This window comes from Phenylobacterium sp. J367 (genome assembly GCF_024699985.1).
In the GTDB taxonomy this organism is placed as follows: Bacteria; Pseudomonadota; Alphaproteobacteria; order Caulobacterales; family Caulobacteraceae; genus Phenylobacterium.
The window spans coordinates 4,183,888-4,405,798 of record NZ_JAJONA010000001.1 but is presented as its reverse complement, the minus strand read 5'-3'; the positions used below and the strand labels follow the sequence as shown (position 1 = coordinate 4,405,798).

At 70.0% G+C, this 221,911-nt stretch carries 209 protein-coding genes, 6 tRNA genes and 37 pseudogenes (1 of these 252 cut by a window edge); 150 read left to right on the top strand and 102 right to left on the bottom strand.

The window, feature by feature from the left end; all coding sequences use genetic code 11:
* Positions 1-48: 48 nt before the first annotated feature.
* The 5 genes and pseudogenes from glpK (at position 49) to LRS04_RS23470 (ending at position 7,949) form a co-directional block, all read left to right on the top strand.
* Positions 49-1,543 (top strand): annotated as a pseudogene (glpK, locus tag LRS04_RS28490) (glycerol kinase GlpK).
* A 5-nt stretch (positions 1,544-1,548) separates the two neighbouring features.
* Positions 1,549-2,478 carry an aminoglycoside phosphotransferase family protein gene (locus LRS04_RS23485; RefSeq protein WP_308238419.1) on the top strand — a complete coding sequence of 310 codons (930 nt, stop codon included), beginning with the start codon at positions 1,549-1,551 and terminating at the stop codon, positions 2,476-2,478.
* A gap of 62 nt (positions 2,479-2,540) precedes the next feature.
* A complete protein-coding gene (locus LRS04_RS23480; RefSeq protein WP_257818470.1) occupies positions 2,541-3,308 on the top strand; it encodes a class II aldolase/adducin family protein in 768 nt (255 codons plus the stop codon).
* 248 nt (positions 3,309-3,556) lie between these two features.
* A pseudogene (locus tag LRS04_RS23475) lies at positions 3,557-4,618 on the top strand (efflux RND transporter periplasmic adaptor subunit); the annotation flags it as partial.
* 90 nt (positions 4,619-4,708) lie between these two features.
* Positions 4,709-7,949 (top strand): annotated as a pseudogene (locus tag LRS04_RS23470) (efflux RND transporter permease subunit).
* A gap of 345 nt (positions 7,950-8,294) precedes the next feature.
* Here LRS04_RS23470 and LRS04_RS27250 read toward each other — a convergent pair.
* The 3 genes from LRS04_RS27250 to LRS04_RS23455 all read right to left on the bottom strand — a co-directional run bounded on the left by LRS04_RS27250 (position 8,295) and on the right by LRS04_RS23455 (position 10,009).
* A complete protein-coding gene (locus LRS04_RS27250) occupies positions 8,295-8,477 on the bottom strand; it encodes a hypothetical protein (protein WP_308238417.1) in 183 nt (60 codons plus the stop codon).
* Positions 8,478-8,778: 301 nt separating this feature from the next.
* Positions 8,779-9,231 (bottom strand): YaiI/YqxD family protein, encoded by a 453-nt coding sequence (locus tag LRS04_RS23460; RefSeq protein WP_257818469.1) that lies wholly within the window; start codon positions 9,229-9,231, stop codon positions 8,779-8,781.
* A gap of 10 nt (positions 9,232-9,241) precedes the next feature.
* On the bottom strand, positions 9,242-10,009 hold the full coding sequence (locus tag LRS04_RS23455) for an SDR family NAD(P)-dependent oxidoreductase (RefSeq protein WP_257818468.1): 768 nt from the start codon (positions 10,007-10,009) through the stop codon (positions 9,242-9,244).
* 94 nt (positions 10,010-10,103) lie between these two features.
* On the opposite strand from LRS04_RS23455, the gene LRS04_RS23450 reads away from it, so the two are divergent.
* On the top strand, positions 10,104-12,602 hold the full coding sequence (locus tag LRS04_RS23450) for a cation-translocating P-type ATPase (RefSeq protein WP_257819230.1): 2,499 nt from the start codon (positions 10,104-10,106) through the stop codon (positions 12,600-12,602).
* 6 nt (positions 12,603-12,608) lie between these two features.
* Here LRS04_RS23450 and LRS04_RS23445 read toward each other — a convergent pair whose 3' ends face one another.
* From LRS04_RS23445 to LRS04_RS23435, 3 genes are all read right to left on the bottom strand, one after another.
* Complete coding sequence (locus tag LRS04_RS23445) at positions 12,609-13,814, bottom strand: FAD-dependent oxidoreductase (protein ID WP_257818467.1); 1,206 nt, start codon at positions 13,812-13,814, stop codon at positions 12,609-12,611.
* A gap of 29 nt (positions 13,815-13,843) precedes the next feature.
* Positions 13,844-13,919, bottom strand: a tRNA-Thr gene (locus LRS04_RS23440).
* A gap of 51 nt (positions 13,920-13,970) precedes the next feature.
* Entirely contained in the window at positions 13,971-14,783 is an 813-nt protein-coding gene (locus LRS04_RS23435; RefSeq protein WP_257818466.1) for a YdiY family protein, read from the bottom strand.
* 293 nt (positions 14,784-15,076) lie between these two features.
* Between LRS04_RS23435 and LRS04_RS23430 the strand changes: the two genes are divergently transcribed.
* The 3 genes and pseudogenes from LRS04_RS23430 (at position 15,077) to LRS04_RS28485 (ending at position 17,524) form a co-directional block, all read left to right on the top strand.
* The gene (locus LRS04_RS23430; RefSeq protein ID WP_257818464.1) at positions 15,077-16,069 is read left to right on the top strand and encodes a LacI family DNA-binding transcriptional regulator; all 993 of its coding nucleotides are present in this window, start codon (positions 15,077-15,079) and stop codon (positions 16,067-16,069) included.
* 50 nt (positions 16,070-16,119) lie between these two features.
* A pseudogene (locus LRS04_RS23425) lies at positions 16,120-17,280 on the top strand (amidase); the annotation flags it as partial.
* 97 nt (positions 17,281-17,377) lie between these two features.
* On the top strand, positions 17,378-17,524 hold the full coding sequence (locus LRS04_RS28485) for a hypothetical protein (protein WP_374577301.1): 147 nt from the start codon (positions 17,378-17,380) through the stop codon (positions 17,522-17,524).
* Positions 17,525-17,581: 57 nt separating this feature from the next.
* Here the strand turns inward: LRS04_RS28485 and LRS04_RS23420 are convergent, their stop codons facing one another.
* The 7 genes from LRS04_RS23420 to LRS04_RS23390 all read right to left on the bottom strand — a co-directional run bounded on the left by LRS04_RS23420 (position 17,582) and on the right by LRS04_RS23390 (position 24,660).
* Positions 17,582-18,037, bottom strand: a complete 456-nt coding sequence (locus tag LRS04_RS23420; RefSeq protein WP_257818461.1) for an ABC transporter permease — start codon at positions 18,035-18,037, stop codon at positions 17,582-17,584.
* A complete protein-coding gene (locus tag LRS04_RS23415; RefSeq protein WP_257818460.1) occupies positions 18,025-18,357 on the bottom strand; it encodes a hypothetical protein in 333 nt (110 codons plus the stop codon). Before LRS04_RS23415 ends, LRS04_RS23420 begins: the two co-directional genes overlap by 13 nt.
* On the bottom strand, positions 18,354-19,253 hold the full coding sequence (locus LRS04_RS23410) for an ABC transporter permease (protein ID WP_257818459.1): 900 nt from the start codon (positions 19,251-19,253) through the stop codon (positions 18,354-18,356). Before LRS04_RS23410 ends, LRS04_RS23415 begins: the two co-directional genes overlap by 4 nt.
* The gene (potA, locus tag LRS04_RS23405) at positions 19,250-21,280 is read right to left on the bottom strand and encodes a polyamine ABC transporter ATP-binding protein (protein WP_257818458.1); all 2,031 of its coding nucleotides are present in this window, start codon (positions 21,278-21,280) and stop codon (positions 19,250-19,252) included. The genes LRS04_RS23410 and potA overlap by 4 nt, the downstream gene beginning before the upstream one ends.
* 342 nt (positions 21,281-21,622) lie before the next feature.
* On the bottom strand, positions 21,623-22,009 hold the full coding sequence (locus LRS04_RS23400) for a VOC family protein (RefSeq protein WP_257818457.1): 387 nt from the start codon (positions 22,007-22,009) through the stop codon (positions 21,623-21,625).
* Positions 22,010-22,023: 14 nt separating this feature from the next.
* Positions 22,024-22,590: a TetR/AcrR family transcriptional regulator gene (locus LRS04_RS23395; RefSeq protein WP_257818456.1), complete on the bottom strand. Its 567-nt coding sequence runs from the start codon at positions 22,588-22,590 to the stop codon at positions 22,024-22,026.
* A gap of 63 nt (positions 22,591-22,653) precedes the next feature.
* On the bottom strand, positions 22,654-24,660 hold the full coding sequence (locus LRS04_RS23390) for a glycoside hydrolase family 65 protein (RefSeq protein WP_257818455.1): 2,007 nt from the start codon (positions 24,658-24,660) through the stop codon (positions 22,654-22,656).
* Positions 24,661-24,918: 258 nt separating this feature from the next.
* On the opposite strand from LRS04_RS23390, the gene LRS04_RS23385 reads away from it, so the two are divergent.
* Entirely contained in the window at positions 24,919-25,755 is an 837-nt protein-coding gene (locus tag LRS04_RS23385; RefSeq protein ID WP_257818454.1) for a MipA/OmpV family protein, read from the top strand.
* Between the two features lie 12 nt (positions 25,756-25,767).
* Here the strand turns inward: LRS04_RS23385 and LRS04_RS23380 are convergent, their stop codons facing one another.
* The 4 genes and pseudogenes from LRS04_RS23380 to LRS04_RS23365 all read right to left on the bottom strand — a co-directional run bounded on the left by LRS04_RS23380 (position 25,768) and on the right by LRS04_RS23365 (position 28,176).
* Positions 25,768-25,938, bottom strand: coding sequence for a hypothetical protein (locus LRS04_RS23380; RefSeq protein WP_257818453.1), 171 nt, complete (start codon positions 25,936-25,938; stop codon positions 25,768-25,770).
* Between the two features lie 471 nt (positions 25,939-26,409).
* Positions 26,410-27,297 (bottom strand): annotated as a pseudogene (locus tag LRS04_RS23375) (MFS transporter); the annotation flags it as partial.
* Positions 27,298-27,373: 76 nt separating this feature from the next.
* Positions 27,374-27,541, bottom strand: a pseudogene (locus LRS04_RS28480) (MFS transporter); the annotation flags it as partial.
* A gap of 89 nt (positions 27,542-27,630) precedes the next feature.
* Positions 27,631-28,176 (bottom strand): hypothetical protein, encoded by a 546-nt coding sequence (locus tag LRS04_RS23365; RefSeq protein ID WP_257818451.1) that lies wholly within the window; start codon positions 28,174-28,176, stop codon positions 27,631-27,633.
* 128 nt (positions 28,177-28,304) lie between these two features.
* Between LRS04_RS23365 and LRS04_RS23360 the strand changes: the two are divergent.
* Positions 28,305-29,174 (top strand): annotated as a pseudogene (locus LRS04_RS23360) (LysR family transcriptional regulator); the annotation flags it as partial.
* Between the two features lie 90 nt (positions 29,175-29,264).
* Here LRS04_RS23360 and LRS04_RS23355 read toward each other — a convergent pair.
* Positions 29,265-29,999: a Crp/Fnr family transcriptional regulator gene (locus LRS04_RS23355; protein ID WP_257818450.1), complete on the bottom strand. Its 735-nt coding sequence runs from the start codon at positions 29,997-29,999 to the stop codon at positions 29,265-29,267.
* Positions 29,992-30,189 (bottom strand): hypothetical protein, encoded by a 198-nt coding sequence (locus LRS04_RS23350; RefSeq protein ID WP_257818449.1) that lies wholly within the window; start codon positions 30,187-30,189, stop codon positions 29,992-29,994. The genes LRS04_RS23355 and LRS04_RS23350 overlap by 8 nt, the downstream gene beginning before the upstream one ends.
* A 194-nt stretch (positions 30,190-30,383) precedes the next feature.
* Here LRS04_RS23350 and LRS04_RS23345 point away from each other — a divergent pair, with 194 nt between their 5' ends.
* From LRS04_RS23345 to LRS04_RS23335, 3 genes are all read left to right on the top strand, one after another.
* Entirely contained in the window at positions 30,384-31,097 is a 714-nt protein-coding gene (locus LRS04_RS23345) for a Crp/Fnr family transcriptional regulator (protein WP_257818448.1), read from the top strand.
* 88 nt (positions 31,098-31,185) lie between these two features.
* A complete protein-coding gene (locus LRS04_RS23340; protein WP_257819229.1) occupies positions 31,186-31,527 on the top strand; it encodes a DMT family protein in 342 nt (113 codons plus the stop codon).
* A 107-nt stretch (positions 31,528-31,634) separates the two neighbouring features.
* Entirely contained in the window at positions 31,635-33,158 is a 1,524-nt protein-coding gene (locus LRS04_RS23335; RefSeq protein WP_257818447.1) for a M17 family metallopeptidase, read from the top strand.
* A gap of 31 nt (positions 33,159-33,189) precedes the next feature.
* On the opposite strand, the gene LRS04_RS23330 is transcribed toward LRS04_RS23335, so the two are convergent.
* The 4 genes and pseudogenes from LRS04_RS23330 to LRS04_RS28475 form a co-directional block, all read right to left on the bottom strand.
* On the bottom strand, positions 33,190-33,771 hold the full coding sequence (locus tag LRS04_RS23330) for a tetratricopeptide repeat protein (RefSeq protein ID WP_257818446.1): 582 nt from the start codon (positions 33,769-33,771) through the stop codon (positions 33,190-33,192).
* A 425-nt stretch (positions 33,772-34,196) separates the two neighbouring features.
* Positions 34,197-34,721, bottom strand: a complete 525-nt coding sequence (locus LRS04_RS23325) for a hypothetical protein (protein ID WP_257818445.1) — start codon at positions 34,719-34,721, stop codon at positions 34,197-34,199.
* A gap of 406 nt (positions 34,722-35,127) precedes the next feature.
* On the bottom strand, positions 35,128-35,598 hold the full coding sequence (locus tag LRS04_RS23320; protein WP_257818444.1) for a DUF2092 domain-containing protein: 471 nt from the start codon (positions 35,596-35,598) through the stop codon (positions 35,128-35,130).
* Positions 35,516-35,779, bottom strand: a pseudogene (locus LRS04_RS28475) (DUF2092 domain-containing protein); the annotation flags it as partial. The gene LRS04_RS23320 and the pseudogene LRS04_RS28475, both read right to left, overlap by 83 nt.
* Before the next feature lie 351 nt (positions 35,780-36,130).
* On the opposite strand from LRS04_RS28475, the gene LRS04_RS23315 reads away from it, so the two are divergent.
* Positions 36,131-37,072: an alpha/beta fold hydrolase gene (locus tag LRS04_RS23315; RefSeq protein WP_257818443.1), complete on the top strand. Its 942-nt coding sequence runs from the start codon at positions 36,131-36,133 to the stop codon at positions 37,070-37,072.
* A gap of 433 nt (positions 37,073-37,505) precedes the next feature.
* Positions 37,506-38,447 (top strand): DUF4238 domain-containing protein, encoded by a 942-nt coding sequence (locus LRS04_RS23310; protein ID WP_257818442.1) that lies wholly within the window; start codon positions 37,506-37,508, stop codon positions 38,445-38,447.
* Between the two features lie 179 nt (positions 38,448-38,626).
* Here the strand turns inward: LRS04_RS23310 and LRS04_RS23305 are convergent, their stop codons facing one another.
* Positions 38,627-39,010, bottom strand: coding sequence for a hypothetical protein (locus tag LRS04_RS23305; protein WP_257818441.1), 384 nt, complete (start codon positions 39,008-39,010; stop codon positions 38,627-38,629).
* Positions 39,011-39,345: 335 nt separating this feature from the next.
* On the opposite strand from LRS04_RS23305, the gene LRS04_RS23300 reads away from it, so the two are divergent.
* Positions 39,346-40,131, top strand: coding sequence for a hypothetical protein (locus tag LRS04_RS23300; protein WP_257818440.1), 786 nt, complete (start codon positions 39,346-39,348; stop codon positions 40,129-40,131).
* Positions 40,132-41,421: 1,290 nt separating this feature from the next.
* Positions 41,422-43,231 (top strand): annotated as a pseudogene (gene metG / locus LRS04_RS23295) (methionine--tRNA ligase).
* Between the two features lie 65 nt (positions 43,232-43,296).
* Here metG and LRS04_RS23290 read toward each other — a convergent pair.
* Both LRS04_RS23290 and rlmB read right to left on the bottom strand, forming a co-directional pair.
* On the bottom strand, positions 43,297-44,031 hold the full coding sequence (locus LRS04_RS23290; RefSeq protein ID WP_257818438.1) for a TerC family protein: 735 nt from the start codon (positions 44,029-44,031) through the stop codon (positions 43,297-43,299).
* Between the two features lie 39 nt (positions 44,032-44,070).
* Positions 44,071-44,868, bottom strand: a complete 798-nt coding sequence (gene rlmB, locus LRS04_RS23285; protein WP_257818437.1) for a 23S rRNA (guanosine(2251)-2'-O)-methyltransferase RlmB — start codon at positions 44,866-44,868, stop codon at positions 44,071-44,073.
* 134 nt (positions 44,869-45,002) lie between these two features.
* On the opposite strand from rlmB, the gene LRS04_RS23280 reads away from it, so the two are divergent.
* The 20 genes and pseudogenes from LRS04_RS23280 to LRS04_RS23185 all read left to right on the top strand — a co-directional run bounded on the left by LRS04_RS23280 (position 45,003) and on the right by LRS04_RS23185 (position 66,671).
* Positions 45,003-45,089: transfer RNA gene (locus LRS04_RS23280), tRNA-Tyr, on the top strand.
* Between the two features lie 50 nt (positions 45,090-45,139).
* A tRNA-Gly gene (locus LRS04_RS23275) sits at positions 45,140-45,213 on the top strand.
* A 41-nt stretch (positions 45,214-45,254) separates the two neighbouring features.
* Positions 45,255-46,445, top strand: a complete 1,191-nt coding sequence (tuf, locus tag LRS04_RS23270; RefSeq protein WP_257818416.1) for an elongation factor Tu — start codon at positions 45,255-45,257, stop codon at positions 46,443-46,445.
* A 155-nt stretch (positions 46,446-46,600) separates the two neighbouring features.
* A complete protein-coding gene (locus LRS04_RS23265) occupies positions 46,601-47,437 on the top strand; it encodes a hypothetical protein (RefSeq protein ID WP_257818436.1) in 837 nt (278 codons plus the stop codon).
* 138 nt (positions 47,438-47,575) lie between these two features.
* Positions 47,576-47,926, top strand: a complete 351-nt coding sequence (locus LRS04_RS23260) for a hypothetical protein (protein ID WP_257818434.1) — start codon at positions 47,576-47,578, stop codon at positions 47,924-47,926.
* Between the two features lie 397 nt (positions 47,927-48,323).
* A tRNA-Trp gene (locus LRS04_RS23255) sits at positions 48,324-48,399 on the top strand.
* Positions 48,400-48,476: 77 nt separating this feature from the next.
* Positions 48,477-48,782, top strand: a complete 306-nt coding sequence (gene secE, locus LRS04_RS23250) for a preprotein translocase subunit SecE (RefSeq protein WP_257818433.1) — start codon at positions 48,477-48,479, stop codon at positions 48,780-48,782.
* A 5-nt stretch (positions 48,783-48,787) separates the two neighbouring features.
* Entirely contained in the window at positions 48,788-49,351 is a 564-nt protein-coding gene (nusG, locus tag LRS04_RS23245) for a transcription termination/antitermination protein NusG (RefSeq protein WP_257818432.1), read from the top strand.
* Positions 49,352-49,521: 170 nt separating this feature from the next.
* Positions 49,522-49,953 carry a 50S ribosomal protein L11 gene (gene rplK, locus LRS04_RS23240; RefSeq protein ID WP_257818431.1) on the top strand — a complete coding sequence of 144 codons (432 nt, stop codon included), beginning with the start codon at positions 49,522-49,524 and terminating at the stop codon, positions 49,951-49,953.
* Between the two features lie 4 nt (positions 49,954-49,957).
* Positions 49,958-50,653: a 50S ribosomal protein L1 gene (gene rplA, locus LRS04_RS23235; RefSeq protein WP_257818430.1), complete on the top strand. Its 696-nt coding sequence runs from the start codon at positions 49,958-49,960 to the stop codon at positions 50,651-50,653.
* Positions 50,654-50,721: 68 nt separating this feature from the next.
* Entirely contained in the window at positions 50,722-51,228 is a 507-nt protein-coding gene (locus LRS04_RS23230; protein ID WP_257818429.1) for a GNAT family N-acetyltransferase, read from the top strand.
* Positions 51,229-51,235: 7 nt separating this feature from the next.
* Positions 51,236-52,063 (top strand): enoyl-CoA hydratase-related protein, encoded by an 828-nt coding sequence (locus LRS04_RS23225; protein ID WP_257818428.1) that lies wholly within the window; start codon positions 51,236-51,238, stop codon positions 52,061-52,063.
* A 312-nt stretch (positions 52,064-52,375) separates the two neighbouring features.
* Positions 52,376-52,891, top strand: a complete 516-nt coding sequence (rplJ, locus tag LRS04_RS23220; RefSeq protein WP_257819228.1) for a 50S ribosomal protein L10 — start codon at positions 52,376-52,378, stop codon at positions 52,889-52,891.
* A gap of 45 nt (positions 52,892-52,936) precedes the next feature.
* Positions 52,937-53,323 carry a 50S ribosomal protein L7/L12 gene (gene rplL, locus LRS04_RS23215; RefSeq protein ID WP_257818427.1) on the top strand — a complete coding sequence of 129 codons (387 nt, stop codon included), beginning with the start codon at positions 52,937-52,939 and terminating at the stop codon, positions 53,321-53,323.
* Between the two features lie 81 nt (positions 53,324-53,404).
* Positions 53,405-54,472, top strand: a complete 1,068-nt coding sequence (locus LRS04_RS23210; protein WP_257818426.1) for an AraC family transcriptional regulator — start codon at positions 53,405-53,407, stop codon at positions 54,470-54,472.
* 91 nt (positions 54,473-54,563) lie between these two features.
* The gene (locus tag LRS04_RS23205) at positions 54,564-55,367 is read left to right on the top strand and encodes a sterol desaturase family protein (RefSeq protein ID WP_257818425.1); all 804 of its coding nucleotides are present in this window, start codon (positions 54,564-54,566) and stop codon (positions 55,365-55,367) included.
* Between the two features lie 441 nt (positions 55,368-55,808).
* Entirely contained in the window at positions 55,809-59,879 is a 4,071-nt protein-coding gene (rpoB, locus tag LRS04_RS23200) for a DNA-directed RNA polymerase subunit beta (protein ID WP_257818423.1), read from the top strand.
* A 90-nt stretch (positions 59,880-59,969) separates the two neighbouring features.
* Positions 59,970-64,167: pseudogene (gene rpoC, locus LRS04_RS23195) on the top strand (DNA-directed RNA polymerase subunit beta').
* A gap of 159 nt (positions 64,168-64,326) precedes the next feature.
* Positions 64,327-66,294 carry a S9 family peptidase gene (locus LRS04_RS23190; RefSeq protein ID WP_257818422.1) on the top strand — a complete coding sequence of 656 codons (1,968 nt, stop codon included), beginning with the start codon at positions 64,327-64,329 and terminating at the stop codon, positions 66,292-66,294.
* A 47-nt stretch (positions 66,295-66,341) separates the two neighbouring features.
* Positions 66,342-66,671: a zf-TFIIB domain-containing protein gene (locus LRS04_RS23185; RefSeq protein WP_257818421.1), complete on the top strand. Its 330-nt coding sequence runs from the start codon at positions 66,342-66,344 to the stop codon at positions 66,669-66,671.
* A 9-nt stretch (positions 66,672-66,680) separates the two neighbouring features.
* On the opposite strand, the gene LRS04_RS23180 is transcribed toward LRS04_RS23185, so the two are convergent.
* Both LRS04_RS23180 and LRS04_RS23175 read right to left on the bottom strand, forming a co-directional pair.
* Positions 66,681-67,415 (bottom strand): hypothetical protein, encoded by a 735-nt coding sequence (locus LRS04_RS23180; RefSeq protein ID WP_257818420.1) that lies wholly within the window; start codon positions 67,413-67,415, stop codon positions 66,681-66,683.
* 69 nt (positions 67,416-67,484) lie between these two features.
* On the bottom strand, positions 67,485-68,162 hold the full coding sequence (locus LRS04_RS23175; RefSeq protein ID WP_257818419.1) for a hypothetical protein: 678 nt from the start codon (positions 68,160-68,162) through the stop codon (positions 67,485-67,487).
* 332 nt (positions 68,163-68,494) lie between these two features.
* Here LRS04_RS23175 and rpsL point away from each other — a divergent pair, with 332 nt between their 5' ends.
* From rpsL to tuf (LRS04_RS23155), 4 genes are all read left to right on the top strand, one after another.
* A complete protein-coding gene (rpsL, locus tag LRS04_RS23170; protein ID WP_056018026.1) occupies positions 68,495-68,866 on the top strand; it encodes a 30S ribosomal protein S12 in 372 nt (123 codons plus the stop codon).
* A 12-nt stretch (positions 68,867-68,878) separates the two neighbouring features.
* Positions 68,879-69,352, top strand: a complete 474-nt coding sequence (gene rpsG, locus LRS04_RS23165) for a 30S ribosomal protein S7 (RefSeq protein WP_257818418.1) — start codon at positions 68,879-68,881, stop codon at positions 69,350-69,352.
* A gap of 101 nt (positions 69,353-69,453) precedes the next feature.
* Positions 69,454-71,532 (top strand): elongation factor G, encoded by a 2,079-nt coding sequence (fusA, locus tag LRS04_RS23160; RefSeq protein WP_257818417.1) that lies wholly within the window; start codon positions 69,454-69,456, stop codon positions 71,530-71,532.
* A 51-nt stretch (positions 71,533-71,583) separates the two neighbouring features.
* The gene (gene tuf, locus LRS04_RS23155) at positions 71,584-72,774 is read left to right on the top strand and encodes an elongation factor Tu (RefSeq protein ID WP_257818416.1); all 1,191 of its coding nucleotides are present in this window, start codon (positions 71,584-71,586) and stop codon (positions 72,772-72,774) included.
* Positions 72,775-72,845: 71 nt separating this feature from the next.
* Here tuf (LRS04_RS23155) and LRS04_RS23150 read toward each other — a convergent pair whose 3' ends face one another.
* Positions 72,846-73,649, bottom strand: coding sequence for a hypothetical protein (locus tag LRS04_RS23150; protein ID WP_257818414.1), 804 nt, complete (start codon positions 73,647-73,649; stop codon positions 72,846-72,848).
* Between the two features lie 210 nt (positions 73,650-73,859).
* On the opposite strand from LRS04_RS23150, the gene LRS04_RS23145 reads away from it, so the two are divergent.
* From LRS04_RS23145 to LRS04_RS22905, 49 genes and pseudogenes are all read left to right on the top strand, one after another.
* The gene (locus LRS04_RS23145; protein WP_257818412.1) at positions 73,860-74,693 is read left to right on the top strand and encodes a DUF2807 domain-containing protein; all 834 of its coding nucleotides are present in this window, start codon (positions 73,860-73,862) and stop codon (positions 74,691-74,693) included.
* A gap of 296 nt (positions 74,694-74,989) precedes the next feature.
* A complete protein-coding gene (gene rpsJ, locus LRS04_RS23140) occupies positions 74,990-75,298 on the top strand; it encodes a 30S ribosomal protein S10 (RefSeq protein ID WP_012521787.1) in 309 nt (102 codons plus the stop codon).
* Positions 75,299-75,311: 13 nt separating this feature from the next.
* The gene (gene rplC / locus LRS04_RS23135) at positions 75,312-76,094 is read left to right on the top strand and encodes a 50S ribosomal protein L3 (protein ID WP_257818410.1); all 783 of its coding nucleotides are present in this window, start codon (positions 75,312-75,314) and stop codon (positions 76,092-76,094) included.
* Complete coding sequence (gene rplD, locus LRS04_RS23130; protein WP_257818409.1) at positions 76,094-76,732, top strand: 50S ribosomal protein L4; 639 nt, start codon at positions 76,094-76,096, stop codon at positions 76,730-76,732. The genes rplC and rplD overlap by 1 nt, the downstream gene beginning before the upstream one ends.
* On the top strand, positions 76,732-77,034 hold the full coding sequence (locus LRS04_RS23125; RefSeq protein ID WP_257818408.1) for a 50S ribosomal protein L23: 303 nt from the start codon (positions 76,732-76,734) through the stop codon (positions 77,032-77,034). Before rplD ends, LRS04_RS23125 begins: the two co-directional genes overlap by 1 nt.
* Positions 77,035-77,038: 4 nt before the next feature.
* Complete coding sequence (gene rplB / locus LRS04_RS23120) at positions 77,039-77,875, top strand: 50S ribosomal protein L2 (protein ID WP_257818407.1); 837 nt, start codon at positions 77,039-77,041, stop codon at positions 77,873-77,875.
* A 3-nt stretch (positions 77,876-77,878) separates the two neighbouring features.
* The gene (rpsS, locus tag LRS04_RS23115; protein ID WP_257818406.1) at positions 77,879-78,157 is read left to right on the top strand and encodes a 30S ribosomal protein S19; all 279 of its coding nucleotides are present in this window, start codon (positions 77,879-77,881) and stop codon (positions 78,155-78,157) included.
* Positions 78,158-78,159: 2 nt separating this feature from the next.
* Positions 78,160-78,540: a 50S ribosomal protein L22 gene (gene rplV, locus LRS04_RS23110; protein WP_257818405.1), complete on the top strand. Its 381-nt coding sequence runs from the start codon at positions 78,160-78,162 to the stop codon at positions 78,538-78,540.
* Positions 78,540-79,304 carry a 30S ribosomal protein S3 gene (gene rpsC / locus LRS04_RS23105; protein ID WP_257818404.1) on the top strand — a complete coding sequence of 255 codons (765 nt, stop codon included), beginning with the start codon at positions 78,540-78,542 and terminating at the stop codon, positions 79,302-79,304. Before rplV ends, rpsC begins: the two co-directional genes overlap by 1 nt.
* A gap of 11 nt (positions 79,305-79,315) precedes the next feature.
* Positions 79,316-79,747 carry a 50S ribosomal protein L16 gene (gene rplP, locus LRS04_RS23100; protein ID WP_257818403.1) on the top strand — a complete coding sequence of 144 codons (432 nt, stop codon included), beginning with the start codon at positions 79,316-79,318 and terminating at the stop codon, positions 79,745-79,747.
* Positions 79,747-79,941, top strand: coding sequence for a 50S ribosomal protein L29 (rpmC, locus tag LRS04_RS23095; RefSeq protein WP_257818402.1), 195 nt, complete (start codon positions 79,747-79,749; stop codon positions 79,939-79,941). Before rplP ends, rpmC begins: the two co-directional genes overlap by 1 nt.
* A gap of 13 nt (positions 79,942-79,954) precedes the next feature.
* Positions 79,955-80,206, top strand: coding sequence for a 30S ribosomal protein S17 (gene rpsQ / locus LRS04_RS23090; RefSeq protein WP_257818400.1), 252 nt, complete (start codon positions 79,955-79,957; stop codon positions 80,204-80,206).
* A gap of 12 nt (positions 80,207-80,218) precedes the next feature.
* Positions 80,219-80,587 (top strand): 50S ribosomal protein L14, encoded by a 369-nt coding sequence (gene rplN, locus LRS04_RS23085; protein ID WP_257818398.1) that lies wholly within the window; start codon positions 80,219-80,221, stop codon positions 80,585-80,587.
* Complete coding sequence (gene rplX / locus LRS04_RS23080) at positions 80,587-80,904, top strand: 50S ribosomal protein L24 (RefSeq protein WP_257818396.1); 318 nt, start codon at positions 80,587-80,589, stop codon at positions 80,902-80,904. The genes rplN and rplX overlap by 1 nt, the downstream gene beginning before the upstream one ends.
* Complete coding sequence (rplE, locus tag LRS04_RS23075; protein ID WP_257818393.1) at positions 80,897-81,457, top strand: 50S ribosomal protein L5; 561 nt, start codon at positions 80,897-80,899, stop codon at positions 81,455-81,457. Before rplX ends, rplE begins: the two co-directional genes overlap by 8 nt.
* A gap of 17 nt (positions 81,458-81,474) precedes the next feature.
* Positions 81,475-81,780: a 30S ribosomal protein S14 gene (gene rpsN / locus LRS04_RS23070; RefSeq protein ID WP_257818392.1), complete on the top strand. Its 306-nt coding sequence runs from the start codon at positions 81,475-81,477 to the stop codon at positions 81,778-81,780.
* 12 nt (positions 81,781-81,792) lie between these two features.
* Positions 81,793-82,188: a 30S ribosomal protein S8 gene (rpsH, locus tag LRS04_RS23065; protein ID WP_257818391.1), complete on the top strand. Its 396-nt coding sequence runs from the start codon at positions 81,793-81,795 to the stop codon at positions 82,186-82,188.
* A gap of 1 nt (position 82,189) precedes the next feature.
* Positions 82,190-82,723: a 50S ribosomal protein L6 gene (gene rplF / locus LRS04_RS23060; protein WP_257818390.1), complete on the top strand. Its 534-nt coding sequence runs from the start codon at positions 82,190-82,192 to the stop codon at positions 82,721-82,723.
* Positions 82,724-82,726: 3 nt separating this feature from the next.
* Complete coding sequence (rplR, locus tag LRS04_RS23055; RefSeq protein WP_257818387.1) at positions 82,727-83,086, top strand: 50S ribosomal protein L18; 360 nt, start codon at positions 82,727-82,729, stop codon at positions 83,084-83,086.
* Positions 83,087-83,095: 9 nt separating this feature from the next.
* Positions 83,096-83,683, top strand: coding sequence for a 30S ribosomal protein S5 (gene rpsE / locus LRS04_RS23050; RefSeq protein ID WP_257818386.1), 588 nt, complete (start codon positions 83,096-83,098; stop codon positions 83,681-83,683).
* A gap of 6 nt (positions 83,684-83,689) precedes the next feature.
* The gene (gene rpmD, locus LRS04_RS23045) at positions 83,690-83,866 is read left to right on the top strand and encodes a 50S ribosomal protein L30 (RefSeq protein WP_257818384.1); all 177 of its coding nucleotides are present in this window, start codon (positions 83,690-83,692) and stop codon (positions 83,864-83,866) included.
* A 182-nt stretch (positions 83,867-84,048) separates the two neighbouring features.
* Entirely contained in the window at positions 84,049-84,531 is a 483-nt protein-coding gene (gene rplO / locus LRS04_RS23040) for a 50S ribosomal protein L15 (RefSeq protein WP_257818382.1), read from the top strand.
* An 85-nt stretch (positions 84,532-84,616) separates the two neighbouring features.
* Positions 84,617-85,966 carry a preprotein translocase subunit SecY gene (gene secY / locus LRS04_RS23035; protein ID WP_257818380.1) on the top strand — a complete coding sequence of 450 codons (1,350 nt, stop codon included), beginning with the start codon at positions 84,617-84,619 and terminating at the stop codon, positions 85,964-85,966.
* A gap of 59 nt (positions 85,967-86,025) precedes the next feature.
* Positions 86,026-86,598 (top strand): adenylate kinase, encoded by a 573-nt coding sequence (locus LRS04_RS23030; RefSeq protein WP_257818379.1) that lies wholly within the window; start codon positions 86,026-86,028, stop codon positions 86,596-86,598.
* Between the two features lie 328 nt (positions 86,599-86,926).
* On the top strand, positions 86,927-87,295 hold the full coding sequence (gene rpsM, locus LRS04_RS23025) for a 30S ribosomal protein S13 (RefSeq protein WP_257818377.1): 369 nt from the start codon (positions 86,927-86,929) through the stop codon (positions 87,293-87,295).
* Between the two features lie 15 nt (positions 87,296-87,310).
* The gene (rpsK, locus tag LRS04_RS23020; RefSeq protein ID WP_056018114.1) at positions 87,311-87,700 is read left to right on the top strand and encodes a 30S ribosomal protein S11; all 390 of its coding nucleotides are present in this window, start codon (positions 87,311-87,313) and stop codon (positions 87,698-87,700) included.
* A 76-nt stretch (positions 87,701-87,776) separates the two neighbouring features.
* Positions 87,777-88,793 (top strand): DNA-directed RNA polymerase subunit alpha, encoded by a 1,017-nt coding sequence (locus LRS04_RS23015; protein ID WP_257818375.1) that lies wholly within the window; start codon positions 87,777-87,779, stop codon positions 88,791-88,793.
* Positions 88,794-88,974: 181 nt separating this feature from the next.
* Complete coding sequence (gene rplQ, locus LRS04_RS23010; RefSeq protein ID WP_257818374.1) at positions 88,975-89,391, top strand: 50S ribosomal protein L17; 417 nt, start codon at positions 88,975-88,977, stop codon at positions 89,389-89,391.
* Positions 89,392-89,637: 246 nt separating this feature from the next.
* A pseudogene (locus LRS04_RS23005) lies at positions 89,638-90,716 on the top strand (ectonucleotide pyrophosphatase/phosphodiesterase).
* A gap of 57 nt (positions 90,717-90,773) precedes the next feature.
* A complete protein-coding gene (locus tag LRS04_RS23000; protein ID WP_257818372.1) occupies positions 90,774-91,229 on the top strand; it encodes a VOC family protein in 456 nt (151 codons plus the stop codon).
* Entirely contained in the window at positions 91,226-91,564 is a 339-nt protein-coding gene (locus tag LRS04_RS22995) for a helix-turn-helix transcriptional regulator (RefSeq protein ID WP_257818370.1), read from the top strand. Before LRS04_RS23000 ends, LRS04_RS22995 begins: the two co-directional genes overlap by 4 nt.
* 93 nt (positions 91,565-91,657) lie before the next feature.
* On the top strand, positions 91,658-92,023 hold the full coding sequence (locus LRS04_RS22990; RefSeq protein ID WP_257818369.1) for an SRPBCC domain-containing protein: 366 nt from the start codon (positions 91,658-91,660) through the stop codon (positions 92,021-92,023).
* A 54-nt stretch (positions 92,024-92,077) separates the two neighbouring features.
* Complete coding sequence (locus LRS04_RS22985; RefSeq protein WP_257818368.1) at positions 92,078-93,442, top strand: MFS transporter; 1,365 nt, start codon at positions 92,078-92,080, stop codon at positions 93,440-93,442.
* Complete coding sequence (locus tag LRS04_RS22980; RefSeq protein ID WP_257818367.1) at positions 93,442-94,623, top strand: TCR/Tet family MFS transporter; 1,182 nt, start codon at positions 93,442-93,444, stop codon at positions 94,621-94,623. The genes LRS04_RS22985 and LRS04_RS22980 overlap by 1 nt, the downstream gene beginning before the upstream one ends.
* 103 nt (positions 94,624-94,726) lie before the next feature.
* The gene (locus tag LRS04_RS22975; RefSeq protein ID WP_257818366.1) at positions 94,727-96,127 is read left to right on the top strand and encodes a Do family serine endopeptidase; all 1,401 of its coding nucleotides are present in this window, start codon (positions 94,727-94,729) and stop codon (positions 96,125-96,127) included.
* Between the two features lie 96 nt (positions 96,128-96,223).
* Positions 96,224-97,459, top strand: a complete 1,236-nt coding sequence (locus LRS04_RS22970) for an acyl-CoA dehydrogenase family protein (protein ID WP_257818365.1) — start codon at positions 96,224-96,226, stop codon at positions 97,457-97,459.
* A 77-nt stretch (positions 97,460-97,536) separates the two neighbouring features.
* Positions 97,537-98,846, top strand: a pseudogene (locus LRS04_RS22965) (replication-associated recombination protein A).
* 71 nt (positions 98,847-98,917) lie between these two features.
* Positions 98,918-99,364, top strand: a complete 447-nt coding sequence (locus LRS04_RS22960; RefSeq protein WP_257818364.1) for a hypothetical protein — start codon at positions 98,918-98,920, stop codon at positions 99,362-99,364.
* Positions 99,365-99,374: 10 nt separating this feature from the next.
* Positions 99,375-100,004 carry an RluA family pseudouridine synthase gene (locus tag LRS04_RS22955; protein WP_374576823.1) on the top strand — a complete coding sequence of 210 codons (630 nt, stop codon included), beginning with the start codon at positions 99,375-99,377 and terminating at the stop codon, positions 100,002-100,004.
* A gap of 191 nt (positions 100,005-100,195) precedes the next feature.
* Positions 100,196-100,708, top strand: coding sequence for a hypothetical protein (locus LRS04_RS22950; RefSeq protein ID WP_257818363.1), 513 nt, complete (start codon positions 100,196-100,198; stop codon positions 100,706-100,708).
* A gap of 45 nt (positions 100,709-100,753) precedes the next feature.
* Positions 100,754-101,137 (top strand): fluoride efflux transporter CrcB, encoded by a 384-nt coding sequence (gene crcB, locus LRS04_RS22945; protein WP_257818362.1) that lies wholly within the window; start codon positions 100,754-100,756, stop codon positions 101,135-101,137.
* Complete coding sequence (locus LRS04_RS22940; RefSeq protein WP_257818361.1) at positions 101,134-102,114, top strand: RluA family pseudouridine synthase; 981 nt, start codon at positions 101,134-101,136, stop codon at positions 102,112-102,114. The genes crcB and LRS04_RS22940 overlap by 4 nt, the downstream gene beginning before the upstream one ends.
* A gap of 168 nt (positions 102,115-102,282) precedes the next feature.
* Positions 102,283-103,782, top strand: coding sequence for a putative 2OG-Fe(II) oxygenase (locus LRS04_RS22935; protein ID WP_257818360.1), 1,500 nt, complete (start codon positions 102,283-102,285; stop codon positions 103,780-103,782).
* 39 nt (positions 103,783-103,821) lie between these two features.
* The gene (locus tag LRS04_RS22930) at positions 103,822-104,553 is read left to right on the top strand and encodes an ATP12 family chaperone protein (protein ID WP_257818359.1); all 732 of its coding nucleotides are present in this window, start codon (positions 103,822-103,824) and stop codon (positions 104,551-104,553) included.
* Positions 104,554-104,649: 96 nt separating this feature from the next.
* A complete protein-coding gene (locus LRS04_RS22925) occupies positions 104,650-106,176 on the top strand; it encodes an acyl-CoA carboxylase subunit beta (protein ID WP_257818358.1) in 1,527 nt (508 codons plus the stop codon).
* Between the two features lie 118 nt (positions 106,177-106,294).
* A complete protein-coding gene (locus LRS04_RS22920; protein ID WP_257818356.1) occupies positions 106,295-107,431 on the top strand; it encodes a BON domain-containing protein in 1,137 nt (378 codons plus the stop codon).
* Positions 107,432-107,504: 73 nt separating this feature from the next.
* Complete coding sequence (locus LRS04_RS22915; RefSeq protein WP_257818355.1) at positions 107,505-107,888, top strand: hypothetical protein; 384 nt, start codon at positions 107,505-107,507, stop codon at positions 107,886-107,888.
* 9 nt (positions 107,889-107,897) lie between these two features.
* Positions 107,898-108,194 carry an aminoglycoside phosphotransferase family protein gene (locus LRS04_RS22910; protein ID WP_257818354.1) on the top strand — a complete coding sequence of 99 codons (297 nt, stop codon included), beginning with the start codon at positions 107,898-107,900 and terminating at the stop codon, positions 108,192-108,194.
* Positions 108,109-108,723, top strand: coding sequence for an aminoglycoside phosphotransferase family protein (locus LRS04_RS22905; protein WP_257818353.1), 615 nt, complete (start codon positions 108,109-108,111; stop codon positions 108,721-108,723). Before LRS04_RS22910 ends, LRS04_RS22905 begins: the two co-directional genes overlap by 86 nt.
* 1 nt (position 108,724) lies before the next feature.
* On the opposite strand, the gene LRS04_RS22900 is transcribed toward LRS04_RS22905, so the two are convergent.
* Positions 108,725-109,501, bottom strand: coding sequence for a hypothetical protein (locus LRS04_RS22900; protein ID WP_257818352.1), 777 nt, complete (start codon positions 109,499-109,501; stop codon positions 108,725-108,727).
* 64 nt (positions 109,502-109,565) lie between these two features.
* Entirely contained in the window at positions 109,566-110,057 is a 492-nt protein-coding gene (msrB, locus tag LRS04_RS22895; RefSeq protein ID WP_257818351.1) for a peptide-methionine (R)-S-oxide reductase MsrB, read from the bottom strand.
* A gap of 57 nt (positions 110,058-110,114) precedes the next feature.
* On the opposite strand from msrB, the gene LRS04_RS22890 reads away from it, so the two are divergent.
* Positions 110,115-112,085 (top strand): acetyl/propionyl/methylcrotonyl-CoA carboxylase subunit alpha, encoded by a 1,971-nt coding sequence (locus LRS04_RS22890; RefSeq protein ID WP_257818350.1) that lies wholly within the window; start codon positions 110,115-110,117, stop codon positions 112,083-112,085.
* Between the two features lie 102 nt (positions 112,086-112,187).
* The gene (locus LRS04_RS22885) at positions 112,188-112,517 is read left to right on the top strand and encodes a DUF805 domain-containing protein (RefSeq protein ID WP_374577298.1); all 330 of its coding nucleotides are present in this window, start codon (positions 112,188-112,190) and stop codon (positions 112,515-112,517) included.
* Positions 112,518-112,520: 3 nt separating this feature from the next.
* Here the strand turns inward: LRS04_RS22885 and lipB are convergent.
* Positions 112,521-113,240, bottom strand: a pseudogene (gene lipB / locus LRS04_RS22880) (lipoyl(octanoyl) transferase LipB); the annotation flags it as partial.
* Positions 113,241-113,321: 81 nt separating this feature from the next.
* On the opposite strand from lipB, the pseudogene LRS04_RS22875 reads away from it, so the two are divergent.
* The 8 genes and pseudogenes from LRS04_RS22875 (at position 113,322) to LRS04_RS22850 (ending at position 118,785) form a co-directional block, all read left to right on the top strand.
* A pseudogene (locus tag LRS04_RS22875) lies at positions 113,322-113,583 on the top strand (FliM/FliN family flagellar motor switch protein).
* A gap of 69 nt (positions 113,584-113,652) precedes the next feature.
* Positions 113,653-113,738, top strand: a tRNA-Leu gene (locus LRS04_RS22870).
* A gap of 63 nt (positions 113,739-113,801) precedes the next feature.
* Positions 113,802-114,095 (top strand): GIY-YIG nuclease family protein, encoded by a 294-nt coding sequence (locus LRS04_RS28470; protein WP_374577296.1) that lies wholly within the window; start codon positions 113,802-113,804, stop codon positions 114,093-114,095.
* Positions 114,096-114,249: 154 nt separating this feature from the next.
* The gene (gene mgtE / locus LRS04_RS22865; protein WP_257818349.1) at positions 114,250-115,665 is read left to right on the top strand and encodes a magnesium transporter; all 1,416 of its coding nucleotides are present in this window, start codon (positions 114,250-114,252) and stop codon (positions 115,663-115,665) included.
* 86 nt (positions 115,666-115,751) lie between these two features.
* Positions 115,752-116,861, top strand: a complete 1,110-nt coding sequence (locus LRS04_RS22860) for a lysozyme (protein ID WP_308238215.1) — start codon at positions 115,752-115,754, stop codon at positions 116,859-116,861.
* The gene (locus LRS04_RS27245; protein WP_308238214.1) at positions 116,858-117,154 is read left to right on the top strand and encodes a hypothetical protein; all 297 of its coding nucleotides are present in this window, start codon (positions 116,858-116,860) and stop codon (positions 117,152-117,154) included. Before LRS04_RS22860 ends, LRS04_RS27245 begins: the two co-directional genes overlap by 4 nt.
* 45 nt (positions 117,155-117,199) lie before the next feature.
* Complete coding sequence (locus LRS04_RS22855) at positions 117,200-118,366, top strand: isovaleryl-CoA dehydrogenase (protein WP_257818348.1); 1,167 nt, start codon at positions 117,200-117,202, stop codon at positions 118,364-118,366.
* Positions 118,363-118,785, top strand: a complete 423-nt coding sequence (locus LRS04_RS22850) for a DUF3574 domain-containing protein (protein WP_257818347.1) — start codon at positions 118,363-118,365, stop codon at positions 118,783-118,785. Before LRS04_RS22855 ends, LRS04_RS22850 begins: the two co-directional genes overlap by 4 nt.
* Here LRS04_RS22850 and LRS04_RS22845 read toward each other — a convergent pair.
* Positions 118,782-119,594, bottom strand: a complete 813-nt coding sequence (locus LRS04_RS22845; protein ID WP_257818346.1) for a helix-turn-helix domain-containing protein — start codon at positions 119,592-119,594, stop codon at positions 118,782-118,784. The genes LRS04_RS22850 and LRS04_RS22845 overlap by 4 nt on opposite strands.
* Before the next feature lie 126 nt (positions 119,595-119,720).
* On the opposite strand from LRS04_RS22845, the pseudogene LRS04_RS22840 reads away from it, so the two are divergent.
* Together LRS04_RS22840 and LRS04_RS22835 are read left to right on the top strand one after the other, a co-directional pair.
* A pseudogene (locus LRS04_RS22840) lies at positions 119,721-120,975 on the top strand (MFS transporter).
* Positions 120,972-122,604, top strand: a pseudogene (locus tag LRS04_RS22835) (glycoside hydrolase family 43 protein). The pseudogenes LRS04_RS22840 and LRS04_RS22835 overlap by 4 nt, the downstream one beginning before the upstream one ends.
* Before the next feature lie 241 nt (positions 122,605-122,845).
* Here the strand turns inward: LRS04_RS22835 and LRS04_RS27240 are convergent.
* On the bottom strand, positions 122,846-123,961 hold the full coding sequence (locus LRS04_RS27240; protein WP_308238213.1) for a patatin-like phospholipase family protein: 1,116 nt from the start codon (positions 123,959-123,961) through the stop codon (positions 122,846-122,848).
* A gap of 13 nt (positions 123,962-123,974) precedes the next feature.
* Positions 123,975-124,571, bottom strand: coding sequence for a cyclic nucleotide-binding domain-containing protein (locus LRS04_RS27235; RefSeq protein ID WP_308238212.1), 597 nt, complete (start codon positions 124,569-124,571; stop codon positions 123,975-123,977).
* A 161-nt stretch (positions 124,572-124,732) separates the two neighbouring features.
* Between LRS04_RS27235 and LRS04_RS22825 the strand changes: the two genes are divergently transcribed.
* Positions 124,733-125,572 carry an enoyl-CoA hydratase-related protein gene (locus tag LRS04_RS22825; RefSeq protein WP_257818345.1) on the top strand — a complete coding sequence of 280 codons (840 nt, stop codon included), beginning with the start codon at positions 124,733-124,735 and terminating at the stop codon, positions 125,570-125,572.
* A 51-nt stretch (positions 125,573-125,623) separates the two neighbouring features.
* Positions 125,624-126,034: a DUF1489 family protein gene (locus LRS04_RS22820; protein WP_257818344.1), complete on the top strand. Its 411-nt coding sequence runs from the start codon at positions 125,624-125,626 to the stop codon at positions 126,032-126,034.
* A gap of 91 nt (positions 126,035-126,125) precedes the next feature.
* On the opposite strand, the gene LRS04_RS22815 is transcribed toward LRS04_RS22820, so the two are convergent.
* The 6 genes and pseudogenes from LRS04_RS22815 to panC all read right to left on the bottom strand — a co-directional run bounded on the left by LRS04_RS22815 (position 126,126) and on the right by panC (position 132,260).
* Complete coding sequence (locus LRS04_RS22815; RefSeq protein ID WP_257818343.1) at positions 126,126-126,617, bottom strand: type I secretion C-terminal target domain-containing protein; 492 nt, start codon at positions 126,615-126,617, stop codon at positions 126,126-126,128.
* A 34-nt stretch (positions 126,618-126,651) separates the two neighbouring features.
* Positions 126,652-127,173, bottom strand: a complete 522-nt coding sequence (locus tag LRS04_RS22810) for a hypothetical protein (RefSeq protein ID WP_257818342.1) — start codon at positions 127,171-127,173, stop codon at positions 126,652-126,654.
* Between the two features lie 192 nt (positions 127,174-127,365).
* Positions 127,366-128,874 carry a family 16 glycosylhydrolase gene (locus tag LRS04_RS27230; protein ID WP_308238211.1) on the bottom strand — a complete coding sequence of 503 codons (1,509 nt, stop codon included), beginning with the start codon at positions 128,872-128,874 and terminating at the stop codon, positions 127,366-127,368.
* A 45-nt stretch (positions 128,875-128,919) separates the two neighbouring features.
* Positions 128,920-129,204: a hypothetical protein gene (locus LRS04_RS22795; protein WP_257819226.1), complete on the bottom strand. Its 285-nt coding sequence runs from the start codon at positions 129,202-129,204 to the stop codon at positions 128,920-128,922.
* Between the two features lie 79 nt (positions 129,205-129,283).
* Positions 129,284-130,978 (bottom strand): annotated as a pseudogene (locus LRS04_RS22790) (family 16 glycosylhydrolase); the annotation flags it as partial.
* Between the two features lie 423 nt (positions 130,979-131,401).
* A pseudogene (gene panC / locus LRS04_RS22785) lies at positions 131,402-132,260 on the bottom strand (pantoate--beta-alanine ligase).
* 146 nt (positions 132,261-132,406) lie between these two features.
* On the opposite strand from panC, the pseudogene LRS04_RS22780 reads away from it, so the two are divergent.
* Both LRS04_RS22780 and LRS04_RS22775 read left to right on the top strand, forming a co-directional pair.
* Positions 132,407-133,241, top strand: a pseudogene (locus tag LRS04_RS22780) (division plane positioning ATPase MipZ).
* A gap of 4 nt (positions 133,242-133,245) precedes the next feature.
* Positions 133,246-133,665, top strand: a complete 420-nt coding sequence (locus LRS04_RS22775; protein WP_257818341.1) for a DnaJ domain-containing protein — start codon at positions 133,246-133,248, stop codon at positions 133,663-133,665.
* A gap of 58 nt (positions 133,666-133,723) precedes the next feature.
* On the opposite strand, the gene LRS04_RS22770 is transcribed toward LRS04_RS22775, so the two are convergent.
* Complete coding sequence (locus LRS04_RS22770; RefSeq protein WP_257818340.1) at positions 133,724-135,007, bottom strand: D-alanyl-D-alanine carboxypeptidase family protein; 1,284 nt, start codon at positions 135,005-135,007, stop codon at positions 133,724-133,726.
* A gap of 297 nt (positions 135,008-135,304) precedes the next feature.
* Between LRS04_RS22770 and LRS04_RS22765 the strand changes: the two genes are divergently transcribed.
* The 4 genes from LRS04_RS22765 to LRS04_RS22750 all read left to right on the top strand — a co-directional run bounded on the left by LRS04_RS22765 (position 135,305) and on the right by LRS04_RS22750 (position 138,203).
* Positions 135,305-135,739, top strand: coding sequence for a phasin family protein (locus LRS04_RS22765; RefSeq protein WP_257818339.1), 435 nt, complete (start codon positions 135,305-135,307; stop codon positions 135,737-135,739).
* Between the two features lie 102 nt (positions 135,740-135,841).
* Positions 135,842-136,303 carry a RidA family protein gene (locus tag LRS04_RS22760; protein WP_257818338.1) on the top strand — a complete coding sequence of 154 codons (462 nt, stop codon included), beginning with the start codon at positions 135,842-135,844 and terminating at the stop codon, positions 136,301-136,303.
* Positions 136,300-137,046, top strand: coding sequence for a glycerophosphodiester phosphodiesterase (locus LRS04_RS22755; RefSeq protein ID WP_257818337.1), 747 nt, complete (start codon positions 136,300-136,302; stop codon positions 137,044-137,046). Before LRS04_RS22760 ends, LRS04_RS22755 begins: the two co-directional genes overlap by 4 nt.
* Positions 137,010-138,203: a GNAT family N-acetyltransferase gene (locus LRS04_RS22750; RefSeq protein WP_257818336.1), complete on the top strand. Its 1,194-nt coding sequence runs from the start codon at positions 137,010-137,012 to the stop codon at positions 138,201-138,203. Before LRS04_RS22755 ends, LRS04_RS22750 begins: the two co-directional genes overlap by 37 nt.
* Here LRS04_RS22750 and LRS04_RS22745 read toward each other — a convergent pair.
* Positions 138,200-138,778: a DUF4287 domain-containing protein gene (locus LRS04_RS22745; RefSeq protein ID WP_257818335.1), complete on the bottom strand. Its 579-nt coding sequence runs from the start codon at positions 138,776-138,778 to the stop codon at positions 138,200-138,202. The genes LRS04_RS22750 and LRS04_RS22745 overlap by 4 nt on opposite strands.
* 55 nt (positions 138,779-138,833) lie before the next feature.
* Between LRS04_RS22745 and LRS04_RS22740 the strand changes: the two genes are divergently transcribed.
* Positions 138,834-139,271, top strand: a complete 438-nt coding sequence (locus tag LRS04_RS22740) for an HIT family protein (protein ID WP_257818334.1) — start codon at positions 138,834-138,836, stop codon at positions 139,269-139,271.
* A gap of 6 nt (positions 139,272-139,277) precedes the next feature.
* Positions 139,278-140,207, top strand: a complete 930-nt coding sequence (locus LRS04_RS22735) for a phytanoyl-CoA dioxygenase family protein (RefSeq protein ID WP_257818333.1) — start codon at positions 139,278-139,280, stop codon at positions 140,205-140,207.
* Positions 140,208-140,263: 56 nt separating this feature from the next.
* On the opposite strand, the gene clpA is transcribed toward LRS04_RS22735, so the two are convergent.
* From clpA to LRS04_RS22715, 4 genes are all read right to left on the bottom strand, one after another.
* The gene (gene clpA / locus LRS04_RS22730) at positions 140,264-142,585 is read right to left on the bottom strand and encodes an ATP-dependent Clp protease ATP-binding subunit ClpA (RefSeq protein WP_257818332.1); all 2,322 of its coding nucleotides are present in this window, start codon (positions 142,583-142,585) and stop codon (positions 140,264-140,266) included.
* A gap of 6 nt (positions 142,586-142,591) precedes the next feature.
* Complete coding sequence (clpS, locus tag LRS04_RS22725; RefSeq protein WP_257818331.1) at positions 142,592-142,921, bottom strand: ATP-dependent Clp protease adapter ClpS; 330 nt, start codon at positions 142,919-142,921, stop codon at positions 142,592-142,594.
* A 147-nt stretch (positions 142,922-143,068) separates the two neighbouring features.
* Positions 143,069-144,343: a DNA polymerase IV gene (locus tag LRS04_RS22720; RefSeq protein WP_257818330.1), complete on the bottom strand. Its 1,275-nt coding sequence runs from the start codon at positions 144,341-144,343 to the stop codon at positions 143,069-143,071.
* Positions 144,344-144,377: 34 nt separating this feature from the next.
* Positions 144,378-145,034 carry a hypothetical protein gene (locus LRS04_RS22715; protein WP_257818329.1) on the bottom strand — a complete coding sequence of 219 codons (657 nt, stop codon included), beginning with the start codon at positions 145,032-145,034 and terminating at the stop codon, positions 144,378-144,380.
* A gap of 109 nt (positions 145,035-145,143) precedes the next feature.
* Here LRS04_RS22715 and LRS04_RS22710 point away from each other — a divergent pair, with 109 nt between their 5' ends.
* Positions 145,144-145,509, top strand: coding sequence for a response regulator (locus LRS04_RS22710; RefSeq protein ID WP_257818328.1), 366 nt, complete (start codon positions 145,144-145,146; stop codon positions 145,507-145,509).
* A 3-nt stretch (positions 145,510-145,512) separates the two neighbouring features.
* Positions 145,513-146,877: a PleD family two-component system response regulator gene (locus LRS04_RS22705; protein ID WP_257818327.1), complete on the top strand. Its 1,365-nt coding sequence runs from the start codon at positions 145,513-145,515 to the stop codon at positions 146,875-146,877.
* A 4-nt stretch (positions 146,878-146,881) separates the two neighbouring features.
* On the opposite strand, the gene LRS04_RS22700 is transcribed toward LRS04_RS22705, so the two are convergent.
* The 10 genes and pseudogenes from LRS04_RS22700 to LRS04_RS22655 form a co-directional block, all read right to left on the bottom strand.
* Complete coding sequence (locus LRS04_RS22700) at positions 146,882-147,772, bottom strand: hypothetical protein (RefSeq protein WP_257818326.1); 891 nt, start codon at positions 147,770-147,772, stop codon at positions 146,882-146,884.
* Between the two features lie 676 nt (positions 147,773-148,448).
* A complete protein-coding gene (gene rpmG, locus LRS04_RS22695) occupies positions 148,449-148,616 on the bottom strand; it encodes a 50S ribosomal protein L33 (RefSeq protein WP_257818325.1) in 168 nt (55 codons plus the stop codon).
* 90 nt (positions 148,617-148,706) lie between these two features.
* Positions 148,707-149,432, bottom strand: coding sequence for an NUDIX hydrolase (locus LRS04_RS22690; protein WP_257818324.1), 726 nt, complete (start codon positions 149,430-149,432; stop codon positions 148,707-148,709).
* Positions 149,433-149,490: 58 nt separating this feature from the next.
* Positions 149,491-151,810 (bottom strand): annotated as a pseudogene (rnr, locus tag LRS04_RS22685) (ribonuclease R).
* Positions 151,811-151,856: 46 nt separating this feature from the next.
* Positions 151,857-152,657 carry an alpha/beta fold hydrolase gene (locus tag LRS04_RS22680; protein WP_257818323.1) on the bottom strand — a complete coding sequence of 267 codons (801 nt, stop codon included), beginning with the start codon at positions 152,655-152,657 and terminating at the stop codon, positions 151,857-151,859.
* Positions 152,658-152,780: 123 nt separating this feature from the next.
* Positions 152,781-155,402: pseudogene (topA, locus tag LRS04_RS22675) on the bottom strand (type I DNA topoisomerase).
* 155 nt (positions 155,403-155,557) lie between these two features.
* Positions 155,558-156,652: pseudogene (gene dprA, locus LRS04_RS22670) on the bottom strand (DNA-processing protein DprA).
* Entirely contained in the window at positions 156,653-157,291 is a 639-nt protein-coding gene (plsY, locus tag LRS04_RS22665) for a glycerol-3-phosphate 1-O-acyltransferase PlsY (protein WP_257818322.1), read from the bottom strand.
* A gap of 104 nt (positions 157,292-157,395) precedes the next feature.
* Positions 157,396-158,687, bottom strand: a pseudogene (pyrC, locus tag LRS04_RS22660) (dihydroorotase).
* Positions 158,687-159,664: an aspartate carbamoyltransferase catalytic subunit gene (locus tag LRS04_RS22655; protein WP_257818321.1), complete on the bottom strand. Its 978-nt coding sequence runs from the start codon at positions 159,662-159,664 to the stop codon at positions 158,687-158,689. The pseudogene pyrC and the gene LRS04_RS22655 overlap by 1 nt, the downstream one beginning before the upstream one ends.
* Before the next feature lie 102 nt (positions 159,665-159,766).
* On the opposite strand from LRS04_RS22655, the gene LRS04_RS22650 reads away from it, so the two are divergent.
* Complete coding sequence (locus LRS04_RS22650; protein WP_257818320.1) at positions 159,767-160,273, top strand: DUF1993 domain-containing protein; 507 nt, start codon at positions 159,767-159,769, stop codon at positions 160,271-160,273.
* Positions 160,274-160,280: 7 nt separating this feature from the next.
* Here LRS04_RS22650 and LRS04_RS22645 read toward each other — a convergent pair whose 3' ends face one another.
* The 3 genes and pseudogenes from LRS04_RS22645 to ruvX form a co-directional block, all read right to left on the bottom strand.
* Positions 160,281-160,598 carry a hypothetical protein gene (locus tag LRS04_RS22645; protein ID WP_257818319.1) on the bottom strand — a complete coding sequence of 106 codons (318 nt, stop codon included), beginning with the start codon at positions 160,596-160,598 and terminating at the stop codon, positions 160,281-160,283.
* Positions 160,599-160,626: 28 nt separating this feature from the next.
* Positions 160,627-160,968 (bottom strand): annotated as a pseudogene (locus LRS04_RS28465) (hypothetical protein); the annotation flags it as partial.
* 96 nt (positions 160,969-161,064) lie between these two features.
* Positions 161,065-161,532, bottom strand: a complete 468-nt coding sequence (gene ruvX, locus LRS04_RS22640; RefSeq protein WP_257818318.1) for a Holliday junction resolvase RuvX — start codon at positions 161,530-161,532, stop codon at positions 161,065-161,067.
* Positions 161,533-161,616: 84 nt separating this feature from the next.
* Here ruvX and gatC point away from each other — a divergent pair, with 84 nt between their 5' ends.
* Positions 161,617-161,904 (top strand): Asp-tRNA(Asn)/Glu-tRNA(Gln) amidotransferase subunit GatC, encoded by a 288-nt coding sequence (gene gatC / locus LRS04_RS22635; RefSeq protein WP_257818317.1) that lies wholly within the window; start codon positions 161,617-161,619, stop codon positions 161,902-161,904.
* A 2-nt stretch (positions 161,905-161,906) separates the two neighbouring features.
* Positions 161,907-163,379, top strand: coding sequence for an Asp-tRNA(Asn)/Glu-tRNA(Gln) amidotransferase subunit GatA (gatA, locus tag LRS04_RS22630; protein ID WP_257818316.1), 1,473 nt, complete (start codon positions 161,907-161,909; stop codon positions 163,377-163,379).
* 154 nt (positions 163,380-163,533) lie between these two features.
* Here gatA and LRS04_RS22625 read toward each other — a convergent pair whose 3' ends face one another.
* Complete coding sequence (locus LRS04_RS22625) at positions 163,534-163,845, bottom strand: hypothetical protein (RefSeq protein WP_257818315.1); 312 nt, start codon at positions 163,843-163,845, stop codon at positions 163,534-163,536.
* A 37-nt stretch (positions 163,846-163,882) separates the two neighbouring features.
* Positions 163,883-164,221: a hypothetical protein gene (locus tag LRS04_RS22620; protein WP_257818314.1), complete on the bottom strand. Its 339-nt coding sequence runs from the start codon at positions 164,219-164,221 to the stop codon at positions 163,883-163,885.
* 124 nt (positions 164,222-164,345) lie between these two features.
* Between LRS04_RS22620 and gatB the strand changes: the two genes are divergently transcribed.
* A complete protein-coding gene (gene gatB, locus LRS04_RS22615; RefSeq protein ID WP_257818313.1) occupies positions 164,346-165,839 on the top strand; it encodes an Asp-tRNA(Asn)/Glu-tRNA(Gln) amidotransferase subunit GatB in 1,494 nt (497 codons plus the stop codon).
* Between the two features lie 7 nt (positions 165,840-165,846).
* Here gatB and LRS04_RS22610 read toward each other — a convergent pair whose 3' ends face one another.
* The gene (locus tag LRS04_RS22610) at positions 165,847-166,332 is read right to left on the bottom strand and encodes an RcnB family protein (RefSeq protein ID WP_257818312.1); all 486 of its coding nucleotides are present in this window, start codon (positions 166,330-166,332) and stop codon (positions 165,847-165,849) included.
* A gap of 249 nt (positions 166,333-166,581) precedes the next feature.
* Between LRS04_RS22610 and LRS04_RS22605 the strand changes: the two genes are divergently transcribed.
* Together LRS04_RS22605 and LRS04_RS22600 are read left to right on the top strand one after the other, a co-directional pair.
* Positions 166,582-167,310: a glutathione S-transferase N-terminal domain-containing protein gene (locus LRS04_RS22605; RefSeq protein ID WP_257818311.1), complete on the top strand. Its 729-nt coding sequence runs from the start codon at positions 166,582-166,584 to the stop codon at positions 167,308-167,310.
* Positions 167,311-167,499: 189 nt separating this feature from the next.
* Entirely contained in the window at positions 167,500-167,772 is a 273-nt protein-coding gene (locus LRS04_RS22600; protein ID WP_257818310.1) for a sel1 repeat family protein, read from the top strand.
* Between the two features lie 4 nt (positions 167,773-167,776).
* On the opposite strand, the gene LRS04_RS22595 is transcribed toward LRS04_RS22600, so the two are convergent.
* Together LRS04_RS22595 and LRS04_RS22590 are read right to left on the bottom strand one after the other, a co-directional pair.
* On the bottom strand, positions 167,777-169,381 hold the full coding sequence (locus LRS04_RS22595; protein WP_257818309.1) for a SulP family inorganic anion transporter: 1,605 nt from the start codon (positions 169,379-169,381) through the stop codon (positions 167,777-167,779).
* Between the two features lie 5 nt (positions 169,382-169,386).
* Complete coding sequence (locus tag LRS04_RS22590) at positions 169,387-169,638, bottom strand: transcriptional regulator (protein WP_257818308.1); 252 nt, start codon at positions 169,636-169,638, stop codon at positions 169,387-169,389.
* Between the two features lie 316 nt (positions 169,639-169,954).
* Here LRS04_RS22590 and LRS04_RS22585 point away from each other — a divergent pair, with 316 nt between their 5' ends.
* From LRS04_RS22585 to LRS04_RS22565, 5 genes are all read left to right on the top strand, one after another.
* Complete coding sequence (locus tag LRS04_RS22585) at positions 169,955-170,467, top strand: amidohydrolase family protein (protein ID WP_257818307.1); 513 nt, start codon at positions 169,955-169,957, stop codon at positions 170,465-170,467.
* Between the two features lie 75 nt (positions 170,468-170,542).
* On the top strand, positions 170,543-171,646 hold the full coding sequence (locus tag LRS04_RS22580; RefSeq protein ID WP_257818306.1) for an amidohydrolase: 1,104 nt from the start codon (positions 170,543-170,545) through the stop codon (positions 171,644-171,646).
* 88 nt (positions 171,647-171,734) lie between these two features.
* Positions 171,735-173,234 carry a CoA-acylating methylmalonate-semialdehyde dehydrogenase gene (locus LRS04_RS22575; protein ID WP_257818305.1) on the top strand — a complete coding sequence of 500 codons (1,500 nt, stop codon included), beginning with the start codon at positions 171,735-171,737 and terminating at the stop codon, positions 173,232-173,234.
* A gap of 1 nt (position 173,235) precedes the next feature.
* A complete protein-coding gene (locus LRS04_RS22570; protein WP_257818304.1) occupies positions 173,236-174,318 on the top strand; it encodes a LysR substrate-binding domain-containing protein in 1,083 nt (360 codons plus the stop codon).
* Between the two features lie 23 nt (positions 174,319-174,341).
* Positions 174,342-175,265, top strand: a complete 924-nt coding sequence (locus tag LRS04_RS22565) for a glyoxylate/hydroxypyruvate reductase A (RefSeq protein WP_257818303.1) — start codon at positions 174,342-174,344, stop codon at positions 175,263-175,265.
* Here LRS04_RS22565 and LRS04_RS22560 read toward each other — a convergent pair.
* The gene (locus LRS04_RS22560) at positions 175,259-175,780 is read right to left on the bottom strand and encodes a hypothetical protein (RefSeq protein WP_257818302.1); all 522 of its coding nucleotides are present in this window, start codon (positions 175,778-175,780) and stop codon (positions 175,259-175,261) included. The genes LRS04_RS22565 and LRS04_RS22560 overlap by 7 nt on opposite strands.
* Positions 175,781-176,040: 260 nt before the next feature.
* On the opposite strand from LRS04_RS22560, the gene LRS04_RS22555 reads away from it, so the two are divergent.
* The 12 genes from LRS04_RS22555 to LRS04_RS22500 all read left to right on the top strand — a co-directional run bounded on the left by LRS04_RS22555 (position 176,041) and on the right by LRS04_RS22500 (position 188,066).
* Positions 176,041-177,672: a TonB-dependent receptor gene (locus LRS04_RS22555; protein ID WP_257818301.1), complete on the top strand. Its 1,632-nt coding sequence runs from the start codon at positions 176,041-176,043 to the stop codon at positions 177,670-177,672.
* Positions 177,602-178,378, top strand: a complete 777-nt coding sequence (locus tag LRS04_RS22550; RefSeq protein ID WP_257818300.1) for a TonB-dependent receptor — start codon at positions 177,602-177,604, stop codon at positions 178,376-178,378. The genes LRS04_RS22555 and LRS04_RS22550 overlap by 71 nt, the downstream gene beginning before the upstream one ends.
* Positions 178,379-178,570: 192 nt before the next feature.
* Positions 178,571-179,860: a 4-aminobutyrate--2-oxoglutarate transaminase gene (gene gabT / locus LRS04_RS22545; RefSeq protein WP_257818299.1), complete on the top strand. Its 1,290-nt coding sequence runs from the start codon at positions 178,571-178,573 to the stop codon at positions 179,858-179,860.
* On the top strand, positions 179,857-181,344 hold the full coding sequence (locus LRS04_RS22540; protein ID WP_257818298.1) for an NAD-dependent succinate-semialdehyde dehydrogenase: 1,488 nt from the start codon (positions 179,857-179,859) through the stop codon (positions 181,342-181,344). The genes gabT and LRS04_RS22540 overlap by 4 nt, the downstream gene beginning before the upstream one ends.
* Positions 181,345-181,357: 13 nt before the next feature.
* Entirely contained in the window at positions 181,358-182,131 is a 774-nt protein-coding gene (locus tag LRS04_RS22535; RefSeq protein WP_257818297.1) for an ABC transporter substrate-binding protein, read from the top strand.
* A complete protein-coding gene (locus tag LRS04_RS22530) occupies positions 182,131-182,787 on the top strand; it encodes an amino acid ABC transporter permease (protein ID WP_257818296.1) in 657 nt (218 codons plus the stop codon). The genes LRS04_RS22535 and LRS04_RS22530 overlap by 1 nt, the downstream gene beginning before the upstream one ends.
* Complete coding sequence (locus LRS04_RS22525) at positions 182,784-183,509, top strand: amino acid ABC transporter ATP-binding protein (protein WP_257818295.1); 726 nt, start codon at positions 182,784-182,786, stop codon at positions 183,507-183,509. Before LRS04_RS22530 ends, LRS04_RS22525 begins: the two co-directional genes overlap by 4 nt.
* A gap of 21 nt (positions 183,510-183,530) precedes the next feature.
* Positions 183,531-183,884 carry a cupin domain-containing protein gene (locus tag LRS04_RS22520; protein WP_257818294.1) on the top strand — a complete coding sequence of 118 codons (354 nt, stop codon included), beginning with the start codon at positions 183,531-183,533 and terminating at the stop codon, positions 183,882-183,884.
* A 1-nt stretch (position 183,885) separates the two neighbouring features.
* The gene (locus LRS04_RS22515; RefSeq protein WP_257818293.1) at positions 183,886-185,277 is read left to right on the top strand and encodes an FAD-binding oxidoreductase; all 1,392 of its coding nucleotides are present in this window, start codon (positions 183,886-183,888) and stop codon (positions 185,275-185,277) included.
* A 49-nt stretch (positions 185,278-185,326) separates the two neighbouring features.
* Entirely contained in the window at positions 185,327-186,202 is an 876-nt protein-coding gene (locus LRS04_RS22510) for a DMT family transporter (protein ID WP_257818292.1), read from the top strand.
* Positions 186,203-186,336: 134 nt separating this feature from the next.
* Positions 186,337-186,771 carry a DUF2231 domain-containing protein gene (locus LRS04_RS22505; RefSeq protein WP_257818291.1) on the top strand — a complete coding sequence of 145 codons (435 nt, stop codon included), beginning with the start codon at positions 186,337-186,339 and terminating at the stop codon, positions 186,769-186,771.
* Positions 186,771-188,066, top strand: coding sequence for a sorbosone dehydrogenase family protein (locus tag LRS04_RS22500; protein ID WP_257818290.1), 1,296 nt, complete (start codon positions 186,771-186,773; stop codon positions 188,064-188,066). The genes LRS04_RS22505 and LRS04_RS22500 overlap by 1 nt, the downstream gene beginning before the upstream one ends.
* On the opposite strand, the gene LRS04_RS22495 is transcribed toward LRS04_RS22500, so the two are convergent.
* From LRS04_RS22495 to LRS04_RS22470, 6 genes and pseudogenes are all read right to left on the bottom strand, one after another.
* Positions 188,063-188,368, bottom strand: coding sequence for a hypothetical protein (locus tag LRS04_RS22495; protein WP_257818289.1), 306 nt, complete (start codon positions 188,366-188,368; stop codon positions 188,063-188,065). The two genes, LRS04_RS22500 and LRS04_RS22495, sit on opposite strands and share 4 nt — an antisense overlap.
* Before the next feature lie 2 nt (positions 188,369-188,370).
* A complete protein-coding gene (locus LRS04_RS22490) occupies positions 188,371-188,727 on the bottom strand; it encodes a hypothetical protein (protein WP_257818288.1) in 357 nt (118 codons plus the stop codon).
* 44 nt (positions 188,728-188,771) lie between these two features.
* Positions 188,772-189,737: a cbb3-type cytochrome c oxidase subunit I gene (locus LRS04_RS22485; RefSeq protein WP_257818287.1), complete on the bottom strand. Its 966-nt coding sequence runs from the start codon at positions 189,735-189,737 to the stop codon at positions 188,772-188,774.
* An 82-nt stretch (positions 189,738-189,819) separates the two neighbouring features.
* A pseudogene (locus LRS04_RS22480) lies at positions 189,820-190,731 on the bottom strand (cbb3-type cytochrome c oxidase subunit I); the annotation flags it as partial.
* A gap of 171 nt (positions 190,732-190,902) precedes the next feature.
* Positions 190,903-191,532: a c-type cytochrome gene (locus tag LRS04_RS22475; RefSeq protein ID WP_257818286.1), complete on the bottom strand. Its 630-nt coding sequence runs from the start codon at positions 191,530-191,532 to the stop codon at positions 190,903-190,905.
* A 315-nt stretch (positions 191,533-191,847) separates the two neighbouring features.
* Complete coding sequence (locus LRS04_RS22470; protein ID WP_257818285.1) at positions 191,848-192,195, bottom strand: cytochrome c family protein; 348 nt, start codon at positions 192,193-192,195, stop codon at positions 191,848-191,850.
* A gap of 229 nt (positions 192,196-192,424) precedes the next feature.
* Here LRS04_RS22470 and LRS04_RS28460 point away from each other — a divergent pair.
* Positions 192,425-192,580: pseudogene (locus tag LRS04_RS28460) on the top strand (cytochrome c); the annotation flags it as partial.
* 64 nt (positions 192,581-192,644) lie between these two features.
* Positions 192,645-192,881: pseudogene (locus LRS04_RS28455) on the top strand (cytochrome c); the annotation flags it as partial.
* On the opposite strand, the gene LRS04_RS22465 reads toward LRS04_RS28455, so the two are convergent.
* A complete protein-coding gene (locus tag LRS04_RS22465) occupies positions 192,844-193,578 on the bottom strand; it encodes a cytochrome b (protein ID WP_257818284.1) in 735 nt (244 codons plus the stop codon). The pseudogene LRS04_RS28455 and the gene LRS04_RS22465 overlap by 38 nt on opposite strands.
* Positions 193,575-194,285: a cytochrome c oxidase assembly protein gene (locus tag LRS04_RS22460; RefSeq protein WP_257818283.1), complete on the bottom strand. Its 711-nt coding sequence runs from the start codon at positions 194,283-194,285 to the stop codon at positions 193,575-193,577. Before LRS04_RS22460 ends, LRS04_RS22465 begins: the two co-directional genes overlap by 4 nt.
* Positions 194,286-194,452: 167 nt before the next feature.
* Between LRS04_RS22460 and LRS04_RS22455 the strand changes: the two genes are divergently transcribed.
* Positions 194,453-194,659, top strand: coding sequence for a zinc-binding dehydrogenase (locus LRS04_RS22455; RefSeq protein ID WP_257818282.1), 207 nt, complete (start codon positions 194,453-194,455; stop codon positions 194,657-194,659).
* On the opposite strand, the gene LRS04_RS22450 is transcribed toward LRS04_RS22455, so the two are convergent.
* The 13 genes and pseudogenes from LRS04_RS22450 to LRS04_RS22395 form a co-directional block, all read right to left on the bottom strand.
* On the bottom strand, positions 194,634-196,085 hold the full coding sequence (locus LRS04_RS22450) for a glycosyltransferase (protein ID WP_257818281.1): 1,452 nt from the start codon (positions 196,083-196,085) through the stop codon (positions 194,634-194,636). The two genes, LRS04_RS22455 and LRS04_RS22450, sit on opposite strands and share 26 nt — an antisense overlap.
* Entirely contained in the window at positions 196,073-196,819 is a 747-nt protein-coding gene (locus tag LRS04_RS22445) for a bifunctional 2-polyprenyl-6-hydroxyphenol methylase/3-demethylubiquinol 3-O-methyltransferase UbiG (RefSeq protein ID WP_257818280.1), read from the bottom strand. The genes LRS04_RS22450 and LRS04_RS22445 overlap by 13 nt, the downstream gene beginning before the upstream one ends.
* A complete protein-coding gene (locus tag LRS04_RS22440) occupies positions 196,762-198,126 on the bottom strand; it encodes a glycosyltransferase (RefSeq protein WP_257818279.1) in 1,365 nt (454 codons plus the stop codon). Before LRS04_RS22440 ends, LRS04_RS22445 begins: the two co-directional genes overlap by 58 nt.
* On the bottom strand, positions 198,123-199,346 hold the full coding sequence (locus LRS04_RS22435; protein WP_257818278.1) for a glycosyltransferase family 2 protein: 1,224 nt from the start codon (positions 199,344-199,346) through the stop codon (positions 198,123-198,125). Before LRS04_RS22435 ends, LRS04_RS22440 begins: the two co-directional genes overlap by 4 nt.
* A complete protein-coding gene (locus LRS04_RS22430) occupies positions 199,346-200,941 on the bottom strand; it encodes an ABC transporter ATP-binding protein (protein WP_257818277.1) in 1,596 nt (531 codons plus the stop codon). Before LRS04_RS22430 ends, LRS04_RS22435 begins: the two co-directional genes overlap by 1 nt.
* A gap of 193 nt (positions 200,942-201,134) precedes the next feature.
* On the bottom strand, positions 201,135-201,602 hold the full coding sequence (locus LRS04_RS22425) for a hypothetical protein (protein ID WP_257818276.1): 468 nt from the start codon (positions 201,600-201,602) through the stop codon (positions 201,135-201,137).
* A 34-nt stretch (positions 201,603-201,636) separates the two neighbouring features.
* Positions 201,637-202,128 (bottom strand): annotated as a pseudogene (locus LRS04_RS28450) (glycosyltransferase family 2 protein); the annotation flags it as partial.
* Positions 202,125-203,006, bottom strand: a complete 882-nt coding sequence (locus LRS04_RS22420) for an NAD-dependent epimerase/dehydratase family protein (protein WP_374577293.1) — start codon at positions 203,004-203,006, stop codon at positions 202,125-202,127. The pseudogene LRS04_RS28450 and the gene LRS04_RS22420, both read right to left, overlap by 4 nt.
* A 40-nt stretch (positions 203,007-203,046) precedes the next feature.
* A pseudogene (locus LRS04_RS22415) lies at positions 203,047-203,217 on the bottom strand (NAD-dependent epimerase/dehydratase family protein); the annotation flags it as partial.
* Between the two features lie 432 nt (positions 203,218-203,649).
* Positions 203,650-203,739, bottom strand: a tRNA-Ser gene (locus LRS04_RS22410).
* A 90-nt stretch (positions 203,740-203,829) separates the two neighbouring features.
* A complete protein-coding gene (locus tag LRS04_RS22405) occupies positions 203,830-204,711 on the bottom strand; it encodes an aminotransferase class V-fold PLP-dependent enzyme (protein ID WP_257818274.1) in 882 nt (293 codons plus the stop codon).
* A complete protein-coding gene (locus LRS04_RS22400) occupies positions 204,708-205,055 on the bottom strand; it encodes a hypothetical protein (protein ID WP_257818273.1) in 348 nt (115 codons plus the stop codon). Before LRS04_RS22400 ends, LRS04_RS22405 begins: the two co-directional genes overlap by 4 nt.
* A 46-nt stretch (positions 205,056-205,101) precedes the next feature.
* Positions 205,102-205,227 carry a hypothetical protein gene (locus tag LRS04_RS22395; protein WP_257818272.1) on the bottom strand — a complete coding sequence of 42 codons (126 nt, stop codon included), beginning with the start codon at positions 205,225-205,227 and terminating at the stop codon, positions 205,102-205,104.
* A gap of 111 nt (positions 205,228-205,338) precedes the next feature.
* On the opposite strand from LRS04_RS22395, the pseudogene LRS04_RS28445 reads away from it, so the two are divergent.
* From LRS04_RS28445 to LRS04_RS22385, 3 genes and pseudogenes are all read left to right on the top strand, one after another.
* Positions 205,339-205,848: pseudogene (locus LRS04_RS28445) on the top strand (CocE/NonD family hydrolase); the annotation flags it as partial.
* A gap of 190 nt (positions 205,849-206,038) precedes the next feature.
* Positions 206,039-206,542: pseudogene (locus LRS04_RS28440) on the top strand (CocE/NonD family hydrolase); the annotation flags it as partial.
* 118 nt (positions 206,543-206,660) lie between these two features.
* Complete coding sequence (locus LRS04_RS22385) at positions 206,661-206,912, top strand: CocE/NonD family hydrolase C-terminal non-catalytic domain-containing protein (protein WP_257818270.1); 252 nt, start codon at positions 206,661-206,663, stop codon at positions 206,910-206,912.
* A gap of 55 nt (positions 206,913-206,967) precedes the next feature.
* On the opposite strand, the gene LRS04_RS22380 is transcribed toward LRS04_RS22385, so the two are convergent.
* The 3 genes and pseudogenes from LRS04_RS22380 to LRS04_RS22370 form a co-directional block, all read right to left on the bottom strand.
* The gene (locus LRS04_RS22380) at positions 206,968-207,885 is read right to left on the bottom strand and encodes a hypothetical protein (RefSeq protein WP_257818269.1); all 918 of its coding nucleotides are present in this window, start codon (positions 207,883-207,885) and stop codon (positions 206,968-206,970) included.
* 282 nt (positions 207,886-208,167) lie between these two features.
* A complete protein-coding gene (locus tag LRS04_RS22375) occupies positions 208,168-208,299 on the bottom strand; it encodes a hypothetical protein (protein WP_257819225.1) in 132 nt (43 codons plus the stop codon).
* A 106-nt stretch (positions 208,300-208,405) separates the two neighbouring features.
* Positions 208,406-208,885, bottom strand: a pseudogene (locus LRS04_RS22370) (sigma-70 family RNA polymerase sigma factor); the annotation flags it as partial.
* A gap of 57 nt (positions 208,886-208,942) precedes the next feature.
* On the opposite strand from LRS04_RS22370, the pseudogene LRS04_RS22365 reads away from it, so the two are divergent.
* A pseudogene (locus LRS04_RS22365) lies at positions 208,943-209,122 on the top strand (hypothetical protein); the annotation flags it as partial.
* An 82-nt stretch (positions 209,123-209,204) separates the two neighbouring features.
* On the opposite strand, the gene LRS04_RS22360 reads toward LRS04_RS22365, so the two are convergent.
* Positions 209,205-209,513, bottom strand: coding sequence for a hypothetical protein (locus LRS04_RS22360; RefSeq protein ID WP_257818268.1), 309 nt, complete (start codon positions 209,511-209,513; stop codon positions 209,205-209,207).
* A gap of 13 nt (positions 209,514-209,526) precedes the next feature.
* Between LRS04_RS22360 and LRS04_RS22355 the strand changes: the two genes are divergently transcribed.
* The 3 genes from LRS04_RS22355 to LRS04_RS22345 are packed head-to-tail and all read left to right on the top strand — an operon-like array spanning position 209,527 to position 211,145.
* Entirely contained in the window at positions 209,527-210,303 is a 777-nt protein-coding gene (locus tag LRS04_RS22355; RefSeq protein ID WP_257818267.1) for an SUMF1/EgtB/PvdO family nonheme iron enzyme, read from the top strand.
* Positions 210,281-210,805: an L-histidine N(alpha)-methyltransferase gene (locus LRS04_RS22350; RefSeq protein WP_257818266.1), complete on the top strand. Its 525-nt coding sequence runs from the start codon at positions 210,281-210,283 to the stop codon at positions 210,803-210,805. The genes LRS04_RS22355 and LRS04_RS22350 overlap by 23 nt, the downstream gene beginning before the upstream one ends.
* Positions 210,753-211,145, top strand: a complete 393-nt coding sequence (locus LRS04_RS22345) for an L-histidine N(alpha)-methyltransferase (RefSeq protein WP_257818265.1) — start codon at positions 210,753-210,755, stop codon at positions 211,143-211,145. Before LRS04_RS22350 ends, LRS04_RS22345 begins: the two co-directional genes overlap by 53 nt.
* A 109-nt stretch (positions 211,146-211,254) precedes the next feature.
* Here LRS04_RS22345 and LRS04_RS22340 read toward each other — a convergent pair.
* The 7 genes and pseudogenes from LRS04_RS22340 to LRS04_RS27210 form a co-directional block, all read right to left on the bottom strand.
* Positions 211,255-211,468, bottom strand: a pseudogene (locus LRS04_RS22340) (general stress protein).
* A 225-nt stretch (positions 211,469-211,693) separates the two neighbouring features.
* Positions 211,694-212,341: an ATP-binding protein gene (locus LRS04_RS27225; protein ID WP_308238210.1), complete on the bottom strand. Its 648-nt coding sequence runs from the start codon at positions 212,339-212,341 to the stop codon at positions 211,694-211,696.
* A 94-nt stretch (positions 212,342-212,435) separates the two neighbouring features.
* Positions 212,436-213,044, bottom strand: a complete 609-nt coding sequence (locus tag LRS04_RS27220; RefSeq protein WP_308238209.1) for a hypothetical protein — start codon at positions 213,042-213,044, stop codon at positions 212,436-212,438.
* A complete protein-coding gene (locus LRS04_RS22330; RefSeq protein ID WP_257818264.1) occupies positions 213,044-213,787 on the bottom strand; it encodes a response regulator in 744 nt (247 codons plus the stop codon). Before LRS04_RS22330 ends, LRS04_RS27220 begins: the two co-directional genes overlap by 1 nt.
* Positions 213,788-213,827: 40 nt before the next feature.
* Positions 213,828-214,508 carry an MBL fold metallo-hydrolase gene (locus tag LRS04_RS22325; protein WP_257818262.1) on the bottom strand — a complete coding sequence of 227 codons (681 nt, stop codon included), beginning with the start codon at positions 214,506-214,508 and terminating at the stop codon, positions 213,828-213,830.
* Positions 214,509-214,693: 185 nt separating this feature from the next.
* Entirely contained in the window at positions 214,694-215,641 is a 948-nt protein-coding gene (locus LRS04_RS27215) for an amino acid permease (protein WP_308238208.1), read from the bottom strand.
* 154 nt (positions 215,642-215,795) lie between these two features.
* Positions 215,796-216,272 (bottom strand): annotated as a pseudogene (locus LRS04_RS27210) (amino acid permease); the annotation flags it as partial.
* A gap of 133 nt (positions 216,273-216,405) precedes the next feature.
* Here LRS04_RS27210 and hrpB point away from each other — a divergent pair.
* Positions 216,406-218,877: pseudogene (hrpB, locus tag LRS04_RS22315) on the top strand (ATP-dependent helicase HrpB).
* Positions 218,878-219,035: 158 nt separating this feature from the next.
* Here the strand turns inward: hrpB and LRS04_RS22310 are convergent.
* Both LRS04_RS22310 and LRS04_RS22305 read right to left on the bottom strand, forming a co-directional pair.
* Complete coding sequence (locus LRS04_RS22310) at positions 219,036-219,494, bottom strand: carboxymuconolactone decarboxylase family protein (RefSeq protein ID WP_257818261.1); 459 nt, start codon at positions 219,492-219,494, stop codon at positions 219,036-219,038.
* A 60-nt stretch (positions 219,495-219,554) separates the two neighbouring features.
* Entirely contained in the window at positions 219,555-220,421 is an 867-nt protein-coding gene (locus LRS04_RS22305) for a hypothetical protein (protein WP_257818260.1), read from the bottom strand.
* Between the two features lie 135 nt (positions 220,422-220,556).
* Between LRS04_RS22305 and LRS04_RS22300 the strand changes: the two genes are divergently transcribed.
* A complete protein-coding gene (locus LRS04_RS22300; RefSeq protein ID WP_257818259.1) occupies positions 220,557-220,898 on the top strand; it encodes a hypothetical protein in 342 nt (113 codons plus the stop codon).
* 7 nt (positions 220,899-220,905) lie between these two features.
* On the opposite strand, the gene LRS04_RS22295 is transcribed toward LRS04_RS22300, so the two are convergent.
* Positions 220,906-221,697, bottom strand: coding sequence for an RNA methyltransferase (locus LRS04_RS22295; RefSeq protein WP_257819224.1), 792 nt, complete (start codon positions 221,695-221,697; stop codon positions 220,906-220,908).
* Between the two features lie 15 nt (positions 221,698-221,712).
* Positions 221,713-221,911 (bottom strand): annotated as a pseudogene (locus LRS04_RS22290) (class I SAM-dependent methyltransferase); its annotated part runs 701 nt beyond the window's last position; the annotation flags it as partial.

Genomic DNA, 221,911 nt, shown 5'->3' with positions numbered 1-221,911 from the left:
TAGACCAAGTCAAAGGGGCCCTTCAGAGCCCCGGGGAGAGGGATGCGCATGGCCGAACCGCTGATCCTGGCGCTCGACCAGGGCACCACCAGCACGCGCGCCATCCTGTTCGACCGCCAGGGTCGGGCGCTGGCCGAGGCCGGCCGGCCGCTCAGCCAGCACTATCCCGCCGACGGCTGGGTCGAGCACAACCCCGAGGAGATCTTCAACGCGTCGGTCGAGGTGCTGGGCGAGGCGGTGAAGAAGGCCGCCCGGCCGATCGCCGACGTCGCCGCCATCGGCATCACCAACCAGCGCGAGACCGTGGTCGTCTGGGAGAAGGCCACCGGCCGGCCGATCCACAACGCCATCGTCTGGCAGGACCGCCGCACCGCCGCGCGCTGCGAGGACCTCCGCCGCCAGGGCCGCGAGGAGCAGGTGACCGAGATCACCGGCCTGCTGCTCGACCCCTATTTCTCCGGCGCCAAGATCCGCTGGATCCTCGAGCACGTGGCCGGCGCGCGGGCCAGGGCCGAGGCCGGCGAGCTCCTGGCCGGCACCATCGACACCTGGGTGATCTGGAAGCTGACCGGCGGCCGCGTCCACGCCACCGACGCCACCAACGCGTCGAGGACCCTGCTCTACGACATCCGCAAGGGCGAGTGGTCGCTGGACATGGGCGAGATGCTGGGCGTGCCGCTCGGCCTGATGCCCGAGGTCCGCGACTGTGCGGCCGACTACGGCGAAACCGAGGAGGGCCTGCTCGGCCGCGCCATCCCGATCCGCGGCGTGGCCGGCGACCAGCAGGCGGCGCTGATGGGGCAGGGGTGCATCCGTCCCGGCGAGATGAAGGCCACCTACGGCACCGGCTGCTTCATGCTGATCAACACGGGCGCAGCCGCGCCGGTCTCCCGCGCCCGCCTGCTGACCACCATCGCCGCCCGCGTCGACGGGAAGACGACCTACGCCCTGGAAGGCGCGATCTTCATCGCCGGCGCCCGCGATCCAGTGGGTCAACGAGGAGCTGTCCGTCCAGGGCGGCCCGACCGCTGTCGAGACGCTCGCCATGAACGCCCGCGAGGATCACGGCGTGGTGCTGGTCCCGGCTTTCACCGGCCTCGGCGCGCCCTGGTGGGACGCCGGCGCGCGGGGCGCGATCTTCGGCCTGACGCGCGATGCGGGCCTGCCGGAGATCGCCCAGGCCGCGCTCGACGCCTCGGCGCTCCAGACGCGGGACCTCGTGGAGGCCATGCGCTCCGATGCGCCGGACGCCTTCCACGGCGAGGTGGAGCTGCGCATCGACGGCGGCATGTCGAAGAGCCTGTGGTTCAGCCAGCGGCTAGCCGACCTCACCGGCATCGGCGTCGCCCGCGCCACCTACCAGGAGACCACCGCCCTCGGCGCGGCCCTGTTCGCGGGTCTCGGCGCCGGGCTCTACGCCTCGCTGGAGGACGCCGTCGCCGCCCGCCCGGCCACCGAGGCCTTCCAGCCCAGGATCGACACCCACCGGCGCGAGGCCGCCTATGCCCGCTGGCTGGACGGGGTGACCCGCGTCCGCACCTGATCCCGATGGCGATCGCGGTCCCGCCCCTGGTCGAGCGCAGCGCGCGGTCCCTGGGCGGCGCGGCGGAGGCCTGGCTCGACGGGTTGCCGGCGATGGTGGCCGAGCTCGCCGCCGCGTGGGACCTGCGGCTCGGCGCGACGCTGGCGGGCGGCTCCAGCGCCTTCGTCGCCGAGGCGGTCACATCCGACGGGGCGTCCGCCGTCCTGAAGATCGTCATGCCCGGCGAGGAGCCGGTCGAGACCGAGATCCGGGCGCTTTCGCTCGCGGACGGCCGCGGTTACGCCCGCCTGCTCGCCGCCGACGCCGGGCGGCGCGCCCTGCTGACCGAGCGCCTCGGCGCGACCCTGGCCAGCCAGGGCTGGTCCCAGGATCGGGAACTCGAGAGGCTCGCCGCGACGCTTGCGGACGCCTGGCGGCCGATGCCCCGGCCGGACGGTCTTCTGCCCCTGCCCGAAAAGGCGCGGTGGCTGGCCCGCTTCATCGAGACGGCCTGGGGCGAGCTGGGCCGGCCCTGTTCCAGGCGGGTCGTCGAGCGCGCCGTCGCCTACGCCGAGGCGCGCGCCGCCGCCCACGACCCTGCCAGGGCGGTCCTCCTGCACGGCGACCCCCACGCCCACAACGCCCTCGCGGATCCGCGGGCCCCCGGGCGGTTCCGGCTGATCGACCCGGACGGGGTCTGGGGCGAGCCGGCCTACGATGTCGGCGCCATGCTGCGGGGCGGCAGCGCGGCGCTGCTGGCGGGAGAACCTGTCGCCCTCGGCCGGGCGCGGGCCGCGCGGGCGGCGGCGCTCACCGGCCAGCCCGAGGACGCCGTCTGGGCCTGGGGCTTCGTCGAGCGGGTGTCGACGGCGCTCTACGCCTGGAAGCTGGGCGGCGAGGCGGATGGCCGCCGGATGCTCGCCGTCGCCGAGGCCTGGAGCGAGGCTGCGGCTTGACGCGCGGGGCCGCCGGGAGGAGTCTGCCGGTCTCGAACAACCGTATGAACGGAGACGGCGCCATGGCCGACGGTTTCGCCAATCTGCCCTCGCTGAAGGGCCAGGTGAGCGCCGAGGAGTGGCAGGTCCGCGTGGACCTGGCGGCACTCTACCGGCTGGTGGCCCTGCATGGCTGGGACGACCTGATCTACACCCACATCTCGGCCCGCATCCCGGGGCCGGAGCACCACTTCCTGATCAATCCCTACGGCATGCTGTTCGAGGAGATCACGGCCTCGTCGCTGGTGAAGATCGACCTCGAGGGGAACATCCTCCAGGAGACGCCGTACTTCATCAATCCGGCGGGCTTCACCATCCACTCGGCGATCCACGCCGCCCGCGACGACGCCCATTTCGTGATGCACCTGCATTCGGACGACGGGGTGGCGGTGGCTGCGCAGTCCGACGGCCTGCTGCCGCTGTCCCAGCACGCGCTGATCGTGCTGCCCCGGCTGGCCTACCACGACTACGAGGGCATCGCCCTGAACCTCGACGAGCGCGAGCGGCTGGTCGCCGACATCGGCGACAAGGAACTGATGCTGCTCCGCAACCACGGGACGCTGTCGGTCGGCGCCACGGCGGCCAACTGCTGGATCGGGATGTATTACCTTGAGCGGGCCTGCACCATGCAGGTGAAGGCGCTCGCCGGCGGCCGCGACCGGGTGCTGCTGGCGCCCGAGGCTTCCCAGGCCGAGGTGAAGAACCAGGTCATGCGCGGGATCGGCGGCGGCCTCGCCTGGCCGGGCTGCCTGCGGAAGCTGGATCGCGAACTGCCCGGCTACGACGCCTAGTAGCGGGCAGTCCTGATCCGGCCGGGCAACGGGCGCCTTCCGGCGGGCGCCCGACCACTTTTCGTGGTCCTGTTTCACCCGCGAAACGCAAAGCCATCCTCCTGTCACTGGACTGCGTGCATACCCACCCCCTAAGAGCCGGGTTTCCCTTGGCGTAAAGGCGCGCCTTCTTATGGCGCGCTTCGAGCATATCGGTCTTGTTCAGACGGCATTTCTTCCTGGTCGCGGCCATTGCGGTCCTCGCCATCATGGTGGTCGTCGGGGGCCTGAAGGTGCTCTCGGGCCGCGGCGACGCCGGCGCGGGTCCCGGCGCCGGCTCGCCCGGCGCTGCGGCCATGAAGGGCGGCCCGGCCATGAAGGGCGGCGGACGCGGCGGCTTCGGCGGCCCGACCCAGGTCTCCGTGGCGGTGGTGCAACCGCGCAGCTTCATCGACACCATCGAGGTGCTGGGCGTCGCCAAGGGCCGCCAGTCCGTCACGCTCACCGCCGCCGCCACCCAGCTCGTCGAGCGCGTGCGCTTCACCGACGGCCAGAGCGTGCCGAAGGGCGCCGTGCTCGTGGAACTCCGCGCCACCGAGCAGAACGCCGGCCTCGCCCAGGCCCAGGCCCGCGCCGTCCAGGCCCAGCGGGCCTTCGAACGCTACCGGACGCTCAACCAGCAGGGCTGGGCGTCGAAGGCCCAGCTCGACGAGTACGAATCCGCCTACCGCTCGGCCCAGGCCGATGTCTCCGCCGCCCGCGCCCGCGAAGCCGACCGCACGATCCGCGCGCCGTTCGCCGGCGTGGTCGGCCTCTCGGACATCGCGCCCGGCGCCCTGGTGAACCCCGGCGCCCCGATCGTCACCCTCGACGATCTGTCGGCCATCCGGGTCGACTTCCAGGTGCCCGAGCGCTACCTCGGCCAGCTTCGCGAGGGGCAGACGATCCTGGCCAAGGTCGACGCCTTCCCGGGCGAAACCATCACCGGCCGCATCGCCCGCCTCGACACCCGGGTGGACGAGCGCACCCGGGCCATCACCGCCCGCGCCGAATTCCCCAATCCGGGCCAGCGGCTGAAGCCGGGCATGCTGGTCCGCGTCGGCGTTTCGCGCGGCGAGCGCCAGAACCTCAGTGCGCCCGAGAGCGCGGTCTCGGTCCAGGGCGACAACGCCTTCGTCTATGTGGTTCGGACGACCGGCGAGCGCACCGTCGCCGAGCAGCGGCCGATCCTCACCGGCGCCCGCCAGCAGGGCCTGGTGGAGATCCGTGACGGCGTGCAGCCGGGCGAGCGGATCGTCGCCGACGGTCTGAACAAGATCCAGCCGGGCCAGCCGATCCGCGTCGTCGGCGGCGCCCCCTGGCCAGGCCGGCGCGCGGCCGCGTGCGGCCGAGAACGCAGCTCCGCAAAGGGCGCCCGCATGATGCTTTCGGACATCTCCGTCCGGCGGCCCGTCTTCGCCGCCGTCGCGGCCATCATCCTGTGCGTGGTCGGCTTCGCCTCGTTCAGCGCGCTGACCGTCCGCGAGCTGCCAAGCGTCGATCCCCCCGTGGTCTCCGTCTCCACCAACTATCGCGGGGCCTCGGCCGAGGTGATCGAGGAGCGGATCACCGAGGTCATCGAGCGCCAGATCGCCGGCATCGAGGGCGTGGACCGGATCAACTCCGCCTCGCGCGACGGCTCCTCGCGGATCAGCATCTCCTTCACCCTCGACCGCGACCTCGACGCTGCGGCCAATGACGTGCGCGACGCGGTCAGCCGGGTCACGGCCCAGCTTCCGGAGCAGGCCGACCCGCCGCAGATCCAGAAGGCGAACGCCGACGCCTCGCCGATCATGTTCCTGTCGTTCACGTCCACGACGTTGAACCGGCTCCAGCTCACCGACTATGCCCAGCGCTATCTCGTGGAGCGGATTTCCACCGTCCCGGGCGTGGCCAACGTCGGCGTCGGCGGCGCCCAGTTCTACTCCATGCGTATCTGGCTCGACCCGGACGCCATGGCCGCCCGCGGCGTCACCGTCGAGGATGTGGAATCTGCGCTGAGCTCCCAGAACCTCGAACTGCCGGCCGGCTCGCTGGAGGCGCCGGCCAAGGACTTCACCATCCGGGTGGCCCGCGGCTACTCGACGCCGGAGCAGTTCGCCCAGCTCCCGGTGGTGCCCGCGCGCACGGCCTCCGCCACGACCGGCTCAGCGGCCATCGGCGGGACCTCCGCCGGCGCCGGCGCGGCCCAGGGGACGACCCGTGACGTCACCTCGGCGACGGCCGGGCAGGCCTACATTACCCGCCTTGGCGACATCGCCCGGGTGGAGGAGGGGCCCGACGAGCACCGCCGCAGCTTCCGCAGCAACGGGCGCGACCAGGTCGGCATCGCCATCTTCCGTCAGAGCCTCGCCAACGACCTGGAGATCGCCGACGGCGTGCGGGAATCGCTGGAGGAGATTCGGCCCGGCCTGCCCAAGGGCACCAATCTCGAGATCGCCGTCGACTACACCGAGTTCACCCGCCATGCGATCGAGGAGGTCTGGATCACCATGGCCATCTCGCTGGCCTGCGTGGCGCTGGTGAACTTCATCTTCCTCGGCACCTGGCGGGCGGCGCTGATCCCGACCGTCGTGGCGCCGATCTGCATCCTGTCGACCTTCATCGTGATGGCCCCCCTTGGGCTTCTCGATCAATCTGCTGACCCTGCTGGCCCTCGTGCTGGCCATCGGCCTGGTGGTCGATGACGCCATCGTGGTGGTCGAGAACATCCAGCGGCGCATCGACGAGGGCGAACCGGCCATCGTCGCCGCCCAGCGCGGCGCCCGGCAGGTGTTCTTCGCGGTGGTCGCCACGACCATCGTGCTGATGTCGGTGTTCGCGCCGCTGATGTTCATGCCTGGCTTCACCGGGCGCCTGTTCGTCGAGCTGGCCGTCGCCGTGGCCGCCGCCGTGGGCTTCTCGGCCCTGCTGGCGCTCTCGCTGTCGCCGATGCTGGCGTCGAAGCTCCTGCGTCCGGCGAAGGGCGAGGGCTGGGTGGCGCAGAAGGTGGACGCCGGCATGCACAAGCTGCGCGACTCCTACCACGCCTCGCTCGAGGGCATGCTGGGCAAGCCCGCCGTGTCCATGACCGCCAGCGGCATGGTGCTGGTGCTCGCGGGGCTCGCCGTCGTGGTGTTCAACGTCTTGCCCAAGGAACTGACGCCAGAGGAGGACCGCCGCCGCGCCCAGGTGATGATCGTTGGTCCGGAAGGCGCCGGCTACGACTACACGCGGCAGGCCGCCCTGCAGCTCGAGCAGATCCTCGAGCGCTACCGTCAGGAAGGCATCCTGGAACGCTACGTGCTTTCCATCCCGCGCTTCGGCGGCGGCGGCGGCAGCTTCAACGGCGCCGGCGGCAACACCATGCTGCGTGAGGACGCCGAGATCACCACCCAGGAGTACGCCGCGCGCCTGAACCGCGAGCTCTCCTCCCTGACGGCGGTCCGCGCCATCGTCTCGCCGGAAGGCGGCCTGCAGCGCGGCGGCCCGGGCGGCGGCGGTGGCGGTTCCTCCGTCCAGCTGGTCGCCACCGGATCGGAATATCCGGAGATCGAGCGCTGGATCCGGCCGATCCTGGCGGCGGCCGAGACCAACCCAGGCCTGGCCCGGCCGCGCCTGGACTACGAACCGACCAGCCCTCGCGTCGTCGTCGACATCGACCGCGACAAGGCCGCCGCCCTTGGCGTCTCCGCCCAGGCCATCGGACGCGCGCTGGAATCCATGTTCGGCAACCGCCGCGTCACCACCTACATCAAGGCCGGCCAGGAGTACGACGTGCTCCTGCAGACCGATCGCTCCAACCGCCAGACCGAGGACGACCTCAAGAAGCTCTACGTCCGCTCGGCCTCGGGCGAGCCCGTGCCGCTGGCCTCGCTGGTCACCACCCGGGTGCGCGGCGACACGCCGGACCGCTCGCGCGTCGACCGCCTGCGCTCGATCACGCTCACCGCCCAGCTCAACCCGGGCTATTCCATGGGCGAGGCCATCGACTTCCTGCAGGCCGAGGCCGACAAGCAGCCGGGCCAGGTCAGCGTGAAATGGGGCGGCGGGGCGCGCGACTACCTGGAAAGCTCCGGTGCGGTCGGCGCGGCCTTCGCCATGGCGCTGCTGCTGGTCTTCCTGGTGCTGGCGGCGCAGTTCGAGAGCTGGATCCACCCCAGCGTGATCATGCTGACGGTGCCCGTGGCGGCGCTCGGCGGCCTCTTCGGCCTGCTGGTCGCCGACAGTTCGATCAACACCTACAGCCAGATCGGCCTGATCATCCTCGTGGGCATCGCCGCCAAGAACGGCATCCTGATCGTCGAGTTCGCCAACCAGTTGCGCGACGAGGGGCTGTCGATCCGCGAGGCGGTGATCGAAAGCGCCTCGCTTCGCCTGCGTCCGATCATCATGACCTCGATCTCGGCGGCCGCGGGCGCGATCCCGCTGATCGTCTGGGGCGGCATGGGCGGCGAGGCCCGCAAGACCATTGGCGTGACGATCTTCTTCGGGGCGATCTTCTCGACGATGGTCACGCTCTTCGTGGTGCCGGTGTTCTACAACATGCTCGGCCGCTGGACGAAGTCGCCGCAGGCGACCGCCCGGCGCATCGAGGCCTTCGAGGAATCCGAGAAGACCCGCGTCGCCAACGCTGCCGAGTAGGGCTGCCCCAGAAGCAAAGAGGCCTTCCCCACCAAGGGGAAGGCCAGGATGCGGGACGCGCTCAAGGCTGCGCGGGGGACGCCACCTGGCGCGCTCCGCGCCCACGCTTGGGGTTCGGGGACGCGGAGAGATGTCGACCGGACAGCAGGCTCGACAGGCTGAGCATGCGCCCGCCTTCTATACGCGTCAAGGTTGTCAATGCGGGGAAATCGCCTGAGGGAAGAGCCGGGAAATCCCTAGGTGGTGGCGCCGGAGCGGACGGCCCCTACGGCTTGTGGCCGGTCTCCACCATCAGATAGGCGATCAGGTCGCGGCGGTCGTTGGCGTCCTTGAGGCCGGCGAAGGTCATCTTTGTGCCGGGAGGTAGTTCTTCGGGTCGGCCAGCCAGGCGTCCAGATGGCTCGCGTCCCAGACGATGCCCGAGGCCTTGATGGCGTCGGAGTACTTGTAGTCCGCGTTCGAGGCGGCCGGCTTGCCGAACACGCCGTGCAGGTTCGGACCGGTCATGTTGGCCCCGCCGGGCGTGATCGTGTGGCAGGACCGGCAGAGCCCGAACTTGGTCTCGCCGTTCGCCAGGTCCCCTGCGTTGTAGGGCGCCGGGAAGGAGGCCAGCAGGGCGGTCTTTTTCGGCGTCGCTCAGCGCGGGGGCGGCGGGCGCCGGGGCCGTCGACGCGCTGCTCGTGTCGCTTCCGCCGCCGGACTGTCCGCAGGCGGCGAGGGTGGCGGCGAGGGCCGCGACGGCGAACACGGAACCGGCTTTGCGCATGGAGAGCTCCTGAAGGGATGCGGCGGCAAGCTACCCGGAACCTTTGCCGATGCAACCCGGCCTTCAACGCCGCCTGCGCCGCTCGCGGTTCACCGCCTCGTCCAGGGCCTGCAGGAAGGCGGAGCGGGCGTTGCGGTCGAACGGCTTCGGCCCGCCGGTGATCTCTCCCGTCGAGCGGATGTGCTCCATGATCGAGCGCTGGGCCAGCAGCGAGCCGATGGAATCGGCGGTGAACACCCGCCCGTTGGGCGCGATCGCCGTCCCGCCGGCCTTCAGCACACGGTCGGCCAGCGGGATGTCGTTGGTCACCACCACGTCGCCCGGCTCGGTCCGCTCGGCGATCCAGTCGTCGGCCACGTCGGGGCCGGCGTCGACGATCATCCGCTCGATCAGCGCCGAGGCGGGGATCTGGATGAAGCTGTTGGAGACCACGAAGGTCTTCAGCCCGTAGCGGGCGGCGACCTTGTAGACCTCGTCCTTCACCGGACAGGCGTCGGCGTCGATGAAGATCCGCATCCGCCAGCGGTTAGCGGGCGGTGTAGCCCCCGTCCACCACCAGCTCGGTCCCGGTGACGAACTTCGCCTCGTCCGAGGCCAGGTAGACGCAGGCCCAGGCGATGTCGTCCGGCTCGCCCACGTGGCCCAACGGATGGAGCGCGTCGAGCCCCTTGCGCGCCTCGGCCTGATCGTCCTGGTCGGCGAGGAAGCCCTCGACCATCGGCGTCCAGATGAAGCCGGGGTGCACCGAGTTCACGCGGATCCGGTCCGGCGCATAGATGAGCGCGTCGTTCTTGCTCATCAGGTGCACGGCGCCCTTGGACGCGTGGTACGGCGGCACGTCGCCGGCCCCGATCAGCCCATAGATCGAGCTCAGGTTGACGATGCTGCCGCCGCCGGACGCCTTCAGGTGGGGGATGGCGTGCTTCGTCGCGAAGAACACGCCCTTCACGTTCACCGCCTGCACCCTGTCCCACTCGGCCTCGGTCAGCTCGTGGGTCGGCTTGTTGGCCCCGGCGATGCCCGCATTGTTGATCAGGACGTCCAGCCGTCCGAACTGCGACGCCGCCGCGTCGATGGCGGCCTTCACCTCGGCCTCCACGCTGACGTCGCAGCGCCAGAACTTCGCCTTCCAACCCCCGCGGCCCAGTTCCCCGGCCAACGCCTCGCCACGTTCGCAGTCGAGGTCGAAGATCGCCACCTGGGCGCCTTCCTCGGCCATCCGCGTGGCGCAGGCCTTGCCGATCCCCACGGCCCCGCCGGTGACCACCGCGGCCTTGCCCTTCAGACGGTCCATGATCGGCGCTCCCTTTCTCCATGTCTGGTCTAGGATCGGCGGCGGCCGGCCGCCTTGCCACAGATCAAAGCCGCCGCGCCCGCAACCGGGGCTCCTGCGGCCATGCCGACCGACGACGCTCGTCCCGTCCCCCCAGGGCCTCACCCAGGTCGAGGCCACCGCGCGCCTGGCCGCGGTGGGCCCGAACGAGCTGCCGCGCCCGGCCGCCCGAAGCGTGGTCCGCATCGTCGCCGAGACCCTGCGCGAGCCGATGTTCCTGCTGCTGCTGGGCGCGGCAGGACTTTACCTGACGCTGGGCGACCTCTCGGAGGGCGCCTTCCTGCTCCTGGGCGCGCTGGCCGCGATCGGCCTGGTGATCCTGCAGGAGGCGCGCAGCGAGCGCGCCCTGGCCGCCCTGCGCGACCTCGCCCAGCCTCAGGTGCGCGTGCTCCGCGATGGGGTCGAGCGCCGGATCGCCGCCCGCGATCTCGTCCCCGGCGACCTCTTCCTGGTGGGCGAGGGCGAGCGGATCGCCGCCGACGCCCTGCTGGTGGCGGGCGGCCTGCTCACCGTCGACGAGTCGTTGCTGACGGGGGAATCCGGCCCCGTCCCGCGCCGCCCCGCCCGCCCGGGCGAAAGCTTCGGCCAGGCCGAGCCCGGCGGCGAGCCTGGCCCCTGGCTGTTCGCCGGGACCCTGCCGGTCGCCGGGCAGGGACTCGCCCTGGCGGCCCGCACCGGGGCGGAGTCGGCCATCGGCCGGATCGGCCGCTCCCTGGCCGACATCCCGCAGGAGCCGACCCCGCTGCAGCGCACCGCCGGACGCCTGGCCGCGGCCCTGGGCGGCGTCGCCCTGGTCTTCTGCGGGCTCGTGGCCGTCGCCTACGGCCTGCTCCGGGGCGACTGGGTGGAGGGGACCCTGGCCGGCGTCACGGTCGCCATCGCCCTGATCCCCGAGGAATTCCCGATGGTGCTGGCGGTCTTCCTGGCGCTCGGCGCCTGGCGGCTGGCCGCCCACAAGGTCCTGGTCCGCCGCAGCGCGGTCATCGAGACCCTCGACGCCGCCACCGTGCTGTGCGTCGACAAGACCGGCACGCTCACCGAGAACCGCATGCAGCTCGTCCGCGCCTGGAGCCCGGCGGGGGAATGGTCCTTCGGGGAGGCCGGCTCCGCCCCGGCCGACGCCGCGCGGGCCCTGCTGGTCCTCGCCGCCGACGCCTGCGCCGTCCGTCCGACCGATCCCATGGACCGCGCCGTCCGCCGGCTTGTCCCGGGCGGCGAGGGCGAGCCCGCGGAGGTCTGGCCGCTGCGCCCGGAACGCCTGGCCTTCGTCCAGGCCTGGGCCGAGGGGGAGGAGGTCCGCCTCGTCGCCAAGGGCGCGCCGGAGGCGGTCTTCGCGCTCTGCCGCCTGCCGGACGCGGAGGTCGCCGCCCTGCAGGCGGAGACCGCGCGCCTGGCGGGCGAGGGCTTGCGCGTCCTGGGCGTCGCCCAGGCCCGTGCGGCCCGGCTGCCCGACGACCCCGCGGCGGCGGTCTTCGACTTCGCCGGCCTGCTGGGCTTCGCCGATCCGCTGCGCGGCGACGCCGCCGCCGCCCTCGCCGAGGCCCGCGGGGCGGGGATCCGGGTGGTGATGATCACCGGCGATCATCCCGCCACGGCCCGGGCCATCGCCCGCCAGGCCGGGCTCGACGTGACGGCCGGCGTGCTCACCGGGGCGGAGATCGCCGGCCTGTCGCTCGAGGACCTCGCCGCGCGCGTGCGCCGCGCCGAGGTCTTCGCCCGGGTGGCGCCCGAGCAGAAGCTCCGCCTGGTCGAGGCCCTGAAGCTCGACGGCGAGGTGGTGGCCATGACCGGCGACGGGGTGAACGACGCGCCGGCGCTCGAGGCGGCGCATATCGGCATCGCCATGGGCGGCCGGGGCACGGACGTGGCCCGGGAGGCGGCCGACCTCGTCCTGCTTGACGACAGCTTCCCGGCCATCGTCGGCGGGGTCCGGCTCGGCCGGCGGATCTTCGCCAACCTGCGCCGGGCGCTCACCTATGTCACGGCGATCCATGTGCCGATCGCCGGCGTCGCCCTGGCGCCGGTGCTGCTGGGCCTCCCGCCGCTCCTCTACCCCATGCACGTCGTCCTGCTGGAGCTGGCCATCGACCCCACCTGCGCCCTGGTCTTCGAGACCGCCCGCAGCGACGAGGGCGCCATGCGCCGCCCGCCGCGCCGCGCCGACGAGCCGCTGTTCGGCTTGCGTCAGGCGGCATTCGCCGTGGTCCAGGGGCTGTCGGTCCTCGTGGGCGTGCTCGGCGTCTACATCTGGGCGCTCGCCGCCCATCCGCCGGCGACGGCGCGCGGCGCGGCCTTCCTGACCCTGGTGCTCGGCAACCTCGTCCTGGCGCTCGCCGATTCCAGCGGGGGACGGCGCCTGTTCGCCCTGGAGAGGCTGGCCTTCTGGGCGATCGCGCTGGCGGTGTGCGCGGTCACCGCCGTCGTCCTGACGGTCCCGGCGGTGGCCGAGGTCTTCCGCGTCGCCCCGCCGCCGCCCGGCCCGCTGGCCGTCGCGACCCTCGTGGCTGTCGTCACCGGCGGCTGGCCGGGCCTTCTCGGCCGCCTGCGCCGCTGAGCCGCCTCAGTAGACCGTGCGGGCCGCGACCTTGCCCTTGGTCGCCAGGCTGAATCGCGGCTCGACGGCCAGGGCGGCGTCCAGCACGTGCGCCGCCACCCGCCGCCCGACCGCCGGCCCGTGCTTGAAGCCGTGGCCCGACCCGCCGCCCACCAGCCAGACGTTGTCGTGGCCGGGCAGCCGGTCGATCAGGAAGTCGCCGTTGGAGCTGTTCTCGTACTGGCAGACCCGGCTCATCACCAGCGGCGCGCCGGCTAGCCCCGGGAACCGCTGCGCCAGATAGGCCCGCGCCCGCGCCAGGCCCTCGTCGCTGACCCGCCGCTCCTGGGTGTCCGGATCGACCTCCGGCCCATGCCGGTCGAAGGCCAGCTTGAACCCCTGGCCCTCCAGGTCGGGCAGGCCATAGACCATGTCGCCGCCGTTGAAGTCGGCCCAGACGGGCAGGGCGGGGGGCGCGAAACGGCGGTCGCCGGCCGGAGCGCCGAAGTGGAAGACCTCCTGCCGTGTGGCGGTGATCCGCCCGGCCAGCACTTCGGGAAACAGCTTCGGCAGCCACGGCCCGCAGGCATAGACGATGTTCCGCGTCCGGAGCCCGGCCACGGAATAGAGGCCCGCGTCCGCGGCCTGGGGCGCCTCGGCCCGGGCGACCGTCACCTCCAGCTTGGCGTCGCGCAGCCTGGCGCGCACCCCGCGCCCGGCGATCAGGGCGCCGGTCCGGGTCTCCAGGAAGCCGGACTCGCCGGCCCTGAACACGATCTGCGGATAGGCGGCGCCGAGGTCCGCCAGGTCCATCGCCCGGTGCTCGACCCCGTGGCGCAGCAGCCAGTCCAGGCTCCGGGCCATGTACTCGTCGCCGGAGGGCGAGAACCACAGCACGCCGGTCTCGTGGAACACCGGCTCCCCGGTCCTGGCCGAAAGCGCCTTCCAGTCGGCCAGGGAGTTCTGCGCCATCGAGGAATAGAGCGGGTCGCCGCCATAGCTGAACCGGATGACCCGGCTCTCGCCGCCGGACGAAGCCCGCGCGTGGCCGGCGCCATAGGCGTCGACCACCGCCACCCGCTTCCCGGCCTGGGCGAGCGCCCAGGCGGTCCAGGCGCCGAACACGCCGGCGCCGACTACCACGACGTCATGCACCGCCGGCGCCGCGCCGGCCTGGCCGGCCGCCACGCCCGCGCCCGCCATCGCAGTGACCACCGCCCGCCGTGTCACCACGGGTCCCTCCTGGCGCTGGAGATCAGGGTTGGTGCCGGATGCAGGACTCGAACCCGCGACCTTCGGTTTACAAAACCGCTGCTCTACCAGCTGAGCTAATCCGGCGAATTGCCGGCGGACGGATGCCATGCGCCGCCCGGTGCAGCAAGCCCAGGCTCAGAAGTTGAACAGCAGGGTGGCGCGCGTGGTGGTGTCGGTGTTCTCGCGGCCCTGCGGCGGGTCCTGCTCGTTGCGGTATTCGTAGGACGCCCGCGCCGAGAGGGCGCCCTGCAGCCGGGTGGTCAGGGCCGTGGCCGCCAGCACGGTGGAGTTCGTGGTGTCGCGATAGGTGACGAAGCTCTGGGTGAATTCGAGGCGCGGACGGATCTGCCAGGTGAGGTAGCCCGCCAGGCGGACGGCCGCCGTGCCCTCGTAGCCGGTTACCAGGTAGTCCGACTGGCGCAGCGCCGGGCCGGCCTCCAGCGACAGCTTCAGGTCCGGCCTGCGGATCACCCGGTAGCCGAGGCCGACGCCCTCGGAGAAGCGGAAGTTGTGGCCCGCGAAGCGGTCGCGCTCACCCCACAGGATGCCCACGCCGTAGAAGCGGGGCCCGAAGTTGCGCCGGATCGCATAGGTCGCGAAGTAGCGGTCGGTGGTGGTCTTCTCGTCTTCGCTCTTGAAGCTGGTCGACAGGTTCGCGTCGTGCTCCCAGACGGGCGTCTTCTTGTCGAAGGCCAGCGAGACGACGAGGCCGTAGTCGTCGGTGTTGCCGGTGGAGATCGAGCCGCCGATCTCGCCCTTGCCGTTCCAGCCTTCGAGGAAGCCGGCGTCCGCGGCCTGCTGCGCCTTCGCCGCGGCCGCCCGCGCGCTGGCCGCCGCCACGTGCGCGTCGATCTCGGCGGCGGCCTCCGGGTTCGCCCGCTTCGCGGCCTTCACGACGGCGGCCAGGGATTCGGGGTCCTCGGCCGCAGCGTCCAGGATGTCGGCCACCGGCGGAGGCAGGGGGCGCGGCCTGCGCTGCGCCGCCCCCCAGCGCCAGGGCGATGATGGTGACGGGCCGGATCCAGCTGTGCATGGCGATCCTCGAGCTTCGGCGCCTGGCGGCCGCTCGCCATAAGGGCGCGGCGGGCGCGCGCCCGGAGATCGGGTCTTTGCTGGAGTGAGGACGCCCCGCGCTCCGAGAACGCGGTCGTACGAACCGGCTTTACTTCCGACCGACAGCGCTATCAATTGCCGCAAGGGAACCGGCGCGCGACCGTCGGGCGGGGAGGCGATAGGGCTCGATGTCGTCGACGATCGACCAGGTGGCGGCCCGCGCCGGCGTCTCGATGAAGACCGTCAGCCGGGTGCTCAACAACGAGCCCCACGTCCGGCCCGAACTGCGCGAGCGCGTACGCCAGGCGGTGGAGGAACTGGGCTACCACCCGAGCCAGGCGGCCCGGAGGCTGGCCGGCCGCAAGTCGTTCCTCGTGGCCTTCCTGTTCAACAATCCGAACCCCGGCTACATCGCCGCCGTCCAGTCCGGCGCGGCCCTCCGCTGCCGCGAGATTGGGTATCACCTGGTGATCGAGCCCTTCGAACTGGCCGGCCAGGCGCGCTTCGAGGTGCTGGAGCGGCTGGTCACCGCGCTCCACCCGGACGGCCTCTTCCTGACGCCGCCGCTGTCGGACGACGTCGACCTGCTGGCCGAGATCCAGCGGCGCGGCGTGAAATGCGTCCGGATCGCCGGCGGCGGACCAGGCCCCGGGATCAACCTCGCCACGCGTGAGGCCGAGGGCGCGCGCTCGGCGGTGAAGCACCTGATCTCCCTCGGCCACCGACGGATCGCCATGGTCGCCGCGCCGGCCAGCCACCGCGCCGCCGCCGAACGCTACGAGGGCTACCGCCAGGCGCTGGAGGCCGCCGGCATCGCCGTCGACCCGTCGCTGGTCGTCCCGGGGGCCTTCGACGCGGAATCCGGCGAGGCCGCCGCCGCCGCCCTGCTGGACCGCCCCGAGCGGCCGACCGCGATCTTCGCGGCCAGCGACGAGATGGCGCTGGGCGTCATGCGCACCGCCGTCAGGCTCGGCGTCGCCATCCCGCGCGACCTATCCCTCGTCGGCTTCGACGACACGCCCGCCAGCCGCTCGGTCCACCCGGCGCTGACCACGGTGCGCCAGCCGCTGGAGCAGATGGGGGCCGCAGCCGTCGACGCCCTCGTCGGCGCGTCCGACGAGGCCCGCCTCGACTGGCGCTTCGACCTCGTGGTCCGGGATTCCACCGCCCCCTTGCCCTGACCCCGCCCGGATGATTGCCTGCCGGGCAATCATACAAGGGAGGAGAGGGCATGGACTTCGCGGATTATCGCCGCCACGACGCCGTGGGTCTGGCCGGGCTCGTCGCCAGGGGCGAGGTCAGCGCCGCCGAACTGCTCTCCGCCGCCGTCGCCCGGATGGCCGAGGTCGATCCGAAGATCAACGCCGTCACGCTGAAGCTCGCCGACCAGGCCCGGAAGGCGCCTGTGGGCTCGGGACCCCTGGCCGGCGTCCCCTTCCTGTTGAAGGATCTCGGCGCGGCCATGGCCGGCACGGTCACCAGCAGCGGCTCGAAACTCTTCGCCGACGCCGTCGCCCCGGCCGACAGCGCGCTCACCGCCGCCTACCGCGCCGCCGGCCTCAACATCTTCGGCAAGACCAACACGCCGGAGTTCGGCCTCTGGCCGGTGACCGAGGGCGAGCACCTGGGCGTCTGCCGCAATCCCTGGGACGTCACGCGCACGCCGGGCGGCTCCTCGGGCGGCGCGGCGGCGGCGGTGGCGGCCGGCATCGTGCCCGCGGCCCACGCCAGCGACGGCGGAGGCTCGATCCGCACGCCGGCGTCCTGCTGCGGCCTCTTCGGGATGAAGCCGTCCCGCGGCCGGGTCTCCTTCGCGCCCATGGGCGAGGGCTGGGCCGGAGCCAGCGTGCAGCACGCCGTCACCCGCTCGGTGCGCGACAGCGCCGTCCTTCTCGACATCGCCTGCCGGCCGGAGCCGGGCGACCCCTATTTCCTGGCCCCGCCCGAGGTCGCCTACGCCGAGGAGGTCCGCCGCGATCCCGGCAGGCTGCGCATCGCCTTCACCACCGACGCCCTCCAGGCGCCGGCCCTCGACCCCGAATGCGCCGCCGCCGTCCGCGACACCGCCAGGCTGCTGGAAGGCCTGGGCCATGAGGTCGTCGAGGTGAAGGTCCCCGGAGACTTCGCCGCCATGCAGGCGGCCGCCGGCCTGGTGATCGCCGCCAGCGTTGCGGCCACCCTCGACGCCGAGGGCAGCCGCCGGGGAAGCCCGGTGGCGGACGGGGACGTGGAAGGCCTGACGTTCGGGACCTACCGCCGCGGCCAGGCGGTCACCGGCTCGGCCTATGTCCAGGCGCTGGCCACGCTGCACGCCTTCGGCCGGGCGGTGGCGACGCTCTTCGAGGACCACGACGTCCTCCTGCTCTCGACCCTGGGCTCGCCCGCCGTGCCCATCGGATGGATCACCGGGGACGTCCGCCTGATCGCCGAGCGGCTCTTCGCCTTCATGCCGAACACGCAAGGGGTTCAACAACACCGGCCAGCCGGCGATGACCGTGCCGCTTGCCTGGAGCGCGTCGGGCCTGCCGATCGGCATGCAGTTCGTGGCGAAGATGGGCGACGAGGCGACGCTCTTCCGCCTCGCCGGCCAGCTCGAACAGGTCCAGCCCTGGTTCGACCGCGTCCCGCCGCTGTAAGGCGGGCCAACTCTGTCATCCCGGCCGCAGCGAAGCGGAGAGCCGGGACCCAGAAGCTTAGCGTCTGCGCCGCTGGATCAGCCAGGCGGCGATGACGCCCGTGGCCACCACGCCCACCAGGATCGTCGAGACGGCATTGATCTCCGGGTTCACGCCCAGCCGGACCTGGCTGTAGAGCCGCATCGGCAGGGTCGTCGCGCCGGGCCCGGACGTGAAGCTCGCGATCACCAGGTCGTCCAGCGAGAGCGTGAAGGCCAGCATCCAGGCCGCCGCCACCGCCGGCGCGATATTCGGCAGGGTGACCTTGCAGAACGCCTCGACCGGCGTGCAGCCGAGGTCGCGGGCCGCCTCCTCCAGGCTGAGGTCGAAGTCCTGCAGCCGGGCCTGGATGACCACGGTGGCGTAGCACATCGTCACCGTCGCGTGGCTCAGGGTCACCGTCCAGAAGCCGCGCGGCAGGCCGAGCCCCACGAACAGCAGCAGCAGCGACAAGCCCAGGATCACCTCGGGCATGACCAGGGGGCGTAGATCATGCCGGTGAACGGCAGCCGCCCGCGGAACCGCCCGCCCCGCACCAGGGCGACGGCCGCCAGCAGGCCGAGCAGGGTCGCCAGGCTGGCCGAAATCAGGCCCACCCGCAGCGTGACCCAGACGGCGTCCAGCATCTGTTCGTTGCGGAACAGGCTCTCGTACCAGCGGGTGGAGAAGCCGCCCCACACCGTCACCAACCGGCTGGCGTTGAAGGAATAGATCACCAGCAGCACGATCGGCGCGTAGAGGAAGGCCAGGCCCAGCCCGACGCTCGCCACGTTGAACGCGGTCGGGCGCCTCATCGCAGCACCTTCGCCTGGCTGCGCTGGAAGATCAGGATCGGCACGACGAGCGTGGCCATCAGCGCGATCGCCACGGCGGACGCCGCCGGCCAGTCGCGGTTGGCGAAGAACTCTGTCCAGATGGTCTTGCCGAGCATCAGGGTCTCGGACCCGCCCAGCAGGTCGGGGATCACGAACTCGCCGACCATCGGGATGAAGCAGAGCAGGGCGCCGGCCGCCACGCCGGGCAGGGACAGCGGGAAGGTCACCCGCCAGAAGGCGCCGAGCCGGCTCGCGCCGAGGTCCTGGGCCGCCTCCACGAGCGTTTCGTCCTGCTTCTCCAGCACGGCGTAGAGCGGCAGCACCATGAACGGCAGGTAGGCGTAGACGAGGCCGAGGATCACCGCGGTGGGCGAGTTCATGATGTCGAGCGGCGGCAGGCCCACCGCGCCCAGCAGGCCGTTCAGCAGCCCCGCCGGCTTCAGGATCGCCACCCAGGCGTAGATGCGGATCAGGAAGCTCGTCCAGAAGGGCAGGATCACGGCCATGACGAGGGCGCTGCGCGTCGCCTCGCCGAACCGGCTGATCCCGTAGGCGATGGGATAGCCGATCACCAGCAGGATGCCGGTGGCCGTCGCCGCATAGCCCAGGCTCGACCCATAGGCCGCCACATAGAGGCTGTCGGTCGCCAGCCGCCGGTAGGTTTCGAGGTCCAGGCCGTCCAGGAACGCCCGGACGCCGGCGATCCCCTGCGACCAGTCGATCCTGGGCGCGTAGGGCGGGATGGCCAGGGCCGTGTCGGAGAGCGACAGCTTGCCGACCAGCACGAACGGGAAGGCGAAGAACAGGCCGAGCCACAGGTAGGGCAGGGCGGCCGCCCAACTGGCCCCAAACCTGCGGGAAGGGCCGCGTGTCACGACGTCAGCACCACGGCCGCGTCGGGCGCGAAGGTCATCCAGACTGCGTCGCCCCAGCCCACCGGCCGGGCCGAGGCCCGCGCCACGTTCGCCCGCGCCGCCCGCACGGTGCGGCCGGGCGCCACCTCCACGAGATAGGTCGTCCAGTCGCCGAGGTAGGCGATGTCGTGGATCTTGCCGGCCAGCCGGTTTGGCCCCTCGGGCGGGGGCTCGGTGTGCATGACCACCTTCTCGGGCCGGACGGCCAGCCAGACCTCCGCCTGATGCTCGAGGCCCCGGTCGGTCGCTACGGTCAGCCGCCCCTCCGGCGCGCCGCAAGTCACCTGGGCCAGACCGCCGTCCTGCGCCGCCACGTGGCCGTGGAACAGGTTCACCTCGCCGATGAACTCGGCCACGTAGCGGTTGGCCGGCGCCTCATAGATTTCCTGCGGCCGGCCCATCTGCACGATCCGGCCGGCCCGCATCACCGCCAGCCGGTCGGCCACCACCATGGCCTCCTCCTGGTCGTGGGTGACGATCATGAAGGTCATGGCCAGTTCCTGCTGGAGCCGCATCAGCTCGAACTGGGTCTCGTCGCGCAGCTTCTTGTCGAGCGCCGCCAGCGGCTCGTCGAGCAGCAGGATCCGCGGCCGGGGCGCGATCGCGCGGGCCAGGGCCACCCGCTGCTTCTGGCCGCCGGAGAGCTGGTGAGGCTTGCGTCCGCCCAGGCCCTCCATCCGCACCAGAGCCAGCATCTCCTCGACCCGGCTCTCGATCTCGCGCCTGGGCAGCCGCTGCGGCTTCAGGCCGAAGGCGATGTTCTGCGCCGCGGTCAGGTGCGGGAAGAGCGCATAGCTCTGGAACATCATGTTGATCGGCCGGGCGTGCGGCGGCAGGCGCGCCACGTCCTGGCCCTCCACCAGGATGCGGCCCGCGTCCGGCGTCTCGAACCCGGCCAGCATCCGCATCAGGGTGGTCTTGCCGCAGCCGGAGGGGCCGAGCAGGGCGAAGAACTCCCGCTCGTGGATGGCGAGGTCGACCCCGTCCACCGCCACCACCTCCCCGAACCGCTTGCTCACGCCCTCGAAGCGCAGCAGCGGCCGGGCGTTCGGGTCCTCCCAGGGCGCGAAGGCGTCGCGGATCGCCCCGATGACGAGCCGGCCGTTGGTGGGGGGCCGCCCGCTCACCGGCCGCTCAGCACCCGGGTCCACTGGCGGTTCACCTGGCGCAACAGCTCCTGGCCCTTGGTGGTGGTGACGAACATCCGCGCCTGCACCTCGGCCGGCGGATAGACGCCGGGATCGTCCCGCACCTCGGCGTCGAGCAGGTCCTTGGAGGCCGCGTTGCCGTTGGCGTAGTGGGTGTAGTTCGAGGCCCGGGCGATCACCGCCGGCCTGAGCATGTAGTCCAGGAACTTGTAGGCCGCCTCCGGGTTCGGCGCGTCCGCGGGGGATGGCGAAGACGTCGAACCACACCTGGGTGCCTTCCTTCGGGATGGCGTAGGCCACCTCGACGCCGTTCTTCGCCTCCTCGGCGCGGTCGGCGGCCTGCAGCACGTCGCCCGAGTAGCCGATGGCCATGCAGATATCGCCGTTGGCGAGCGCGTCGATGTACTCCGACGAGTGGAATTTCCGGACGTAGGGCCGGGCCTTCAGCAGCATCTCCGTCGCCGCCTGGTAGTCGGCCGGGTTCGACGAGTTCGGGTCCTTGCCCAGGTAGTGCAGGGCGACCGCGTACATGTCCTCCGAGGCGTCGAGGAAATAGACCCCGCAGTTCTCCAGCTTCGCGAGGTTGGCCGGGTCGAACACCACCTTCCAGCTGTCGACCTTCAGGCCCGGCAGCCGCTCGGCCACCGCCTTGGCGTTGTAGCCGATGCCGATGGTGCCCTGCATGTAGGGCACGGTGTACTTCTGCTCCCGATCGAACGGCGACATGTGCCGCAGCGTCTCCGGGTCGAGGTTGGAAAGCCCCGTCAGCTTGGCCTTGTCCAGCGGCGCCAGCGCGCCCGCCTGGATGTAGCGCGGGACATTGTGGTTGGACGGGACCACCAGGTCGTAGCCGGTGGCGGCCCTGCAGGACCTTGGTCTCCAGGACCTCGTTGGAATCGAAGGTGTCGTAGACGACCTTGATCCCGGTCTCCTGGGTGAACTCGGCCAGCAACTCGGGGTCGATATAGTCCGACCAGTTGTAGATGCGCAGTTCGCCGCTGTCGGCTGCGGTCTCGGTCTTGCCGCCCTGGCCGCCGCAGCCCGCCAGCACCAGCGCCGCCGCCGCCGCGCCCAGGATCCCCAGCCATCCGCGCATCTGATGTCCCCTCTGCTCCCGAGGGGCGACCTTATAGGCGGCGGATCGGCGCTCACAATCGGCGAGTGCAGGGGAGGGGCGAGCGATCAGCCCCGTGCCGCCGGCTGGAACAGTTCGACCAGGTTGCCGGACGGGTCCTCGGCCAGGATCTGCTGCCCGCCAGGCCCGGCCAGGATGTCGTTCCGGAAGGCCACGCCGGCCGCGCGCAGGCGGTCCACCTCGGCGGCGATATCGTCGACGATGAGCTGGAACCGGTTCCAGCCGCCGGGCTCGGGCTGGCGCCCGTCGGGCATCGGCCGACCCGCCGAACTCGTCTTCCCGCTCAGCAGCAGCCGGAGCGGCCCGCGCGACACCGACGCGAAGGCCGGCGCGGCGCTCATCTGCACCTCGAAGCCGAAATGGCCCACGTACCAGTCCACCGCCGCCTGGACGTCACTGACCATGTAGCGGACGTTCACCGAGGCCTCGCTCATCGGGATCCTCCTCCTCAAGCCGCCGGGGCCAGCGCCCGGCGGAGCAGTTCGTCCAGCGCCGCCATGGTGGCGGCGCGCTCGGCGCCGGCGGCCAGCGCCCGCGCGGCGTCGTCGATGGCGGCGAACAGCAGCCGCGCCGTGGGCTCCGGGTCGACCGGGCCGAAGGCCTCGGCCTCCTGGCCGGCGCGGATCACCGCGGCGATGCGCGCCGCGCCATTGTCGGCCAGCGGCCGGTGCTCGGCGAAGTCGGAATGGAACAGCGCCTGGCCGATCCCCTGGCGGGCGGCGGCGAAGTCGAGGAAGGCGCGGGCCTGCCAGGCGACCACCGCCGGCCAGTCCACCGGCCCGTCGACCTCGGTCGGAAGAGGGTAGGCGGCGTCGAATTCGGCGACCAGCCGGTCGCGGAGCGTGACCAGGAGGTCGTCCCAGGTCGGAAAATAGAGGAAAAAGGTGCCCTTCGCGACGCCGGCCTCCCGGACCACGTCTTCCACCCGCACGCCCGCGCCCTTGGCCTGCAGCAGCCGCTCGGCCGCCTCGACGATCTCCAGCTTCCGCGCCTCGGGCGAGAGGCGCCGGCGCATCGGCCTGTCCATTGCCGGCATCCAGATGACTGCGGGTCAGTAACTACTGACCGACGGTCAGTGTCAAGCGAAGAAGGAGAGCTCCGCGCGGTCGGCGCCGTGGACAGCGCGCAGCCGCGCGGCGCGGCCATGGACGATCAGCCGGTCGCATTCGATCGTCGTCCAGCCCTGCGGCAGCACCACCGGCCGCTGCGGCCATGACGCGGGCGGTCCCTCGTCCGGCCGGACGCCGCACAGCCCGAGCAGCAGGGTCAGTAGGAAGGCCCCCATGTTCGCGAAGAACGGCCCGGCCGCCGGCCCGTCGACCTTGTCGAGCCGGTACTCCAGGGTCTGGGCGAAACGCCCGGCCTGATAGGCGCCATAACCTTCCTGCATCAGCTTGAGGGCGAGGTCGCGGTCGCCCAGCCACGCCGCCCAGGCCGGATAGAAGGCCGCCAGCATCGGCGCGCCCACATAGTCCTCCCAGCGGTCGAGATAGAGCCGCAGGGTCTTCGCCGCGACCGTCGGGTCGACGTCGGCCCAGTAGGGGAACAGCGCCATCGGCGGGGTCGGGGCCGCGCCCTGCTCCTCGTCGAACCGGTGCCCGTCGTGGCCGGCCAACGCCCCGTCGGACCGCATCGGAACCGCTAGGCCGTCGCGCACCGCCCGCCAGGACGCGCCCGCCGGACGCCCGAGCCGTTCGGCCAGGCCCAGCGCCCGGGCCAGCACCGAACGCGCCAGGAGGTTGGTCAGGGTGTCGTTATCCACCCGCTCCTTGCGTTCCGCCGCCCCGCCCACCTCGCGCCAGTCGAAGCCGCCGTCGGTGTTTGGCGTCACCCGCGCGCAGATCCAGTCCGCCACGCCGCTCAGGACCGGCCACGCGCGGTCGGCGGCGAAGCGCGCATCGCCCGTGACGTCGGCGTGGAAGGCGAAGGCGCGGGCCACATGGAGGCTGACATGGTCCTCGCGGGTCGCGCCGGAGCCCGGTCCTGGCGTCGCCTCCTGGCCGTTGGAGGGCGCCGCCTCCCAGGGGAACTTCAGTCCCGGGAGGCCGACCATCCGGGCGTTCTCCCGGACCGCGCCCAGGTGGCGCGAACGGAACTCCAGCAGCGCGGCGGCGGCGGGCGGCTGCAGGAGGCTCAGCACGGGGACCGCGAAGGCGTCGATGTCCCACATCACATGGCCGAAGTAGTAGTGATAGTCGTGCCAGGTCGCGAGACCGAAGATCGACGTCGAAGCCGGCGAGGCGGGATGGGTGGAGCTGTTGAGGTAGAAGAACGCCGCGTCCGCCAGCGCCTGCCAGGTCTCGTCGGCGCCCACCAGGCGGATGCGCGAGCGCCAGAGGTCGGCCCAGGCCTCCCGGTTGCGCCGGCGCAGGCCGTCGAACCCGATCTCGAGGGCGGCGGAGAGCAGCCGGACCGCCTGGGCGTCCGGCTCGGCGTGCTGCACCGAGGCGACCTGGCTGACGAGCTGCCGGAACCGCACGCTCCGTCCAGCCCGTAGCCTGAGCCGCCAGGTGACCGCCAGCGGGCCGCCGACGTCCCGGCGGTTCTGGTCCTTCACGGCCTCCGCCGGCGCTTCGGCGGCCAGGGCTATCCCGCAGGTCGATGCGCGCCCGGGGAGGCCCACAGCATGACCCCGTCGCCCACCGTGTCGTCCTCGCCCGGCGTGTCGAACCGGCGGTCCATCACCTCGCCCCCTCACGCCGTCCGGATCGATCCGGGCCTGGAACTGCAGCTCGCAGGCCGCGTCGGCCTCCACCCGCGTCTCCTGGCAGACCATCCACGGGTGCGACCGGCTGGCGAAGGTGACGACCTCGATCCGGATCGTCGCCGCCTCTGCCCGGAACGCCAGGCGGGAGGTCAGTTCGGCGGTCTCGAAGTCGTAGGCCTGGTCGACAGGCTCGACGCCGCCCGGCTCGTCGCTGAGCCAGACGCCGTCCACCGCGATGTCCCCGGCCAGCGGATAGGGCCCGGGGGCGGCTGCCTCGACGCGGCGTTCCGGGTGGCGGCCGCTGAAGCCGCTCAGGATCGCCATGCCGGCCGCCAGTGGGTTCTCGCGCACACGCAGGCCGACCAGGCCGTTCGACACATAGGCGGGCAGGGGCGCCGCGGCGGGCCCGTCTCGCGCCGCGGACTGATCGGCCGGCAGGCCGGCGGCGGTCTGGGAGTTCTGGCGTTCGGCATGGGACCCGTCCGGGGCGACACCTCCTGCCTCAGTGCGGCTCGGCGGGTCCGGTTCCTCGGCCGCGCCCCGGGTCGATCGCTGGGGCGTCTCGGGTCGACATTTGCAGGGCCTGCCACGCGCCAGGCGGCTAAGGTGGAAGGATCATCGAGGGAGAGAGACCCCGTGCCTTTCCGAAACGCCGACACCCGCAGGGTCCCGGTCCGCCCGTTCGCCTTCGCCGCCGCCGTGTCCCTCGCGCTCCTGGCCGCCGGCCCGGCCGCCGCCCAGGGGGGGCTGGAGGACATCGAGGTCATGGGCTGGTCGCTGAACAATGTGCGGGCCGGCGTCCGCTTGGCGCCCGACTATGTCGGCTCGGACGACTACAAGCTCTATCCGACCGGCAGCCTGAACCTCTACCGCCGCGGCTCCCCGCCCGGCTTCGGCGCGCCCGACGACGGGATCAGTGTCGGCCTGTTCGGAGACGACAAGGTCTCGGCAGGCGTCGTCGGCCGCTGGCGTTCGTCACGGGAGGACGACGGCGACCTCGAAGGCTTCGACAAGGTCGACGGCGCGGTCGAGGCCGGCGTCTTCGCCCAGGTCTGGCCCGCGGAATGGGCCCGGCTCCGCGTCGAGACCCGGCGCGGCTTCGGCGGCCACGAGAGCTGGCTCCTCGACCTGCGCGGCGACGCGGTGGCGCGCCAGGGCCCCTGGATCGCCTCGATCGGCCCGCGGTTCTCGTGGGCCGACAAGGACTACACCGAAACCTACTTCGCGGTGACGCCGCAGGACGCCGCCCGCAGCCCGCTGGGCGTCGCCGCCTACGCGCCCGACGGGGCCACCCGGAGCGTGGGCTTGGTGAGCAGCGTCGAATACCGCGTCCAGCCCCGCTGGAGCCTGACCGGCAGTCTGGAATACCGCCGCCTGCTGGGCGACGCCGCCGACAGCCCGATCGTCGAAGACCTCGGCTCCAGCGACCAGTTCAGCGCCACCGTCGGCGTCCGCTACTGGTTCGGACGGTAGGATCAGGTCGCCTCAGGGTCCCTCACCGGCGGGCAGCCAGGACAGCTCGCCGCAGCTCGCGCGCTGCTCGGCGATCCCCGATTCCTTGAGGACACGGGCGAGGCAGGCCTGGTCGGGGGCCTTTCCCGGCTTCAGGCACCCGGCCTCGGCGGCGCGGCGGCCCAGATCGAAGAAGTTCTCCATGGTCTGCCGCTGGCCGGCCTCCGTGAGGCGCCGGCGCCGACCGCGGGGGCGCGCGCGGCGAGATAGGCGGCGAGCCGGCCGCTCCGGGCGTCGAGCCCGGGAAGGCCTGCGGTCTGGCCGTCCTCGACCATGAGATCCCGCTGCTTCGAGAGCAGGTTGGCGCAGTAGGCGGCCTTGCGGTCGAGTTCGCTCATCGGCGCCCGAGCGCCGGGGGCGCGATGAGGACGGCGGAAGCGAGGATCAGGACGCGGCGCATGGCCGATCCGTGGCCGCGGGCGGGGTCCGACGCAAGCGGCGCCGCAGGCCTTGCCGGCCCGCGCGACCTTGGGTCTCAGGCCGCGCGGCGAAGGCTCGCCGCCGCCGCGAGCACCGCCAGGACCGCGGCGATCGCCAGTCCGGCGTCCGGCGCGATCCGCAGGGAAAGGCGCGCGAACAGGCCGCTCATCAAAAGGACCCCGACCGCCTGTCCCGTCAGGCGCGCGGATCCCTGGAGGCCGCCGGCCGCGCCGCTGCGGCTGGGGGCGCGGCCATGAGCAGGTTGCGGTTGTTCGGCGACTGGAAGAGGCCGAAGCCCATGCCCGCCAGCAGGATGAACGGGACCAGCGCGGGCGGCTCGCTCCCCAAGGGCCGGGCGGCCAGGCCCGCGAGGCCGGCGGCCATCAGGCCGCCGCCCGCCGCGCAGAGCCGGGCGGTCGCAACGTGGTCGGCGAGCCGTCCGGCGAGCATCGCCGTGACCGCGACGCCCAGAGGCCAGGCGGTGATGCAGGCGCCCGTCGCCAGCGGGCTTTGGCCCAGGCGGTGCTGCAGCAGGAAGGGCAGAGCCAGCAGGCCGGCCGACTGCGCCGCGAAGCAGAAGACGGACGCGATGGCGGAGAGGCGGAACGATGGCGCGCGCAGCAGGTCGAGCGGCAGCAGCGGCTCGGCCTTGGGCCACTCGCGCCGGACCAGGCCGGCCATGCTGGCGGCGCCCGCCCCCAGGAGCACGGCGGCGAGGCGAGGATGCGCCGAGACCGACTGGGCGCCCAGGATGAGCAGGCCGAAGGCGGCGGCGTTGAGGGCCATGCTGGAGAGGTCCGGCGGAGCCGCCGTTGTCCGCGTGGCGGGAAGCGCGCGGCTCGCGGCGAGGGCCAGGCCGGCCAGCGGCAGCCCGGCGGCGAAGATCCAGGGCCAGCTCGCGACCGACAGGAGCAGCGCCCCCAGGCTCGGGCCGGCCGCCGATGCGAGCGCCACGGTCAGCGCGTTCCATCCGATCGCCGCGCCGAGGCGTCCAGGCGGCGCGGCGAACCGCAGCAGCGCCAGGCCCAGCCCCATGATCGCCGCCCCGCCCAGCCCCTGGACGAACCGGGCCGCGACGAGCCACGGAAGGGGAGGTAGCCAGCGCGCTGGCGGCCGCTCCGGCCGCGAACACCCAGACGCCGGCCGTGAAGACGTGGCGGTGGCCGAAGCGCTCGCCCAGCGCGCCGAACGGCAGCAGCGCCATCACCACCCCCGCCTGGTAGGCGGTGACGACCAGCATGGCGGCGGCCGGCGTGGCGCCCAGAGCGGCGCCAAGGGTGGGCAGCGCGACGTTGGTGACGCCGGCGTCCAGCACCACCAGCGCCATGGCCGACAGAACGGCGATGACCGCCATCCTCCGCCGGACGGCGTCGAGCGCCGGGTCGGCGCTCCAGTCCCGGGTGTCCGGCAGGCTGGTCACCGGCTCGCCGGCGCCCAGTCGCCGTCGTGTTCGGCATAGCGGGTGACCCGATGCTCGAGCCTGTCCTCGACCTTCAGGTCGCGCTCGGTGAAGCGGAACAGCAGCGCGCTGTGGCTCAGGCATCGCGTGTCGTGAATGTCCCCGGGCAGGTAGACCTCCGCCCCGCCGGCGCGGATGACCCGGCTGTCGCGCTGCACCAGCCTGACCCGGCCATCCGCGTCCTCGATGCGGCCATAGGTGCGCATCTCGATCTCGCCGTGCTGGATGGCGTAGATCACCGAGCTCCGGCCATGGTCGTGCGGCGGCCGGTAGAGACCGGCCTGCTCGGCGTGGGCCAGAAGGACAAAACCGAAGTCCGGATCGCGATGCAGCTCCTCGCTGGCGGGCGCCCGGCTCAGCAGGCCGCCGAGCCAGGTCTCGGACGGCGCGGCGCGCAGCAGCGCCAGGAGGTGCTCGCGGCGTGCGGCGACACGCTCGCTGGTCAGCGGCCCCCAGTCGGACCGCACCTGGTCGATGAAGGTCTGCAAGGAGGTCGGAGGCATGGTCCTGTCCTTCGCTGGAATCCGATGCGCGAAGGATAGGAGGCGCCCCGACATGGCGGAACGCGCAGCGATTGCACTCTATTCGTGCGTATGACGCTATATATGAGCCTGACCGTTGGAGGGCCGCCATGTCGACGCCCGACCTCAATCTGCTCGCCACCCTGGATGTCCTTCTGGACGAGGGCAGTGTGGCGGGAGCCGCCCGGCGTCTCAGGCTCAGCCCCTCGGCCATGAGCCGGGCGCTCGCCCGCCTGCGTCAGGCGACGGGCGATCCGCTGCTGGTTCGCGCCGGCCGCGGCCTCGTGCCGACGCCGCGCGCGGATGCGCTGCGCGCCCAGGTCCGGGCGCTGGTGCAGGAAGCCGGGACTGTGCTGCGTCCCCTCGGGACGGCCGACCCGGCTCAGTTCGTCCGCACCTTCACCCTGAGGACCAGCGATGGGTTCGTGGAGAACTTCGGACCCCGGCTTATCGCCCGGGTGAGCGCCGAGGCGCCGGGGGTGCGCCTGAATTTCCTCCAGAAGCCCGACAAGGACAGCGGACCTTTGCGGGAAGGCCGCGTCGATCTCGAAACGGCGGTGGTGGACGCGTCGCTGGGGCCCGAGGTCCTCAGCCAGGGCCTGTTCCGCGATCGCCTCGTCGCGGTGGTGCGGCCGGAGCATCCGCTGGCGCGCGGTAGGGTCACGCTCACGGACTACGAGAGCGCGCGCCATGTCATCGTCTCGCGGAGCGGCTTCGAGGACGACGCCGTGGACCGTCCCTTCCTGCCCGAAGGCCTGACCCGTCGGACCGCCGTCGTGGTCGGAGGGTTCGCGGCCGCCCTGGCCCTGGCCCGGGGGGCGGACCTGGTGGCCACCGCTCCGGAGCGTCACACCGCGGCGCTGAGGGCGGGCCTGTTCAGTTTCCCGATCCCCGCCGCCACCGCGCCGTTCACCGTCTCCATGCTTTGGCATCCGCGGCTGGACGCCGATCCGGCCCACCGCTGGCTGCGCGGCTGTCTCCGCGAGGTGTGCCGCGCCTCGGGCGGTCCGGGCGAGGCGCGGGAGACCGCGCCTCCGGCGTCCGAAAGGCGCTCGGGCGGCGGCCCCCCGCTAGGCCGCCGCGCCGTCGCGCGCCAGCCGCGCCAGCGCCTCGGCGTCCAGCACCGTGGCGACGCCCTGCCGGCAGGCGACGACACGGCTCTCGCGCAGGGTCCTCAGCACCCGGTTCACATGCACGATGCTGAGGCCGAGGAGATCGGCCAATACCTCCTGGGTCGCCGGCAGGGGGAAACGCTGGCCCTCGGTGAGGCCGACCGCCGCCAGCCGGTCGCGCACCTCGAGGAGGAGGTGGGCCATCCGCTCCAGCGCGGTGAGCTGTCCAACCCGAACGATCTGGTCGAGCATCAGCCGCTCCTCCTCGCGCATGGCCTGGCCGAGCGCCCGCAGGACGCCGGGGGCCTGGCCGCTCCGCGCAAGGTCCAGCACGGCCTCGGCCGACTGGGTCTCCAGCGCCGTCAGAGCCGCCACCGACCACCGGGCCGGCGCCGCGCCGAGGCCGATGATGTCGCCGGGCAGCAGAAGCCGGAAGATCTGCCGCCGGCCCTGGGGCAGGATCCGGAACGCGGCGGCCCAGCCGCGCACGATGACCTGCGCAGGGTTCCGGTCGCCTTCCGCGACGATCAGCGCGCCCGCCGGACGCCGCGCGACGACGCCCCCGCTGGCGGCGGCTCCCAGCGCCTGGATCTCGGCCGGGGCCAGCGGCGCGTGCGCCGTCAGCCGCCGAAGAAGCACGCCGCCGTCGCGTGTGGGCGGGGCGGCCGGGGCGCGGGCCGCGACACTACCCACGAGGATGCGCCCGCCGCTCCATGGAGATCATCTGGTCGCCCTGGCGGACCTCGACGGCGGCGTGATGCGGGTTGGCCTGCAGGTCGGCCCGGGCGGCCGCCTGCGCCTCACCGTCGTTCTCGGCCTCCTCGAACTTCAGCGACGGGACGGAATAACGGTCGTCCACGATCAGATAGGTATAGGTGGGCAAATCACTCTCCCTCTCGGCCGTCAGAACGGCGCCGATCGGGATGGCTGAAAATAACCTGTGTTAGGGCGCCGGCCGGCGGCGCTGGAATTTCGGGTCGATCTGGCCCTTGAAATCGCGTCGCCGCGCACCGTGCGGAACTCTCCGCGTCCGGATGGTGTTTTGGTTCCTTCGGTGCTCATCCCGGACGGCGCCCTTTGCACAGCTCGATCGACCGCCTGCTCAGGAAGCTGCGTCTGCGCTGGGAAATTCCGCCCGACGCCGCGGCCGCACTCGAGTCGGTCATGCAGCCCCCGCGCCGCTACGCGCGCGGCGAGGAGATGATCGCCCAGTTCGCCAAGCCCAACGAAAGCACCCTGATGGTGGCGGGGGTCGCCGGCCGGCTGGTCACGCTCGAGGACGGCGCGGAGCAGGTCACGGCCCTGCACATTGCGGGCGACTTCGTGGACCTGCACAGCCTCTATCTCCGGCGCCAGGACCACAGCGTCGTGGCGCTCGACGACTGCGTGGTGGCGACGGCGCCGCACGGACCGCTGGCGGAGGTTGCGACGAACTATCCCGCCTGGGCGCTGGCGTTCGGCTATCTGCTGGCCTGGGACGCCGCCGTGCACCGCCGCTGGATCGTCATGCTCGGCCGCCAGACGGCGCGCGCCGCGTTCGCCCACCTGATCTGCGAGCTCTGGACCCGCAACCGCGACGTCGGCCTGGCCGAGGGGCCGGCCTTCGACCTGCCGCTGACCCAGGTCGAGCTCGCCAATGTCCTGGGCCTGTCCACCGTCCATGCGAACCGCGTGGTCCAGTCGCTGCGCGCCGAAGGCCTGATCCGCTGGCGCAGCGCCCGGGTCGAGATTCTCGACTGGGACCGCCTGGCCGCCCTGGCCCAGTTCGACACCGCCTACCTCCAGCACTGACGGAGGGTCGCGCCATGCCTCCCGCCGCCGCGCGGGGGAGGTAAGGTGAGGCGACAGATCTCCCCCGGAGCCGCCCTTGTCCCCCGTCATGACGCTCATCGCGCCGGTCCTGCTGCTGGTCGCCTCCAACATCTTCATGACCTTCGCCTGGTACGGCCACCTGAAGGTCGAGCATCGGCCGCTCTGGATCATCGTCCTGGTGAGCTGGGGGATCGCCTTCTTCGAATACTGCCTGGCGGTGCCGGCCAACCGGATCGGCCGCCTGGCCTATGACCCGGCCGAGCTCAAGGCCATGCAGGAGGTCATCACCCTCGTGGTCTTCGCGGTCTTCTCGGTCCTCTATCTGGGCGAGAAGCTGACCCTCAACCACGCCACCGGCTTCGCCTTCATCGCGCTCGGCGCCTGGTTCGTCTTCAAGGGCCCGTTCTGAGCGGGCGACAATCGCGGTGCGGACGTTTCGGCCGACCGCACGACAGGCCTAGCGCCCGGCCGCGTTTGGCCTTAGCAACGACGTTACAACATAACAGGAGTTCGCCCTTGCGCCGTCTCGCCGCGTCCACCCTTGCGCTCGCCCTTGCCGCCGGCTCGGCCCAGGCGCGGCCCGTCCAGTTCGCCGCCGAGGCGCCGCGCGCCGGCGCGGTCGTGCTGCCGCTGGCGTCCGAGGCGGACCTTGCGACCCGCGGGGCGGCCCTTGACCCGGCCGTCCGCGAGGCGGTGCGCCGGGCGCTGACCGCGGCCAGGTTCGAGTACAAGACGGGCAAGATGCTCAACCTGCGCGGCCTGGGCGGCTACGAGCAGATCGTGGTGCTGGGCGCGGCCGGCGCGCAGGCGCCGGCGGCGCTGCAGGACCTGGGCGGGCTGGCCCGGCGCGAGACCGCCGACGCCGACGGGGCGGTGGCGGTGATGGCCGAGGGGCTCGACGCCGCCGAGCTCGCCATCGGCGCGGAGCTGGGCGGCTATGCCTACCCGGGCCTCAAGGCGCCGGAGAAGCGCAAGCCGTCGCAGGCGCCGCTGGTGATCGTCGGCGGTCAGGCCGCCCAGGCGCGCGCCGCCTTCGACAGCCGCGGCGCCGCCCTGGCCGAGGGCGTGCGGCTGACCCGCGACCTGATCTCCGAGCCGTCCAACATCAAGACGCCCCAGTGGTTCGCCGATCGCACCCGCGAGGCGTTCCGCGGCGTCCCGGGCGTGACCGTGGAGGTGTTCGACGAGGCCGAGCTCGCCCGTCGCGGGATGAACGCCATTCTCAGCGTCGGCATGGGCTCCACCCGGCCGCCCCGGCTGGTGATCGTCGAGTACAAGGGGCCGGGCGCGACCGGCCGGCCGGTGGTGATCACCGGCAAGGGGATCACCTTCGACGCGGGCGGCGTCTCCATCAAGCCGGCCGCCGGCATGTGGCGCATGCGCACCGACATGTCCGGCGCCGCCGCCGCAATGGGCACGGTCCTGTCGCTGGCCAAGTCGCGGGCCCCGGTGCACGTGGTCGCCGTGGGCGCCATGGCCGAGAACATGCCGGGCGGCGGCGCCGCGCGGCCGGGCGACGTGGTCCGGGCCTACGGCGGCAAGAGCATGGAGCGGATCAACACCGACGCGGAGGGCCGCGTCGTGTTGGCCGACGCCATCGCCTATTCCGACGAGCGCTGGAAGCCGGCCGCCCTGTTCAGCGTGGCCACGCTCACCGGCGCGGTGGGCACGGCGCTGGGCGACGACTACGCGGGCCTGTTCAGCCGCCACGACGGCCTGGCCGCCCAGGTCCAGACGGCCGCCGCCACCTCGGGCGAGGCGGTGTGGCGCCTGCCGCTGCACGCCTCCCTGGCCGAGGACCTGAAGAGCCCGGTGGCCGACATCCGCGACGTGGTGGAAGGCGGCGGGGCGGGCGCCAGCGTCGGCGCGCACGTGATCGGCTTCTTCGCCGACCCGGCCACGCCCTGGGCGCACCTCGACATCGCCGCGGTGGCCTGGTCGAACGAGGCCCAGCCGACGGCGCCGAAGGGCGCCCGCGGCTGGGGCGTCCGGCTGCTCGACCGCTTCGTCCGCGACTTCGATCCGGCGCGGGTGAACTAGGGAGGCCCGGGGACCCGGCGGTCCTCGTCCTTCAGCGGCGCTCGGTGCGCTCGGCGCTGACCCCGGCGGCGGTCTTGAAGCTGGCGAGGATCGCCAGGCCGTACTTGGCGCGCTCCTGGACGTCGGGCCGGGGATCCCTGGCCTGGGCCAGCCTGTACCACTGCTCGACGACCTCGATGTCGGCGACGGGCACGCCGCCCTTGAAGCCGTAGGTGCCGGGGCCGGGCTTGCGGCCCCCGGTCATGTCCGCGAAGAGCTGGTCGGCCATCAGGATCGCCACCAGGGGATCGCCAGCCTTCTCGGCCGCGGCCCAGTGCTGGATCGCCTTCTTGGTGTCCTTCTTGCCGCCGTCGCCGTTGGCGTACATCTCGCCCAGCCGGCGGTTGGCCTGCGGGCTCCCCTGGGCGGCGGCCATCCCGTACCACTTGCGGGCCTGGGCGGGGTTCGGCTTGCCGCCGGCGAGGCCGGAGAAATGGGCGCTGGCGACGGCGAGCTGGGACTCCAGATCGCCGGCCTTGGCCACCTCCTCGCAGAGCTTCAATCCCTCCTTCGCCCGGGCCGGCTCGGTCATCAGCATCTGGCCGAGCGCGCACTTCGACTTGGCGAAGCCCATCTCCGACGCCCGCTTGAAGGCGGCCTCGGCCTTCGCCTTGTCCGGCGCGCCGGCGGCCGGTCTGGTGGCACATGCCCACGAGGTGCATGGCGTCGCCCCGCTTCGCCGAGGCCTTCTCCTCGTAGGCGCAGCCGCGGGCCGGGTCCTTGGGCGTCGTCTGGCTGCCGAACAGGAACATCACGCCGGCGAAGTACTGGGCGTCGGCGTCGCCGCCGTCGGCGAGCCTGAGGAGCGGCTTGGCGTCGCCGGTCTCGGCGGCCTGGAGGGCGGCGGTGAGCTCGGGGCTGAGCGCAGGCCGGGCGGGCGCCGCGGCGGAGTCTGCGCCTTGGGCGCCGGCGGCTGCGCGGCCGCCGCCGGCGCCAGGGCGAGGATCGCCCCGCCCAGGGCCGCCGCCACGCGCCCTGGCCGGAGACCCGCCACCGCCGTCATGTCGGCGCCGACGGCGCGGGGGCCGACGACGCGGCGGGCGCCGGGGCCTTGCCGCCGGACGGGTCGGGCACGGTCACATAGACCACCGTGTCGCCCTCGTAGCGCGGCTCGTAGTAGACGCCGCCGCAATGGTAGTAGCTGTAGCCGCCCCAGGCGTAGGGCGGGCAGCCGGGCGGCAGGGCGTAGTACATCGAGCCCAGCACCATGGCCGTGCCCCAGGCGAAGGCCGCGCCGGCCAGGAACGGGTAGTCGACCCAGCCGCCCCAGCCCCAGCCGCCATCCACGTCGATGTTGATGTTGCTGTTGAAGTTGAAGTCGCCGCGTCCGCCGCCGCCGATCCCGCCGACGCCGCCGATCCCGCCGACGCCGCCGACGCCGCCGACGCCGCCGACGCCGCCCACGCCGCCGACGCCTCCGACACCGCCCACGCCGCCGATGCCTCCAGGGCCGCCGACGCCGCCGACGCCGCCCACGCCGCCGACACCGCCGGGTCCGCCGACGCCGCCGACACCCCCCGACACCCCCCACGCCGCCGGGGCCGCCGGGCCGGCCGGGCGCCGCCGCTGGGGAGCTGGCCGGCGCTCGGTCCGCGGCCGCCCGCGGCGCCGCTCGGCAACTGGCCCGCGCTCGGCCCGCGGCCGCCGGAGCCCACCCCGCCCGAGGGCCGGGTGAAGCTCGAGTTGCCGCGGCCGCCGTTGAAGCCGCCGCCGCCGATGCTGGTGGAGCCGCCGCCGCGGATGCCGCCGCCGTGACTGCTGAACCCGCCGCCGCCGCGGCCGCCGCCGCCGCTGAAGCCGCCGCCGCCGCGGCCGCCCCCGCCGCTGAAACCCCCGCCGCCCCGGCCGCCGCGGGCCTCGGCCGCCTCGGCGGCCATCAGGGCGAAGAGCGACGCCAGGCAGGCCGCCACGCCCAGTCGGGAAACCCTGCTCATTGGTCGGCTCCGGCTTGCGGCTGCTGAACGGTGATCCTGATGCGCTTGGCGTCCTTCGGCGGCCGGGCGGCCGCGAACGCCGCGTCCGTCAGCGTCGGATTGAGGGTCCAGCTGAGGCGCGCGATGTAGGAGGGATGGGTCGGGTCGCGCCGATCGACGATCACGACCTTGCGGGGCAGGGGCTGGTCGCCTTGCTGGATCCAGACCTGCCAGTCGATGTGGTCCTCGCGGAAGGCGAAGTGGCTGGTCTTCACCCCGTCGATCGTCTCGACGCCGACCAGATAGCCGGACGTCAGGGCGTCGGCCCGGGTCCCCCCCTGGCTCGCTCCAGCGGAACAGGTCGTCCAGCGGCAGGGAAATGCCGAACCGGTCGGACAGGTCGACGACGGTGTCCTTGATGGTCGGCGGCGCGTCCCAGCTCGAAAAATAGCCGAGCTTCGGGGCGTAGAGGGTGAACTGCCGTCCATCGTAGATGTAGCGCCGGTTCCACTCGTCGCTGACCACGTCGATGACGAAGGCGTCGGGCTTGCGCACCTTGTAGGTGGCGGTCCCGTCGAGCTGGATCTTCTGGTCGTCGTTGGCCACCAGGTCGAGGCTGGTCCGGGAGACGAGCTCGAACGACGACAGCGACTGCAGGAAGGCGCTCATGGCGCCCAGCGCCTTCACCGCCGCCGGATCGACCGGCTGGGCCGGCGGGCCCGGCGCGGGCGTGGGGGCAGGGGCGGGCGACGGCCGGGCCGGCTGGGCGGCGGCGGAGGTCGCGGCGATGGCCAGGCTGAGCGAGAGGCCGAGGGCAGCGAAACGCAGGGCCGTCATGCGGCGCACTCCTGTTGCGGGTCAGGCTCAGGGTATTCCGCGGGCCCCGGCGCGATATCAGGGTCATGCCGGAGGGGGAGTCCGCCGGAGTCCCTTAGGTGCGACCGCCCCGTCCCTGGGCGGAGCGCTTGACAGCCCCTACGGCGCCGCGACGAGCCTGGGCGCTCACGCAAGGATGGCGCCGTGCGTCTGACCATTCCCCTCGTCCTGATCGGCCTGGCCTGCGCCCTGCTCGCGGGCTGCGTGGCGCGGGACATTCCCTACGCCGAGCTGGAGGCGAGGTATGCGTCGCCCGCCTCGCGCTTCGCCGACCTGGGCGACGGCCTCCGCATCCACTATCGGGACGAGGGACCACGCGATGCGCCGGCGGTCGTCCTCGTCCACGGCTTCGCCGCCTCCCTCCACGCGTGGGAGCCGTGGCGGGCCCGGCTCGGCGACCGCTATCGCCTCGTGACCCTCGACCTGCCGGGGCACGGCCTGACCCAGGCGCCGGAGACCTACGCCCCCTCGACGGCCGCCAGTGTCGAGATCGTCGACCGGCTGGCCGGCCAGCTCGGCCTCGGCCGCTTCGTGATCGGCGGCAATTCCATGGGCGGCGGCGTGGCCTGGTCCTACGCCCTGGCCCATCCCGACAAGGTCCGCGGCCTCGTCCTGGTCAACGCCGCGGGCTGGCCGGCGGAGCGCGAGGGCGGTCCGCCGCCGCTCGTCTTCCAGCTGCTCGGCAACCCGGTCGGGCGTACGGTGCTGCGCAATGTCGATCCGGCGCTGATGGCCCGCGACGGGCTGGAGAAGGCCTATGGCGAACCGCGGCTGGTCACCGACGACCTGCTGACGCGCTACGTCGAGCTGGCCCGCGCGCCGGGCCACCGCGGGATCCTCACCACACGCCGCGCGGGCGACCGCCAGGTCACCCCGGCCACCTTCGCGGCCATCAAGGCGCCGACCCTGATCCTGGCCGGCGAGAAGGACCAGGTGATCCCCGTCGCGAACCAGCGCGGCTTCGCCGGCGCCATCCCCGGCGCGCGCCTGATCGTCTACCCCGACGGCGGCCACGTGCCGATGGAACAGCTTCCCGACCGGACCGCCGCCGACCTCGACGCCTTCCTGAAGACGCTTGCGCCCTGATCAGACGCAGCCGCTCCTCTCCCAGGCGCGGCCGCGCCATAGGCGAGGCCGGGTGAGCGCGACTCCGCGCCCTGCGCCGCGCTCCCGCTGAACCAAGGCCCAACCCAACGCGCTGCTCGCGAGCGACCCGCCCGCGGGCCCTCGGGCCGGCCCCCTCATGCGAGCCGCCCAAAGGGCGGTCACCCCCGCCTTCGATCTCACAGCCAGCCCACCGCCGCCCGTGTCCGCCGGGTCAAGGCGCGGGCGCCAGCCCGCCCGCGCAGCGGCCTGGGTCGGTGGAAGCGGCGGCCCCGGGCGGCCGGATCGATGGCGGCGTCGTCTGCTGAGCGCCAGGGTCGGATGTTGGCTTCGCTCCAGATTCCAGACTTCGCGCGGGGATAGGTATTGTGCCCCGCACCAGACTCGCTTGGCGGCAGCAACCCGCAGGAATTCGATGGGGAAACAGGTCACGCGTCGCCAGCACTACGTCTGGCGCCACCACCTGAGCGCATGGGCGGTGGACGACAAGATTGCGGTGCTACGCAAAGTCAACGGCGCGAAAGGCTTCTGGACGAACCCAACCAACGCGGCGGTCGAGCGCGACTTTTACAAGCTCCCCCGTCTGACCTCAGAGGATCGGGACTTCATTCAGCGGTTCGTCGCGTCGCTCTCCATCCCGGACGACATGAAGGAGTTTGCGCTGGGCTGGATGATGCCTTCCGACGTCGCGGAGCAAAGTCGGCGGTTCCTCGCTAGCAAGGGAGCGCTCAACTCAAAGAGCCAGCGGGCCATCGAGGAGTTTGAGATACAGGCCGGCGAGGATTTCATGGGCACCGTCGAAGATATGGGCCTAAAGCACCTCGATCGGCTCCGGCGGCGCGAGGCGAGCTTCTGGCACGCTGACGAGGATGCCGCGATCGAGTTCTCGTACTTTCTGGCGACACAGCATCTGCGGACCAAGCGGATGGCTGAGCTGATCGCTACTGGCCAATCGCCAGCCATGGACGAGAAACGTGCACGCCGCGTCTGGCCGATCCTCAGATCGATTCTCGCCATGACTTTCGGGTGCTCGCTCTTCACCGACCGCTCACGTTGGCGCCTGCGCACCCTTCGGGCGGGCGGCGCTCGCCGTTTCATCACTGCGGACCAGCCCGTGATGAACCTGTTGAGCGCCGAAAGTCACAACGATATGGCGCTGTATTACCCGATCTGCGGCACCCTCGCCGTGCTGTTGGAGCACAATGAAAACATCAGCCTGGTGGACAACGACGAGCTGGACGACCCATTAGTCGCGAGGCTCAATCAAAAGCTCTACGACTACGCGCACGAGCAGGTGTTCGGTTCGGACCTCGAATATTTAAGGACCCTGGGCGTGCCATCGTCGCCTTCACTGTAGCTTGAGGCGCTAAACGCGGTACCCCCAAGGTTTACCCGTCTGTGGCTTACTTGGGTTAGGGCCGACGAGCGGAGATTTGTCGCGAAGCCTCGCCATTGAGGCCACCCTCACGTTCCACCCCAGCTATGCAGGCGATGTTCCGCCCGCCCTTCAGCGCCGTGTCCGACGAGAACTTCATCCTACCTAGCAGGTGGTTTGCTCAGCCCGGGGTAGTTTCCTGCCATTTCCGAGGCGGTCACCCCCGACGCTCCACGCCCCGGAGCGCTCGTCGGCACGGTAGCGTTGCGATAGGATTGCCAAGCTTTGCGCTTCTTGGCCTCGGCATGGAGAGCGGCTTTCTTGGCGGGAGAGATCTTGTCGGCCTCTGGCTTCGGCTGAACGATCACGGGCGACACGGTGGACGGCGGCTGTGGCGCAGCAGCGTTGCGTTCCCTTTTCGCACTCTGGCCACCTTTACCCTGGCTGCCTTGGGCCGAAGCGAGGGTCACCGCCCCGGCCAATGCGATCGCGCTTGCGATGGCGATCGCCCGAAGCAGCTGGCTTCCCGGAATAATGCGCTTCATCGATCCGCCCGTCCTGACGCTCCGCCTGTCTCGGCAAGCGCAAACGTAAAGCGGTCCCCTCGGCGTTCCATAGGGTGTTTCCCCGTGGGCGCTGCTGCCAGCTTCTCTTCATCCGATCCCATCCTTCCGTCACGGCTCGGTTCTGCGCTGCGCCAGGAGGCGACGTTCATCGACGCGCCGGAAGCGGTCCCTTCGACGGCTCCGAACCCGGACACACGGGGCACGAGTAGCACAGGCTGATGTCTCCACCTTCCGCACCCCGTTCTCCAGATGAACAACCTGTGCTTTAGGAATGACTGCTTCCGCCTCTTCAGGCGAGAGGGAGAGACAGGATAGTGTCTGTTTACACTCTGCGGCGGCAGATCAGCGGCGAACTTGACCGCGCGCTGAGCGATCAATTCGTGATCGCCACAGCGCCCGATCATCCGCTCCTCATGAAAGGGCCGGACTTCTTGATTGGCGGTTTGGGGAATCTTACGGCGCTGCTTATTCCAACGGCCATGGAACGTCGCCGACCTGATACGGCGGTCGCTCGATTTGCGCTCTGTCGCATGGCGCTACCGGAGCCGGCAAAGTTCATCCTCCTGGCAGGACATGAAGATCAGAAGGTCGCGGACGTGCTGACGGGCACCGTCGCGGCAGTGTTGTCTTCGGAAAATGTGGGCAGGCGAGCCGAGCTTGCGAGCTTGGTCGCGGAACCTCAGAGACTTGAGCAAAAGCCAGTGCCCGAGGGCCTTCGTCAGAAGGCCAACGCTCGCTTCGGGGAAATCTACCGGGTGGCGCGGGTCGTCCGCCGATGGGGAAACCGACCGGCTCCCACTGCATTGCGGCTCGATTGGCCGCCGCCGGATGGGCAGCCTTCCCGGCGCCTCAAGCGCACGGCAGATGTCGCTGCACTTACAATCAAAGGAGCGCACGACTCGTACGAGGTAGACGCAGGGGTGCCACATCCCACCGACAAAGCCCCGGAGGCAGCGGTTCTCGATATGCTGCGCGATTACCCGGGGGACCCACAGAAGTACCTTCGCGCATCGGCGTTCTCAGGATGGGTGCTGTCCGAAGCAGGAAATCCGCATCTAGGTGACGGCATGCGCATGCTTGAGCGGCTCGTACGCCCATGAGTGCGCGCAAAGCTAGACACAAGGCGATGCAAGCGATCGTTCGCGGCTCCAGCCTCTATGGTGCCCATCAAGAACTAAATCACGTCGAGCAAGAACTAGCGGAACTGGGCAACTGCAGCTCAATGCAGCCACTTAGACGACAACGCTTCTTGCAGATTATGCATGCGGCACGAGCACTACCCTTCCCCTTGGGGGCGGCGATGCCGACCGCGGGCCTAAAACTATACTTCCGGTTCTTAAGCCGCCGCTGGATGTTCTGAATGTTCGCGAGGAGGTGTTCCTCGAACGCTTCCGCGGCAAGGCGTGTTTCGCGATTGCCGGAGTGCGCCGCATTGCTCCGGATCACGCGCCAAGCCTTGAGAAGAACCCCTCTCTCTCGCACACGGTCGTAAAGGCTAGGCGGTGTCATCCGTAAGGCCTCTGGGTCTACCAGCAAGTCCCCCGGCCGCTACGGAGTTTGGCTTGATCCAGGGCCGGTCACGATGACACCGTCACCACGCCCGACGACCCGCACCCCAGGGCGAACCCCAAGGTCCCCGCCGCCATCCGCCTCGACGCTCACATGGAGCCCGAACCGCACGTCGCCGGAAATCTGCCCGGTCATTGCGAGGACAAGCGCGAGTGCGCCCGCCGCCGCGAACCTCGTTTTTGCATCTGCGCCGACATTTGATGGTCCCCCTTCAGCGTAGCAGTTTTTGCCACGTGTCAAGTCGCCCGCCGCGCCTCCGCCAAGCGCCAGAATAATGTCCTTCGACCGTCCGGTAGGCGCATCGCGCGACGCCGGTCGTCGACTTCTGGGCCGGAGGAGTTTGGCTTGATCCAGGGCCGGTCACGATGACACCGTCACCACGCCCGACGACCCGCACCCCAGGGCGAACCCCAAGGTCCCCGCCGCCATCCGCCTCGACGCTCACATGGAGCCCGAACCGCACGTCGCCGGAAATCTCACGTTCAGAGTTGTGCACGATTCGTTCTGTTGGCGGAAGCGAAAAGCTTAACTGTTAATGCTTCGTTGTGAGGTGGCGCTCGGGTGAGAGCCCGAAAGCAGAAGGCCCCAACGTCAGCGAGGCGTCAGAAGCGCCCCAATCACGGCTAAGCTCAGCCCGCTGCCGGGAAGGTCTCAACGTCCCCCCAGAACCCTGACCGCCGGCGGCCCCCACCGCACGCGACCTGCGCGCGCGGCGCACGCTTCGCCACCCCGGCCCGCCACCCCTCTCTTGCCAAGCCCGCTTCCTCAGGCCATCTCGCGCGGCCTATAAGCCCGCGTCCCCTCCCAGCCTCCTGGAAGTCATGTCCCGTATCCTCATCACGTCCGCGCTGCCCTACATCAACGGGATCAAGCACCTGGGGACGCTGGCGGGCTCCATGCTGCCGGCCGACGTCTACGCCCGCTTCCAGCGCAGCCGGGGCCGCGAGACACTCTATATCTGCGCCACCGACGAGCACGGCACGCCGACCGAGCTGGCCGCCGCCGAGGCCGGCGTCGATCCCTCGACCTTCTGCGCCGAGCAGCACCGCATCCAGCACGACCTCGGCCGCCGGTTCGGCCTCTCGTGGGACCACTTCGGCCGCTCGTCCTCGCCGCAGAACCACCGCCTGACCCAGCGCTTCGCCCAGACGCTGTGGGAAGCCGGCTTCATCGAGGAGCGGGTCACCCAGCAGGTCTATTCCAACGCCGACAAGCGCTTCCTGCCGGACCGCTACGTGATCGGGACCTGCCCGCACTGCGGCTACGAGGCGGCCCGCGGCGACCAGTGCGAGAACTGCACCCGGGTGCTCGACCCCGCCGACCTGATCAAGCCGCGCTCGGCGGTCTCGGGCTCCGACGACATCGAGATCCGCGGCTCCAAGCATCTGTTCCTCCGCCAGAGCCTGTTCGCCGGCAAGCTCCGGAGCTGGATCGAGGCCAAGCGGTCGTCCTGGCCGAACCTCGTCACCTCCATCGCGCTCAAGTGGCTGGACGAGGGCCTGCAGGACCGCGGCATCACCCGCGACCTGGAGTGGGGCGTGCCGGTCAACGCCTTCGAATGGGGCCCGAACCCGGAGGGCCGGACGCCCGACATCGAGGGGCTGGCGGGCAAGGTCTTCTACGTCTGGTTCGACGCGCCGATCGAATACATCGCCGCCACCTGGGAATGGGCCACGGCGCGGGCCCAGGAGGCCGGCCGCGACGTCGACGACGCGGAATGGGAGCGCTGGTGGCGCGGCGAGGCGGCCTCGGACGTCACCTATGTGGAGTTCATGGGCAAGGACAACGTGCCCTTCCACACCGTCGGCTTCCCCTGCACGATCATGGGCGTCAACGAGCGGCTCGCGCCCGACGGGACCTGGTCCACCGTCGAGAACGCCCCCTGGAAGCTGGTCGACCAGCTCAAGGGCTTCAACTGGCTCGACTACTACGGCGGCAAGTTCTCCACTTCGCAGAAGCGCGGCGTGTTCATGGACCACGCCCTGGAGCTGCTGCCGGCCGACTACTGGCGCTGGTGGGTCACCGCCAACACGCCCGAGACCTCCGACGCCACCTTCACCTGGGAGCAGTTCCAGGCCCAGGTGAACGCCGACCTCGCCGACGTGCTGGGCAACTTCGTCAACCGCATCCTGAAGTTCACCGAGAACCGCTTCGAGGGCGTCGTCCCCGACGGCGGCGTGGCCGGCCCGCTCGAGGAGAAGCTGGAAGGCGACGTGCTCGAGAAGCTCCGAGAGCTCACCGGCCACCTGGAGGACCGCGAGTTCCGCAAGGCCTCCACCGCCGTCCGCCAGCTCTGGGTGCTGGGCAACCAGTACCTGACCGAGGCGGCGCCCTGGACCGCCATCAAGACCGATCCCGACCGCGCCGCCGTGGCCGTGCGCTACGGCCTGAACCTGGTCGCCCTGTTCGCCAAGGTGTCGGAGCCCTTCATCCCCTTCGCCGCCGAGAAGATCGCCGCCGGGGTGGGGGAGGGCTTCCCCGGCCAGTGGCCGGCCCTCGACGGCCTGGGCCTGCTCCGCACCCTCGAGCCCGGCCGCAAGGTCCAGGCCCCCCGACGTCCTCTTCCGCAAGGTCGAGGACGCCCAGGTCGCCGAGTGGCTGGAGCGCTTCGGCGGCCCCGAGACCGCCTGAGGCCCTCGCGCGCGCGAGGACCCAGGGTCCCGATTACCCTCGTCCATGTTCACGTGGACGAGGGGTCAGTGCGCCTGCTGGCGGGCGACTTCCTCCGGCCCGATGTCCAGGGCGTCCGGCATGACGGCGTTGTACTGGTCGACCTTGTTCAGGTCGACGACCACGGTCCGGTGGCCCTCCCACATCATGTGCAGGGCCACGTAGAGCACGATGATCAGGCCGACGTAGCCGATCCAGCGGTAGCGGTGCAGCAGCTTGGCGATCCAGGTCGCCGCCACGCCCATCAGGGCGATCGACAGCAGCAGGCCGAACACCAGGATCCCCGGGTGCTCCCGCGCCGCCCCGGCCACCGCCAGGACGTTGTCCAGCGACATGGAGACGTCGGCGATCAGGATCTGCAGGAAGGCGTCCTTGAACTTCTTCGGCTGGCGCGCCGCGACCGCGCCCGTGGGCTCGGTGCCCGGGTCCGCGTCCAGCACGGCCTCGGCCGCAGCCTCCTCGGGCTCCGCCTGCTGGCGAAGCTCGCGCCACATCTTCCAGCAGACCCAGAGCAGCAGCAGGCCGCCGGCGAACAGCAGGCCGACGATGCCCAGGAGCTGGGTGGTGATCAGCGCGAAGCCGATCCTCATCACGACCGCGGCGATCAGGCCGTAGAGGATCGCCTTCTTCCGCTGCTCCTGCGGCAGCCCGCCCGCGGCGAGGCCCACGGCGACGGCGTTGTCGCCCGCCAGCACGAGGTCGATCATCAGGACCTGGAGGAGGGCGGAGAGCGCCCCGGGGCTCATGAGCTCTTCGAACATCCGGTCTCAATGCACGGGCGCAGGGAGTCCTGCAACGGGCTACGCACGCGGGCGCGACGCCTCGTAGAGCGCCACCGCCGCCGCCGCCGACACGTTCAGGCTCTCGAAACCGCCCGGCATGGGGATCTTGGCCAGGACGTCGCAGTGCTCCGAGACCAGCCGGCGCAGGCCTTCGCCCTCGGAGCCCAGCACCAGGACCGTGGGCGTCCCGTCGAGCGCCTCGGCGAGGCCGGTGTCGGTGTGACCCGTCAGGCCCACCGCCCGCCAGCCGAGCTCGGCCAGGTCCTCCAGCGCCCGGGAGAGGTTGACCACCCGGGCGACGAGCACGCGCTCGACCGCCCCCGCCGCGGCCTTGGCGAGCGCGCCGGTGAACCGGGGCGCATGGCGATCCTGCAGGATCACGCCGGCCGCCCCGAAGGCCGCGGCCGAGCGCAGGATCGCGCCGACGTTCTGCGGGTCGGTCACCTGGTCGAGCATCAGCAGGACCGCGCCCGGCTTGGCCTCGAAGTCGGCGAGGTCGGCCGGCTCGGGTGGCGGGCTGCGGAGCGCGACGCCTTGGTGCACCGCGCCCTGCGGCAGGTTCTGGGCGATGAGCTGGTTGTCGGCGGTCTCCAGCGCCGGGAGCCGGCCGAATCGCTTCTCGATCTCCCGGGCCCGGTCGAGCGTCGCCAGCAGGCGCAGCGGCGTCTCGCGGGCCGGATTGGCCAGCGCCGCCTCGACCGCGTGCCACCCCCAGATCCAGTCGTCGGACGGGGCCTCCGACCGCCTGTGGAAGCGGTTCTGGGGCGGTCGTTTTTTCCCTTTGCGGGCGTCGTTGCGTTCGAAGGACGAGGCCACTATAAGACGCGCTCCAAATCGGGGCCCCGGACGGAAAGCCGCCCTGAAGGACCTTGCGTTGGCGCTCTTAAGCGCCTCGCGGGCTCCGGCGGAAGGCTTTTGTTCGAGGCGCCCGAAGTGGCTCCAAGCGCGCTGGGGGAATGTCCCGAGTGGCAAAGGGGGCGGACTGTAAATCCGCTGCTGTAATGGCTTCGTAGGTTCGAGTCCTACTTCCCCCACCACGCGCCGGAGCAGACAAGGAGAGTTTGGGCGACCCCCGCTCAGAGGTTTGGCGGGTATAGCACAATGGTAGTGCAGCAGCCTTCCAAGCTGAGGATGCGGGTTCGATTCCCGCTACCCGCTCCAAGTTTCCCTTTCAGTTGAACAACACGCCCGGCAGGACCCTGATGGCCAAAGAAAAGTTCGAACGGAATAAGCCGCACTGCAACATCGGCACGATTGGTCACGTTGACCATGGGAAGACGACGCTGACGGCGGCGATCACGATGACGCTGGCGAAGGCGGGTGGCGCGAAGGCGATGGCCTACGCGGACATCGACGCGGCGCCGGAAGAGAAGGCGCGGGGCATCACGATCAACACGGCGCACGTGGAATATGAGACGGCGAACCGTCACTACGCGCACGTGGACTGCCCGGGTCACGCCGACTACGTGAAGAACATGATCACGGGCGCGGCGCAGATGGACGGCGCGATCCTGGTGGTGAGCGCGGCCGACGGTCCGATGCCGCAGACGCGGGAGCACATCCTGCTGGCGCGTCAGGTGGGCGTGCCGGCGCTGGTGGTGTTCATGAACAAGGTCGACATGGTCGACGACGAGGAGCTGCTGGACCTGGTGGAGATGGAAGTGCGCGAGCTGCTTTCGTCGTATCAGTTCCCGGGAGACGACATCCCGATCGTGAAGGGTTCGGCGCTGGCGGCGGTTGAAGGCCGCAATCCGGAGATCGGCGAGCAGCGGATCCTGGACCTGATGGCGGCGGTTGACGCCTACATCCCGCAGCCGGAGCGTCCGATCGACCTGCCGTTCCTGATGCCGGTGGAAGACGTGTTCTCGATCTCGGGCCGCGGTACGGTGGTGACGGGCCGGATCGAGAAGGGGATCGTGAAGGTCGGCGAGGAAGTCGAGATCGTCGGCATCCGTCCGGTTCAGAAGACGACCTGCACGGGCGTCGAGATGTTCCGCAAGCTGCTGGACCAGGGCCAGGCGGGCGACAACGTGGGCGTGCTGCTGCGCGGCACGAAGCGCGAGGACGTGGAGCGGGGCCAGGTGCTCTGCAAGCCGGGCTCGATCACGCCGCACACCGAGTTCATGGCGGAAGCCTACATCCTGACGAAGGAAGAGGGCGGCCGTCACACCCCGTTCTTCACGAACTACCGTCCGCAGTTCTACTTCCGGACGACGGACGTGACGGGGATCATCAAGCTGAAGGAAGGCGTGGAGATGATCATGCCCGGCGACAACGCCGAGCTGCTGGTCGAGCTGATCACGCCGATCGCCATGGACCAGGGCCTGCGCTTCGCGATCCGCGAAGGCGGCCGGACGGTCGGCGCCGGCGTCGTGGCCAAGATCATCAAGTAAGATCGCCACACGCGAACGAGACAGTGAGGCCGCCGGGGACATCCCCCGGCGGCCTTTTCTTTGGGGGTCTAGATGACCGGAAAGTCATGACCTCGATTTAAGCTGCTCCGACTACGGCCCAGGGCTAGCTTCCCGTAATGGATGGGAGGCAGGACATGCGCATCGGGGTCATCATGCTGGCGGCGGGCGCCGCCTTTTCGGCAAACGCGGTCCAGGCCGCCGAGGTCGAGATCCGTGACGCCGTGGCCCGGGTGACGGTGATCCCCGAGGACCGCGCCGACATCAAGGTCGAGATCGTGAAGTCCCATCCGCAATTGCCGCTGCAGGTCCGGGTGGCCGGCGACCGCACAGTGATTGACGGCGACCTCGACGACCGGATCCGCAGCTGCAACGGCCGCGGGGGCAAGGGCGACGTGAAGGTCCGCGGCGTCGGTTCAGTGGACCACGAGGACATGCCCCAGGTGGTGGTGCGCACGCCGCGCGCCGTCGAGATCTCGTCGAACTCGGCGATCAGCGGCGCCGTCGGCCGCTCGGCGAGCCTGAAGCTGAGCAACGCCGGGTGCAGCCGCTGGACCGTGGCCGACGTGGCGGGCGACGCGACGATCCGCGAATCCGGCGCGGGCTGGGTGCGGATGGGCGCGTCCGAGCACCTGACGGTCCACCTCTCCGGGGCCGGCGGGGTCGAGGCGGCGAAGGTCCGCAACGGCCTGGAGGCCAACCTGTCCGGGGCTGGCGGGGTGAAGATCCGCGAGTTCAGCGGCGCCATGGCCGCCAATGTGGCCGGCGTGGGCAAGGTGGAGGTCGAGCATGGCTCGGCGACCAGCCTGAAGGCCAGCGTCGCCGGCGTCGGCGGCATCGAGTTCGGCGGTCCGGTGGATACGCTCGACGCCTCGATCGCCGGCTTCGGCGGTGTCCGTGTGCAGTCGGTGAAGGGCTCGGTCCGCAAGTCGGTGTCCGGCATTGGCAAGGTGACCATCGAGGACCGCACCTAGGTCGGCGACGCAGGGGTCTGGAAATCCAGCGGCCGCCCTTTCGACATAACAGCGGAATTTCTGTTTGCCGCGCTTCCGAGTCGGGGCGCACAGTCTCTTTGTCCGTGCGTAGACAAGGACCTGGGTGAGGAAACTGGCATGCGGGTAATCGGATGTGTCGCGGCCATCGCTTCGGCGATGGCGCTCGTGGGATGCGGCGAAGGGGCGACGAGCAGCGCCCAGGCGTCGGGCGGCGAGGCCCAGGGCCAGAAGGTGGTGGCCGTCGGCTGTCCCAAGACGCCGCAGCCGGGCTGCGTGACCATGGCGTCGGGCGGCAAGGCGTACGACGTCTCGGACGCCGGCATCGACCTGACCAGGGGCGTCGCCGTGGCGGTGACGGGTCTGGCGGCCGGCGAGGTGACCGCCTGCGGGCCGAAGCTGACAAGTGTCGAGGTCGAGTACCAGGGCCTGCAGTGCGCGGCCCCGGCGCCGGCCGCCGCCGAGGGCTAGCGGTCCAGGTCCTGGTCCTGGTCGGCGCTGGACTGGTTCGGCTCGGGGGCCTCGGTCTGCGGAACGCCGGTGGCCGGGTCGGTCATGGTCTTGGCATTCTTCGATGAGCCCGCCGATCCGCGTGGCTCGGAGGACGAGCGGGGCGGGCTGCCGGGCTTGAGATCCTCGTCACGGTTCCGCTGGCGATCGATGTCCTGTCCGGGCATGGGGCCTCCTCCGAGGGTTGCGTCCTCTGGCGGCAGGAACGGGTTGCGCCGCCCTTCGATCCCACCTTGCCGGGGCGGGGGGCCCTGCTAGATCAGCCGGCTCCGGCGATGAGCCGAACGCGCCGGAAGGCCTGGCCGCTTTCCGGCGCGCTGTTCATTGTCGGGGCGCCGGACCGAAAAGGGCTGGTCGTAGGAGTGTAGCTCAGCTGGTAGAGCATCGGTCTCCAAAACCGAGGGCCGGGGGTTCGAGTCCCTCCACTCCTGCCACTTCCCTATATATGTCTACGCTGTGAACCGGGACGGTCGCCCAGGCCGCCCCCAACTGACGAGTTTGAAGACGCCGCATGGCCAGGAAACCGGGCTCCAACCCGCAAGCGATGAGAAACCGCGCCGCCCGCACGGCTGCGGTGATGGCCACGCCCGCCGGCGCCGCGCCGGCCGCGCCGAAGAAGCGGACCAGCCCCGCCCAGTTCTTCCGTGAAGTGCGCGCTGAAGCGCGCAAGATCACCTGGACGAGCCGCAAGGAGACCTGGATCACGTCGGTCATGGTCGCGATCATGGTCACCGTGGCCGCGCTCTTCTTCTGGGGGGTCGACACCGCCCTCACGGTCCTGCTGTCCCTCGTCCTCCGTCTGGCGAACGCCGGGTGAACAAGATGTCTGAAGCCGCCCAAACGCAATCCAACCCGCGCCACAAGTGGTACATCGTCCACGCCTACTCGAACTTCGAGAAGAAGGTGGCCGAGTCCATCAAGGAACAGGCGCACTCTCAGGGCCTGGACGACAACTTCTCCGAGATCCTGGTCCCCACCGAGGACGTGGTGGAGATCCGTCGCGGCCGTAAGGTGAACTCCGAACGCAAGTTCTTCCCGGGCTATGTGCTCGTGAAGATGGAGATGACCGACGAGGCCTATCACCTGATCAAGAACACCCCGAAGGTGACCGGCTTCCTGGGCTCCGGCTCGAAGCCGATCCCGGTGTCCGAGAAGGAAGTGGCCCGCATCATCGGCGCCATCGAAGAAGGCGTGGAGCGGCCCAAGCCGACCATCAGCTTCGAGATCGGCGAGCAGGTGCGCGTCACCGACGGTCCCTTCGCCAGCTTCAATGGCTCGGTGGAGCAGGTCGACGAGGAGCGCGCCCGGCTGCGCGTCACCGTCTCCATCTTCGGCCGCGCCACGCCGGTCGAGCTGGAATACAGCCAGGTCGAGAAGATCGCCTGACGAACGGCCGCGGTTGCCGCGGCCTCCGTTAGCTGGTAGGAGCGCGCCCTTCGCGGACGGGCGCGTTCTTCGTTTTTCCGTCTGCGATTTCAAACCCGTGGGAGAGGGCGGCCACCGTAACCTCGCACCACGGCTCAAACCGGCCGGGCTTCCGGCCATGAGGAGCAAAGATGGCCAAGAAGATTCTGGGCTACATCAAGCTGCAGGTGCCCGCGGGCTCCGCCACGCCGTCGCCGCCCATCGGGCCGGCGCTCGGCCAGCGCGGCGTCAACATCATGGGCTTCTGCAAGGAGTTCAACGCCCGCACCGAGAAGGAACAGAAGGGTACGCCCCTGCCGACCGTGATCACGGTCTACCAGGACAAGTCCTTCACCTTCGTCACGAAGACGCCGCCGGCGTCCTACTACATCAAGCAGGCGGTCGGCCTGAAGTCGGGCTCGCAGAAGCCCGGCCGCGACAGCGCCGGCAAGATCACCCGCACGCAGCTGCGCGAGATCGCCGAGAAGAAGATGAAGGACCTCAACGCCAACGACGTTGAGGCCGCCGCCCGCATCATCGAGGGCTCCGCCCGCTCGATGGGCCTGCAGATCGTGGAGGCCTAGGACGATGGCGAAGCAACCGAAGCGCGTTCAGAAGTGGACCGGCGACCGCATGGCCGCCCACGCCGTTGAAGAGGCCGTCAAGCTGGTGAAGGCCAACGCCAACGCCAAGTTCGACGAGACCGTCGAGATCGCCGTGAACCTCGGCGTCGACCCCCGTCACGCCGACCAGCAGGTCCGCGGCGTCGTCAGCCTGCCGTCGGGCACCGGCCGCGACGTCCGCGTCGCCGTCATCGCCAAGGACGCCAAGGCTGCCGAGGCCGAGGCCGCCGGCGCTGACATCGTGGGCGCCGAAGAGCTGGTGGAGCGCATCCAGGGCGGCTTCATGGACTTCGACCGGGTGATCGCGACCCCCGACATGATGGCCCTCGTCGGCCGTCTGGGTAAGGTGCTGGGCCCGCGCGGCCTGATGCCGAACCCGCGCGTCGGCACCGTGACCCCGAACGTCGGCCAGGCCGTGAAGGACGCCAAGGGCGGCGCCATCGAGTTCCGCACCGAGAAGACCGGCATCATCCACGCCGGCATCGGCAAGGCCTCGTTCACCGACGACCAGCTGCTGGCCAACGTGAAGGCCCTGGTGGACGCTCTGAACAAGGCGAAGCCGTCGGGCGCCAAGGGCACCTACATCAAGAAGATCAGCCTCTCCTCGACGATGGGCCCGGGCTTCAAGGTGGACGCCTCCTCGGTCGGCGCGACCGCCTAAGAGCTGCAAGCTCTGCTAAGACCAAGGCGCGGACGGCGACGTCCGCGCCTTTTTCTTTGAGGGAAGAGATGGCCGAGGTGACCCTGGAGCCTGTCGGGCCGGAGCGGCGTGAGGCGGTCGCCAACCTCTTCCAACTCTATGTCCACGACTTCAGCGACTTCTGGTCCGAGCGGCAGGTCGAACTGGGCGAGGACGGCCGCTTCCCGCCCTATCCCTTCCTCGACACCTACTGGGAGGACCCGGAGCGGGCGCCCTTCCTGATCCGGGCGGACGGCCAGCTCGCGGGGTTCGTGCTCCTGAACACCCACAGCCATTCCGGAAAGCCCTGCGACTGGAACGTCGCGGAGTTCTTCGTGGCCCGGCACTACCGGCGCGAGGGCGTCGGCCGGCGCGCGGCGCTGGCGGCGATCAGCGGTCGGCCCGGCCTCTGGGAGATCGCAGTGGCCCGCCGAAACGCCCCGGCTCAACCGTTCTGGCGCGGTGTCGCGCAAGCCGCGGCGTCCGGGCCGGTGGAGGCGCTCGACCAGGCCGACGGGAACTGGAACGGGCTGATCCTGCGCTTCCGCGTGGCATAGTGGCGCCATGGAGCTGAAGGCCACCCGCTACGAAATCACGGACGGCGTCGCCGTCGTGACTCTCGCCCGCCCGAAGCGGCGCAACGCCTGGACCGGGCGGATGCATGCCGAGTACCGCTGGATCCTGCTCGAGGCCGACCGCGATCCCCGCGTGCGGGTGATCGTGGTCACTGGCGACCCCGAGGGACAGGCGTTCTGCGCGGGCGCCGACCTGCAGGCGCTGGAAGGCCATTCGGCGAAGGGCGGATACGATCCCGGCACGCCGGACGACATCGCCGAGCCGGGGTTCGGCGTCGACCCGGCGTTCGACGCGGCCTTCGCCTACCACTTCGGGATCGGCAAGCCGGTGATCGCGGCGATCAATGGCGCGGCGGCCGGCGTGGGCCTCGTGCTGGCCGCCTTCGCGGACCTCCGGTTCTGCGTTCCGGGCGCGAAGTTCACCGCCGCGCACGGGCGGTTCAACTTCCCGGCGGAATTCGGCCTCTCCTGGCTGCTGCCGAGGATCGTCGGCCTCACCCATGCCAACGACATCCTGCTCTCCAGCCGTGTGTTCACCGCCGAGGAGGCGATGGTCATGGGCTTCCTCAACCGGGTCGTCCCGGCCGAGCGGTTGATGGAGGAGGTGCTGGAGTACGCGAAGACCATCGCGACGAGCGTTGCGCCGGGGTCAGCGCGCGAGACCAAGCGCCAGATCTACCGTGACCTGCACCGCGACGCGGCCAGCTCCGTGCGCGCCGCCGAGGCCCTGCTCGAGCAGATGGCCCGCGAGCCCGACTACGAGGAGGGCGTCAAGGCCTGGATGGAGAAGCGTACTCCGGCATGGACGGGTGGTTGAGTTCGACCTGTTGAGTCCGCCGCCGGTTTCCTGTAAGAGCCGCGCCTTCACGCCGTTCCCCTCGGGGCATGGCGCGGGCAGGGGCGTCCTTAGGGCGCGCGCCTGAGCCTGTCAGAGAACAGCGGGGACCAGGGGCCACCTGGACCATAACGCGAAGGAGAGCCCTCCTTCGGCCGCCGGGAGACGGGAAGATGATAGTTCCGCACCCAGCCGCCTCAAGGCTTGGGCGCGAGGCTGCGGCTTCTCTCACTCGACAGGGATCTACCGGCTCGCGCACTCGCGCGCGGGTCGAACCTGAGTATGGAGACCGCAATGGACCGCGCTCAAAAGCAGGAAGCCATCGAAACGCTGAAGGGCGATTTCGCGGCTGCCGGCGCCGTGGTCGTGACCCACTACATGGGTCTGACCGTTGCGGAAATGACCGATCTGCGGGGCAAGCTGCGTGAGCAGGGCGCCCAGCTGAAGGTGGTCAAGAACACCCTGGCCACGAAGGCTCTGGACGGCTCGATCGGCGAGCAGGGCGACGCCCTGTTCAAGGGTCCGGTCGCCATCGCCTTCGCGTCCGATCCGGTGTCTGCCGCCAAGGTCGCGACCCAGTACGCCAAGGAGAACGACAAGTTCTCCGTCATTGGCGGCTTCATGGGTCAGCAGGTGCTGGACAAGGCTTCGGTGACGGCGCTCGCGTCGCTGCCCTCGCTCGACCAGCTCCGCGGCAAGATCATCGGCCTCCTGCAAGCCCCGGCGACCAAGATCGCCGGCGTCCTGCAGGCCCCGGCCGGCCAGCTTGCGCGTGTCGTTGGCGCTTACGCCGCCAAAGACGCCGCCTGATCGTCATCTTCCCCGACAACCCAATATCCTCAAGGATCCAATCACATGGCTAATCTCGAAAAGCTGGTCGAAGACCTGTCCGCCCTGACCGTCCTGGAAGCCGCCGAGCTCTCCAAGCTGCTGGAAGAAAAGTGGGGCGTCTCCGCCGCCGCTCCGGTGGCCGTGGCCGCTGCTCCGGGCGCCGGTGGCGCTGCTCCGGCCGAAGCCGCCGAAGAGCAAACCGAGTTCACCGTTGTTCTGACCGCCGGTGGCGACAAGAAGATCAACGTGATCAAGGAAGTCCGCGCTGTCCGTCCGGACCTCGGCCTGAAGGAAGCCAAGGACCTGGTCGAAGGCGCTCCGCAGAACGTGAAGGAGAACGTCTCCAAGCAGGAAGCGGAAGAGATCAAGAAGAAGCTCGAAGAAGCCGGCGCCACCGTCCAGGTGAAGTAAGCCGGAGCTTCGGTTTCGAAGTCTCTGCGAAAGGGCCGGGGGGCGACCTCCGGCCCTTTTTCTTTGTGCTAGGCTCGCGCCATGCTCGACTCCGCCGTCGTCAGCGCTTTCGTTCACGGGATCGCAGCGGGCCTCACGCTCACCACCATGCTGGGCGTCGTGCGCAGCGGCCTTCGGCGCGACGTGAAGATCGCGGCGACGCTGTTCAGCGTCAGCATCCTGGCGTGGATGATCAATGAGTCGCCGCCGCTTTGGCAGGTGCTGGGCGAGCCGTGGCCCGTCGCATTCGCGGCCTTCGCGGTCGCGGGGCTGTTCTGGCTGTTCGTGCTCGTCGTCTTCGCGGACTACCGCGTGACGCCCTTGACCGTGGCGCCGGCCCTTGTGCTGCTCGTTTCCGGCGTCGTGATGTTCTCGGTCCCCCCGCCGATCAAGGAAGCCTTGTGGTGGCTGCGCAATGCGTTCTCGGGGCTGCTCGCGATCCACGCCGGCGTGCTGATCGCCCGCGGGTGGGCTGACGACCTTGTCGAGGGGCGGCGGCGCTTCCGGGGCTTGCTGCTGGGCTTGGCATGCCTGTTCGCCGTGCTTGAGGTCGGCGTCGGCTTCACCTTCCGCCTCACCCATGATCCGGCCTGGCTGCAGCTCGTGGTCGGTCGCACGGGCGGAGGCCTGCTGCTCGCCGTGCTCACGCTGAGCCTCGCAGGCTTGATGTTGCGGCCGGATCCGTCCGTGTTCGGCGCGCCGCGGCGGCAGGAGGCGCCGCCGGACACCCGCGCCCAGGCGGCCGACCGCCTGACGCTCCAAAGGCTCGACGCCATGATGGGCGAGGGCGCCTGGCGCCGGGAGGGGCTGACCATCGGCGCGCTCGCCCGGGACCTGGGCGTGCCCGAGCACCGGCTTCGGAAGCTGATCAACGGCCGCCTGGGCCACCGCAACTTCGCCGACTTCGTGAACGGCTACCGGATCGAAGCCGCCAAGCGCCGGCTCGCCGACCCGGCCGAGGCCCGGACCACTGTGGCCGCCATCGCCTTCGACCTTGGCTTCGGCTCGCTGGGCCCCTTCAACCGGGCGTTCCGGGCGGCGACCGGCCTCACCCCCACCGACTGGCGGCGCGAGGCCTTGGCCTCGCCGGAACTGAAAGAAGCCGTCTGATTCCGGAATCGGCGAGGCTGTTGCGGCCTGGGCGAGACCGCGCGTGGGGCCTCCGCTTCTCTCGGCGCATCGAACCGAGAGGGGATTTCCCATGGAAACCGCGCTGACCGACGTCGCAGCGATCTGGCTTCGCGAGCTGCGGCCGACGCTGACCCGCTACCTGATCTTCACTGTGGCCGTCTGGCTGCTGCTCTGGGTCGTGCTCGCGCCGTTCATCAAGGCGCGGAAGATCCGCGAGGAAAGCCCGCCCGCGCGTCAGATGCTCACCGAGCTGATGTTCTCGCTGCGCTCGATGATGGTGTTCGCCACCGCCGGGATCCTGATGACCTTCATGTTCCGCTGGGGCCTATATCCCCTGGGCGAGATCGCCAACGGCTGGGGTCCGGCGTGGTTCGGGATCTCCATCGTCGCCGGGATCATCGGACTGGACGCCTGGTTCTATTGGGCTCACCGGCTGATGCACGACCCCAGGCTGTTCCGGCGGTTCCACCGGCGCCATCACCGCAGCCACAACCCGTCGCCGTTCACCGCCTACAGCTTCGACATCGGCGAGGCGGTGGTCCTCATCGGCTTCGTCATCGTCTGGCCGCTGGTCTTCCCGATGCCGTGGAACGCCATGCAGTGGGTGATGCTCTACCAGATCGCAACCAACACCCTGCTGCACTCGGGCTACGAGCTGATGCCCGCGAGGCGCGACGGCAAGCCGATGCTCGACTTCATCGTCACCACGAGCCACCACGATCTTCACCATGCCCAGGCCGGCTACAACTACGCCGCCTGGTTCACCTGGTGGGACCGGCTGATGGGCACCGAGCACCCCGAGTACCACGCCCGCTACGCGCGCGCCGCCTGGCGCCCCTTCGCCCCGAACGCCTCGCCAGTTCCGGCCGAGTAGACTGTCCACAAGGGGTTGGAAAAAATCGCAGCTCTACCGCAAGGGGTGGCGGAACTTCCGATGTGCGTCCCTGGTTTGGGGGCTGCGCGACCAGCGTAGACTATCGGAAGCTAGCACTGTCCCGGAGCCTATCCCCGGGATCGACCAGAAGGCGGCGTCGGGATCTCCACCCGGCGCCGCCATTTCGTTGCTAAAAGGGCTTCCCTTCCGCCCCCCAAACATCCTATCTCCGCCTCTTCGCGAAATTTCCGATTCCGAAGACGCGGTTCTTCGCGCGTATTGCTCCGAGGCATGGCCCTAAGCCCTCCGGCCATGCGAGGGGCGCCCCTGACGACACAGGGGCTTCCAGCGTCCGGCTCCCAGCAGGGAGCACGAGGGTGGACGCAGGATACCAAAGCTCGACGGCGGGACTCCGTGCCCGCACGTCCTCAAGGGATAAAAATGGCGCAATCCTTCACCGGTAAGAAGCGGATCCGGAAGTCGTTCGGCCGCATTCCCGAAGCCGTTCAGATGCCGAACCTGATCGAGGTTCAGCGTTCGTCCTACGAGCAGTTCCTGCAGCGCGAGACCCGCGCCGCGGACCGCCGGGACGAAGGCGTGGAAGCGGTCTTCAAGTCCGTCTTCCCGATCAAGGATTTCAACGAGCGCGCGGTGCTCGAATACGTCTCCTACGAGTTCGAGGAGCCGAAGTACGACGTCGAGGAATGCGTCCAGCGCGACATGACCTATGCCGCGCCGCTGAAGGTCAAGCTGCGCCTGATCGTCTTCGAAACCGACGAAGAGACCGGCGCCCGCTCCGTGAAGGACATCAAGGAGCAGGACGTCTACATGGGCGACATCCCGCTCATGACGGAGAAGGGCACCTTCATCGTCAACGGGACCCAGCGCGTCATCGTCTCCCAGATGCACCGCTCGCCGGGCGTCTTCTTTGATCACGACAAGGGCAAGACGCACGCTTCGGGCAAGCTGCTGTTCGCCGCCCGCGTGATCCCGTATCGCGGCTCCTGGCTCGACTTCGAGTTCGACGCCAAGGACATCGCCTACGTCCGCATCGACCGCCGCCGCAAGCTGCCGGCCACCACCTTCCTGATGGCGCTCGGCATGGACGGCGAGGAGATCCTCTCCACGTTCTACGAGTCGGTTCCCTACGAGAAGAAGGGCGACGGCTGGGCCACCCCGTACAAGGCCGAGCGCTGGCGCGGCGTGAAGCCGGAGTTCCCGCTGATCGACGCCGACACGGGCGAGGAGATCGCTCCGGCCGGCCAGAAGATCTCGGCGCGTAACGCCAAGAAGTTCGCCGACAACGGCCTGAAGACGCTGCTGCTCGCGCCTGAGGCGCTGACCGGCCGCTACCTGGCGCGCGACCTCGTCAACTTCGAGACCGGCGAGATCTACGCCGAGGCCGGCGACGAACTGGACCCGGCGCTGCTCGCCTCGCTGGAGGAGCAGGGCTTCGCCACCCTCGACGTCCTCGACATCGACGACGTCAACATCGGCGCCTACATCCGCAACACCCTGCGGGTGGACAAGAACACCGTCCGCGAGGACGCCCTCTTCGACATCTACCGGGTCATGCGCCCGGGCGAGCCGCCGACGGTGGAAGCCGCCGAGGCGATGTTCAAGAGCCTGTTCTTCGACGGCGAGCGCTACGACCTCTCCTCGGTCGGCCGCGTGAAGATGAACATGCGTCTCGAGCTGGACTGCCCGGACGACGTGCGCATCCTGCGCAAGGAAGATGTGCTGGCGGTGCTCAAGACCCTGGTGGGCCTGCGCGACGGCCGCGGCGAGATCGACGACATCGACAACCTCGGCAACCGCCGGGTCCGTTCGGTGGGCGAGCTGCTGGAGAACCAGTACCGCGTCGGCCTGCTGCGCATGGAACGCGCCATCAAGGAGCGCATGAGCTCGGTCGATATCGACACGGTCATGCCGCACGACCTGATCAATGCGAAGCCGGCGGCCGCCGCCGTGCGGGAGTTCTTCGGCTCCTCGCAGCTCTCGCAGTTCATGGACCAGACGAACCCGTTGTCGGAAATCACCCACAAGCGTCGCCTGTCGGCGCTTGGCCCGGGTGGTCTGACCCGCGAGCGGGCCGGCTTCGAAGTCCGCGACGTGCATCCAACCCACTACGGCCGGATCTGCCCGATCGAGACGCCGGAAGGCCCGAACATCGGCCTGATCAACTCGCTGGCCACCCACGCGGTGGTCAACAAGTACGGCTTCATCGAGAGCCCGTATCGCCGCATCCGTGACGGCAAGATCACCGACGAGGTGGTCTACATGTCGGCCATGGAAGAGGCGAAGCACGTCATCGCCCAGGCCAACATCAAGCTGGACGGCGGCGCCATCGTCGAGGACCTGGTCCCCGGCCGGATCAACGGCGAACCCTCGCTGCTGCCGAAGGCCGACGTCGACCTGATGGACGTGTCGCCGAAGCAGGTCGTTTCTGTCGCGGCGTCGCTCATTCCGTTCCTGGAAAACGATGACGCCAACCGCGCCCTCATGGGCTCGAACATGCAGAAGCAGGCCGTGCCGCTCATCCAGTCGGATGCGCCGCTGGTCGGCACCGGCATGGAGAGCGTCGTGGCCGTGGACTCCGGCGCCGTCGTGGTGGCCCGCCGCTCGGGCGTCGTCGAGCAGATCGACGGCACCCGGATCGTGGTCCGCGCCACGGAAGAGACCGACCCCACCAAGCCGGGCGTCGACATCTACCGCCTGCAGAAGTTCCAGCGCTCCAACACGTCCACCTGCATCAACCAGCGTCCGCTGGTCCGCGTGGGCGACCGGATCGCCGCCGGCGACGTGATCGCCGACGGCCCGTCGACGGAGCTCGGCGAACTCGCCCTGGGCCGCAACGCCCTCGTCGCGTTCATGCCGTGGAACGGCTACAACTTCGAAGACTCGATCCTGATCTCCGAGCGGATCGTGCGCGATGACGTCTTCACCTCGATCCACATCGAGGAGTTCGAGGTCATGGCCCGCGACACCAAGCTGGGTCCAGAAGAGATCACCCGCGACATCCCGAACGTCGGCGAGGAAGCGCTCCGCAACCTCGACGAAGCCGGCATCGTGGCGATCGGCGCCGAGGTCCTGCCGGGCGACATCCTGGTCGGCAAGGTGACGCCGAAGGGCGAGAGCCCGATGACGCCGGAAGAGAAGCTGCTGCGCGCCATCTTCGGCGAGAAGGCGTCCGACGTCCGCGACACCTCCCTGCGCCTGCCCCCGGGCGTCGCCGGGACCATCGTGGAAGTCCGCGTGTTCAACCGTCACGGCGTCGACAAGGACGAGCGCGCGCTCGCGATCGAACGCGCCGAGATCGACCGGCTGGGCAAGGACCGCGACGACGAGTTCGCGATCCTGAACCGCAACATGACCTCGCGCCTGCGCCAGTTGCTGGTCGGCAAGTCCGCCGTCTCGGGTCCGAAGGGCCTGGGCCGCGGCGAGATCACCGCCGACAAGCTGGAAGAGATCTCGCCCGGCCTGTGGTGGCAGATCGCTCTGGACGACGAAAAGGCCATGGGCGAGCTGGAGGCCATGCGCCGCCAGTTCGACGAGGCCCGCAAGCGTCTGGACCGCCGCTTCGAGGACAAGGTCGACAAGCTGCAGCGCGGCGACGAGCTGCCGCCTGGCGTGATGAAGATGGTCAAGGTGTTCGTCGCAGTGAAGCGCAAGCTGCAGCCGGGCGACAAGATGGCCGGCCGTCACGGCAACAAGGGGGTCATCTCCAAGATCCTGCCGATCGAGGACATGCCCTACCTGGAGGACGGTACGAGCGTCGATATCGTGCTGAACCCGCTGGGCGTGCCGTCGCGGATGAACGTCGGCCAGATCTTCGAGACCCACCTGGGTTGGGCCGCCGCCGGCCTGGGCAAGCAGGTCCAGAACCTGCTCGAAGCCTGGCAGAACGGCGGGCAGCGCAAGGCGGTCATCGACCACCTGCAGGAGGTCTATGGTCCCGACGTCGAGCTGCCGGACACCGATGAGGAGCTGGTCGAGCTCGCCCGGAACCTGTCGAAGGGCATTCCCTTCGCCACTCCGGTGTTCGACGGCGCCCACATCGAGGACATCGAGAACCTGCTCGAGAAGGCGGGCCTCGACCGGTCCGGCCAGTCGTACCTGTATGACGGGCAGTCGGGCGAGCGCTTCAAGCGTCCGGTCACCGTCGGCTACATCTACATGCTGAAGCTGCACCACTTGGTGGACGACAAGATCCACGCCCGTTCGATCGGTCCGTACTCGCTCGTCACCCAGCAGCCGCTGGGCGGCAAGGCGCAGTTCGGCGGTCAACGCTTCGGGGAAATGGAGGTCTGGGCTCTGGAAGCCTACGGCGCCGCCTACACCCTGCAGGAGATGCTGACGGTGAAGTCGGACGACGTGGCGGGCCGGACCAAGGTCTACGAGTCCATCGTCCGCGGCGACGACACCTTCGAAGCCGGCATCCCGGAAAGCTTCAACGTGCTGGTCAAGGAGATGCGCTCTCTCGGCCTGAACGTGGAGCTGGAAAACAGCTAGGCGCGGGAAACCGCCGTCCGCACATGCGAGGGAGGGGCCCGTCAGCTCCTCCCCCCACCGCTCTTGGAATACTGACGAACTGGAAATCCGATGAACCAGGAAGTCCTGAATATCTTCAACCCGGTCCAGGCCGCGCCGACCTTCGACCAGATCCGCATCGCTCTGGCCTCGCCGGAGAAGATCCGCTCGTGGTCGTTCGGCGAGATCAAGAAGCCCGAGACCATCAACTACCGCACGTTCAAGCCCGAGCGTGACGGCCTGTTCTGCGCCCGCATCTTCGGTCCGACGAAGGACTACGAGTGCCTGTGCGGCAAGTACAAGCGCATGAAGTACAAGGGCATCATCTGCGAGAAGTGCGGGGTCGAAGTCACCCTGGCCCGCGTGCGCCGCGAGCGCATGGGCCACATCGAGCTCGCCTCGCCGGTCGCCCACATCTGGTTCCTGAAGTCGCTGCCCTCCCGCATCGCCCTGATGCTGGACATGGCGCTGAAGGACATCGAACGCGTCCTCTACTTCGAGCACTACATCGTCACCGAGCCCGGCCTCACCCCGCTGAAGCAGCACCAGTTGCTGACCGAGGACGAGTTCCTGCGCTTCCAGGACGAGTTCGGCGACGACAGCTTCACCGCCGAGATCGGCGCCGAGGCGGTCCAGGGCCTGCTGAAGGGCCTCGACCTCTCCAAGGAGGCCGACAAGCTTCGTGAGGAGCTGGTCACCACCACCTCCGAGATGAAGCTGAAGAAGGCGTCCAAGCGCCTGAAGCTGATCGAGAGCTTCCTCGAGAGCGGCAACAAGCCGGAGTGGATGATCCTGACGGTGATCCCCGTGATCCCGCCGGAGCTCCGCCCGCTCGTTCCGCTGGACGGCGGCCGCTTCGCCACCTCCGACCTGAACGACCTCTACCGTCGGGTCATCAACCGGAACAACCGCCTGAAGCGGCTCATCGAGCTGCGCGCGCCGGACATCATCATCCGCAACGAGAAGCGGATGCTGCAGGAAGCCGTCGACGCCCTGTTCGACAACGGCCGCCGCGGCCGGGTGATCACGGGCGCCAACAAGCGGCCCCTCAAGTCGCTCGCCGACATGCTGAAGGGCAAGCAGGGCCGGTTCCGTCAGAACCTGCTCGGCAAGCGCGTCGACTACTCGGGCCGTTCGGTCATCGTGGTCGGCCCCGAGTTGAAGCTGCACGAGTGCGGCCTGCCGAAGAAGATGGCGCTCGAGCTGTTCAAGCCGTTCATCTACGCGCGCCTGGACGCCAAGGGCCTGTCGGGCACCGTGAAGCAGTCCAAGCGCATGGTGGAGCGCGAGCAGCCGGCCGTCTGGGATATTCTGGACGAGGTCATCCGCGAGCACCCGGTTCTCCTGAACCGCGCGCCGACCCTCCACCGCCTGGGAATCCAGGCCTTCGAGCCCAAGCTGATCGAAGGCAAGGCGATCCAGCTGCACCCGCTCGTCTGCGCGGCCTTCAACGCCGACTTCGACGGTGACCAGATGGCCGTCCACGTGCCGCTCTCGCTGGAAGCCCAGCTGGAAGCGCGCGTGCTGATGATGTCGACGAACAACATCCTGTCGCCGGCGAACGGCAAGCCGATCATCGTGCCGTCGCAGGATATCGTGCTCGGCCTCTACTACCTGTCGCTGGCCAAGGACGGCGAGCCGGGCGAGGGCAAGGCGTTCGCCGACCTGTCGGAGATCGAGCGTGCGCTCGACGCCGGCGTCGTCACCCTGCACTCGAAGATCAAGGCGCGTCACACCGAGATGGACGCCGACGGCAACGTCGTGCGGAAGGTCATCGAAACGACGCCGGGCCGGATGAAGATCGCCGCCCTGCTGCCGCACCACCCGGCGCTGGGCCACCGCCTTCTGGAGAAGAACCTCACCAAGAAGGAAATCGGCAACCTGATCGACGTCGTCTACCGCCACTGCGGTCAGAAGGCGACGGTCATCTTCGCCGACCAGGTGATGGGGCTGGGCTTCCGCGAGGCGGCCAAGGCCGGCATCTCCTTCGGCAAGGACGACATCGTCATTCCGGCCCGCAAGGCGCCGATCGTCGAAGAGACCCGCAAGCTCGTGGAAGAGTACGAGCAGCAGTACGCCGACGGCCTGATCACCAAGGGCGAGAAGTACAACAAGGTCGTCGACGCCTGGGCGAAGGCGACGGACCGCGTGGCCGACGAGATGATGGCGGAGGTCTCCTCCGCTCCGGTGGGCGCCGATGGGCGTCAGGCCGAGATCAACTCGATCTTCATGATGTCCAACTCCGGCGCCCGCGGTTCGCAGGCCCAGATGAAGCAGCTCGGCGGGATGCGCGGCCTGATGGCCAAGCCGTCCGGCGAGATCATCGAGACGCCGATCATCTCGAACTTCAAGGAAGGCCTGACCGTCCAGGAGTACTTCAACTCCACCCACGGCGCCCGTAAGGGCCTGGCCGACACGGCGCTGAAGACCGCCAACTCGGGCTACCTGACCCGCCGTCTGGTGGACGTGGCGCAGGACTGCATCATCAACGAGGAAGACTGCGGCACCACGCGCGGCATCACGCTGCGCGCCGTCGTCGAAGGCGGTGACGTGCTGGTCTCGCTCGGCCAGCGCATCCTGGGCCGCTTCGCGGCCGAGGACATCAAGGAGCCGGCCGGCGGTGACGTGATCGTTCCGGCCGACACCTACCTCGACGAGGACATGATCGACCTGGTCGAGAACGCCGGCGTCCAGTCGGTGAAGGTCCGCTCGGTCCTGACCTGCGAGACCAAGAACGGGGTCTGCGGCGCCTGCTACGGCCGCGACCTGGCGCGCGGCACGCCGGTGAACATCGGCGAGGCCGTGGGCGTCATCGCCGCCCAGTCGATCGGCGAGCCGGGCACCCAGCTGACGATGCGGACCTTCCACATCGGCGGCACCGCCCAGGTGGCCGAGCAGTCGTTCTTCGAGAGCGGCAACGAAGGCGTGGTGAAGATCAGCGGCGGCAACACGGTCGTGAACGCCGAGGGCCACCTGATCGGCATGAGCCGCAACCTGCAGCTCGTCGTCCAGGTCGATGGCAAGGACCGCGAGTCCTACAAGCCGCCGTACGGCGCCCGCCTGCGGGTGAAGGACGGCGAGAAGGTCAAGCGCGGCCAGCGCCTGGCCGAGTGGGACCCGTACACCACCCCGATCATCACCGAAGTCGGCGGTCGCGTGCGGTTCGAGGACCTGGTGGAGAACTTCTCGGTCCGCGAGGAAGCCGACGAAGCCACCGGCATCTCCAACCGCGTCGTCATCGACTGGCGCGCGTCGACCAAGGGCTCGGACCTGCGTCCGGCCATGGCGGTGCTGGACGAGCAGGGCGCCTACAAGCGCATCTCGAACGGCGGTGAAGCCCGTTACCTGCTGCCCGTGGGCGCCATTCTCTCCGTCGGCGACGGCGATGAGGTGAAGCCCGGCGAGGTCATGGCCCGTATCCCCACGGAAAGCGCCAAGACGCGCGACATCACCGGCGGTCTGCCGCGGGTGGCGGAGCTCTTCGAAGCGCGGCGTCCGAAGGACTGCGCGGTCATCGCCGAGATGGACGGCCGGGTCGAGTTCGGTCGGGACTACAAGAACAAGCGCCGCATCAAGATCACCCCGGAAGACGGCGGTGAGGCGGTCGAGTTCCTGATCCCGAAGGGCAAGCACATCGCCGTCCACGACGGGGACATCATCCGCAAGGGCGAATACCTCATCGACGGCAACCCGGATCCGCACGACATCCTGCGCATCCAGGGCATCGAGGCGCTGGCCGACTTCCTGGTGAACGAGATCCAGGAGGTCTACCGACTGCAGGGCGTGCCGATCAACGACAAGCACATCGAGACGATCGTCCGTCAGATGCTGCAGAAGGTCGAGATCCTCGAGCCGGGCGACACCGGCCTGCTCAAGGGCGACCATCTCGACAAGATCGAGGTGGACGAGGAGAACGTGAAGGCGGAAGCCCGTGGCGGCCGTCCCGCGCTCACCCAGCCGGTCCTGCTCGGGATCACCAAGGCGTCGCTGCAGACCCGCAGCTTCATCTCGGCGGCCTCGTTCCAGGAGACCACCCGCGTCCTCACCGAGGCGTCCGTCCAGGGCAAGATCGACACCCTGGAAGGCCTCAAGGAGAACGTCATCGTCGGCCGGCTCATCCCGGCGGGCACCGGCTCCCTACCTGCGGAACCTGCAGCGCATCGCCGCCAAGCGCGACGAGGCCCTCACGCAGAGCCGCGAGGAGGCCATGGAGCCGCTGCCGGAAGCCATCGCCGTCGAGGCGGAGGAAGCCGAGCGCGTCGAGCCGTAAGGCTCTGGCAAGCTGACCTGGCGAGCGGCCCGGGAGCAATCCCGGGCCGCTTTGCTTTTGAGGACCCGGTACGGCGGTCTTGACGCGGGCTTTCCGTCCGTCGACGTTGCTTCACGGGAGCGAACGCCTGTCTGTTCGCTGAGCTTCGGGGGAGCCGCCTTGAAACTGTTCGCATCGGCCGCGGTCGCGGCCCTGCTCGCCTGTGCGCCGGGTTTCGTCACGCCGGCCTGGGCCGCGCCGCCGCCGGCCTCGGCCTTCGGGCGCATTCCGGTCATCGTCGATGCGGAGATTTCGCCCAACGGCCAGCGGGTGGCGATTCTCGGCGGTACGTCGGAGCAGCGGGTCGTCTCCATCGCCACGGTGGACCAGCAGGGCATGCCGGTCGTGCAGCTCGGCGCGGTGGAGGCGGTCGACCTGCGCTGGGCGGGCGACGACCACGTCCTGGCGCGCATCGCCGGCTGGCGTCAGCTCGGGCCGCGGGTGGCCTATCGCTTCGAGCGGAACTTCTCGATCTCGGCCGAGGGCAAGGTCGTGGGACAACTCCTGCCCGGCGACGCAGCGTCCTCGTGGCTGACCGAGCAGCCGGTCCTGGGTGTCACGGCCTCCGCGCCGACCCGCGTGCTGGTGGGCGGACTCGCCGAGTCGAACACCTCGACGCCGACCGACACGCGGATGGCGCGCAAGGACGACGCCGTCCTGACCCGCGTGATCTACAACGTCGATCCTTCCACGGGCCGCGGCCGCATCGTCGAGCGCGGCAATCCCGACACCTGGACCTGGGAGGTCGATAACGCGGGCGAGCCGCGGGTGCGCCTGGAGATCGACGCGCTCAACGACCGCTTCTCTGTGCACGGGAAGCCCAGGGGCAGGAACCAGTATTCCCTGCTCTGGTCCGGGGACAGTTTCGAGAGCCGCCGGCTCTACTACGGTTACTCCGAACCGGACGACGCCATCTATCTGGCGATGGATGGCCGCCTCGTGCGCAAGCGGCTGGCGGACGGCGCGGTCGAACCCCTGACCGAGCCGGTCGCGACCAATCCGACGCTGCTCTGGGACGCCCACCGCAATACGGCCGCGGCGGTCCTCACCGGCGCCGAGCGGCCGACCTACCAGTGGCTCGACCCCGAGGTCGGCGTCACCCACGCCGCGCTCACCCGTGTGTTCAAGGCGCAGGACGTGGAGCCGATGAGCTGGTCCGCCGACCGGACGCGCTTCGTCCTGCGCGTGCAGGGTCCGGGGGCGGCGCCGGTCTGGTATCTGTTCGACAAGACCCGCAAGGAGCTCTCGCCGCTCGGCGACGAGTATCCGGAGCTGAAGGGCGTGGCGCTCGGGACCACCCGCTGGATCACCTACAAGGCCCGCGACGGTCTCGAGATCCCGGCTTACGTCACCCTGCCGCCCGGCGCGCCGGCCACGGGTGGGAAGCTGCCCCTGATCGTCCTGCCGCACGGCGGGCCGCAGGCGCGCGACACCTTCTCTTTCGACTATCTGGCGCAGTTCCTCGCCACCCGAGGTTATGCGGTGATCCAGCCGCAGTTCCGGGGCTCCTGGGGATCCGGCTCAGCCTTCGAGGCGGCCGGGGACGGGGAGTGGGGCGGCAAGATCCAGACCGACCTGCTGGACGGCGTGGCGGCGCTCGCCGCGGACGGTCAGATCGACCCCAAGCGGGTGTGCATCGTCGGCGCCAGCTTTGGCGGTTACTCCGCGCTCGCCGGCGCGACGCTCCAGCCGGACGCTTACCGCTGTGCGGCGGCGATATCCGGCATCGGCGACCTCGGCCTGTTCCTGGTCGAGAAGGGCCGCACCAGCGGCCGCGACTCCATTGTCGTGGACGAATGGCGCAGGCGGCTCGGCAAGGCCGACCTCGCCAAGCTGCAGGCGACCTCGCCCGCCCGCCAGGCGGCGAAGGCCGGCGGACCGATCCTGCTGATCCACGGCGAGCAGGACACGGTCGTTCCGGCCGAGCAGTCCCAGAGCATGGCCGACGCGCTGAAGGCCGCCGGCAAGCCCTACGAGCTGGTCCTCCTGCCCGACGAGAACCACTACTTCACCAAGGCGGCGAACCGGACCCGCATGCTGGAGGCCATCGAGGCGTTCCTGGCGAAGAACCTGCCGGTGGCGAACTAGGCCGCGCGTACCTAGATCAGGCGTCAACCAACGACGGAGGACGCCTGGTGCCGCTGCTGCTTTGCCCGAACGACAACACCTCGATGCAGAACGTGAACCGCAATGGGGTGGAGATCGACATCTGCCCCACCTGCCGCGGCGTCTGGCTGGACCGGGGCGAGCTGGAGAAGATCCTCGGCGACGTGAAGACGGAGTCCCAGGGCCAATCCCAGGACCGGCAGCGCTTTGAGCGGGAGGTGGACCAGTTCCACCGGGATCCCGACGCCTGGAAGCGGCAGCATCCGTATGATTCCGCGCACAAGCGCTACAAGTACGACGACGACTACCACTATCGGAAGAAGAAGAAGGGTTTCGACATCTTCGACATCTTCGACTGAGGCTGAGCCTCAGGGCGGGAGGCGCTCCAGCCGGCGGGCCGCCCGCTTGCTCGGCGGCGGGTTGGCCTGGCCGAACAGGCTCTCGCCGGCCCCGGTGATGTGAGGCTCGCCGTCGTAGGTCTCGCCCTGCGGGTCGGGCAGGCCCACCGGCGGGCTGACGGGGCGCTCCTGGACCGCGACCCGGGCGCTTTTGCGGGCCGCCGCCGCTTCGAGTTCGGCGCGCTTCGCCCGGGTCATGCCGAAGCCGGGATGGATGAAGGGCGCGTCCTTGGCGCCCTTGCCCAGCCGTTCGTCGCAATTCTCGCGTTCGGTGCGGTTGAGGCCGACGGCCGTGGCGTTGGCGCAACCCACGTCGCTGCGCCGCAGCACGCTGCGCAGTTGGTCCTTCGGCCCCTCCGGCAGCGGCGCCGGGTGGAAGTCACCGCGCCGCGGGCCCTCGCGGGCCGGGGCGGAAGGCGCGGTCGCGGCCTCGGGGACGGGGAGGGGCGCGAGCGGCAGGTCCTCCAGGCGGAAGCGCTGCGGTCGCCTGTGCAGGCGGATCGGCGCGGGCGCGGCCTCGCCCGCCGCGGGCGGCGGTGTCCTGGGCAGGATCAGCACCGGGATGATCGGTTCCGGCGGGCCCGAACGCATTGGCGGGACATGGAGGATCGGGGTGTTGGTCGCGAGGATCGCGAGCACCGCGAGGTGTGCCGCCGTCGAGGCGGCGATCGCCACCGTCGTCCGGCGTCGTCCCGCCTCGCCCATCATTCCCGCCGTCCCATCCGTGGAGCCTATCGGGAACGGCCTTGCGCGGCGAAATCGTGGCGGGCGGCGTCAGAAGGGGACCTTCAGCTTCGCGCGGTCGTTGCCCATCTGGGCGGCCATGCCCTCCGCGGTCTGGCCCGACCCCATGCGGCCCGGGGCCGTGGGTGGAGTCGGCGGCGCGTCGCGGTAGCGGACGTCGGCGGCCTTTCGCGCGGCGCTGGCGTCGAGGGCGCGGGCCTTGTCGCGCTCGATCCCCGCGCCGAGGTAGGGCGCGTCCTTCGCGCCGGCCGCCAGACGGCGGTCGCAGGCCTCACGCTCCTCGCGGGTGAGCAGGTCCGGACTGGCGCAGCCGACCCGGCTGCGAAGTACGCGCGTGAGGTCGAGCGCCTCGCCGAGTTTGCGCGCCGGCTCGTCCGGGGCGGCGGGGCTGGCGGCGGGCGTGTCTGCGGGGGCCGGCGCGGCCTCGGCCGCGGGTGTCACCAGCGGCCTCACGTGGGCCGGCAGGTCCCGGTCGCGGACCCGGCGGCGGTGAAGGCGGATGGCGCCGCTTCGCCCGCCCTCGGCGTTCTCGGGCAGGGCGCGCGGCGACAGCAGAAGGGGGATGATCGGGACCGGCGGCCCGCCGGGCTCCGGCGCCGGAGGGGCCAGCTTCGGCGCATGCAGCGCGAGGAGCGCCAGGACGCCCAGGTGGAAGGCGACGGAGACCGCGATCGCGGCGGTGCGCCCGCCAGCTCGTGTGCCCGTCATCCGCCCCTTCCGGCCGTCCCAAGCCCTGGCCCAAGCTTTGGCTTAGAGGGAAGGCGGCGGACGGCGATTTCATGGCCGGAAGATGGCCCTGCGGCGAAGGGGCCGCGTCCCTTGCGCAAACGTTGACGCGCCGGCGCTTCGCGACTATGTAGCGCGCTCTTTCGGGGCCGGGATTCGTTCCCAGCCTGGAGACGTGGTTCCCGTCGGAGCGCCAGACAACGGCGTCCCGGCGAGTTTTTGCGTTCACCGGCACGGCCCCGACCCGACGAAAACAAAAACCCCACTGAGGCGCCTCGGCCAAACGGCACACGCCTCCACGCAAGCGAGACTAGATGCCTACAGTCAACCAGCTCATCCGCAAGCCGCGCCAGGACAAGCCCTCGCGCAACAAGGTGCCGGCCCTGAAGGGCTGCCCCCAGCGCCGTGGCGTCTGCACCCGCGTCTATACGACGACCCCGAAGAAGCCGAACTCGGCTCTGCGTAAGGTCGCCAAGGTGCGCCTGACCACCGGCATCGAAGCGGTGTGCTACATCCCCGGCGAAGGCCACAACCTGCAGGAGCACTCCGTCGTGCTCATCCGCGGCGGCCGGGTGAAGGACCTTCCGGGCGTCCGCTATCACATCCTGCGTGGCGTGCTCGACACCCAAGGGGTCAAGGACCGCAAGCAGCGTCGCTCGCTCTACGGCGCCAAGCGTCCGAAGTAAGGATCAGAAGTCATGTCCCGCCGCCGTCGCGCAGAGAAGCGTCAAGTCCTTCCGGATCCGAAGTTCGGTGATCTCGTGGTCACCAAGTTCATGAACTACGTGATGTACGAAGGCAAAAAGGCCGTCGCCGAGAACATCCTCTACGGCGCCTTCGATATCCTGGAAGCCAAGCGCAAGGACCAGGGCCCGCTGGAAACCTTCCACGCCGCCCTGGACAACGTCGCCCCCGCCATCGAGGTGCGTTCCCGCCGGGTCGGCGGCGCCACCTACCAGGTGCCGGTGGAAGTCCGTCCGGACCGCCGCCGCGCGCTCGCCATCCGCTGGCTGGTGAACGCCGCCCGTAACCGTGGCGAGAACACCATGACCGAGAAGCTGGCCGGCGAGCTGCTGGACGCCTCCTCGAACCGCGGCGCCGCCGTCAAGAAGCGTGAAGACACGCACAAGATGGCCGAAGCCAACCGGGCCTTCTCGCACTACCGCTGGTAAGCGCCCGCATCCTGAGCTTCCCGGCGCGGGCGGTTTGAGATAAACCGCCCGCGCCGTTCGTTCAGGCCCCCATTACGAACGCCCTTTTCCGAGCACCCGCTATGCCCCGCACGCATAAAATCGAAGACTACCGCAACTTCGGCATCATGGCGCACATCGACGCCGGTAAGACGACGACGACGGAGCGGATCCTCTACTACACCGGCAAGAGCCATAAGATCGGCGAAGTCCATGATGGCGCGGCCACCATGGACTGGATGGAGCAGGAGCAGGAGCGCGGCATCACGATCACGTCGGCCGCGACGACCGCGTTCTGGAACGACAAGCGCCTGAACATCATCGACACCCCCGGGCACGTCGACTTCACCATCGAGGTGGAGCGTTCGCTGCGGGTGCTCGACGGCGCGGTCACCGTGCTGGACGGCAACGCCGGCGTTGAGCCGCAGACCGAAACTGTCTGGCGCCAAGCCGACAAGTACAAGGTTCCGCGGATCGTCTTCGTCAACAAGATGGACAAGCTCGGCGCCGACTTCGACAAGTCGGTCGAGTCCATCCGTGACCGCCTCGGCGCCAAGGCCGTGCCGATCCAGCTGCCGATCGGTTCGGAATCCGCCCTGCGCGGCCTGGTCGACCTCGTCCGCATGAAGGCGGTGGTCTGGGACAACGACGGCCTGGGCGCGAAGTACCGCGACGAAGAGATCCCGGCTGACCTGAAGGAAAAGGCCGAGGCCGCCCGCAGCTACATGATCGAGAACGCCGTCGAGCTCGACGACGACGCGATGGAAGCCTACCTCTCGGGGGAAGAGCCGTCGCAAGAGACGATCAAGAAGTGCATCCGCAAGGCCGTGCTGACCGGCGCCTTCTACCCGATCCTCTGCGGCTCGGCGTTCAAGAACAAGGGCGTCCAGCCGCTGCTGGACGCGGTGGTCGACTACCTGCCGTCGCCGGTGGACATCCCGCCGACCAAGGGCATCGACTTCCGCACGGAAGAGCCGATCGAGCGCCGCGCGTCCGACGACGAGCCGCTCTCCATGCTCGCCTTCAAGATCATGGACGACCCGTTCGTGGGCTCGCTGACCTTCTGCCGGATCTACTCGGGCAAGATCGAGACCGGCATGGGCCTGATGAACTCGACCCGCGACCGTAAGGAACGCGTCGGCCGCATGCTGCTGATGCACTCCAACAACCGGGAAGACATCAAGGAAGCCTATGCCGGCGACATCGTCGCCCTGGCCGGCCTGAAGGACACCCGCACGGGCGACACGCTCTGCGATCCGAACAAGAACCCGGTGATCCTGGAGCGCATGGAGTTCCCGGCCCCGGTGATCGAGATCGCCGTGGAGCCCAAGTCGAAGGCCGACCAGGAAAAGCTGGGCGTCGCCCTGGCGAAGCTGGCGGCGGAAGACCCGTCCTTCACCGTCTCCACCGACCACGAGTCGGGCCAGACGATCCTGAAGGGCATGGGCGAGCTGCACCTGGACATCAAGATCGACATCCTGAAGCGCACCTACAAGGTGGAAGCCAACATCGGCGCGCCGCAGGTGGCCTATCGCGAGACCATCAGCCGCCGGGCCGAGATCGACTACACCCACAAGAAGCAGACCGGCGGCACGGGCCAGTTCGCCCGCGTGAAGCTGGTGTTCGAGCCGGGCGAGACGGGTTCGGGCTTCGTGTTCGAAAGCGCCATCGTCGGTGGCGCGGTGCCGAAGGAATACATCCCCGGCGTCGAGAAGGGCCTGACGTCCGCCAAGGACAACGGCCTGCTCGCCGGCTTCCCGGTGATCGACTTCAAGGCCACCCTGGTGGACGGCGCCTTCCACGACGTCGACTCCTCGGTGCTCGCCTTCGAAATCGCCTCCCGTGCGGCCTTCAAGGAACTGCGCGAGAAGGGCGGCGCCAAGCTGCTCGAGCCGATCATGGCTGTCGAGGTCGTGACCCCGGAAGAATACCTGGGCTCGGTGATCGGCGACCTGAACGGCCGCCGCGGCCAGATCCAGGGCCAGGACGTGCGTGGTAACGCGACCGTCATCAACGCCTTCGTCCCGCTGGCGAACATGTTCGGCTACGTGAACAACCTTCGTGGTATGTCGCAGGGCCGCGCCCAGTTCACCATGCAGTTCGACCACTACGAAGCGGTGCCGCAAGCCGTCGCCGACGAAGTGATCAAGAAGTACGCCTAAGACCATCCAACCCTAGCTAGAGGACAAGCCCGGACAGGGCTGGAGCTTGAAATGGCCAAAGAAAAGTTCGAACGGAATAAGCCGCACTGCAACATCGGCACGATTGGTCACGTTGACCATGGGAAGACGACGCTGACGGCGGCGATCACGATGACGCTGGCGAAGGCGGGTGGCGCGAAGGCGATGGCCTACGCGGACATCGACGCGGCGCCGGAAGAGAAGGCGCGGGGCATCACGATCAACACGGCGCACGTGGAGTATGAGACGGCGAACCGTCACTACGCGCACGTGGACTGCCCGGGTCACGCCGACTACGTGAAGAACATGATCACGGGCGCGGCGCAGATGGACGGCGCGATCCTGGTGGTGAGCGCGGCCGATGGTCCGATGCCGCAGACGCGGGAGCACATCCTGCTGGCGCGTCAGGTGGGCGTGCCGGCGCTGGTGGTGTTCATGAACAAGGTCGACATGGTCGACGACGAGGAGCTGCTGGACCTGGTGGAGATGGAAGTGCGCGAGCTGCTTTCGTCGTACCAGTTCCCGGGCGACGACATCCCGATCGTGAAGGGTTCGGCGCTGGCGGCGGTTGAAGGCCGCAATCCGGAGATCGGCGAGCAGCGGATCCTGGACCTGATGGCGGCGGTGGACGCCTACATCCCGCAGCCGGAGCGTCCGATCGACCTGCCGTTCCTGATGCCGGTGGAAGACGTGTTCTCGATCTCGGGCCGCGGCACGGTGGTGACGGGCCGGATTGAGAAGGGGATCGTGAAGGTCGGCGAGGAAGTCGAGATCGTCGGCATCCGTCCGGTTCAGAAGACGACCTGCACGGGCGTCGAGATGTTCCGCAAGCTGCTGGACCAGGGCCAGGCGGGCGACAACGTGGGCGTGCTGCTGCGCGGCACGAAGCGCGAGGACGTGGAGCGGGGCCAGGTGCTCTGCAAGCCGGGCTCGATCACGCCGCACACCGAGTTCATGGCGGAAGCCTACATCCTGACGAAGGAAGAGGGCGGCCGTCACACTCCGTTCTTCACGAACTACCGTCCGCAGTTCTACTTCCGGACGACGGACGTGACGGGGATCATCAAGCTGAAGGAAGGCGTGGAGATGATCATGCCCGGCGACAACGCCGAGCTGCTGGTCGAGCTGATCACGCCGATCGCCATGGACCAGGGCCTGCGCTTCGCGATCCGCGAAGGCGGCCGGACGGTCGGCGCCGGCGTCGTGGCCAAGATCATCAAGTAAGATCGCCACACGCGAACGAGACAGTAAGGCCGCCGGGGACATCCCCCCGGCGGCCTTTTCTTTTTGGGGGTCTACGGGTGCTCGAAGGTCCCGCCGAAGCCCAGCGAGCCCAGAGGGGTCTCCATCTGCAGGCCCAGGTCGCGGATCGTGTAGCCCTGCGAGATGGCGTAGATCGTCGCCACCGCCATCAGCACCACGAACACCATCGTGCCCACGGCCAGCGCCAGCACACAGAGCGCCAGGATGATCCACACTGCGGGCGGCACGGCGGCCAGCACTGCGGCGATGGAAACCGTGCCCGGGTCGGCCACCATCGCCGTCGACGTGGCCGGGAGGCCCAGCCGCGCGGTGACGAGCTCGCGGGCCTTGCGGGCGATCTCCGCCTCGGTGTTACCGACCAGTTCGCGGAAGGCCCGGGCGACGGTGGGCTCGTGCAGCCTGAACCGGATCGGCTTCTCGCCGTCGTGGATCGCCTTCATCAGTCCTACAAAGAAGGTGGCCGGCTCGAGGTACTGACGGCCGTTGATCTCGAAGATGGCGAAGTCGTTAGGGGAGGGCAGGGCCGGCAGCAGGGACGCCAGCGAGCCCAGCAGTTGCCGGAAGTCGTCGATCGCCCGATCGGCGGTGGTCTGAAGGTCCCGTCGCGCCCGGTCGGCGCCGCCCTGCAGGTCCAGAAGCGCGGTCTGGGTCGCTGCGGCCATGGCGTTGGCGGCCCGGTTCACATCCTGGACGGCGCGGCCGGCGGTGGCGGTGACCTGCGACTGGGCGGCGTCGCCGGCCTGGGTGACCGTCTGAATCACCTCGGCGGCGGCCTCGGTGATGAACTTGGCGACCTGGTCGGGCGTCGGGGCGGGGGGAGGTCTGTGATATCCCAAGGCATGGTCTGCTCCTTCCTGGCTGGGAAGCGGGAAGGGATGCGCCTGGAGTCGCGCTTAAGCTGTGACGGGAAGCTCTACCAGTATGGCGCGATTTGTGGTTCGGGCGCGCGCGACCGGATGACCGGAAAGTCATGACCGCGATTTAAGCTGCCCCGGCGGGGTCGGAGGGCTAGCTTCCCCGCCGAGACTGGACATTGGGAGAAGACGATGCGTCTTCAGTTGGCTCTTTTCGCCGCCGCGGCCGCCACCCTGGCCGCCGGCGCGGCGCAGGCGGCCTCGGTGGAGATCCGCGACGCGGTGGCCCGCGTGACGGTGATCCCGGAGAACCGCAGCGACATCAAGGTCGAGGTCGTCGCCGCCAACCCGCGGCTGCCGCTGGAGGTGCGCACGCTCGGCGACCGGACGATCATCGACGGCAACCTGGAGCGCCGCATCCGCAGCTGCAACGGCGGCGGCGACAATGTGCGCGTCACCGTGCGCGAGGTGGGCGAGGTGCCTTACGCCCAGATGCCCCAGGTGGTGATCCGCACCCCGCGCGACGTCAGCATCGACGCCGAGGGCGCGGTCTATGGCGCGGTCGGCCGCTCGGCCGCCCTCGAGCTCGAGAACGCCGGCTGCGGCGACTGGACGGTGGCCAATGTCGAGGGCCGCCTGCGCGTCAGCCAGGCTGGCTCGGGCGACACGCGCACGGGGTCCGCCGCCAGCGCCCGCCTACGCATCGCCGGCTCGGGCGACGTCTCCACCGCGGAGATCCGCGGCGGGCTGGACGTGGACATCGCCGGGTCCGGCGGCGTCAGTGTCGTCTCCGTGGCCGGCCCGCTGGACGTCTCGATCGCCGGCTCCGGCGACGTGAAGATCGCCGGCGGCAACGCCGGGCCCATGTCGGTTTCCATTGCCGGCTCCGGCGACGTGGACTTCGATGGCGTGGCCGACAGCGTGAAGGCCCGCATCGCCGGCTCCGGCGACGTGCATGTCCGCCAGGTGCGGGGCGAGATCTCCAAGACGGTGATGGGCTCGGGCTCGGTGCACGTCGGCAACTGACAGACCGTCGCGCCCCGGCGTTTTGACCCTAGGGCGCTTGACGAGTCCGAGTCGCATAGGTATTTACGCGCCTCCTGTTGGACCGGCTGTGCGCTTCGGCGCAGACGCGGCCCGCGGAACGAACCTGAGACAGTGCTAAAACCTAGCGTTTCGGGAGGCCCTCGCACGTTGCGCGCGGGCCTAAGTCGTTTGTAGCGGACTGTCGCGTAGGGGCTCTCTCGAGAGTTCCGGCTGGTCTTTGAAATGGTCGAGATCACGCGGGCGGGCCGCCGTCTGTAGGGAACGAAAAGAGCGATATGGATCGTCAGAACATCCGCATCCGCCTGAAGGCGTTCGACCACCGCGTGCTGGATCATTCCACGCGCGAGATCGTCAACACCGCCAAGCGGACCGGCGCCACCGTGCGCGGGCCTATCCCGCTGCCGACGCGCATCGAGAAATTCACCGTCAACCGTTCGCCGCACATCGACAAGAAGTCGCGCGAGCAGTTCGAAATCCGCACGCACAAGCGCGTGCTCGACATCGTCGACCCCACCCCGCAGACCGTGGACGCGCTCATGAAGCTCGACCTGTCCGCCGGCGTGGACGTCGAGATCAAGCTCTAAGGGGATCGGTCCGATGCGAACCGGCGTGATCGCCAAAAAGCTGGGTATGGCGCGCTTCTTCGACGAAGCCGGCGCCCACGTCCCGGTGACCGTGCTCAGCCTCGAGGGCTGCCAGGTCGTCGCCCAGCGCACCAAGGACAAGGACGGCTACGTCGCGCTCCAGCTCGGCGCTGGCGCGAAGAAGGCCAAGAACACCTCCAAGGCCATGCGCGGCCACTTCGCCAAGGCGGAAGTGGAGCCGAAGCGCACCGTGGCCGAGTTCCGGGTGTCGGAAGACAACCTGATCGACGTGGGCGCGGAAATCACCGCCGACCACTTCGTCCCGGGCCAGAAGGTGGACGTCACCGGCCTCACGGTCGGTAAGGGCTTCGCCGGCGCCATGAAGCGCTGGAACTTCGCTGGTCTGCGCGCCACCCACGGCGTGTCCGTGTCGCACCGTTCGCACGGTTCGACCGGCAACCGTCAGGATCCGGGTCGTACCTTCCCGGGCAAGAAGATGGCCGGCCATCTCGGCCAGGAAACCGTCACCACCCTCAACGTCACCGTCTGGCGCGTCGACACCGAGCGGAACCTGATCCTGGTGAAGGGCTCCGTGCCCGGCACCGAGGGCACGTTCGTGAAGATCCGCGACGCCATCAAGGTCGCCCTGCCGGCGGACGCCCCGAAGCCGGGCGCGTTCCGCAAGTCGGGTGAACCGACCCCGGTGGAAGCCGCGGCTGAAGAAGCCCCGGCGGAAGACGCCGCGGTGGAAGAGGCCCCGGCCGCTGAAGCGCCGGAAGCTGGGGATCAAGCGTAATGAAACTCGACGTCATCAAGCTCGACGGCGGGAAGGGCGGCTCGATCGAGCTGGCCGATGAGATCTTCGGCATCGAAGAAATCCGCGGCGACATCCTGCAGCGCGTAGTGACCTGGCAGCTGGCCAAGCGCCGCTCCGGGAACCACAAGATTCAGGTCCGCAACGAGGTCTCTCGTACGGGCAAGAAGATGTACAAGCAGAAGGGCACCGGCGGCGCCCGTCACGGCTCGCGCCGGGCGGCCCAGTTCGTCGGCGGCGCGAAGGCGCACGGCCCGGTCGTCCGCAGCCATGCGTTCGACCTACCGAAGAAGCTTCGCGCCCTGGCTCTGCGCCACGCCCTGTCGTCGAAGGCCAAGTCCGGCGCCCTGATCGTGCTGGACTCGGTCACGGTGAAGGAAGCCAAGACGGCCGCGCTGCGCGACCAGCTCGGCAAGATCGGCGTGACCCACGCGCTGGTGATCGCCGGCGCCGAGGTCGACAAGAACTTCGGCCTGGCGGCCCGCAACATCCCGAACGTGGATGTGCTGCCGAACGCCGGCCTGAACGTCTACGACGTGCTGCGTCGCAAGACCCTGGTCCTCACCAAGGACGCGGTCGAAGCGATCAACGCGCGCTTCCAGGCTAAGGAGGCCGCGTGATGGCCGAGCAACCCACCGCCCGTAACTACGACACCATCCTGTCGCCGGTGATCACCGAGAAGGCCACTCTGCTCTCGGAGCAGAACAAGGTCGTTTTCCGCGTGGCCGCCGACGCCTCCAAGGACGAGATCGCCTCGGCGGTCGAGGCGCTGTTCAAGGTCAATGTGACCAAGGTCAACACCCTGAACGTGAAGGGTAAGACCAAGCGCTTCCGCGGCATCATGGGCCGTCGTTCCGACGTCAAGAAAGCTGTCGTGACCCTGGCCGAGGGCCAGTCGATCGACATCACCACGGGGCTCTGATCCGATGGCCTTGAAGCAGTACAACCCGACGTCCCCGGGCCGGCGCCAGCTGGTCCTGGTGGACAAGTCCGAGCTCCACAAGGGCCGCCCGGAGAAGTCCCTCGTCGAGGGCCTGACCAAGTCCGGCGGTCGTGGCGGCGGTGGCCGCGTGGCCGTCCGCTTCCGCGGCGGCGGCGCCAAGCGCCTGTACCGGAAGGTCGACTTCAAGCGTCGCAAGTTCGACGTGGTCGGCACGGTCGAGCGTCTGGAGTACGACCCGAACCGCTCGGCCTTCATCGCCCTGGTGAAGTACGCCGACGGCGAGCTGGCCTACATCCTGGCTCCGCAGCGCCTCAAGGCCGGCGACAATGTGATCGCCGCCGAGAAGGCCGACGTGAAGCCGGGCAACGCCATGCCGCTGCGCGGCATGCCGATCGGCACCATCATCCACAACGTGGAGCTGAAGCCGCTGAAGGGCGGCCAGATCGCCCGCTCGGCTGGCGCCTACGCCCAGCTGGTCGGCCGCGATGCCGGCTACGCCCAGATCCGCCTGAACTCGGGCGAGCTGCGCATGGTCCCGGACAGCTGCATGGCCACGGTCGGCGCCGTGTCGAACCCGGACCACATGAACGAGGTCATGGGCAAGGCCGGCCGCGTCCGCCACAAGGGCCGTCGCCCGCACGTCCGCGGCGTCGCCATGAACCCGGTCGATCACCCCCACGGCGGCGGTGAAGGCAAGACCTCGGGCGGCCGTCACCCGGTCACCCCGTGGGGCAAGCCGACCAAGGGCTCCAAGACCCGCACCAACAAGGCGACGGACAAGTTCATCATCCGCTCGCGCCACGCTCGGAAGGCTCGCTAACCGATGACCCGCTCCGTCTGGAAAGGCCCGTTCGTCGACGGGTACCTGCTCAAGAAGGCCGAAGCCCTGCAGGGCTCGGGCCGGAAGGACGTGATCAAGACCTGGTCGCGCCGTTCCACCATCATGCCGCAGTTCGTGGGTCTCACGTTCGGCGTCCACAACGGCCAGAAGCACGTCCCCGTGCTGGTCTCGGAAGACATGGTCGGGATGAAGCTCGGTGAGTTCGCGCCCACCCGCTACTTCCCGGGCCACGCGGCCGACAAGAAGGCCAAGAGGAAGTAAGCATGTCCAAGCAAGCGAAAGCACGCCGGCTGAAGGGCATCGAGGCGATGGCGAAGGTGACGACCCTTCGCACCAGCCCGCGTAAGCTCAACCTGGTCGCCCAGTCGATCCGCGGCCTCAAGGTCCAGCGGGCCCTGAACGAGCTGGAGTTCAGCCACAAGCGCATCGCCCGCGATGTGCGCAAGGCGCTCTACTCGGCGATCTCGAACGCCGAGAACAACCACAACCTCGACATCGACAACCTGATCGTCGCCGAGGCCTTCGTGGGCAAGAACCTGGTGATGAAGCGCTTCGCCGCCCGTGCGCGCGGTCGTGCTTCTCGCATCGAAAAGCCGTTCTCCGAGATCACAATCGTGGTCCGTGAGCTGGGTGAGGCCGCCTGATGGGTCAGAAAGTCAATCCGGTCGGGCTCCGTCTCGGCATCAACCGCACCTGGGACAGCCGTTGGTTCGCCGACGGCGCCGAGTACGGCAAGCTGCTGCACGCCGACATCAAGATCCGTCGCACGCTGAAGAAGCGCCTGTACCAGGCCGGCGTCTCGCGGATCGTCATCGAGCGTCCGCACAAGAAGTGCCGCATCACCATCTATGCCGCGCGCCCCGGCGTGATCATCGGCAAGAAGGGCGCGGACATCGAGAAGCTGCGCAAGGACGTGGCGGTGATGGCCGGCGGCGCCGATGTTCACCTGAACATCGTCGAGATCCGCAAGCCGGAAACCGACGCCCAGCTGATCGCCGAGAACATCGCCCAGCAGCTCGAGCGCCGCGTGGCCTTCCGCCGCGCCATGAAGCGCTCGATGCAGTCGGCGATGCGCCTGGGCTCCAAGGGTGTCCGGATCAACGTTTCGGGCCGCCTAGGCGGCGCGGAAATCGCCCGCATGGAGTGGTATCGCGAAGGTCGCGTGCCGCTGCACACCCTGCGCGCCGACGTGGACTACGGCTTCACCGAAGCCAAGACCACCTACGGCATCATCGGTGTGAAGGTGTGGGTGTTCAAAGGTGAAGTGCTCGAGCACGACCCGATGGCTCTCGACAAGCGCCTGGCCGGCGAAAGCGGCCCGGCCGGCGAGGGTGGCGGCCGTGACCGTGGCGACCGTCCGGACCGTGGCCCGCGCCGCGAGCGCCGCGGCGAGCCGCAGAACGCTTAAGGGTCGGAAGAATGCTTTCCCCGAAGAAGACCAAGTACCGCAAGCAGTTCAAGGGCAAGATCCATGGCGTTGCGAAGGGCGGCTTCACGCTGAACTTCGGCTCCTACGGTCTGAAGTCCGTTGAGCCCGAGCGGATCACCGCGCGCCAGATCGAAGCCGCCCGCCGGGCGATCACGCGCCAGATGAAGCGTCAGGGCCGGGTCTGGATCCGGATCTTCCCGGACGTTCCGGTGACCGACAAGCCGGCCGAAGTGCGGATGGGTAAGGGTAAGGGCTCGGTCGAGTACTGGGCCGCCCGCGTCCACCCGGGCCGGATCATGTTCGAAATCGACGGCGTGCCGGACGATGTGGCCCGTGAAGCCCTGCGCCTCGGCGCGGCGAAGCTTCCGGTGAAGACCCGCATCGTCACGCGTATCGACGCCGCCGCCGCGGAGCACGCGTGATGAAGATCGAAGACGTCCGGGGCCTGACCCCCGACCAGCTGGCCGAACAGCTCGTCAACCTGAAGAAGGAGCAGTTCAACCTGCGCTTCCAGAAGGCGACCGGCCAGGTGGAAAAGACCCACCGCGTGGGCGAGGTGCGCAAGGCTATCGCGCGCATCAAGACCGTCCTGCGCGCCAAGCAGGCTCAGGCCTGAGGAGATACGGATAATGCCGAAGCGAATTCTCGAAGGCGTTGTCGTCTCCGACAAGGGCGACAAGACGGTGGTCGTGAAGGTCGAACGGACCTTCCTGCACCCGGTGCTGAAGAAGACCGTCCGCCGGTCGAAGAAGTACCACGCCCATGACGAGGCGAATGCCGTGAAGGCCGGCGAGGTCGTGCGCATCCAAGAGTGCGCGCCCAAGTCGAAGACCAAAACCTGGGAAGTGCTGCCTGCGGGCGGTGCGTCCCAAGAAGCCTAAGGATCTGAATCCATGATCCAGATGCAAACTAACCTGGACGTCGCCGACAATTCCGGCGCCCGCCGGGTCATGTGCATCAAGGTGCTGGGCGGCGCGAAGCGCCGCTACGCCTCGGTGGGCGACCGCATTGTCGTGTCCGTGAAGGAAGCGATCCCGCGCGGCCGGGTGAAGAAGGGTGACGTGCTGCAGGCGATCGTCGTGCGCACCAGCCAGGCGATCAAGCGCAAGGATGGCTCGGTCATCCGGTTCGACAAGAACGCCGCCGTGATCGTGAACAAGCAAGGCGAGCCGATCGGCACCCGTATCTTCGGGCCGGTGCCTCGCGAACTGCGTGCGAAGAACCACATGAAGGTCATTTCGCTCGCCCCCGAGGTGCTGTGATGGCTGCCAAGATTCGCAAGGGGGACCGCGTCGTGGTCCTCGCCGGCAAGGATAAGGGCCGTCAGGGCGCCGTCCTGAAAGTCTTCCCGAAGGAAGAGCGCGTGCTCGTGGAAGGCCTGAACATGGTTCAGCGCCACACCCGTCCCTCGCAGCTCGACCCGCAGGGCGGCATCAAGAACAAGGAAGCGCCGCTTCACGTGTCGAACGTGGCCGTGGTCGATTCCGCCGGCAAGCCGACCCGCGTCGGTTTCCGCGTGGAAGGCGACAAGAAGGTCCGTTTCGCCAAGACGACCGGCGAGGTGATCTCCAATGGCTGACCAAGCTTACGAACCCCGGCTGAAGACCGAGTATCGCCAGCGCATCCGCAAGGCGATGAAGGACCAGTTCGGCTACACCAACGAGATGCAGATCCCCAAGCTGGACAAGATCGTCCTGAACATGGGTGTCGGCGAGGCCGTCGGTGACTCCAAGAAGATCCAGGCGGCCCTGGCCGACCTGACGAAGATCGCGGGCCAGAAGCCGGTGCCGACCAAGGCCCGTACGTCCATCGCCGGCTTCAAGCTGCGCGAAGGCATGACGATCGGCGCCAAGGTCACCCTTCGCCAGGACCGGATGTACGAGTTCCTGGACCGGCTGATCACGATCGCGCTGCCGCGCGTGAAGGACTTCCGGGGCCTGAAGCCCACCTCGTTCGACGGCCGTGGCAACTACGCCATGGGTCTCAAGGAGCACATCGTGTTCCCGGAGATCAACTACGACCAGATCGAACAGATGTGGGGCATGGACATCATCGTCGCCACGACTGCGAAGACCGATGACGAAGCGCGAGCGCTTCTCAAGGAATTCCAGTTCCCGTTCGTGCAAGCGTAACGGGAAGGAAAGAGCACATGGCCAAGAAAAGCGCCGTCAACCGTAACGAACGCGTCAAGCAGCTCGTCAAGCAATACGCCACCAAGCGCGATGCGCTGAAGGCGATCGCCAACGACGAGAGCCTGCCGCTCGAAGAACGTTTCGAAGCCCGGCTGAAGCTCGCGGAGCTGCCGCGCAACTCGTCCAAGACCCGCATCCGTAACCGGTGCGAAGTCACGGGCCGCCCGCGCGCCTACTACCGCAAGCTGAAGATGAGCCGGATCTCCCTGCGCGACCTCGGTTCGCACGGGCTGATCCCCGGCCTCGTCAAGTCGAGCTGGTAAGGGGAAGGTCACATGGTCAACGACCCCATTGGCGACCTGATCGCCCGTATCAAGAACGCCGCCGAGCGCGGCCGTTCCAAGGTCTCCACGCCGGCTTCGCGGATGCGTGCGCGCGTCCTCGACGTCCTGGCCGACGAGGGCTACATCCGCGGCTACCACCTGGTGGAGAAGCCGGGTGCGTTCCCCGAGTTCGAGATCGAGCTGAAGTACTTCGATGGCCAGCCGGTCATCGTGGAGATCAGCCGCGTCTCGAAGCCGGGCCGTCGCGTCTATTCGTCGATCAAGGACCTGAAGCCCGTGAAGAACGGCCTCGGGATCTCGATCCTGTCGACGCCCAAGGGCGTCATGTCGGACACCGCGGCGCGTGACGCCAACGTGGGCGGCGAAGTGCTCTGCCGGGTCTACTAAGATGTCGCGGATCGGAAAAAAGGCGGTCGCCGTCCCCAATGGGGTCACGGTGACCCTCGACGGCCAGACCGTCTCGGTGAAGGGGCCCAAGGGCCAACTCGCCTGGACCGTGCCGGACGAGATCGAAGTCCGCCAGGAAGGCGCCGAGCTCCTGGTCGCCAAGCGCGTGGAGAACACCCGCGCGCAGGCGATGTGGGGCCTGTCCCGCACCCTGGTGAACAACATGGTGGTGGGCGTGACCACGGGCTACGAGCGCAAGCTCGAACTCGTGGGCGTCGGTTACCGGGCGGCGATGAAGGGCCAGGCGCTCTCCATGCAGCTCGGCTTCAGCCACGACGTCGACGTGCCGGCCCCGCAGGGCGTCACGTTCGCCGTGCCGAAGCAGACCGAGATCACCATCTCGGGCATCGACAAGCAGCTGGTCGGCGAGACCGCGGCGCGCATCCGCCGCATCCGTCCGCCCGAGCCCTACAAGGGCAAGGGCGTGCGTTACGCCGGCGAGACCGTCCGCCGCAAAGAAGGCAAGAAGAAGTAAGCCATGGCGCTCACCCCTCGCGACTCCTCCAAGCGCCGCGCGCAGCGCAACCGCACCCGCCTCCGCAAGGTTGCGGCCGGTCGCCCGCGTCTGTCGGTGTTCCGTTCGTCCAAGAACATCTACGCCCAGGTCATCGATGATGAGCGCGGCGTGACCCTGGCTGCGGCCTCGTCCCTCGAAGGCGGCGAGAACAAGCAGAAGGGCGCCGACAAGGACGCCGCCGCCCGCGTCGGCGCGCTGGTCGCCCAGCGCGCGATGGAAAAGGGCGTGAAGGCCGTGGTCTTCGACCGCGGCGGCTACCTCTATCACGGCCGGGTCAAGGCCCTGGCTGACGCCGCGCGCGAAGCCGGCCTGGATTTCTAAGGAACGATCATGGCTCGCAGGAACGAAGAGCGCGGCGATCGTCGCAATCGCGAAGAAGAACGCGACAGCGAAATCGTCGAGAAGCTGGTGCACATCAACCGCGTCGCCGCCACCGTGAAGGGTGGCCGTCGCTTCTCGTTCGCCGCCCTGATGGTGGTCGGCGATCAGAAGGGCCGCGTGGGCTTCGGTCACGGCAAGGCGCGTGAAGTGCCGGAAGCCATCCGCAAGGCGACCGAAGAAGCGAAGAAGTCGATGATCCGCGTGCCGCTGCGCGAATCCCGCACGCTGCACCACGACGGCAACGGCCGTTGGGGCGCCGGCAAGGTGATGGTCCGTGCGGCTCCGGCCGGTACGGGCGTGATCGCCGGCGGTCCGATGCGCGCGGTGCTGGAAACCCTGGGCGTCCAGGACGTGGTCGGCAAGTCGGTCGGCTCGTCCAACCCCTACAACATGGTGCGCGCGACCTTTGAGGCGCTGAAGGCCCAGTCTTCGCCCCGCCAGGTCGCGGCCAAGCGCGGCAAGAAGGTCTCCGACGTGATCGGCCGCCGCGCCGACGGCGCCTCGGCGGCTGCGGCCGCCGCGGATGCGGAAGGATAAGTTCTGATGGCTACTGTCACCGTTCGTCAGACCGGCAGCCCGATCCGCCGGACCAAGGACCAGCGCGCCACGCTCGCCGGTCTCAAGCTGAACCGCGTCGGCCGCGTGTCGACGCTCGAGGACACTCCCTCCGTGCGGGGCATGATCGCCAAGGTCGCCCACATGGTGGAGATCGTCGAGTAGGACGGCTTGCGGACTTCCGTCACGGAAGCTCCACGAAATAAGTCGAGGGGGTTGCATCCGCCGCTCTGGCAGGGTTCAACCCCCTCGATCCGTTTTGGCCCCGAGCCTCTGAGCCGGGGAGGGGCCGTACATCCGCCGAGTCGGGGCATCCGCCCTGGCGCCAGATCTCCAAGGAGAGGCACATGACCAAGCTCAACGAACTTTCCCCGCGCGAAGGCTCCACCAAGGGCCGCATGCGCGTCGGCCGCGGCCCGGGCTCGGGCAAGGGCAAGACCGGCGGCCGCGGCGTGAAGGGCCAGAAGTCCCGTTCGGGCGTCGCGATCCACGGCTTCGAAGGCGGCCAGATGCCGCTGCACATGCGGATGCCGAAGCGCGGATTCAACAATCCGTTCGCCAAGGAGTTCGCGGAAGTGAACCTGTGGCGCATCGAGCAGGCGATCGCCGCCGGCAAGCTCGACGCCAAGCAGGCGATCGATGCCGAGGCCCTGGTGAAGTCGGGCGTCGTGCGCCGCGCCAAGGACGGCGTGAAGCTGCTGGGCAAGGGCGAGCTGAAGTCGAAGATCGACATCACCGTCTATTCGGCCACCGCCTCGGCCCGCGCGGCCGTTGAAAAGGCGGGCGGCAAGCTCACCACCACCAAGCCGGAAGCCGCGGCGGAAGCCTAAGGCCTCGACCTGCGACCATCCCGGCCTCGCTTAAGGGGTCGGGGTGTCCTATCTGAGCAGGACCACGAGTCAGGGGATACGGTGAATGGCTTCGGCCGCTGAGCAGCTCGCCGCCAATATGAACTTCGGCGCCTTTTCGAAGGCGACGGAGCTTCACAAGCGCATCATGTTCACGCTTGGTGCGATGATCGTCTACCGGCTGGGGTGTTACATCCCCATCCCCGGTATCGACCCGGTCGCCCTCCAGCAGGCCTTCCAGGGCCAGGCTCAGGGCATCTTGGGCATGTTCAACATGTTCTCGGGCGGCGCCGTCGAGCGGATGGCCATCTTCGCCCTGAACGTGATGCCGTACATCTCGGCCTCGATCATCGTCCAGCTGCTCGGCACGGTCTATCCGCCGTGGGAGAAGCTCCGGAAGGAAGGCGGGGAGGCGGGGCGCAAGACGCTCAACCAGTACACCCGCTACCTGACGGTCGTGCTGGCGGTCTTCCAGTCCTTTGGGATCGCCATGGGCCTGGCCAATTCGCCGGGCCTGGTGGACACCCCCGGGCCGTTCTTCGTGATCGCCACCGTCGTCACGCTGACGGGCGGCACCATGTTCCTGATGTGGCTGGGCGAGCAGATCACCAGCCGCGGCGTGGGCAACGGCATCAGCCTGATCATCTTCGCCGGCATTGTCGCGGTCCTGCCGCGCTACATCGCCCAGGCGTTCAGCATGACCCGGACGGGCGCGATGAGCGGCGGCGCGCTGCTGCTGATCGCCGTCCTGATCGTCGCCGTGACCGTCGCCATCGTCTTCGTGGAGCGCTCCCAGCGCCGGCTGCTCGTGCAGTATCCGAAGCGCCAGCAGGGCAACCGGATGTTCGGCGGCGACACCTCGTTCCTGCCGCTCAAGATCAACACCGCCGGCGTCATTCCGCCGATCTTCGCCTCGTCGCTGCTGCTGCTGCCGACGACGGTGATGGGCTTCGCCGCCCAGGGCGACCTGCCGGCCTGGCTGCAGTGGCTGCCGGCCGCGACCGGCCAGCTGCAGCACGGCCGCCCGCTGTTCATGGTGCTCTACGGCCTGCTGATCATCTTCTTCGCGTTCTTCTACACCTCGGTCGTGTTCAATCCGGACGACACCGCGGAGAACCTGCGGAAGTACGGCGGCTTCCTGCCGGGCATCCGGCCGGGCAAGCGGACGGCGGAGTACCTGGACTTCGTGCTGACCCGGCTCACGGTGATCGGCGCGGCCTACATCACGATCGTCTGCCTCCTGCCTGAGGCGTTGATCGGCTTCTACAACGTCTCCTTCTACCTGGGCGGCACCTCGATCCTCATCGTGGTGAGCGTGACAATGGATACGGTGACCCAGATCCAGTCGCACCTGCTGGCCCACCAGTACGAAGGCCTCATCAAGAAATCCAAGCTGCGGGGGATGCGCGGCCGCTAGCGGCCGTCGCCAGAGGAGCGAGCCGGCCCCGCCAAGAGGGCCGGCGCGGAGGGGCGCTGATGAATCTGATCCTGTTCGGGCCGCCGGCGGCGGGGAAGGGCACCCAGGCGAAGCGCCTGGTGGAGACCCGCAACATGGTGCAGCTGTCCACCGGGGACATGCTGCGCGCGGCGATCGCCTCGGGCTCGGAGCTCGGCCAGCGCGTCTCCGGCATCATGGAGCGCGGCGAGCTGGTCTCGGACGAGATCGTCGTTGAGCTGATCGAAAGCCGGCTCCCCGAGGCCGAGGCCGCTGGCGGGGCGATCTTCGACGGCTTCCCGCGTACGCTCGCCCAGGCCGAGGCGCTGGACCGCATGCTCGAGGGCCGCGGCCGCAAGATCGACCTAGTGGTCCGTCTGAAGGTCGATGACGATGTGCTTACCCAGCGGATCGCCGGCCGTTTCGCCGAGAGCGGCCGTCCCGACGACAACCCGGAAAGCTTCAAGGTCCGCCTGCAGGCTTACAACAGGCAGACCGCGCCGCTGCTGCCCTACTACGAGGACGCCGGCAAGCTGGTCGAGGTCGATGGCATGGGCGCGATCGACGAGGTGGCCAGCGCCATCGATTCGGCCCTCGACGGCGCCAAGGCCTGATCTGGAGGGCGCTCGCGCGCTCGTATTTTTCCCTGTTCGTCCGAGGCTTTGCGCCGCAATTGCGCGCGCCCGGCGCTTCATGCATCCTCTTAACCATCCCCGGGGGAGCCGGGCGATGGCGGGGTGTCTCGACGACGCAAGGGCGGGCTCTTGCGGTGGAGACATTTCGTTCACAAATAGGCGCATTCCGCATTGACGGAGGCGCCCCGATCCATATAACGAAGCGCTTCCGCGAAAGAGCGCGAAGGACGCGCCGGCCTGTGCCTTTGGGCGAAGGGGGCCGGGGCGCCGTTCGCGCTTCTATTGCGTGATCAGGAGAATTCTACACGTGGCCCGTATCGCTGGCGTCAACATCCCCACCAACAAGCGCGTCGTGATCGCGCTGCAGTACATCCATGGCATCGGCGCGGCGAAAGCCCGTGAGATTGTCCAGAAGGTCGGCATCGAGGACGCCCGGCGCGTCAATCAGCTGACCGACCAGGAAGTCCTGCAGATCCGCGAAGCCATCGACCGCGACTACATGGTCGAAGGCGATCTGCGCCGCGAGACCGCCGTCAACATCAAGCGTCTGATGGACCTGGCCTGCTACCGCGGCCTGCGTCACCGCAAGGGCCTGCCGGTCCGCGGCCAGCGCACGCACACCAACGCCCGCACCCGCAAGGGTCCCGCCAAGCCGATCGCCGGCAAGAAGAAGTAAGAGAGCGTATCTCCGATGGCTAAGGAACCGGCGCGCGTCAAACGCCGCGAGCGCAAGAACATCACCTCGGGCGTGGCGCACGTGAACGCCTCGTTCAACAACACCATGATCACCATCACCGACGCCCAGGGGAACACGATCTCCTGGTCGAGCGCCGGCATGATGGGCTTCAAGGGCTCCCGGAAGTCGACCCCGTACGCCGCCCAGATGGCGGCCGAGGACGCCGGCCGGAAGGCCGCCGAGCACGGCGTGAAGACCCTGGAAGTGAACGTCTCCGGTCCCGGTTCGGGCCGTGAGTCGGCGCTTCGGGCCCTTCAGGCCGTCGGCATGACGATCACCACCATCCGCGATGTCACTCCGATCCCGCACAACGGCTGCCGGCCGCCGAAGCGCCGGCGCGTCTGAGTAACAAAGTACTGCAATTCAAGGCGCCGGACCGCGTTCGCGGCCGGCGATCCTGCGTTCCGAGGGACACCCATCCGTGATCGAAAGAAACTGGAACGAGCTCATCCGTCCCGAGAAGCCGCAGATCGAGACCGGCGCCGACGCCAGCCGCAAGGCGCGTTTGGTGGCCGAGCCCCTCGAGCGCGGCTTCGGGGTGACGCTGGGCAACAGCCTGCGCCGCGTTCTCCTGTCCTCGCTGCAAGGCGCGGCGGTGACGGCGGTTCAGATCGACGGCGTCGTGCACGAATTCTCGTCGCTGGAAGGCGTGCGTGAGGACGTCGTCGACATCGTCCTGAACATCAAGCAGCTGGCCGTGCGCATGCACGCCGAGGGCCCGAAGCGCATGACGCTCCGCGCCACCGGCCCGGGCGCCGTCACTGCCGGGCAGATCGAAGCCCCGTCCGACATCGAGATCCTGAACCCCGACCACGTGCTCTGCACGCTGGACGACGGCGCCAACGTGCGCATGGAGTTCACGGTCAACACCGGCAAGGGCTACGTGGCCGCCGAGATGAACCGTCCGGAAGACGCCCCGATCGGCCTGATCGCCGTCGATGCGCTCTATTCGCCGGTCAAGCGCGTCGCCTACCGCGTCGAGCCGACCCGCCAGGGCCAGAGCCTCGACTACGACAAGCTGATCATGGAAGTGGAGACCAACGGCGCGGTCAGCCCCGTTGACGCCGTGGCCTACGCCGCGCGCATCCTCCAGGACCAGCTGCAGATCTTCATCACCTTCGAAGAGCCGAAGAAGAAGGTCGAAGGCGAGGCCAAGCCGGAACTGCCGTTCAACCCGGCGCTGCTGAAGAAGGTCGACGAGCTCGAGCTGTCGGTCCGTTCGGCCAACTGCCTGAAGAACGACAACATCGTCTACATCGGCGACCTCATCCAGAAGACCGAAGCCGAGATGCTTCGCACGCCGAACTTCGGCCGGAAGTCCCTGAACGAGATCAAGGAAGTCCTCGCCGGCATGGGCCTGCACCTCGGCATGGACGTGCCGAACTGGCCGCCGGAGAACATCGAAGAGCTGGCGAAGAAGTTCGAAGACCAGATGTAAGAAGCTACCGCGCCGCTCCGGGCCGCTTCCGCGGTCCGGGTCCGACGAAGCCGCACCAGCGGTGGAGGGCCCCGGCGCTTCGTGTTGACCCAGGCGGGAGCTGGCTGGGACTTGGTTAGGCAGGACGCCGGCCCATCCATCGGGGGCGTCCAGGCGGGCCCAGGGCCCAGGAGATATCGAAATGCGTCACGGTAAAGCCCACCGCAAACTGGGTCGTACGACCGCCCACCGCACCGCCATGTTCGCGAACATGTCGGCCAGCCTGATCAAGCACGAGCAGATCGTGACCACCCTGCCGAAGGCGAAGGAACTGCGTCCCTTCGTCGAGAAGCTCGTCACGCTGGCCAAGCGCGGCGACCTGCATGCGCGCCGTCAGGCGATCAGCCAGGTCCGCGACGTCGAGCAGGTCGGCAAGCTGTTCGCCGTCCTCGGTCCGCGCTACGCCGAGCGTCAGGGCGGTTACATCCGCGTGCTCAAGGCCGGCTACCGCTACGGCGACAACGCCCCGCTGGCGGTGATCGAGTTCGTCGACCGCGATCCGGCCGAAAAGGGCAAGGACAGCGGCCCGACCGCCGAGCAGAACTTCGCCGACGCCTAAGTCGCGCTGAGCGCTGGAAGATCGAGGCCCCGGACCGCAAGGTCCGGGGCTTTTTCTTTGTCTCCGCAGCGTCGCGCCGGGCGGCTAGGGTCCCCGCCATGAGTCTCGTTCGCCTGTTTTCCGCGCTCGCCGCCGCCCTGACGCTGGCGGCCTGCGCCGGCCTGCCCCCCGCCGCCCCGGCGCCCGCGCGTCCCCACGATCCTCGTCTCCATCGACGGCTTCCGGCCGGACTACCTGGGGCAGGGGATGACGCCCGAACTCGATCGGCTGGCGGCGGCCGGCGCCTCGGCGACCATGCGGCCGTCCTTCCCCGTGAAGACCTTCCCCAACCACTACGCCCTGGTCACCGGCCTGCGCCCCGACCGCAACGGGATCGTCGAGAACAACATGCTCGACCCGGAGATTCCGGGCGTGGAGTTCAAGCTCTCCAACCGCGAGGCGGTGTCCGATCGGCGCTGGTGGGATGATGGCATCCCCGTGTGGGTCAGCGCGGAGCGCGCAGGGCTCCGGTCCGCCACCATGTTCTGGCCGGGCTCCGAAGCGCCGATCCGCGGGGTCCGGCCGAGCCTGTGGCTGCCGTTCGATCAGAAGCTGCCTTCGGCCGACCGCGTCGACCAGCTGCTCTCATGGCTCGACGCCACGCCCGCCGCGCCGCCCGCCTTCCTCACCCTCTATTTCGACGAGGTGGATACCGCCGGCCACTACGCCCGGCCCGGATCAGAGGAGCTCGGCGCCGCGATCCGCGGCGCCGACGCCGGGGTCGCCAGGCTCACCGCCGGCCTGAAGGCGCGAGGGATCGCCGCCAACCTGGTGATCGTCTCGGACCACGGCATGGCGCCCATGTCCGCCGAGCGGCGGATCTATCTGGAGGACCTGCTGCCGCCGGACGGCGGCCGGGCGCTGGCGATGGGGCCGATCCTCACCTACTACCCGGCCAAGGGGCGGGAAGCCGAGGTGGAGCGGGCGCTCCTTGCCCCGCACGAGCGCTTCCGCTGCTGGCGGAAGGCCCAGATCCCGCGGCCTGGCATTACGGTCGGCATCGCCGCGTGGCGCCGATCTTCTGCGTGCCCGACGACGGCTGGGCGATCACCACGCGCGACTGGGTGGCGCGGGCGAAGCGGCAGGAGGTGGGGGCCCACGGATTCCTGCCCACATCGCCGGACATGGCCGCTCTGTTCATCGCCGAGGGTCCTGCGTTTCGCCCCGGCGCCCGGCTCGCGACCTTCGACAACGTCTCGGTCTATCCGCTGCTCATGCGTCTGATTGGCCTCAGGCCGGAGCCGAACGATGGCCGGGTTTCCGATACCGCCGCCGCGCTGTGGTGATTGCAGATAGTTGCAATATGAGTTAAATATTCTCTCAGTTCGACAGGGAGACGACCCATGGCTGAAGGCCATCCCAAGCTGACCTCGGCGCTCTGCTACCGCGACCCCAAGGCCGCGCTGAAATTCCTCGAGGCCGCCTTCGGCTTCGAGCTGGTCATGCTGATCGAGGACGCGGACGGCGCCCTGGCGCATTCCCAGATGCGTTTCGGCGACGCCATGGTCATGGTCGGCAACGAGTGGTCGGACGACCACAAAAGCCCGGCCTCGCTGGGCGGCAAGAACACCCAGACCGTGCACATCCACCTGGACGCCGACATCGACGCCCATTGCCAACGCGCGCGCGCCGCCGGCTTCGAGATCCTCATGGAGCCCGCCGACCAGTTCTACGGCGACCGCACCTACCGCTGCCGCGACCCCGAAGGGCACATCTGGACGGTCGGCCAGACGGTTCGCGTGGTCAGCCGCGAGGACGCTGAGGCCGCGAGCGGGCTGAAGATCGAGGGCTGGGTTTGAGCCAGGCCGCGCTCGCGGCTGTCGACCGGACGCTCGCGGCGCTGGCCGATCCACATCGCCGGCGCGTCGTCGAGTTGCTGGCCGAGCGGCCGAGGCCGGCCGGCGAGCTCGCCCGCGCGCTCGAGCTCAGCCCGCCGGCCATGAGCCGCCACCTGAAGACCCTGCGGGCCAGCGGCCTTGTGGAAGAGAGCCATCCCGAGTTCGACGCCCGGGTCCGCATCTACGCCCTGAGGCCGGAACCCATGGTCCACCTGCTCCGATGGCTGGAGGAGAGCGAGCGGCTCTGGAGCGAACAGCTCGCGGCCTTCAAGGCCCACGTCGAGAAGGGCGCATGACCTCCAAGGTCTATGTGGCCCTGCGTGTGAAGGCCTCGCCCGAACGTGCATTCGTGGCGTTCACCGACGAGATCGAGGCCTGGTGGCGGCCCAATGGTCTCTTCCAGACGACGCCGCGCGCGCCCCGGCCGGCTGGCCTTCGAAGGCGGGGAGGGCGGGCGGCTCACCGAGACCTTGGCCAACGGCAAGGTGTTCGAGATCGGCCGCGTGCTGGCCTGGGAGCCGCCGGCGCGGCTGGTGTTCTCCTGGCGGCAGGCCAATTTCCCGCCGGAGCTCTCAACCGAGGTCGAGGTTAGGTTCGAGGCGGTCGGGGCCGAGACCCGGGTCAGCGTCGAGCACCGCGGATTCGACCAGGTGCCCGAGGGCGCCGCCCGCCACGGCTTCCCGGACGCGGCCCTGCTCATGCGGCTGGCCGAGTGGTGGCGGGTGCTGCTCGGGTCGCTGAAGGACGTGGCATAACGCGGTTGCGCGAGTTCCTGTTTTGTTTCATGGTCCGACCAAGGGGAAGGGAACATGAGCCAGGTAGAGGACGGACCGGCGGGCAGGGGCCGCCGGGCGGCAGTCGGCTTCATTCTGGTCAGCGTCTGGCTCGACGTGCTGTCGCTCGGGGTGGTCATCCCGGTCTTCGCCCCGCTCATCCAGGAGTTCGAGGGCGGTGACGCCGCCGCGGCGGGCCGCTTCATCGGTCTCTTCGCTACGGTCTGGGCGCTCTCGCAGTTCTTCGCGGCCCCGGTGCTGGGCGCGCTCTCCGACCGCTTCGGCCGCCGGCCGGTGCTGCTGATCTCGCTCTTCGGCTTGGCGCTCGACTACCTGCTGATGGCGTTCGCGCCGTCGCTCGGCTGGCTGTTCGTCGGCCGGGTGGTCTCGGGCCTCACCGCAGCCGGCATGGCGGTGGCCAGCGCCTACATCGCCGACGTCACCCCGCCGGAGAAGCGGGCGGGGACCTTCGGCCTGATCGGGGCCGCCTGGGGCGTGGGCTTCATCGTCGGCCCGGCGATCGGCGGCTTCCTGGGCGACATCTCGCTTCGGCTGCCCTTCCTGGCCGCGGCCGGTCTTACCATGCTGGGCGCGCTCTACGGCTTCTTCCTGCTGCCCGAGAGCCTGAAGCCGGAGAACCGTTCGCCCTTCGCCTGGGCCAAGGCCAATCCGCTGGGCTCGCTCGGGTTCCTGGCCTCGCACCGCGAACTCCTGGGCCTCTCCAGCCTGAACTTCCTGCTGCAGCTCGCCCACAACGTCCTGCCGACGATCTTCGTGCTCTACGCGTCGAACCGCTACGGCTGGACGCTCGCCCAGACCGGCGCGGCGCTCGCGCTGACCGGCGTCTGCAACATCGTGGTCCAGGGCCTGCTGGTGAAGCCGATCGTGGCCCGGATCGGCGAGTGGGGCGCGGTGCTGCTGGGCCTTGCCGCCGGCGGACTGGGCTTCGTGATCTACGGCCTGGCCCCCCACCGGCGCCTGGTTCCTGGCGGGGACGCCTGTGTTTGGCCTGATCGGCTTTTTCGGCCCCGGCTTCCAGGGCCTGATCACCCGCCGCGTCTCGGCCAAGGAGCAGGGCCGGCTGCAGGGCGCCAACGCCAGCCTCATGGGACTGTCCGGCGTGATCGCCCCGCCGGTGTTCGGCCTGACCTACGCCTGGTTCGTAGAGCCCGGCCATCCCTACGTGCCCGGGGCCGCATTCCTGCTGGCCGCGGGTCTGCACGCGCTCGCCGTCATCATCGCTGTCGCCCTTCTTGTGCGGCGTCCCCGGACCGCCGAAGCGGTCGCCTGAACTTCGCCCGAGGCCCCCATGGACGATCCCAGGCCCCCCGAGGCCCTGCTTCGAAAAAGGGCGACCGGGCCGCGAAGCCGCCTTCGGCTTCATCTTCGCCAGCGCGCTGATGAACTCGATCTCCTTCGGGATCATGATCCCGATCCTGCCCAACCTGATCCGCGAGATGACCGGCGGCGACACGGCGGCGGCGTCGGAGTGGAACGTGCTCTTCGCCACCGTCTGGGGCGTCATGCAGCTCGTCTTCGGGCCGATGCTGGGCATGCTGTCCGACCGGTTCGGCCGCCGGCCGGTGCTGCTGCTCTCCCTGTTCGGACTGGGTGTGGACTTCCTGTTCATGGCCTTCGCGCCGACCCTCTGGTGGCTGTTCCTCGGCCGCGTCCTGAACGGGGCGACGGCCGCGAGCTTCTCCACCGCCAACGCCTACCTGGCCGACGTCACCCCGCCCGAGCGCCGAGCGAAGGTGTTCGGCTGGATGGGATCGGCCTTCTCCTTCGGCTTCATCATCGGGCCGACGCTCGGCGGGATCCTGGGCGAGTACGACCTGCGCCTGCCGTTCCTGGCGGCCGCGGCCCTGACCTTCGCCAACTGGCTCTACGGCCTCTTCATCCTGCCCGAATCCCTGCCGCCTGAGCGTCGCGCCAAGGCTTACGACTGGAGCCGCGCCAACCCGGTGGGCTCTCTCCGGCTGCTGGCGTCACGCACCGGCCTGCTGGGCCTCGCCACGGTGGGCTTCCTCTTCCAGCTCGCCCACATGGTGCTGCCGACGATCTTCGTGCTCTACACCACCTACCGCTATCACTGGTCGCCGGCGGTCCTCGGCCTGACCTTCCTGCTGACCGGCGTGCTGGGCGTCATCGTGCAGATGTTCCTGGTCGGCCCGGTCGTCGCCCGGATCGGCGAGCGCCGAGCCGTGCTGCTGGGCCTCACCGCAGGCGTGGCGGGCTTCGCCTGGTACGGCTTCGCGCCGACCGGCTGGGCCTATCTCCTGGGTGCGCCGGTCTTCGCCTTTACGGGCTTCCTGATGCCGGGCCTGCAGGGGCTGATGACCCGTCGGGTCGCGCCGCACGAGCAGGGCCAGCTCCAGGGGGCGATCCAAAGCCTGAACGGCATCTCCGCGGTGGCCGGGCCGCCGCTGTTCGGCCTGATCTTCGCCTGGTCGGTCCGGCACGACGCGGTGCTGCACGCGCCGGGGCTCGCCATCTATCTGGCGGCGGCGCTTCTGGCCCTCGGGTTCGCCCTGGCCTACGGGGTCGCCAGGCCTGTCCAGTCTCAGCCGCAGCCGGCCTGACGCGGCGTTCGTCGCGTCCCCTTGCAAGCTCGGCTGCGACCGCCATCTTTGCGCCCGAAACCTCGTGCGATTTCGCAGCGTTCCGCGATTTTTCGGAGAGACCATGCGCGCCTACCGCGTCCTCGTTCCCGCCCTCGCTCTCGTCCTCGCCGGCAGCGCCGCCGCCCAGCCCATGCTGGCCCAGCCGAACCGGGCTCCGCCGGCCAACGCCCAGGCCATGAAGTCGTCCTTCGCGCCCGTCGTGCAGCGGGCCGCGCCGGCCGTGGTCAACATCTCCTCCAAGCGCCTCGTGCGCGCCCAGACCGATCCGTTCTGGGAGCTGTTCGGCATGGGCGCGCCGCGCGCCCGCGTTCAGGGCTCCCTGGGCTCGGGCGTGGTGGTCCGCGCCGACGGGGTGATCGTCACCAACAACCACGTGGTCCAGGGCGGGCAGGAGATCACCGTCTCGCTGGCCGACCGCCGCGAGTTCGCCGCCCGCGTTCTGCTGGCCGATCCGCGCACAGACATCGCGGTGCTGAAGATCGACCTGCCGGCGAACGAGCGCCTGCCGGTGCTCGCCATCGACGACACCGGCGACGCCCAGGTGGGCGATCTCGTCCTGGCCATTGGCGACCCGTTCGGCGTCGGCCAGACGGTCACCAACGGCATCATCTCGGCGCTCAACCGGACCGCCGACCCTAGCGGTGACGCGGCCACCAGCTACATCCAGACCGACGCGGCGATCAATCCGGGCAACTCCGGCGGCGCGCTCGTGGACATGGATGGCGACCTGATCGGCATCAACAGCTTCATCCTTTCGCGGTCCGGCACCTCGTCGGGCGTCGGCTTCGCCGTGCCGGCGTCCGTGGTGCGCCGGGCTGTGGAGACCGCTGCCGGCGGGGGCCGCGCCGTGGTCCGACCCTGGTTCGGCGCCCGTCTGCAGGGCGTCGACGCCGAGATCGCCCGGACGCTGGGCCTGCCCAGGCCCACCGGGGCCCTCGTGGCCGACGTCTGGCCGGGCGGCCCCGCCGACCGCGCGGGCATCCGGCAGGGCGACGTGGTCACCGCAGTCGACGGCCAGCCGCTGATCGAGGCCGCGACCCTGAACTATCGGGTGGGCAACAGCCGTCCGGGCGAGACGCTGCGCCTCACCGTCCGCCGGGACGACCGCGACCTGCAGCTCAACCTCCGCACCGAGGCGCCTCCGGCCACGCCGGCGCGCGACGAGCGGGTGATCGCCGCCGGCAGTCCGCTGGCCGGCGCCACCGTGGTCAACCTCTCGCCGGCGGTGGCCGACGAGCTGGGGATCGACGTCTTCACTGGTCCTGGGGTGCTGATCACCAATGTCGGCCGCGGCTTCGCCATGAACGCCGGCTTCCGGCCCGGCGACATCGTCCGCGCCGTCAACGGCCGGGAGGTGAGCTCGACCCGCGACCTGACCGGCGCGCTCGCCGCGCGCGTTCCCGCCTGGCAGATCACCATCCAGCGCAACGGGCAGATCGTGACGGCGACCTACCGCGCCTGACCAGGCAGGCCCCGGCGGCCGTCGCGGCTGCGGTGTTTGCCTGCCACCACGTCAACCTCTCCAGGGTCGCGTGAGGCAGAGCCAGCGGAGGGCGCCATGGCCATCGATTTCGAGATCCCGGACGACGCGAAGGCCATCCGGCAGAAGGTGCGCGCCTGGGTGCATGACGAATGCATCCCGGCCGAAAAGCGCCTGCTCGACGGCGCCGACTACAAGACCCTGCTGGCCGAACTCAGGGCCAAGGCGCGGGCGCAGGGTCTCTGGTGTCCCTTCATCCCCGAGGAGTACGGCGGCATGGGGCTGGGCCCGCTGGCCAACGCCCTGGTGCAGATGGAACTGGGCGAGAGCTATCTCGGCGCGCTCTCCATGAACACCCAGGGGCCCGATGACGCCACGATGATGACCATCCTGGCGCACGGCACCGACTTCCAGAAGGAGAAGTACCTCAAGCCGCTGCTGAACGGGGAGAAGCGGGTCTGCTACTCCATGACCGAGAAGGCGGCGGGCGCGGACGCCACGGGCATGCAGACCCGGGCGGTCAAGCAGGGCAACGACGCCTATGTGCTGAACGGCGAGAAGTGGTTCTCATCGGCCGCCAGCGTCGCCGACCTGGCGGTGGTCATGGCGATGACCGACCCGGAAGCGCCCCGCCACCAACGCTACTCGACCTTCATCGTCGAGCTTCCCAACCCCGGCTACAACATCAAGCGCGACATCAAGACCATGGCGCTGGAGGGGCCGCTGACCCACGTGCTGGGCGGCGGTCACTCCGAGGTGGAGATCAAGGACCTGGTGGTGCCGGCCGAGAACCTGCTGGGCGGGGAGGGCAACGGCTTCAACATGGGCCAGCACCGCCTGGCCTACGGCCGGCTGCGGCACGGGATGCACAACGTCGCCATGGCTCAGCGGGCGCTCGACATGGCGACCGAACGGGTGATCGGCCGCGAGACCTTCGGCAAGCCGCTCTCCGAGCGCCAGGCGGTGCAGTTCATGCTCGCCGAGTGCGCCACCCAGCTCTACATCAGCCGGCTGATGCTGCTGCACATCGCCTACAAGGCGGAGAAGGGCCTGGATCTGCGGCAGGAGAACGGCATCGCAAAAGTCTATCTCGCCAACATGGTGCACCACGTCGTCGACACGGCGATCCAGCTCCATGGCTCCCTGGGCTACAGCCAGGATACGCCGCTGGCGCGCTGGTACACCCACGTGCGGTCGCAGCGGCTCGTGGACGGTCCGGACGAGGTCCATCGCTGGACCACCGGCCGCAACGTCGTGAAGGCCTTCAAGGCGCACGGCACCACGGCGTCGGCGGCCGGCGGCGACCTCATCTAGTTGGCCCGCGGCGGCGGTCGCACCAACCGCGCGCAGATACGTTTGGGCGGGTAGGGCGCAGATGCTAAGCCCCACCCATGGCTGACCTCTTCGAAGCCGCTGGCCTGACGCCCGCCGCGCCGTCTCCGCTCGCCGACCGGCTGCGCCCGCAGTCGCTCGACGAGGTCGTGGGGCAGGAGCACCTGCTCGGTCCCGACGGGCCGATCGGGCGGATGGCCGAGGCCAGGCGGCTGGCCTCGATGATCCTCTGGGGTCCGCCGGGCACCGGCAAGACGACCATCGCGCGCCTGCTGGCCAAGGCGGCCGGCTACGAGTTCCAGCAGCTCTCGGCGGTGTTCTCGGGCGTCGCCGACCTCAAGAAGGCATTCGAGCAGGCCCGCGTGCGCCGCGCCGCAGGCCAGTCGACGCTGCTCTTCGTCGACGAGATCCACCGCTTCAACCGCGCCCAGCAGGATGGCTTCCTGCCGTTCGTGGAGGAGGGGATCGTCACCCTCGTCGGCGCCACCACCGAGAACCCGTCCTTCGAGCTCAACGGCGCTCTGCTCTCGCGCTGCCAGGTCTTCGTCCTGAAGCGGCTCGACGAGGATGCCCTCGAGGCGCTGCTGGCGAAGGCCGAAGCCTTCGAGGGCCGCCCCTGCCGCTGGAGCCCGAGGCCCGCAGCGCGCTGATCGCGCTGGCCGACGGGGACGGCCGCTATCTGCTGACGCTGACCGAGACCCTGTTCAACATCGGCACGGCCAAGCCGCTGACCACCAAGGAACTGGGCCAGATCCTCCAGAAGCGGAGCCCGGCCTACGACAAGGACCGGGAGGAGCACTACAACCTCGTCTCCGCCCTTCATAAGTCGATCCGCGGCTCAGATCCGGACGCGGCGCTCTACTGGCTGGCCCGCATGCTCCAGGGCGGCGAGGATCCGCTGTTCATCGCCAGGCGGCTGGTCCGCGCGGCGGTGGAGGACATCGGCGAGGCCGATCCCATGTCTCTGGTCCTGGCGACGGCGGTGAAGGACACCTACGACTTCCTGGGCTCGCCGGAAGGGGAGCTGGCGCTCGCCCAACTCGTCGTCCACCTGGCCGCCGCGCCGAAGTCCAATGCGGTCTATGTGGCCTACAAAGCCGCCATGAAGGCCGCCAAGGAGACCGGCTCCCTGATGCCGCCGAGCCATATCCTGAACGCGCCCACGCGCCTGATGAAGGACCTCGGCTACGGCAAGGGCTACGCCTACGACCACGACGCCGAGGGCGGCTTCTCGGGCCAGAACTACTTCCCGGACGGCATGGCGCGCCGCCAGTTCTACCAGCCGAAAGGCGAGGGGACCGAGGCGCGTATCAAGGAACGCCTGGAGCGCTGGACGCAGATCCGCCGAGAGCGCGGCGCGGGCGACTGATCGACGATCATTGTTCTGCGAAACGGCTAAGCTTAGGCTCGCCCCCAGAGACTGAATTGGGGGGAATACCCATGACGACAACGACCAACGACGCGGGCCCCGCCCGCGCGGCGACGCCCTGGCACCTGTGGGTGGTGGGGCTGCTGAGCCTTGTCTGGAACGGGTTCGGCGCGACGGACTACACCATGACCCAACTCCAGGGCGACGCCTGGCTGCGGCAGATGGGCGCCACCGAGGCCCAGATCGCGGCCATGGCCAGTTTCCCGTCCTGGATGCACGGGGTCTGGGCGATCGGGGTCTGGGGCGGGCTGATCGGCTCGCTCCTGCTGCTGCTGCGCCGGCGCTGGGCGTTCCACGCGTTCGTGCTCTCGTCGGCGGGCGCGATCATCTCGCTGGCCTACCAGGTGGTGAACCCGATCGCGGGCATGGACCTGATGTTCCCGCTGATCATCGTGGCGATCGCCCTGTTCCTCATCTGGTACGCCTGGACGATGACGAAGCGGGGCGTGCTCCGCTAAACCGAGCTTCGTGAAAGCCCAGAAGCGTCAGCCGAAGCCCGTCCAGCTCAGCAGGGACGAGGTCGACCTCGTCAGGTCCCTGGTGATCTACGAGGACCCGCACATCCTGGCCCTGAACAAGCCCGCGGGCCTGTCCAGCCAGGGCGGCCGCGGCCAGGTGAACACGCTGGACGAGATGCTCTGGGCCTTCGCCAAACCGGGCAAGGCGCGCCCGAGGCTGATCCACCGGCTCGACCGGGACACCTCGGGCGTGATCCTGACCGCCAAGACCCAGCCGGCCGCAAGTTTCCTCGGCAAGGCGATGATGGCGCGCAAGTTCGCCAAGACCTACCGCGCCATCGTCACCCCCGGCGCTCCGGCGCCGGCGGAAGGATGGGTCGAAGCGCCGCTGCGCCGCGAGGAGATCGGCCGCGAGGCCTACATGCGGGTCTGCAAGCCCGACCATAAGGACGCGGAAGCCGCCCGCACGCGCTACCGCACCCTTGCCGAAGGGCGAGAGCCGCCCTGCTGGAGGTCGATCCCGAGACCGGACGCATGCACCAGATCCGCGTGCATCTGGCCCATCTCGGCCGCCCGATCGCCGGCGATGTGCGCTATGGCGGAAGTCTGGTCGTCTCCGGCCAGCCGGTTCCGCGGTTGATGCTCCACGCGCTGGCCCTGATCTTCCCCCCACCCCGGCGGCGGCGAGATGCGCCTGGAGGCTCCGGTCCCGCCCGACATGGCGAAGCTTTTGGCGTCGCTGCGGCTGGGTTGACGGAACGCCGCCCGGAATTCGCCCGTTTCCACAGGCAAGCTGCGGAACCACAACGGTTTTCCGCCCGGACACTCGAGATGAAGCGCCTCGTCCTTCCCGTCCTCGCCGCCCTGGCCCTCTCGGCCTGCGCCACGACGCCCACGGTCTATGGCCCCGCCGCCGGCCCGCAGGCCGTCGGCTATTCCGACTATCGGATCGAGCCTGGCCGCTACCGGATCTTCTTCCGCGGCGGTCCCGGCGCGCCGCCCGCCCAGGTGAACGACTACGCCCTGCTGCGCGCCGCCGACCTGGCGCTCGCCGAGGGCTATGATTGGTTCCGGGTGTCGGACCGCATGGTCGAGGGCTACGGCAATCCCCACGGCGGCCCGCGGATGAGCGTCGGCGTGGGCGGCGGCAGCGCGGACTACGGCTGGGGCCGACGGTCGGGCACGGCGGTCGGTGTCGGCCTGGGGACCAGCTTCAACCTTGGCGGCGGCCCGGCCCTGATGGCCAGCCTGGAGGTGCTGATGGGCAAGGGCCCGCGCCCGCCCGGCCAGGACGTCTATGACGCCCGCGCTCTCAGCCAGACGCTGCGTGGACGGCCCGTCTAGCGCCATGGCCTAGCGGCGAAGCCCCAGCCGTCGCATAAGGCGGCGATGCAGACGCTTCTCTACGTCGGCCTTGGCGGGGCCTTTGGCGCGATCCTGCGCTACCTGGTGGGCGTGCAGGCGACCCGCGCCCTCGGGCCCGGCTGGCCCGTCGGCACCTTCACCGTGAACATCGTGGGCGGCCTGTTGATGGGCCTCCTGGTCGGTGTGCTCGCCCACCGCGGCGACGTGGACCAGGAGCGCTGGCGGCTGCTGATCGGCGTCGGCGTGCTCGGCGGCTTCACCACCTTCTCGGCCTTCTCCCTGGACCTCGCCCTGATGCTCGAGCGCCGCGCCTTCGCGACCGCCGCCCTCTACGCGATCGGCTCTGTGGTCCTCGCCACGGGGGCGCTGTTCGCGGGCCTCATGGCGGCCCGGCGGTTCCTCGCATGAGGGAGGTCCGCACGCTCTACGTGGACAACGGCGAGGACGGCGTCCGCCTGGACCGCTGGTTCAAGCGCCGCTGGCCGCACCTGAACCACGTCCAGATCCAGAAGCTGACCCGCTCGGGCCAGATCCGCGTCGACGGCGCCCGCGCCAAGCCGGACACGCGGCTCTCGGCGGGCTCGCAGGTCCGCGTGCCGCCGCTGCCGGATGCGCCGGCGCCGCACGAGAAGGGCCAGCTCGGCAGCCGCGACGTGGCCTTCGCCCGCTCCCTGGTGCTCTACGAGGACGAGGAGGTGCTGGCGCTCAACAAGCCCTCTGGCCTCGCCGTCCAGGGGGGCACCAAAACCTCGAAGCACGTGGATCGCCTGCTGTCGGCCTGGGGGGAAGGGCTCGAGCGGCCGAGGCTGGTCCACCGGCTGGACCGGGACACCTCCGGCGTCCTGGTGCTGGGCAAGACGCCGGGGGCGGCCGCCAAGCTCGCCGGCGCCTTCGCGCGACGCCGGACCCAGAAGACCTATTGGGCGCTGGTCCAGGGCCTGCCGAAGCCTGGCGAGGGCGTGCTGGAGCTCCCGCTGGTCAAGAAGGGCGTCGGGGACCGCGAACTGATGGTCCCGGCCGATCCCAAGGATCCCGACGCCGAAACGGCCGAGACCGAGTTCGTCACGCTGTCGCGGGCCGCCGACAAGGTGGCCTGGATGGCGCTTTGGCCCCACACCGGCCGCACCCACCAGCTCCGCGCCCACATGCTGGCCATGGGCCACGCGATCCTCGGCGATCCGAAATACAACAGCGAAGCGTCCCAGGCGCTGTCCGAAGGGCTGAAGCTGCAGCTCCACGCCCGCCGCCTCGAGATCCCGCACCCCTCGCGCGGGACGCTGATCCTGGAAGCGCCACTCAGCCCGGAAATGAAGCAGGGCTTCGAGCGCTTCGGCTTCGACGAGCACGAGGCCGACCCCGAGCCATTCGGCAGAAAACGCCGCTAGAGCAGGATGCGATCAGGCGCTTGCCTGATCGTCGAAGCGGGGTCGCCCCTTGCGGGGCACGCGCATTCCGAGCGCGAAACCGGCATTCATCTCTGGCGGAACGCGCATCGCCGAACGCTGCTTGCCAGACTCCTTCGCCGCTGATCCTGTGGGCGGCGGGAGGGGCGATTGGCGGGCAATCCGGTTCTGGAGCGGGCGAGGGCGCTGATCGATACCGGTCGGCTCGACGAGGCCTATGCGCTGACAGCGCCCCTGGCGCAGGCCGCAGAGCCCGAGCACCGGGCGCTGGCCCTTCATGCCACCATCCTGAAGGGTTTGAAGCGGCGCGAGGACGCCCTGGTGTACGATCGCAAGGCTGTCGAGCGGTTCCCCACCAGCGGCGTCGCTTGGCACAACCTGGGCGCCACGCTCGGCGATCTGGGGCGGGGGCGGGAGTCGGCGGCGGCCGTGGAGAAGGCCTTCGCGCTCGGCATCGACAGTCCGCTCACCTGGGGCGTCATGGCCCGGGCCCGGCTCGCGACGGGAGAGCTCGACGCGGCGGAGGCGGCCTATCGCGAGGCGCTGCGCCGCGCGCCCGGCAATGAGGCGACCGCCGCCGAGTTCGCCAACATCCTCTGGATGCGCCATGGCGACATGGACGCGGCGATGGCCGTCCTCGACCGGGCGTTCCACGGCGGTGGAAACCCAGCCCCCCTGGTGCTCGCCAAGGCCAAGCTGCTGGACGCCGCCGGCCGCAACGACCAGGCCGCCGATCTCCTCTCGCGGGCCGCCGAGCGCCTGGCTCACGATCATCAGATCCTGCTCGCCGCCTGCCAGGCGGTCCTCGAGGCCGGCCGGCTGGCGGAAGCCGAACGGCTGGTGCTGGCCGCCGACACGGCCCAGCCGAACAATCCCGGCGTGATGAACCAGATGGCCATCGTCTACCTGGCGCTCGGCAGGCCGGACGTGGCGCTCGCCCGCGTCAGGCACGGCCTTTCGATCCAACCGGAGAACCAGTCGCTCTGGGGCTGGGCGGCGACGGCGGCCCGGGCCGTGGGCGACCCGCTCCACGCCGAGCTCTACGACTACGACGCCATGGTCGGGACCTATGAGATCGACGCCCCCGATGGCTGGGCGTCGCGCGAGGCGTTCCTGGCCGACCTCGCCACGTCCCTGGAGGGTCTGCACCAGTACGCCGAGCATCCGACCAACCAGTCGCTGCGCCACGGCAGCCAGACCATGCATCTGCTCACCGGTTCGGACGATCCGGCGATCCGCGCCTTCTTCCAGGCGCTGGAGGTTCCGATCCGCGCGCACATGGCGAAGCTGGGGCAGGGGACCGACCCTCTCCGCCGGCGCCACACCGGCGACTACCGCATCCAGGGCGCGTGGTCGGTGCGGCTGCGTTCAGGGGGCTTCCACAAGGATCATTTCCATCCGGAAGGGTGGCTCTCCTCGGCCTTCTACGTGGAGACGCCCGCCGAAGCCCTGGGCCGAGGCGGCAAGGAGGGCTGGCTGCGCCTTGGCCAGCCGCCGTTCCGGACCGACCCGCCCCTGTCGCCCGAGCGCTGGATCCGGCCGGAGCCCGGCCGCCTGGTGCTCTTCCCCTCCTACATGTGGCACGGCACCGAACCCTTCACGACCGACGAGCACCGGATGACCATCGCCTTCGACGTCGTTCCCGCCTGAGGCCTTGCGCCGGCCGGCCGAGGCGCCCATTGAGACCGCATGCAGAAGGGTTTCGTGGAGCCGGGCGAGAAGCCCCAGCGGTTCTACAAGTCGGTCGAGGTGGCGGAGGCCGACGGCGGCTTCGCCGTGAAGCTCGATGGTCGCAACGTTCGCACGCCGAAGGGACGCCCGCTCGTCCTCCCGACCCGGGCGCTGGCCGAGCTCGTGGCCGCGGAGTGGGCCGCGCAGGGCGAGCACATCGAGCTGGCTGACATGCACGCGAACCGGCTCGCCAACACCGCGCTCGAATCCATCCCTGCGGCCCGTGAGGCGACGGCCGCCCAGGTGGCGGAGTTCGCCGGCTCGGACCTGCTCTGCTACTCCGCCGACCAGCCGGCGGCCCTCGTCCAGCGCCAGGGCGAGCAGTGGGAGCCGGTGCTCCAGCGGGTCGAGCGCGAGCTGGGCCTGGCCTTCGTCCGCGCCAGCGGCATTGTCCACCAGGCCCAGCCGGAGGCGACGCTCGCCCAGGTGAAGGCCGCGGCGCTCGAGCTCGACGACTTCGCCCTGGCGGGCCTGGCCTTTGGCACGGCGCTGTTCGGCTCGGCCATCCTTTCGGTCGCCGTTCAGAGGGGCTGGATCACCGGCCCGGACGCCTACGAGCTGTCCCGCCTCGACGAGGCCTTCCAGGAGGAGAAGTGGGGCGTCGACGAGGAGGCCGCCGAACGGACCGCCCGGCTCAGGGGCGAGGCGGCCGTGCTGGAACGCTGGTTCCGGGCGCTGGAGGCCGCCTGAGCTGCGCCGTGGCGGCCCGAGCCATCTGACGCGGCGTGAGCTTGCCCTCACGAACGGACCTCTCTACGCCTTCGCTGGCGTAGGGAGAGAACCCACTTGAAGGACATCCTGGAAGAGCTCGAGCGCAAGCGCGAGAACGCCCGCATGGGCGGCGGCGAACGGCGCATCGCGAGCCAGCACGCCAAGGGCAAGCTCACCGCCCGCGAACGCATCGACCTCCTGCTCGACGAAGGCTCGTTCGAGGAGTTCGACATGTTCGTCGAGCACCGCGCCGTCGACTTCGGCATGGCCGAGCAGAAGATCCCCGGCGACGGGGTGGTCACCGGCTGGGGCCGCATCAACGGCCGGACAGTCTTCGTCTTCTCCAAGGATTTCACGGTCTTCGGCGGATCTCTTTCGGGCGCGCACGCGTCCAAGATCCTCAAGGTCCAGCGTCAGGCGCTGAAGATGGGCGCGCCGATCATCGGCCTGTTCGACGCCGGCGGCGCCCGCATCCAGGAGGGCGTCGAGAGCCTCGCCGGCTACGCCGACATCTTCCTCGAGAACACGCTGGCCTCGGGCGTCATCCCGCAGATCAGCGTCATCATGGGCCCGTGCGCCGGCGGCGACGTCTATTCGCCGGCGATCACCGACTTCATCTTCATGGTGAAGGACACGAGCTACATGTACGTGACGGGCCCGGACGTGGTGAAGACCGTCACGCACGAGGACGTGACCCACGAGGACCTCGGCGGCTACCGCATCCACGCCATGAAGTCCGGCGTGGTCGACGGCGCGTTCGACAACGATCTGGAGGCGCTCACCCAGGTCCGCCGGCTGGTCGACTTCCTGCCGTCCTCCAACCGCGAGAAGCCGCCGGTCCGCGAGAGCTTCGACGAGCCCTATCGCGACGAGATGAGCCTCGACACGCTCGTCCCGGCCAATCCGAACAAGCCCTACGACATGAAGGAGCTGATCTGGAAGGTCGTGGACGAGGCCGACTTCTTCGAGGTGTCGCCCGACTACGCCAAGAACATCATCTGCGGCTTCGCCCGGATGGACGGCCAGCCGGTCGGCATCGTCGCCAACCAGCCGCAGGTGCTGGCCGGCGTGCTGGACATCGACGCCAGCCGCAAGGCCGCGCGCTTCGTGCGCTTCTGCGACGCCTTCGAGATCCCCATCGTCACCTTCGTGGACGTCCCGGGCTTCATGCCCGGCACCCGCCAGGAGCAGGGCGGCCTGATCCGCCACGGGGCGAAGCTGCTGTTCGCCTATGCCGAGGCCACGGTGCCGAAGATCACGCTCATCACCCGCAAGGCCTACGGCGGCGCCTATGACGTGATGAGCTCCAAGCACATCCGCGGCGACGTGAATTACGCCTGGCCGACCGCCGAGATCGCGGTCATGGGCTCCAAGGGCGCGGTGGAGATCATCTTCCGCAACCAGACGCCGGAGCAGCTCGTGGAGCGCGAGGCCGAGTACAAGGCCCGGTTCGCCAACCCCTTCGTGGCGGCCTCGCGCGGCTACATCGACGACGTGATCATGCCCCACGGCACGCGGCGCCGGATCGTCAACGCGCTGAAGAACCTCAAGGGCAAATCGCTCTCCAACCCCTGGAAGAAGCACGACAACATCCCGCTCTGAGGCCCAGCTTTCACGAAGGCGGGATCGCAGAGATCGTTCGGAACACCGCCCGGTCCCCCCCGTGTTCAGACGTGACGCGCCCTGTGCGCGAAAGCCTGAAACACGGAGGACTGCCCCCATGGCCGATAAGTGGATGGACGAACGCGAGCGGCAAATGCGCGAGCGCGACTGGCGACGGTCCGAGCCTTATGGACGGGGCAGCGACTACGATGCCGCCGGCGGCTACGAGCCCCGGCTCAACGAGGACCGAAGCTTCGACGAGGACCGCACCCGCTACGCCCGGCGCGACCGGGTGTTCGGCGAGCGCGAGACGGGCGCGAGCTACGGCGGTCAGGGCCGGACCGGCGGCGACCGGCGCGACTGGCAGGATCGCGACTTCGGCGGAACGAGCCCCGCCTTCCGCCACCAGGACCAGGGTCCCGTGCACGGCCGCCAGTGGCAGGGCCGCGACCACGAGGGGACCAGCCCCGCCTTCCGCTCCCAGGACTACACCCGTGGCAGCGGCGACTATTCGGGCGGCGGCCGCTACTACGGCGACGACAGCCGGCGCGGGATCTTCCGCGAGGAGTACGGCCAGGGCGGCCGTGAGTATGGCGCCGTCCCGCGCGGCTACGACGCGCGCCGCGACTACCGCCAGGGCTCCGTGCGCCCGGCCTACGGCGGCACGGCGGCCGGCGGCACCGGCGGCTACGACTACGAGCGTGGCTACGGCGACGGCGGCCGGCGCGAGGCGGACGACAGCGATCCCATGTACCGGGCGGGCGAGTTCCTGAACCGGGCGGGCCAGAAGATCTCCAACTGGTTCCGCGGCAATGACCTGCTGGACGGCTCGGAAGGGCGCGACCGCGATCGCTACTACGAGAGCGCCCACGACGACTGGCGGGGCTACGAACGCGGCCACCGCGGCCTCGGGCCCAAGGGCTACAAGCGCTCCGACGACCGGATCAACGACGATGTCTGCGAGCGCCTGGCCGATGATCACTGGCTCGACGCGTCCGACATCGACGTGAAGGTGTCCGCCGGCGAGGTCACGCTCTCCGGCAGCGTCGAGAACCGGGAAGCCAAGCACCGGGCCGAACGCCTCGTGGAGGGCGTATCGGGCGTGCACCACGTGCAGAACAACCTGCGCGTCGGGTCGAACCCGCTGACCGGCTCCGGCACTGGGTTCGGCGACAGCGCGACCGAGGCTGCGCAGCGCCGCGAAACGCCGACTTCGACCTCGACCGAGAGCTCGACGGGCCGCAAGACCAGCTGAGTGATCTGGGCCCTTCCCGCGCGGGCGGGGAGGGCCCATCCTTCCGGCCATGATCCGAGACGCGTTTCCGATAATGGCCGCCGGACTGCTGCTCTCGGGTTGTGCGAGCATCTCGCCGGCCTGCTCGGGGGACTTCGACGCCTTCCTCGCCCGCTTCGGGGAGGACGTGGCTTTCCAGCGTGAGTTCACCTCGCCGACGGTGGTGGTCACCGCCTCCGAGCCCGGCGGGATCGCCGAGCAGGTGATCACCCGCCGGGCGAAATCGGACCTGACATTTCCTCTGATGCCGCCCGCCGCCGAACGGCGCCGCCTGGGCCTGGTCGAGAAGGCCGAGCACAATGGGCCCCGGGCCACATTCCGGTTCGCCAGGCCCGACAGCGACGCCCATTCGATGAGCTTCACCTTCGAGCGGCGCGGCTGCTGGGCGCTCACCCAGATCGACGATCAGTCGCTCTAGCGGTTTCCCATGTCCGAGCCGTCGATCGACACCACGCCCTGGCTCGACCGCTGGCGGCTCATCCCCGACGGCTGGCCCTTCCAGACCCTCTGGACCCGCAGCGTGCTGCAGCCTGTCCGCCAGGATGGGCAGGCCGCCATGCTGAAGCTCGCCCTCTACCACGAGGAGGTGAAGGGGGCGGACGTGATGACCTGGTGGGCGGGGGAGGGGGGCCGCTCCGGTGCTGGCGCACGAGGCCCACGCCCTGCTGATGGTCCGCGCCGAGGGGCGGGAGGACCTCAAGGCCTGGGTCGCCGACGGCCGTGACGACGCCGCCACGCTCGTGCTCTGCGACGCCCTGAAGCGCCTGCACCGGCCCCGCGCGACGCCCCCGCCGGAGGCTCTCATCCGCCTGGAGGACTGGTTCCGGTCCGTGGAGCGCCAGACAGGCCAGGGCGAGGTGTTCGTCCGCGCCCACCTCCTGGCCCAGGACCTGCTCGCGGCCCCGGAGGATGTCCGCGTGCTGCATGGCGACATGCACCACGGCAATGTCCTCGACTTCGGCGACCTCGGCTGGCTGGCCATCGACCCCAAGGGCGTGGTTGGCGAGCGGGCCTACGACTACGCCAATATCTTCCGCAACCCGGACATGGCCTCGATGCTGCTCCCGGGCCGGCTGGAGCGCCAGATCGAGCTGGTCTGCCGCCATGCCGGCCTGGAGCCCCGGCGCATGCTGCAGTGGGTCTGCGCCCACGCGGTGCTTTCCCTCGCTTGGTGCCTGGAGGACGGCCTCTATCCGGACCGCTCCATCGACTTCATCCACCTGGCCTTCGCGCGCCTCGACGCCGCCGGCTAGGCTAGAGCGGCGAGGACGCCGACGGCAGGTAGGGTTTCAGCAACACCGGCGCCCCGTCGGCGAAGGCCGTGCAGCGTTCCCAGTTCATGCTGCGGGTCCCAAACACCTGGAGGCAGCCGGTGAATTCGCCGCGCCGCAGGCGGCCCTGCTGTTCCAGCCATGTGCATTGGGCGACCGCGCCGATCAGGTAGCTGCCGACGGGCGTCACGCTTCCGGCGTCGCGGTTCACGATCCGTGGCTCGTGCGCGCGGGTGTCGGTGAAGGCGTTGGTGAAGAAGAACGGCGTGGTGGAGATCGTGTGCGACAGCTCGTGGGCTGCGACGTTGATGGCGCACGAACGCTCTACGGGGTCCATGGACCGGTATTGCGTCAGGTGCGCCCTGCCGAGCGTCATGGAGGCATAGACGCCGGAGCCGAGATAGCCGCCGGCGCTTGCGTGTTCGCGCCGGGGGTCAGCGTCGTGGTCGCTGCCCACGAGCTCCAGCCCGAGCGACGCGTACCGGGCGCCCCAGGTCTGTCGGGAGACCCAGTCGGCGACGCGCGACAGCGGGACGTCGCCGAGGTCGCGGTTCGCGTACACCTCAGGATACCGGCGATCGAGGGCGCGTAGGTTGCGGTCGAAGGCCGGCGAGCGAAGCACGGCGTAGGCGTCGGCCAGGAGCGCGCGCGCCGTCGCCCGCTCGGCGTCCGAAGCGCCGCCCTCCACATGGCGGACGGGCAGTTCGTCAGAGCCGGGGACGGCGAACTGCTTATAGGCGAGCCAGGCCACGCCCAGCACGCAGGCGGCCAGCGCCCACAGGCTGGAGTGGGTCAGGGAGCGCGGAACAGGCTCCGACAGCGCGTTACTCGGCCGGCTGCAGGTGGGCGTTGTCGCCGCGGCCCAGCGGATCGCGCAGCGGCTGGCCTTCGGGCGTGAACTCCAGCGACACCGAATTGATGCAGTAGCGCAGGCGCGTCGGCGGCGGACCGTCCGGGAACACGTGGCCCTGATGGCTGTCGCAGCGGGCGCAGCGGGTCTCGATGCGGATCATGCCGTAGGAGGTGTCCTGCACCGCCTTCACATGCGCTTCGTCGTAGGGCGCCCAAAACGAGGGCCAGCCGGTGCCGCTCTCGAACTTCGTCTTGTGCCGGAAGAGGGGCAGGGCGCAGAGCCGGCAGCAGTAGATCCCACTGTCCTTCTGGTCGAGCAGGCCGCCGCAGAACGGCGCCTCCGTCCCGTGATGCAGCAGGACATCGGCCTCCTCGCGCGTGAGGCCGGCCTCCAGCCGCTTGCGTTCCTCAGGGTTAGGGGCCGAGAGATCGAATCCGGAGGGGGACAGCGCTGGCGTGCTCATGGACGCCAATCTAAGGTCCGTCCTCCGCCGCTTAAAGGGCCCGTGTTGAAGACCGGAATGTTCTCCAAGATCCTGATCGCTAACCGCGGCGAGATCGCCGTCCGCATCATCAAGACCTGCCGCCGGATGGGGATCGCCACGGTGGTCGTCTACTCCGAGGCCGACGCCGACTCGATGGCGGTCGAAATGGCCGACGAGGCCGTGTTCATCGGCGCAGCGCCGGCGTCCGAGAGCTATCTCGTGGCCGACAAGATCGTCGAAGCGGTCAAGCAGACCGGGGCGGAGGCCGTCCACCCGGGCTTCGGCTTCCTCTCCGAGAACGCGGGCTTCGCCAAGCGGCTGGCCAAGGAGGGCATCGTCTTCATCGGCCCCAACCCCAAGGCCATTGAGGCCATGGGCGACAAGATCGAATCCAAGAAGTTCGCCGCCAAGGCGGGCGTCTCCACCGTCCCCGGCCACGTGGGCGAGATCGACGACACGGCCCACGCCATCAAGATCGCCGAACAGATCGGCTATCCGGTGATGATCAAGGCTTCGGCCGGCGGCGGCGGCAAGGGCATCCGCGTCGCCTGGACCCGCAAGGACGTCGAGGAGGGCTTCCCGGCGGTGCGCGCCGAGGCCAAGGCCAGCTTCGGCGACGACCGGATCTTCATCGAGAAGTTCATCGAGAGCCCCAGGCACGTGGAGATCCAGGTGCTGGGCGACAAGCACGGCAACGTGGTCCACCTGTTCGAGCGCGAATGCTCGATCCAGCGGCGCAACCAGAAGGTCATCGAGGAAGCGCCCAGCCCCCTGCTCGACAAGAAGACCCGCGACGCCATGGGCGAGCAGGCGGTGCGCCTGGCCCAGGCGGTCGGCTATGACAGCGCCGGCACGGTCGAGTTCGTTGCGGGCCAGGATCGCAGCTTCTTCTTCCTCGAGATGAACACCCGCCTGCAGGTGGAGCACCCGGTGACGGAGATGATCACCGGCGTCGACCTCGTGGAGCAGATGATCCGCTCGGCGGCCGGCGAGAAGCTGGCGTTCGGCCAGCGGGACCTGAAGATCAACGGCTGGGCCGTGGAGAGCCGGATCTACGCCGAGGACCCATACCGCGGGTTCCTGCCGTCCATCGGCCGCTTGGTGCGGTACGATCCGCCGGTGGAAGGCGAGGCCGGCGACGCCATCGTTCGCAACGACGCCGGCGTCCGCGAGGGCGACGAGATCTCGATGTACTACGACCCGATGATCTCCAAGCTCTCCACCTGGGCCAAGACCCGGGAGAAGGCCATCGACGCCATGGGCCGGGCGCTGGAGGACTTCCACATCGAGGGCCTGGGCCAGAACGTGCCGTTCCTGGCCGCTGTCATGGACCAGCCCCGGTTCCGGTCCGGCAAGATCTCGACCAACTACATCAAGGACGAGTTCCCCGATGGCTTCCACGGCGTGACGCCCACGGAGTTCCAGCGGGATCTGATGGCTGCGGTGGCGTGCGCCATGCACCGGACCTACCTGAGCCGCAGCGCGCCGGAACTCCAGCGCAATGAGTGGATCGTCGTCGAGAACGGCGTGAGGCGCATGGTCGAGGTGGTGGAGGACGGCGGCCTGCTGTTCCCTGAGGAGCACCGGACGCTGCGCCTGACCCATGTCGACTGGCGGCCGGGTAAGCCGACGTTCCGGGGCGTCCTGGACGGCGTTCCCTTCACCGCCCAGGTGAAGCCGGCGGCCGAGGGCTTCGTCATCCGCCACAGGGCGGCCCAGGCTCAGGTTCTGGTGCTGACCGAGCGCTCGGCGGAACTGCACGAGAAGCTGCCCCCGAAGAAGGCGGCCGACACCTCGAAGATGGTGCTCTCGCCGATGCCGGGCCTGGTGGTCTCCGTCGATGTGGTCGCCGGCCAGGAGGTGAAGACCGGCGAGGTGGTGGCCGTGCTCGAGGCGATGAAGATGCAGAACATCATCCGCGCCGAGCACGACGGGACGGTGAAGGCCGTCAACGCCAAGTCGGGCGACAGCGTCGCGGCCGACGAGGTGCTCGTGGAGTTCGCCTGACCGCGAGCTCGGCTATAGTCGCCCCATGAACGGCCAGATCGCCTGGGGCGAGCTCTTCTTCTCGGCGGGGGGCGGGCGGCGCGCACGCCGTCCTGGCTGGCCGTGCTCGTTCTGCTGGCGGTCGCGGCGGTCTACGAGGCCCTGGTGGGCCCGACGCTCCACTGGCTGACGGGCTGGTTCGTCTATCCGGCGCTGCTCTACTGCGGGGCCTGCGTGCTCTCCAAGCGCCTGCACGACCGCGGACGGTCCGGCTGGTGGGCGGCGCTGATCCTGGCGTCGGTGGTGGCGGTCTGGCCCCACCCGGTGGGCTTCCTCGACTTCCTGTTCTTCGTCGTCGTGGTCTGGGCCGGCATCGAGCTCGGGGTGATGTCGGGCGAACAGGGCGCCAACCGCTACGGCCCGAACCCGCTGCGCGCGCCGCTGTCCGCCTAGAGGGGCGGGGGCTGCGTCCACGACCTCGCCGAACACGCGGCGGAAGCTCGCCTTCAGGGCCGCGTCGGCCTCGTCCATGGTCACCGGCAGGCCGAGATCGACCAGGCTCGTGACCCCGTGGTCGCTCACCCCGCACGGCACGATGCCCGAGAAGTGCGAGAGGTCCGGCTCCACGTTCACCGCCACGCCGTGGAAGGAGACCCACTTCCGGAGCTTCACCCCGATGGCGGCGATCTTGTCCTCGCGCGGCGGCGCGCCGGCCTGCCTGCGTTCGACCCAGATGCCGACCCGGCCCGGCCGGATCTCGCCCCTCACGTTGAAGGCGTCGAGCGCGCCAGCCACCCAGGCCTCCAGGGCGGCGACGAAGGCGCGGACATCGCGCTGGCGCTTCGTCAGGTCCAGCATCAGGTAGGCCACCCGCTGGCCGGGGCCATGATAGGTGAATTGCCCGCCACGGCCCGACCGGAAGACCGGGAAGCGATTCGCATCGAGCAGGTCGTGGGCCTTGGCGGAGACGCCGGCGGTGTAGAGCGGCGGGTGCTCCAACAGCCAGACGAGCTCGCCCGCCCGGCCGTCCGCGATGGCGTCCGCGCGCGCCTCCATGGCCGCCACGGCCGCGGGGTAGGGAATCTGCCCCGATGAGACGGCCCAGCCGGCCGCGACGCCGTCCTGCCGGCCGAAAAGCGGCGCCTCCGGCCCGGGAATTAATGCGTGGTCAAGCATGTTGAACGAATGTGGGGGGTCTGGGCGGCGCGTGGAAAGCCGCCTTCTGAAAGTCGGTTCCTCGCGTGGGGGCGTTGGTTGGTGAGCCAGGTCAAGGCGGTCAATGTCGAGGTGCAGGTTGTCCTCGGGCGCTCTCAGCTCCCGATGCAGCAACTGCTGCGCATGGGCCGTGGCGCGGTGATTCCCCCTCGATGCCACCGTGAACGAGGAGGTCTGGATCCTCGTGAACAACCACCCTGTGGCCCGGGGCGAGATCCAGATCAACGACGACCGGATATCCATCGCCGTCACCCGCGAGGCCAACGTCTACGACTTCATGGCCGGCGGCGTCCAAAGCACCTGATTTCAGGGCAGCGAAACGCCGCGCTTCACAAACCGATTGGGGTTTGCTACCTGCCGCGCCTCACCACGAGCGGTCGTGGCGGAATTGGTAGACGCGCAGCGTTGAGGTCGCTGTGGGGCAACCCGTGGAAGTTCGAGGTCTTCTCGACCGCACCATCCTGCTTCGCCCCCTGGGCTTCGCAGGATTTAGTGGAGCCTATCCGGGCGGAGTAGGATGCCCTGCGAAGCCTTGGCGAAGCAGGGCGGGCCGCCGGAGGGCGCAGACTGTTCTACGTCTATCTCCTGACGAGTGTCGCCAATCCCGCGAAACGCTATGTCGGCGTGACGTCGGACCTTCGCACCCGGATTACGACCCACAACAACGGTGGCTCGCCCCATACGGCGAAGCACCGTCCCTGGAAGCTTGTCACCTATCTAGCCTTCACGGAACGTGCTCAGGCTGAGGCGTTCGAGACCTATCTGAAGTCCGGGTCGGGCCACGCTTTTGCGCGCCGGAGGCTGTGGCCCAATTGAGCACTCGGTTCGCTTCTGCTTGTGCCCAACGGCGATGTGTCGCTATGAGCACGAATGAAGTGCTGGTTGCTGTCCACTCGACCGCACCAGTGAATCAGGATCATTCGATCGGCTAGGAAAAGCACGCTCATCATCTGAAGCAGGGGAGGTCCGCATGGTACGCGAAACGGACGATCCCGAGGTGGTGACGGAGGCCGACGAAGACCTGGAAGACCTCGCGCTTGGCGAGGACTACGCCTTCAATCCCGAATTCGTCCGGATGGTCGCCGACGCGCTGGACCGCGGCGATTCGGAACGGCTGCGCGAGCTGCTTGGCGCGCTGCGGGCCGAGGACATCGCCGACCTGATGGGCTTCCTCTCCGCGGACGACCGCGAGGAACTCCTACCGCATCTCGATCCCGAGGTGCTGGGCGACGTCATCAACGAGCTCGACACCGAGATCCGCGAGGAGATCCTCGAGCACGTCCCGTCCGCGACTCTCGCCAAGGCGCTGGGCGAGATGGACTCCGACGACGCCGCCGACGTCGTCGACGACCTGGAAGAAGACAAAAAGGCCCAGGTCCTGGCCGCCATGCCGGAGATGGAGCGGGCGGCCATCGAGACGACGCTGGCCTATCAGGACGAGACTGCCGGCCGCCTGATGCAGCGTGAGGTCGTCGCCGCGCCGCAGTTCTGGACCGTCGGCCAGGCCATCGACCACTTCCGCAAGGAAGAAGACGACCTGCCGGAGCTGTTCTTCGACGTCTATGTGGTCGACCCGGCCTACAAGCCGGTGGGCGCCGTGCCGGTCAGCCACCTGCTGCGCGCCCGGCGCGAAATCCCGCTCGCGCAGATCATGGAGCCGGTGACCGAGATCGCCGTCGACATGGACCAGGAAGAGGTCGCCTACATCTTCGACAAGTACCACCTGATCTCGGCCCCGGTGGTCGAGACGGGCGGACGCCTCGTGGGCCAGATCACCGTCGACGACATCGTGGGCGTCATCCAGGAGGAGAGCGAGGAGGACATCCTGGCGCTGGCCGGCGTGTCTGACGCGGGCCGCGACGCCGGCGTGCTGGGCATCGTCCGTTCGCGCCTGCCGTGGCTGCTGATCAACACGGTCACCGCCGCGGCGGCCTCCAGCGTGATCCGCGGTTTCGAGGGCGAGATCGACAAGCTGGTGACGCTCGCCGTCCTCATGCCCATCGTGGCCTCGCTGGGCGGCAATGCCGCGACCCAGACGCTTGCCGTCGCCGTGCGCGCGCTCGCCAACCGCGAACTCTCCGCCGTCAACGCCGGCCGGACCGTGATCCGGGAAATGTTGGTGGGCGTGTTGAACGGCGCGGTGCTCGCCTTGCTGACCGGGGCGGTGATCTATCTGCTGTTCGGCGACGCCCTGCTGTCGGTGGCCTTCGGCCTAGCGCTCATCATCAACCTGTTCGTCGCCGCCCTGGGCGGGGCGCTGATCCCGCTGGCGCTGGAGCGGATGGGCCGCGACCCGGCGGTCTCCTCGTCGGTTTTCGTGACCTTCCTGACCGATTTCATGGGCTTTTTCGCCTTCCTGGGTCTGGCCGGGCTCATCCTGTTGTAAACCTTGGCGGTCGTAGGGTGAGCGGCCCAGGGCTTGCTTAACCCTGCGAGGACGCGTTCGCGTCTGTGTCAGAACGGGTCAGTTTGTTGAACGGCATCACGCCGCGCCAGAGGGTCTCCCGCACCGCGATCGAGCTGATCAAGCGGTTCGAGGGGTATCGCCGAAAGGCCGCCCAGCTCCCCGACGGGCGCTGGACGATCGGTCATGGCCATACGCTCTCCGCCCGGCAGGGGGCCGAGGCGTCGGAGGCCGACGCCGAGGCGCTGCTGATCTACGACCTGATGGGCGTCCAGAACGCCGTCGCCGAGCTGACCTTCACGCCGCTCACCCAGAACCAGTTCGACGCCCTCTGCGCCTTTGCTTTCAATGTCGGGCTCGACGCCTTCCGGGGCAGTCGGGTGCTGAAGCTGATCAACGAAGGTGCGCTGATCCAGGCCGCCTGCGCCATGGAGCTGTGGCGCAAGGCGGAGTTCGAGGGCGAGGTGATCGTCATCGACGCGCTGGTCCGCCGCCGCGCCGCCGAGAAGACCCTGTTCCTGACCCCGCCGGACGGCGCCTGGGTCGCGGTGCCGTCAGCCGTCCTGAAGCCCGACCTGGACGCCGCCGCCGAATGGCTGGTCCCAGCGCAGGCGCCGGCCCCCATCGTCACGTCGCTGGAGGGCGAGGCGGTGAAGGTGCTCCGCGCCGACGAGCCCGTGCCGTACCCGCTGCCTCCGGAGGACGAGAGCGCGGTGACCGCGGCGGCCGAGGCGGTGACCGCCCGTCTCGCCCGGGTCTTCGCGCCCGAACCCAAGCCTCCCGCCGCCGAGCCCGAAGCCGAGCCCGCGCCGGAGCCGGACGTCGAACCCCGGTGGTCGAGGAGGTGCGTCCGCAGGCCGATTTCGCGCCACCGATCACCGTCGAACCGGTTGTCGAAGAGGCCGGTTCGGCGGACCCGGTGGCCGACGCCGACGCCGACGCCGAACCGGCGCCCGCGGCGGAGCCGTTCGCGCTGGTCCCGCCCGAGATCGACGAAAGCCCGGCCGAGCCGGCTGAGCCCGCCGCGGCGCCGGGATCCGACGCCGACCCGGGTCTTGATCTCTTCACGCCGCCCGAGCCTGCCAACGAGGCCGGCGAGCCCGAGCCCGAGCCCGAGCCCGAGCCCAAGCCCGAGCCCGAGGCCATCCCCCTCGCCGTCGAGCGCGACCGGGTGGTGATCGACGACCTCGCCCCCTACGAGTTCGCGCCGCATCCGGTGCAGGCGCTGCGCAAGCCGAAGGACGGCTACCTCTCGCTCTTCAGCCTGGCGGTTCTGGGCCTGGCCTTTTTCGCGGGCGGCCTCTTCTGGGCGGTCAGCGCCCAGGCCGGGGTGGACGAGCCGACGTGGCTGACGCCCAAGGTGGTCGGCGCCTTCGCCTGCGTGGCCGGCGTCGGGTTCTTCTCGATCGCGCTCTTCCTTCTCATGCAACGCCTCGGCGACGTGGCCGAACGGGGCGACGGCGGCCGCTGATCCAGGCGGCTCGCGAGGCCGCGCGGAGCGTGCTAACGCACCGCCATGATCCCGAACCATGGACCGTCCCTGGAGTTCGGCCTCGGCGAGACCGCCGACGCCATCCGTGAGACCACGGCGCGCTTCGCCGCCGACCGAATCGCGCCCATCGCGGCCGAAATCGACGAGACCAACACCTTCCCGCGGACGCTCTGGCCCGAGATGGGCGAGCTCGGCCTGCATGGCATCACCGTGGAGGAGCAGTGGGGCGGCCTTGGCCTCGGCTACCTCGAACATGTGGTGGCGATGGAGGAGGTGTCCCGCGCCTCGGCCTCGATCGGCCTCAGCTACGGCGCCCACTCGAACCTGTGCGTGAACCAGCTCCGTCGCTGGGGCAACGACGACCAGAAGCGCCGCTATCTGCCCAAGCTGATCAGCGGGGAGCATGTGGGCTCGCTCGCCATGAGTGAGGCCGGGGCCGGTTCCGACGTGGTCTCCATGCGGCTCACCGCCCGCAAGGTCGGCGACCGCTACGTCCTGAACGGCACGAAGTTCTGGATCACCAACGCTCCGCACGCCGACACCCTGGTGGTCTATGCCAAGACCAGCCCTGAGGAGGGCTCGAAGGGCATCACCGCCTTCCTCGTGGAGAAGGGCTTCAAGGGTTTCTCCGTCTCGAAGAAGCTCGACAAGATGGGCATGCGCGGCTCGGACACCGCCGAGCTGGTCTTCGAGGACTGCGAGATTCCCGAGGAAAACGTCATGGGCCCCGAGAACGGCGGGGTCGGCGTCCTGATGAGCGGGCTCGACTACGAGCGCGCCGTGCTCTCGGCCGGGCCGCTGGGCATCATGCAGGCCTGCCTCGACGTGGTCCTGCCCTACGTCCGCGAGCGCAAGCAGTTCGGCAGGCCGATCGGCTCCTTCCAGCTCATGCAGGGCAAGGTGGCCGACATGTACGTCGCCCTGAACTCGGCCCGGGCCTACGTCTATGCGGTCGCCCGGGCCTGCGACGCCGGCATGACCACCCGCTTCGACGCGGCCGGCGCCATCCTCATGGCGTCCGAGAACGCCGTGAAGGTGTCGCTGGAGGCGATCCAGGCGCTTGGCGGCTCGGGCTACACGAAGGAATATCCGGTTGAGCGCTTCCTCAGGGATGCGAAGCTCTATGACATCGGCGCCGGCACGAACGAGATTCGGCGCTTCCTGATCGGACGGGAGCTGATCGGCGGATGAGGCGGGCAGGGGGCATCGGGCTTGCGACGCTGCTGCTGGCGGGATGTGCGAGCGTCCACGTCGAGCCGGGGGCCGAGGCCGCCTGTCCCGCGGGGCAGGAGCACCTGCGGACCGCTCAGCTTTTCTTCGGCCGCCACATCGGCGACAAGCCCGGCGTCTCCGATGCGGACTTCGCCCGCTTCGTGGACGCCGAGATCACGCCGCGCTTCCCGGACGGCCTGACGGTCCTCGACGGCGGCGGCCAGTGGCGTGGCGCCGACAGCCAGCTGATCCGCGAGAGCGCCAAGGTGGTGCTCATTGTGCTGCCGAAGGGCGGCGATGCGCCGAAACGGATCGAGGCCGTGCGCGCGGCCTACAAGAAGCAGTTCAGCCAGGAGGCTGTCCTCCTGATCACCCAGGCCGCCTGCGTCTCCTTCTAGGTGGATGGCCTGTCCGCCAGGGCCGCGTGGGCCTGGCGCAGGATCTCCGCGGTCGCGGCGTCGGCGGGGAAAAAGGTCTCCAGGGTCAGCTCCGAGAGCGTGATGTCGACCGCGGTGCCGAAGACCGTGGTCGTGCTGAAGAATGACAGCATCTGGTCCCCCAACATGAGCTGGAACGGGATCGCCACGCCCCCGAAGTCGTCGGGCCGCCGGTCGTTCGCCGGCGGGGCCGGATAGGCCTTCACCTCGCCAAGCAGGTCCACCAGGGCCGGATCGGCGGTCAACTCCACCTGCCGGCGCAGGCGGTCGAGCATGTGCGTCCGCCATTCCGCTGCGTTCACCGTCCGGGACGCCAGGCCCTCGGGGTGCAGCGACAGGCGCACCACATTGAGCGGCGCCGCCAGCAGCGCCGGATCGACGCCCTCCAGCATGGCCGCGACCATCCGGTTGGCGGCGACCAGGTTCCAGCGCTGATCGACCACCAGGGCGGGGTAGGGCTCGTGCCCCTTCAGGATCACGTCGACGGCGCGGCGGGCGGCCGACATCTCTGGGTCGTCCAGAGCCCGTTCTGGGAAGACCGGCGCGAAGCCGGCGGCCACCAGCAGCACGTTGCGCTCCCGCAGCGGGACATCCAGCTGCTCGGCCAGGTGCAGGATCATCTCGCGGCTCGGTTGCGCGCGACCGGTCTCCACGAAGCTCAGATGGCGGGTGGAGATCTCGGCATCGAGGGCGAGGTCGAGCTGGCTTAGGCGCCGCCGCTGGCGCCATTCGCGCAGGTGGTCGCCGACGGGTCTGGAGCTGACAGGCATGCCCGGAGCTTAGCGAGGGCGTGCGGTCCGTCCATGACGTCTGGAACAGCCCAGGCTGGACGAGCTTGGCCGAACGATGATAGCGGTAACATCATAGCCGCCGGCAGAGCGGCGCGAGGAAACGCGATGCCGACGCTGAAGGCGCTCCGGTGGTGGATCATCGGCCTGGTGATGCTGGGCGCGATCATCAACTACCTCACCCGCTCCACCATGGGAGTGGCCGCGCCGACGCTGATGACCGATCTGGGCATCACGACCGAGCAGTACGGCTGGATCACCAGCGCCTTCCAGCTGGGCATCATGCTCCAGCCGCTTTGCGGCTATGTCCTCGATTCCATCGGCCTGAAGTGGGGCTTGGCCATCTTCGCCGGCGCCTGGTCGCTGATCTCCATGGCCCATGCGCTGGCCGGCAGCTGGCAGGGGTTCGCCGCGCTGCGCGCCGCCCTGGGCCTCGCCGAGGGGTGCGCCCAACCGGCGGGCATGAAGGCGGTCGCCACCTGGTTCCCCGCCAAGGAGAGGGGCCTGGCCGGCGGGGTCTTCAATATCGGGGCGTCGGTGGGCTCCATGCTGGCCCCGCCGCTGGTCGCTTGGGCGATCCTCACCTGGAACTGGCGAGCTGCCTTCCTGATCACCGGTGCGCTCGGTCTCGTCTGGCTGGTGCTTTGGCTCCGGGTTCTACGAGGCGCCCGACCGCCACAAGGCGATGTCGCGCGAGGAGCGCGAACGCATCACCGCCGGCCAGGAGGCCCATCTCACCGACGCCGCCACGCGCCCGGCGATCTTCAGCCTGCTGCGCCAGCGCAATTTCTGGGGCATCGCGCTCCCCCGGTTCCTGGCCGACCCCACGTGGGGGACGCTCTCCTTCTGGGTGCCGCTCTACCTGGTCACCACCCGCGGCTTCGACCTGAAGCAGATCGCGCTGTTCGCCTGGCTGCCCTTCGTCGCCGCCGACCTCGGCTGCCTGTTCGGGCCGACGGTGGTTCTCTGGCTGCAGCGCATGGGGGTCAGCCTGATCAACGCCCGGCGCGGCGCCTTCACCTTGGGCGCGATCCTGATGACCGGGATGATGTTCGTCGGTCGGGTCGAGAGCCCATATGTGGCGATCGCGCTGCTCTGCCTCGGCGGTTTCGCCCACCAGACCCTGTCCGTGACCGTCATCACCATGGCCTCCGACCTGTTCCGGCGCAGCGAGGTCGCCACCGTCGCGGGCATGGCCGGGACCATGGGCAACCTCGGCGTGCTCATCTTCTCGCTGCTGATCGGCGGCCTCGTCGCCAGCGTCGGTTACGACCCGTTCTTCGTGGCGCTCGGCGTCCTCGACCTTGTCGGCACTGTGGTGCTGTGGACGCTGGTGCGCGACCCGGCCGGGCGCCGCGGATGATCCGCAATCCGATCCTCAGGGGCTTCAACCCCGATCCGTCGATTGTCCGGGTCGGCGAGGACTTCTACATCGCCACCTCCACCTTCGAGTGGTTCCCAGGCGTCCAGATCCACCATTCGCGCGACCTGGTGAACTGGCGGCTGCTCTCCCGGCCGCTGCATCGGCCTTCCCAGCTCGACATGCGCGGCGACCCGGATTCCTGCGGCGTCTGGGCGCCCTGCCTGACCCACGCCGACGACCGCTTCTGGCTGATCTATACCGATGTGAAGCGCTACGGCCGGACGACGGTCGGCGGCGCGTCGGGGGCGTCGCTCCGCGACTTCCACAACTATCTGGTCACCGCCGACCAGATCGACGGCGAATGGTCGGATCCGACCTTCCTGAACTCGTCCGGATTCGACCCTTCGCTGTTCCACGACGCCGACGGTCGCAAGTACCTGCTGAACCAACTCTGGGACCACCGTCCGGGCCGCAACCGCTTCGCCGGCATCGTGCTCCAGGAATACGACCACAAGGCCCGCGCGCTCGTCGGCGAGCGCCGGGTGATCTTCGAGGGCACGCCGCTCGGGCTCACCGAAGCGCCGCACCTCTATCGCCGCGACGGCTGGTACTACCTTATCACCGCCGAGGGCGGCACCGGCTGGGGCCACGCGGTGACGATGGCCCGCTCGCGGGAGCTCCTCGGCCCCTACGAGCTCCATCCCGACGGGCCGATCCTCACCAGCCGCGACCGGCCGCACGCGCCCCTGCAGCGGGCCGGCCACGCCGACCTCGTGGAGACCGCCGACGGCGCGACGTGGGCGGCCTACCTCTGCGGCCGTCCGCTGCCCAACCGCGGCCGCTGCGTCCTTGGCCGCGAAACGGCGCTGCAGCCGATGGTCTGGGGCGCGGACGGCTGGCTCAGGACCCGGGACGGGCAGGGGGACACCGGAGATCGTCGCCGAGCCGCCGGGCCTCGCGCCGCATCCCTGGCCGCCGACCCCGGTCCGCGCCGACTTCGACGAGCCGGGCCTTCCCCTCGATTTCCAGTGGCTGCGAACGCCCTATCCGGAGGAGCTGTTCAGTCTCGCCGAGCGTCCCGGCTGGCTCCGCCTGTTCGGCCGCGAAAGCCTCGGCAGCCTGTTCCGTCAGGCGCTGGTGGCGCGCCGCCAGCAGGCGTTCTGCTACCGCGCCGAGACCCTGATGGACTTCGCGCCGGCCCACTTCCAGCAGGCGGCCGGCCTCGTCTGCTACTACGGCGGCTCGAAGTTCCACTATCTGCACGTCACCCACGACGCGGCGCTGGGCCGGGTGCTGCAGGTGATGTCGGCCCTGCCGGACAGTCCGCAGGGCGACGCCTTCACGAAGCCGATGGCGATCCCCGACGGCCCCATCCGGCTCCGGGTCGAGGTGGACTGCGAGCGCCTTCGCTTCGGCTACGCGCCGGAAGGCCAGGGCTGGTCCTGGCTGCCGGAGGTGTTCGACGCCTCGATTCTTTCGGACGAGGCCACCCAGCCGGGACAGCCGAACTTCACCGGAGCCTTCGTCGGGGTCGCCTGCCAGGACACGTCGGGCGGCGGCCGCGCCGCCGACTTCGACTGGTTCGACTACGAGGAGCGGGCCTACCGCCGCGATCCGACGATCCCCTGAAATGCAAAGGGCCGCCCCATCGCTGGAGCGGCCCTTCCATAGTCGGTCCGCATGGCGGCGCCGAACCTTGCCAGTTGGCCTAGGCGCGGACCTCAGCGGAGGTCCAGGTCACGGTCACCGAGCTACGGATGAAACTATGAGACACTGGGTCACCTCCTTTCAGCTGTTGAACAGGACGCCCAATATGGGATGCGTCGCGGGTGTTCGCAAAGCCCGGAGCGGGGGTTTGTCGCAGGCGTGATCAACCTGCCGAGGCGATGAGCAGGCGCGGGTCGTCGCGCTCGTCCAGGCTCTGGCGGCGGCGCAGCTCCTGAACAGGGCGATCGAGCTTGTCGAGCGCCTCGACCATCGCCGTGTACCCGGCCTTCACGCCCGGCGCATAGGCGCTCCAGTCGCGGATTTCGACGCGGGAGACATCCGGCTGCACCAGCACATCCGCGGCGGCCCGGGAGGCGGCGAGGTCGCGGCCTGTGGACACGGTGGCCGCCCGCATCAGCAACGAGACGATCGGCGGGCCCCTCCGCCACTGCCCCGACCAGATCCAGCGCCAGATCGACGAGGGCCGCGCCACGTCGTCCGCCGTGATGCTCCTGGCGCCGGTGACATCGACGCCGACGATGGGGCCGAGCTGGGCCGCACGCATCACGTCGGTGGGGAAATTGTTCATCACCGCCCCGTCCACCAGCACGTTGTTGCCCTCGGTGGCGGGAGGCATGACGCCCGGAAGCGCGATGGTCGCCCGGAGCGCCTGGCGGAGCAGTCCGCTCCGATGCAGATGATAGGCGCCGGTCGTCAGGTTCGAGGACAGGCAGTAGAACGGCAGCCACATGTCAGCGATGTCCACGTCGCCGAAATGCTGGTGCAGGCGCGCGCTGACCTTCAGGCCCTGGGTCATGGCCAGGATCGGCACGGCGATGTCGTCGAGCGGGCTGGTGTCCACGAAGGCGTTCCGGATCCGCTGGTCGAGTTCCTGGTCGCTCCACTCCAGCGCCACGCCCGCGGCGATGATCGCCCCCATGGACACGCCGCCCAGGAAATCGATGGGCACGCCCCGCTGGCGCAGTGCACGCACGGCGCCGATGTGGGCGTAGGCCCGCGCGCCGCCACCGGAGAGCACCAGACCGACGGACTGGCCGGTCAGGACGCGCGCGATCCGCTGCAGGTCGCCGTCGTGATCCCGCCGCATGTGGAACACCCGCGCCGACTGGGTGGCGTCGACCCAGGCCTGGGACCCGTGCGGTCGCTCGGCGTTGGCGGGCTGAAGGAGGATCAGGTCGACGAGCTGCTGGGCCTGCAGCGGCCCGGTGAACGCGGCCTCCGCCACCGCCTTGGGCGGCTGGCGATTGCCCTGGCCCACCCGGAACAGGCGATCAACCTGCCGGGAAACCTGCTGGGCGCCAGGCGATGTCGGCGGCCTCGGCGACGTAGAGCACGAAGTCGTGGGTGCGCTCGACGTCGGAGTACCACTCGGTGGGCGCGCTCGCCGCCTCCACGCCGACGACGGTGACCGAGTAGCCGAGCTTCATGATCTCGAGCGCGATGCGGTCGACGATCGGGCGCAGCGTTACCGGCCGGCCCACCGGCACGAAGCCGAACACCGAAGGCTCGCCGGCCGCCGCCCGCCCGGCCGCCTGGCGCGAGCGGAGGATCATCAGCCGGGCGAGCTCGGTCATCACCGAGGGATCTTCCTCGCAGGCCTCGAAGAAGGCATCGCGGGGCAGGGCGAAGATCTCGGAATCGCGCAGCGCGACCACATCCGCGGAGTGCGGAGCGCCGGCCACGAGAGCCATCTCCCCGGCGGGCTCGCCCGGCCGGATCACGCCCAGGAACAGCGGATCCTGGCCGGCGGTGCGGCGGAAGGCCCCCAGGCGCCCGGCGCGCACGAAGTAGAGCTGGTCGGCTGGATCGCCCGCTGAATAGAGCGTTTCGCCGCCCGGCAGCGAGAACCAGGTAGCGTCGCCTTGCACGCGCTCGCGGCTGAACAACCGCGCCAGCGCCGAATCACTGGAATCTCGGGAAGCCTGCCCACGCTCGGAGCCTAGCGCCGCTCCGTGACCGTCGCTATGGCTTGGCTTGCGCCGCGACCTTCCGCCCTGGTCAGCGTTTGCAGCCTACGAGGAGGCCCATCATGACCAATCCGATCGTCGACCCCCTGGTGGAAGTTCCGGACACCAGCGTGACCAGCAACCTCGTGGACATCGACGCCACGGTGGAGGGTGCGGCCACCGTCACCCTGAACCGGCCGGAGCGGAAGAACGCCTTCGACTCGGACCTGATCTCCGCGATGGAGGAGGCCTTCCGGACGCTGGCCGGCGCCGAAGGCGTCCGGGTGGTCTTTGTGCGCGGCGCGGGCGGCATGTTCAGCGCCGGCGCCGACCTGGAGTGGATGCGCGCCGCCGCCGGTCGCTCGGAGAGTGACAACCGCGCGGACGCCATGGACCTGGCGGTGATGCTGAAGCAGCTCTGGGACATGCCCGCCCTCACCGTGGCCCTCGTGGAAGGCGGCGCCTTCGGCGGCGGCGCCGGCGTCGCGGCGGCCTGCGACCTCGCCATCGCCACGAAGGACGCGAAGTTCAGCTTCTCGGAGGCCCGGCTCGGCCTGATCCCGGCGACCATCAGCCCCTATGTCATCCAGGCGATCGGCCCTCGGACCGCCCGCGGCCTCTTCGCCACCGCCCGGGTGTTCGACGCCGCCCACGCCGAGAAGATCGGCTTGATCAGCGAGGTGGTGGCCGACGCCGCCGCCCTCGACGCCGCGCGCGACCGGATAGCCCGCGAGATCATGGCCTGCGGTCCGGAAGCGGTCGCCGCCTCCAAGCGGCTGGTGAGCGAGGTCCACGGGCGGCCGATCGACCACGGGCTGATGGAGCACACGGCCCACCGGATCGCGGCCGCGCGCGTCGGCAAGGAGGGACAGGAGGGCGTCCGCGCCTTCCTCGAACGGCGCAAGCCTGGCTGGGCCGAGTGAGGCCGCCCGCCGCACTGGCGGATCGGCGCGGCCCGGCCTAATTCGAAGGCCATGGCCCTGCACATGATCAAGCTCTGCGTCGGCGCGGACACCATCGAGGACCTGCTCGAATGGCGGAAGACGCACTATGCGCCGGGCGCGCCGTGGACGCTCCGCACGCGCCAGACGCCGAAGCGCGGAGCCGAGATGGTCGACGGCGGCTCGCTCTATCGGGTGTTCAAGGGCGTGATCCTCTGTCGCCAGCGGATTCTGGCGGTGAACACCGTGGGGGAGGGCGTCACCGCCCGCTGCGAAGTGACGCTCGACGAGGAGGTCGTCCGCGTGGCGCCGACGCCGCGCCGCGCCTTCCAGGGCTGGCGCTATCTCGAACCGACGGACGCACCAGAAGACCTGGCCCAGGACGGCTTCGGCGAGGCGCCGTCCGAGCTTGCCCGCCAGTTGCGCGAGTTGGGCGCCTGGTAGACGGAACGGAGGCGCCGCGCCGCGTCCGAAACGGCGCCTCCACCCTGCACAGGCAAGCGGGCCCCTTCGTCGGGTCGGGGCTCGCCCGACCCTAGTGGGCCAGCCAGTCCGAGCCTGAGAGGCTCGAAGGGGCCACGCCATCCAGGGTCGTGATCTGGAACGGCCACGGGTTAGCCGCTCCAGGTCCGTCGGGATCGAACAGCACGCGCGTGCCGCCGTTCCCGTCGGATTCGAAGGTCAGGTAGCCATCGGCCAGGGGATCGGTCCCCTGGTAGCCGGCGGCGGCGAACAGCGGACGCAGGTCGAGCACGTCCTGGCCCAGCTGGAAGTCGGCCACGTGGCCGGCGTTCCAGGGCAGCTTGTCGAACACGAAGTGGTCCGCGCCGGCGCCGCCCACGAGGCGGTCGGGGCCGTTCCAGGCGGTGAGGTGTCCGCCCCGGCGCCGCCCGTCAGGGTCTCGCCATAGCTCGTCGACGTGAGCGTCAGGCCGGTGACCGGCGGCGGTGGCGCGCCGTCGAAGACCTTGGCCGCGGTCAGGCCCTCGGGCGAGACGCCTTCCAGGGTGACGATGGTGAAGGCCCACGGGTTGGCGGCGTCGCCGGCATCCACATCGAGCATCACCTTCGTGCCGCCGGCTTATCGCTCTCGAACCGGACGTAGCCATCGGCCACGGGGTCCGCGCCATGATAGCCGCCGAGATAGAGGCCCGAGACGTCGAGCCGGTCCACCCCGACCTCAAAGTCGACGATCTTGCCGGCATTCCAGGGCAGGTCCCGGAAGTGGAAGGTATCCGCGCCGTCGCCGCCGGTCATGCGGTCCGGGCCCTGACCGGCGTTGAGGGTGTCCGCGCCCGCGCCACCGGTGAGCGTGTCGGCGTACTGGCTGGAGGTCAGCACCAGCCCTGACCCCGAAGGCGGCGGAGGGGGAGCCGGAGGCGGAGGGGGCGGCGGAGGCGGAGGCCCTTCACTGGCCGAGCCCTGGCCGAACACCTGTCCGGCGGTGAGGCCGGCCGGCGAGACGCCGGTCAGCGTCACCACGTGATAGGACCACGCCTGGGCGGCGCCAGGGCCATCGGTGTCGAGCATCACCCGCGTGCCGCCGGCGCCGTCGCTCTCGAACCGGACATAGCCGTCGGCCACCGGATCCCGCGCCGGTATAGCCGCCAGCGTAGAGGGCGGAGATGTCGAGCTTGTCGGTCCCCACCTGGAAGTCGGCGACCCGGCCGGCGGACCACGGCATGGCCTGGAAGCGGAAGATGTCGGCGCCGGCGGCGCCGGTCAGCTGGTCTGCGCCCTGGCTGGCGTTGATCGTGTCCGAGCCCGCGCCGCCGGTCAGGGTGTCGCCATGCTGGGCAAAGCTGAGGGCGACGCCCGCGTCGCCGGCCGGCGGCGGTTCATTGGGGGCGGCGGCGGATCGGCGGGCGGCGGATCGCCGGCGCCCGGCAGCGCGTAGGCGCGGATGTAGTCGATCTTGAACTCCGCGGGGAGCTGGGCGTCGTTGATGGCGCCGCCCCAGCCGCCGAGGGCGAGGTTGGCGATCATGAACATGGGCTTGTGCATGTCGGCCGGGGTGGGCCGGCTGAAGACCTCGACGCCGTCGATGTACCAGGTGATCTCGGTGGCGGTCCAAAGGGCGCCGTAGGTGTGGAAGCCGTCGGCGGAGTCGGGGACGAAGGAGAGCATGCCGTTGGCCGAGTGGCCGCCGACGCTGGAGTGCTCGGTGGTCCACAGGCCCCGCGGGTCTGAGGTGAGGGCCTCCATGACATCGAGCTCGGGCGGCCAGGAGCCGTCGGCGGGGATCAGCCAGAAGGCGGGCCAGGCGCCGGCGGCGTCCGGGATGTCGGCGCGCATCTCGAAGTAGCCGTAGGTCTGGGCGAAGGTCTCCTTCGTGGAGATGAAGCCCGAGGTGTAGTCGTAGCCGAAGATCTCGCTGTTCGAGGACGGCCGGGCCCAGATCGAGAGCGTGCCGTCGGCGTTGGAGACGAAGGGGCTCTCGGCGAAGTCGCCGTTGTGGCCGCGGAAGTAGGGCGAGGTGTAGATCTGGCTCTCGTTGTTGGAGACGAGGGTGTAGGAGCCGACGCCCTGTTCGCCCTGGTAGCCGAAGTCGGGCCGCCAGGTTCCGGTGGGGTTCGACTGGGCGTCCCACAGCGACAGCGGGCCGTTGAACTCGTCGCCGAAGGTCTTGGCGCCGAGGGTCGAGGTGTCGAGCTGGAGCTGGAAGTTTCCGGCGGTGAACTGGCCCACCGTGGTGTTGCGGAAGATCAGGCCGTCGCCGTCGCCGAGGTCGAGCTTCACGTCGCTTCCGACCTGGGTCAGCCGGGCCTGGACCTGGGCGAAGGTGGTGAAGCCGGCCTTCAGGCGGACCACGTCCTCGGCGCTGAAGTCCTGGATGACGTCGTTGCCTTCGCCCTTCACGACGATGAAGGTGTCGGCGCCGGCGCCGCCCACCAGCACGTCCTGGCCGCCGCCGCCGTAGATCTGCTGCGAACCCGGGCCGCCCTCGATGACATTGTCCTGGGCGTTGCCCGCGCCATAGGTCTTGTCGCCGCCGACATAGACGTTCTCGAAGTGGGCGTAGTCGTCGAGAAAGATGCTCTGCCAGCCGGCGATCTTGTCGACCCCGCCGCCGGCCAGCTCGGTGACCGTGAACCGGCCCTTCAGCGCCTGCAGCCAGTAGGTGTCGTCGCCCAGGCCGCCCGTGGCGCTGTCGCCCACGCCGACCCACAGCGAGTTGGCCTCAGGCGTCCCGATCAGCGTCTCGACCGCATCCGTGCCCCAGAAATCACGCACAGGCGCAGCCGTCTCGGCGGCGCGAACGCCGTCGTACTTGAAGTACGTCATGAAATTAGCCCCGTCCCCTAGCCCCGTTGTCCCCCCTTGGGTCGGTCAGGCTCCGAAGAGCCAGCCGTCCCCAAGGTTTCCCAGATCCACCCCCTGCAGGATCAGCCGATCGCCGGCGCCCATGGTCACCACCACGTTCGCGCCTTCCTGGGCGACGCTGTAGGCCGTGCCCGGTTCGAGCTGGACCCGGTCGCCTTCGAGCACATTGAAGTCGAGGACCAGGTCGACGCCCGCGCCGGCGAAGCTGTGGAAAATGTCCGCTCCGGCGCCGCCGGTGATGGTGTCGTCGCCGCGATCGCCGGAGAGCCAGTCGTTGCCGGCCCACCCCATCAGGCGGTCGTCGCCCTGGCCCCCCGCGGACCAGGTCAGCGCCTTCGCCGCCGTCGCAGGTGTCGTTACCCATGTTGCCGTAGACGATGTCGTCGCCGGAATCGCCGGACAGCAGGTCGTTGTCCTTGCCGCCGACCACCCAGTCGTCGCCCAGGCCGCCGGAGACCGTGTCGTCGCCCTGGTTGCCCTGCAGCTTGTCCCAGCTGCCGCCGCCATTGATGCTGTCCGCGCCCGCGCCGCCCTCGAGGGTATCCTGGCCGTCGTGGCCGGAGAGCATGTCGTCGCCCGCGCCGCCCTGCAGGCTGTCGCCCCCGGACTTCGCGAAGAGCGAGCGGGGCGCGGTCCCGTCGCCGAGCCCGCCACTCGACGAGGCCGGCAGCGCGTAGGCGCGGATGTAGTCGATCTTGAACTCCGCGGGGAGCTGGGCGTCGTTGATGGCGCCGCCCCAGCCGCCGAGGGCGAGGTTGGCGATCATGAACATGGGCTTGTGCATGTCGGCCGGGGTGGGCCGGCTGAAGACCTCGACGCCGTCGATGTACCAGGTGATCTCGGTGGCGGTCCAAAGGGCGCCGTAGGTGTGGAAGCCGTCGGCGGAATCCGGGACGAAGGAGAGCATGCCGTTGGCCGAGTGGCCGCCGACGCTGGAGTGCTCGGTGGTCCACAGGCCCCGCGGATCGGAGGTGAGGGCCTCCATGACATCGAGCTCGGGCGGCCAGGAGCCGTCGGCGGGGATCAGCCAGAAGGCGGGCCAGGCGCCGGCGGCGTCCGGGATGTCGGCGCGCATCTCGAAGTAGCCGTAGGTCTGGGCGAAGGTCTCCTTCGTGGAGATGAAGCCCGAGGTGTAGTCGTAGCCGAAGATCTCGCTGTTCGAGGACGGCCGGGCCCAGATCGAGAGCGTGCCGTCGGCGTTGGAGACGAAGGGGCTCTCGGCGAAGTCGCCGTTGTGGCCGCGGAAGTAGGGCGAGGTGTAGATCTGGCTCTCGTTGTTGGAGACGAGGGTGTAGGAGCCGACGCCCTGTTCGCCCTGGTAGCCGAAGTCGGGCCGCCAGGTTCCGGTGGGGTTCGACTGGGCGTCCCACAGCGACAGCGGGCCGTTGAACTCGTCGCCGAAGGTCTTGGCGCCGAGGGTCGAGGTGTCGAGCTGGAGCTGGAAGTTTCCGGCGGTGAACTGGCCCACCGTGGTGTTGCGGAAGATCAGGCCGTCGCCGTCGCCGAGGTCGAGCTTCACGTCGCTTCCGACCTGGGTCAGCCGGGCCTGGACCTGGGCGAAGGTGGCGAAGCCGGCCTTCAGGCGGACCACGTCCTCGGCGCTGAAGTCCTGGATGACGTCGTTGCCTTCGCCCTTCACGACGATGAAGGTGTCGGCGCCGGCGCCGCCTACCAGCACGTCCTGGCCGCCACCGCCGTAGATCTGCTGCGAACCCGGGCCGCCCTCGACGACGTTGTCCTGGGCGTTGCCCGCGCCATAGGTCTTGTCGCCGCCGACATAGACGTTCTCGAAGTGGGCGTAGTCGTCGAGAAAGATGCTCTGCCAGCCGGCGATCTTGTCGACCCCGCCGCCGGCCAGCTCGGTGACCGTGAACCGGCCCTTCAGCGCCTGCAGCCAGTAGGTGTCGTCGCCCAGGCCGCCCGTGGCGCTGTCGCCCACGCCGACCCACAGCGAGTTGGCCTCAGGCGTCCCGACCAGCGTCTCGACCGCATCCGTGCCCCAGAAATCACGCACAGGCGCAGCCGTCTCGGCGGCGCGAACGCCGTCGTACTTGAAGTACGTCATGAACTCTTTCCCGTCTCTCGATAGGCGGGCCCGACACCCACCTGTCGCCTGGCCCCGACAGCCTTGCGACGAGTTGAAAACTACCGACGACTTACTTTCCGAACCCTTGTCAAAGTTGTCGCAGGCTTGGCTGTGGCGGGGTTATTGACATGTCCGAAGCGGAAATCAGATAAGCGTGACTGTAGGGCGATGTTATAGTCAAGCTTGAACGCTAACTTGCGGCCGTCGCAGCGGAAATCCGGCAACAAGCGTCACAGTAATTCATAGAACGCGGGTTGCTGCGCTGACGCCGCCGGGGAGGGGTGGGCAGCTCTACTGTGGCGTCTTGTCACAGCTTAAGTGTGCGCGGGCGTCGCACCCAAGCGTGGCCGGGCTGCGGCAGGCCGCCGCGAGCGGCGTGGCCGGGTGACGCAGACGGGGGCCTCAGACCGCCATGTTGTCGATCAGCCGCGTGCGGCCGATGCGGGCGGCGGCCAGGATCCGGGCTTCCCCCCTCCAGGCGGCCAGGGCCCAGACGGGCGAGGTCCGACGGGCCGCGCACCTCCACATAGTCGACCTGGTCGAACCCGGAGGCCTCGAGGGCGCGCACCGCGGCCTGCTCGACCTCGGCGATCGGCTCGCCCGCGCGGAGCCGGCTGATCGCCACCTTCAAGACCTGGTTGAGCTGCGCGGCCACCCGCTTCTGGCCGGCGTCGAGGTAGGCGTTGCGGGAGGAGAGGGCGAGGCCGTCGCCGTCACGCGCCGTCGGACCGCCCACGATATCCACCGGGATGTCGAGATCACGGACCAGCCGGCGGATCACCTGGAGCTGCTGGTAGTCCTTCTCCCCGAAGACGGCCACGTCCGCGCCGGCCTGCAGCAGGAGCTTGGAGACCACGGTGGCGACGCCGTCGAAGTGGCCGGGCCGGGCGGCGCCGTCCAACGGCTCGGAGACGCCGGCGACGCTGACCTTGGTCGCGAAGCCTTGCGGGTACATCTCGCCCACGGTCGGCGCGTAGAGCAGGTCGCATCCCACGTCGGCCAGCAGCTCGGCGTCGCGGGCCTCGGTCCGCGGGTAGGCGTCGAAGTCCTCCGCCGGCCCGAACTGGGTCGGGTTGACGAAGACGCTGGCGACCACCCGCTCGGCGCGGTCGAACGCCAGGCGGACCAGCGACAGATGACCCTCGTGCAGTGCGCCCATGGTGGGCACCAGCGCCACGCGTTCGCCGGCGGCCTTCCAGGCGCGGACCTGGGCGCGCAGCTCGGCGACCGTGCGGACGATGGGGAGCGGCGTCTCGGACATGGCCGGCTTATGGCCGAGGCTCCGGACCACGTCCATCGGCGCACGGCCAGGTGGGGTGGCAAACGGCGCGTTGACCCGACTCTGCCTCCTCGGTCACCTAGGCTCGGTATGGGCGGTGATTCCGCCGCCCCTCGGGAGCAACAGGCATGTCGCAGGCCAGCGTCATCGTCATCGGCAACGAGAAAGGCGGGGCGGGGGAAGTCCACCATCGCCATCCATATTGCGGTCGCCCTGCTGCACGGGGGCGCCAAGGTGGCGGTCCTCGACCTCGACCTGCGCCAGCAGACCATGGGCCACTTCTTCTCCAACCGGGCGAAGTGGCTGGCCGCGCACGGGGCCGAGGCGCCCATGCCGATCGAACACGCGATCAGCTCGGCCGGCGATGCGCTCGCCAAGGCGCCGGACGCCGAGCAACTTGCCCGCTTCGAGGCGGCTTTCGCCGAGGTGGCGGCGGCCGCCGACTTCGTGCTGATTGATACGCCGGGGGCCGACACCGCCATCAGCCGCTCGGCCCATTCGAAGGCCGACCTCATCGTCACCCCGATGAACGACAGTTTCGTCGACTTCGACATGCTGGGCGTCGTCGATCCGGTGAGCCTCGAGCTCACCCGCCACAGCCTCTACGCCGAGACCGTCTGGGCCTGCCGCAAGGAGCGCGCGACCCGCGACCGCAAGCAAATCGACTGGGTGGTGCTGCGCAACCGCCTGGCGCCCACCGAGGCCCGCAACCGCAAGCGCCTAGACGAACGCGTCAACGCGCTCTCCCGCAAGGTCGGCTTCCGTGTCGGCCCCGGCCTGCGCGACCGGGTGATCTATCGCGAGCTCTTCCCGTTCGGCCTGACCATTGCCGACCTCTCGCCGGCCATACGGCCGGTGGCGATGTCGCTGCAGCACGTGGCCGCCCGCCAGGAACTGCGCGCCCTGATGACGGCCCTGGGCTTCCAGGGGCTGGACGAGGCGGAGAAGATCGCGGCGGAGTAGCCGCATGCTTTATCTCGCGCTTGGGGCCGCCGCGCTCGCGCTCATCCTGATGGCGAGCCGTGGCAAGCCGATCCTGAAGCGGCGGGAGTGGCGGTTCCTCTCGGGCGCGTTCGCCGTGGCCGCGTTCGCAGGCGCGGCCTGGCTCTCGGTCAGCGGCCGCTGGGGCTCAGGCATCGTGCTCGTGGTCCTCGGCCTCTGGCTCGCCGTATCCACCCGCCGCACGGGCCTCGCGCCGGGACCCTCCAAGGGGCTGATGAGCCTGGAGGAGGCCCGCTCCATCCTCGGCGTCTCCGCCGACGCCACCCCCGAGCAGATCCAAGCCGCCTACACGCGCCTGATGCGCAGCGTGCACCCCGACAAGGGCGGCACGACCGGCCTGGCGTCCCAGCTCAACGCGGCGCGCGACCGGCTCCTCCGGAAATAGCGGCCAAAGAAAAAGCCCCGGGGCGACCCAGGGCTTTTCCGATCGGTATGTCTGGCGATCAGGCCTTCGGCTCGATCACCTGGCAGTCCATGCCCTTGGCCTTGATCGCCTTGCAGGCGGTCCTGGCCTCGCGTTCGGACAGACCGACGAAGCGCGAGCGGTAGCGGCCGGCGGCCTTGTCGGTGACGGGCTTGGCGCCGGCCACCTGCTTGCCGAAGCGCTTGCCGATCAGATCGATCTGCTCCTTGGCGTCCGAGCGGGCCTTGAAGGCGCCGACCTGGACGCCCCACTTCTCGGCGGGCGTGGCGGGCGCCGTCTTCCTGGACTTCGGCTCGACGACCTCGATCCGCGAGGTGCTGGGCGGCGGCGTAGCCGAGGCCAGCACGATCTTCAGGTCCTGGTCGCCCTGTTCGGTGCTGCCCTCGACCCGGCCCGACGGCTCAGGCTCGAACAGGTTCTGGGCGATGGTGATCTTCTCGCCGAGGTCGCGGCGCTTGATCACGTCGAAGCCGGTGACCAGCAGGGCCTCGGCGTTGTCGTCGCGGGCCCGCGTGGTCGGACCGCCCAGGACGACGGCGATCAGGCGGCGATTGTCGCGCACGGCCGAGACCGCGAGGTTGAAGCCCGAAGCGTTGGTGAAGCCCGTCTTCAGCCCGTCCACGCCGTACATGCGGTGCAGCAGGCCGTTGTGGTTGCGCAGCGTCTGGCCGCGGAAGACCATCTCCCGCTGGCTGAACAGCTTATAGTACTGCGGGTAGTCCCGCATCACCGCCCGCGACAGGATGGCGATGTCCCGCGCCGTGGAGACCTGGCGGCTGTCGGGCAGGCCCGACGCGTTGGCGAAGTGGGTGTTGGTCATCCCCAGTTCCTTCGCCCGCAGCGTCATCAGCGCCGCAAAGCGGCTCTCGGTGCCGCCCAGCTTTTCGGCCATGGCCACCGCGGCGTCGTTCGCCGACTTGATGGAAAGCGCCTGCATGGCTTCGGAGACCGAGATCGACTGGCCGGCCGGCACGCCGAGTTTGGTCGGCGACTGCGCCGCGGCCCTGGGCGAGAATATCACGCGGTCGTCGAGCTGGATCTTGCCCGCCGCGAGCGCCTCGAAAGTCAGATACAGCGTCATCACCTTGGTGATGGACGCCGGGTAGCGCGCGGCGTCGGCCCGCTTGGCGTAGAGCACCTCGCCGGTCTTCGCGTCGACGACGATCGCCGCATATTTGGTCTGCGAGGCGCTCGAGAGCTGCTGGAAGACCGGCTGGGCGTAAGCGGGGGGCGCGACCGTCGTGAAGGCGACGGCCACGGCGGCGCCGAGGGCTACGAACAGGCGGCGGGCGTGCTGGAACATGCTTCGTCCGTCGAATCAAAGGTTTGTGGCGGCCCCCCGCCGCCGGAATCCCATGTACCTTGCCCGAAGGACCCTTGCTGCACAGTAAACAAGGCTTGAACGAGCGCAAATGTCGCGCCTTGGCGCGTAGGCGCCTGGATTGTAGGCGCATGACGCTTTTGTGCAGTGCACAATTAACCGTTGACTGCTGCACTGCAACATGAGATAACCCTCGCGAGTTAGGGGACGTGTGTCCCGAGAAGTTGCAGTGCGGCAATACCGCCGCGTTCGCCCAACGCCCTGTCAGGAGTATCTCCGATGGCTGCCGCCGAAACCGTGAAGTCCACCGTCGATCAATTCACCGCCGCCTCCAACGTCGCCTTCAAGGACGGCGTTGAGAAGACCCTGGCCGCGCTGAACGAAGCCAACAGCCACTCCAAGAAGAACCTCGAAGCCGTCGTGGCCTCGGTGACCGCCGCCACCAAGGGCGCGGAAGCCCTGGGCGCCCAGGCGATGGCCTTCTCGAAGACCGCGTTCGACAGCCAGGTCGCCGCCGCCAAGTCGCTGGCCTCGGCCAAGAGCGTGCAGGAAGTGATCGAGCTGCAGACCGCCTTCGCCAAGGGTGCCCTGGAGACCTACATGGCCCAGGTCGGCCAGATGTCCGAGACCGTGTCCGGCTCGGTGAAGGACTCCATGAAGCCGCTCAACGAGCGCGTGACCGCCATGGTCGAGCGCCTGCAGGCCGCCCGCTAAGTCCGTTCCGGAGGCTTCTCCTCCCTGGCTTCCGGAAACGGGAAGGCCCGGACCTCGGTCCGGGCCTTTTCTCGTATGGGGGAGGGCGGTAGACCTGCGGCTATGTCCCAGGTCGAAGATCGTCTCGCTGCGCTCGGCATCACCCTGCCGAAGCCCAATCCCCCTGTCGCCAACTATGTGCCCTTCGTGCGCGCCGGCGACCTGCTGCACATCTCCGGCCAGGTGTCGGTCGACGCCGGCGGCGGGATCCGCGGCGTGGTCGGCGAGGACGTCGACGCCGAGACGGCCCGCGCCGCGGCGCGTCTGTGCGGCGTCAACCTGCTGGCCCAGATGCGGGCGGCCTGCGATGGCGACCTCGATCGCGTGGTCCGCGTGGTCAAGCTCGGCGGCTTCGTCCAGGCGGGGCCGGGCTTCTTCGACATCCCGCAGGTGGTCAACGGCTGCTCCGACCTCATGGTGGAGGCCTTCGGCGACGCCGGCCGCCACGCGCGCTCGGCCGTGGGCGTCTATCGCCTGCCGCTGAATTTCGCCGTGGAGGTCGATGCGGTGGTGCAGGTCTCGTGAAGAACCGCTTCGGCGAGGCCTGGGACCTCCTCTTCCACCCGCCGATCGCGCATCGCGGGCTGTGGACCCCCGATGGCCCGCCGGAGAACTCGCTGGGCGCCTTCAAGGCGGCCTGCGCCGCCGGCTACGGTATCGAGCTCGACGTCCAGCTCTCGGCCGACGGCGAGGCCATGGTCTTCCACGACGAGGACCTGAAGCGGATGACCGGCGCCGAGGGCCGGCTCACCGAGCGGACCACCACCGAACTCGCCGGACTGCGCCTCGCCGGGACGGACGAGCCGATCCCGACGCTCGCCGAGGCCCTGCGCCTCGTCGGCCGGAAGGCCATGGTGCATGTCGAACTGAAGACCCCGCCCGGCCGCGTGGGCCCCCTGGAGCAGCGGGTCCACGAGATTCTCGTCGACCACCCGGGCCCGGTCTGCGTCATCGGCTTCAACCCCTACAGCCACGCCTGGTTCGCCGAGCGCTTCCCGGGCGTGCTCCGCGGCCTCGACAGCTACGCCTACCGCAAGGCTCCGCACCTCTCCGACGAGCAGCGGCGGGCCTGGTCGAACCTCGAGCACGTGGCCATCGCCCGGCCGCACTTCCTGGCGCTCGGCCTCGACATGCTGCCGTCCGAAGCGGCTGCGAAGCACCGCGCGCAGGGGATGCCGGTGGTCGCCTGGACGGTCCGCGACCCCGGGCAGTGGGACGCCATCAAGGACGGATGCGACAACCTGATCTTCGAGGGCTTCCGGGCGTGACGTTGAAGCCGGCGGTGAAGGTCTGCCGCCGCATCGCCGAGGTGGGCCGCGACGGCTGGGACGCCTGCGCCGACAATCCCGCCTACGCCGGCAACCCCTTCATCCGCTTCGACTTCCTCAATGCCGCGGAGGAGGCGAACTGCGCGGTCGAGAAGACCGGCTGGGGCCCGCACCACCTGGTGGTCGAGGACGAGGCTGGCGCGGTGGCCGCGGTCATGCCGCTCTACCTGAAGTCCCACAGCCAGGGGGAATACATCTTCGACCACGCCTGGGCCGACGCCTACGAGCGGGCGGGCGGGCGGTATTATCCAAAGCTGCTCTCGGCCGCGCCGTTCACGCCCGCCACCGGCCCCCGGCTGCTGGTCCGGCCCGACATCGAGCCGGAGGAGGGCCGGGCGCTCTTGCTGGGCGGCGCCCTGGCGCTGTGCGAGCGCTACGAGATTTCCTCCCTGCACGTGAACTTCCCCGACGCCGAGGCGTGGCGCTGGATGGGCGCCCAGGGCCTCGCGCTGCGGGAAGGCCAGCAGTATCACTGGCTCAACGCCGGCTACCGCGACTTCGAGGACTTCCTGGCCGCGCTCTCCTCGGGCCGCCGCAAGACCATCCGGCGCGAACGCCGCGACGCCCAGGCCGGGCTGGAGATCCTCTGCCTCACCGGCGCGGAGATCACCGAGGACCACTGGGACGCCTTCTTCGGCTTCTACATGGACACCGGCTCGCGGAAGTGGGGCCGGCCCTACCTCACGCGCGGCTTCTTCTCGCTGCTGGGCGAGCGCATGGCCGACCGCGTCCTCCTGGTGATGGCCCGGCGTGACGGGCGCTGGATCGCCGGCGCGCTCAACCTGATCGGCGACGACTGCCTCTACGGCCGCAACTGGGGCTGCGTCGAGGACGTGCCCTTCCTGCACTTCGAGCTCTGCTACTACCGGGCCATCGAATGGGCGATCGGCCGGGGCCTGGCGCGGGTGGAGGCGGGGGCGCAGGGCCAGCACAAGATCGCCCGCGGCTACCTGCCGACGCCGGTCTATTCGGCCCACTGGATCGCCGATCCCCGCCTGCGCGAGCCCGTCGAACGCTTCCTCGCCCAGGAACGCGAGGGCGTGGAGCAGGAGATGGAGTGGCTCGCCGAGGCCTATTCGCCGTTCCGCGAGGGTTAGGACCGCGCCCAGGCCTGCTGAAGCAGCGCCTTCACGTCCTCGTCCACGTCCGCGGGCGAGGCGAGCGGCAGGACGGATTTCAGTCGTTCGCTCCAGCCCTCGTTCTTCGGCGGCTGCAGCCTCGGATCGGCGTCCGGTTCCACGGCCAGGCCCAGGCGTGCGCCGCCGGCCTTGGTCGGCCGCACCGAGGCGAACTGGAACTCCCTTGAGAAGGCGGTGAAGCCCTTCCGCTGGGCCGTGACGAGGTCGGGCAGCCCGGCGACGGCCGCCTCCACCGCCTCCAGGATCGCCCGTGACGCCGGGTCGGCCCAGAGCGCGTCGCGAAGGTTGTCGGGCTCGGCCCAGTGGGCCGTCTCCGGAAACGCCTTGCCCAGGATGATGCTCGCCCGGTTCGTCCCGATGCCGTGATGCGCCTTGAACCAGGCCTTGCGCGCGCCGGGCCTGGTTTCCGGGCAGGTGCGGGCGATGGCGACCCACTCCTCCAGGGTCTTGCCGGTCTCGCGCTCCATGCTCTCGAGGATGGAGGCGAACCACTTCTCCTGGCGCGTTGTCATGCTCGCAGGCTGGTCCGACATTTCCCACTCCGAGGCGATTTGCTACCCGTGGCCCCTTGAGTTTGAGGAGCGCCGGATGAGCCTGGACGGGACCTACGACGACGGCAACATCTTCGCGAAGATCCTGCGCGGCGAGATGCCCGCGGCCAAGGTCTTCGAGGACGACCATGTGCTCGCCTTCATGGACGTCTTCCCGCAGGCCAAGGGCCATACCCTGGTGATTCCGAAACATTCCCACGCCCGCAACCTCCTGGAGGAGGAGCCGCAGGTGCTCGCGGGCCTGATCCAGGGCGTCCAGCGGGTGGCCAAGGCGGTCCGCGCCGCGCTGAACCCCGACGGCATCGTCGTCACCCAGTTCAACGGCGCGCCCGCGGGCCAGACGATCTACCATCTGCACTTCCACATCATCCCGCGCTGGGAAGGCGTGGCCATGGGCCGCCACGCCGAGGGCGGCATGGCCGACCCGGACGAGTTGAAGGCTCTGGCCCAACAGATCGCCGCCAAGATCGCCTGAGCCCGCATGAGTCCGAGTACCGCGTTGCGTCCCGAGGTGCCGTTCGTCGAAGGCGAGGACCTCGAAGCCCATCTCGCAAAGGCCGGCCTCGATGCCGAGACCGAGGCCTTCTGCCGCTCGCTGGCGCAGAACGGCTACGCCCTGATCGACCTGGGCGACGAGGCGAGGGCGCTCTGCGACCTCGCCGTGGCCGACACCGACCGCCTGTTCGCCCGTCATCCGGGGGCCAACCGGATCCAGGACGCCTGGCTGCGGTCGAAGGCGGTCCGGCGGCTGGCCGCCTCGCCGAAGGTCGCCCGAATGCTCGAGGCCGCCTATGGCCGCAAGGCCTTCCCGTTCCAGACGCTGAATTTCCTGAGGGGCAGCCAGCAGGGCCTGCACCCCGATTCGATCCATTTCCACAGCGTGCCCGAGCGCTTCATGTGCGGGGTCTGGATCGCGCTGGAGGACGTCCAGCCGGAAGCGGGGCCCCTGGTCTATCTGCCCGGGTCACACCGGTTGCCGGTGATGACCATGCGCGATGCGGGCGTGAACGATCCGCGGCCGTCGCCCGAGCAATACGCCAGCCGCTTCGTGCACGGCTTCGCCGAGCGGCTGGCGGCGGCGGGCCTGCCCGACGAACGCGCCCTGGTGAAGAAGGGCTGGGCCTTCGTGTGGGCCGCCAATCTGGCGCACGGCGGCGCGCCGGTGACCGACCCGGCCTCCACCCGCCGCTCGCTGGTCGTCCACTGGTACTTCGAGAACTGCCTCTACTACACGCCGATGACCTCGGACGTGGAGGGCGGGCGGCTCTCGCTGCGGATGCCGGCCAATGTCGCCACCGGCGGCTGGGAGTGGCCGCGCAAGGCGGGCCGCGCGGTCTATCCCGGCAAGACGCCGCTGCTGGCGGCGATCCTCAAGCGCGTCTTCAAGCCGCTGCACATCTCCGAGGGCTAGCAAAAAGCCCCGGGCTCGCGCCCGGGGCTCTCTGGCGTCTCGAAAGGCGGGACGCCTTAGTCGGTGAGGGCCGGCGTCGCATCCTCGGCCGGGCTCTCGATCACCGGAGCGCCGCGCTCGCGCGCATCGCCCTCGATCTCGAAGCCGAGCTTGCCGTCCTTCAGGATCACGCGGACGTGGCCGCCCTTCACCAGCCGGCCGAACAGGATCTCGTCGGCCAGCGGCTTCTTGATGTGCTCCTGGATGACCCGGCCCAGGGGGCGGGCGCCGTAGAGCTCGTCGAAGCCGTTCTTAGCCAGCCAGTCCGCCGCCTCGTCGTCCGTCTCGATGGTGACATGGCGGTCCGCGAGCTGGGCCTCGAGCTGCATGATGAACTTCTGCACCACTTGCCGGATGATCTCCGGGGTGAGCGCGTGGAAGTGCACGATGGCGTCCAGGCGGTTGCGGAACTCCGGCGTGAACAGCCGCTTCAGCGCCTCGTCCACCTCGTCCTCGGCCTTGCCGCGGCCGAACCCGATGGAATTGCGCTGGGCGTCGGACGCGCCGGCGTTGGTCGTCATGATCAGCACGACGTTCCGGAAGTCGATCTTCTTGCCGTTGGAGTCGGTCAGCTGACCGTGGTCCATGACCTGCAGGAGGATGTTGTAGACGTCCGGGTGAGCCTTCTCGATTTCGTCCAGCAGCACGATCGAGTGCGGGTGCTGGTCGACCGCGTCGGTCAGCAGGCCGCCCTGGTCGAAGCCCACATAGCCGGGAGGCGCGCCGATCAGGCGGCTCACCGTGTGACGCTCCATGTACTCCGACATGTCGAACCGCAGCAGCTCGATCCCGAGCGTGGCGGCCAGTTGGCGCGCCGTCTCGGTCTTGCCGGTGCCGGTCGGGCCGGTGAACAGGTAGCAGCCGATCGGCTTGTTGGCGTCGCGCAGGCCGGCGCGGGCCATCTTCATGGCCGACGACAGGCTGTCGATGGCCTCGTCCTGGCCGTAGACCGCGCGCTTCAGGTCGCTTTCCAGCTGCTTCAGCGCCTCGGTGTCCGACTTCGAGACCGACTTCGGCGGGATGCGGGCGATCTTGGCGACGACGCCTTCGATCTCCTTGAGCCCGATCACCTTCTTCCGCTTGCCCTCCGAGAGCAGCATCTGCGAGGCGCCGGCCTCGTCGATGATGTCGATCGCCTTGTCGGGCAGTTTCCGGTCGGTGATGTACTTGGCCGACAGCTCCACCGCCGCCTTAATGGCGTCGTTGGTGTACTTCAGCTTGTGGAAGTCCTCGTAGTAGACCTTGAGGCCTTTCAGGATCTTGATCGTGTCGTCGATCGTGGGCTCGTTCACGTCGATCTTCTGGAAGCGCCGGACGAGGGCCCGGTCCTTCTCGAAGTGCTGGCGGAACTCCTTGTAGGTCGTGGAGCCCATGCAGCGGAGCGTGCCCGACGCCAGGGCCGGCTTCAGCAGGTTCGAGGCGTCCATGGCCCCGCCGCTCGTCGCGCCGGCGCCGATCACCGTGTGGATCTCGTCGATGAACAGGATCGCGTCGGGGTGGTTCTCCAGCTCCTTGACGACCTGCTTCACGCGCTCTTCGAAGTCGCCGCGGTAGCGGGTGCCGGCCAGCAGCGCGCCCATGTCGAGCGAGAAGATGGTCGAGCCCGCGAGCACGTCGGGGACCTGCTTGTTGATGATCTTGCGGGCCAGGCCCTCGGCGATGGCGGTCTTGCCGACGCCCGGGTCGCCGACCAGCAGCGGGTTGTTCTTGGTCCGGCGGCACAGCACCTGGATGGCGCGTTCCACCTCGGCCATGCGGCCGATCAGCGGGTCGACCTTCCCCTGCTTGGCCTTCTCATTGAGGTTGACGCAGTAGGCCTCGAGCGCCTCGCCGCCGGTCTTGACGGTGGGCTTGTCCTCTTCCTCGGCGCCCTTGACGGGCTTGGCCTCGGACGAGCCGGCCTTCTTGGCGATGCCGTGGGCGATGTAGTTCACCGCGTCGTACCGCGTCATGTCCTGCTCCTGCAGGAAGTAGGCGGCATGGCTCTCGCGCTCGGAGAAGATGGCGACCAGCACATTGGCGCCGGACACTTCTTCCCGGCCGGACGACTGGACGTGGATCACCGCGCGCTGGATCACGCGCTGGAAGCCCGCTGTGGGCTTGGCGTCCTCGCCGTCGTCGACGACCAGCGAGCGGAGCTCGTTGTCGACGTAGTTTGTCAGGGTGGTGCGCAGGGCGCCGAGATCGACGTCGCAGGCGCGCATGACGGCGGCCGCGTCCTCGTCGTCCACCAGCGAGAGGAGCAGGTGCTCCAGAGTGGCGTACTCATGCTTGCGCTGGTTGGCGTAGGCGACCGCGCGATGAAGGGACTCTTCGAGCTGACGCGAAAATGAAGGCAAGAGCCTCTAATCCTTTTCCATTGTGCACTGCAGCGGATGCTGGTGCCGACGTGCCGTATCAACGACCTGGGCCACTTTTGTTTCCGCCACTTCGTAGGTGAACACGCCGCAGACCCCGACACCGTGCTGGTGTACGTGCAGCATGATCCGAGTCGCGTCTTCGCGCGACTTATTGAAGTACTGCTCAAGAACATAAACGACGAACTCCATCGGGGTGTAGTCGTCGTTCAGCAGTAAAACCCGGTACATGGCGGGTTTCTGCGTCTTGGGCTTTGTTTGCGTGATCACCGCCGATCGAACGCCGGCGCCCGAGTCACCTTGTTTGCGTTCGCTCATCGAACGGATCTCCTGGCGAAGCCTGCGCCCCGCCTGCTCAGGATTAGATATGGAAAGTTTTGCCATTTGCTAGGGTCGAATTGTCACGCTCAGGACAGGCGCCTCCGATGATGCCCACCAGCGCAGCTGGCGCTGCACGCGCGTTCATCAATCCTCCTTGAGCGCCGCCTTTGCACGCAAAATCCGTCCGGATGTGACCGCATCGGCCCCGAATCGGGCCCGCAGCGTGTCGAGGGTCTTCTCCGACGCCAGCGCCCGGCGCTCCTCGCCGGCGAAGAAATCGCCCTCCACGGCGTCGGCCTCCACGAGCTCGGCCATGCCGATCCCGATCAGGCGATAGGGGGTGCCGTCCGCTTCTTTGGCCAGGAGCTCGCGCCCGACGGCGAACAGCGTCTTCGCCGTCTGGGTCGGCACGGCGATGGTCTTGCGCCGGGTGATGATCCGGAAGTCCACGTGCCGCAGCTTCAGGGTGACGACCCGGCCGGCGATGCCGTCCTTGCGGGCGTGGCGGGCGACCTTCTCGCAGAGCTGCGCCAGGACGTCCTCCAGGTCGCCGAGCTTCGTCAGGTCCTCGTTGAAGGTGGTCTCGGCGCTGATGCCCTTGCGCTCCTCGCGGGGATTGACCGCCCGGTGGTCGCGGCCGTGGGCCAGCTCGAAGAGGCGCAGGCCATGCTGGCCGAACCGCGCGGCGAGGTCCTTCGGCTCGGCCCGCGCCAGGTGGCCGACGGTGCGGTAGCCGGCCTTCTCCAGCGAGGCCACCATGGCCGGCCCGACGCCGGGCAGGATGCCCACCGGCCGGGGCGCCAGGAAGTCGGCGGCCTCCGTGGCCCCGATCACCGAGAAGCCGCGCGGCTTGTCGAGGTCCGACGCGATCTTCGCCAGGAACTTGTTGGCGGCGAGGCCGATGGAGACCGTCAGCCCCGTCTCGGCCTCGATCCGGGCCTGCAGCCGGGCGAGCGTCAGCGCCGGCGGCGCGCTGTGCAGCCGCTCCGTGCCCGAGAGGTCCAGCCAGGCTTCATCGAGGCTGAGGTTCTGGATCAGCGGGGTCAGCTCGCCCGCCATCCCGAGGATCCGGCCGCTCTCGTGGCGGTACTTGGAGAACTCCGGCTTGATGATCACCGCCTCGGGGCAGAGCTTCAGCGCCTTGAACATCGGCATGGCCGAGCGCACGCCGGAAATGCGGGCGATGTAGCAGCAGGTGGTGACCACGCCCCGCTTGCCACCGCCGACGATCACCGGCCGGTCGCGCAGCTCGGGGCGGTCGCGCTTCTCCACCGAGGCGTAGAAGGCGTCGCAGTCCATGTGGGCGATGGAAAGCCGGTCGAGCTCGGCGTGGGCCACGATCCGCGGCGAGCCGCAGGCCAGGCAGCGGCGCACGCCTTCGTCCCCGGTCCAGAAGCAGTCGCGGCAGAACGCCTTCATGCCGTGGAGGTTACCTGATTTGTTCCGCGCGCGCTCAGCGCCGGATCGCCGCCTCTATGGCGTCGGCCAACTCGGCCCAGTCGTCGATCCTCGGATGGCGCTCGGAGCGGGGCGCCAGCGGCCGCAGCCGCTCGTCGGCCACGTGCTGGAAGGTCGCCACGCGGGGCGCGTGCTCGGCCACCGAATCGAGGTTCGGCAGCAGGTCGTCGACGAAGGCGGCCGGCTGCGGCGTCTGGGCGACCAGGCCTGCGGTCACCGGCCCCTTCGGACCGGTGTTCAGGATCAGCGCATTGGGCAGGCCGTGGCGCTTCAGCCAGGCGCCGCGCAGTCGCTCGGCCTGGGGCGGGGCGTTGGAGAGGATCAGGATGCCGGCATGGCGGCCGAGCTTCGCCAGGGCGTCGACGGCGCCGGGCGTCGGCTCGATCTCGCCGCAGTGGGTGGCGAAGAAGCCGTCGAACAGGATCTTGCCCTCGGCGATCGGCAGGTGATCGGCCGCGCCCGGCCGGTAGATATTCTGGAAGAGGGCGAACCGGTCGACCCGGAACTCGTAGCCCTGGCCGGCCAGGTAGTCGCCGAACCCCTTCATGAACAGGCCCAGAACCTCGTCCACGTCGACGATGACCAGCGGCCGGTCGGGGGAAAGTCCAAGGTCGGAAAGGCGTGGAACGGAAGTCAGGATAGGGTCTGCCAAGGCGCGGTCCGGACGGGGCTAACGAAGTTTAAGGATATCCGTGTGATGAACGGGCGAGAGGTGGGGCGGGTCCTTGCGGGCCGGTCCCAGAAACAGCGTCGGGTCCCGAATGGCCAAGAAGGTCCTCATCGTCGAGGATAACGAGCTGAACATGAAGCTCTTTCATGACCTGCTCGAAGCCCAGGGCTACGAAACCCTGCAGACCCGCGAGGGTCTCGCGGCGCTGTCGCTCGCCCGCGAGCACAGGCCGGACCTGATTCTCATGGACATCCAGCTGCCGGAGATCTCGGGCCTCGAGGTCACCAAGTGGCTGAAGGAGGACGAGGAACTCGCCTCGATCCCCGTGGTCGCCGTCACCGCCTTCGCCATGAAGGGCGACGAGGAGCGGATCCGCGAGGGCGGCTGCGAGGCCTACATCTCCAAGCCGATCTCGGTGTCGCACTTTCTCGACACCATCCGCCGGCTGCTGGACTAGGTCATGAGCGCGCGAATCCTTGTCGTCGACGACATCGAGGCCAACGTCCGCCTGCTCGAGGCGAAGCTGTCGGCCGAGTACTACCGCGTGCTCACCGCCGCCGACGGCCCCACCGCACTCGCCATGGCCGCGGCCGAGAAGCCGGACATCATCCTGCTCGACGTGATGATGCCGGGCATGGACGGCTTCCAGGTCTGCCGCCGGCTGAAGGACGATCCCGAGACCCGCCATATCCCGGTGGTGCTGGTGACGGCCCTCGACGGCCGCACCGACCGCGTGGCCGGCCTCGAGGCCGGAGCCGATGAATTCCTGACCAAGCCGATCGACGACGTCATGCTGTTCGCCCGCGTACGCAGCCTGACCCGCCTGAAGGCGGTAATCGACGAACTGCGCGAGCGCGAGGCCTCCGGCCGCCGCATGGGCCTGATCGGCGGCGCGGTCAGCCGCATGGGCGGCACCGGCGGCCGCATCCTCATTGTCGACGACCAGGAGCGCCAGGCCCGGCGCGTGAGCGTCGAGCTGTCCATCGAGCACCGTCCGGTGGTGGAGCAGGACCCTGAGAAGGCCCTGATGACCGCCCGGGGTCCGGTGGACCTGGTCATCGTCAACATCAACGCCAAGACCTTCGACGGTCTTCGCTTCTGCGCCCAGTTGCGATCGGACGAGGCGACCCGCAACGTGCCGGTGCTGGCCATCGTCGACTTCGACGAGCGCGCGCGGCTGGTGAAGGCGCTGGAGATCGGCGTCAACGACATCCTGGCCAAGCCGATCGACCCGCAGGAGCTCTCGGCGCGCGCCAAGACCCAGATCCGGCGCAAGCGCTACACCGACTACCTGCGCGACAACCTGGACCACTCGCTGGAGCTGGCGGTCACCGACCAGCTCACCGGCCTGCACAACCGCCGCTACATGACCGGCCAGCTCGAGGCGCTCACCGAGCGCGCGGCGCACGGCGGCAAGCCGGTGTCGCTGCTGGTGCTCGACATCGACCACTTCAAGAAGATCAACGACAGCTTCGGGCACGACGTGGGCGACGAGGTCCTCAAGGAGTTCGCCGTGCGGCTGGCCTCCAACGTCCGCGGCATGGACCTTCCGGTCCGGTACGGCGGCGAGGAGTTCGTCATCGTCATGCCGGATACCCAGCTGATCGACGCCCGGCGGATCGCCGAGCGCATCCGCCTGCACGTGGCCGGCTCGCCGTTCCGCGTCATGGGCGGCCGCGAGCTGCTGTCGGTGACCATCTCCATCGGGGTGGCCGTCACCCTGCCGGGCGAGGAGACGCCGCAGTCACTCCTCAAGCGGGCCGACGAGGCCCTCTACGAAGCCAAGGCCAGCGGCCGCAACCGCGTCATCGCCCACGCGGCCTAGACTGCTACGGCTTGTCTAGACCGAGAGTCTGTACCGCAGCGCGGTATTTCGCCATGTCAATGGCGTAGGCAATGCCCACATCGAAATAGTCCCACTCTGGTCGGGTTCTAAACGAAGTAGTTGAGAAGGCGCCTGTATTAGGTGCGACATATTCCGTCTTGAAGACGCCTGGGCTGCCAACTTCCTTTGAAAAACGCTTCTGCTCAATGAATTTAGCTTGGTGGCCTTCAATGCTTAGCGGAAGTCCAAATTGTTCTACAAATGCACGCAGAACATCAATTGGCTCTTCCGCCTCTTCCAAATTCACATACTTCGGGTGTACCCACCAAGCAGACTGGGGCACGAGATCAATACCTCTCCGGGTCGTTTGGACTAGAAGCCAATAGGGGCCAATCGCCGGCCGATTGTGCATCTCCCGCACGAAAAGCGAAAACATGTCGCCTTCGTCTTCAGGGGCGGAATCCAGCATTAGGTGCTGCAGATCGCTGGGGGATTGAATGGTCTTCTCGACGATCCGCCTTGTTACCGCGAACGGCCTAAATTGCCGGAGGAATTCATCTTCAAGGACAATCCTGTAGGCGCTGCTGGGCAGCCGACCCGCCGTACCCATGCGCTCTAAAATCTGAGCGGGGGATCGATTCTCCAGCGCAATATCTCGCAATGCGTCGCCTAAAAACCTATCGATCTTGGCCCTTGCGGCCGAGCTACTTGCATCAGTGATGTGCAGACGGCGATGCAATTCACTTAATACGGCGTCAGCTTCCTTTGGATACTTCGAGATGAGCGGGTTTTCGCCCTTAAGTCCCGGAGCCGAAGCTGAGGCGAGCGTTGCAGCCGCAAGTACCTGAGCGGCAGTGTCACGATCGAGATCTTTAAGCGCGTCTAGCACGGCCATGGCTCGATGATTTGGAACTCTCCGTCGCGGAGATCTGTGATAATGTATTCTGGCTCTCTACTCGCGCGCTTCTCGCGCGGGACAAGTTGAACGCGATCCTTAACTGACGCAAATGGTATCACATATATAAGCGGTCGCCACTCCTTTGGTGTGGAATGGTTCATCACAGTAATTATCTCGTCGCGTTTATCTTGAGTGATTTCACCGGCGGTGGCCCATTCAACTGCAAGCGCGCTGAGGGTTGCCTTCCATGCCGCAATTCGAGCGTCTCCACCGTCTTCCGCTGTAACGGCTCTATGTACCGTTCGGTAGATGGATACCGGGTCCGAAGAGGGCGGTTGACCGGCACCGACAGCGTACTTGGGAAGCGCGGCTCCTTCGAAAGCGGGGCTGCACCACACATAGTGAACACCTCCGCGAAAGAGGCACTGAATCCAGTGCTTCATGTGGGGATCCGTTGACCAAAGTACGAGCGGCTCCGACGCTGTACCGCCCGTGCTCGTTGAAGGGTTCCCCGTTAACGGCAATCTCAGGCCTGCTTCTTCTCTCAGGGCGGCTCGATCCAATGCACAGTTTGCGTCAATCTGGGCATAGCGCAAGCGTGAGAAGGTAGACCCAGAACGCAAAACGCCCGGCGGTGAGGCCGGGCGCTTCGAAATCTCGCTAAGCGCGATGGCTACTTGATCTTGCCTTCGCGGAACTCGACGTGCTTGCGCACGATCGGGTCGTACTTCTTCAGCACCATCTTGTCGGTCTTGGTGCGGGCGTTCTTCTTGGTGACGTAGAAGAAGCCGGTGTCCGCAGTCGAGTTCAGGCGGATCTTGATGGAGGCGGGTTTCGCCATGGGTCTCGTCCTCGGGCGGGGCCAAAGCGGATACGCACCGCCGGCGGGTGTTCTAAAGAGCGGCGGAAAATACGAATCCCGGGCCGGAAGTCAACCGCTACAGGTGAACCGGGGCCATGGTCCCCCCGCCGGAAGCGCAGATAGGGCTTCGGCCGTGTCGGGTCTTCGGTGCGCGCGAGCGCCTCGCGCAGCATGTGCCGCGTGACGGACGGCAGCGGCATGTCCCTGGTCGCCTCGGGCTCCAGCCAGGCGATCTCGTCCAGCTCGCCGCAGTCGGGCTGGCGCTCCAGGCTGATCAGCCGCTCGGCGTCGGCCAGCAGGAACCAGGCGTCGAAGCGCTTGCCGACCATCGGCGGGGTCACCGCCCGGCCGACCACCTGCAGGGCGTCGAGGTCGGGGAGGGCGCCCCTGGGCCAGGAACGGCCGCCAGGGCCCAACCCCGGGCCGCGTGGGGGCCTTGCGGGCCAGCAGCAGGCCGGCCTCCTCCCAGGTCTCCCGGATGGCCGCCAGGGCCAGCGCGCGGCCCTGGCCGGGCCGGAGGTGAGCGTCGAACACCGCCTGCTCGCCGGGCTTCAGGTCGCTGGCGAAGGGCGCGCGATAGTCGGCGCGCTCGATACGGCCGCCGGGGAACACCCAGCGGTCGGGCATGAAGCTGTGCCCGCCATGCCGGCGGCCCATCAGCACGCGGGGCTTCGGCCCGTCGCGGCGGATGATCATCACTGTCGCCGCGCTCTTCGGCCGGACCGCCTTCTGGCCGGCGATGCGCGGCGGCCCTTCGGGCTTGAAGCCGGGCGGATCGGGCGGGTCGTCACTCATGCGAACAACTGTATGACCCGCCGCCGAGGTGAGGGAAGGGCGCCGTGGCGTAAGGCCGCTAGCGGCGCTTGCCGCCGCCCATCTTCTTCTTGCGGCCGGTCTTGATGCCCGGCGGGCGGCCGCTGCGGGGCGGCTTGGGGCCGCCGGGACGCCGGTCGCCGCGGGCCCGCACGCCGAGCCTCGGCCGCGGCGCATTGCGGTCGGGCGGGGCAGGATCGCTCAGCATCTCGAACAGCAGGCCGCCGGTGCTCGGCGTCGCCTCCTCCAGCTTCACCTGCACGGCCATGCCGAGGGGCCAGCGGGCGCCCGTCCGCTCGCCGACCAGGGCGTGGGCCCGGTCGTCGTGGACGAAGTACTCGCCGCCCAGCCGCGACACCGGCACCAGGCCGTCGGCCCCCGTCTCCAGCAGGCGCACGAACAGGCCGAAGCGGGTGACGCCGGTGATCTTCCCGGCGAACTCGGCGCCGACCCGGTCGGACAGGAAGGCGGCGATATAGCGGTCGGTGGCGTCGCGCTCGGCGGCCATGGCCCGGCGTTCGGCCGCCGTGATGATCTCGGCGGTGTCCTTCATGTGGGAGATGTCCCAGTCCGAAAGGCCGTCCTCGCCCAGGCCGAGCGCGCGCACCAGCGCCCGGTGGACGATCAGGTCGGCGTAGCGGCGGATCGGCGAGGTGAAGTGGGCGTAGCGATCGAGGTTCAGGCCGAAGTGGCCGATGTTCTCGGTGGCGTAGACCGCCTGCATCTGGGTGCGCAGGACCACCTCATTGACGATCTCGGCGTTGGGCGTGTCGCGGGTCTCGTCCAGCAGCCGGTTGAACCGGTCGGTGCGCACGGTCTCGCCCTTGGTCCAGGGGATCGCCAGGGTGTGGAGGAAGTCGGCCAGCGCCTGCACCTTCTCCGGGCTCGGGGCGTCGTGGATCCGGTAGATCAGCGGCGAGCGCTTCTGCTCCAGGGTCTCGGCGGCCGAGACGTTGGCCTGGATCATCATCTCCTCGATCAGCCGGTGGGCCTCCAGGCTGGCGCGCGGCGTGATCGAGGCCACGTCGCCCTCGCGGTCGATGATGATCTTGCGCTCCATGCTCTCGATGGCCAGCGGCGAGCGGGCGTCGCGGCCCTTCTTCATGACGCCGTAGGCGGTCCAGAGCGGGCGGATGATGCTGTCGGCGATCGGGCCGGTCTTGTCGTCGGGATTGCCGTCGGCGGCCGCCTGGGCCTGCTCGTAGGACAGCTTCGCGGCCGACCGCATCAGGCCGCGGACGAACCTGTGGGACCGCTTGCGGCCGGTGGCGTCGAACACCATCCGGACGGCCATGCAGGCCCGGTTCTCGGCCTCGCGCAGCGAGCACAGGCCGTTGGAGAGCCGCTCGGGCAGCATCGGCTCCACCCGGTCGGGGAAGTAGACGCTGTTGCCCTTGTCCCGGGCCTCCTTGTCGAGCGCGCTATTCGGCCGGACATAGGCGGCGACATCGGCGATGGCGACCCAGACGACCCAGCCGCCGGGGTTCTTCTCGTCGTCGTCCGGCTGGGCGTAGACCGCATCGTCGTGGTCGCGGGCGTCGGCGGGATCGATGGTGATGAAGGGGACGTCGCGCAGGTCCTCGCGGCCCGCCAGGGTCGGCGGATCGGCGGCTTCCGCCTCGGCTTTGGCGGCCTCGCTGAAGCCGGTCGGGATGCCGTGGGTGTGGATGGCGATCAGCGAGGCGGCGCGCGGCTCGTCCTCCCGCCCGACCACCTCCAGCAGCTTGCCGCGCTTGGGTCCGTAGCGCTGTTCGGCCGTGCCGACCTGGGCCAGCACGAGGTCCCCGTCGCGCAGGGTCTCGGCTTCGTGCGGCGGCAGGATCAGGGTCTCCTTCGACCGACGGTCGACGGGCTCGACGCGCGTCTCGCGGCGGGCCTTGCGGATCACCCCCCAGGACCCGGTGGGCGCTCTGGCCCAGCCGCTTGATCAGCCGGGCCTCGAAGGCGCCGCCGTCCTGGCGGACGAAGCGGACCAGCAGCCGGTCGCCGAGCCCCGGCGCCTGGCCGGCCTCGGCCTTGCGATCGGGGGCCAGCAGCATCAGCGGCGCGTCCGGAGCCTTGGTCAGGCGCACCAGCAGCTCGCCGTCGGGATCTCGCTCGATGACGTCCACGACGCCGACCTCGGGCAGGGCGCCGGTCTCCGCGAAGCCCTTGCGACCGCGCTTGGCCAGCGCGCCGCTTTCCTCCAGCTCCTTCAGCATCTCGCGCAGCGCCCGGCGGTCTGCGCCCTTCAGGCCGAAGGCGCGGGCCATCTCGGCCCGATCGGTTTCGCCCGTCTCGCGGACGTACTTGATCAGCGTCTCGCGGTCGGGGAGCCCTTGCGGGAATCGCGCGGCTTTCGGGATGCGGGGTCGGGCCATGGTCTTGCCTTAGCACGAACGCCGCGCCGCGCGGGCGGTTCGCGGCTCAGCTTTCCAGCAGGAAGTCGCCCATGGCCGGCGTGGCGGCGCGGTCCTGGATCATGAACAGGTGGCCGCCCTCGAACACGGCCAGCCGGGCGCCGGGGATCCGCGCCGCCATCCGCTCCTGGATCGCCAGCGGTGCGATGCCGTCGTAACGGCCCGCGGCGATCAGCGCCCGGCAGGCGATGTCGGGCAGCCGGTCCCAAGTGTCGTGCCGCGCCCGCGCCTCGAGCTGCCGGTGCGCGCCCTCGGCCCGGCCGGGCTCGCCGGCGAACGGGTCGGCGGCGGTCAGCTCGACGAGCTTGGCGTACTGGTCCGGGTGGGCCTCGGCCCAGGCGGCGTCGCGGCGGGTGTCGGAGATCGGGATCATGTGCCGGGCGCGGGCCTCGCCCTTCAGATGCTCGATCTCGTGGAAGGGATAGGACGACCCGCCCGCCCCGCCGGGCGAGGTGCAGGCCAACACCAGCCGGCGGATGCGCTGCGGATGCCGGAGCGCCAGCTCCTGCGCCACCATCCCGCCGAACGAGACGCCGATGACGTGGGCGGTGTCCCAGCCCAGGTGATCCAGCAGGCCCGCCGCGTCGTCGGCATATTGCGCCATGGAATAGGCGACGTCCGGCTTGTCCGACTGGCCGAGCCCCCGCTGATCGTGGGTGACCATGTCGAACCGCCGGGGCAGGGGGCCGTCGAACTGGTTCGGCTTGTTCCGGAGGTCCGCGCCGGTGCCCGAGATGAACAGCAGCGGCGGACCGGAGCCCGCGCGCTCGTAGTACAGGTTCAGGCCATTGATGCGCGCCGTCGGCATGCAAACTCCGCTCATCCCGGCGAAAGCCGGGACCCAGGCTGAGTCTGCAAGCTAGCCCGGCAGCCGGGTGAAGTCCGCCCCGCCGTCTGGATCCCGGCTTTCGCCGGGATGAGCGGTCGGGGGCTAGGCTTCCGCCTTGGCCCTCTTCGCCGGGGCCTTCTTCTTGGCCGCCGCCTTCTTCGCAGCCGGCTTCTTGGCGGCCGCCGTCTTCGGCTCGGCCTTGGCCTTCGTGGCGCGCGCGGGCTTCTTCTTGCCGCCGCCCTTCGCTGCGCGCTCGGCCAGCAGGGCCACCGCCTCCTCCAGCGTCACCGCCGTCGGCTCCTTGCCGCGCGGCACGTTGGCGTTGGTCGAGCCGTGCTTGATGTAGGGCCCGTAGCGGCCGGAGAGCACGCGGACCGGTTGGCCGTCGGCCGGGTGGGCGCCCAGCTCGGCCAGCGCCGCGGCCTCGCCGCGTCCGGCGCGGCCCGCCCGCTTCTCGGCCAGGGCCGCCACGGCGCGATTCAGTCCCACCTCGAACACCTCGTCCACCGACGACAGGTTCGCGTAGGTGCCGGCGTGCTGCACGAAGGGTCCGTAGCGGCCGATGCCGGCCAGGATCATCTGCCCGTCCTCGGGGGTGGGGCCCCACCTCCCGCGGCAGGCGAAGCAGGCGCAGGGCCTTCTCGAGGTCCATGTCCGGCGCGCTCCAACCCTTGGGCAGGCTGGCCCGCTTGGGCTTCTCGCCCTCGCCAAGCTGCACGTAGGGGCCGAACCGGCCGCTCTTCAGATAGACGGTCTCGCCGGTCTCGGGATCTGTCCCGAGCTCCCGGTCGCCGTTCTCGCCGCCCTCGGCGTCCTCGGCCTGGGCGATCGGGCGGGTGTAGCGGCACTCCGGATAGTTCGAGCAGCCGACGAACGGTCCGTAGCGGCTGGTCTTGAGGCTCAACCGGCCCGAGTTGCAGGTCGGGCACGTCCTCGCGTCCGAGCCGTCCGGCCTCGGCGGATAGAGGAAGGGCGAGAGCGCCTCGTCGAGATTGTCGAGCACCTCCCGCGTCCGCAGACCGCCGATCTCCTCGGTCTTGGCGTGGAAGTCGGTCCAGAACTCGCGCAGCAGCACCTTCCAGTCGAGGTCGCCGGCCGAGACGAGGTCGAGCTTCTCCTCCAGGTCGGCGGTGAAGTCGTACTCCACGTACTTGGCGAAGAACGCCTCCAGGAACACGGTCACCAGCCGGCCCTTGTCCTCCGCGATGAAGCGGTTCTTCTCCATCCGGACGTACTCGCGGTCGCGCAGCCGTTCCAGGATCGAGGCGTAGGTGGAGGGGCGCCCCGATGCCGAGCTCCTCCAGCTTCTTGACGAGGCTCGCCTCGGAGTAGCGGGGCGGCGGCTCGGTGAAGTGCTGGTCGGCCTTGGCGGCGGCGACCTTCGCCGCGGCGCCCTCGGCCACCTGGGGCAGGCGGCCGCCTTCCTCGTCGTCCGGATCGTCGCGGCCTTCCTCATAGACGGCGAGGTAGCCGTCGAAGAGCACCACCTGGCCGGTGGCGCGCAGACCGGTCTTCCCGTCGCTGCTCTCCAGGTCGATGGTCGTGCGCTCGATGCGGGCGCTTTCCATCTGCGAGGCGATCATCCGCTTCCAGATCAGCTCGTAGAGCCGCCCGAGGTCGCCTTCGAGGCGCAGCTTGCCAGGGTTCCGGGCCAGGCTGGTCGGCCGGATGGCTTCGTGGGCCTCCTGGGCATTCTTCGCCTTGGTCTTGTAGATCCTGGGCGCGTCGGGAACGTACTCGCGTCCGTAGAGCCCGCCGATCACCACGCGGGCCTCGTCCAGCGCCTCGGGCGCGGCCTGCACGCCGTCGGTTCGCATGTAGGTGATCAGGCCCACCGTCTCGCCGCCGATGTCGACGCCCTCGTAGAGCTTCTGGGCGGCCTGCATGGTCCGCTGGGCCGAGAAGCCGAGCTTGCGCGAGGCCTCCTGTTGCAGGGTCGAGGTGGTGAACGGCGGCGGCGGCGAACGGCGGGCCGGCTTCTTCTCGACCGCCTGCACCTTGAAGGTCGCGGCCTTCACCGCGTCGCGGGCCGCGAAGGCCGCGGTCTCGTTGCCGAGATCGAACTTGGTGAGGCGCTTGCCCTCGTGCTTGACCAGCCGGGCCTTGAACGGGTCGCCGCCGGCCGAGACATCGGCCTCGACGGACCAGTATTCCTGGGTCCGGAAGCGCTCGATCTCGAACTCGCGGTCGACGATCAGCCTGAGCGCGACCGACTGGACGCGGCCGGCCGAGCGCGAGCCGGGCAGCTTGCGCCACAGGACCGGCGAGAGCGTGAAGCCGACCAGGTAGTCCAGCGCGCGGCGGGCCAGGTAGGCGTTCACCAGCTCCATGTCGAGCGCCCGGGGATTCTTCATCGCCTCGGTGACGGCGGCCTTTGTGATGGCATTGAACACCACCCGCTCGACGGCGATGTCCTTCAGCGCCTTCTTCTTCTGCAGCACCTCCAGCACGTGCCAGGAGATGGCCTCGCCCTCCCGATCCGGGTCGGTGGCGAGGATGATCTTGTCGGCGCCCTTAAGGGCCCCCGCGATCTCCGCCAGGCTTTTTCGTGCCGCGGGCGCTCACCTCCCAGGACATCGCGAAATCGTCCTCGGGACGGACCGAGCCGTTCGCCTCGGGCAGGTCTCTCACGTGACCGACCGAGGCGAAGACCTTGTAGCCCGAGCCCAGGTACTTGTTGATGGTCTTGGCCTTGGCCGGGCTCTCGACGACGACGACGTTCATATTCTTATGGGTGGCCTTCCGCGGGCGAGGGGCCCGGATCAAAGAGCGCGGAAGGTGGGGGGCGGCGCCGGGGCGCTGTCAACGGGCCTCGGACGCACGCCGGAACGGCGCCCGCCGCTTCCCCCCTACGGGGGAAAGAAGACCCCGCGGCATTCTCATCCCCGCGCCACCATGCCGCCGGGCTGCAGCTCGGCCCGGCCGGCGAGCGCCAGCTCGACGAGGGCGGCGAACACGGCGGCGGGCGGGCCGCCGGCGGCGCGGGCGATCTCGTCCCGGCTGACCGGGGTGGGGGGAGAGGAGGGCGGCCACCGTCTCGCGCAGCCGGTCGTCGGGCTCCGGCGCCGGGGCGGGCGAGTAGCGTGGCCCGGGCTCGCGGAAGCCGCGCAGGCCCTCGAGCGCGCGCAGCACGTCCTCGGCCCCCTCGCAGAGGGCCGCGCCCCTGGCGGATCAGGTCGTTGCAGCCCCTGGCCCGGGGATCGAGCGGCGAGCCCGGCACGGCCAGCACCTCGCGCCCCTGCTCGGCGGCCAGCCTGGCGGTGATCAGCGAGCCCGACTTCAGCTCGGCCTCGACGACGACCACGGCCTGCGACAGGCCCGAGATGATCCGGTTGCGCCTCGGGAAGTCGCGGGCGACCGCGGTCCGGCCGGGCTCGCTCTCCGAGACCACACAGCCGTCGCGGGCGATCCGGCCATAGAGCTCGCCGTGCTCGGGCGGATAGACGTCGTCGATCCCGCCGCCCAGCACCGCCACCGTGCCGGTGGCGAGCGCCGCCTCGTGGGCTGAACCGTCGATGCCGCGCGCCATACCCGAGACCACGACGAGGCCGGCTTCGCCCAGTTCGGCGGCGAGCCCGCGGGCGAACCGCTGGCCGGCGGCCGAGGCGACCCGCGCGCCCACGATCGCCACCGAGGGCCTGTGCAGCAGTTCCGCCTTGCCGCGCGTCCAGATCACCGGCGGCGGGGGGATCGAGCGCGGCCAGCTGTTGCGGGAAGTCCGCTTCGCAGGCGCAGATCAGACGCGCCCCGAGCCCGGCGCCGGCCGCGAGCTCGGCTTCCGCCTCGGCTTCGGCCGGAATCTTGATCGGGTCGATCCGCCCGCCGCGGCGGGCGAGGTCGGGCAGGGCGGCGAGCGCGAGGCTGGCCTCGCCGAAGCGCTGGATCAGCTGGTCGAAGGTGACCGGCCCGACGTTCTCGGTCCTGGCGAGCCGCAGCCAGTCGCGGCGCTGGGCGTCCGAGAGCGTCCGGCCCACCTAGGCGTCCGCGTCCTTCTTGGACCCGCCGATCCGCGGCTCCTCGCCATGGAGCAGGCGGCGGATGTTCGGGGCGTGGCGGATGTAGACCAGGATGGCCATGAAGAAGGCGAGCCAGGCGATGGCCGTCGGCCGGCCGAAGACGAAGACATAGACCGGGGCCAGGGCCACCGCGACGAGCGCCGCCAGCGACGAAATCCGGAACAGGAAGGCCACGACGAGCCAGGTCGCGCCGGCCGCCAGGCCCACGGGCCAGGCCGCCGCAATGAGGGTGCCGAAGAAGGTCGCCACGCCCTTGCCGCCCTTGAACCCGAGCCAGACAGGATAGAGGTGGCCGAGGAACGCCGAACCGCCGGCGATCGCCATCAGCAGCGACTGGGCCTCCAGGGTGGCGTTCTGGCTGATCAGCCAAGCGATGAACACCGCCACCGCGCCCTTGCCGCCGTCGCCCACGAGCGTGATCGCCGCCAGGTCCTTGCGGCCGGTCCGGAGCACATTCGTCGCCCCAATGTTGCCGGAGCCGATCGAGCGCACGTTGCCCGCGCCGCCCAGCCGCGTGGCGATCACCCCGAACGGGATCGAGCCCAGCAGATATCCGCCGAGCGCCATCGCCGCCATGAGCAAGAGGCTCTGAGACATGTCCGTTTCCCCCAAGACCTGCGCCTTGGTAGCCCGCATCGCCGGGGCGCGTCACCCCTGGCGCGACCGTAGCACAGCTTCGGCGGATTGGAACAGAGCGTGAACTAGGCGGCGTAGACCGTGCGGCCGTCCACCAGGGTGCGCAGCACCTGCCTTGCAGGCGGCGACCATCGAAGGGCGAGTTCTTCGACTTCGAGATCAGCTTGTCGGCGTCGATCAGCACGGGCGCATTCAGGTCAAACAGCACCAGGTCGGCCGGCGCGCCCTTGGCGATGCGCCCGGCGGGCAGGCCCAACAGGTCGGCTGGCGCGCTGGTCACGGTGCGCAGCAGGTCGATCAGGGGTGCGCGTCCCTCGTGGAAGAGGGTCATCAGCGCCGGCAGCAGGGTCTGCAGCCCGATCGCGCCCGGCGCCGCCTCGTCATAGGGCCGTCGCTTGTCCTCGGCGGGGGCCGGGGCGTGCGCCGAGACGACGATCTTCACCAGGCCCGAGGCGACGGCCTCGATCAGCGCCTCGCGGTCGTCCTCGCGGCGCAGCGGCGGGTCCAGCTTGCAGAAGGTCCGGTAGTCGCCGATGTCGATCTCATTGAACGACAGGTGGTTGATCGAGGTCGACGCGGTGACCGGCAGGCCGCGGTCCAGCCCGCGCTTCAGGGTCTCCAGCGCGCCGCGGGTGGTCACCTGGTCGACCAGCAGCCTGGCCCCGGTCAGCTCGACCATGGCCAGGTCGCGCTCCAGGCCGATGCGCTCGGAGATGGCCGGCTGGCCGGGCAGGCCCAGACGCGAGGCGAACTCGCCCGAGGTCGCCGCCGACCCCGCCGCCAGCCAGGGGTCTGACGGCCGGTGCGCCACCAAGACCCCGAACTGCTTGGAATAGGCCAGCACCCGCTGGAAGACCTTCGAATCGACGATCGGCCGGTCGACATCGGTGACATAGACGCAGCCCGCGTCGTGCATCAGGCCGATCTCGGCCATCCGCTGGCCCTCGCAGCCCTTGGTGGCCGCGCCGGCCGGGTAGACGTGCACCAGCTCGATGTCCCGGGCGCGCCTCAGGATGAAGTCGGCCACCGACGGGTCGTCCACGGTCGGATGGGTGTCCGGCTGCACGACGATGGAGGTGACGCCGCCGGCTGCGGCGGCCAGGGAGGCGGACTTCAGGGTCTCCTTGGGCTCGTCGCCGGGCTCGCCGGTCTTGACCCGCAGGTCCACCAGGCCGGGGATCAGCAGCTTGCCGCCGCCGTCGATCACCTCGACGTCCGACGAGAGCGAGCCCAGGTCGGACCCCTGCGCCACGTCGGCGACCACGCCCTCGGTGACGATCACCGCGCCCGGGCCGTCGTAGCCGGAGGCTGGGTCGACCAGGCGGACATTGGTGAAGGCTTGGGGACGCGGGCTCATCAGTGGTTGTCCAGCCGGGCGGCGAGCGTGGTCAGCACGGCCATGCGGGCGGCGACGCCCATCTCGACCTGGTCCTGGATCAGGCTGACGGCGATGTCGTCGGCCACGTCGCTGTCGATCTCGACGCCCCGGTTCATCGGCCCGGGGTGCATCACGCGCACGCCCGGCGAGGCATGGGCCAGCTTCTCGCGGTCCAGGCCCCAGAAGCGGAAGTACTCGCGCTGGGACGGGGCCATCACCCCGTCCATCCGCTCGAGCTGAAGGCGCAGCATCATCACCACGTCGCAGCCGTCGATGCCCTTCCGGAGATCGTTGTGGATCTCGACGTTCCAGCGGTCGGCCTCGGTGGGGATCAGGGTCGGCGGTCCCACCAGCCGGACATAAGCGCCCAGCATCTGCAGCAGCGCGATGTTCGAGCGGGCCACGCGCGAGTGCAGGATGTCGCCGCAGATCGCCACCTTCAGCCCGGCGATATGGCCGAAGGCGCGGCGCATGGAGAGCGCGTCGAGCAGAGCCTGGGTCGGGTGCTCGTGCTGGCCGTCGCCGGCGTTGACCACCGAGCAGGAGACCTTCTGGGCGAGCAGCGAGGCCGCTCCCGAGGACGAGTGGCGCACCACCAGCAGGTCCGGCTGCATGGCGTTCAGCGTCACCGCCGTGTCGATCAGGGTCTCGCCCTTGGAGATCGAGGAGGAGCGGGGGCTCATATTGACCACGTCGGCCCCCAGCCGCTTCCCGGCGAGTTCGAACGAGCTCTGCGTCCGCGTCGAGTTCTCGAAGAACAGGTTCATGAGCGTCCGACCCTTCAGCAGGTCGAGCTTCTTCGAGGTCTGGCGGTTGAGCTGCACGAAGCCGTCGGCGAGGTCGAGGAGGCTCGCCACCTCCACCTCGTTCAGGTCGGTCACGGACAGGAAATGGCGCTTCGGGAAGGGGAAGGTCCGGCCGAGGACCTCGTTCAGACCAGGAGGGGCGCCGCTCATTAAAGCGGCGTCATAGGCGAGGCCGGCGGTCGCGGAAAGCCCTTTCGGAAGCTTCGCCGCCGCGCCATACCGGCGGCTCAACGACCGACAGGGGGATAAGCAATGAAGGTCGATCTCTTTACGACCGTGGGCGTCTACAGCCGCGGCCTGGACACGCTGGCCAACATCCTGACGAAGGCCGTCGAGCACGGGAAGGCCAACGGCGCCTCGGAGGCCGAGGTGCTCGACTGGCGGCTCGCGCCCGACATGTTCAACCTGCGTCAGCAGGCGCACACGGTGATCCGGTTCGCCCGCGGGTGGCCCGCACGCGCCATCGGGACCGAAGTTCCGGCCGACCTGCCCGACGACCTGGACCTCTCCGGTCTCCAGTCGGCGATCCAGACGGCCAAGACCGAGCTCGCGGCGCTCAAGCCGGAAGCGTTCCAGGGCCGCGACGAGGTCCCGCTGACCTACGATATCGGCGTGATGGCGCCGACCTTCCCGATCGGCCAGTGGCTGCCCAGCTTCGCGACGCCCAATTTCTACTTCCACCTTGGCATGGCTTACGCCATCGCCCGGTCGAAGGGCGTGCCGCTCGGCAAGCGCGACTTCTTCGCGGGCGGGCTCTAGGGCCCGGTCAGAACCGCGCGCCGTTGGCCATGAACGTCCGCAGCACGTTCGTCTGGCGGATCCGGTAGAGCACCGTGGCCTCGTCCACCGCCCCGTGGGGGTGCTGGACGAGCGCCGCGGCGACCCGCCGGTCCGCCTCCAGGCCGAGCAGGCCCGGCCCGGGGTCCGACCACATCCACAGCGCCTCGGCGACCCGCCGCTTGTCGATCAAGAGGCAGTTGGGGTCCACCATGCCGCCGCGGTCCTTGAAGCGTCCCTTGCCCGGTCCGACCGCGTCCCAGATGTCGACGCCCAGCTCCGCGCCGGTGTCCTCGTCCAGCAGCATCCGCAGGGAATAGGCCCAGCTCCGCCCTTTGGACGGCCGCCAGCAGGCGCCGCAGGTGCTGCGGCAGCCAGACGTTGTCGTCGTCGAGATAGGCGAGGTAGGGCGCATTGGCCGCGAAGCTCAGGATGGTCCGCAGCGCGCCGCCGTCCCATGCGGGGTGGATGCCGCCGTGCCGCACCGAGGTCGAATAGGGCAGGGTGAGAACGAGGGCGGAAACGTGGCCCGGCCGCCTCTGGAGCGCCTCGAAGATCGGCCCGGTCTCGCCGGGATTGAGATCCGCGCCGATGACGATCTGGATCCGCGCGCCCGCGTCCTGGGCGTAGACACTCTCGATCGCGCGGGCGGCCACCGGCCGCATCAGCGTCGGCATGATCACCGCCACGTCGGCGGGCGTCTGGGGATCGCCGTCGTCCGGGAAGAACTGGCCGAGGGAACGGGGAATCGCTGGGGACATGGGGCGAGAATGCTAGGCGTTGCGCAGGCGCTCCAGGGCGCCCTGCAGGATCCAGGCGGCGGCGGCGCGGTCGACAACCTCGGCCCGCTTGGCGCGCGTCAGGTCGGCCTCGCCGATCAGCATCCGGTTGACGGCCATGCTCGACATCCGCTCGTCCCAGAAGGCGATGGGGATGTCCTTGAGCCGCAGCAGGTTGCGGGCGAAGGCGCGGCTCGACTGGCAGCGCGCGCCTTCCGTCCCGTCCATGTTGATCGGCAGGCCGATCACGATCCCCTGGGCGTTGCGGCTCTCCATCAGCTTGAACAGCGCATTGGCGTCGTCGGTGAACTTGGTCTTGCGGATCAGCTCCATCGGCGAGGCCACCGTCCGCGTGGCGTCCGAGACGGCCACCCCGATGGTCTTCTCGCCCAGGTCCAGGCCCACGAGCGGCGAATAGGCGGGGGTCGCTGCGGGCAGCTCCAGGAGGTCGACGATGGCCATGAGCCCCTCATACGCGCCGCCTGTTCCCTTGCGAAGCCGGGCGCTCGCCGCTAACCCACGCCCCTGAGTTCAAGGAGGGGCCCCATGGCCATCGACGCGGCGACCGTGCGCAAGGTCGCCAGGCTCGCGAGGATCGCGGAGCCCGAAGAGAAGCTGGAGCCGCTGGCCCGCGAGCTGTCGGCGATCCTGAGCTGGATCGAACAGCTGGGCGAGGTCGACACCGACGGCGTCGAGCCGATGACCACGGCCATCCACACGCCGCTGCCGATGCGCGACGACGTCGTCACCGAGGGCGGTGATCCGAGCCGCGTCCTGGGCAATGCGCCGAAGTCCAAGGACAACTTCTTCGTCGTGCCGAAGGTGGTCGAATAGCCATGTCCGACCTCACCTCGCTGACCCTCAAGGCCGCCCTCGACGGGATGGCCGCCAAGTCGTTCTCCGCCGTCGAGCTGACGCAGGCCCACGTCGAGGCCGTCGAGGCCGCCAAGGCGCTGAACGCCTTCTCCTTCCCCACGCCCGACAAGGCGCTGGAGATGGCCCGCGCGTCCGACGAGCGCCGCGCCAAGGGCCAGACCGGCCGGCTGGAGGGCGCGCCGCTCGGCATCAAGGACCTGTTCGCCACGGAGGGCGTGCAGAGCGCCGCCGCCTCGAAGATCCTGGCGACCTTCCGCCCGCCCTATGAATCCACCGTCACCGCCAACCTCTGGCGCGACGGCGCGGTCATGCTGGGCAAGCTCAACATGGACGAGTTCGCCATGGGCTCGTCCAACGAGACCTCGGCCTACGGCCCGGTGGTGAACCCCTGGCGGGCGGAAGGCGGCAACGCCAAGCTCACGCCGGGCGGCTCTTCCGGGGGCTCGGCCTCGGCGGTCGCCGCGGAGCTCTGCCTGGGCGCCACCGCCACCGACACCGGCGGCTCGATCCGCCAGCCGGCAGCCTTCACCGGCACCGTGGGCATCAAGCCGACCTATGGCCGCTGTTCCCGCTGGGGCGTCGTGGCTTTCGCCTCGTCGCTCGACCAGGCCGGCCCGATGGCCCGCACGGTCGAGGACAGCGCCATCCTGCTCACCTCCATGTGCGGCCACGACCCCAAGGACTCCACGAGCCTGCCGGTGGAGACGCCGGACTTCGCGTCCTTCGTCGGCAAGTCGGTGAAGGGCCTGCGCGTCGGCATCCCGCGCGAGTACCGCGTCGACGGCATGCCGCCGGAGATCGAGAAGCTCTGGGAGCAGGGGATCGCCTGGCTGAAGGAGGCCGGCTGCGAGATCGTCGACGTCAGCCTGCCGCACACCAAGTACGCCCTGCCGGCCTACTACATCATCGCGCCCGCCGAGGCGTCCTCGAACCTCGCCCGCTACGACGGCATGCGCTACGGCCTGCGCGTCGAGGGCCAGAACCTGACCGACACCTACGAGAAGACCCGCGCCGAGGGCTTCGGCAATGAGGTGAAGCGCCGGATCCTGATCGGCACCTACGTTCTCTCGGCCGGCTACTACGACGCTTACTATCTGAAGGCGCTGAAGGTCCGCCGGCGCATCGCCGACGACTTCGACCAGGCGTTCGAGAAGGTCGATGCGCTGCTGACGCCCACCGCGCCGTCGGCCGCCTTCGCGCTCGGCGACAAGTCGGACGATCCGGTCGCCATGTACCTGAACGACATCTTCACGGTGACGGTGAACCTGGCCGGCCTGCCGGGCATGAGCGTGCCGGCCGGCCTCGACGCCAACGGCCTGCCGCTCGGCCTGCAGCTGATCGGCCGCGCGCTCGACGAGGGCACGCTCTTCTCGCTCGGCGGCGCCATCGAGAAGGCCGCCGACTTCAAGGCCAAGCCGAAGAAGTGGTGGTGAGATAAAGAAAATCCCTCCCCTTCAGGGGAGGGAGGACGGCGCGTCAGCGCCGGACGGGTGGGGGAGTCGTGTTCAAGCTCCGAGCCTGATCGTGAGACCCCAACCCGCTCGCCTGCGGCGAGTCGGCCCCTCCCCTGAAGGGGAGGGATGCGACCTACTTGATCTTGTCGAACTCGGCCTGGATTTCCTTGAGCTTGGCGTCGTCGATGGCGCCCTGGCTCATCGGCGCGACCTGGGTCAGCGTCATGGTGGCGATCTGGTCGTAGAACTGGGCGATGGCCGGGATGGCCTTCTCGAGCGCGGCCTTGGCCTGCTCGTTCTTGACGATCTCGCCGATCGGCGTGGTCTCGACCGAGAGCTTGGCCGACGCCGAGGCGGCCGAGGCGGCGGCCGGAGCCTGGGCCATGGCCGGCGCGGCGACGAGGGCGGCGAGCGCCGCGGCCCCCGCGATGATGGTGCGGTTCATTGGTATTTCCTTCCCCAGAGATGCAATGGGCTAGAGGTTACTTGTTAATCTTGTCCAGCTCGGCCTGGATGGCCTTCAGGTGGTCGGTGCTGACCGCCCCCTCGCTCATGGGCTGGATCTGCGAGAGCGTGAACGCCTTGAACTGGTCGTAGGCCGGATGGCTGGTGATGCCGGGCAGCACCTTCTCCATGGCGGCCTTGCCCTCCGGATTGGCGGCGATGGTCTCGATCGGAGTGGTCTCAACCGACAGCGCCGCCGCCGGCGCGGTGGTCTCCGCGGGCTGCGCGGCCGGGGCGGCGGCGGTGTTCTGCGCCAGGGCAGGGGCCGCGCTGAGGGCGGCGGCGGCCGCCAGGCTCGCAAGGATCGTGAGGTTCATGGTCTGGTTCCTCCCCCGACGCCGGAGCGTCGTTCTCCAGCATGAGCGCATTTTACGGCGTTTGCGCAAGTGTCGTCGCCGCCGCGCCTTCCGCATCACGCCGCGGCGCACTAGAAGGCGGGACATGAGCGAGAACACCAAGCTGATCCAGGGCCGGACCGGCCCGTGGGAAATCGTGCTGGGCCTGGAGGTCCACGCCCAGGTCGCCTCCAACGCCAAACTTTTCTCGGGCGCGGCCGTGGGCTTCGGCGCGGGGCCGAACGAGCAGGTCAGCCTCGTGGACGCCGCCATGCCGGGCATGCTGCCGGTGATCAACCGCCACTGCGTCGAGCAGGCGGTGAAGACCGGGCTCGGCCTCAAGGCCCAGATCAACCTGAAGAGCCGGTTCGACCGGAAGAACTACTTCTATCCGGACCTGCCGCAGGGCTATCAGATCAGCCAGTTCAAGGACCCGATCGTCGGCGAGGGCGAGGTCATCGTCGAGCGCGACGACGGCTCGACCTTCACCGTGCGCATCGAGCGGCTGCACCTGGAGCAGGACGCCGGCAAGAGCCTGCACGACCAGGACCCGAACGCCACCTACGTCGACCTGAACCGGGCCGGCACCGCCCTGATGGAGATCGTCTCGCGGCCCGACATGCGTTCGTCCGAGGAGGCGGCCGCCTATGTGAAGAAGCTGCGGACGATCCTCGTCTATCTCGGCACCTGCGACGGCGACATGGAGAAGGGCAATCTGCGCGCCGACGTGAACGTCTCGGTCTGCCGTCCGGGCGACTACGAGAAGTACCGGGCGACCAACGACTTCAGCCACCTCGGCACGCGCTGCGAGATCAAGAACGTCAACTCGTTCCGCTTCATCCAGCAGGCCATCGAGTACGAGGCGCGCCGCCAGATCGAGATCCTCGAGGACGGCGGCAAGATCGACCAGGAGACGCGCCTGTTCGACACGGTGAAGGGCGAGACCCGGTCCATGCGCTCCAAGGAAGAGGCGCACGACTACCGCTATTTCCCGGACCCGGACCTGCTGCCGCTGGAGCTCGATCCCGCCTGGATCAAGCGCATCGAGGCGGCGCTCCCTGAGCTGCCGGACGCGAAGAAGGCCCGTTTCCAGTCGCAGTACGGCCTCTCGGCCTACGACGCCGGCGTGCTGATCTCGGAACAGGCCCGCGCCGACTTCTATGAGGCCGCCGCCAAGGGCCGCGACGCCAAGCTGGTCGCCAACTGGGTGACCAACGACCTGGCCGCCAAGCTGACGGCCGGGGGCATCGGCATCGAGAACAGCCCGATCTTCCCGGCCGCCGTCGCCGAGCTCGTCCAGCTCATCGAGGAGGGGGTGATCTCCTCCAAGATCGCCAAGGACGTCTTCGAGCGGATGTGGCTGGGCGAGGGCAGCGCCTCCGAGATCGTCGAAAAGCAGGGCCTGAAACAGGTCTCCGACACCGGCGCGCTCGAGAAGATCATCGACGAGCTGATCGCCGCCAACCCGGGCCAGGCGTCGGCGGTGAAGGAGAAGCCGCAGGCCATCGGCTGGTTCGTCGGCCAGGTGATGAAGGCCACCCAGGGCAAGGCGAACCCCGGCGCGGTCAACGAGTTGCTGAAGGCGAAGCTGGGGCTTTGAGCCCCAGCTACCGGATCATGTCGAAGATCTGGCCGTCGGGGCCGACCAGGGCGTAGCCGCCGCCGGCCCGCACCCAGCGGAAGCCGCGGGGCGGGGGCCGCAGGCGGTAGCGTTCGGGATCCTGGACCTCGGCGCCCGCGCGCGTCCGGCGGCAGGTAGCCGCCCCGGCGCACGCCGTAGGAGCGTGGCTGGGCGTTCTCCCCGGGCGGCGGGCCGTAGTAGTTGCGGCCGTTCCCGCGGTTCTGGCCCTCGCCGCGCGGGGGCCGCGGTCCCGTCGCGGGCCATCGTCCACCCACTGCCGATCCGGCTGCCGGCGCTCGTACTGGCCGCGTTCGCCCTGGCCGCGCGGCGGACCACGATCCCCGCGCTGTTCCCAGCCGCCGCGCCCGTTGCCGCGACCACGGTCGTCGCGCGCCAGGGCCTCGGAGCCCGCGAGGAGCGGGCCCGCGAGCGTCGCGGCGGCGATCAGGAGGGTGGCGAGGCGGCGGTTCATGGCGTTGGCGGTTCGAGAGAATCCCTTGTTGGCGCTCAGGATCGGCCGCGCCGCCTGAACTTTGGCTGAACGTGCCGGCAAGCGGTTGAAAATCGTCGGAAAGCGCACCTAAGGCCAAGCCTCGCGCGGGGGCCCTGCGCGGTCAAGAACGCGCCGCCCACGCTTCGGCTCCGCCCTTGCGGCTTGCCAGGGACGGGGCGCTCGCCATCTATGCCCCAAGCATCACATGAGACAGAAGGACGCGCCGCCATGCCCCAGCCGATCGAGGTCCACTACTGGCCCACGCCCAATGGCCACAAGGTGACTATCGCGCTGGAGGAGATGGGCCTGCCGTACGAGATCGTGCCGGTGAACATCGGCCGCGGCGACCAGTTCAAGCCCGAGTTCCTGGCGATCAGCCCCAACAACCGCATGCCGGCCATCGTCGACCCGGACGGCCCGGGCGGCGAGCCGATCTCGGTCTTCGAAAGCGGGGCCATCCTCCAGTACCTCGGCCGCAAGACCGGCCAGTTCTACCCCGCCGACGAACGCGCCCGCGTAGCCGTCGACGAATGGATCATGTGGCAGATGGCGGGCCTGGGTCCCATGAGCGGCCAGGCCAACCATTTCCGCAACTACGCGCCCACCGTCACCTCGGACCAGCGCCACATCGCCTATGGCGCCGTCCGCTACTCCAACGAGGTGGACCGGCTCTACGGCGTCCTGAACAAGCGCCTGGACGGTCGCGACTACCTGGCCGGCCACTACTCCATCGCCGACATGATGAGCTGGCCCTGGGTCACGGGCTGGCGCGCCTTCGGGGCGATCCTCGACGACTTTCCGTACCTGAAGGCGTGGTACCAGCGGATCGAGCAGCGCGAGGCCGTTCAGCGGGCGCTGGCGAAGGCCGAGGAACTCCGCCGCGGCCCCGGCCTCAACGCGTCCGGCAAGGAGGCCGACGCCGCCCGCAAGATGCTGTTCGGCCAGCGGTCCCGTTAGGCGCGCGTCAACACTAGAACCACTGCCAGTTGAACGGCTTACGACCCGAGCGCTGTTCTTCAACCTGAAGATTGCACAACGTTAGGCTTAACCATGTGTTCAGGCTAACCGGCGTTCTCTATGTCCCCATAAGGCCGGATCAGGTCCCCCAGAATGGGGAATCAGCCGGTGATGAAGGGACTTAGGGACATGCCTGCGAGCATGGAAACCATCAGCCAAGGCCTCCCGCTTCCGACCCCGGATGCGACGGGTGACGAGCTGTTCCGCCTGGGGTTGCTCTATTCGACGGGGCAGGGCGGCGCGCCGCTCGACTACGTCTCGGCCCACATGCTGTTCAACCTCGCCGCCATGCGCGGTTCGGTGGAGGCCAAGATCTACCGCAAGGAACTGTCGGCCGAGATGGCCACGGACGAGGTCGCCGAGGCGCAGCGTCAGGCTCGCGAGTGGCTGGCCCAGGGCTGACCGTTCAGGCCCTGCCCTGATGCGCCTGCTGTTCCCGGAACAGCGTACGGCCGTTCTCCTGCACCTCGATGGCCAGGTGCTCGCCCGACGATTTCAGCTCGCGCAGCGCGAGCTCCCGGGCCCGCTGCTCGTCCGCCGCGATGACGAACTGCGTCATCGGCGTCGCATAGCGCCGATCCTCGATGAGAAACGAAAACGTTCGCATGTCCCGCCCCGTCCGCGGCGCTGCATGTTGTCGCGCGCAATTACAATGACCCCAAGGGCTGGTGGAGCGCACGCGAAACTTGTAGCGGTGATTCGCCGCACGCGACGTCCGGCGCGTCCGGCCTAGGGCGCCTTCTTCCGGGACCGGGCGTCGGGTCAGCCAGAACGCCGCGCCGGCGAGGCAGCCGGCGACGATCCCGAGGGTCAGGTCGTGCGCCACGGTGACGCCGAAGGTGATCAGCACCACCGTGGCCGTCCGCCAGTCCCGCAGGAGCCGCAGGAACTCCGCCTTCTCGGCCATGGTCCAGCAGACCACCAGCAACACGCCGGCCAGCGCGGCCAGCGGGATGAAGCCGGCGAGCGGAGCCGCCAGCAGCATGAAGCCCAGCAGGAAGACGGCATGGAGGATGCCCGCCACCGGGCTGCGCGCGCCCGCCCGGACGTTGGTGGCGGTCCGGGCGATGGTGCCGGTGACGCACAGCCCGCCGAACAGCGCGGACCCGACATTGGCGGCGCCCTGAGCCACGAGTTCCATGTTCGAGCGGTGGCGGCGCCCGGTCATGCTGTCGGCCACCTTGGCGGAGAGCAGGCTCTCGACCGCCCCCAGTAGGGTGAACGAAAGCGCCGCGGGCAGCGCGCGAAGGACATGCTCAACGCTGAGCGGCGGCAGCGCTGGGGCGGGGAGACCGCGGGGGATTCCGCCGAAGCGGCTGCTGATCGTCTCGACGGGAAGGTCCAGGGCCCAGGCCGCGCCGGCGGCGGCGGCGACCGCGATCAGCATGCCAGGCCAGCCTGGCCGCAGTCTCCGCAGGAAGAGGATCGCCGCCACCACGGCGAGGCCGAGGCCGACCGCTGCGCCATTGACGCTCGGCGCCGCGCCGAGCAGGGCCGCGAGCTTCGGGAAGAAGGCTCCGGGCTCCGGCCCGGACAGGCGCAGGCCGGCGAAGTCCTTCAACTGGCTCGCCGCGATCACCACGGCGATCGCGCAGGTGAAGCCGACCGTGACGGCGTGGGGGACGTGCCGCACGAGCGAGCCCAGGCGCGAGAGACCGACCAGGGCCAGCATCACGCCCGAAAGCAGGATCGCGGTCAGCAGGCCCTGCAGTCCGAGGCTCGCCGCGGTCGATGCGACAAGAACGATGAAGGCGCCGGCGGGGCCGCCGATCTGGACGCGGCTGCCGCCCAGCGCCGACACCAGGGCGCCTCCGACGATGGCCGCATACAGTCCCCGTTCCGGAGAAACGCCGGAGGCCACGGCGATCGCCATCGACAGCGGCAGGGCCACGACGGCGACGGTGAGGCCGGCGGCGGCGTCCGCCCGGAACGCGCGCCGGTCGTAGCCTTCCCGCAGCACTGTCGCGAGCTTCGGCAGGTATAGGTCCGCGGTCGAGGCGCCGTCCGGCATGCCGATCAGCCTGCATCGTCCGGTGCGGACCGGGCGGGCCGGTCCGCCGGCCGCCCTGCGGCCATGGCCTGGCGCGTCTCCGGCGGGGCCGGATCGCGCAGGCGGACGCCACGTCCTCCGGCCTGGCTGACGCTGTTCTCGCCGATCAGCTCGACGCCTTCGCGTTCGAGGGCGGCCACCACCTTGGTCAGCGTGTCGACGACACCCCGGACATAGCCGTCGCTGGCCTCCATCCGCTGGATCGTCGGCAGGGACACGCCTGCCAGGTCGGCCAGGGTGCGCTGGTCGATGCCGAGGAGGGGCGCGCGCGGCGCGGAGCTGAGCGGGCGTAAGCACCCGGATGATGTATGATGCATCAGTTATGATGGCAAGGCCGTGCATCTTGCCGATCGGCACATCGCCTTTCCTTTGCCCCACGAGCGGCATGTATGCGCGCAGGCGGCCAGGCGCCGTCCTTTCCGGGCGGCCCTCGTCTGCGGGGGCGTGGTGACCGCACATCACCGGCCGAACCCTGGTTCACACCTTGGCAGGGGGGCGGCCTTCCGCTCGTATGGGCGCGAAGGAGACTCGGGCATGGACACGGCGAAGCACATCTGGGCCGCGGTGGCGGCGTCCGTCGCGCTTGTCGCGGCTGGCCCGGGCTGGGCGGCTGTGCCCGAGGTCGCGGATCTTGTGCTGGTCAACGGCAAGGTCATCACCGTCGATCCGAAGGAGACCGTCGCGAACGCGGTGGCGGTGCGGGGCAACCGTATCGTGGCGGTCGGTGACGTCTCGGCCTGGCGCGGACCGCAGACCAAGGTGATCGACCTCAAGGGGCGGGCGCTGTTGCCCGGCTTCATCGACGCCCATTCCCACGTGGAGGGCATGGCGGGCGTCGAGTCCCGCTACATCAAGGTCCAGGCGCCGCCGCTGAAGGACGGCAAGGCGATCATCGCCGAGCTGCGGAAGGCCCAGGCCAAGCTCCCGCCCGGCGCGTGGCTCGTGGGGCAGGGGACCTACAACCAGGTGATGCCGACGCGGGCCGAGCTCGACGCCGCCTTCCCGGACAATCCGGTGCGTCTGATCTGGAGCGCCCACGACTCCTGATCAACCACAAGGCCGCCCAGCTCATGGGCATGACCAAGGACTGGCCCGATCCCGGCCCGGGGCATTCGGGCCGCTATGAGCGGCTGCCGAACGGCGAGGTGTTCCTGGTCCGCGACGCGCCGGCGCCCCTGGCCCGCGCTGGACGCCTTCACCTACCCCGAGCTGAAGGAGGCGGTGAGGTTCATCCTGGACGACTTCTACCTGAAGCGGGGGGTCACGACGGTCTCGGACCTGTCCACGCCCACCGCCTACCGGGCCATGCAGGACCTGCGGAAGGAAGGCCGGCTGCCGACGCGGGTCCGGATGAACTACTTCGTCCGCGATCCCAAGATGCTGGACATGGTGGAAGCCTCCGGCGTGACCACTGGCCTGGGCGACGACTGGCTCCGTTTCGGGGCGGTGAAGTTCTTCGCCGACGGCGTCTGGGGGACGACGGCGGCCGTCTACAAGCCGTTCTGGAACGGCTCCGGCACCACCTGGATGCCGAACAACACGGGCGGCGTGAACTACGATCAGGAGACCCTGAACAAGCTCGTCCTGCGCGCCTACCAGGCCGGCTGGCAGGTCCAGGTCCACGCCAACGGCGACCGCGCGCAGGACATGGTGCTGACGGCCTATGAGGCCGCCCAGAAGGCCGCGCCGCGCAAGGACGCCCGCCTGCGGATCGAACATTTCGCCCACTTCCTGGTGCAGGACCCCGAGCGCACCGAGGAGCGGCTCCAGCGGATGAAGCGGAGCAATGTGATCATCTCGCCGCAGGTGGCCTTCCTGTGGCGCCTGACCGACGTGAACGTGCGGGAGCCGGACGTGAAGTTCTTCCCCATGAAGACCATCATCGACCGCGGCTTCCGCCCGCCCGGCGGCGTGGACACCGTCGGCACCCAGAACTTCGCGACCTATCCGATGTTCTCCATCGCCCGGGCGGTGAACCGGGACACCAAGTTCGGCACCATCGTGCAGCCGGAGGAGGCGATCAGCGTCATGGACGGGATCCGCATGTTCACGATCTGGAGCGCCGAGGCCAACTTCCTCGAAAAGGACTTCGGCAGCATCGAGGTGGGCAAGGTCGCGGATTTCGTCGTCCTCGCCCAGGACCCCCTCACCACGCCCAAGGCGAAGCTCGCCGACATCCCCGTGGACATGACGATCCTCGACGGCAAGCTCGCCTACGCCCGCTGAAGCGCGCGGCGCCCCTCAAGACCCCCTGATCGCGCCCGCCTCGCCACCCGTCCGGGCGGCGGGTCCGGCGCTGCGCGGAGATTTCGCAGTGCGCACCATCCTTCACTTCATCGACGGCGTCCCGGTCGACGGCGGCGCCGGCCGTCAGCCCGTCTTCGATCCCAACCTCGGCCGTCCGCAGGCCGAGGTGGTCCTCGGCGATCCGGCCACCGTGGCGGCGGCCGTGGCGTCCGCCCGCGCCGCCCAGCCGGCCTGGGCGGCCCTGAACCCGCAGCGCCGGGCGCGGGTCATGTTCGAGTTCAAGCGCCTGATCGAAGCCGAGATCGACGAACTCGCCAGGCTGCTGGCCTCGGAGCACGGCAAGGTCGTGTCCGACGCGAAGGGCGACATCCAGCGGGGGCTCGATGTCGTCGAGTTCGTCTGCGGCGCTCCGCACCTGCTGAAGGGCGAGCATACGGTGGGCGCGGGTCCGGGGATCGACGTCTATTCGATGCGCCAGCCGCTCGGCGTCTGCGCCGGGATCACGCCCTTCAACTTCCCCGCGATGATCCCGCTCTGGATGCTCGCCCCCGCGATCGCGGTCGGCAACGCCTTCGTGCTCAAGCCGTCCGAGCGCGATCCTTCGGTGCCCGTGCGGCTGGCCGAACTCCTGCTCGAAGCAGGCGCCCCGAAGGGCGTCCTCAATGTGGTGCAAGGCGACAAGACGGTGGTGGACGCCCTCGTTGACCATCCCGACGTCAAGGCGGTCAGCTTTGTCGGCTCGTCGGACATCGCCCAGTACGTCTATGCGCGGGGGGCGGCCGCCGGGAAGCGGATGCAGTGCATGGGCGGCGCGAAGAACCACGGCGTCGTCATGCCCGACGCGGACCTCGACCAGGCGGTCAACGACATCCTGGGCGCCGCCTACGGGTCGGCCGGCGAGCGCTGCATGGCCCTGCCCGTCGTCGTGCCGGTGGGCGAGCGCACGGCGACGGCGCTTCGCGACCGTCTCGTCGACGCGATCTCGGGCCTGAGGGTGGGGGTGTCCACCGACCCCGAGGCCCATTACGGCCCCGTCGTCAGCGCCGCGCACAAGGCGCGCGTCGAGAGCTACATCCAGATGGGCGTGGACGAGGGCGCCGAGCTGGTCGTCGACGGCCGAGGCTTCCGACTGCAGGGCCACGAGGAGGGCTACTTCCTGGGCCCGACGCTCTTCGACCGGGTCACGCCCCAGATGCGCAGCTACCAGGAGGAGATCTTCGGCCCCGTGCTGCAGATCGTCCGCGCTGAGAGCCTGCAGGAGGCGGTGGGGCTGGCGTCGCGGCACGCCTACGGAAATGGCGTGGCCATCTTCACCTGCGATGGCGACGCGGCGCGCGAATTCGCCACCGACGTCGAGGTGGGCATGGTCGGGGTGAATGTCCCGATCCCCGTGCCCGTCTCCTATCATAGCTTCGGCGGCTGGAAGCGGTCGGGCTTCGGCGACCTCAACCAGTACGGCATGGACGGCATCCGCTTCTACACCCGCACCAAGACCGTCACCCAGCGGTGGCCGACCTCCCAGCGGCCCGCGGCGGATCAGAGCTTCGTCATCCCCACCATGGCCTGAGATGTCGTCGCTCCGCGATCCGGCGCCGCCGGACCCGGCCGAAGCCGCGACCGGCCGGGCTTTGACAAGCCGCGCCGATCCCCCGACCGTGCAGGCGGTCGAGTCGGTAGAGGTCGTCATGACGCGGGAAGGCCCAAGGCCGGCAGCTGGGGGACGGCCGTCGCCGGCGCGTCGCCTCCTGCCGCCCTTCGCGGCCCTCCGCGCCTTCGAGGCGGTGGGCCAGCTCGGCGGAATCCGTCGCGCGGCACAGGAGCTGGGCGTCGACCACGCCGCCGTGAGCCGCCATCTCCGCGCGCTGGAGGACTGGGCCGGCGTCAAGCTGATCGACCGGGAGCAGGGCGGGCGGCTGACGCCGGAAGGCGCCAAGTACCTGGCGCGGATTTCGGCGGCGCTGGAAGAGATCAGCCGCGCCACCGCCGACCTCACCCGCCGGGGCGACGACAGCCGCCTGGTGATCTGGAGCGTGCCGGGCTTCGCCTATCGCTGGCTCATCCGGCGGCTGCCGGACTTCAACGCCGCCCATCCGGGGTTCGACCTGGAGGTTCGCCCGACCGACCATGCCCCGGACTTCGGACGGCATGAGGCCGACGCCGACATCCGCTACGTCCGCGACATGGGGGGCGCGCAGGCGGCTGACGTGCAGTCGGTGGAGATCGCGCGCCCGACGGTGTTCCCGGCCGCCAGCCCGGCGCTGGCCGCCCGGCTGGGCCCCGATGCGCCGGCCGCCGCCCTGCTCGGCGAGACCCTGCTCCACGAGGACGATGACAGCGAATGGCGCACCTGGCTGGAGGCCCGGCAGGTGGAGGTCCCGGAGCGGTTGGGCGGGCCGCGGCTCTGGCACGCCCACCTGACCCTGGACGCGGCGCGCCGGGGGCAGGGGATCGTGCTGACCAACGCCCTGCTCGTCGGCGACGAGCTGGCGTCAGGCGAACTCGTCGAGCTCAAGCTCCAGCCCGCCGAGCCGGAGATCCGCTTCGGAGCCTATGCGCTGCGCGTCCGCCGGGACCGGTGGCGCGATCCCGCCATCCTCAAGTTCCGGCGCTGGCTCGAACGCGCCGCGGCGCACGACGCGTCACCGGGCTAGCCATGCCCGATCGCAACCTGCCGGTGCTGCTGTTCGCCTGCGAAGGCGTGGATGAGGCGGCCTGGGCCGATGCTCTCCGAGGCGCCGCCCCCGACGTTGCGCTGCGGCTGTGGCCCGAGGCAGGCGATCCCTTGGACGTGACGTTCGGCGTCGCCTGGAACAATCCCCCCGGTTTCTGGCGGGCCTTCCCGAACCTTCGGGCGATCTTCTCACTGGGCGCTGGGGTGGATGGGCTCCTCGCCGACCCCACCTTGCCGGACGTGCCCCTCGTCCGGATGGTCGATCCGAGCCTGGCCGACGGAATGGTCGAGTTCGTCGTGATGCGGGCGCTGCATCACCACCGGCTCATGCATGTCTACGAGCAGCAGCAGCTGACGGCCACGTGGCGGCCCGTCCGTCCGCCGCTGATCGGCCGGCGGCGGGTTGGCGTCATGGGCCTTGGAGAGCTGGGTGGGCGTTGCGCCCGGGCGCTGGCCGGCCTCGGTTTTCAGGTCCGCGGCTGGTCCCGCAGCCCGCGCACGCTTCCGGACGTCGAAACCTATCATGGCGAGGCCGGCCTCGCCGCCTTCGCCGAGGGGTGCGAGATCCTCGTGTGCCTTCTCCCGCTGACGCACGCCACGCAGGGCGCTCTGAACGCCGCCCTGTTCGAGCATCTGGCCGAAGGCGCATGCCTCATCCAGGTCGGCCGCGGCGCGCACCTCGTGGAGGAGGACCTGCTCGCCGCCCTGGCCTCCGGGCGGATCGCCGCCGCGACGCTGGACGTCTTCGGCGTCGAACCCCTGCCGCCGGGCCACCCGTTCTGGCGTTATCCCGGCGTCCGCGTCGTTCCGCACGCGGCCGCCTTCACCTACCCGGAGACCGCCGCCGGGATCATCGCCGCCAACATCCGACGCCTGTTGCGCGGCGAAGCGGCGAATGACGTCGTGGATCGGTCGGCCGGCTACTGACCTGACGGTCCATGATCGTGGTCGTGGCCCTCGTACCGGTCCGCTTCCTCGTGCGCCCGTTCCACGGCGAGCCGAAGCCGGTGACCGAGGTCGGCGTGTTGCGGGTTGTGGGCATAGACGAAGCTCGGCGACTGCCAGTCCTCGACCGCGCCGCTCAGGCGGCCGACCAGGTCGCCATCCTCGTCGAGCGCATAGGTCACGGTCAGCCCCCGGTAGGTGCGCGCCCAACTGTCGGTGGTGAAATCGGCGCGCGAGACGAGGTCGGGCGCCGAGGCGGCGATGTGCTGGCCCGAACCGCCGGGTCCGATGCTGTACCGGTCCGTGACGTGGCCGCCGATCCGCACTTCGACCAAACCCGGCTCCGGCGACACGAACTCGAGGGCAACGGGCGCGCCGCGGGCGTCGGGGACGACGAAGGGCTGGCCCACGAGGCGCCCAATCAGACCGGCTTGCGCAGCCGCGGGCAGGGGCGTGAGGACCAGAGCGATCGAGGCCGCGAGGACGCGCATGAACATCCGCCGATCTCACGGCGTCGGGGCGGGAGGTCAAGCCGGCGTGCACCCCAGCGCTCGGCCTGGTCCCGGCGGCTCCCTGTGAGGTGGTGACTTGGCGACAACACTTCCGCTGTGTTTTGCACCTCCCGGGACGGCGCAAACGGAGGATGCTTCGGGCCGATAAAAGCGCGCGGCCACGGCTGCAGGCCGAGACGCACGTGCGCGGGCCGGACGACAGGGGATAGATGATGGCGATGAAGGTTTCGCGACGCGGGCGCTTGATGGTCGGCGCCGCCTTGGCCGGCGTGGCGCTCGGCGCCGGGCATGGGGCCACCGCCCAGGACGCGGCCTTTCAGGTCGATGAGATCGTCATCACCGCGACCAAGCAGCCGCTGCAGCTGAGCAAGGCGCCGATCAGCGTCAGCGCCTACACCCAGGAAGCCATGGACGAACGCGGCATCCGCGACGTCCGTGACGTCGCCCTGCAGACGCCGGGCGTCGATATCCCGCAGGACCGGACCCAGCGGATCGCGATCCGCGGCATCGAGTCGACGGCCGGCGCGGCGACCGCGGCGGTCTATATCGACGACACGCCGATCCAGGCCCGGAACGCCTCGATCAACTATTCGGGCAGCACCGTGCCCTTCATCTTCGACCTGGAGCGCATCGAGGTGCTCCGCGGTCCGCAGGGAACGCTCTTCGGGTCCAGCTCCCAGGGCGGGGCGATCCGCTTCATCACGCCGACGCCCAGCCTGACGAGCTACAGCGCCTACGCCCGCGCCCGGGTCAGCATCGTGGATGACGGGGACCCGAGCTACGAGGGCGGCGTCGCCGTGGGCGGTCCGATCGTCCAGGACCGGCTTGGCTTCCGCGTCAGCTTCATGCAGCGCGAGGAAGGCGGCTGGATCGATCGCCAGAGCTGGCAGGATCCGAATGACCGCGAGAACAACAGCAACTCCAGCCACGCCACGATCTTCCGCGGCGCCCTGAATTTCGCCGTGACCGACCGGGTGCTGATCCAGCCCAGCCTCTACTACCAGAACGTCAAGACCGACGACCGGCCGGCGCTCTATACGGTCTGCCCGGCGTCGATCCCCCTGGCGCCGACGATCAACCCTTGCCCGCTGGGCGTGGCCGATCCCGACTCCGGCGACTTCACCAGCTACGCCCCGTTCGCCCAGCCGCAGAGCGACCGCTTCATTCTGCCGGCGATCAAGCTGGTGGCCGAGTTCGAGCCGGTGACGGTCACGGCGGTGAGCTCCTACCTCTACCGCAAGTCCAACGCCTTCAACGACGCCACCCACGTCAACGACCGGACGTCCCTGGGGGCCCGCTGGCTGTTCCCGATCATCCCGGGCCTGCGCCCGGTGACCTACCAGAACCCCGTCGCCGAGCAGCGCCTGGCCACGCATGAGCTCCGCTTCAACAGCGCCGATCCCGACGCGCGGCTGCGCTGGACCGCCGGGCTCTACCATTCGCGCTCGTCGCTGAAGTCGGACGTGCCGATCACCTCGGCGCACTATCCGCGGGCCTATCAGATCCAGATCGGGCGTCCGCTGGCCGCCGCGCCCTTCATGGTCGACGGGATCCACCGCTACTACGGCAACGAGAACACCATCGAGAAGACCACCGCCGTCTTCGGCAATGTCGATTTCGAGGTCGTGCCCGACCTGACCCTGAGCGTCGGCGGCCGCTATTCCAAGGACACCCTCGACTTCGACATCATCGAGCGCGGCGTCTCCTACGCGGGCGGCATCGCCACGGCGTCCGGCAAGCTGAGCGAGAAGCCGTTCACGCCGCGCGTGGCGCTGTCCTGGCAGCAGAGCGACGACACCCTGATCTATGGCTCCTACGCCAAGGGGTACCGGACCGGCGGGGGTCAACAAGGCGGTCCCGGACATCTGCGCCGCTGACCTGGCGGTCCTGGGGATCGAGGGCGGCAACACCTACGACTCCGACAAGACCAAGACCTACGAGCTGGGGGTGAAGAGCGCCTTCTTCGACCGGCGGGTCTCCTTCCAGGCCTCGGTCTTCCACACCAAGTGGACCGACATCCAGCAGCAGATCCGTCTGCCCTGCGCCTTCAGCCTGGTGGCCAATACCGCCTCGGCGATCAGCAAGGGCGGCGACATCAATGTGGTCGTCCATCCGGTGGACGGCCTGACGCTCAGCGCCGCTGTCGGCTACACGGACGCCTACTACGACAGCACGATCATCGTCGGCACCGCGCCGCTGGTGTTCAAGGGCCAGACCCTCGGCGCCACGCCGTGGACCTTCAACCTCTCCGCGCAGTACGAGTTCATGCTGGGCGAGCGGGACGCCTTCGTCCGCGGGCAGTGGAGCTCCAAGAGCGCCAACGACGGTCCGTACCCGTACCAGAATCCCGGGTCGTCGGTTTACGACCCGACGCGCACCCAGGGGTCCTACGGCACGAGCCAGCTCGACCTTCGCGCCGGCATGGACATGACGCCGGAGGTCACCCTCGAGCTTTACGTCGAGAACGCCCTGAACAACGTGTCCTGGACCACCAATGCGCCGGTCTACCAGGCCGGCCCGCTGTGGACGGGCGCCACCATCAAGCCGCGGGTGATCGGGATCCAGGCCACCGCCCGGTACTGATCCTGCGCGGGCGGCGATCCCTCCCCGCCGCTGCAACCTAGGCGCCCCTTCCGAGGGGCGCCTTTCTTATTTCCGGCGGGCGCGGTCAGCGCGTGGTGATCCCCGGTCACCGATCCCGGCCACATTATCGCCTGTCGCCCTGGGGTTGAAACGGCGACCTTCGCCACTGTCCCGCAAACAAGAGACTAGCCCGTGTCCGCCAACGCCGATCTACACGCCCGCCGCACCGCCGCCGTGCCGCGCGGGGTCGCCAACGCCACCGCCGTCTATGCCGCGCGGGCCGAGAACGCCGAGCTGTGGGACGCGGAAGGCCGCCGCTACGTGGACTTCGCCGGGGGCATCGCGGTGCTCAACGTGGGGCATCGGCACCCGCGGGTCATCGAGGCGGTCCAGCGGCAGCTGGATCTCTACACCCACACCGCCTTCCAGATCGTCCCGTACGAGCCCTACATCGCCCTCGCCGAGCGGCTCAACGCCGTCGCGCCGATCGACGGGCCGGCCAAGACCATCTTCTTCACGACCGGCGCCGAGGCGGTGGAGAACACCGTGAAGATCGCCCGCGCCGCCACGGGGCGCTCGGCGGTGATCGCCTTCGTCAACGGCTTCCACGGCCGGACGCAGCTCACCATGGGTCTCACCGGGAAGGTGGCGCCCTACAAGCGCGGCTTCGGGCCGGGCCCGGCGGAGGTCTACCACCTGCCGTTCCCCAACGACCGCTACGGGGTGTCGCTCGACGACACCCTGCGGGCGCTGCAGTTCCTGTTCGCAGCCGACGTCGCTCCCGACCGTGTCGCGGCCATCATCCTGGAGCCGGTCCAGGGGGAGGGCGGCTTCAACCCCGTGCCGGTCGAGCTTATGTCGGCCCTGCGGGCCCTCTGCGACGAGCACGGCATCCTGCTGATCGCCGATGAGGTGCAGACGGGCTTCGCGCGCACCGGCAAGCTCTTCGCCATGGAGCACTATTCGGTGAAGGCGGACCTGATCTCGGTGGCCAAGTCCATGGCCGGCGGCTTCCCGCTGTCCGGCGTCATCGGCCGGGCGGAGATCATGGACCGGGTCGATCCGGGCGGTCTCGGCGGGACCTACGGCGGTTCGCCGGTGGCCTGCGCCGCGGCGCTCGCGGTCCTCGACGTCATCGAGGCGGAAGGCCTCGTCGAGCGCGCCAATGTGGTGGGCGCGGCCCTGACGGAGCGGCTGCGGAGCTTCACCACCCGGAACGACCTGCTTCCGGTCTCGCCGCCCCGGGGTCCTGGCGCCATGGTGGCGTTCGACGTCCTGGCGTCCCACGGGAGCCGTGAGCCGGACGGCGCCGCGGCGAAGGCCCTCACCGGCCGGGCGCTCGAGAAGGGCCTGGTGATCCTGTCCTGCGGTCAGTTCGGCGAGACCATCCGCATCCTGGTGCCCCTGACCGCCTCCGACGCGGTGATCGAGGAAGGCATGGACATCCTCGAAGCGGCGCTTGCTGCGCCGCAAGACGCATGAACGCGGTCGCAAGCCTGGGCGAGCGCCAGCGCCTCGCGCTCCAGCGTCCGGACCTGCTCCGGGAGCAAGGGTTCGTCGGCGGCGCATGGGTCGGCGGCGCCACGGCCTTCGACGTGACCAATCCGGCCACGGGCGACGTGCTCGCCCGGCCGGCGCGCCTCGGGCGGACCGAGGCCGAGACTGCGGTCGCCGCCGCCGCCGCGGCCCTCCCCGCCTGGAGCGCGCGGCCGGCCAAGGCGCGGGCGGACATCCTGAAGGCCTGGCACAGGCTGATCCTGCAGCATGCCGAGGATCTCGCCCGGCTGATGACCGCCGAGCAGGGCAAGCCCCTGGCGGAGGCGCGCGGCGAGGTCGCCTACGCCGCCGCCTTCCTCGAGTGGTTCGCCGAGGAGGCGCGCCGCGTCTATGGGGTCACGATCCCGGGCCACATGGCCGACAAGCGGATCGTCGTCACCCATGAGGCGGTCGGCGTGGTGGGGGCCATCACTCCCTGGAATTTCCCCGCGGCGATGATCACCCGCAAGGTCGGCCCCGCGCTGGCGGTGGGCTGCACTGTCGTGCTGAAGCCGTCGGAGCTGACGCCGCTGTCGGCCCTCGCCCTGGCCGTCCTGGCCGAGGAGGCGGGGCTGCCGGAAGGCGTGCTGAACATCGTCATGGGCGATGCGCCGGAGATCGGTGACGTGCTGACGACGGATCCCCGCGTGCGGAAGTTCACCTTCACCGGCTCCACACCCGTCGGGAAGATGCTGGCGGCCCGGTGCGCAGGCACCGTCAAGCGGGTGAGCCTGGAACTCGGCGGCAACGCGCCGTTCCTGGTCTTCGATGACGCGGACCTGGACAAGGCGGTCGCCGGCGCCATGGCCTCGAAGTTCCGCAACACCGGCCAGACCTGCGTCTGCGCCAACCGGTTCTACGTCCAGGCCGGCGTTTACGACGCCTTCGCCGCGCGGCTGGCCGAGGCGGCCGCGGCCCTGAACGTCGGGGACGGCCTGAGCGGGCCGACCGAGCAGGGGCCCCTCATCGACGAGCGGGCCCGGGAGAAGGTCTCCACCCACGTCGCCGACGCCCTGGGCGGCGGCGCGCGCGTCCTGACCGGCGGCGCCGCCATGGATGGTCCAGGCGCCTTCTTCGAGCCGACGGTCCTCGCCGACGTCGGTCCGGGGGCGTTGCTCTGCCGGGAAGAGACCTTTGGTCCTGTCGCGGGCCTCGTGCGCTTCGAGACCGAGGCCGAGGCCATCGCCCTCGCCAACGACACCTCCGCGGGCCTGGCCGCCTATGTCTTCACCCGTGACAACGCGCGGGTCTGGCGGGTGGGCGGCGCCCTGCAGTACGGAATGGTCGGGATCAACACCGGTCTGATCTCCACCGAGGTGGCGCCGTTCGGAGGCGTCAAGGAATCCGGTCTCGGGCGGGAAGGTTCGCTGTACGGCGTGCGGGACTATGTGGACACCAAGACCCTCTGCCTCGAGGTGGAGCCCGAATGAGGCGTCCGTGCGGATGACGTCCCGCCTCCGCGGATCGCGGCGCGCCGTCCTGGCGGGCCTGGGAGCGTCCGCCATGGCGGCGGGCTGTGCGCCTCGCTCCGAGGCGCGTCGCACCGGCGGCGTGGTGGTCGGCTCCACGGCCACCGGCGTGCCGTTCAGCTTCTACGACGTCCGCACCAACACCCTCACCGGCGCCATGGTCGACATCGTCAAGGCGGTGGCGGCCCAGGCGGCCATGCCGGTGGAGGTCCAGGTCACCGCCTTCTCCGCGCTGATCCCGTCCCTGACGGTGGGCAAGATCGACCTGATCGCCGCGGCCATGCTGCGGACCCCCGCGCGGGAGGCCGTCGTCGACTTCAGCGATCCGGTCTACGCCTACGGCGGCGCGGTGGTCGTGCCGGCCGACGACCCCGGCGCCTATCCGGACCTTGCCCGTCTCGCCGGCCGGAGGGTGGGCGCCCAGGTCGGCTCCAGGTTCGTGGACCAGCTCGCGGAGGCGGGCGTCGGCGACGTGCGGACCTACGACAATCTCGCCGACATCCTGCGCGACCTGCGGCTCGGACGACTGGACGCGGCCTACGGCGACGAGCCGATCATCCGCTACTACCTGCGGGTCACCCGGACCCGCGCCCTGCGGCTCGCGCCCGAGTTCGCGCCCGGGGCGCGGGAGCAGGTCTGCCTGATCATGCGCAAGGGCGAGACTGAACTCGCCGCGCGCCTCAACACCGCGATCGCGGCGATCAAGGACACCCGGATCGCCGCGATCGTGAAGGCCTGGGGGTTGTGATGCCGGAGGATTTCCTGGTCCGCGCCGCCGAGTTCCTGCCGATCCTCCTCAGGGGCGTCGTCGTCACCGTGCAGGTCACGGTCGGCGCCCTCCTGCTCAGCATCGTGCTCGGTCTCGTGTGGGCGCTGATGGGCCGCTCGCGGCTGAAGCCTGTGCGGATCGTCAGCCGCACGGTGGTCAACGTGGTCCGCGGCGTGCCGATCATCGTCCAGCTGTTCTACGTCTATTTCGTCCTGCCGGAATTCGGGCTGAGCCTCGACGCCTTGGCGGCGGGCATCATCGGTCTCGGGGTAGCCTATTCGGTCTACCAGGCGGAGAACTTCCGGGCGGGCTTCGACTCCGTGGATCCCGCGCTCGTGGAGGCGGCCAAGTCGCTGGGCATGAGCGAACGCAAGATCCTGCAGCGGCTGATGATGCCGCTCGCGATCCGCACCGCGCTGCCGCCGTTCGGCAACACCTCGATCATGCTGCTGAAGGACTCCTCGATCGCCTCCACCATCACCGTGGCCGAGCTCACCCGCGCCGGCCAGCTGCTGGCGGTGTCCACCTTCCAGAACATGACCGTCTACACGCTCATCGCCGTCCTCTACCTGGCCATGAGCCTGCCCCTGACCCTCGCGGTCCATCAGCTCGAGCGACGGATGGCGCGCCGATGATCGAGGTCTCCCACGTCAGCAAGGCGTTCGGCGCCAACCGGGTGCTGCGCGACGTCACCTTCGAGGTGGCGCGCGGCGAGGTGGTCTGCCTGATCGGACCCTCCGGCTCCGGCAAGTCGACTGTGCTCCGCTGCATCAACGGGCTCGAGAGCCATGACGGCGGCGCCATCCGCGTCGACGGTCTGGAGGTCGGACCGGCCACGCTTCCGCAGGTGCGGGCGAAGCTCGCCATGGTCTTCCAGCGGTTCAACCTGTTCCCGCACCGGACCGTGCTGGAGAACGTCATCGAAGGACCGGTGCATGCCCAGCGCCGGCCGAAGGCCGAGGCGGCCGCTGAGGCGAGGGAGCTCCTCGAGAAGGTGGGCGTCGCGGAAAAGGCCGACGCCTTTCCGTCGTCGCTGTCGGGCGGCCAGCAGCAGAGGGTCGGGATCGCCCGCGCCCTGGCGATGAAGCCGGACGCCATCCTGTTCGACGAACCGACCTCGGCGCTCGATCCGGAACGGGTCGGCGACGTCCTGCGGATCATGCGCGACCTCGCCGCCGAAGGCATGACGATGGTGATCGTCACCCACGAGATGGGCTTCGCCCGCGAGGTCGCCGACCGCGTGCTGTTCATGGACGGGGGCGAGATCGTCGAGGCCGGCCCGGCGCGGGAGCTGCTCAGCGCGCCCCGTGAGCCCCGCACCCGCACCTTCCTCGACCGCGTCCTGCGCCCCCTCTGATCGCTTTCCGGAGTTTCCCCCATGTCGATCGTCTCCTTCCGTCCCGAAGATCTCCTGGAGACGCTGCCGGCGCCGGTTCCGGTCAAGGTTCCGCTGGGCGAGCCGGTGGCGGCCACGCGAACGACGAGCTTCAACGGCGCCGCGGCCTCCGCGCGGGGGGTGTGGGAGTGCTCGCCCGGGACCTGGCGGCGCCAGGTGCTCCAGGCGGAGTTCTGCACCTTCCTCGAAGGGGAGGCGGTGTTCGAGCCGGACGAGGGCGAGCCGCTGCATATCCGCGCCGGGGACGCGGTCTACTTCCCCGCCAACACGGGCGGGATCTGGCGCATCCAGACGACGCTCAGGAAGACCTTCGTGGTGTTCGACGAGCAGCCTTGAGATGAGCCCGCGCGACTATCCAGGCTTAAGCTACTGGCTCGAGACGGCCGGAGAGCCGCTGACGCCGCGGCCCGGGCTCGGCGGGGACGTGACCGTGGACGTCGCGATCCTCGGCGGCGGCTACTCCGGACTGTGGACGGCCTACTACCTCCTCCGCGACCATCCCGGGCTCGAGGTGGCCGTCGTCGAGGCGGAGATCTGCGGCTGCGGCGCGTCCGGCCGTAATGGGGGCTGGTGCTCAAGCCGCTACCCGCTCCACCCCGCGACCCTTGAGGCGCGCTACGGCGCGGAGATGGCCCGCGAAACCATCCTGGCCATGTACGACACCGTCGACGAGGTCGGGCGTGTCTGTGAGGCGGAGGGCATCGCGGCCGACTTCCGGATGAACGGCATCCTGAGTCTCGCCCGCGGCGAGGCCCAGCTCGCCGCGGTGCGGATGGCCCAGGTCGCCTATGCGCGGCTCGGCTTCGGCGAGGGGAACCGGCTCCTCGACGAAGCCGCCGCCAGGGACCGCGTTCGGGTAAACGGGATCAAGGGTGCGCTGTACACGCCGCGCAGCGCGGCCGTGCATCCCGCGAAGCTTGTCCGCGGCCTCGCCCGCGCCGTGGAGCGCCTGGGCGGCGTGATCTACGAACAGACCCGCGTACGCCGTATGCGACAGGGCGCCGATGCGGCGCTGGAGACGGACCGTGGCCTGGTCCGCGCCCGGCGGGCGGTGGTGGCCGCGGGCGAAGCCTACCTGCCCAGGACTCCGGGCTTCGAGCGCGCGCTCGTTCCGATGTCCTCGAGCATCGTGCTCACGCAACCCCTCAGCGACGCCCAGTGGGCGGAGATCGGCTGGGCGGGGGGCGAAGGGCTGGGCTCCCAGGCCCACACCGTCGACTATCTCACCCGGACCCCGGACGGCCGGATCCTCTACGGCAGCCGCGGCGCGCCCTACCTGTTCGGCTCCGCCACCGAGGGCGGGGAAGCGGCCTTCGAGCGGACCTCTTCCGAGATGCGCCGGCAGCTGACCGACTGGTTCCCGATGCTGCGGGACGCGGATTTCAGCCACGCCTGGCATGGCTTCCTGGGCGTGCCCCGCGACTGGAACCCGAGGGTGGATTTCGACGCGGACCGGCGGCTCGGGGTGCTCTACGGCTATACGGGCCGCGGCGTGTCCACCACCAACCTCGCCGGGCGGCTCCTGGCCAGTCTCATCGTCGGGCGGGAGACGCCGCTCGCGCGCCTGCCGCTCGCCGGACATCCTGCCCGTCACTGGGAGCCTGAGCCGCTCCGCTGGCTGGGCGTGCGCTATGTGCAGGACGCGATGAAGCGGATGGACGCCGCGCGGGACGCGGGCCGCCCGCCGCCGTTCGACGCCCCTCTGGCCAAGCGGCTCTCCGACCAGTAGTTCCCCGGACGCCGCCCGGCCGTGGACGCGGCGCCCGCAGGGACCAGCGATGACGCACAAGCTTCCGCGCGCCTCAGGCCCGGCGGCCCTGGTCCTGGCCGGGCTGGTGTCCCAGAACCTCGGCGCGGCGTTCGCCAAACACCTGTTCCCCCTGGTCGGCCCGCTGGGAATGAGCGCCCTCCGGATCAGCCTGGCGGCGCTCGTGCTCAGCCTCCTGTGGCGGCCCTGGCGGACGCGGCGCACCGCACGGCAGTGGCGGGCGATCGCCCGCTACGGCCTGAGCCTCGGCCTGATGAACATCCTCATCTACGAGGCGTTCGCGCGCATTCCGATCGGGCTGGCGGTGGCCATCGAGGTCACCGGTCCGTTGGCCGTCGTCCTGATCCGGTCGCGCCGTCCCGCGGACGCGGGCTTCGCCCTGCTTGCCGCGACCGGGCTCTTCCTGCTGCTGCCGGTGGTCAATCCCGCCGGCGCCGACCCGGTCGGCCTCGCCTTCGCCGGCGCCGCGGCGGTCACCTGGGCGGCCTATATCCTGTTCAGCTCCGACGTGGCCGGCGAGGGCGTCGGCGGGGACGTGGTGGCGCTCGGGCTCGCCCTGGCGGCGGTCGTCGCGGCCCCGCTCGGCGTGCTGCACGCGGGCGCCGTGCTCCTTCGGCCGGAGATTCTGGCGGCGGGCCTTGGGCTCGCCGTCCTGTCCAGCGCCGCCCCCTACACCCTCGAGATGCTCGCCCTTCGCCAGCTATCTGCGCGCGCATTCTCATTGCTGGTCAGTTCGGCGCCGGCGGTGGCGGCGCTCATCGGCTGGGCCGCCCTCGGCGAGCGGCTGAGCGTCGTCCAGTGGATCGCCATCGGCCTGATCAGCCTGGCGGTCGCCGGCGGGGCCGCCCTCGACAAACCCATGGCCCGGCCGCCGCCCACGCCCTGAGGCTTCGCGGCTCTGTCCTGCGCGTCAGCCTCAGGCCTTCGGCGACCTCGCGGCCTCATCGGTGAAAGAGACCGGTGGGGAACCCAATCCGCGGCCGTGAATTCGACCTAGGGGGCTGTACCGAGGGGACACACATGCGCCGACCGATTGGAGCCGTGGGCGCCGTCCTGCAGGCCGCCTACGGCCTGCTGATGGCGTTCCCCATCGCGCTGTTCAGCTTCGCGGTGGGCACGGACGTGGCCTATCTCCGCACCGCGGAGATGCAGTGGACGAACTTCTCGGCCTGGTCGATCACGATCGGACTGGTGTTCGGGGGCCTGGCCCTGATCTTCGCCTTGGTCGCGCTCCTTGCCGGACTGCGCACCCGCGCGCGTCGCGCGCGAATGCTGCACGCCGCGGCGCTGGCCTTGATGTGTCTGCTGGGCCTGATCAACGCCTTCAAGCACAGCCAGGACGCCTGGAGCTCGGTGGGCGCCTTCGGCCTGGTCCTGTCCATCCTGACCGCGATCGCCGCCCTGGTCGCCGGCGCCGTCGCCTACTCGGGCGCGATGAACGAGGAGACGGCCTGATGCGGATCGCAACCCTGTTGGGCGCCACGGCCCTGCTCGCGCTCGGAGCCTGCGGCCGGAGCGACCCCGGCCTGAACCAGACCGGCGCCGAGCCGGAGCTGCCGGGCGTGCGCGAGACCCTCGTGCCGCCCATGCGCATCGCCAAGCCCACGGGCTGGGGCGAGGCGACGCCGACGGCGCCCGCGGGCTTCACGGTGACGGCCCTGGCGACGGACCTGCAGATTCCCCGCCAGATGCTGGTCCTGCCCAACGGCGACATCCTGGTCGCCGAAGGACGCGGCGGGGGCGCACCGCCGCTGCGGCCGAAGGACGTGATCGCCGGCGTGATCAAGAAGCAGGGCAACACCAAGGTGAAGGGCGGCAACCGCATCACCCTGCTGCGCGACGCCGACAACAATGGCCAGGCCGAGGTGCGGACCGTCTTCGTGGACGGCCTGAACGCCCCGTACGGCCTCGCCTTCGTGGACGGCTACCTCTACGTGGCCAATCAGGACGCCCTGGGGCGCTTCTCCTACCAGCCCGGCCAGACGCGGATCACGGCGGCGGCGGAGGAGGTCACCAAGCTGCCGTCGGCGCTCAACCACCACTGGACCAAGGCGCTGACCGCCAGCGCGGACGGGCAGACGCTGTACGTCGGCATCGGCTCGAACAGCAATGTCGGCGAGCGCGGCATGGCCGTGGAGGAGGAGCGGGCGGTGGTCTGGGCCATCGACCGGGCGACCGGCGCGCGGCGCACCGTCGCGCGCGGCATCCGCAATCCCACCGCCCTGGCCATCGAGCCTGCGACCGGCGCGCTCTGGGCCGTTGTCAACGAGCGCGACGAGATCGGCCCGCAGCTTGTGCCCGACTACCTCACCTCGGTGCGGGAGGGCGCCTTCTACGGCTGGCCCTACAGCTACTGGGGCAAGAACGTCGATCCGCGCGTCCGCCCGCAGAAGCCGGACATGGTGGCCAAGGCGATCGCCCCGGACTACGCCCTGGGCTCGCACGTGGCGGCGCTCGGCCTGTCGTTCGCGACCCAGGGCGGGTTCGGAGGAACGTTCGCCGAGGGCGCCTTCATCGGCCAGCACGGCTCCTGGAACCGCCAGGACCTGGCCGGCTACAAGGTGGTCTGGACTCCGTTCGCCGGCGGCCGGCCCAGCGGGCCGCCGGCCGACTTCCTCACCGGCTTCCTGACCGAGGACGGCAAGGCGCGCGGACGTCCGGTGGGCGTGACCTTCGACCCGGCCAAGCGCATCCTGCTGGTGGCCGACGACCTCTCCAACACCGTCTGGCGCGTCGCGCCCCAGCGCTAGGCGATCAGCACCGCGAGGGTCTGCCAGAGGATCGCCACAAGGGCGACCCCGGCCCCCAGCAGGGCCAGTTGGTCCATCAGCGCCACGCCCGCCTCGCGGCGTCGCCGGAGGCGTCGGGCCGCGACCACCGCCACGGCGACGCAGGCGGCGAGGCAGGCCGCCGACAGGGCGGCCGAGGCCGCGCGCCACAGGGCCCCGTCGCGGGCGACCGTCTGGGCGTCGAGGCTCACGAAAGCGTAGACGCCGGAGAAGTGGACGGTCCAGGCGATCAGGCCACCCAGGGCGTAGCTCCAGCGGGGCATTCTCAGCCTCCGGGGAACAGCCGCGGCAGGGCGGCGGCGAAGGCGCCCTGGCCGGCGCTGTAGGCAATGAACAGGCCGATCGCCTCGAAGGTCGCGGGCTGGGCGGCGCGGACATAGCCCCGCGCCAGCCGGGCCAGGGCGTAGAGGCCCATCACGGCGGCCACGCCCACGAACAGCCCCTGCCAGGAGACCAGGGCGGCGACTGTCGCGCCCTGCGGCGAATCCTCGGGGCGAAGGCCGGTCCGCAACCAGCCCTGGACGTCCAGGCCCCAGGCGAGCGCCAGCAGGGCCGCCGCCGCCGCCAGCATAAACGTCGAGACCGACGGGCTGCGCCGGCCGTCGCGCACCAGCGCCGTCACGCCCAGCCAGGCCAGGAGGCCGGCGGACGCCAGCAGGCCGAGGATCAGCGCCAGGAGTCGTCCGGCGGCGCGATCCAGAGGTCAGGCCGCCCGCTCCACAGGAAGACGTAGGAGAAGCCCGCCAGCAGCGCGACCATGCCGCCGACGATCAGGGTGATCACCGTCGCCCACCACCCGTGGCTGCGGGGCCCGCTGGCGTAGCTGGGCGCCATGACGCCGCCGCCGATGTCCACGGGCGCCTGGTCCATGGGCTTGTCGAGCAGCCAGCACCACTGGACGAGGGTGTAGACGGCGAGCACGCCGCAGATCGCCGAGGCGACATAGGCCTGGATCGTGAGCAGCAGGAAGAAGCCCGCCGTAAAGATCGCCGCCCAGACGTGCCAGCCGGACGGCTTGGGCATCCTGAGCAGGAACTGCGGCTCGGCGTTCATCGTGCTGGTGACGATGGTCTCGCGCCCGCCTGTGGGATTGTCCGGCAGGAAGTAGCGCCCGGCCTCCACGTCGCGGGCGAGGTTCGGCTGGTCCCAGAGCGGATAGAGGCTCTTCACCACCGGGATCGAGCGGACCGAGTAGAGGTCGTTGGGCAGCCACTCCAGCCCCGGTCCGCCATAGACGTTGCCGGCGTTGGTCGCACCGAACGGCCGGAAGTTGCGGGCCATGTCGACGATCCAGAGCAGGACCGCGAACCCGAAGAGGTAGGCGCCGGCGGTGGAGAGCTGGTTGGTCGCCTGCCATCCCCAGTCGGGCAGGTAGGTGTAGACGCGCCGCGGCATCCCCATCAGGCCGGTGAGGTGCATCGGCAGGAAGGCCAGGTGCATGCCCGCGAACATCAGCCAGAAGATCCAGCGCCCGAGCCGCTCGCTTAGCGGCCGGCGGCTGACCAGCGGCGTCCAGTAGTAGATCGCGGCGAACAGCGGGAAGACCATCCCGCCGATCAGGACGTAATGCAGGTGGGCGACGATGAAGTAGGTGTCGTGCGCCTGCCAGTCGAAGGGCACCATGGCGACCATGACCCCGGTCAGGCCCCCCGGCCACGAAGATCACCAGGCCGCCGATGGCGAAGAGGCCGGGCGTGTTGAACCGCATCCGGCCGGCCGCCAGGGTGGCGATCCAGGCGAAGACCTGGACCCCGGCCGGGATGCTGACCGCCATGGAGGCGGCGGAGAAGACGTTCACCGACATCCGGGGCAGGCCCACGGTGAACATGTGGTGCGCCCAGACGCCGAAGGAGATGAAGCCGGTGGCCAGCATGGCCAGCACCACCAGCCGGTGTCCCACCAGCGGCGTCCGCGCGACGGTCGGGATGATCGTCGACATCGCGCCCGCCGCCGGCAGGAAGATGATGTAGACCTCCGGATGGCCGAAGAACCAGAACAGGTGCTGCCACAGCAGCGGGTCGCCGCCCTTGACGCTGTCGAAGAACGGCCAGCCGAACGCCCGCTCCAGCTCCAGCAGCAGGGTCGCCAGGATCACCGACGGGAAGGCGATGATGATCATGGCGGCGAAGATCAGCATCGCCCAGGCGAAGATCGGCAGCTTGTCGAGGGTCATGCCGGGCGCGCGGGTGCGCAGGACGCCGACGATGATCTCGATGGCGCCGGCGATGGCCGAGATCTCGATGAAGCCGATGCCGAGCAGCCAGAAGTCGGCGTTGATTCCGGGCGAATAGGTCGCCCCCGTCAGGGGCGGATACATGAACCAGCCGCCGTTCGGGGCGAGCCCGAAGAACAGCGAGCAGAAGAAGGCCAGACCGCCGATCAAATAGGCCCAGAAGGCGTAGGCCGACAGCCGCGGGAAGGGCAGGTCGCGGGCGCCCAGCATCTGGGGCAGCAGGAGCACGCCCAGCGCCTCCACCGCCGGCACCGCGAACAGGAACATCATCATGGTCCCGTGCATGGTGAAGAGCTGGTTGTAGGTCTCCTGGGGCAGGAAGCCGTTCAGCGGCAGGGCCAGCTGGGTGCGCATCAGGAGCGCCAGCGCGCCCGCCAGCACGAAGAACAGCATGGCGGCGCCCAGGTAGTAGACGCCGATGAAGTTGTTGTTGATCGCCGAGATCCACTCCCACCCCCGCGGCCGGCACCAGGCGTCCTCGAGCGCCTTCAGCTCGCCGGGCGGACGCGGTCCGCGGGTGGGGGAATCGGTCGTAGAGCCTCCGGTCGAAACCGGTCTCCGAGGTCATTTCAGGCTCTCGAGCCAAGTCGCGATGGCCCGCACCTCGCCGCCGCCCAGGACCGGATAGGCGGGCATCCGGTTGCCGGGCTTGATGGCCTGGCTGTCGGCGATCCAGGCGGCCAGCGTGCCCTGGTGGTTGGGCAGGATGCCGGCGCCCAGCGTGCGCCTCGATCCCACGTGCGTGAGGTCAGGCCCGGCCAGGCCGTTGGCGGGGGTGCCGCGCACAGTGTGGCAGGCGCCGCAGCCGGCGGCCAGGAAGGCCTGGGCCCCGCCGCTCGGCTCGGGCGGCGCGGGGCGCTCGCGGGCCGCGCGCCAGGCGTCGAAGGCGGCCGGCTCGTGCGCCACCACGACCAGGCCCATCAGGGCGTGGGGCCCGCCGCAGAACTCCGCGCACTGGGCCGGATAGACGCCGGGCGCATCCGCCTGGATCCGCATGAGGTTGCGGCGACCCGGGATCATGTCGACCTTGCCCGACAGGCGCGGGATCCAGAGGCTGTGGATGACGTCGGCCGCCTCGAGCTCCAGCGTCACCGGCCGGCCGGCGGGGATGTGGATTTCGTTGGCGTCCTGGATCGCCTCGCGGCCCCGGCCGTCGAGATAGGCCACCCGCCACCACCACATCTCGCCGGTCACACGGACCCGCGTCTCGCCGGGCAGGGGCGGGGCCGAGAGGTCGCGTGTCAGGGTGAGGCCCCAGATCAGGGAGCGCGCTCAGCACCACCACGGGGAAGGCGAGGCCGCCGATCCACACCAGGCGCTCGTGGCCCAGGCGGGCGCGCCAGCGGCGCGGCCCGAACACCGCCACGGCCGTCGCGAAGACCACGAGGCCCAGCACCGCGACCCCCATGGCGAACAGCACCCAGGCCAGCACGGTCACCGGTCCTGCGAAGGGGCCGGCCGGGTCCAGCACGGGCGGCGGCCAGCCCGAGAGGATCTCGCCCGGCCCGCTCATTCGAGGGTGTAGAGGAAAGCCGCCACGTCGCGCGCCTCGCTGGGCGACAGGTCCTGCGGCGGCATGGCCGTGCCGGGGGCGAGCGAGGGCGCGTCGCACAGCCACCGCACCAGGGTGTCGGGCTGGTTGGGGAAGCGCCCGGCGATCAGCGGCCGGCTGGAGAAGCCCGCGAGCGGCCCGCCGACGCGGCCCTTCGGCCAGTCGATGCCCGGAATGTCGTGGCAGGCCCCGCAGGCCAGGCGCTCGGCGATGGCGCGGCCGCGTTCGGGGTCGGCGCCGGCGAGCTGTCGGGGCAGGACGGGTTTCTCGGCGCAGGCGGCGAGCGCAAGGGCGGCGAGGGTCACGGCGGCGAACCTCCTGCGCACACGAACGTCCACCGCTTCATCCCCGCCTCCGGCCCAAGTACGCTAACCCGTCGAAAGCGTGGCAGTTCCCGGAACCGGCCAAGCTGGCGCGGGTTGCAGGCGTGTGCGCCGGCTCACCGTCCTCCTCCTCGGCTTCCTGCTCGCCGGCTGCAGCCGGGGCGCCACCGTGACGGACGCGGCGTTCAGCAGCACGGGGCGGGTGGTGGCGATGAGCGGCGGCGACGGCGGTGCGGCCCACGCCTGCTTCACTTGCCATGGCCTCGACGGCGCCGGCGACGGCGACGCCGCGCCGCGGCTCGCCGGCCTGGACTCCGGCTACCTGCACAAGCAGCTGGAGGACTACGTCGCCGGCCTGCGCAAGGACCCGACCATGGCGGCCGTCGCCAAGGGGCTCAGTCCCCGGGCCCGCCAGGCCGTGGCGGACTACTATGCCGGCCTGCCGGCGCCCGCGCGCGATGTCGGCTGGTCCTGCGCCTGCGGCCTACGAGGGGTGCGTCGGCTGCCACGGCGCCAACGGCGAGGGCGTCGGCGCGGCCGGACCGGCCATCGCGGGCCAGCCGGCGGTCTATGTCGCCGACCAGCTCCGCAAGTGGCGGCAGGGGGCGCGGCGCAACGATCCGCGCGGCGTCATGCAGATCGCGAGCGCCGGGCTGTCGGACGCCGAGATAGCCGCGCTAGCCGCCTGGCTAGCCGCACAGTCCGCCGCTCGAGCGCCAGCCAGCGCCGTCGCCACGGGCTCGCCTTCCGACGCGGCTTGGGAAGCACCGGCAGCATCCCGTGCATAACGTCATCCCGGTCCACCAGCTGATGCTTCAGCGCCCCGCCCACGTGGATCGGGATCAGCAACAGCAGGGTGACGATCAGGCCCCAGTGGGTCCACTCCGCCAGGGCCTCCAGCGCCCAGAGACGCCCGTTGGACAGGTCCTGCAGCGGCAGCAGGGGCCACGGGATGAGGCCCGCCAGGGTGAGGTCGGTCTCGCGCCCCGAGGCCGAGACCATCAGCCAGCCCGAGAGCGGCAGGCCGAACAGGCAGACGTAGAACACATAGTGGGTGATCTTCGCCGCCACGCTTTCCCAGCCCGGCTTGTCGGCGTCGTTGATCGGCCCGGGCGCCAGGGCCCGCCAGGCGGTGCGGCCGACGATCAGCGCCAGCATGAGCACGCCGGCCGCATAGTGCAGCTCGTAGGCCGCGGCCTTCTCGCCGCCGGTGGGCAGGCGTCCCATCCACCAGCCCCAGCCGAGCTGGAAGGCGACCAGCCCCGCCATGGCCCAGTGGAAGACGATGGCCACCGGCGAGTAGCGGCCCTCGTCGGTATGACCGGCCGCCCACTCGAGGACATTGAGCAGCAGGCGGTCGATCATGGGCTGAGGGGCTCGGGCTGCAGCCGCCGCGCCAGGAGGGTCAGGGCGACGCCCAGATAGACCGCCGCGGCCGGCGCCCACATCACGAGCCCGGCGATCTGCTGATCCTGAAGCGGGGTCAGGCCCCAGGCGAGGGTCGTGGCCAGGTGAGGTGCGTAGAACGCCCGGTCGGCGAGCGTGAGCAGGGCCCCGAGCAATCCCATCTGCACCGTCGCCAGGAGCAGGGCGCCGACCGCCGGGAGCGTGGCGGCCGTGCGGACGGCCATCCAGAACCAGACCGCCGCCGCGGCCAGGCTGATCTGCATCAGCCAGTAGGCCATGTCGTGGCTGAGGGCCCAGGCGTAGGCGCCGGGCGCGTGCCACGCCCAGAAGACGGCGGTGGAAACGCCCGTCGCGGCGGCCAGCCCCCCGCCCGACCGGGGAAGCGACCAGGCGATCAGCGGCGCGAGCGCGGCCATGAGCACGACGTGGTGGACCGTCCGGGCGGAGAACAGCGCCGAGGACAGGGCGCAGAGCGGCGACAGGAACAGCAGGGCCGCCACGGCCAGGGCTGACCAGGCGCTCGCCGTCGCGCGGGCCCGCCAGAGCAGGACGGCCGCGAGCGCGAAGGCCGTCAGCAGGACGGGATCCGCATTCCACCGGAGCAGAAGATCGCCCGGCGTCGCGCCGGGACCGCAGTAGGGCGTCCAGATCGGCAGCTCGTCCATGGCGCAGCCTCCCCACCGCTCGTCCAGCTCTGCTGTTCGAACCGATCAGTTCGACACGAGTTCCGAAGGGCCGCAGCCGCAGTGGGAAAAGGTTGGTCTCCCGACCGGCCTTGGAGGTCTGCGGGCCGATCGGGTTGGCGGTCATCGCCGTTCTGAGAAGCCGCGGCATGAGCCGGATCATCGCCGCGGACTTCTCACCCCCGCGGCGCAACCTCGCCCGTCAGATGGGCGCCGACGAGGCGGTGGACGCCCGCACCGCGAGCGCCGTCGCGCGCGCCGCGGAACTCGCGCCGGGCGCTGCGGTGGGGATCTTCGAGAACAGCGGCGCAGCCGGGGTGCTGGGCCGCGTTATCCGAGCAGTCCGGCGAGCTTGAGGGTGGTGACAGCTGCGAGCACGCAGACGGCGCCGATGCCGGCGGCCGTCACGCCGGGACCGTGGTCGTAGAACCAGCGGCGGACGCGGCGTTCGAGCCGGCAGCGGGGACTTCCGATTTCCTTCGCGACCCAGGGCATGCGGTCAGGCGCCCATCGGGACCGGCCCCGCCGCCGCAGGCGCAACGGGCGCGGACTCGCCCGCCCGCGGGAGCGTCGCGGCCAGCGCGAGGCCGACGGCGTCCAGGCTGAAGCGCGTCTCCACCGCCCGGCGGGCGTCGCGGCCGAGACGCTGGCGCAGACCGCCGTCGGCAAACAAGCCGATGAGGGCGTCCGCGGCGGGATCGGCCGCACCGCGGGGGACCATGATCCCGCCGGCGCCCGCACGCCTCGCCGAAGATGTCCGCCAGCCCGTGCGCATCGCTGGAGACCACCGGCAGGCCGCAGGCCATGGCCTCGAGGGGGAGCCACAGGCATGCCCTCCGTCCGGGACAGGGTCACGTAGGCGTCGGCGGCGGAAAGCCACCGGCGGATCAGCGGCGGATCCGTGACGTAGCCGGCGCGCCAGTCCAACGCCGGCGACGCCGCCACCATCGGGGCGAAGGCGTCGTGGTCCTGCCCGGAGCCGAGGATGGCGAGCCGCGCTGTCGGGCGGGCGGCGGCGACCCGCCTCCAGGCGGCGAGCAGCACGTCCAGGCCCTTCCGCTGGATGTCGATGCGGCCGTGGTTGACCACAAGCAGGACGTCTGGATCGAGCCCCAGCGCGGCCCGCGCCGCCGGCCGCGGCTCGGCGCGCCAGGTTTCCGTGTCCACCGGATTGGGGATGGCGTGCAGCCGTTCGGCCGGCAGGCCATAGCGCGTCGCCAACCGCTCGCGCTCCCGCGCCGACGGCACGATCAGCGCCTGGCAGGCCGCCAGCGTCCGGCTGCGCACCCGCGCCTCGATCGGCGACATTGTCAGGTCGCCGCCCTGGAAGGTGGCGCTGACCGGCAGCCGCAGCATTCGCCCCAGGGCGACCAGCGCGTCGAACCGCGCGTGCTCGTAGTCCTGCACCAGCAGGCTGCTGCAGCCTTCCCGCCGGAGCACGCGGGCGAAGCCGGCGAAGGGCGTGCGCGCCCACTGCAGTCCGGCGCGCAGCGAGGGCCGCCCGCGGGCGAGGCCTTCGCCGGACCGTCGGCCCGGGACTAGCCAGATGGCGGCGCCGGTCTCTGCGTGGATCAGCCGCTCCGGACGCCGGCGGCGCTCGCTGGCGTAGACGATCACCGCGCGCCGGCCGTGCCGCTGCAAGGCGGCGACATAGCCGAACAGCCAGCCGCCGCGCATGCGCCGGGCATAGTCCTCGGCGTCGAGGCCCAGCGGATCGAGGAACTCCTCGATCACGTCGCCCCAGGGGAAGATGGCGACGGAGTCCCGGCCTAGCGTCGCCATGCGCCCGCGGTCTCCGCGCCGCCCATGGCGGGATGGTGGAGGAGATACCCCAGCGCCGCGAGCGGCGAGGTCGCGAGGTAGGCGAGCTTCCGCGCCCGCCGGCCAAGCCGGGAGAAGGCGATGTCGTGGAAGAGGGCGGTAAAGGCGTTGATGAAGCTCGCCTGCGTCTCCGGCGCCTTGCCGAACAGGGCCTGCAACTCGTCGGCCCGATAGCCGCGCCGGACATGCCCCCACTCGGCCATCAGTTCGCGCTCGTGCGGGCACAGCGGCGCCAGCGCCCTGAAGTAGGGATAGCGCCAGGTGGCCGTAGGCGTGGAGACCAGCACCACGCCGCCTGGGCGCGTCACCCGCGCCGCCTCGGCGGCGGCCTGCCGGTCGTCCGGGATGTGCTCCAGCACGTCGAACAGGGTGACCGCGTCGAAGGCCCCGTCGGCGAACGGCAGCCGCAGCGCATCGGCGCAGACGAAGGTCACGCGGCCGGCGGCCGGGCCGTGGCCGGCGAGTTCCGGATCGATGTCCACCGAGGTGATCTGGGCCTCCGGATAGAGCAGCCAGGCGAGCCCGCTGCGTCCGCCGCCGATGTCGAGGATACGGGCGGGCCGGTCGTCGTCGCGCAACCGGTCCGGAGCGATGCGATGGATCGCGCGCATCTTCTCCCGGTAGAACAGGCCGTCGGTCAGCCCGTGCGGGAAGGGGTTCTGCGCCAGGAAGGCGCCCAGCGGGGTCTTAGGCATGCTGCGCCGCTCCGACGTCGGGGGCCTTCCGGCCGTGGCGCGGCGCGCCGGTCCGCTGACGCCAGCCGGGTCGGACGAGGTACTGCAGGCCCAGGACCCAACCGATCACCTCTTCGGCCAGGAGGCGCAGGCGCCAGCCGTCCAGGGTCTGGATGGCCGAGAGCGCGGTGCGCACGAAATAGACCGGCAACTGGCGGCGGATCCGGCACAGGTCGCCCGGCGTCCCATAGCGGTCCGCCTGGGCGACGAGCGCGGCCACATGGCCCTTCATGTAGGCGCGGTACTGGCTGCGCAGGCCCTTCCAGTCCCGGCGGTGGTGGTGGAAGACCACGGCGCGCGGCTCGTAGAAGCAGCGTCCGCCGGCCGCCAGGATGCGGTACCAGAACTCGCTGTCCTCCGAGCAGCCGGACGCCCCCCGCGCCCAGCCGCTCGTCGAAGCCGCCGAGGCCCACGAGGCTCGCGCGGCGGAACGCCATGTTGGCGCCGGCGCCGATCCGCCAGACCTGCGGGCCCATCTCGCGGGTCTCGTCGAGGAAGCGGCCGTCGAACATCAGCGGCGTGAACCGCGAGGTGAAGCCGCCGAGGTCGAGCTCGAACGCCCGCTGCGCCGCCGTGTCCAGCCGGGCCGGCAGCACGAGGCCGGTGACCGCGTCCGCGCCCGACGTCTCGAAGGCGCGGATCAGCTCGCGGGTCCAGGTGGCGTGCAGCTCCACGTCGTCGTCGGTGAAGGCGACGAACTCGCCGTGCGCGGCGGTGAGCCCGGCGTTGCGCGCGATGCTCAGCCCCGGGCGCGGCTCGTGGACATAGGTCACCCCCGGACGGCCCTCGGCGACGGCGCGCGCGCTGGCGGCCGGGTCGTTGTCGACCACCACCACTTGCCCGGGCGGGGCGGCCTGGGCGGCGAGGCTGGCGAGGCAGGCGTCCAGCATCTGCGGCCGCTCGCGCGTGCAGACGATGACGCTCAGCCGCTGGGCGCCGCCGGCCGAGGGCTGGGCGGCCGCGTGCAGTTGCGCCAGCACCGGCAGCCCGGCGGCGGCGGAGAGGGGCAGCGGCACGTGCGAACAGCCGTCCACGCCGGCCCGGGGCGGGGCCTCGCCCCGCGCCGCCGCCTGGTCGGCGATCAGCTGGGCGGCGAGCGCCAGGAGCTGATCGCGCCGCACCGGCGTCTCGGCCGGCAGCAGCGCCTTGGTTCCGAGCGGCAGGCTCCGCCACCAGAGCACCAGCAGCAGGCCGGTCTCGCGGGCGTCCACCTCGGCCGCGCCGTCGGCCAGGTCGAGGTGCAGGATTTCCCAGGGCGCGTCGCTCATGCGGTGGCCTCCCGGATCGCCTGCGACCGGGCGCAGGAGCGGTCGTATTCGCCGAACATCCCTTGCACTCCGCCCTTCAGCTCCGCCCAGGCGAAGCCGAGCTCGGTGCGCTTGCCGCGCAGGCCGGCGCGCGCCACGGCGGCCAGTCGGTCCAGCGCCCACCACCAGACGATCGCCGACTGGCGCTGGGCCAGCGCCGGGTCGGTGCGACGGCACTTGGTCAGGAAGGCCATGAAGCCGAGACCCCAGGTCCAGTACTGCCGCTGCAGCTGCTCCAGGGTCTCGCGGTGCTCGTGGAAGACGGCGTAGCCCGGCTCGTAGAGCATCGGCCGGCCGCTCCGCAGCACGCGGTAGAAGATGTCGAGGTCGCCGCCGCCGGGGAGCGGCGCGCCGGTGTCCAGCGCCTCATCGAACCCGCCGAGCTCCAGCAGCAGCCGGCGGTCGAAGCACATGTTGCAGCCGGCCCCCAGGATGCCCGCGCCCACCGGGTGCAGGCGGTTCCCGAAGCGGTCCTTGCGGAACTCCGTGCGCAGGAAGCCGCGCCCGAACCCGCCGCGGCTCTCGAACCTGACCTGGGCCTCCGTATCGAGCCGGAAGGGCAGGACGAGGCCGGTGAAGCCGCCCGCGTCGGGCCGGGCCAGGATCGCGGTCGACAGCGCCGCGAGGTAGCCGCGGTCGACCACCACGTCGTCGTCGAGGTAGGCGAGATAGTCGCCGGTCGCGGCGTTGAGCGCCGCGTTGCGCGCGAAGTCGAGTCCGGCCCTGGGCTCCAGCACGTAGCGCACGCCCGGGAAGCCCTCGACAGCCCGTCGGGTGGCGTCGTCGCTCGGCGCGTTGTCGACCACGACGATCTCCACCGACCGGAAGCCGGCGCGGTCCAGCGGGACGACTGAGCCCAGCAGCCGGGCGAGGCGCCGGGCGCGGTCCTTGGTGCAGATGGCGACGCTGAGGCTGGGCGCGGGGTCGGCCTCCGCCGCGGGCCACAGTCCGCGCAGTTCGTCCTCGGCGCGCATCGCCAGCACGGCGCGGGCGAACCGTTCGTCGGCGAGGGCGGCGACCTCGGCGGCGCTGATCGCCCGGCCGTCCGGCCGCGGGATCATGGCGAAGCCGGCCAGCCGGCCGTTCCAGCGCGCGATGACGCCCACGCCGGTCTGGCCCGGCTCGAGCACGATTTCGGGGAGCGGCGCGGCCAGCTCCAGATCGACGAGACGGTATCCCATCAGGCGACCTCCTTCGCGACGGGTTCGGCGTACTGCAGGCCGTGCAGGCGGGCGAAGTGGCCGGGTCGGGCCAGCAGCTCCTGCGGCGGCCCAGCCTCGACGACGCGGCCGGCCTCCAGGACGATCACCTGGTCGGCGGCCATCACCGTCGACAGCCGGTGGGCGACGACCACCACGGTGCGGCCTTCCGAGAACGTCCGCAGCGCGGCCTGGAAGGCCTGCTCGGTTTCGGCGTCGAGCGCGTTGGTCGGCTCGTCCAGCAGCAACAGGTCGGGACCCTTCAGGATGGTGCGGGCGAGGGCGATGCGCTGGCGCTGACCGCCGGAGAGCCGCGCGCCGCGGTCGCCGAGCTCGGTGTCGAGGCCCTGCGGCAGGGCGGCGATGAAATCGGCGCCGGCCACGGCGGCGGCTTTGGCGACCGCCTCGCGGGAGGCCGCGAGATCGCCGTAGCCGATGTTCTCGGCGGCGGTGGCGTTGAACAGCTGGGCCTCCTGCGCCATCAGCGACAGCCGCCCGCGCCAGCCGGCGAGGTCGAGCTCGGGCAGCGGCCGGCCGTCGGCGAGGATCACGCCGCCCGTGGGGTCGCGGAACCGGAACAGCAGCGAGAGCAGGGTGGACTTGCCGGCGCCGGATCGCCCGACGATGGCCGTGGTCCGGCCGGCCGGAATGGCGAAGCTGACCCGGTCCAGCACCGGCGGCTCGGCCGCGTCGTAAGCGTAGCTCACCTCGCGCAGCTCGAGGCCGTGCTGCAGCGGTTGGGCCGGGGCCGCGCCGCCGACGATGTAGGGCGTGGCGGTCTCGGTCAGCACGTCCTCGACGTCGTCCACGGCCGCGGCCAGGCCGTCGAGCGCCACCTTGCACTGCATGAACTCGCGGGTGGGGCCCTGCAGTCGGTAAAGCAGGGCGAGGAAGGCGGCGAGCGGGGCGAGGCCGGCGCCCAGGGTCACGCCGGCCAGCACCAGCACGCCGATCAGCAGCGCGCCGCAGACCTCGGCGATCGGGCCGGGCAGGGCCCAGAGCACGTCGAGCGCCAGGATGCGGCGGCGGATGCGCTCCGAGACGCTCCGGAACCGGTTGGCCTCGTAGCCCTCGCGTCCGAAGCTGCGGATCAGCTGCAGGGCGCCCATGCTTTCCCACATCCGCAGGCCGAAGACGCGGTTCTCCTCGACCACGGCGCGGCCCGTATCCTGCGCGCGGCGGGTGACGACGTGCACGAGCCCAGCCGCCCCGGCGAGCAGGAGCAGGGCAAGCCCGGTCAAAGGCGCGGAGATTGCCAGCAACAGGGCGAGGAAGACGGCGAAGGTCACGGTGCAGATCGCCAGGCGATAGACGAGGCTCAGGGCGTTGCTGACCTTCCAGGTGTTGTTGGCGAGCGTGGTGACCACATCGGTGATCCGCGCGCCCGACCGGTAGTCCAGGCAGGCCGAGAGCGACTGCTCAAAGATCCGGCTACGGAGGCGGTGCGCCACCACGCCGTCGACATAGCGGGCGACGTAGCCGCCCGCGAAGACCGCGAGGTTCTTGCCGGCCACTGCGGCGCAGAGGGCGAGCACCAGCACCGGGAGGCGCCAGTCGCCGGGGATGGGCGCCAGCACGGCGTCGAAGCCGCGGGAGAGCGGGTGGGCCCGCCGCTGGCGCCCAGGCTCTGCAGCAGCGGAATGAAGAGGTAGAGGCCCAGGCCGTCGAGAGCTGCAGCCGCGAGCGCCAGGCCGATGACCGCCGGGGCGGCCCAGCGCGGGGCGGCGGAGAGGCGCCAGACCTGACGGATGCGCTGGCTCAGCGAACGGGTCACAGCGCCGCCTCGAGGAAGGCGGGGCGGAAGGCGCCGCCCTGACGCAGCAGCCGCTGGGCCAGCATCTTCAGGCGGGTGGGCGTGCGCGCCTTCAGCGTCAGCCAGGCGAGGTCGCCGAACCGGTCGGCCAGCTGGAAGGCGTTGAGGAAGCCGTGCTGGGTGAGCAGGGCAGCGGCGTTGCTCAGCGGTCCCGTGGTCATGGCGCGGGCCAGCAGCCAGTAGACCATGTCCCGGCGGTGCGCCTGGAACTCCGCCTCGAACTGCGGGTAGCGGGCGCGGAAGGTCTCGAGGGTGAGCTCGCAGGAGCGCAGCATGCCGAGCGCGTTCGAGGACATGTTGCCTTGAGTGACCCGGTAGCCGGTGAGATGGCGGCGGATCACCCGGAACTCGTAGGCCTCGGCGATCCGCAGGTAGATCATCAGGTCCTCGCAGCCCTGGGCCGCGGGCGCGGAGCGAGGCGTCATAGCCGCCGACCTGATCGAAGGCGGGGCGACGGATCAGCGGGGAGGAGCCGTTGCCCACCAGGTTGGCGCGGCAGAGCTCGCGCAGGATGGCGCCCTCCGCCTGAGGCCGGTGCTCCAGGGAATAGATGCGGTCGTGGGCGTCGATGAGGGCGGCCCAGGTGTAGACCAGGCCGACGGCCGGGCCGCCAGCCAGCATGGCGCCCATCTGCAGCTCGATCTTCTCCGGCGCCCAGAGGTCGTCGGCGTCGACGAAGGCCAGGTAATCGCCGTGGGCGGCCGCCGCGCCGGCGTTGCGGGCGGCGGCGACGCCGGCGTTGGCTTGGGCAAGGAGGCGGATGCGCGGGTCGAGCCTGGCCGCCGAACGGACGCGTTCGGGGCCGTCGTCGGTCGACCCATCGTCAACCACGATGACCTCCAGCTCCGCCCAGGTCTGGGTCGAGATGCTGGCCAGCGTCCGCTCGACGGTGGACGCCCCGTTGTGCAGGGGGACCACCACCGAGACCAGGGGCAGGGCCGCGGGGCTCATGCCTGGGCCTGGGTCCCGGGTTCGTCCTGCCAGGCGATCACGCCTGGGATGAGGCGGCTGCGCCGGGTGCGGCCGGCCGGGCGGGTGGGCGACACGAGTTCGGCGGGAACCACGATCGGTTCCGCGGCCTCCGGCAGGGGCGTCGGGGCCGCCATCTGGGCGCGGAACCAGTCGATCGTCCGGACGACGCCATCCTCGTACGGGACGGCGCAGGACCAGCCGGGCAGGATGCGGTTCGCGACCGCGAGGTCCGGGCGGCGGTTGGCCGGGTCCTGCGGGGCGGGCGGCAGGTGCTCGATATCGCAGCCGGGGAACAGGCGCTGGATGTAGCGGGCCACGTCCAGAACCGGGATTTCCCGGTCGTTGCCGAGGTTGATCGGGCCCGGATAGTCGATTCCGTCGCGCCACCAGTAACGTTCCAGCGCCTCCATGATGTCGTCGACGTAGCCCCAGCTGCGGGTCTGGGCGCCGTCCCCGTAGATGGTGAGCGGCAGACCGCGGAGGGCCTGGGAGACGAAGTTGGAGACCGCCCGGCCGTCGTCCATGCGGGTGCGGGGACCGAAGACGTTGAAGAGCCGCGCGACCTTCACCCGTGTGCCGTGCGCGCGGTGCGCCTCGAACAGCAGGGCCTCGACGCAGCGCTTGCTTTCGTCATACGCCGCACGGGGACCGGTGCAGTCCACCGAGCCGCGATAGCTCTCAGGCTGCGGCGAGACGAGCGGGTCGCCGTAAACCTCCGAAGTCGAGGTGTAGGCGAATTGGCCGCCCAGCCTGAGGAGGGTCATGAGGCGCAGGGCGCCGTGGACGTTGGCGGAGATGGTCCGTACCGGCTCGGCCATGTACCAGAGCGGCGTTGCCGGCGAGGCCAGGTGGTAGATCTCGTCGAACGTCCCCCCTCAACGGGGCGGTCTCGACATCGCCGATGATGATCTGCAGTCGGTCGTCCGTGACATGGGCGAGGTTCTCTCGCAGTCCGGTCCAGAGATTGTCGACCACGGTGACCTGGCCCACGTCACCGCGTTTGAGCAGGCGGTCGACAAGGTGGGAGCCCAGGAAGCCCAGACCTCCAGACACAAGCACGCGTTTCATCGCCAGCCTCGCAGTTTGCTCTCCGGGTCACGGAGGCTGGCGTGCAACTTGCCGCGGCTCAGCTTCCTAACCGGCGTGGCAACCCCGCGAACAGCGGTGCTGTTCCGTGTTGTGACAAAAAATGTCAAGCAATTATCGTGTGTTAGTCCCTTCTTCGCGATCACGCGTGTCGCGAAAGTCTCCTGCGGTGGGTCTGGCCGCAGGAGGTCGGGCAACAGCTCCTCGGAGAGGAGTGACCGCAGAACACGATCGTCCGCCTACGGTTCCGCCTTTGGGCGCGCGCCGACCCACCTTCCCGCCAGGGTTGGCGGCCGTGCCGCGGTCCGCCATTTTGAGTAGTGAATAGTTCGCCGCCTCGCGCAGGGCGTTGAGGGGGCTACTCTCCGGTTCCGTCCGACCGGCCTTTGAAAGGCTCGCTTTTCCGGAAGAAGATGGCGGTGACGGAGGGATTCGAACCCTCGATACCCTTTCGAGTATGACGATTTAGCAAACCGTTGCCTTCAGCCACTCGGCCACGTCACCCGCTGACTCGCGAGGGTCGCCCCGCGCGAAGGTCGCCGTCATAACGGAACGGACCGGCGGGAGCAACGCGTCAGACCGGTCATTTTCCGCTCAGGTGACCGCGGCCCGGGCGCGGAAGTCCGGACGGTCGTAGGCCCGGGTCTCCAGCACCTCTTCCAGGATCGCGGCGGCGTCCCAGACCTCGGCGTGGCTGAGGTAGAGCGGCGAGAAGCCGAAGCGCATCAGGTCGGGGGCCCGGAAGTCGCCGATCACGCCGCGGGCGATCAGCGCCTGGACCACCGCATAGCTCTCCTCGTGGGCGAAGGAGACGTGCAGGCCGCGCACCGTCCGGTCCCGCGGGGTGGCGAGCTCGACCCCGAACCGGCCGCAGCGGCGCTCCACCTCGGCGATGAACAGGTCGCAGAGCGACTGGCCCTTGGCCTCGATCAGGCCCGCATCGGCTTCCACCTGCAGGTCGACGCCCGCCTCCAGGGCCGCGAGCCCCAGCACGCCCGGCGTGCCGCAGAGCTGGGCGCGGATGTCGGCGGCCGGGCGGTAGCCGTCCTCGAACTCGAAGGGGGCGGCATGGCCCATCCAGCCCGACAGCGGCGACCGGATCGCCGCCTGGTGACGCTCGGCCACGAACAGGAAGGCCGGCGCGCCCGGCCCGCCGTTCAGGTACTTGTAGCCGCAGCCCACGGCCAGGTCGGCGCCGGCGCCGTTGAGGTCCACCGCCACCGCGCCGGCCGAGTGGCTGAGGTCCCACAGCACGAGCGCGCCCCTGGCGTGGGCGGCCTTCGTCACCGCCGCCATGTCCCACTTCCGCGCCGTACGGTAGTGGACGTGGGTCAGGACCAGCACCGCCACGTCGTCGGCGAGGCTCTCCAGCACCCGGTCGGGATGCACGGCGCGCAGCTCGGCGCCGGCGGTCCGGGCCAGGCCCTCCAGCACATAGAGGTCGGTGGGGAAGTTGCCGGTCTCCGACAGGATCACCTTCCGGCCGGGCCGGAGCGACAGCGCCCCCCGGCCAGCTTGAAGAGGTTCACCGAGGTGGAATCGGCCACCGCCACCTCGTTGGCCTTGGCCCCGATCAGGCCGGCCAGCTTGGCGCCGACCCTTAGCGGCGCGTCGATCCAGCCGTTGATGTTCCAGCTGGTGATCAGGTCGCGGCCCCACTCCCGCTCGGCCACGTCCTTCAGGCGGGCGAGCGCGGCCTTCGGCGGCGGCCCCAGCGAATTGCCGTCGAGATAGATCACGCCGTCCGGCAGCGAAAAGGCGTCACGGAAGCGGGCCAGGCTGTCCTGGGCGTCCAGCGCACGGGCGTCGTCTCGGGTCATGGGGAGGGGTCTTACGGCGGGAAGCGACGCCGCGCCAACCTCATGCTTAGATGCCGCCTGCGGTCCCGGCCGCCATTTCAACCAAAGCCATTTTCAGCGCGGGCGCCGAAGACCCGCCGGGGAAACGAAGCAGGATGATCAAGCTCAGGCATTTCGCCGTGGCCTCGGCCATGGCCCTTTCCCTGCCGCCGGCCATGCCGCGCCGGCGCTCGCCCAGCCCGCCGCCGCGACGGCCGCCCAGCCGGCCTGGCCCGGTCTGCCGCCCGGCGCCGTGGAGGAGGTGATGACGCTCCGCGACGGGACGAAGCTCGCGGCCAACGTCTACAAGCCGGCGGGGAAGGGGCCCTGGCCCGTGATCCTGTCGCGCACCCCCTACCTGAAGGACGGGCGCGCCACCGACGAGACCCCGGACCCCGGCCCGGGTCTCGCCAAGCAGGCGAAGCGCTACACCGACGCCGGCTACGTCTTCGTCCTGCAGGACGTGCGCGGCAAGGGACGCTCGGAGGGCTTCTACGCCGCCTTCGAGAACGACATCGAGGACGGCTACGACGCCGTGGAATGGGTCGCCGCCCAGCCCTGGAGCAACGGCAAGGTCGGCATGACCGGCGGCTCGGCGCTCGGCATCACGGCCAACTCGGCGGCCATGGCGAACCCGCCCCACCTCGTGACCGCCTATGTGGTCGTCGCGCCGGCGGACCGGCTGACCTACAGCTATCCGGGCGGCGTCCTGAAGGACAAGGACACCATCGGCTGGCTCAGCCAGCAGGGCGCCAGCGAGGCCCAGCTCGACCAGGTCCGCCGCCGGGCGCTGGACGACGTGAGCTGGAACCGCGTCGCCATGACCACCAACCGCCGCTACATCGACATCCCGATCTTCAACGTCGGCGGCTGGTACGACATCTTCAACGGCGGCACCGTCGAGAACTTCGAGTGGCTGCAGAACCACGGCGCGAAGGGCGCGCGCGGCTGCCCAGAAGCTGACGATGGGCCCCTTCGGCCACGGCCAGCTCTCCGGCGACCTGGAGTACCCCGCCGACCGGGCGCAGATGGCCGGCGACCAGGAGATCCGCTGGTTCGACTACTGGCTGAAGGGCCAGGACAACGGGATCATGGACGAGCCGCCGGTCAGCTACTTCATGATGGCCTCGGCGAAGAAGGGGGCGCTGTCGCCCAAGAACCGGCTGCTCACCTCGGCCAACTGGCCGCCCGCCAACCGCCACGTCCGCTACTACCTCACCGACGACAAGGGCCTGACGACCACGGCTCCGACCGACGCCGAGGAGAAGATCGCCTACCGGTTCGACCCCGCGAAGCCCGTGCAGACCTTCGGCGGCGCCAACCTCACCTTCGAGCGCGGCCCCATGGACCAGCGTGCGGTCGGCCAGCGGCAGGACTATCTGCGCTTCCAGACCCCGGTGCTCGAGAAGGACGTCGCCATCGCCGGCCCGGTTTCCGTGGAGCTCTGGGCCGCCACCGACGGGCCGGACACCGACTTCATGGTCAAGCTGGTGGACGTCTATCCCGACGGCTACGAGGCCCTCGTCCTCGACGCCCCCCATCCGCGCCCGCTACCGCGACGGCCGCATGCCGGACCAGGTGAGGATGATGACCCCGAACGCCCCGGAGAAGCTGATCGTCGATCTCTGGCCGACCGCCATCACCTTCGAGAAGGGGCACCGGATCGCCGTCCATGTGACGTCGTCCAACGCCCCGCGGTACGAGGTGAACCCCAACACCGGCGAGGCGCCCGGTTCGGCGAAGCTCAAGCCGCGGGTGGCCACCAACACGATCTACATGGATGCGGCCCGGCCCTCGGCCCTCGTCCTGCCGGTCGTCTATCCGGCCGACATGCCGTGACGGCAAAGGGCCCGGCGGTCGCCCGCCGGGCCCTCCATCGCGCGGTGCGCGCCGCTCAGTGCTGGCGGTCGTCGCTGTCCTTGCCCTGGACCTTGCCGTCGGTCGTGGCCTGGACAGCGGAAGGCTCCTTGCCGAACTCCGAACCGCTGCTCGCCGTCTTCGACGTCGAACCCGTGCCGGCGGCGGTCCCGCCGCCGCTGCCGCCGCCGAAGCTGTTCTGGCCGAGGGTGGAGCTCGAGGTCAGACCGCCCGGACCTTCCGGCATGCCCGACGGGCGGTCCTCGCCCTGGCCGAAGCCCGCGCCCATGCGCCGGCCGTAATCATGGCTCTCCGGCCCGATCTGGGACTGGGCCGTGCCGTTCGAGGCGTTCCGTTGCGAGCGCCATTCGTGGAAGGACTTGCCGAAGGTGTCGCGCCGTTCCGTCCGGAACTTGCGATAGTCGTCGTCGTACTGACCCTGGGTGTGGCGACGCCACTCCTGGTAGTCGCGGTCGTGGCCGCGCATCTGCTCGTCACGCCAGCGGGCGTACTCGTGATCGTGGTCCTGGGCCTGCTGGCCCTGGGGACGGTAGCCGTAATCGGCCGGAACGCCGAACTCCTGGTAGCCGCGGCTCTGGCGGTCGGCGCGCGAGCCATAGGCCCGGTCGTCCGTCCGGTCCGCGCCATAGGCCTGGCCGGCGCCATATCCGCCGCGCTCGCGGTCGTAGCCCGAGCCGTAGTTTGTCCGGTCCTGGTCGTGGCGGGAGCCGTAGCGCTCGCGCTGCCAGGCCTGGCCTTCGCCCTCGCCGTGGCCGCCGCGGGTCCCGCCGTAACGGGCCTGGTCGGAATTGTAGCGGCCGCGGTCGTCGAAGCTCCGGCGCTCGTCGCCCGCGCCCCAGCCGCGTCGGTTGTCGTCGTCGCGGCCCCAGCGATCGCGCTCGCGATCCCCGCCTTGGCCGCCGCCATAGCCGCGATAGTCGTCCCGGTTGGCCATGTGGTTACTCCTTCACTGGTTGGAGACCGGTCAACCGGCCAGCCGGAGCGCCTGTTCCGGATTGTCGCAGGGGGGCGCGGCGCCGCTTGCAGACGAGACTCCGTTCGCCGAGATCACGGTCATGACCCGCGTTGCCTCCCGCCGCCGTCAGATGACCGCCGCGCTCGACCGCGACCTCGGCCGGCTGTACCGCCGCGTCGAAGTCCTGGCCCTGCCGGACAGGCTGAAGGCCCTGTTGGACCAGCTCGAGACCGGTCCGTCGCTTTCGGAAGAGAAGCGGACCTAGGCCCGTGCGGCGACCAGGTCGTCGAGCGCCATCACGTCGGTGGCGTCGTCGGCGTCCATGATCTTCAGCAGGCGCGCGCGGGCCCGGTTCACCCGGGACTTTATCGTGCCGAGCGCACAGCCGCAGATCTCGGCCGCCTCCTCGTAGGAGAGACCGGCCGCGCCGACCAGGGATCAGGGCCTCGCGGTGCTCGTCGGGGAGCTTCTGCAGCGCCTGCTGCAGGGCCCGCATGGCCACCGACCATTCCTGGGTCGCCGGCGCCTTCAGGGTCGACGCGTACTCGCCCATCTCGTCGCGCACCTCGCGGCGGCGGCGGAGCACGTTCGTGTAGTAGGTGTTGCGCAGGATCGTGAAGAGCCAGGCCCGCAGGTTCGTGCCGTCCTCGAACTTGTCGCGGTTCGTCCAGGCCTTGATCAGGGTGTCCTGCACCAGGTCGTCGGCGTCCGAACCGTTGTGGCTCAGCGACCAGGCGAACGCCCTGAGCGCGGGGATCAATCCCACGACCTGGTCGCGCCAGCTATTCGTCGCGTTTATGGCGCCCTCGTGCTGTCCCACGGTCGGGGGCCCTTTCACATTTACGGTCCTGCCGGTCTTGGCGCCCGGGGAAACGCGACCCCTCCGCAACTGTTCCGGGCGATCTTGCGGAGAAAGCAGACGAATTTCCGGAACCCCGGCAACAACCCCACGTTGGGTTGGGCGGGAAGTCAGCCTCATGTTTGTCGCCTGGCGACAGGCTCCCTATTTTCTAGGCTGCAGCATGCGGAGGGCTCCATGTCGCAATCCCCGGAAAAGGCTGGCCTGCGCGCATCCGTCAGCCTCGAGTCCGAGGCGCTGCGCCGCTACCGCACGGTGCGTCACGCCACCGAGGCCCTGACCCGCAGCCTGACGCCGGAGGACCAGCTCGCCCAGTCCATGCCGGACGCCAGCCCCACCAAGTGGCACCTGGCGCACGTCACCTGGTTCTTCGAGACCTTCCTGCTGACGCCCAGGCTCGCCGGCTACAAGATCTTCGACCCGCGCTTCGCCTACATGTTCAATTCCTACTATGAGGCGCTCGGCCCCCCGTCAGCCGCGGCCCCAGCGCGGCCTGCTGACCCGTCCGTCGCTCGCCGACGTCATCGCCTACCGTGCGCACGTGGACGCCGGCATGGCGGCGCTGCTGTCCGGGGATACGTCGGACTTCGCCGATCTCATCGACCTCGGCCTTGCGCACGAGGAACAGCATCAGGAGCTGATCCTGATGGACATCCTCCACCTCTTCGCCCAGTCGCCCCTGAAGCCGGCCTTCGCGCCGCCGCGCGGGGCCCGCCGCGGAGGTCCAGCCGCTCAGCTTCGTCGACATCGCGGGCGGCCTCGTGGAGGTCGGCCACGGCGGGGAGGGCTTCGCCTTCGACAACGAGGGCCCGCGTCACAAGGTCTGGCTCGAGCCCTTCCGGCTCGCCGATCGGCTGGTCACCAATGGCGAGTGGCTGGCCTTCATGGAGGACGGCGGCTACCGCCGCCCCGAGCTCTGGCTCTCCGAAGGCTGGGCGAAGGCCCGCGAGGAGGCCTGGGACGCGCCGCTCTACTGGGAGGCCACGGACGGCGGCTGGAAGGTGATGACCCTGCATGGCCTGCGGCCGCTCGACCTCGCCCAGCCGGTCAGTCATGTCAGTTTCTACGAGGCGGAGGCCTATGCCGCCTGGGCCGGCGCGCGCCTGCCCACGGAGACCGAATGGGAGCACGCCGCCCGCGGCCTGGCGCCCGAGGGCAACCTCCTGGGCTCGGGGCGCCTTGAGCCGCAGCCCGCGCCGGCCGGCGAGGGCCTGCGCCAGATGTTCGGCGACCTCTGGGAATGGACCCGCAGCGCCTATTCTCCCTATCCCGGCTTCCAGCCGGCGGCCGGCGCGGTCGGCGAGTACAACGGCAAGTTCATGGCCGGCCAGTTCGTCCTGCGCGGCGGGGCATGCGTGACGCCCATGGGCCATGTGCGGGCGAGCTACCGGAACTTCTTCTATCCGCAGCAGCGCTGGATGTTCTCCGGCGTCCGCCTGGCGAAGGACCGGGTCTCGGGCGAGTCCAGCTTCGAGGACGACGTGGTCGAGGGGGCTGTCCCGGGGCCGCAAGGCCGTGCCGCCCAAATACTTCTATGACGGCGAGGGCTCGCGGCTGTTCGAGGCGATCTGCGATCTGCCCGAGTACTACCCGACCCGGACGGAGACGGTCCTCCTGCGGCGCATCGCACCGCAGATCGCCGAAGCCATCCCCGATCGCGCGGCGCTCGTCGAGTTCGGCAGCGGGGCCAGCACCAAGACGCGCATCGTCCTCGACGCGGCGCCCCAGCTTGCGCTCTATGTCCCCATCGACATCAGCCCGACTGCCCTGGACGAGGCCGCCCAGGCAATCTCCGCCGACTATCCGGCGCTGAGCGTCGCCCCGCTCGCCGAGGACTTCACCCGCGCGCTCGAACTGCCGAAGGCGGCGCAGGGCCGCCCGGTCGTCGGCTTCTTCCCGGGCTCGACCATCGGCAACTTCACCCCGAGGGAGGTGCAGGGCTTCCTGGCCGGCGCCCGGACTCTGCTGGGGGGAGGGGGCGGCCTTCGTGATCGGCCTCGACCTGGTGAAGGACGAGGAGACCCTGGTCGCGGCCTATGACGATGCCGAGGGTGTGACGGCCGCCTTCAACCTCAACCTGCTCGCCCGGATAAACCGGGAGCTCGGCGGCGACTTCGATCTCGACGCCTTCGCGCACAAGGCGGTGTGGAACGCCCGCGAGAGCCGGATCGAGATGCACCTGGAGAGCCTGCGGGCCCAGACCGTCCACGTGGCCGGCCGCGCCTTCCGCTTCGCCGCGGGCGAGACCCTGCACACCGAGAATTCCTACAAGTTCCGGCTGGACGCGTTCGCCCGGCTGGCGGCCGGCGCGGGCTGGCGGCTGGAGCGGCAGTGGATCAGCGAGGCGCCGGCCTTCGCGGTGGTGATCCTCAGGGCCTGAGGCCCGATCGCCGCCCGATCCCCAAAGAAAAAGGCCAGGCGGTCACCCGCCTGGCCCTTCCCGGTCCCGCGCGGCGACGGCGTCGCCGGCGGGTCCTCCCAAAGCTTTTCTAGCTTTCGCGTCCGCGGGTGCGGCCGCCGCCGCGGCTCGCTTCACCGCCCTTGCGGCCGGCCTGGGCGGCGAGGTCGCGGTCCTTGGCGAAGCTGCGCTTCTCGCTCGGCACCGAGGGCGCCGCCCTTGCGGGCGATCTCGCGGCGACGTTCGGGGTTCATGGCGGCGAAGCCTCGGCGGGCCCGGGGCTTCCCGGTTTCAACAGTGGCCATAACTCAAACTCTCCTCAATCGGGCGACGACGGGGTCTCTGTTCTGGCGAGGCGCCGGCCCGGTTCATCGCGGGCCGACCGAGGTGATCCTTGTGTCGCTTTTCACGCTCGGACATCGCGTCTCGCCTTGGTTTGCGGTCAGGCTAACCATCGAGGCGCAGCAGAGGTTGCGTCCGCAGAGGACGCTTTTTGTGGGGATTTCGGCGTTTGCGGGCCGGTTTGCGGCCTAGATCGGCAGGGACACCCGCGCCGTCAGCCCGCCGCCCGGGCGGTTTCGCAGGGCCACGTCGCCGCCGTGGCCGCGGGCGATGGAGCGGACGACCGCGAGCCCCAGCCCGCTGCCGCCGGTCTGGCGGCTGCGCGACGGCTCGCGGCGGTAAAAGGGCTCGAAAACCCGTTCCTGCTCGGCGGTCGGAATGCCCGGGCCGTCGTCGTCGATCTCCACCACCGCATGGGCCGCCTCGCGGAACACCCGCGCCCGCGCCCGGCCGCCGAACTTCACGGCGTTTTCCAGCAGGTTGGAGAACAACCGGCGAAGCGCCATGGGGTCGCCGTCGAGCACCACCTTCTCGCCGAACTCCACCTCTGTGGTGGCGCCCGTCTCGGCCATCTCGTCGCAAAGGCTTTCCAGCAGGGACGACAGCTCCAGCGGCGTGCGCTCGCCGGGGCGAGTGGTGTCGCGCACGAAGGTCAGGGCCGCGGAGATCATCTCCTCCATCTGGTCGATGTCGGCGGCGATCTTCGCCTTCTGCTCGTCGTCGGGCAGGGTCTCGATCCGGAAGCGCAGCCGGGTGAGGGGCGTTCGCAGGTCGTGGGCGATGGCCCCCACCATGGCCGTTCGGTCTTCGACGTAGCGGCGCAGCCGCTGCTGCATGTCGTTGAAGGCCTGGCCCGCGACGGCGATCTCGGACGAGCCGCGGATCGTCAGGGGCGGCGCCCGCGGATCGCGTCCCAGCCGCTCGGCGGCGTCAGCGAACTGCCGGATGGGGGGCCGATAGCCGGCGGGCGAAGATGTAGGCCAGCGGCGTCATGGCGAAGGCCGTGAGCACGAACCACAGCGCGATCCGCTGCTGCCAGGGGCTGAGGCCGAACCCGCGCACGGGACGCACCACGCGCCAGTGGCCGTCGGCCTGGGCCACCGCCACCTGGAACGGGTCGAGCAGGAAGGCCTCGTCGCGCGGGGCGCCCTGCCGGGCCAGCCGGTCGCGCAGGATTCGGCCGACGCGGCGGTCCGAGAACGGCCCGCGGTCGCCGGCGATGATGATCCGATTGACCGGCACGTTCAGCTCTTCGGAGAGCTTCAGCCGGATCTCCGGCATGTTCCGGCCTTCCATCGCCGGGCCGGGCGGCTCGTTCACGGTGACCAGCTCCAGCGGCCGCCGCTCGGTGAAGGTGGTGTGCTGGCCCCGGAAGGCGCTGACGATCTCGGTCAGGCGATAGAAGTCGGGCGTCGGCGGCGGCAGGTTGAAGATCAGGAACAGGCTGATCGCCTGGGCCGCGACCAGGGTCAGGCCGGTTAGGGTGAGGAGCTGGCCGAAGAGCGAGGCCGTCGGCCGCGCCTTGCTGAACCGGCTCATCATCCGCGTTTCACCTTCGGGGTGAACATGTAGCCCTCGTTGCGGATCGTCCGGATCAGGTCCTGGCCGCCGCCGTCGTCCAGCTTACGGCGAAGCCGGCTGATCTGCACGTCGATGGCGCGGTCGAAGGCGTCGCTGTCCGGCCCGCGGGCGAACTCCAGGAGCTGGTCGCGGGTCAGCACCCTCTGCGGCCGTTCGACGAAGGCGCGCAGCAGCGAGAACTCGCCCGACGACAGGTTCACCACCACGCCCTGCGGCGAACGCAGCTCCCGGCGCACCAGGTCGAGCCGCCAGCCGGCGAACTCGCAGCCGGCGCCGATCTCCGAGCCCGTCTGCCGCTGTTCGGCGCGGCGCAGCACGGCGCGCACGCGGGCCAGCAGCTCACGGGGGTTGCAGGGCTTGGCCAGGTAATCGTCGGCGCCGAGCTCCAGGCCGACGATGCGGTCGGTGTCCTCGCCCATGGCCGACAGCATGATGATCGGCGGCGCGCTGTCGACGGTCGTCAACCGGCGGCAGATGGCCAGGCCGTCCTCGCCCGGCAGCATCACGTCGAGAACGATCAGGTCGACGGGACCGCGCTCCAGCGCCTGCTCCATCTCCCGGGCGTCGCCGGCGGTGTCCACCTTGTAGCCGTGGCGGCCGAGGAAATCCGACACCACGTCGCGGATGCCGGGATCGTCATCCACCATCAGGATGCGGGCGCCCGCCTGGCTCATATCGTGTTGCAACTCCATGCCCGGCATTTTCGGAGCCGGGGGTAACAGTCGGATTTCGCCGCTGAAATCACGAGTCCGCCAGGACGGCGTCGGCGACGAAGGGATTGCTCCGCCGCTCCTGGCCGAAGGTGGACATCGGCCCATGGCCGGGCACGAAGCGCACCTCGTCGCCCAGCGGCCAGAGCTTGCCGGTGATGGCGGCGATCAGGTCGGCGTGATTCCCTCTCGGGAAGTCGGTCCGCCCGATGGAGCCCTGGAACAGCACGTCGCCGACCTGGGCGAACTTCGTCTCGCGGTGGAAGAACACCACGTGCCCCGGCGTGTGCCCCGGGCAGTGGTAGACCTCGAACTCGGTCTCCCCCAGCGTCACCTTGTCGCCGTCGTGCAGCCAGCGGTCGGGGGTGAAGGTCCGCGCATCGGGCATGCCCCACTTGGCGCCGGAGGCCCCGATGTCGTCGATCCAGAAGGCGTCGTCCGGATGCGGGCCCTCGATGGGCGCGCCGGTCGCCTCCTTCAGCGCCGCCGTGCCGCCGGCGTGGTCGAGGTGGCCGTGGGTGATCCAGATCTTCTCGAGCGTCAGGCCGTATTGCTGGAGCGCGCCTAGCAGGCGCGGGACCTCGCCGCCGGGATCGATGATCGCGGCCTTCCTGGTCTTCGTGCACCAGACGATGGTGCAGTTCTGCTGCAGCGGGGTGACGGGCGCGATGATCGCGCGGATCGGGGGCTCGGGAGGCGTGGCGGCGTTCATGTCGCCCCTATGATCGGGATTTGCGGGGTGAATTGAAAGAGTGAGCCGCGGAGCTGGCCGGATGAGGCGCGCGCCGGCCTCTCCGGGAATCGAAGAAGGGCCGCACGATCTCTCGCGCGACCCCTCATCCGTCACCCTGCGGGCGACACCCTCTCCCGCAAGGGGAGAAGGCTTGGTCTCCAAGCTTACGCCCGGCCGTCCTCGATGCCGCGGGCGATCGCCTGTTCGGGGCCGGTGCCGGCTTCCTGGTCGGCGTCGATCTGCGGCAGGCCGTTCCCGAGGCGGGAGTTGCGGTAGCCGTAGGCGATGTAGATCAGGGCGCCCAGCGACAGGTAGCCCAGGAGCAGCATCAGCGGGATCGGGTCGCCGTTGGCGGCCTTGGTCCCCATGTCGAGGATCAGCGGCGCGATCATCACCAGGGCGAAGAAGACGCCCAGGACCGGCGTCACCATGCCGAACGGCGCGCGGAACGGACGCACGAGGTCCGGGCGCGACTTCCGCAGGTACATCACGCTGATGCAGACGATGGCGAAGGCCGTGGCGGTGCCGAGGCTGACCAGGTCGCCGAGGATCTCGATCGGCAGCATGGCCGCGGCCACCGCGATGATCGAGCCCAGCACCAGGGTGCCGATCCAGGGGGTGCGGAACTTCGGGTGCAGGGTCGAGAAGAACCGCGGCAGCAGGCCGTCGCGGGCCATGGCGTAGAACACGCGCGTCTGGCCGTAGGTGAGGATCAGCATCACCGAGGAGAGGCCGGCCACGGCGCCAACCTTGATGAGGATCTGGAACCACGGCATCCCCATCTGGTCGGTGGCGAGCGCGATCGGGGCGGCGACGCCCAGCTCACGGAACGGCACCACGCCGGTCAGCACGGCGGCGACCAGCATGTAGATCAGCGTGCAGACCAGCAGCGAGCCCAGGATCCCGACCGGGATGTCCTTCTGGGGGTTCTTGGCCTCGGCCGCGGCGGTGGAGACCGCCTCGAAGCCCACGTAGGCGAAGAAGATCACCGAGGCGGCGCGGAAGATGCCGGGCAGGCCGTACTTGAAGCCGCCCTCGTTCTCCGGGACGAACGGCGTCCAATTGTCGAAGTTGATGAACGCCATGCCGATGGCGATGAACAGCAGCAGCACGCCGACCTTGATGAAGACGACGATGTTGTTGACGGTCGCCGACTCCGGAGACGCCCAGCACGAGCAGGCCGGTGACCGCCAGGATGCCCAGCGCGCCCAGCAGGTTGAACCCGCCGCTGAGCACGAAGCTCAGGGAGCCGCCCGAGGTGTCGGCCTTGATGAAGGAGGTGGTCAGCTCGGGCGGGATCACCATCCCGAAGTTGGCCAGCAGGCTGACCACATTGCCGGACCAGCCGGCGGCCACGGTGGCCGCCGCGACGCCGTATTCCAGCACCAGCAGCCAGCCCATCACCCAGGCGAAGATCTCGCCGAGCGTCGTGTAGGAATAGGTGTAGGCGGAGCCCGCCACCGGCATGGTGGAGGCCAGTTCCGCATAGCAGAGGCCCGCGAAGACGCAGGCCAGGAAGGCGATGACGAAGGACAGCACCACGGCCGGGCCGGCGAAGTTCGCCGCCGCGTTGCCGGTCATCACATAGATGCCCGCGCCGATGATGCAGCCGATGCCCAGCAGCACGAGGTTCCAGGCGCCCAGGGTCCGCTTCAGACCGTGGCTCTGGGATTCCGCCTGTACCTGCTCGATCGATTTTCGGATGAAGAGCCTGTTTCCGCGGGGTGCGGCATCGGTGCTCATATGGTCGTTCCCCCTTGGCCCGCGATAACGCGCGTGGCCGGTGACTGTTGGCGCGGACGTTAGTCAGGCCGGTCCCTCTAGGCAACGCCTCGCGCGTGACCCGGCCCCGAACCCCGGCTATGGCGGGCAGAATATGCTCCCCGTCCACGAGATCCTGCCTGAACTGAAGTCGTCGCTGCGTGCGAACCCCGCAGCCGTGCTCGTCGCGCCCCCCGGCGCCGGCAAGACGACGGTCGTGCCGCTGGAACTGCTCGCGGAGCCCTGGATGGGGCAGGGGAAGATCATCGTGCTGGAGCCCCGCCGCCTGGCCGCCCGCGCCGCCGCCGAGCGGATGTCGAAGACACTGGGCGAGCCGGTGGGCCAGACCGTCGGCTACCGCGTCCGGATGCAGTCGAAGGTCTCGGCGAAGACCCGCATCGAGGTCGTCACCGAGGGCGTCTTTACCCGCATGCTGTTGGCCGATCCGGAACTGGCCGGCGTCGCCTGCGTGATCTTCGACGAGTTCCACGAGCGCAGCCTCGACGCCGACCTGGGCCTCGCGCTCGCCCGCGACGCGCAAGGCCTGCTGCGGGACGACCTGAAGCTCCTCGTCATGTCCGCCACCCTCGACGGCGCCGCGGTCGCCCGCCTGCTGGGCGACGCTCCGGTGGTCGAGAGCCAGGGCCGCGCCTTTCCGGTCGACACCCGCTACCTCGGCCGCGACGACCGCCTCAGGCTGGAGGATCGCGTGGTCCGCGCCGTGGAGAAGGCGCTCAATGACGAGACCGGCTCCCTGCTGGTCTTCCTGCCCGGCCAGGGCGAGATCCTGCGCACCGCCGAGCGCCTGGCCGAGCGCGCCCGTCCGAACGTCGAGATCGCGCCCCTCTACGGCGCCCTCGATCCGCGGGATCAGGACCGCGCCATCAGCCCCGCGCCGCCCGGGACCCGCAAGGTGGTCCTGGCCACCTCCATCGCCGAGACCAGCCTGACCATCGAGGGCGTCCGGGTGGTCATCGACGCCGGCCTCGCCCGCGTGCCGCGCTTCGATCCGGCCTCCGGCCTGACCCGCCTCGCCACCGTCCGCGTCTCCCGCGCCGCCGCCGACCAGCGCCGCGGCCGGGCGGGCCGCACCGAGCCCGGCGTCTGTTACCGGCTGTGGGACGAGCCGGAGACCAAGGCCCTGCCGGCCTATGCCGACCCGGAGATCCTCGACGCCGACCTCTCGGGCCTCGCCCTCGACCTCGCCCGCTGGGGCGCCAAGGACGCCTCGGGCCTGGCCTTCCTCGACCCGCCGCCCGCCGCCGCCTTCGCCGAGGCCCGGAGCCTGCTCGTCCGGCTGGAGGCCCTGACCCGCGACGGCGTGCTCACCCCCCCACGGCCAGGCGCTCGCCGAGGTGCCGCTGCCGCCGAGGCTGGCGCACATGGTCCTCAAGGCCGCGGAGACCGGCCAGGCCGGCCGCGCCGCCCGCATCGCCGCCCTGGTCACCGAGCGCGGTCTCGGCGGCCGCGACGCCGACCTCCGCCACCGCCTGGAGAGTCTGGACCGCGACCGCAGCCCCCGGGCCCGCGACGCCCGCGCGCTCGCCGACCGCTGGGCGGGCCTCGCCGGGAAGCCGGGGAGGGGGCGAGCCGCTCTCCGACGGCCTTCTGCTGGCCTTCGCCTATCCGGAGCGCATCGCCCGCGCCCGCGGGCCCAAGGGTGAGTTCCAGCTCACCACCGGCCGCGGCGCGGTCCTGGAGCCGACGGACGCGCTCGCCCGCGAGACCTGGCTGGCGGTGGCCGAGCTCGGCGGCGGCGAGCGCCGCGACCGCATCCTGCTGGCCGCGCCGCTGGAGGAGGCGGAGATCGTCCAGGCCTTCGCCGGCCAGCTCGAGACCGAGGACCGCCTGGAGGAGAGCGGCGGCGGCCGCCTGCGCGCCAAGCGGCTGACCCGCCTCGGCAGGCTCGTGATCCGCGAGCAGGTGGACGACAACCCCGACCCCGCCCTGATCGCCAGCGCGCTCGCTGGCCGGGTCCGCGCCGAGGGCGTGGGCAGGCTGCCCTGGGGCCAGGCCGCCGAATCCTTGCGCGAACGCGCCGCCTTCCCTGCACGCTCGCGACCCCGCCTGGCCCGACCTCTCCGACGCCGCCCTGGCCGCCCGGCTGGACGAATGGCTCGTCCCGCTGCTCACCGGCGTCCGCAAGCTCTCGGACCTGAAGCCCGAGGCCCTCGACGGCGCGCTCCGCACCCTGATCCCCTGGGACCAGCAGCGGCGGCTCGACGCCGAGGCGCCCGCCCGCTGGACCGCGCCGACCGGCAATTCCTTCGCCATCGACTACGCCGCCGAGGCCGGGCCGAAGGTCGAGGTCCGCGTGGGCGAGCTCTATGGCCTGACCGAACATCCGACCGTGGGCGGGACGCCCCTGACGCTCAGCCTGCTCTCGCCGGCGCACCGGCCCATCCAGACCACCCGGGACCTGCCGGGCTTCTGGAAGGGCTCCTGGAAGGACGTCCGCACCGACATGCGCGGCCGCTATCCCAAGCACGTCTGGCCCGAGGATCCGGCGGCGGCCGATCCCGTGACCCGGGCGAAGCCGCGGGGGGACCTGACCCCGCAACCACAGCGCGACTGTAGTATTGCGTAGGTTCGCCGCGCCAAAGGCTCCGCTATGTGGCGCTCAAGGCGGCTGTGTTCCCGTGCAGCCGCTGGAGCGGGGAGGCCCCCGACCCCCTTGTGGCCTCCCCGCGATCCTCCGGTCTCTCCGACACGCTAGAGGCCTGGGCGACGGCTCCGACCCGATGCTCAGGCCGCCGCGCTCCAGGTCCGCGGATGCTGGCTGCGCAGGCCCACGGCGAGCCGGTTCCAGGTGTTGATCAGACCGATGAGCAGGGTCAGGTGGGCGATCTCGCTCTCCCTGAAGTGCGCCTTCAGGCCCTCGTAGTCCGCATCCGGCGCCCCCGTCTGGGCGACCAGGGTCAGGGCCTCGGTCCAGGCCAGCGCCGCGCGCTCGCGCGGCGTGTAGAGGCTCGATTCCCGCCAGGCGGAGAGCAGGTAGAGCCGCTCCTCGCTCTCGCCGGCCGCCCGGGCGTCCTTCGAATGCATGTGCAGGCAGAACGCGCAGCCGTTGATCTGCGACGCGCGCATCTTCACCAGCTCGTAGAGGCTGAACTCCAGGCCGGAATTGCGCAGCGCGTCCTCGAGCGCGACCATCTTCTGGATGACGTCGCCGGCCAGGCCGAAGGGGTTGAGGCGTGCAGTCATGGGGAGGTCTCCTTTTCTCTGTCCCAAGGACGGAGCGGGCGACCGCTTTGTGACATCGCCTCAGCGGTAGGCGTCGCCGACCTGCACCTTGTAGGTCGCCTCCACCGCCTGGGAGACCTTCGGGTCGAGGGCCCGCGCCTTCGCCAGGTCTGCGGCTCCGGCGGACGGGGCGCCCCGGATCGCAGGGATCAGGCTGCGGCCGAAGTAGGCGGCGGCGTTGTCGGGATCGGTGGCGATCACCGCGTCGAAGTCCGCCTTGGCGGTGGCGAGTTCGTTCGAAACCAGGCTCACATAGCCGTGGTCCAGCCGCAGGTTCGGGTCCGAGGGGGCCAGCGCCACCGCCCGGTCGCAGGCCTCGGGCTGCGGCGGCTTCAGGCGGCCGCGCACGGTGGCGGCGCAAAGCCAGGCCTGGATGTTGACGTCGTCCTGCGCGGCTGACGCCTTCACGGCCTCGGGTGGCGCCTGCACTTCGCGCTGGGCGGAGCGCCAGCCCCTGAAGACCCGGCCAGCGGACGCGGTCCCGCACGCGACATTCGCCTCCACCTCGGCGGGCTCCAGCGGCCGTCCCATCCGCCCGGTGTTGATCACCTCCTGATGCATCAGCTTGCCGGTGGCGTCGTAATAGGCCTGGGTCTCCGCGGTGGTTCGCCCCGCCGCACAGTCGATCGTCTCGCGCTTCAGCGCCATCGCATAGGTCTTGCCGATGGAGGTTCCGGTCGCCCCGACGATCAGCACCGTCGCCTGCGCGAGGCCGTCGGCCGCCTTCAGGTCGTCCAGCGCCAGGAAGCGGCTCTCGGTCACGCCGGAGGCGATGAGCTGGACCCGCCCCTCGGGCAGGGGCGGCGGGGCCTCGGGCTCGGGGGCCTGGCCGCATCCGGCGAGGGCCAGGCCCGCCGCCGCCATGGTCGTGAAGATCCGCCCGCGCATTCTCGCTCGCTGCTGTTTCGTCCGCCTACGTCCGCGGATCGTTGGCCCAAGTTGAGCGCGCGCAGGGCCGCTTGGCTAGGCCGGCGGGTCGCAAATGGCCTGGACGCGGGGACCACAGGGGCCGACAATGACGCCATGCGCACCATCGTATTGCTCCTCGCGCTGTCCCTTCCCACCGCGGCCGGGGCGGCCCCCGTCGACCCGGTGACCGCGGTGTTGAACGCGGCCGTCCGGGCGGACACGTCCGCGCCCAGGATTCGGCTGGAGATGCCCGCGTCCGACGCCGAGGCCTACGCCCTGAGGTCGGCGGGCATCGCCCGCACCGCGGTCGAGCGGCGGAGCGACGGCGCCACGGCCTCGCTGGGCTTCCTGTGCGGCCTGCAGAATGGGGCCGGCCGCACCGGCTCGGCGGCGGTCCGCGGCGATGACCCGATGGGCCGGTTCCTGGGCGCCCGGCTCAGCCTCGCCTTCCGCTGACGGTTCGCTAGGCCGTCGCGGCGTAGATCATCACCCCCGTCGCCACCGACAGGTTCAGGCTGTCGGCGCGGCCGCGCATGGGGATCTTCACATTGAGGTCGGGCAGGGCGGCCATGTCGGGCGTCAGGCCCTGCTGCTCGTTGCCCATCAGGATCAGGGCGGGCTTGCGGTACTGCGCCTCGGCGTGGCTGGCGGTGGCGGAGAGCAGGGTGCCCACGACCGATCCCGTCCAGCCCTTCCGCCAGGCGGCGAACTCGTCCTCCGTGGCCCGCGCGATCGGCACGGCGAAGATCGAGCCCATGGTCGCCCGGACCGCCTCCACCGAATAGGGATCGCAGCACTCGCCCACCAGCACGACCGCGCCGCAGCCGGCCGCGTCCGCCGTGCGCACGATGGTCCCGAGGTTGCCCGGGTCGCGGACCCGGTGCAGGGCCACCACGCACTGGGCAGGGCCCGGCGCGACCTGCTCCAACGGCTGGAACACCTGCGGGAAGACCCCAACCACCGCCTGCGGGTTCTCCCGGCGGCTCACCTTGGCCAGGATGTCGTGGGTCACCTCGATGACCTCGCCGCCGGCCGCGGTGGCGGCCTGGACGGCCTTCCTCATCATTGGATGCTGCGCCGCGTCGGGCCCGTGCATCAGGATCTTTGGCGCGTGGCCGGTGTCGATCCCCTCGATGACGTTCTTCAGCCCCTCGGCGACGAACAGGCCGGTCTCGTCGCGTTCCTTGCGCAGATGCAGGGCGCGCACGGCCTTGACCGTCGGGTTCTGCAGCGAGGTGACGGTCCGGCTGCTCATGCCGCCCCCCGTTCCTGAAGTCCAACGGGCGTAGAAGCTCATGCCGATGGCCCGCTGGCCGCCGTCCTGCTCCAGCGCCAGCTCACCCCATTCGATGGACCCGCCGCGGCCCTTCAGCTTGTCGGCGAGCAGCCCGGCCAGCGCCGCCCCCGCTGATGCGCTCGGCATAGGCGTTGAGGATCAGGAACCGCGCCTGGTCCGACAGCAGCTCCGC

Excerpts from the sequence above, each read along its gene's own strand:
- LRS04_RS23485 (WP_308238419.1), top strand. The coding sequence starts at position 1,549 with ATGGCGATCGCGGTCCCGCCCCTGGTCGAGCGCAGCGCGCGGTCCCTG.
- LRS04_RS23480 (WP_257818470.1), top strand. The coding sequence starts at position 2,541 with ATGGCCGACGGTTTCGCCAATCTGCCCTCGCTGAAGGGCCAGGTGAGC.
- LRS04_RS23460 (WP_257818469.1), bottom strand. The coding sequence starts at position 9,231 with ATGCGGATCTTCATCGACGCCGACGCCTGTCCGGTGAAGGACGAGGTC.
- LRS04_RS23455 (WP_257818468.1), bottom strand. The coding sequence starts at position 10,009 with ATGGACCGTCTGAAGGGCAAGGCCGCGGTGGTCACCGGCGGGGCCGTG.
- LRS04_RS23430 (WP_257818464.1), top strand. The coding sequence starts at position 15,077 with ATGTCGTCGACGATCGACCAGGTGGCGGCCCGCGCCGGCGTCTCGATG.
- LRS04_RS28485 (WP_374577301.1), top strand. The coding sequence starts at position 17,378 with ATGACCGTGCCGCTTGCCTGGAGCGCGTCGGGCCTGCCGATCGGCATG.
- LRS04_RS23420 (WP_257818461.1), bottom strand. The coding sequence starts at position 18,037 with ATGCCCGAGGTGATCCTGGGCTTGTCGCTGCTGCTGCTGTTCGTGGGG.
- LRS04_RS23415 (WP_257818460.1), bottom strand. The coding sequence starts at position 18,357 with ATGAGGCGCCCGACCGCGTTCAACGTGGCGAGCGTCGGGCTGGGCCTG.
- LRS04_RS23400 (WP_257818457.1), bottom strand. The coding sequence starts at position 22,009 with ATGAGCGAGGCCTCGGTGAACGTCCGCTACATGGTCAGTGACGTCCAG.
- LRS04_RS23395 (WP_257818456.1), bottom strand. The coding sequence starts at position 22,590 with ATGCGCCGGCGCCTCTCGCCCGAGGCGCGGAAGCTGGAGATCGTCGAG.
- LRS04_RS23380 (WP_257818453.1), bottom strand. The coding sequence starts at position 25,938 with ATGGAGAACTTCTTCGATCTGGGCCGCCGCGCCGCCGAGGCCGGGTGC.
- LRS04_RS23365 (WP_257818451.1), bottom strand. The coding sequence starts at position 28,176 with ATGCCTCCGACCTCCTTGCAGACCTTCATCGACCAGGTGCGGTCCGAC.
- LRS04_RS23340 (WP_257819229.1), top strand. The coding sequence starts at position 31,186 with ATGACGCTCATCGCGCCGGTCCTGCTGCTGGTCGCCTCCAACATCTTC.
- LRS04_RS23330 (WP_257818446.1), bottom strand. The coding sequence starts at position 33,771 with ATGGGCTTCGCCAAGTCGAAGTGCGCGCTCGGCCAGATGCTGATGACC.
- LRS04_RS23320 (WP_257818444.1), bottom strand. The coding sequence starts at position 35,598 with ATGGACGGCAGTTCACCCTCTACGCCCCGAAGCTCGGCTATTTTTCGA.
- LRS04_RS23310 (WP_257818442.1), top strand. The coding sequence starts at position 37,506 with ATGGGGAAACAGGTCACGCGTCGCCAGCACTACGTCTGGCGCCACCAC.
- LRS04_RS23305 (WP_257818441.1), bottom strand. The coding sequence starts at position 39,010 with ATGAAGCGCATTATTCCGGGAAGCCAGCTGCTTCGGGCGATCGCCATC.
- LRS04_RS23290 (WP_257818438.1), bottom strand. The coding sequence starts at position 44,031 with ATGTTCGAAGAGCTCATGAGCCCCGGGGCGCTCTCCGCCCTCCTCCAG.
- tuf (WP_257818416.1), top strand. The coding sequence starts at position 45,255 with ATGGCCAAAGAAAAGTTCGAACGGAATAAGCCGCACTGCAACATCGGC.
- LRS04_RS23265 (WP_257818436.1), top strand. The coding sequence starts at position 46,601 with ATGCGCATCGGGGTCATCATGCTGGCGGCGGGCGCCGCCTTTTCGGCA.
- LRS04_RS23260 (WP_257818434.1), top strand. The coding sequence starts at position 47,576 with ATGCGGGTAATCGGATGTGTCGCGGCCATCGCTTCGGCGATGGCGCTC.
- secE (WP_257818433.1), top strand. The coding sequence starts at position 48,477 with ATGGCCAGGAAACCGGGCTCCAACCCGCAAGCGATGAGAAACCGCGCC.
- nusG (WP_257818432.1), top strand. The coding sequence starts at position 48,788 with ATGTCTGAAGCCGCCCAAACGCAATCCAACCCGCGCCACAAGTGGTAC.
- rplK (WP_257818431.1), top strand. The coding sequence starts at position 49,522 with ATGGCCAAGAAGATTCTGGGCTACATCAAGCTGCAGGTGCCCGCGGGC.
- rplA (WP_257818430.1), top strand. The coding sequence starts at position 49,958 with ATGGCGAAGCAACCGAAGCGCGTTCAGAAGTGGACCGGCGACCGCATG.
- LRS04_RS23230 (WP_257818429.1), top strand. The coding sequence starts at position 50,722 with ATGGCCGAGGTGACCCTGGAGCCTGTCGGGCCGGAGCGGCGTGAGGCG.
- LRS04_RS23225 (WP_257818428.1), top strand. The coding sequence starts at position 51,236 with ATGGAGCTGAAGGCCACCCGCTACGAAATCACGGACGGCGTCGCCGTC.
- rplJ (WP_257819228.1), top strand. The coding sequence starts at position 52,376 with ATGGACCGCGCTCAAAAGCAGGAAGCCATCGAAACGCTGAAGGGCGAT.
- rplL (WP_257818427.1), top strand. The coding sequence starts at position 52,937 with ATGGCTAATCTCGAAAAGCTGGTCGAAGACCTGTCCGCCCTGACCGTC.
- LRS04_RS23210 (WP_257818426.1), top strand. The coding sequence starts at position 53,405 with ATGCTCGACTCCGCCGTCGTCAGCGCTTTCGTTCACGGGATCGCAGCG.
- LRS04_RS23205 (WP_257818425.1), top strand. The coding sequence starts at position 54,564 with ATGGAAACCGCGCTGACCGACGTCGCAGCGATCTGGCTTCGCGAGCTG.
- rpoB (WP_257818423.1), top strand. The coding sequence starts at position 55,809 with ATGGCGCAATCCTTCACCGGTAAGAAGCGGATCCGGAAGTCGTTCGGC.
- LRS04_RS23180 (WP_257818420.1), bottom strand. The coding sequence starts at position 67,415 with ATGGGCGAGGCGGGACGACGCCGGACGACGGTGGCGATCGCCGCCTCG.
- LRS04_RS23175 (WP_257818419.1), bottom strand. The coding sequence starts at position 68,162 with ATGACGGGCACACGAGCTGGCGGGCGCACCGCCGCGATCGCGGTCTCC.
- rpsL (WP_056018026.1), top strand. The coding sequence starts at position 68,495 with ATGCCTACAGTCAACCAGCTCATCCGCAAGCCGCGCCAGGACAAGCCC.
- rpsG (WP_257818418.1), top strand. The coding sequence starts at position 68,879 with ATGTCCCGCCGCCGTCGCGCAGAGAAGCGTCAAGTCCTTCCGGATCCG.
- fusA (WP_257818417.1), top strand. The coding sequence starts at position 69,454 with ATGCCCCGCACGCATAAAATCGAAGACTACCGCAACTTCGGCATCATG.
- tuf (WP_257818416.1), top strand. The coding sequence starts at position 71,584 with ATGGCCAAAGAAAAGTTCGAACGGAATAAGCCGCACTGCAACATCGGC.
- LRS04_RS23145 (WP_257818412.1), top strand. The coding sequence starts at position 73,860 with ATGCGTCTTCAGTTGGCTCTTTTCGCCGCCGCGGCCGCCACCCTGGCC.
- rpsJ (WP_012521787.1), top strand. The coding sequence starts at position 74,990 with ATGGATCGTCAGAACATCCGCATCCGCCTGAAGGCGTTCGACCACCGC.
- rplC (WP_257818410.1), top strand. The coding sequence starts at position 75,312 with ATGCGAACCGGCGTGATCGCCAAAAAGCTGGGTATGGCGCGCTTCTTC.
- rplD (WP_257818409.1), top strand. The coding sequence starts at position 76,094 with ATGAAACTCGACGTCATCAAGCTCGACGGCGGGAAGGGCGGCTCGATC.
- LRS04_RS23125 (WP_257818408.1), top strand. The coding sequence starts at position 76,732 with ATGGCCGAGCAACCCACCGCCCGTAACTACGACACCATCCTGTCGCCG.
- rplB (WP_257818407.1), top strand. The coding sequence starts at position 77,039 with ATGGCCTTGAAGCAGTACAACCCGACGTCCCCGGGCCGGCGCCAGCTG.
- rpsS (WP_257818406.1), top strand. The coding sequence starts at position 77,879 with ATGACCCGCTCCGTCTGGAAAGGCCCGTTCGTCGACGGGTACCTGCTC.
- rplV (WP_257818405.1), top strand. The coding sequence starts at position 78,160 with ATGTCCAAGCAAGCGAAAGCACGCCGGCTGAAGGGCATCGAGGCGATG.
- rpsC (WP_257818404.1), top strand. The coding sequence starts at position 78,540 with ATGGGTCAGAAAGTCAATCCGGTCGGGCTCCGTCTCGGCATCAACCGC.
- rplP (WP_257818403.1), top strand. The coding sequence starts at position 79,316 with ATGCTTTCCCCGAAGAAGACCAAGTACCGCAAGCAGTTCAAGGGCAAG.
- rpmC (WP_257818402.1), top strand. The coding sequence starts at position 79,747 with ATGAAGATCGAAGACGTCCGGGGCCTGACCCCCGACCAGCTGGCCGAA.
- rpsQ (WP_257818400.1), top strand. The coding sequence starts at position 79,955 with ATGCCGAAGCGAATTCTCGAAGGCGTTGTCGTCTCCGACAAGGGCGAC.
- rplN (WP_257818398.1), top strand. The coding sequence starts at position 80,219 with ATGATCCAGATGCAAACTAACCTGGACGTCGCCGACAATTCCGGCGCC.
- rplX (WP_257818396.1), top strand. The coding sequence starts at position 80,587 with ATGGCTGCCAAGATTCGCAAGGGGGACCGCGTCGTGGTCCTCGCCGGC.
- rplE (WP_257818393.1), top strand. The coding sequence starts at position 80,897 with ATGGCTGACCAAGCTTACGAACCCCGGCTGAAGACCGAGTATCGCCAG.
- rpsN (WP_257818392.1), top strand. The coding sequence starts at position 81,475 with ATGGCCAAGAAAAGCGCCGTCAACCGTAACGAACGCGTCAAGCAGCTC.
- rpsH (WP_257818391.1), top strand. The coding sequence starts at position 81,793 with ATGGTCAACGACCCCATTGGCGACCTGATCGCCCGTATCAAGAACGCC.
- rplF (WP_257818390.1), top strand. The coding sequence starts at position 82,190 with ATGTCGCGGATCGGAAAAAAGGCGGTCGCCGTCCCCAATGGGGTCACG.
- rplR (WP_257818387.1), top strand. The coding sequence starts at position 82,727 with ATGGCGCTCACCCCTCGCGACTCCTCCAAGCGCCGCGCGCAGCGCAAC.
- rpsE (WP_257818386.1), top strand. The coding sequence starts at position 83,096 with ATGGCTCGCAGGAACGAAGAGCGCGGCGATCGTCGCAATCGCGAAGAA.
- rpmD (WP_257818384.1), top strand. The coding sequence starts at position 83,690 with ATGGCTACTGTCACCGTTCGTCAGACCGGCAGCCCGATCCGCCGGACC.
- rplO (WP_257818382.1), top strand. The coding sequence starts at position 84,049 with ATGACCAAGCTCAACGAACTTTCCCCGCGCGAAGGCTCCACCAAGGGC.
- secY (WP_257818380.1), top strand. The coding sequence starts at position 84,617 with ATGGCTTCGGCCGCTGAGCAGCTCGCCGCCAATATGAACTTCGGCGCC.
- LRS04_RS23030 (WP_257818379.1), top strand. The coding sequence starts at position 86,026 with ATGAATCTGATCCTGTTCGGGCCGCCGGCGGCGGGGAAGGGCACCCAG.
- rpsK (WP_056018114.1), top strand. The coding sequence starts at position 87,311 with ATGGCTAAGGAACCGGCGCGCGTCAAACGCCGCGAGCGCAAGAACATC.
- rplQ (WP_257818374.1), top strand. The coding sequence starts at position 88,975 with ATGCGTCACGGTAAAGCCCACCGCAAACTGGGTCGTACGACCGCCCAC.
- LRS04_RS23000 (WP_257818372.1), top strand. The coding sequence starts at position 90,774 with ATGGCTGAAGGCCATCCCAAGCTGACCTCGGCGCTCTGCTACCGCGAC.
- LRS04_RS22990 (WP_257818369.1), top strand. The coding sequence starts at position 91,658 with ATGGTCTCTTCCAGACGACGCCGCGCGCGCCCCGGCCGGCTGGCCTTC.
- LRS04_RS22985 (WP_257818368.1), top strand. The coding sequence starts at position 92,078 with ATGAGCCAGGTAGAGGACGGACCGGCGGGCAGGGGCCGCCGGGCGGCA.
- LRS04_RS22980 (WP_257818367.1), top strand. The coding sequence starts at position 93,442 with ATGAACTCGATCTCCTTCGGGATCATGATCCCGATCCTGCCCAACCTG.
- LRS04_RS22975 (WP_257818366.1), top strand. The coding sequence starts at position 94,727 with ATGCGCGCCTACCGCGTCCTCGTTCCCGCCCTCGCTCTCGTCCTCGCC.
- LRS04_RS22970 (WP_257818365.1), top strand. The coding sequence starts at position 96,224 with ATGGCCATCGATTTCGAGATCCCGGACGACGCGAAGGCCATCCGGCAG.
- LRS04_RS22960 (WP_257818364.1), top strand. The coding sequence starts at position 98,918 with ATGACGACAACGACCAACGACGCGGGCCCCGCCCGCGCGGCGACGCCC.
- LRS04_RS22950 (WP_257818363.1), top strand. The coding sequence starts at position 100,196 with ATGAAGCGCCTCGTCCTTCCCGTCCTCGCCGCCCTGGCCCTCTCGGCC.
- crcB (WP_257818362.1), top strand. The coding sequence starts at position 100,754 with ATGCAGACGCTTCTCTACGTCGGCCTTGGCGGGGCCTTTGGCGCGATC.
- LRS04_RS22940 (WP_257818361.1), top strand. The coding sequence starts at position 101,134 with ATGAGGGAGGTCCGCACGCTCTACGTGGACAACGGCGAGGACGGCGTC.
- LRS04_RS22930 (WP_257818359.1), top strand. The coding sequence starts at position 103,822 with ATGCAGAAGGGTTTCGTGGAGCCGGGCGAGAAGCCCCAGCGGTTCTAC.
- LRS04_RS22920 (WP_257818356.1), top strand. The coding sequence starts at position 106,295 with ATGGCCGATAAGTGGATGGACGAACGCGAGCGGCAAATGCGCGAGCGC.
- LRS04_RS22915 (WP_257818355.1), top strand. The coding sequence starts at position 107,505 with ATGGCCGCCGGACTGCTGCTCTCGGGTTGTGCGAGCATCTCGCCGGCC.
- LRS04_RS22910 (WP_257818354.1), top strand. The coding sequence starts at position 107,898 with ATGTCCGAGCCGTCGATCGACACCACGCCCTGGCTCGACCGCTGGCGG.
- msrB (WP_257818351.1), bottom strand. The coding sequence starts at position 110,057 with ATGAGCACGCCAGCGCTGTCCCCCTCCGGATTCGATCTCTCGGCCCCT.
- LRS04_RS22890 (WP_257818350.1), top strand. The coding sequence starts at position 110,115 with ATGTTCTCCAAGATCCTGATCGCTAACCGCGGCGAGATCGCCGTCCGC.
- mgtE (WP_257818349.1), top strand. The coding sequence starts at position 114,250 with ATGGTACGCGAAACGGACGATCCCGAGGTGGTGACGGAGGCCGACGAA.
- LRS04_RS22855 (WP_257818348.1), top strand. The coding sequence starts at position 117,200 with ATGATCCCGAACCATGGACCGTCCCTGGAGTTCGGCCTCGGCGAGACC.
- LRS04_RS22850 (WP_257818347.1), top strand. The coding sequence starts at position 118,363 with ATGAGGCGGGCAGGGGGCATCGGGCTTGCGACGCTGCTGCTGGCGGGA.
- LRS04_RS22845 (WP_257818346.1), bottom strand. The coding sequence starts at position 119,594 with ATGCCTGTCAGCTCCAGACCCGTCGGCGACCACCTGCGCGAATGGCGC.
- LRS04_RS22825 (WP_257818345.1), top strand. The coding sequence starts at position 124,733 with ATGACCAATCCGATCGTCGACCCCCTGGTGGAAGTTCCGGACACCAGC.
- LRS04_RS22820 (WP_257818344.1), top strand. The coding sequence starts at position 125,624 with ATGGCCCTGCACATGATCAAGCTCTGCGTCGGCGCGGACACCATCGAG.
- LRS04_RS27230 (WP_308238211.1), bottom strand. The coding sequence starts at position 128,874 with ATGACGTACTTCAAGTACGACGGCGTTCGCGCCGCCGAGACGGCTGCG.
- LRS04_RS22795 (WP_257819226.1), bottom strand. The coding sequence starts at position 129,204 with ATGGGGTGGGCCGGCAACGACTGGCTCTCCGGCGATCGCGGCGACGAC.
- LRS04_RS22775 (WP_257818341.1), top strand. The coding sequence starts at position 133,246 with ATGCTTTATCTCGCGCTTGGGGCCGCCGCGCTCGCGCTCATCCTGATG.
- LRS04_RS22770 (WP_257818340.1), bottom strand. The coding sequence starts at position 135,007 with ATGTTCCAGCACGCCCGCCGCCTGTTCGTAGCCCTCGGCGCCGCCGTG.
- LRS04_RS22765 (WP_257818339.1), top strand. The coding sequence starts at position 135,305 with ATGGCTGCCGCCGAAACCGTGAAGTCCACCGTCGATCAATTCACCGCC.
- LRS04_RS22760 (WP_257818338.1), top strand. The coding sequence starts at position 135,842 with ATGTCCCAGGTCGAAGATCGTCTCGCTGCGCTCGGCATCACCCTGCCG.
- LRS04_RS22750 (WP_257818336.1), top strand. The coding sequence starts at position 137,010 with ATGCGACAACCTGATCTTCGAGGGCTTCCGGGCGTGACGTTGAAGCCG.
- LRS04_RS22745 (WP_257818335.1), bottom strand. The coding sequence starts at position 138,778 with ATGTCGGACCAGCCTGCGAGCATGACAACGCGCCAGGAGAAGTGGTTC.
- LRS04_RS22740 (WP_257818334.1), top strand. The coding sequence starts at position 138,834 with ATGAGCCTGGACGGGACCTACGACGACGGCAACATCTTCGCGAAGATC.
- LRS04_RS22735 (WP_257818333.1), top strand. The coding sequence starts at position 139,278 with ATGAGTCCGAGTACCGCGTTGCGTCCCGAGGTGCCGTTCGTCGAAGGC.
- clpS (WP_257818331.1), bottom strand. The coding sequence starts at position 142,921 with ATGAGCGAACGCAAACAAGGTGACTCGGGCGCCGGCGTTCGATCGGCG.
- LRS04_RS22720 (WP_257818330.1), bottom strand. The coding sequence starts at position 144,343 with ATGAAGGCGTTCTGCCGCGACTGCTTCTGGACCGGGGACGAAGGCGTG.
- LRS04_RS22710 (WP_257818328.1), top strand. The coding sequence starts at position 145,144 with ATGGCCAAGAAGGTCCTCATCGTCGAGGATAACGAGCTGAACATGAAG.
- LRS04_RS22705 (WP_257818327.1), top strand. The coding sequence starts at position 145,513 with ATGAGCGCGCGAATCCTTGTCGTCGACGACATCGAGGCCAACGTCCGC.
- LRS04_RS22700 (WP_257818326.1), bottom strand. The coding sequence starts at position 147,772 with ATGGCCGTGCTAGACGCGCTTAAAGATCTCGATCGTGACACTGCCGCT.
- rpmG (WP_257818325.1), bottom strand. The coding sequence starts at position 148,616 with ATGGCGAAACCCGCCTCCATCAAGATCCGCCTGAACTCGACTGCGGAC.
- LRS04_RS22690 (WP_257818324.1), bottom strand. The coding sequence starts at position 149,432 with ATGAGTGACGACCCGCCCGATCCGCCCGGCTTCAAGCCCGAAGGGCCG.
- LRS04_RS22680 (WP_257818323.1), bottom strand. The coding sequence starts at position 152,657 with ATGCCGACGGCGCGCATCAATGGCCTGAACCTGTACTACGAGCGCGCG.
- plsY (WP_257818322.1), bottom strand. The coding sequence starts at position 157,291 with ATGTCTCAGAGCCTCTTGCTCATGGCGGCGATGGCGCTCGGCGGATAT.
- LRS04_RS22655 (WP_257818321.1), bottom strand. The coding sequence starts at position 159,664 with ATGAGCGGCGCCCCTCCTGGTCTGAACGAGGTCCTCGGCCGGACCTTC.
- LRS04_RS22650 (WP_257818320.1), top strand. The coding sequence starts at position 159,767 with ATGAAGGTCGATCTCTTTACGACCGTGGGCGTCTACAGCCGCGGCCTG.
- LRS04_RS22645 (WP_257818319.1), bottom strand. The coding sequence starts at position 160,598 with ATGCTGCTGGACGAGGACACCGGCGCGGAGCTGGGCGTCGACATCTGG.
- ruvX (WP_257818318.1), bottom strand. The coding sequence starts at position 161,532 with ATGGCCATCGTCGACCTCCTGGAGCTGCCCGCAGCGACCCCCGCCTAT.
- gatC (WP_257818317.1), top strand. The coding sequence starts at position 161,617 with ATGGCCATCGACGCGGCGACCGTGCGCAAGGTCGCCAGGCTCGCGAGG.
- gatA (WP_257818316.1), top strand. The coding sequence starts at position 161,907 with ATGTCCGACCTCACCTCGCTGACCCTCAAGGCCGCCCTCGACGGGATG.
- LRS04_RS22625 (WP_257818315.1), bottom strand. The coding sequence starts at position 163,845 with ATGAACCGCACCATCATCGCGGGGGCCGCGGCGCTCGCCGCCCTCGTC.
- LRS04_RS22620 (WP_257818314.1), bottom strand. The coding sequence starts at position 164,221 with ATGAACCTCACGATCCTTGCGAGCCTGGCGGCCGCCGCCGCCCTCAGC.
- gatB (WP_257818313.1), top strand. The coding sequence starts at position 164,346 with ATGAGCGAGAACACCAAGCTGATCCAGGGCCGGACCGGCCCGTGGGAA.
- LRS04_RS22610 (WP_257818312.1), bottom strand. The coding sequence starts at position 166,332 with ATGAACCGCCGCCTCGCCACCCTCCTGATCGCCGCCGCGACGCTCGCG.
- LRS04_RS22605 (WP_257818311.1), top strand. The coding sequence starts at position 166,582 with ATGCCCCAGCCGATCGAGGTCCACTACTGGCCCACGCCCAATGGCCAC.
- LRS04_RS22600 (WP_257818310.1), top strand. The coding sequence starts at position 167,500 with ATGCCTGCGAGCATGGAAACCATCAGCCAAGGCCTCCCGCTTCCGACC.
- LRS04_RS22595 (WP_257818309.1), bottom strand. The coding sequence starts at position 169,381 with ATGCCGGACGGCGCCTCGACCGCGGACCTATACCTGCCGAAGCTCGCG.
- LRS04_RS22585 (WP_257818307.1), top strand. The coding sequence starts at position 169,955 with ATGGACACGGCGAAGCACATCTGGGCCGCGGTGGCGGCGTCCGTCGCG.
- LRS04_RS22580 (WP_257818306.1), top strand. The coding sequence starts at position 170,543 with ATGAGCGGCTGCCGAACGGCGAGGTGTTCCTGGTCCGCGACGCGCCGG.
- LRS04_RS22570 (WP_257818304.1), top strand. The coding sequence starts at position 173,236 with ATGTCGTCGCTCCGCGATCCGGCGCCGCCGGACCCGGCCGAAGCCGCG.
- LRS04_RS22560 (WP_257818302.1), bottom strand. The coding sequence starts at position 175,780 with ATGTTCATGCGCGTCCTCGCGGCCTCGATCGCTCTGGTCCTCACGCCC.
- LRS04_RS22555 (WP_257818301.1), top strand. The coding sequence starts at position 176,041 with ATGGTCGGCGCCGCCTTGGCCGGCGTGGCGCTCGGCGCCGGGCATGGG.
- LRS04_RS22550 (WP_257818300.1), top strand. The coding sequence starts at position 177,602 with ATGGCTCCTACGCCAAGGGGTACCGGACCGGCGGGGGTCAACAAGGCG.
- LRS04_RS22540 (WP_257818298.1), top strand. The coding sequence starts at position 179,857 with ATGAACGCGGTCGCAAGCCTGGGCGAGCGCCAGCGCCTCGCGCTCCAG.
- LRS04_RS22535 (WP_257818297.1), top strand. The coding sequence starts at position 181,358 with ATGACGTCCCGCCTCCGCGGATCGCGGCGCGCCGTCCTGGCGGGCCTG.
- LRS04_RS22530 (WP_257818296.1), top strand. The coding sequence starts at position 182,131 with ATGCCGGAGGATTTCCTGGTCCGCGCCGCCGAGTTCCTGCCGATCCTC.
- LRS04_RS22525 (WP_257818295.1), top strand. The coding sequence starts at position 182,784 with ATGATCGAGGTCTCCCACGTCAGCAAGGCGTTCGGCGCCAACCGGGTG.
- LRS04_RS22520 (WP_257818294.1), top strand. The coding sequence starts at position 183,531 with ATGTCGATCGTCTCCTTCCGTCCCGAAGATCTCCTGGAGACGCTGCCG.
- LRS04_RS22515 (WP_257818293.1), top strand. The coding sequence starts at position 183,886 with ATGAGCCCGCGCGACTATCCAGGCTTAAGCTACTGGCTCGAGACGGCC.
- LRS04_RS22510 (WP_257818292.1), top strand. The coding sequence starts at position 185,327 with ATGACGCACAAGCTTCCGCGCGCCTCAGGCCCGGCGGCCCTGGTCCTG.
- LRS04_RS22505 (WP_257818291.1), top strand. The coding sequence starts at position 186,337 with ATGCGCCGACCGATTGGAGCCGTGGGCGCCGTCCTGCAGGCCGCCTAC.
- LRS04_RS22500 (WP_257818290.1), top strand. The coding sequence starts at position 186,771 with ATGCGGATCGCAACCCTGTTGGGCGCCACGGCCCTGCTCGCGCTCGGA.
- LRS04_RS22495 (WP_257818289.1), bottom strand. The coding sequence starts at position 188,368 with ATGCCCCGCTGGAGCTACGCCCTGGGTGGCCTGATCGCCTGGACCGTC.
- LRS04_RS22485 (WP_257818287.1), bottom strand. The coding sequence starts at position 189,737 with ATGGTCGCCATGGTGCCCTTCGACTGGCAGGCGCACGACACCTACTTC.
- LRS04_RS22465 (WP_257818284.1), bottom strand. The coding sequence starts at position 193,578 with ATGATCGACCGCCTGCTGCTCAATGTCCTCGAGTGGGCGGCCGGTCAT.
- LRS04_RS22460 (WP_257818283.1), bottom strand. The coding sequence starts at position 194,285 with ATGGACGAGCTGCCGATCTGGACGCCCTACTGCGGTCCCGGCGCGACG.
- LRS04_RS22455 (WP_257818282.1), top strand. The coding sequence starts at position 194,453 with ATGAGCCGGATCATCGCCGCGGACTTCTCACCCCCGCGGCGCAACCTC.
- LRS04_RS22450 (WP_257818281.1), bottom strand. The coding sequence starts at position 196,085 with ATGGCGACGCTAGGCCGGGACTCCGTCGCCATCTTCCCCTGGGGCGAC.
- LRS04_RS22445 (WP_257818280.1), bottom strand. The coding sequence starts at position 196,819 with ATGCCTAAGACCCCGCTGGGCGCCTTCCTGGCGCAGAACCCCTTCCCG.
- LRS04_RS22440 (WP_257818279.1), bottom strand. The coding sequence starts at position 198,126 with ATGAGCGACGCGCCCTGGGAAATCCTGCACCTCGACCTGGCCGACGGC.
- LRS04_RS22435 (WP_257818278.1), bottom strand. The coding sequence starts at position 199,346 with ATGGGATACCGTCTCGTCGATCTGGAGCTGGCCGCGCCGCTCCCCGAA.
- LRS04_RS22425 (WP_257818276.1), bottom strand. The coding sequence starts at position 201,602 with ATGACGCCTCGCTCCGCGCCCGCGGCCCAGGGCTGCGAGGACCTGATG.
- LRS04_RS22400 (WP_257818273.1), bottom strand. The coding sequence starts at position 205,055 with ATGACCCGAGACGACGCCCGTGCGCTGGACGCCCAGGACAGCCTGGCC.
- LRS04_RS22395 (WP_257818272.1), bottom strand. The coding sequence starts at position 205,227 with ATGGCCGAGGCCACGGCGAAATGCCTGAGCTTGATCATCCTGCTTCGT.
- LRS04_RS22385 (WP_257818270.1), top strand. The coding sequence starts at position 206,661 with ATGACCCCGAACGCCCCGGAGAAGCTGATCGTCGATCTCTGGCCGACC.
- LRS04_RS22380 (WP_257818269.1), bottom strand. The coding sequence starts at position 207,885 with ATGGCCAACCGGGACGACTATCGCGGCTATGGCGGCGGCCAAGGCGGG.
- LRS04_RS22360 (WP_257818268.1), bottom strand. The coding sequence starts at position 209,513 with ATGTCGACGAAGCTGAGCGGCTGGACCTCCGCGGCGGGCCCCGCGCGG.
- LRS04_RS27225 (WP_308238210.1), bottom strand. The coding sequence starts at position 212,341 with ATGCAGCAGCGGCTGCGCCGCTACGTCGAAGACCGAACGGCCATGGTG.
- LRS04_RS27220 (WP_308238209.1), bottom strand. The coding sequence starts at position 213,044 with ATGAGCCGGTTCAGCAAGGCGCGGCCGACGGCCTCGCTCTTCGGCCAG.
- LRS04_RS22330 (WP_257818264.1), bottom strand. The coding sequence starts at position 213,787 with ATGCCGGGCATGGAGTTGCAACACGATATGAGCCAGGCGGGCGCCCGC.
- LRS04_RS22325 (WP_257818262.1), bottom strand. The coding sequence starts at position 214,508 with ATGAACGCCGCCACGCCTCCCGAGCCCCCGATCCGCGCGATCATCGCG.
- LRS04_RS22310 (WP_257818261.1), bottom strand. The coding sequence starts at position 219,494 with ATGACTGCACGCCTCAACCCCTTCGGCCTGGCCGGCGACGTCATCCAG.
- LRS04_RS22305 (WP_257818260.1), bottom strand. The coding sequence starts at position 220,421 with ATGCGCGGGCGGATCTTCACGACCATGGCGGCGGCGGGCCTGGCCCTC.
- LRS04_RS22300 (WP_257818259.1), top strand. The coding sequence starts at position 220,557 with ATGCGCACCATCGTATTGCTCCTCGCGCTGTCCCTTCCCACCGCGGCC.
- LRS04_RS22295 (WP_257819224.1), bottom strand. The coding sequence starts at position 221,697 with ATGAGCAGCCGGACCGTCACCTCGCTGCAGAACCCGACGGTCAAGGCC.